The sequence below is a fragment of the Tenacibaculum crassostreae genome, assembly GCF_964512405.1.
Lineage (GTDB): Bacteria > Bacteroidota > Bacteroidia > Flavobacteriales > Flavobacteriaceae > Polaribacter > Polaribacter crassostreae.
On record NZ_CAZELE010000005.1, the window covers coordinates 173,015 to 403,700 of the forward strand.

Sequence of the window (230,686 nt, forward strand, 5' to 3'; positions counted from 1 at the left end):
GGATCTGCTCCCCAAAAACGTCTTTGCTCTCGGTATTCTTGCTCTTGTTTTATCTGTTCAGGAGTTAATACTTTTAAAAACGAAGGATGTTGTTCTATCGCATATTCAATTTTTTCAACAATAGTAGCCACATCTTCATTTTCGTAATCAATTTCTAAAGGTTCTTTAATAACCATAGATTGAAGTACGTTACGCTTCTTAATCATTAATCCCTTTTTATCAAAAGAACGTCTAAAACCATCAATTACAATAGGAACTACGGTTGGTTTGTAGGTTTTAATAATGTGTGCAGTACCTCTTCTAATCGGCTTAAAAGGGGTGGTTGTTCCTTGCGGAAATGTTATAACCCAACCATCATCTAAAGCCTTACCAATGTTAGAAATATCAGACATTTTTACTTGCCTGTTGATGTCTTTTCCAGCGCTTCTCCATGTTCTTTCAACAGAAATAGAGCCTACATAGGCAAATATTTTAGGAAGTAAACCAGAACGCATTGTTTCGCCCGCAGCGATATAGTACATGTTTAGCTTTGGTCTCCATAAATATCCAATATTCCTGATGTTTTCATCTCTACCTTTAAGTGCAGCATTAAACACATGAAACATGGCAGCAACATCAGCAAAATAAGTTTGGTGATTCGATATAAATAAAACGTTTTCTTCTGGTAAACTACGTAAAACGTCCATTCCTTCAATTTGTAAGTCATTGAATTTACGATAACGACCGTGAGAAATTAACCCTAAAGTTTGAATTAAAAATCGTTTAATAAATAGTATATGTCCGAACGGATTCCTTTTAAATAAAGGCATTATTATTGGTTTTTATTAGTCGAATAAGCTAAATTACAAAAGAATTATAGAATAGCCTTATTTTAATAAATCTTTAATTTCTGACAACATCATTGCGGTAGCTCCCCAAACAATGTAATTGTTTAGTTTAAAGCATGGTACCTCGATATTTTTCATATAAGAAGTTTCCATAGCTACTTGAGTTAAATTATTGTCGTCTAACAAATCGCTTAGTAAAACTTCTATAACTTCAGCAACTTCTTCATTTGGGGTGAAAATCGGAGTGTTTTTTGTAATACCTATAAACGGAGCAACTAAAAAATTACTGGGTGGTATATAAGCATCAGAAGTTTGACGGATAATTTTTATAGATTTTGAAGAAATTCCAACTTCTTCATAGGTTTCTCTTAGCGCGGTTTCTTGTAAGTTTTGGTCATTCTCATCAATTTTTCCACCAGGAAAACTAATTTGTGAAGAATGCGCTCCATTATAACTTGCTCTTTCAGTTAATAAAAAACGAGTTTGATTATTTTTATCAGGATAAAACAATGCTAAAACCGCTGCTTTTTTAGGATTTTTATTTAGGATTAATTCTTCAGAAAAGCGCGTTCGCAATTTAGGAGCTAGCTTAAATTGTGATGTTAAGCCTCCTAATTGTTTTTGTTGTAATTCTTCTATTTGATTGATAAAATCAGAAAAAATCATTCGTTTTTTAGTATTTTAGAACAAACTTATCAATTTAGCTGACAAAAGCGTTATGTTTTGGCTTGAATTTTGATTTGTGTTTGTAGAATTAATTTAACATAAATGAGTAAAGAAAATAAATACCAAAAATTAGCATTGAGTTTGTTGTTTGACGCTATTGGATACGTTTCGTATTTAATTCCAGGAATAGGAGAGTTGTCTGATATTATTTGGGCACCTGCATCAGCTTACTTAATGACAAAATTATACAAAGGAAACAAAGGTAAAATTGCTGGAGCTATAGCTTTTATTGAAGAAGCAATGCCAGGGTTAGATGTTGTGCCAACATTTACGTTAATGTGGTTATTTACCTATGTGTTTTCTTCTAAAGAATCGAAAAAGACAATTGAAGTTTAATTAGTTTTGTTGCTTTAGATAAAACAAAAAGGCTACCATTTGGTAGCCTTTTTTATTAGAAATAGTTTCTATTATTTTTTGATGAATTTCTTAATCATTCGTTCTTCACCGTCATTTATTTCTAAGAAATACACTCCTTGTTTTAAAGTACTAACATCAATTGTGTCGTTTACTAAAATACCAGAAGTAATAGCTTTTCCGATTATAGACTTAATACTATAGGTTACAGTATTAGTGTCGTCACTTTGTAATTCAACGTTTATTACGCTTCCTGTAACTGGGTTAGGATACATTCTAAAGCCTTCTTCAGCTAAATCTAAATCAGCATCCATTTGATATAAATGCGTAATAGTGTTGCTTGAAGCTAAACCTTTTGCTGTTGTAGTACCAGTTTTACCAGTAATAGTTACTTGATCGATAAAAATTTGATCAGCATTAGCAGAAGCATCGTTTTGGAAACGGAACTGCGCATTGCTAACAAAATTGAAATTGTTTTTATCTAAAACTACAGTAGCAGTATAGAAACTAGTGTTTTCAAAATCGGTACCGCTAACATATGCTGCAACTGTTTGCCAAGTGTTTCCGTCGAAATAACGTAACCAGAAATCTTCTCCAGTTTCCATACTATAAGAATAGAAATAGAATTCAACTTCAACAGTATCATAAGATGTTAAATCATAACTTTCTGAAGTCATAGATGAAGCAACCCCTGAATTATCTCTTAATCTAATTGAGTAATTACCTTCATAAGAAAGAGAACCTGAGTAACGTGCACAATCACTTCCTCCGTCTGCCCAATTATCCCATCCACTTTCAAAATACGATTGAGATAAGATTGTACTAGTACTTGTAGGAATAGATTTTGTAGTTACTCCAATTACATTACTTGCAGATGAAACGTTACCAGCTTCGTCAATAGCTTTTATTGAGAATGTATAGTTTGTTGCTGCTGTTAATCCAGTAACTGAATAGTTTGTTGTTGTAACGGTAGCTATTTTAGTAGTTCCTTGATATACTTCATATCCTGTAACTCCAACATTATCAGTAGAAGTAGTCCAAGCTAAATCAGCAGAAGTTTGTTGTACATTAGAAACAACTAAGTTAGAAGGTGCAGTTGGTGCTTCAGTATCAGGAACAGCTAATGTGGTTATGTATACTTTATTGCTTAATGCAGAAATATTACCTGCTTCATCTAATGCTTTAATAGAATAATTGTAAGCAGTATCAGCAGTTAAACCTGTAACACCGTAATTTGTCGTTGTTACGGTTGCTATTTTAGCATCGTTTTGATACACTTCATATCCTGTTACAGCAACATTATCTGTAGAAGCAGTCCAATTTAAATCAACAGAAGTTTGCGTTAAATTAGATGTAATTAAGTTAGCAGGAGCAGTTGGTGCTTCGGTGTCTACTGAACCTCCACCATCAACAGTATGTGTTCCTAAGCCAGAAAAAGTATTACTAGCTAATACATCCCATTCTGCAGTAGCGTAGGTAGTATTAGGTGATTTTATTGATGATTTTCTTTGCAAAGTTTTGTCTTGTGCAAACGTAGCGCTGCTACTCGGGTTACCAACCACGTCAATTAAAGAAGCTCCTTTAAATAATGCTACAGCATCATTACCGTTAAAGGACATTACACTACTTGTAGTGTTTAAATTAGCTTTACCTTTTAATTCAGTTGATGCACTGTTGTTTACAATAACATACACATTACCATGTGTTAATGTACCGCTTAAAGCTAATGTAGCATCCCAAGAACCACCTCCGTTAGTTGCTTTTTTAACTGAATAGTCAGCTAAGTTAACTGAAGCTCCTGTAAAGTTGGCAATTTCGATAGCTTTGTTGTATGAAGAACCTTCAACATATTCTGAAATTAATAATTCAGAAACATTTCCGCTTCCTCCACCATTAGTAAGAGTTGTTACGTTAACAGTATTGCTAGAAGCAGAAACGTTACCAGCTGCATCGTAAGCTTTAACTGTAAAAGTATATGAAGTTCCTGCAGTTAAGCTAGAAATAGTATAGTTGGTAGCTGTAGTATTACCTACTTGAGTAGATCCGTTAAAAATATTGTATCCTGCTACTGCGGTATTATCAGTAGAAGCAGTCCAGTTTAAATCAACAGAAGTTTGTGTAATGTTAGAAGCAACTAAACCACTTGGTGCAGTAGGTGCTTGAGTATCGTTGTTGTTACCACCAGTATTAAATAAATTTTGTGCTTGAGGACCTCCCCAAATTTGTGTTGCAAAAGCAGGATTATCAACAAAAGGATTTCTGTTTCCTTGCATTTGCTCTAACACAGGGTTGCGTTGCATTTCAATAGTTGAAACAGGATCTTCAGCATTCCATTGTAAGAATAAATCAATCATGTTCGGATCTGTAGGTACTGTATTACCTATACCAACTCCAGTTGGTAAACATTGATTTCCGTAACGTAAGTACATGTACATCATCATACGAGCTACGTCACCTTTCCACTCATCACCAGGGTACCAGTAACCTTCTGTGGTAATGTATGAAGGAGTTCCGCTACCAGCAGCAAACTTACGGTTACTTCTTGAAGAGTTTCTTTGCGCATCTGCTGGTCGTAAGTTATGTGCATCAGCACCTGGACCAGTAGTTCCTAAATTTGGATTTGCTAAAGATTTTGAATAGACGTGTTCGCGATTCCAAACTCCTGAACCACTTCCGTGGTTATCTTTACCACGAGTTCTGTCGTTTGTAATGTCGGCATCAGAATCGTCCCAACCATAAATTAACACAACTTTTGTGTTATCAGTTGGATCAATGTCAGTTTGCTTTAAAGCATTCCATACATCAGGTGTATAAGTTAAGACAGATGTATGACTTCCAATAATTTTTGTTGCTAATTCATCTTTTAATGCTGAACCTGTTAAGTTCATGTTTACATCGTTATAGTAAGATGGAATTTGTGAAAATATTGACAAGGATGTTGTCAATAAAAATAATAGTAGTAGTTTTTTCATGTATTTGATATTAAGGGGCTTATAAAACCGCAACAAAATAACAATTTTTGTTAGGTTAACTATGTTACCTTAATGTTAAGGAATGACAAAATATTAACAAGATATTAACATTTATAAATAAAATACAGCCTTATTAGATACTAATAAGGCTGTATTTGGTTTGTACAATTAAAAAATTACTTTTTTATAATTTTTTTAGTGAATGATTTTTGACCATCATTTACTTCAAGTATATAAATACCTTTTTTAAGATCTGTAAGATCGATGTCGTTATGAGAAACTTTTCCACTTACTACTTTTTGTCCAACTAAAGTTACAATAGTAAAAGTAGCATTTCTATCATCAGCTAGTTTAACATTAACAACCTCGGCAGTTGGGTTTGGAGAAACACTTGCGTTGAAGATTGGTTCTTCGTTTCCTAATTCTCCATCAATAGTAATTAAATTTGTATCTAAACCTTTTGCACTGCTACCAATATTTACTGTATAATCTTCAACCTCACCGTAAGAGAAAGTTTCACAAGCTGTAGGAGCTCCGTTCCATTTCATAGAAACACGCATTCTTGTAGTTCCAGATAAAGCTGAAGTAGGTACATTAAAGTTGTATGATAGGTTACCAGAACTTGATGAAGAACCGCTAACTACTTCTTCAGAAGATTCAAAAGTTCCGTTTTTATTAAAATCAATCCAAACTTTCCAATATTCAGTATAAGAAGAACTAGCAAAACCAGCACTTACAATAATCGTATTGCTTCCATAAGGTAAATTACCAGTTAAAGCTGTAAAGTCTGCATATCCTCCGTTAGTTCTTGTAGCATTAGAAATTCCACCAATAGCAACGTTATCAATCCACTCATAATTTACATTGTTTCCCTTTGTGTTACAGTAAGAAATTACATTCGCTTTAGTTGTAATACCTAAAGTGTTACTAGCACTAGAAATATTATCTGCAGCGTCTTTAGCTTTTACAGTAAATGTATAATTAGTACTAGCAGTTAAACCAGTAACATTATAGTTAGTAGTTGTAACTGTTGCAAGTTTAGTAGCACCTTGATAAACATCATATCCAGTAACAGCCACATTATCAGTAGCTGCTGTCCAGCTTAAATTTACAGATGTTTGTGTAATATTTGATCCGGCTAAATTAGTAGGAGCAGTAGGAGCAGTAGTATCTGGAGTTGGTGTTACACCTCCATCAATACTGTGGTTTCCTAATCCACTAAACGTATCTTTTGCTAGTGTGTTCCACTCTGAAGTTATGTAACTACTGTTAGGAGATTTTACTGAAGATTTTCTTTGTAAAGTAACATCTTGAGCAAAAGTTGATGAACTATTAGGGTTACCTATCAAATCGATAAGTGTACTACCTTTAAATAAACCTACAGCATCATTTCCGTTAAAAGAAAGTACACTAGTATCGGTTCTATTCGCTTTGTTTAAAATAGTAGTAGTAGCACTGCTGTGAGCAATTACATATACACTTCCGTTTGTTAATTGTCCGCTTAAAGTAAGCGTATTAGACCAACCACCACCGTTTGATGCTTTCTTTAAAGAATAACCAGATAAGTTAACCGTAGCACCAGTAAAGTTAGCTATTTCAATAGCTTTATTGTTAGAAGAACCTTCAACATATTCAGAAATTAATAAATCTGTAGCTGTACCAGAAGAAGGTGTTGAAGCTGTTGTTACTGAAACAGAGTTACTAGCAGTAGAAATATTATTCGCAGCATCTTTAGCTTTTACAGAAAAAGAATAATTTGTAGCAGCAGTTAACCCAGTAACTTTATAATTAGTAGTTGTAACAGTAGTTATTTTAGTCGCTCCGTTAAATACATCATAACCAGTAACAGCAACATTATCAGTAGAAGCTGCCCAGTTTAAATCAACTGTAGTTTCAGTAATGTTTGAAGCTACTAAGTTAGATGGAGCTGTTGGTGCTTGAGTATCGTTGTTGTTACCTCCACCGTTTCCAAATAAATCTTCAGCTTGTGCACCTCCCCAAATTTGGGTAGCAAACGCTGGGTTATCAATAAAAGGATTACGGTTACCTTGTAAGCCTTCTAAAATAGGGTTACGTTGTTTTTCAAAATCAGAAACAGGATCTTCAACATTCCATTGAATAAATAAAGAAAGCATGTTTGCATCTGAAGCCATAGCTGAACCAGTACCAACATTGGTAGGTAAACACTGACTTCCGTAACGTAAGTACATGTACATCATCATACGAGCAACATCACCCTTCCACTCATCACCAGGGTACCAACCACCAGTAACATCACCAGCATTACCTGACCCAGTAGCAAATTTTTTACTACTTCTTTGAGAGTTGAATGAAATATCAGCAGGTCTAATATGGTGAGCATCTGCTCCTGGGCCTGAAGTTCCTAAATTAGGGTTTCCTAACGATTTTGGATACACGTGCTCTCTGTTCCATTGAGTTCCCGCTGTACCACCACTTGCGTCTTTACTACGAGTTCTGTCAGTAACATAATTACCATCAGTATCGTTATAACCGTAAATTAATAAAACTTTTGATGAATTTGTAGGATCTAAATCAGTTTGCTTTAAAGCATCCCATACTCCTGGAGTGTACGATAAGTTGGTAGTGTGTGTACTAATGATTTTTGTTGCTAATTCATTTTTTAACGCAGTACCAGTTAAATTTAAGTTTACATCATTATAATATGACGGAACTTGTGCAAATATTGATAAAGAAGAAATCAATATAAGAAGGGGTAGAAGTTTTTTCATGTAAATGAACTTATGTATTGAAATTTTGTTAATTCGCTGCAAATCAATAAAATTTACTCATCATAAATGTTATCAAAATGTTAACAATCAATACGCTAGTTCTAATGGAAAACTAGATACTGTTTTTTCCTTTATTTTACGTAAATTTGCAGGCTAAATTTAGAGATTGATTATGAAGATATCATACAATTGGTTAAAACAATTTTTACAAACTGAATGGGAGGCTGAAAAAACAGGTGAATTATTAACTGATTTAGGTCTTGAAGTAGAAGGAATAGAAAAAGTTGAAAGTATTAAAGGAAGTTTACAAGGAGTTGTTGTTGGTGAAGTAAAGACATGTGTAAAACACCCGAATGCTGATAAATTAAAAGTTACTACGGTTGATTTAGGAGATGGTAGCCCAGTGCAAATTGTTTGTGGAGCACCAAATGTAGATGCAGGTCAAAAAGTACCAGTAGCTACTGTGGGTACTATGTTGTATGATGAAAAAGGAGAAAGATTTAAGATTAAGAAAGGAAAGATTAGAGGAGAAGAAAGTCATGGAATGATTTGTGCCGAAGATGAATTAGGTTTAGGTAAAGGTCATGACGGAATTATGATTTTAGATGAATCTCTAGCTCCTGGAACTCCTTGTTCTGAAGTGTTTAATATAGAAACTGATTACGTGTTTGAAATAGGTTTAACACCTAACCGTTCAGATGCAATGAGTCATTTTGGTGTAGCACGCGATTTACGTGCAGGCTTAATTCAACAAGGAACAAATATTGAGTTAATTTCTCCTTCGGTATCAGATTTTCACGTAGATGAACGTACACATAAGATTGATATTGAAGTTGAAGATAAAGATTTAATTCCTCGTTATTGCGGAATTACAATTACTGATGTAACAGTAAATGAATCTCCAGAATGGATTCAAAACCGACTAAAAGCAATTGGTTTAGCACCTAAAAATAATATTGTTGATATTACGAATTATGTGTTACACGAATTAGGGCAACCTTTGCATGCTTTTGATGCTTCAACAATTAGAGGAGGTAAAGTAGTTGTAAAACCGTTAGAAGAAGGAACTAAGTTTACAACCTTAGATGATGTTGAAAGAGAGTTGTCTTCTGAAGATATTATGATTTGTGATGCAGATAACAACCCATTATGTATTGGAGGTGTTTTCGGAGGAGCAAAATCAGGAGTTACTGAAAACACACACACAATTTTCTTAGAAAGTGCATATTTTAATCCGGTTTCTGTTCGTAAAACAGCAAAACGCCACGGGTTAAACACCGATGCTTCTTTCCGTTTTGAGAGAGGAATCGATATCAATTTAACCAAGTATGCATTAAAAAGAGCCGCTTTATTAATTGAAGAATATGCAGGCGGAAAATTATCTTCAGATATTTTAGATTTCTATCCGGTAAAATTAGAAGATTTTGAAGTGTTCTTATCATTTGAGAATGCGTATAAGTTAATCGGACAAGAAATTCCGAAGGAAACTATTAAAAAGATTTTAGCTTCGTTAGATATTAAAATTAATAGTGTTACTGAAGCTGGTTTAGGGTTGGTTGTACCATCTTACAGAACTGATGTACAACGTGAAGCTGATATTATTGAAGAAATTTTACGTGTATATGGGTACAACAATATTGAGTTTTCTCATAAACTAAACACGTCAATTTCTTTTGACAACGATAAACAAGTTAAGATCGAGAATGTTGTAGCAGACCAATTATCATCGTTAGGATTTAACGAAACAATGGCAAACTCTTTAACAAAAGCTGATTATATCGAATTATCAGAAAACTTAAATGAAGAGTACAATGTTGAAATGTTAAATCCGTTGAGTAACGATTTAAAAGTAATGCGTCAATCACTATTATTTAGTGGATTGGAGTCGGTTGCTTACAACATCAACAGAAAAAATAACGCACTAAAGTTTTATGAGTTTGGTAAAACATATCATAAATACGAAAGCGGATATCAAGAGGACAAGCACTTAACCTTGTTTGTTACGGGAAATAGAGTTAAAGATAGTTGGAAAACAACGTCACAAACATCAGATTTCTTTTACATGAAAGGAATTATTACAGGTGTTTTAGAGCGTTTAGGAATTGCTAACGTAAAAACGTCTCCTGTTAAAAATGATGTTTTTTCAGAAGGAATTTCTTTAAGTTTAGGTAAAACTAAGTTGGTAGAATTTGGAGTTGTTAAAAGAGCTGTTTTAAAAGAATTTTCTATCAAACAGGAAGTGTTGTTTGCTGATTTTAACTGGCATAATATTTTAGGTTTAGTTGGAAAAAAGAAAATCAAAGTAACCGATTTGCCTAAATTCCCAGCGGTTAAGCGTGATTTAGCGTTGTTATTAGACAACAAAGTTGAGTTTAAAGAAATTTACAATTTAGCTTTCCAATCAGAAAGGAACTTATTAAAAGAGGTTGATTTGTTTGATGTGTATGAAGGAGATAAGTTACCAGAAGGAAAGAAATCGTACGCAGTGAGTTTTGTGTTACAAGACGAAAACAAAACGTTAGCTGACAAGCAGATTGATAAAATAATGCAAAAATTACAGCAAACATTCGAAAAGAATTTAGATGCTGTTTTAAGATAATTCAGAAGCTCCAAGTGTTTGGGGCTTTTTTTATATTTGATAATTAATTATGTACAAGTTATTCATTCGTCCAATTTTCTTTTTGTTTGATCCAGAGAAGATTCATCATTTTACATTTTCATTAGTTAAGTTCTTATCTAAAATACCTTTTGTTTCTTCAGTTTTTAGAGGAATGTATCAAGTAAATGATAAACGATTAGAACGTAATTTATTCGGATTAACCTTTAAAAATCCGGTAGGTTTAGCTGCGGGTTTCGATAAAAATGCGGTGTTGTATAACGAATTGGCTGATTTTGGTTTTGGTTTTATTGAAATAGGAACGGTAACCCCGAAAGGACAAGTTGGAAATCCGAAGAAACGTTTATTCCGTTTAAAAGATGATAAAGGAATTATTAACCGAATGGGGTTTAATAACGAAGGGTTAGAAGCAGCTATTGAGCAGTTAAAAAAGAATAAAGGGAAGTTGCTAATTGGAGGAAATATTGGTAAAAACACCCATACTGCTCCTGAAAATTATACCGAAGATTATCTAACATGCTTTAAAGGATTGCATCCGTATGTAGATTATTTTGTGCTGAATGTAAGTTGCCCAAATGTAAGCAGTCATGCAAAATTAGAAGATGCCGATTATTTAAAAGAATTGATTACCGAAGTTCAAAAATTGAACAATCAAAAAACTACACAAAAACCAGTATTGCTAAAAATTGCTCCAGATTTGAATAATCAACAATTAGATGAAATTATTGAGCTAGTTGCTGAAACTAAAATTGATGGAGTTATAGCGTCTAACACCTCAGTAAATAGAGAAGGTTTAAAAGCTTCGAAAGAACGATTACAAGAAATAGGAAACGGAGGTTTAAGCGGACAACCAGTAAAAGATAGAAGTACTAAAGTTATTAAGTACTTAGCAGATAATTCTAACAAAGCTTTCCCAATAATTGGAGTAGGTGGTATTCATTCAGAAAAAGATGCCTTAGAAAAACTTAATGTAGGTGCCGATTTGATTCAGATTTACACAGGTTTTATTTATGAAGGACCAAGTTTGGTAAAAAGAATCAATAAAGCTATTTTAGCAGAAGGTTAAATTGAGTTAGCTAAATGACCAGAGTTGAATTTATAGAGTTTATAAGAGAATTTAGAAAAGATTTAAAAGAAGATAAATCTAGCTGGAGAAATGTAACTCTAGAAGATTTCTTAGAAGCTATAGAGTCTTATACTGAGGATGTTCAAGGATTTTATGACAATATGCAAATGGATATTGACGCAGATAAACCTACATGGGAAAATTTTAAAACCATTTTAAAAGGGGCTTCTGTTTACGAATAAAAATTTTAAAATTATAAATGCTAGAAACCCTTTTATCTTTTGTTATTGCTACTACTACATTGGCTATTTCACCAGGTCCAGATAATATTTTTGTACTCACACAAAGTATTGTTAACGGTAAAAAATACGGGTTAGCAACCGTTGCTGGTTTAATGACGGGGTGTATTATTCATACAACTTTGGTAGCTTTTGGTGTTTCAGAAATTATCAATCAAAATCCCAAATTATTTTTTGTAATTAAATTATTAGGTGCAGGATACTTGTTGTATTTAGCATATCAAGTATATAAGAGTGATGCTAAAATTGCATTTTCAACTGAAGGTGTAGAGAAGAAATCTACTATGCAATTATTCAAAACTGGTTTTTGGATGAATGTGCTAAATCCGAAGGTAACGATATTCTTTTTGGCATTTTTTCCTCAGTTTTTATTTTCAGAAAGTATCTCAAATGTGATTCAGTTTTATGTGTTAGGAGGACTTTTTATACTTACTTCATTTATTATTTTTTCATCAATAGCGTTGTTAGCAGGTTCAATATCAGATTATATAAAAAGAAATTCCCAAATAGGAGTGTACCTTAAATGGGCTCAAATAATTGTTTTTATTGGTATTGCAGCCTTAATATTAATTTAAAAAATATATTTGCATTCAAAATTTTACTATGAAAAAACTATTGCTATTCTCTTTATTGTTTAGTAGTTCAATCATATTTTCTCAAGAAATAAAATTACCAAAAGGGTGGAGTTTAATATCTCTTAGAGGAAAGCCAGCATACATTAATTTAACCACAGGAAAAGTAACAAGAAAAAAACCTGAAAACACTAAAAAAGTAGAAGAAGAAATTTCTTTTAGTGATGATGACGAAATTTTTGATCCTACTATTACACACACCGTATTAAAAGGTGAAACTGTAAAATCGATAGCAAAAAAATATGATTTAGGTGTTGATGTTTTACAATTATTAAATAGTGAAGAAAAGTTAAAGAGTGTAAAAGTTGGAGATGAAATTATTATAGGATATGCTCATGATATGGAAGAGAAAAAAGAATTCTTAAAAGGAAAGATTAGTATCTTAAAACACGAGCACGAACATTAAATTATATCCAATTTTTACGGATTAATAGTTGTTCAATATGGGTATAATGATGGTTGCAATGCCACGCATAAATACCAATATTTTCTTTTAAACTAACTTCTTCATTTCCTTCTGGGTGAATAAATATTTTATTCAAATCATTTTCAGACAAACCTTTTAAAAAATAGGACCATTTAGCATGTATTGCCCTTAAGTGATTAATTGAATATGCTATAGGAAATTGATAATCAAATAATTCTGCCCATTTATCTTCAAAATACGCTTTTATAACTGGCTTATCCTCGGTTAAAGCCCATTTAAAACGAGTATAAGAGTTGTGATGACTGTCTGCACAATGATGAATTACTTGTCTAACAGTCCAACCACCATTTCTATAGGGAGTATCTAGTTGTTCATCAGATAAGTTTTTAACTAATTTTTCAAGTTTTGTTGGAAATTCTTCAAGCGTTTGAATCCAATCATTTATAATTTCAGAAGAAATTTCTGAAGGAATAGTAGGTTTTCCAATTGGGTATTTCAGTTCCTCCATTATTCTTTTTCTTTTGATCTAAGCTTTTCAATAGCTCTTTTAGAGCTTCTATTTTCTGGATTTATAGCTAATGCTTTTTTGTAATATTCAATAGCCATGGTAGTGTCTTTCATTTTTGCATAGGCGTCACCCGTACTATCGTAAGTGTTAGAACTGTTAGGGTATAATTCAATGTTAATTTTAAAAACCTCTAAAGCATTTTCGTACTGATTATCTCTAAGGTACTGATAGCCTAATCTGTTTAAATTACGCTCTCTAATAACAGGATCTAAACTGTCTTTTTCTTTTATTGCTTTGTACCCTTGCAAAGCCGCTTCAAAATTTCCTTCAGCTAAATGTTCGCTTGGTGTTTTTTCACCTGCTTTTAATTTTTTAAACACGTATTTTTCACCTTCATGCTCACGTTTTTCAGCCAATTCAATTTTATTTTCTTTGGTGTTGAAAATCATTTTCTCATTTAATTCTTTAACATAAAAAGAAGAATCGTTCACTTTTAAAGGCTCTAAATCTTGATTTCTCCACTTCACAAACAATATATCTTCAACAAACGTGACTTCAATAACTTCATCAGCATTAAAATAATAACGTCCTGAAGCTTTTTCAATAAAATCAGCAGAATTTTTATTTGTTGTACAGCTTGTAATTAATAAAATAAGTGATAAAAAAAAGAATTTAGTCTTCATTAGTGGTTAGTTTTTCTTGAGTTGTTTTTTTGTAAGACGATTAAAAATGAATTTAGTTACAAATTAAATAGAATACTTCTTCATTGGCATAAGAATTGACCTACTAATTGAAAGGTAAACAAATTTTAAATTTTATCTAATTGTTTATCAGTAGTTTATGGTTTTTAAAAAGTGGTTTGTTTTAAATTGAAATTTTAAAAGTGCCACTATGACAGAATATACAAGACATGAGTAAATCAAAAATTTTACATTTAGACAATTTGTCGCTTCAAGATGTTTTTAATGAAGATTCAGAGTTAATTCCTTTATTAACCCCTGAGGACGAAGAGCTAATAAACCAAGAAAGTATACCAGAAGAATTACCGATTCTTCCGTTACGAAATACAGTTTTATTTCCTGGAGTAGTAATTCCTATTACAGCAGGTAGAGACAAATCTATTCAATTAATAAAAGACGCTAACAGAGGAGAAAAAGTTGTTGGAGTAGTAGCACAGAAAAATAGTGAGGTTGAAGATCCTACTATAGATGATATTTACCATACAGGTGTAGTTGCTCAGATTTTACGCGTATTAAAAATGCCAGATGGAAATACAACTGTTATTATTCAAGGTAAAAAACGTTTTGAAATTGAAGAAGTAATTCAAGAAGAACCTTATTTAAAGGCAAAAGTTACTGAAGCTGTAGATGAACGAGAAGTAGATGATCAAAAAGAATTTGATGCTATTATCGATTCTATTAAAGATTTAGCTTTAGAGGTAATTAAAGAAAATCCGATGTTGCCATCGGAAGCTTCTTTTGCAATTAAAAACATTCAATCTAACTCATTTTTGGTGAATTTTATTTCGTCAAATATGGAGTTAAGTGTAGCGCAAAAACAAGTCTTACTTGAGAAAGATAACTTAAAAGAGCGTGCTTTACTAACCTTGAAAAATTTAGATAAAGAGCTTCAAAAGTTACAATTACGTAATGATATTCAGTCAAAAACACGTTCTGATTTAGACAAGCAGCAACGTGAATATTACTTACATCAGCAATTAAAAACCATTCAAGATGAATTAGGTGGTGTATCTCATGAGCAAGAATTGGATGAGATGCGCGCTAAATCAAAAACTAAAAAGTGGAATAAAGAAGTTGCTGAAACTTTTGAAAAAGAGCTGAATCGTCTTAAAAGAATGAATCCTCAAATGGCAGAGTTTGGTATTCAACGAAACTATTTAGAGTTGATGTTAGAATTACCTTGGGGAGAATATTCAAAAGATAAATTCGACTTAAAAAAAGCGCAAAAGATCTTAGATAGAGATCATTTTGGTTTAGAAAAAGTGAAAGAGCGTATCATAGAACACTTAGCGGTATTGAAGTTAAGAGGTGATATGAAATCTCCAATTATCTGTTTATATGGTCCTCCAGGAGTAGGTAAAACTTCTTTGGGTAAATCGGTTGCAGAAGCATTGGGTCGTGAATATGTTCGTATGTCGTTAGGTGGTTTACGAGATGAAGCTGAAATTAGAGGGCACCGTAAAACTTATATTGGAGCATTACCAGGACGTTTGATTCAAAACATAAAAAAGGCAGGAACTTCAAATCCAGTATTTGTATTAGATGAGATTGATAAGTTAGGTCAAAGTCATCAAGGAGATCCTTCTTCAGCAATGTTAGAAGTATTAGATCCTGAGCAAAATACAGAGTTTTACGATAATTATTTAGAGGTAGGTTACGATCTTTCAAAAGTATTATTTATTGCTACTGCTAATAATTTAGGTCAAATTCCATGGGCGTTGCGCGATCGTATGGAAATTATTAATGTTACTGGGTACACTATTGAAGAAAAAGTAGAAATTGCTAAAAAATACTTATTCCCAAAGCAATTAAAAGAGCACGGTTTGTCTAACGAACATTTAGTTGTTGGTAAAAAACAAATTGAAAAAATTGTAGAGGGTTATACTCGAGAATCAGGAGTTCGTGGTTTAGAAAAACAAGTAGCTAAGGTAGTTCGTTTTGTTGCAAAATCAATTGCGATGGAAGAGGAGTATAGCGTAACGTTATCAGATTTTGATATTGAAAATATTTTAGGTCCTGCTCGTTTAGAACGTGATAAATACGAAAGTAATGATGTTGCTGGTGTTGTTACAGGTTTAGCGTGGACAAGTGTTGGAGGTGATATTTTATTTATCGAATCTATTATTTCTAAAGGAAAAGGAAACCTTTCAATTACGGGTAATTTAGGAAATGTGATGAAGGAATCTTCTACCATAGCGATGAAATACATCAAAGCAAATGCAGAGGAATTCGGAATTAATCCTGAAATTTTAGATAACTATGATGTACATATTCACGTACCAGAAGGAGCAACGCCAAAAGATGGTCCTAGTGCGGGTATTACGATGTTAACATCATTAGTTTCTGTGTTTACTCAAAGAAAGGTTAAAAATAAATTAGCCATGACAGGTGAAATCACACTTCGTGGAAAAGTATTGCCAGTTGGTGGAATAAAAGAAAAAATATTAGCAGCTAAAAGAGCCAATATTAAAGAGATAATTTTGTGTGCAGACAATAAAAAAGATATTGATGAAATTAAAGAAAGTTACTTAAAAGGATTAAAATTCCATTATGTAACAGATATGAGTGAGGTAATTGAAATAGCACTTACCAAACAAAAAGTAAAAAAGGCTAAGAAATTAGTATAAGGAAAAGCTCCTGAAAAGGAGCTTTTTTTATGGAGTAAAATATTTAATGAAAGAAATCTAGTTTTGAATACTTTTTAGGTATAAAATCCGTTGTTGTTTTTATTATTATATTTAGAAAATTAATCAATACAAACTTTAAACCCTTAATTTTATGAAAAAACTACTTTTTTTTGGAGCATTTATGTTCTCACTTGTGTCTTACTCTCAAATCGAATTTATTGAAACTACTAAAACCGAAATTGTAGGTAAAGTTGAATATGTTTATTTAGAAAAAATAGGAGAGGAAGCCTATAATCTTTACTATAAAAACCTAAACGACCCAATTCACGAATATGTGCATTTTTCGTTTAAGAATTTAGATAATGATATTGAAAAATTATATCAAATCATTATGAGAGGGTTTCAAGAAAGCCCTAGAGATCCTTATAAAATCAAAGCGAATGGAGATGTAATTTGGTTAAAGTACACGAAAGAAGACGGTATTGTACATTTACAAATTCAGCAGTATGTAAGTAGAGACCCTGATATTATGACCGTTTCTAAATTACTTACTTACGATCAAGTTAATAGATTATTTAGTAAATAATTGTTTTAATTGAAATAAAAAAAGCAGCTTAATAAGAGCTGCTTTTTTGTGTTATATAAATTTCTATTAGTTCTTAGCTTTATCTTTAAAAGCATCAAATTTATTAGTTGTTTGTTTAGGCCAACTGTTGTTTGATGTATCAATATCAGCAGTTTCTAAATCAGGATCAACCATAAAACTTTTAATTTCTTTCGAAGAAGTAAATACTCTATAAACTTTTTCTTCATTCTTCTTCCAAATTTCAGCTGGGAATGTTTGACGCTCTTTAGTTCCATCTGCATATGTCATTTCTACGATAATTGGCATTACTAAACCACCTGGTTTTTCAAACTCAACTTGGTACATATACTTAGGAAGCTCTTTTAAACTAGCTTTTTGATCGGCAGATAAACCGTTTAAATACGTTTGAACATCTGCATTATTAGCATCATTCTTCTCAGTTGTTAAGTAAACTAATTTACCTAAACGAGCAAAGTAAGATGGGTACTGCTCTTGTAATTTTTTAGTTCTTTCGTTTGGCTTATCAGTTAAATACAAAGGTTTAACTTCTTTAATTCCGATATCAGTGTAATCTGTAGTATAAAACCATCCTCTCCAGAACCAATCTAAATCCATTCCAGAAGCATCCTCCATAGTTCTAAAGAAATCTGCAGGAGTTGGGTGTTTGAACATCCATCTTTTAGAATATGTTCTAAAAGCATAGTCAAATAACTCAGGCCCCATGATAGTTTGACGTAACATATATAAACCAGCAGCTGGCTTTGTATAAGCGTTTGGACCGAAGTTATGTACATAATCTCCTTGAGACATAATTGGGCTTAACCTGTCTTGATCTAAACTCATATAACGTACAATGTCCTTAGGTAAATTTCCTGTATTAAAATTAGGATCGTAGTCTAACTCAGCTAAAATTTCAACAAAAGAGTTTAAACCTTCATCCATCCAAGTCCATTGACGCTCATCAGAGTTAACAATCATAGGGAAGAAGTTATGACCAACCTCATGTGTAATTACTCCAATCATTCCGTTTTTAACTCTGTCAGAATAAGTTCCATCAGGATTTGGACGACCGTAGTTGAAACAAATCATAGGGTATTCCATTCCTTGATTCTTCGCATGAACAGAAACAGCTTTTGAATATGGATAATCAAAAGTCATTTTCGAGTATTCTTCTAAAGTATTCGCAACTACACGAGTAGAGTGCTCTTCCCATAAAGGGTTTCCTTCTTTTGGATATAATGAAACAGCCATAACGGTTTTACCGTTAATGCTAACTGCCATTGCATCCCAAATATATTTTCTTGATGAAGCAAATGCGAAATCACGTACTTTATTTGCTTTAAAATGCCAAGTTTTAGTTTTTGTAGTTCCTTCTTTCTCGTTTGCCTCAGCTTCTTCTTGTGTAACAATGAAAACAGGGTTTTTAAACGACTTTCTAGCTTTTTCAAAACGACTACGTTGCTCTTTAGACAACACATCTTTTTCGTTTTGTAATTCTCCTGTAGCGTCTAAAATATGATCTGCAGGAACAGTAATTTTTACATCATAATCACCAAATTCTAAAGCCCATTCACTACGCCCCCAGAACTGCATGTTTTGCCATCCTTCAACATTATTGTATACACATAATCTTGGGAAAAATTGTGCGATAGTATAATTGTTATTTCCGTCAGGAAAATCTTCAAAACCAGAACGTCCTCCGTCTTTTACAGAATTATTGATTAAGTAATTCCATTTAATTTTGAATTTAAAAACCTCACCAGGAGCCAGTGCTTTTGGCAAGTTAATTCGCATCATAGTACTGTTTATCGTATGCGATAAATCTCTATCGTCAGCATATTTTACTGCTTCAATTTTAAAACCAAAATCTTTTGGTTTTCCCATATTGTCAGTTACAAATTTTTCTGGAGTTTGGAATCCGCTAGCACCTTTAGATTCTGCTAGTGGTGTTTTTGAATCTGGAGCACGCATGTTTTGATCTAACTGTAGCCATAAGTATTCTAAATGATCTTTAGAATTGTTGTGGTAAGTGATGTCTTCTTCACCATAAAGCTTGTTGTTAGCTTCATCTAAACGTAAATTCATTACATAGTCAACTTTTTGTTGTGTATAGCCATGACCAGGAGCTCCAGAAGCGGTACGTTGATCGTTAGGTGTGGCTAAAACATCTTTTAATTGACGGAATTTGTTTTGATCGGTATGACCTTGCTGGCGTTCTTTTTTAGGTGCCTCTTGTGCAAAAACAGAAGCAGATACAAAAAACGCTGAAAATAGTAGCGTAGCGTATTTTCTCATTGTGTTTTAATAGATTTTAAAAAATATGCGGAAAGTTAATGAAATCCTACTAAGAAAATCGAAGCTTTATTAAAAATTTAACAAACCTTTATCATTATCTTTTGATAAAAATAAACTTTTACGTTTATGGTTTACAGTGGCTTTTATTAAGTTTTGCTGATCAGGAAAGTATTTGATTAAAATATTGTTTTCTATTTCAATTGATTTAGGTTGTACAACATTTTCAACTTCTAGATAAAAATAAACAATATTACCATCGTATTCTTTACCAATAAATTTATAGGTAACTTCTTTATTGTTAACTGATATAGAAAAATATTCTTTTAAATAGTTGTAGAAATATTCGTCAATATTTTCATGTTGATTTTTGGTAGCAATTTGAAGATTTGTATTGTATTCTTTATTTATAGCTAACTCGATGTCATCCATAAAAACATTCATAATCATTTGAAGACTTTTTGAATCTTCTCTATACTCAATCTCGGTTAATGCAATATAATATTTATGCATTGTAAAAGAGAATAGAGGAAGTAAAAATAGAATGACAATAACTTTTTTCATGATTGGTTTCAAATCAATTATTGCGCCAAATTACTGTTTTTTGATAAGTTCGAGATAACCTGAGTGCTCTTTTCTGAAAATTTTAAGAACTTCTAAATACTTGTGGTTTTTATATAAATCTACTATTCCTAAAGGATTGCAATACTCAAGAAAATGATAATATCTATCAACAGGAATGTTTAGTTGAACAAAAAAGAATTCTTCACCAAAATCGTTTAAGAGTTTTGCAGGCAAATTTTCTTTAAAAGCTAATTCTTTACGAAGTTTCCAAAGTTCTTCAGAATCTTTGATAGGGAAGGAGTTATTGGTTCCAAAACCTTCAAAATCTTTTGTGGGATCTACATTTACTACTTTGGGTTTTACATGTTTGCTAATATGATCATCTGATTTATAGTTATCGTAATTAACCTTAGAAAAATTTGTAGCATTACTTGCTATTTCTTGTTTTGGGTCACGCTTTACTTTTCTAATATCTTTTGTTAATTCACCTGAAAGCTCATTACTACGTAATAAAATTTCATCAAGCTCATAATCTTGTTTCTCTAAAGAGGTTATTTTTTTAGCTACATTAAAATCTTTTTGAGTAAGTTTTTCAAAAATGGTTTTATAACCGATAGAAGTATATCTAATAGAATCGGTTGGTTTGGCAAAAATTCGATATTCACCATCTTCGTTTGAAAATGTAGCTTGATTGGTAGAAAAATTAACGATATGCGCATTTTCTAGCACGCCATTTTCGTCATATATAATTCCAAAAAGTGTTTTACGTTCTTCTTGAGCGAAGACAATTTGTGATAATACAAGTAGTATGATTAAAATTCTCTTCATGGTAGTGTGCATTTAGGTTAGTAGCTCACTTATAAAGATACAAAAAATCAAAGAAAATATCAATAAGGTGATAATGAACAGGTACTTACTCGTAAGTTTCAGAGTTTAGTTTTTTAAACTCTGTTGCTTTTTCACGTAAAAAGGAAATCATAGCAACTTCGTTTTTTAGTAATAAAGGGTTAAAATCGTTAGCACTTTCAGTAAAATAAATGAATCTTGAAATATCTTTTTCTAAGATTTTTAACTCATGTTGAATATATATGTGGTAATTGTTATGAATATATTGAATTCTTCTTTCTAAATCTTCAATAGCTTTATCTTTTTTAAGTTTTTTGAGTCTGCCTGATATAGAATTAATAATATAATCTGTAGAGACAATAAAACCTAATCCACTAAATTTTAAAGGCATTCCACCCATTCCTGTGTATAACCTTCTTTCAGCAGGAGTTAAAATTCTTGATCCAGCAAATGGTAGATTAAGTGTTTCGGCATTAATTTCTTTTTCTGATTTGATATGTTTTGAGTCAGAAGAAATATATCCTAATAAATTATGTTTTTTAATTTCAACTTCATCTAACTCGAGAGGTACTTTTTTAAGCTCAATTTTGTTTTCTTGAATTCCAAAATGATTGGTGTTTAACGTGAAAATTTTAGTTTCATATCCAACAAAAGAGATTTGAAGAGAGTCACTTTTTGTCGCTAAAATTCTAAATTCACCGTTATCGTTACTAAATGTTCCTTGTTTAGTGTTTAGGTTTATTATATGTGCGTTGGAAACAACACCAATTTCATCATATATTGATGCATAAAAGAAAGTTCTTTTGTTTTGACCGCTAATTTTTAAGCTAAAAATTAATGTTATTGTTATAAATAAGGTCTTTTTCATTTCTCTTGATGTATAGCTGAAAGATATTTTATGCTTTCTCCTTGCAAAATATCAATTACTTTTAAAACTTTTCCTTCTTTGTATAAGTTTTCAATATTTCTAAAATTACAAAACTCTAAAAAATGTAAATACTTGTCTTTGGGAATTTTCAATTCTTCAAAAAAGAAATGTGAACCAAATTCAGAAAGAAGCTTATTAGGAAAGCTTTCTTTATAATTTATTTCTTTTCGTAGTTTTTTTAAGTTTTCAGAATATTTATCAGTTCCAAGACTTACACCACCTCCAACACCTGCAAATTTTGCAGTTGGATCTGTAAACTTTCTTGCATTGGGAGCTTTACCACGATCAATAATATCAATGTTTGATATAACTGGTTGCGAAAAATCAATATTAGAAAAGTCTACAGCTTTTTTTGATTTTTCTATTCCCATATCTTTTGGAGTTTGTTTTGTGTCAATAGCGATCGAACCAATTAGAGTATGTTTTTTTACCTCAACTTCATCTAGTTCTATGGTAGTTTTTGTGAGTTTAATTCTATTCTCTGTTATTCCGAAGTGAGTTGATTCAACTTTTATAATCTTTGTTTCAAAACCTACAAATGAAATTTGTAATGAGTCATTAAGTTTGGCTAAAATTCTAAACTCACCATTATCATTGCTAAACGTACCTTGTTTGGTATTTAAATTAATGATGTGAGCTTCTGGTATCGTTCCTAGATCATCAATAATGGTAGCATATAGCATTTTTCTGTTTTCTTGAGCAGTAATTTTAAAAACCAATAGAAAAAATAAGATGAAGGGTAGTTGTTTTATCATGCAATTATTTTTGAGTAAGTCTTATGTTTTCATTTTCTAATAAATACGGAGAGTGTTTACTGTTTTCAATCAAAACAGAAGTAAGTTCTAATACTTTGCCGTTTTTGTATAGATTGATAATTCCTCTTGAAATACAGCTTTCTAAAAAAGAATTGATGTTTTCTTCTTTAATTTTTAACTGTTTTATAAAAAAGCTATCAGTAAAATGTTTGCGAATTTTCGCTAAGTTTTGATCTTCAACTTGTAGTTTTTTTAAGAGTTTTTTCTTTTTGTTTGTACCGTTTAAAGCATTGATGAGTCCGACAAGATTTACAGAAACCCCAGATTCAATTTTTACAGTTTTATCATCTTTTGGTTTGCTATTAGTATAAGGAAGTTTTAAGGTTTTGGCATTAACAACAGGTACATTAGCTAATATATCTGGATCTATTTCAAGAATACTTCTTTTTCTTTCTAAAACAACCTCATCAAGCATGTGAGTTTTACTAGTAACATAAATAACAATATTCTTGGCATTTATGTTTTCTTGTGTAACCGTAATTTCTTTGTATTCAAGATTTAGATGAGAAATTAATAAGGTATTTCCTTCTTCAGTTAAAATTTCAAAAGAACCGTTTTCGTTAGACACCGCCCCGATTGTAAGCTTTTTGTTGATGATGTGTACATCTTGAGTAGGAATGCTATCAATAAAAACAGTTCCTTTAATTATTTTAGGATTGTTTTGAGATTGAAGCAACCAAGAAAATGAAACTAAAACAGCAAGTAAAAAGTTTTTCATATCACAAATTAACTACCGAGTCGTCTTAAAAATGTTTTAACAACTTGGTAATTTTTTGTTAAATGAAACTATACTCTTTCTAATGTTAGGTTATAAACGATAGTCTTTTTAGTTGTGTCTGAACTTAAAGTATTAACAGTTTCTCGGGTAAAAATATAGTAGAGTTTTAAAGTGCTTTCGGTTAACTCTTTAATTTCAATTTCTTGAGTAAACCCTTCATATTGTAAAATAATTTTATTGTTTTCTAAAATCCAGCTAGTTGGAGTATAAATACCGTCAATCCCTTTAATATCTACTGAAGTGTCTGATTTTCCATTATCATAAGTAGTTACAATGTCAAAAAAACCTTCAGAAGTTAATTCGTTAGGGTTTTCTGAAAAAGTATAAACAAGTGAAGAATTATTGGCTATACTTTGATTTTTATTGATTGAAGCGATAGAACTAACCGTACTTACTGTTGTTTCTGAATATGAAAGTTCAACAACTTTCCAGCTACCAACAATAGTTGGTTTTTGTTCTTGATTGATGTTGATTTCACTTTTACTACAAGAAAATAAAAAAAGGAAAGTGAAAATTGAAAGAAGGGATTTTAGTTTCATTAAAGGAAAACTTTAAAAGTTCACCGCAAATATATTTAAAATTATTAGTTTTGATTATAAAGCTAAAACATGAAAAATTTAATAGTAGCAAGTACTTCTACAGTACACGGAAGCTCATATTTAGAGTATATTTTACCAACATTAACTGATTTTTTTAAAGAAGCATCAACGATTTTATTTATTCCGTATGCACGTGCTAGCGGAAAGCCGTATGATGAATATACAGCGATTGCTAGGAAAGCTTTTGCTAAAATTGATAAAAAAGTTATAGGAATTCATGAGTTTGACAATCCTAAAGAGGCTGTTCAACAAGCAGAAGCTATTTTTACAGGAGGGGGAAACACTTTTGAGTTAGTGAATCAGTTATACCAAAATGATATAATTCCTGATTTAATAGCTACTATTGAAAATGGTACACCTTATTTAGGAACCAGTGCAGGAAGCAATATTTGTGGGGTAACCATGATGAATACGAATGATATGCCTATTGTATACCCACCGAGTTTTAAAACCTTAGGATTGATTCCGTTTAATATAAATGCGCATTATTTAGACCCAAATCCAGATTCAACTCACATGGGAGAAACTCGTGAAATGCGGATAAAAGAGTTTCATGTTTTTAACGAAACACCAGTTTTAGGATTACGTGAAGGAAGTTGGTTAGAGGTTAAAGAAGATTCAATTATGTTGAGAGGAAATCATTCAGCACGTTTGTTTCAGCAAAATAAAGAAGCTATAGAGTTAGAAAAGGAAACGAAAATTCATCAATATTTCAAATAAAAAAACCTCCAAGTTTAACTTGGAGGTTTATACTTTTAAGGATTTCTTCGTTCACAAGCTAATAATGTGTTTTTATTCTTTTAAAAGGGCTATTTTTTCATTTACCTTATCCATGAATTTATGAAGATATTCAGGAACATTGTTTTTATCTTGATCAATTCTCCAGCTTTTAATATTGCCATTTTCTGAATACTGAATAAACAGCCCTCCACCATCAGCACAATCTGGGCATCCAAAAGTTGTTTCTTTTTGGTTTAAAAGTTTATTAGGAAAGTAATTGATTAAATCTTTTGTTTGTTCGTACTTATCCTTTTCAAGTTCTATAAAATCCATATCTACACCACTATAATCATCAATTATATCTTCAAAAAGTGTTGTATTAGTTAATTTAAAGGTTTCAACGCAATCTTCTCCTCCACACATTCCGTAAAAATGTCCAAAAACTAAATAATTTTGTTCATTGATATTGATTTCATTTAAGTCATTATCATTACAAGAAAATAAAACTCCAACGATTGCTAAGATTACTACTATTCTTTTCATAATTTTTAATTTGTTTATTAATAAGATACAGGAATTTTAATTTGGTTGCGTTAAATAGGTGATTTTTTTTTTTAAAAGACTACTAAAAAGTAGTCTTCAGTATTTCATCTCAACATTTTTTTTGTCTTCGTTCACAAGCCAGTAATGTGTTTTTAAGAAGCATTGCAATTGTCATAGGTCCCACACCTCCAGGAACAGGAGTGATATGTGAAGCTTTTTCAGCAACTTCTTTAAAAGCTACGTCTCCAACTAATCTAAAACCGTTTTTCTTTGAAGCATCTGCTACACGCGTTATACCAACATCAATAACAACTACATCGTCTTTTACCATATCTGCTTTTAAAAACTCTGGAATACCAATGGCAGCTATAATGATATCAGCTTTTTTAGTAATTTCTTTTAAGTTTTTGGTTCTACTATGAGTTAGAGTGACGGTAGCATTTCCAACTTTTCTTTTTTGAGAAAGTAAAATACTCATTGGACTACCAACGATATGGCTACGACCAATAACAACCACATTTTTACCTGAAGTCTCTATATTATAACGGTCTAATAATTCTAAAATACCGAAAGGAGTTGCAGAAATGAAAGTAGGTAGGTTTAATGTTAGTTTACCAACGTTCATAGGGTGAAAACCATCAACATCTTTATCAGGATCAATTGCCATTAAAATTTTTTGTTCATCAATATGATCGGGTAGTGGTAGTTGCACTATAAATCCGTCAATATCTTTATCAATGTTTAAAATAGCAATTTCATTCAATAATTCTTCTTCTGTAGTTTCTTCAGGAAGACGAATTAAGGTAGATTCAAATCCAACACGCTCACAAGCTTTAACTTTTGCGTTTACATAGGTTAAACTAGCACCGTCATTACCCACTATTACGGCTGCTAAATGAGGAGTTTTCTTATCATTATTTTTTAATTCTGCTACATCTAAAGCAATTTCTTCTTTAATGTCTGCGGATGTTTTTTTACCGTCTAGTAAAATCATTTTATGTGTGTTGTGTTGTTAAGTTGTTGTAGTGTATAAAGCAAAAGAGAAGCCGTAGCTTCTCCTTTTATATATTTTTTATCTCATACCTTTCATCATCTGCATCATTTTTCTTCCGCCACCACCTTGCATCATCTTCATCATTTTGCTCATTTGGTCAAACTGCTTCATCAATTGATTTACTTCTTGAACTGAAGTTCCAGATCCTTTTGCAATTCTTTTCTTACGACTCGCATTTATTATTGTTGGTGTACTTCTTTCTGATGGAGTCATAGAGTGTATGATAGCTTCAATTCCTTTAAATGCGTCATCATCAATATCAACATCTTTTAACGCTTTTCCAGCTCCAGGAATCATTCCGACTAAGTCTTTCATGCTACCCATCTTTTTGATTTGATTGATTTGATTTAGGAAATCATCAAAACCAAACTGGTTTTTAGCAATCTTCTTTTGTAATTTTCTTGCTTCTTCTTCATCGTATTGTTCTTGGGCACGCTCTACTAACGAAACAACGTCTCCCATTCCTAAAATACGATCAGCCATACGACTAGGATGGAATACATCAATAGCATCCATTTTTTCACCCGTACCTATAAATTTAATAGGTTTGTCTACTACCGATTTAATCGATAAAGCAGCTCCACCACGAGTATCACCATCTAATTTGGTTAATACAACTCCGTCAAAGTTTAATACATCGTTAAAGGCTTTAGCAGTATTTACCGCGTCTTGACCCGTCATAGAGTCAACCACAAATAACGTTTCTTGTGGACTTACAGCTTTGTGGATGTTAGAAATCTCTGTCATCATTTCTTCATCAACAGCTAAACGACCAGCGGTATCGATAATCACTACGTTTTTACTGTTAGCTTTTGCATGCTTGATAGCATTTAAAGAAATTTCTACCGGATTTTGATTTCCTTCTTCAGCATATACCTCTACACCAATTTGTTCTCCAACTACACGTAGCTGATTAATTGCCGCAGGGCGATATACATCACATCCAACCAATAAAACCTGTTTTGATTTTTTAGTTTTAAGATAGTTAGCTAATTTACCAGAAAAGGTTGTTTTACCCGAACCTTGTAAACCAGACATTAAAATAACAGTTGGAGAACCACCTAAATTAATCCCTACTGTATCACCTCCCATTAACTCAGTTAACTCGTCTTTAACAAGTTTTACCATTAATTGCCCTGGGTTTAACGTTGTTAATACGTCCTGTCCTAAGGCTTTTTGTTGTACAGTTTTGGTAAACTCTTTCGCTATTTTAAAGTTAACATCGGCATCTAATAAAGCTCTACGAACTTCTTTTAGGGTTTCTGCAACGTTAACCTCGGTAATTTTTCCGTGTCCTTTTAGCGTGTGTAACGCCTTATCTAACTTTTCGCTTAAATTATTAAACATGTATCGGCTTCATTTTTTAGAGGCACAAATATAGGAATTTTAGTTGTAGTATTTACTTGTTAAGTAGTAGAATTTACATTGATTGTTTGTTGTCGTTTGTATTTTCTTATCCCTATGATTCCAACGATAATACCTAGCAGTGGAAGGCATAAAAATAACGGCATTAATATGGTTTTACTAATGATGAATTTCGACAGAAGTGTGATGATAAAAAAGCTGAAACCTAAAACTTCCCAAATTCTATAATTTTCTAATCTGTTGTTTAGTTCTATTTTTTGAGGTTTATTTATCAGTACTTTAAATGTGTTCCAATCCCAAATAATTAATAAGATTGTTGCTAAAAACATTGCTCCCGTAATAAACGGAGTTCCTCTAAAATCATAAGAAACGGTTATCACAAAAATATTAGCAATTATTGGTAAAAATAAAACAGCACCAAGTTTAGCATAACGCTGCGTCATTAACAAAAGACCAGCGATTAGTTGTCCTAATCCGATAAATTTCCAGTAGCCACCAGATTGATATAAAGTTTCAAAAAAATGCCAAGAAGTATTGATAGCATGTAGTTCTCCGCTAGTACTTGTAAATCTTAATCCTTGTATTTTAACAATGCTTGCAAAAACAAAAGAAAAGCCAATAATATAGCGTAGATAAACAATAAATAACTGAGGTAGTAATTTGTTTTTCATTAAAATAAGGTTTTAGTAGTTTATTATTTTAATGACGAAGCACTATTTTATTTGTTACTTATTGAATATAATACACAATTTTTTAGTTTGGGATACTGTGATAAAAGCGGATGTGTAAATTCTTTTGTTTTTGTCATTCTTATTTTTTTTATCACAGTTATTGAAGGTATATTAATCACTGGTGCAACAGCTACAACCTCAGACAAATTAAGTGTTTCAAATGCGTATTGCAAACAAGCTTTTGCGCCTTCGGTAGCGTATCCATTTCCCCAAGATTTTGGGTGTAAACGCCAACCAATATCTACTGAAGGATTAAAATCTGCTTCATAAGTTTGTTCAGAAAGACCAATGAAACCTATGAAATCATTACCAGATAGTGTTTCAACAGCAAAATAACAAAACTTGTTCTTGCTGAATTGTTCTTGCATTCTGTTTATAAATTCTTCTGTCTGCTTTTTTGTTTGAGTAGCAGGAAAAAAACGCATTACTTCTTCATCAGAATTGATTTCAAACAAAGCATCAACATCAGAAGTTTTCCAATTTCTAAAACCTAATCGTTCTGAAGTAAAAAGATAATTTTCCATTCAGTAAAAATAGTAGTTCTCTTATAAATCTTCTGTAAAATGTTTTCTGGATTTTTCTTTTGAAAACTTTTCAGCATTGTAACTTTTTGAAGCGTTTTTAGGAATGGATAAAGATTTCCATTTTTCATTTTGTAGTACTTTGCCTAAAAATACTATTTGCCCAACATGATAGGAGTAATGACACAACTGCCTGTTAATAGCTTCAGTAACCGTGTGTCCTTGGTTTCGTATATAAATAATGTTTTCTATATCTTTTTCGCTAAGTAGTTTTATAGCTGTAAATAAACATTTCCAACCTTTTTCCCAATAAGTAATTATTTCTTCTTTAGTTGTAAAAGTGTTTACAAATTCATCGTCGCGATTTCGCCATGTTTTTTCACCGTCCTCAGTTAAAAAGTTGGTCCATCGAGATAACATGTTGCCTACAATATGTTTAACAATAATCGCTATAGAATTACTTTCTTCATTAACGTGGTAAAACAGTTGCTCTTGCGTAAGTTGAGAGAATGTTTTATCACCTAATGATTTATAATATTCAAATTGTTTTATTACGCTATTCAGGTAAGAGTGACTCATAAAATAATGGTTAGAAAGACGCTCTAATTTACAAATTTTCTACAGAATTATTTAGCAGGAATGAATTCTAATGCTACACCATTTATACAGTGTCTTTGTCCAGTTGTATTTTTAGGACCATCATCAAAAGAGTGTCCTAAATGACCTCCGCAAGTAGCACATTTTAGTTCGGTACGAGCATATCCTATTTTATAATCGGTGTCAAATTCTACGTTTCCTTTAATTTCTCTATCAAAAGAAGGCCAACCAGAACCTGAATTGTATTTATGCTCAGATTTGTATAAAGGGGTTTTACAAGCAGCACATACATACGAACCTTTTTTCTTGTTATAATTTAATGGGCTAGAAAATGACCTTTCAGTGCCTGCTTCTCTAAGTATATAATATTGTTTGGGTGTTAGCAGCTTTTTCCATTCGCTGTTAGTTTTAGTTACTTTATACTTTTTTTGATTTTGGGCATTAAGAGTAAATGATAAAGTTACTAGTAATAAAAAAACTATTTTTTTCATGATGGTTGAATAATAAAATCTACAATTTTAGAAGCTACTTTCGGATTGCGAAGAATTTTGGTATGTCCTAATCCTTCGGTAATTAAAAGTGTTCCGTTTTGTAAACTTTGACGTATTTCTACTGCGCAACTTACATCAACATCGCCATCAAATGAATCATGAATCACCAATGCAGGAATTGTTGTGTTTTTTGCCATAATGCTAGATGAATGTAAATCAATATCTCGCTGCCATTTAGCATCAAACAAATTTTTCATTTTTTTTGCAACGATAGGTTTTAGTTGTAGGTTTTTAGTGAAATTAAGAATAACATCAGATATTTTATCGGCTGCACCAACCGTAACTAGTTTATTAACTGAAAAGTTATTTGAAAGCGCATTCAATAAACACATTCCGCCAAAAGAATGTCCTACAGCAGCTTCAAACGGACCAAATTGTTTGTCGATTTCAGTTATCGTTTCAAGAAATTCTGGCATTTCAGTTCTTTTTCCTGTGGAGTTTCCATGAGAAGGACCATCAAAAGAAATTACCATATATCCTTTTTCTAATAATTTATCGGCAATCATATATAATTGAGTGCTTCTTCCTGCCCATCCATGAACAAATAAAACCTTTTTGGTTGAGTATCCATAAGACAACACTTGAATGTCTTTAGAAATAGATGGCACATTAATTGTTTTCTTTTGAGCGCTCTCTAACATTATTTTTTCTCTTTCAGGAATAGGAAAATTGATGGGAGTAGTAAATAATTTAGTGCAAAATTTTGCAGCTAAATTCGTTGATATAAGTTGTAGTGCTTTAGCTGAAAAAACAATTGGTTTAGGTATTGTTATACTTGGTAACGCTTTTTTTGAGTGTGTAAAATCCATCAATTAGTTTTAAGATAAAGATAGAATTTGTAAATTTAAAGACATAATTTATTCGCTTATTTGTGACAAATAAGAAAAAAAAGTGTCATACTAAACGTAACCAAAATATAAAAATTTTAAATTATTAAACGATGAAAAAAATTATAGCCTTAGTGTTTTTAGCTGTTTTTTTAGTTGAATGTAGCACTGTACCTATTACTGGGAGAAAAAGATTAAACTTTGTCAACGATGCTGAAATTTTGCCTGCAAGTTTTGCTCAGTATAAAGGATTTTTAGAAGAAAACAAATTGTCTACAAATGCTACTGCAACAAATCAAGTTAAGCGAGTTGGTAAAAATATAGCAAGTGCAGTAGATCGTTTTATGCGAGCTAATGGAATGAAAGCTGAGGCAGATTCTTACAAATGGGAATTTAACTTAGTAGAAGATAAAACGGTTAATGCTTGGTGTTTACCAGGAGGGAAAGTTGTTTTTTATACAGGTATTATGCCAATTTGTGCAAATGAAGACGGTGTAGCAGCGGTTATGGGACATGAGGTAGCACACGCTTTCGCGAAACACGGACAAGAAAGAATGTCAACAGGTACATTACAACAATTAGGAGGTGTAGCAGTAGCGTTGAGTACTCAGAATAGCAAAAATGCAGATATGTGGAATATGGCTTATGGATTAGGAACTCAAGTAGGAGTTATGCTACCATTTAGTAGAAACCATGAAACCGAAGCTGATAAACTAGGTTTAGTTTTTATGATTATGGCTGGATATAAAGGAGAAGAAGCTGCTGAAGTATGGGTTCGTATGAGCCAACGTTCTGGTGGAGCAGGAGCACCTCCAGAGTTTTTAAGCACACACCCTTCAAACCAAACTCGTATTCAAACATTACGATCTTTTTTACCAGAAGCAAAACGTTTAGCGGCTAAATTTAATGTGCCAGCCAAATAAAAAAGCTTAAAATTATAGTATATTGCAAACCGTTCATTAACTAATGAGCGGTTTTTTATTAGAAGCATATGTACAAAATAGGAGATAAGAAGTTAATTAATGCATGGGCATTTTATGATTGGGCAAACTCGGTATATTCACTTGTTATAAGTACTGCGGTTTTTCCGTTATATTATAGTGCTGTAACTAAAGGAAAAGTTGTTCGCTTTTTAGGAATGGATTGGGAACATCCTGATAGTTTGTATAGTTACGCTTTATCTTTTTCGTTTTTAGTAGTAGCTTTTATTTCTCCGATATTATCAGGTATTGCAGATTATACTGGTAGTAAGAAAAAGTTTATGAAATTTTTCTGTTGGTTAGGTGGTTTATCTGTAGCGTCTTTATATTTTTTTGATGGAATTGACACAGTTTGGATTGGTATATGGTTTACTATTTTAGCGAGTATTGGTTTTTGGGCAAGTTGGGTTTTTTACAATGCCTATTTACCAGAAATTGCTCTTCCTGAGCAACAAGATAGAGCGAGTGCAAAAGGATTTATTTATGGATATGTTGGTTCTGTAATTTTATTATTAATCAACCTTGGAATGATTATGTTTCCTGATGCATTAGGAATTACCAGTGGTATGGCTTCTCGCTTATCGTTTGTAATGGTAGGACTTTGGTGGATTGGTTTTGCTCAGATTACTTTCCGTCGTTTACCAGATGACATTTATAACAAGCAACCTGACAATGATTATATATGGAAAGGGTATAGAGAGCTTCAAATAGTTTTTAAAGAAGTGTTGAATTATCCTACTTTAAAACGTTTTTTACTTGCTTTTTTCTTTTTAAGTATTGGGGTACAAACCATAATTTTAATGGCAGCTATTTTTGGTTCTTCTGAGTTAGAGTTAGAATCTACTAATATGATAATTACTATTTTATTAGTACAAATAGTAGCAATTTTAGGAGCTTTTTTCTTTTCGAGATTTTCAGATAAATATGGGAATTTTACTGCATTAAAGGTAACTATTGGTATATGGATGTTGGTTTGTTTCTGCGCCTTTTTATTAGATAAATCTCAAGAACATGTCGATATTTATTTTTATGGTTTAGGAGGTTTGTTAGGATTAGTACAAGGAGCGATTCAATCATTAACTCGATCTACGTATTCTAAATTACTACCCGAAACAGAAGATCATGCAACGTATTTTAGTTTTTATGATGTAACTGAAAAAATAGCAATCGTATTAGGAACAGCTGTATATGGAGCGTTATATGCAATTACTGGCTCAATGCAATGGAGTGTGTTATGTTTAGCAATTTTCTTTTTAATAGCATTTATCATTTTAAGCACGCTGAAACGTACAAAACACGTAATGTAATATTAGAAAGGTGAAGAAGAGGTAAAACTTATTTCCTTCTTTGAAGTTGGATGTATAAATGTAATTTTTTCTGCATGGAGGTATAATCTGTCAGATTTTTCTCCATATAAATCATCACCAACAATAGCTGTGTTTAAACCTAAATTGTGGGCTGAATGAACTCGTAATTGATGTGTTCTACCAGTAATAGGGTAAAAATACACTTTAGTTTTGTTATTGATAACTTCGACAGTTTCCCATTTGGTAAATGCTTTTTTCCCGTGTTCGTAACAAACAAGCTGTTTAGGTCGATCATCTAAATCTACTCTTATTGGAAGATTAATTTCTCCTTTTTTAGTTTGTAAAATTCCATCTAAAAGAGCCACATAACGTTTTTTAATAGTCTTATTAATAAATTGAGCTTGTAAGTGTTTATAAGTTTCTTCACTTTTAGCGATTAAAAGTATGCCAGAGGTTGACATGTCTAATCGATGAACAACCAATGGGCCAGTAGCGTTCGGATATAGTTTTTTAACCCGAGAATAAACAGAATCTTTAAACTCTTTTCCACTTACTGTTAAGAGCTCGTGAGGTTTGTTTAGCACAACTAAATCTTCGTCTTCGTATATTATTTTTAACTCTTTTTCTTTGTTTAATTGAGCTGTTAGCGGATTTTCATCAACTAACATTTCTTTAAGCATATGCGTTAAAATAGGCTTACACTTTCCTGTACAAGCGGGGTAATAATTTTGATGTTTTCGAATAGATGTATTCAAAGGTTTACCCCACCAAAATTCAGCCATACAAATAGGCTTTAAATCGTGTTTAAAAGCGTATTGTAATAATTTTGGAGCACAACAATCTCCTGCACCTGCTGGAATATTCTGCTGTGAACAATCAAAAATATTCAGTAGATTTTTTACTTCTTGATTTGAGTTTAAAAATTGATACTGCTCAAATATTTTATGTTGGACTCTTGCAGACAGGTTTGCTCTTTCTTTTTTTAGATCGTTTATTTTCAACTGAAAACACTCAAATTGTACTTTAAGAGGATGAGTTTTTTCATTTAGATATACTTCGTATTCTCTTAAATAAAACTCTTCATTAATATTTTGTTGATTGTTTTGTTTTTTAAGCTCTTTTCGTTTTTTTCTACGGAGTTTTATTTTGTTTTGTTCTTCGGAAAGCAGTGTAGCGTTAAGAGCTAAAGCATTATTATAAACATTCTTACTATCAATATAATCTGCTGATTCTTCTAAAGTTTCAATTTCTAAACTTAGTTGATTTAGTTTATCTTCTGTTTTTAGGTAGAATCCATTCTTGTCTAAAACATCAAAAACTGGAGGAACAAAATGTTTATGTTGAGTGTTATCAGCCAATTTTCCTGAAAAAGCTGTTAAATAACCTAAATTTCCATTGGACTGTTGTACAACTAAAACTCCGAACATTTTACCGAGAGCATTTTCATTTTCGGGAGTATTAATTCCAAAATCGTGAATAAAATCGGTTTGATTTTGTAAGTATGCCTGTAATTCTTCTGAAGCTATTTTAGCTAATTTATGTGGAATATAATTATACGGATAGGTAAATTTATCAGGTAGAGAAATTGAGGAAATATCCGAAGAAAAAGATAGAATTTTAGTCATATTAAAAAGAAAAGTGTTGCTTTCACAACACTTTAAAAATTATTCTCTGTAAATTTTATCGTATAAATCTTTGTAAATTTCTTTAATGATAGCTCGCTTCATTTTCATCGTAGGAGTAAGGTGTCCACCATCAATCGACCATTCATCAGAAGTTAACTCAAAACGTTTAATTTGCTCCCATTTACCAAACTTAGCATTGCAATGGTCTACTTCTTCTTGAATGCGTTCTATTACTTTTTCATTAGTAATTAAATCGCTATTATCGCTAACATTTACTTGGTGTCTTTGTGCCCATTCACGTATGAACTCAAAATTTGGTTGAATTAAGGCAGCTGGCATTTTTTCTCCTTCACCAATTACCATAACTTGCTCGATAAAACGTGATTGTTTTAATTCCCCTTCTAACAATGGCGGAATCACATATTTACCACCTGAAGTTTTAAACATTTCTTTGGTACGTCCTGTAATTTTTAAGAAACCGTCTTCGCAAATCTCACCTTTATCACCCGTATGGAAATAACCATCTTTTAAAACTTCAGCAGTTTTTTCAGGGTCTTTGTAGTACCCTTGCATTACATTTGGTCCTTTAACTAAAATCTCGCCAGTTTCAGCAATTTTTACCTCAACTCCTTCAATTAACTTACCAACTGTCCCTACTTTAAAACCTCCATTTCTCATATCATTAACCGATATAACTGGTGAAGTTTCTGTAAGCCCGTAACCTTCCATTACTGGCATACCAGCAGCGGTAAATACTCTTGTTAAACGCGGTTGTAAAGCTGCTGACCCCGAAACCATTAATTTTAATTCTCCACCAAGAGCAGCCTGCCATTTAGAGAAAATTAACTTACGAGCAATATTTAATCTTTTTTCATACCACCATCCGTTGGCTCCGTAAGGTTCGTACTGTAAACCTAATTCGATTGCCCAAAAGAATAGTTTTTTCTTTACTCCAGTTAAATCAGCACCTTTTGCATAAATTTTATCGTAAATTTTTTCATACAATCTTGGTACGGCTGTCATCACATGAGGTTTTACCTCTTGTGCATTTTCACTTAATTTTTCAATCGATTCTGCAAAATAAACTGAAATACCACAGTATTGATATAGATATAATATCATTCTTTCAAAAATATGACAAACAGGTAAGAAACTCAATGCTCTTCCTTGACCATATTCTAACGGAACTCTTTTTTCACTACTTAAAACGTTTGAAACTACGTTTTTATGACTTAGCATAACACCTTTTGGTCGACCAGTTGTACCCGATGTGTATATTAAAGTAGCTAAATCATCTGCAGAAATTGCTTCTTTTCGTTGTTCAACTTCATTTTGATTACTGTCGTCTTTTCCAAGTTCTAAAACTTCATTCCAACTTTTTTCTCCAGAAATATCATCAAAAGTAAATACAGCTTTTAAGTTGGTGTTTCCTTTAATTTGATTTAATTTTTCTAAAATAGTTGTATCAGAAACAAAACAATAAGTTGCTTCGGAATGATTTAGAATGTACTCGTAATCTTCTTTAGAAATAGTCGGATAAATAGGAACGTTTTGTGCTCCTGTTTGTAAAATTCCGATATCACAAATGTTCCATTCGGTTCTATTATTTGTTGAAATTACTGCGATTTTATCGTTTGGTTGAACGCCTAATCGTAATAAACCTCTACTAATAGCGTTCGCCTTATTAATATATTCTTGAGTAGAAATTGATTGCCATTCACCATTGTATTTTGTGATGAAAGCTTTTTCTAAATTGTATTTTTCTAATTGATAATAAGGAAAGTCAAAAAGACGTGTAATTTCAATCGACATATGTTCAAATTTTGGGCTTTGCAAAGTATGAAAAATACGTCGATTGCACAAGTTATAGTTTACTTATTGATTTATTGTTAATTATATATTTTTTGACGTAAATCATTGTATTTTTCTAAGATAATTTTTCGTCTCATTTTTAATGTCGGAGTTAGATGACCGCTATCAATGGTCCATTCATCTGGTGTGATTTCAAATCGTTTAATTTGCTCCCATTTTCCGAATTTTTTATTGAAAAAGTCTATTTCTTCTTGAATTCGATTGTGTAATCGTTCATCTGAAGTAATATCTGTAATTTTATAGTTATGCCTTTTAGCCCATTCTTGCACAAATTCAAAAGAAATTTGTACTAAGGCTGCAGGCATTTTCTCTCCTTCACCAATAACCATTACTTGCTCAATAAAACGAGATTTTTTTAATTCACCTTCTAAAATTGCTGGCGCAATGTATTTTCCACCTGAAGTTTTAAATATTTCTTTTTTTCTATCAGTTATTTTTAGAAAGCCTTCGTCATCTATTTCGCCAATATCTCCTGTATGTAAATAACCATTTTTAATGGTTTCGTTAGTAAGAGTTTTATTTTTATAGTAACCTATCATTATATTGGGGCCTTGAACTAAAATTTCGCCATCTTCAGCTATTTTTACAGTTACATCTTCAATAATTTTACCGACAGTTCCAATTTTAAAGCCTTTACTTCTCATATCAGAAACAGAGACAGCAGGTGAAGTTTCGGTCATACCATAACCTTCAAAAACAGAAATTCCTGCAGCGGTAAATACTTTAATTAATCTTGGCTGAGTAGGAGCACTACCAGCTAGCATGAAATCTAAATTACCGCCTAATGCTTCTTGCCACTTAGAAAACACTAATTTTCGTGCAATTGAAAGTTTAAACTCATACCACCAACCATTTTCTTTATATGGTTTGTATTGTTCTCCTAATTTTAAAGACCAGTAGAATAATCGCTTTTTTAAACCAGTTAAGTTACTTCCTTTATCAACTATTTTATCAAAAACTTTTTCTAAAAGTCTAGGTACAACCGCCATAAAATTTGGCTTAACTTCTTTAAGATTATCTCCAATCTTCTCGATACTTTCAGCAAAATGGATTTCAAATCCCATGTATTGGCAATAATAAGAAGCCGCTCTTTCAAAAATATGACAGATAGGAAGGTAGCTAATTGCTACTTTTTTATTGTCGTGTAAATCTAATCGGTTACCAACCGCAAAAACATTGCTTACAACATTATTATGAGATAGCATAACTCCTTTGGGAGTTCCTGTAGTCCCTGAGGTATAAATGATAGTGGCTAAATCAGATGGTTTTACGCTGTTTTTAAACTCATCAACTTTTAATCGAGGTACTTTTGTTCCAATACTTAAAAAAGAATTCCAATCATAATCGGTATTAACTTCTTCAAAAGTAAATACTTTTTTAAGTTGAGTATGCTCTTGAACTTTTACAACTTTTTGATATAATTCGTCATCAGAGACAAAACAATAAATACTATCAGAATGATTTAAAATATAGGCATAGTCTTTTTCTGAAAAAGTAGGGTATAACGGAACGTTTACAGCACCAATTTGCAACACACCAATATCTAAAACATGCCATTTTGGTTGGTTTACAGAAGTTATGACCGCGATTTTATCTCCTGGTTGTATTCCTAATTCTAACAAAGATTTACTAACCGAATTGGCTTGATTGATGTATTCTTGAGTAGACATACTTTTCCAATCGTTACTTTCTTTTAATACTAAACAATTTTGCTGTGGATAGTTATGTAACTGATGATAAGGAAAGTCAAAAAGACGTGTAATCTTTGAAGAATCGTTCATAAAAAATGATTTTCGATAAATCTATAAAAAATAATAGAAAAACCGTTGTTATTCTAAAAATTAGCAATTACAACGGTTAAACATTATTTAGTATTTAAAAAAGTCTTCAAATCTTGATAAGAGCTTATTTTTGTTGCTACTTTCTGACGGTCTATTACCGAAGCTATTTGTGGAGGAATTTCAATAGCTACATTTATAACATCTTGCACAACATCTAAAAACTTAACAGGATGTGCTGTTTCTAAGAAAATTCCATAGGCATTCTGTAAATCATACTTTTTCAATCCTAAATACCCAACTGCTCCGTGAGGATCGACAATATAATTAGAATTCTTGTAGATGTTTTTCATGGCTGTACGAGTTTCATCATCAGAAAAAGAAAAAGATGAAAAAGCAGCTTTTAAAGTTTCTAAATCATTATTGAATAATTCTTGAATTCTAATAAAATTACTTGGATTTCCAACATCCATCGCATTTGATATGGTAGCTTTAGATGGTTTTGGTTGATAATCTCCACTTTGTAAATAATTAGGAACAGTATCATTTACATTAGTAGCAGCCACAAAATGTTTGATAGGTAAACCTAGTTTTTGAGCCATAATTCCTGCACATATGTTTCCAAAGTTTCCACTAGGTACTGAAAAAACAACTTCTTTATGTTGTTTGTACACTTGCTTATAAGCAAAGAAAAAATAAAACATTTGCGGTAACCAACGTGCGATGTTTATCGAGTTTGCAGAGGTAAGTGTACTATTAATTTCAGTATCTAAAAAAGCAGTTTTCACCATGTCTTGACAATCGTCAAAAACACCATCTACTTCTAAAGCAGTAATATTTTGTCCTAAGGTTGTTAATTGTTTTTCTTGAATATCACTTACTTTTCCGCTAGGGTAGAGGATAACCACATCTACACCTTTAACTCCTAAAAAACCATTAGCAACAGCACCACCAGTATCACCAGAAGTAGCCACCAAAACTGTAACTTGTTGGTCTTTATCACGATTAAAGTATCCCAAGCATCGAGCCATAAAACGAGCGCCTACATCTTTAAAAGCCATGGTAGGTCCGTGAAATAATTCTAGTGTACCAATATTTTTTTCGATTGATACTACAGGAAACTCAAAATTGATTGTTTCTTTGATGATTTTTTGTAAAACTTCTTTCGGGATTTCATCACCTATAAATTGTTTGATGGTTTCATAGGCAATTTCTTCATTAGAATATTCACCAATATTATCAATAAACTCTTTGGGTAGTGGTGTAATTTTTTCAGGAAAATACAATCCCCTATCTGGTGCTAATCCGTTTACGACAGCTTCTTCAAAGCTAACTTTAGGAGATGTATGATTGAGACTATAGTAGTTCATAGTTTCGTATTTAGTGTTGTTCTAAAATTTTAATTCCTTCTGTATTAATTTTTGAAAGAATCATGTTAAAATCAATTTGTTTGTCTTGGTAAGCGTTTTGAATGGTTTTATAAACAATCTCAGCAGTTGCATCGTCTTTACACAAAGCAAAAATAGTTGGGCCTGAACCTGAAATTCCTGCTCCTAAAGCACCTGCTTTTAAAGCTTCCTTTTTCACTAAATCAAAATGAGGAATTAGCGTTTTTCTAGCAGGTTCAACAATAATATCGATTAGTGAATCTGAAATTAATTGATAATCATTGGTGTGTAATCCACTAATTAAACCACCAACATTCGCCCATTGAGTAACCGCGTCTTTTAAAGGAACTTCTTTTGGCAATACCTCTCTAGCATCTTTAGTTTTTACTTCAACTTGCGGGTGAATAGCAACAACTCTTAAATCTGCAGGAACAGGGATTTTTACAATACTCAATGGTTCGTAACTGCGTACCAATGTGAATCCTCCGTAAATAGCTGCAGAAACATTATCTGCAATAGGTGTTCCGCAAGTAGCTTCTTCTCCTAACATGGAAAACTGTGTCAATTCAAGAGGGGAGAAGATGTCTCCTAACAACTGATTTACACCAAAAGCAGCCCCTGCAGCACTGGCAGCACTACTTCCTAAACCACTTCCAGGAGTATATCCTTTGTGAATGGTAATATCGATACCAAAATCAACAGGTTGTTTTTCTAGCATAGCTATTGCAACCACTCCCGCAGCATTTGTTTGGGTGTCAAGAGGTAAATCAGCCCCCGTTATTTTGGTTATTTTAACACCTTTTGTATCCGTTTTGGAAAAAGTCATAGTATCTCCAACAGTTTCGAGTGCTAAACCTAAAGCATCAAATCCGCAGGAAACATTGGCAACGGTTGCAGGTGAAAATATTTTTATATAGTTCATTTTTTTGCAATTAAGAACAAGTCGGTATCACCACCTTCTTGATATAGTTTGGTGTAATTTTCTAAAATTTTGAATTCTTGTGCTTCTAGAGCTTCAATCAAATATGCTGGCTCATGATAATGGATAAACATCGAGTTTTTTCCATCCGAACTTGATGTTACACGAGAGTCTTTTTCGTAATTTCCAATCATGGTACTGATGTATAGTAATCCGTTTGGGTGTAACATAGTAGCAGCATCTTTTATAAGTTTTAGAACATCCTCTTTCGTTAAATATGGAAAACAAAACCCGAAGATAATGACATCAAAATCTTGTTGTAAATTGTTAATTTCTCTACAATCCATCACTTTAAAGGAAACATTTGGATTGTTTTGTTTTGCCAAAGCCACCATGTTTTCAGCAGCATCAATTCCTAACACGGAAAGTTTAGGATTGTGCTTTAAAAGGTAATTGGAAATCTTTCCAAAACCACAAGCTACATCCAATACATTTTTATGAATTGGCTTCATATGTTTTAGAAGCAAGTCATAACTGTGATTATATACAGTATCATTAGCAAACTTATCTTGGTACTTTTGAGCTACGGTATTGTAAATCTGTATAATATTTTGATAACATTTTCCCATAGGTTATTGATTTCCAATTCGTATCACATCAGCAAAAATCCCAGAAGCAGTTACTTCAGCACCTGCACCAGCTCCTTTTATTTGTAACGGGTTTACGGGGTATCTATCTGTAAAAAATAACACGATATTGTCACTGCCTTCTAAATTATAAAAAGGATGGTCAAACGGAATGTGTTGCAAGCCTACACTCGCTTTTCCATTGTTAAATTCAGCAACATATTTTAAGCGACAATCTTTGTCGGCAGCTTCTTTATATATTTGTTGAAAATGACTCTCAAATTCAGTTAACGAAGCATAAAAATCTTCATTATTCGTAGTTTTTAAACTCTTTTCAGGTAAAAACGCATTGTTTTCGATGTCTGAAAGTTCTAATTCATAACCACTTTCACGTGCAAGAATTAATATTTTTCGAGCTACATCTACACCACTTAAATCAATTTTCGGATCTGGTTCAGTATATCCTTGTTCTTGTGCTTGTTGCACAACATCGTGAAAAGAAACATTCTCGTTAAAATTGTTGAACACAAAGTTTAATGAGCCTGATAATACCGCTTGTATTTTATGTACTCGGTCACCAGAAGCAATTAAGTTTTTAAGCGTATCAATAATTGGCAATCCAGCACCTACGTTGGTTTCAAATAAAAATGGTGCATTGTACTTTCGTGAAATGTATTTTAATTTTTTGTATTTGTTCAATTCAGAAGCACAAGCTATTTTATTACACGTAACCACTCCAATATTATTAGACAAATAGCGTTCATATACTTCAGAAACCTGTTGATTAGCAGTATTGTCAATAAAAACTGAATTGCGAAGGTTTAATGCTTTTATTCTTTGGAAAAAAAGCTCTAAAGAACTTACTTCTCCGTTTTGTAATTGCTCTTTCCATGATTTTAAACTGATGCCGCTTTCATCAAAAACCATTTTTTTAGAATTGGAAATTCCCACTACAAGTACATTCAATTTCAATTGTTCTTTTAAGTATTTTTTTTGTTGATAGATTTGTGCTAAAAAGCGTTCACCCACATTTCCTACACCCGTAACAAAAAGGTTCAACTGTTTTACTTTTTCTTCAAAAAACTGTTCGTGCAGGGTATTTAATGCTTTTTTTGCATCTGAACTGTTGATTACAGCAGAAATATTTTTCTCTGAAGCTCCTTGAGCTATTGCACGAATATTTACGTTGTTTTTGCCTAAAGAACTGAACATTTGTCCACTTAACCCTTGATGGTTTCTCATTCTATCACCTACCAAAGCAATAATTGCCAATCCTTGTTCTACGATAATCGGATCTATTTTATGACGCTCTATTTCTATAGCAAAAGCTTCATTAATTTTTAAAGCTGCTTTTTCAGCATCTTCATCATAAATTCCCACACAAATAGAGTGTTCAGAAGATGCTTGTGTAATGAGTACCACATTAATATTGTGTGTAGATAGTGTTTCAAACAAACGCTTAGAAATGCCAGAAACACCAATCATTCCGCTACCTTCTAAGGTTAGCAGTGTGATGTTCTCAATATGAGAAATTCCTTTTACAGGTTTCCCATTTTCGGTAACTTTAGAAATGAGCGTGCCTACATTTTCAGAATCAAAGGTGTTTTTTATTCGAATAGGAATTTCTTTTTCCAACACAGGTTGAATGGTAGGAGGGTAGATAACTTTTGCTCCAAAATGCGACAATTCCATAGCTTCTTGATACGAGATGTGTGGAATTGGAAATGCTTGCTTTACCATATGCGGATTTGCTGTATACATACCACTAACATCTGTCCATATTTGTAATTCTTCCGCATTTATAGCAGCCGCATAAATTGCTGCAGAATAGTCAGAACCTCCACGACCTAAAGTAGTTGGTTTTCCTTCTTTTGTGCGAGCTATAAACCCAGGTAAAATAGTAACACGATGTTTGTTTTTTGTAAAATATTCTTTGCAATTAGCGTTGGTTATCTCATAATCAACTTGTGCTTTGTCAAAATTATTAGAAGTAATAATTAATTCTCTACTATCCTTATAAACAACATCTAATTTATCATTAGCAATGTTTGTAATGATGTATGAAGAAAGCAACTCGCCAAAACCGCTGATGGTAGCGAGCGCTTTAGGGGTAATTTCATTTAATAAAAAGCAACCTTCTAACAATGTTCTTAATTGATTAAAAAGTGAAGTAATATGAGTTATTACTTCGTTCTGCTGATTCTCAGGAACTAACTTATGGATTACTTCAAAATGCAATTGTTCTACTTTTTTGTAGTTTTTAAGGTAATTAGTGTTGTTTTGAGCAGCTAGTTCTGCCGAGGCAATTAGTTTATTAGTTGTTTTTCCAAATGCTGAAACCACAATAATAAGTTGTTTGTTTTTTGATGCATTAGAAATGATCTGTACTACTTTTTCTATGTTTTTTGAGTTGGCTACTGAAGAACCTCCAAATTTTAAAACGTTCATTTTAAAAAGATAATAAATTAAAAATAAAATTTTTAGAGCTATTTATCTGTTTTCAAGTCTTTTGAAAAAATAAATATATACGGAGATGATATGTATAGAAAATAACCCTTAAAGGGTTGTAGTAATAATTGTAGTTGTAGTGCCAACAAAAGAAGCCGTAATAGTTACAGCTGGAATAGATATTATATTTCTTTTGTTGTTAAACATTAATCCAAATGTATAATTTTTTATAAATAAATCATAAAGAATTAATGTTTTTGCTAATAAAAAAGTAAAAAAAGGTAATATTTAGGTATTTAACCTGTCTAATTCACTCAAAATAATATCACATCCTTTTTCTAGTTCTTCATCAGAAATAGTTAGTGGAGGAGTAATACGAATAGCTTTTCCTTCAAAAAGTAACCAGAATAAAATCAATCCTTTATCTAAACAGTTTAAAATTACCTGTGAAGCTTTTTCGGGTGAATCAACTAATAAAGCGAGCATTAATCCTTTTCCTCTAATTTCTTTAACAGTTGGGTGGTTTTTAAACTTGTTACGAATTAAAGTTTCTTTTCTAGAGACTTCACTCATTAATTTAGAGGAAGTAATCTCTTGCACTGTAGCTAAACCAGCACTGGCAATTACTGGATGACCTCCAAACGTAGTAATATGACCTAATTTAGGATGTCCTTTTAAGCAATTCATCACTTCAAAAGAAGCTATAAAAGCTCCGATAGGCATTCCACCACCCAAACCTTTACCTGTGATGATAATATCTGGAGTAACATTGTAATTTTCAAATCCCCAGAATTTACCTGTACGTCCAACTCCAGTTTGTATTTCATCTAAAATTAACAACGCACCAACTTTTTCACATCGCTTTTTTACTTTTATTAAGTAGTTGTTTTTAGGTTCGATAAAACCAGCACCTCCTTGAATGGTTTCTAAAATAACTCCTGCTGTATTTATGGTTATTTTTTCTAAATCTTGCTCGTTATTAAATTCAATAAACTTACTTCCAGGAATTAAAGGACGAAATGCTCTGTTTTGCTGTTCTGCTCCACAAACGCTCATAGCTCCTTGTGTATTTCCGTGATAGGCATTTTTAGCCGCAATAATTTCACTTCTACCAGTAAAACGTTTAGCCAATTTTAAAGCGCCCTCGGTAGCCTCGGTTCCTGAATTTACTAAGTAAACAGAAGAAAGGTTAGGAGGTAAGGTAGCTGCTAAAGCTTTACACAATTCTAATTGTGGTTTTTGAATAAACTCACCATACACCATAACGTGTGTATACTTCGCTAACTGATTTTTTATTGCTTCGCTAACCTTTGGATGATTATGCCCCAAACTGTTAGCAGAAACTCCTGCAACGAAATCTAACATAGCTTTTCCGCTACTATCATATATATAACTTCCGTTAGCGTGAGAAATTTCAATTGCTAAAGGATGTGGAGTGGTTTGTCCTTGATATTTTAAAAAATCTTCTTTCACAGAAATTATTTTACTCTTTTAAGATTTAGTTTTTCTAACTTCTTCTTTTTAGAAGTTTCTTTTACAAAATTTTCTTTTGCTTCTTTAACTACTTCAAGCTCTTTTTTCTTTTTTGAAGGAGTTATAGAAGGTTTGTCCTTTACAAAAATATCTTCAACAGTTAAAGGTTGTTCATCTCCACGCCATATGAAACCTTTAAACTTTTTTTCTTCGGATGGAAATTGAGAAGGAGGATAGGTTTTTCCTTCTGATTTTTTGAAATATTTAGTTTGAGTTATCTCATTATCCTCTAAAATAAACTCAATATCACTAGCAATTTCTTTGGTAATTGTTTCTAACTTATGAGTTTCATCATTATGATTATAGTACAAAGATTCAGCGTTTCCAAGTACTAGCATGGTGCGTAAATCATCATTTTCAAATTTTCCGAAGATATTTCGTCCTTTAATTTGATTAAAATTTTCTTTATGAACCGAATCTTGTTGAATCATAAAAGCATTTTGTAAAACTTTCAAAGAATCTAATTTATTAGTGTCTTTGTTGGTTAGTAATTGAATACTATCTCCAGTAATTTGACTGTTGTTAGACCATAAAATAGGCTTTTTAAACATTCTTGTAAGTCCTGTTTCTTGACTTGTATGAATAGAATCACATTTTCCTTGCAGGTCAGATTTGAATATTTTTACATTATTAAAAATGCGAGCGACTCTTTTCTCTGGTTTTCCAGTTAGCAATATTTTATCTCCAGCAACATACATTGAATCTTTTTCTAATACTGAAATAGCCACGGCTCTATCAATTATAAATAAAGAATCTTTTTGTTCGTATAACTCAGCATAGTTGCCTTTTGCTACCATATTTTGAACTGTATCAATAACTTTAATATTATTGGTAGCTGAAGCAAATCCTTTTCTTTTATCGTAGTATAAACTATCAGCTGAAACGGTACGTTCCTTTAAAAATAGTTTGGCATTTTTTACAAAATAAGACACATCAGTATTGGTGTCATAAAAACCTCTTTCAGAATAAATTTTTGTGCTATCTTTTAAATTTGTGATGGTACTAGGACCGTATAAATAGGCTAATTGAGTATTTGTATAATAATCCAATCGGTCAGAATCTAAATGATTATCTGGGTTTACCACTGTAACCTTAGACTGTGCTGTAAACTTTTTATCTTTTAAGTAATACGTTCCTTTTGTACTTGTTAAAGTATTTTTAGTATCCTTAATAGTTCCTCCGTTAGGGTAGTATAGTATTTGATTAATTCTATCGAAATGAAGCGTATCAGTTTTTAACTGCATTTCTTTATCATTAATTTCTACATTTCCCCACGATTTTGCCTTTTTAGTATTTCCGTCATACGTAGCAAAATCGCTATATTGAATAATAGAATCTCCTTGTTCAATAACTACTTCACCAATAGCTTTAAATAAGTTTTTATCCTTGTACAACAAAGCTCTTTGACAATCTAAAGTAGCTCCTTCATGCGACATTTTTACTTTTCCAATTAATAAAGTAGCTCCAGGGTACTTACTTTCATCAGCAGTACTTAGCTCAGTAGATAGAATTTTAATTTTTTTTGTTTGAGAAAAACTTACAACAGAAAATAATAAAAAGATTAGCAGAAATAGTTTTTTCAAAATAATACGTTTTAGCCACAAAAATAATGAAAAGAACATGCCAAATTTCTTAATAAAGAAATAAAATTACAGCGATAATTAAAAGGTTGTCTTTTAGTAAATGGTTAATTTTGTAGAAATTTAAAAATATAAAGATATGAGCGCTCATTTTGATTTATCAAAAGAAGAGATGAAGTCTTATGGATATAAAATTGTTGATATAATTGCTGACCACTGGGATACTTTAGAGCAACAAAAGCCAGTTGCAAGTGCTACAAGAAAAGAAATGGATAGCATTTTCTTACAAGAAGCACCAACTGAAGGAATGCCAGCAGAAAAAGTGTTAGATTTTGTGATGGATAATGTAATACCCAATAGTACAGTTATTTCTCATCCAAAGGCCTATTCATTTGTTCCAGGTCCTAGTAATTTTATTAGTACAATGGCTGATAGTTTAGCTACCGGATTTAATATTTTTTCTGGCGGATGGATGGTTTCTCCTGCTGCTGCTGAGTTAGAAATTGTAACTATGAACTGGCTGTTAAAAATGTACAATTTCCCTGTTGAAAAGGGAGGAGGTATTTTTACCAGTGGTGGTTCAATGGCTAATTTAACAGCGTTAGTAACAGCTAGACGTATTAAATGCGGAGATGATTTTTCTAAAGCTGTGATTTATTTGTCAGATCAAGCGCATTCATCTAATATCAAAGCAATTCGAGTTTTAGGTTTTAAGAAAGAACAGATTCGAATTTTACCTACCGATATTGAATTCAGAATTAGTATTAACAAGTTAAAAAACGCTATTGCTAAAGACAGGTTAGAAGGATTACAACCGTTTTGTTACATTGCATCCGCAGGTACAACAAACACTGGTACTGTAGATCCTTTAGATGAAATAGCAGATATCTGTGAAGAAGAAAACTTATGGTTTCATATTGATGGAGCTTATGGTGGAGCAGCAATTTTATCTGACAAAGGGGCTAAAGCTTTACGAGGTATAGAAAGAGCAGATTCGTTAACAGTAGATCCTCATAAATGGTTTTATCAGCCTTATGAAATCGGATGTTTGTTAGTAAAAGACGCTTCTTGGTTGAGTGGTACATTTAGTGAAAAACCAGAATATTTACGTGATATTGAAGGAAATGAATCTGAAATTAATTTTTATGATTACGGAATTCAGTTAACTAGACGTTTTAGAGCGTTAAAGTTTTATATGTCAATCAAAACCTATGGTTTAGACACTTTTAAAAAAGCTGTTAGTTATAATATTCAACTAGCTGATGATGTTGAGAAAATGCTGCGTAAAAGTAGAAATTGGGAAATTATTTCACCAGCTACATTAGCTGTTATTAATTTTAGGTATAATCCTATTGGGCTGAATTTATCAGAAAAAGAAATTGATGAATTAAATCAGAAAATTTCTCATAAGATAATGGAATCTAGAGAAGCATTTTTAGTAACTACAATATTAAATAAGCAAGTAGTGCTTAGAATGTGCCTGATAAACCCAAAAACAACCATGGAAGACGTGAAAGAAACCTTGGAGTTGTGTCATCAATTTGGAGAAGAAACTTTAAAAGAAAGATAGATTAAAAGGAGCTTAAAGCTCCTTTTTTTGTTTTTATGATAAAAGTCATATTTCAAAAGCTTTTCTCTTAGTAGTTTTGTTTAAATAAAAGACAAAAAAGTCTTTTATAATAGATTATTAATAACTACATCAATAGAAGAGATGAAACAAGTGAAAACAATTTCAATGGTTTTAGCAGCTATGTTTTTAATGGCAAGTTGCAAGAATGAAAAATCTGAAAGTATTGCAATGAAAAGTGCTTCAGATATAGCAGTTAAAGGAACGATAGAAGCAGAGTTAACAGCTCCGCCTCATGTTCCAGCACCTGTAGGTAATAGATCAGCTAAAAAGTTACTAGTAAACATGGAAATTCTTGAAAAAGAAGGGACTATGGCAGATGGTGTAGAATATGTATACTGGACGTTTGGTGGTTCTGTTCCAGGTAGCTTTATAAGAACTAGAGTAGGAGATGAAGTAGAATTTACCTTATCTAATCACCCAGATAATAGATTACCTCATAATATCGATTTGCATGCAGTAACAGGTCCAGGTGGGGGAGCAACTTCATCATTTGTAGCTCCTGGTCATGAAAAAACATTCTCATTTAAAACTTTAAACCCTGGATTATATGTGTATCACTGTGCTACTGCACCTGTAGGAATGCATATTGCGAACGGAATGTATGGACTAATTTTAGTAGAGCCTGAAGGAGGTTTGCCAAAAGTAGATAAGGAATACTACATTATGCAAGGAGATTTCTATACAAAAGGGGAAAATGGAGAACCTGGTTTACAACCTTTTGATATGAGAAAAGCAGTAGACGAAGATGCAGATTATGTAGTGTTTAACGGAAGTGTAGGAGCTTTAACAGGAGATAATGCAATTACCGCTAATGTTGGTGAAACAGTACGTTTATTTGTAGGTAACGGAGGTCCTAACTTAACATCATCTTTCCATGTTATTGGTGAAATTTTTGACAATGTTCATGTTGAAGGTGGTTCTGTGATTAATAAAGACGTACAAACAACTTCTATTCCAGCAGGAGGAGCTGCGATAGTGGACTTTAAGGTAGATGTTCCAGGTACTTTTATTTTAGTAGACCATGCTATTTTTAGAGCTTTTAACAAAGGTGCTTTAGGAATGTTAAAGGTAAAAGGAGAAGAGAGCAAAAAGATTTATTCAGGAGTAAAACAAGAAGGTATTTATAACCCAGAAGGAGGTACTATTCAAGAAATGCCAAATGGTAAAGAAGATAAAGCAGTAGCTTCTAAGCAAGAAAAATCGTTAGCACAGAAGATAGCAGATGGTAAACAAATTTATACAAAAACGTGTTTTGCTTGTCACCAGGCTAATGGTGAAGGAATTCCAAATGCATTTCCTCCTTTAGCTAAATCAGATTATTTAAATGCTGATGTAAAGAGAGCTATAGATATTATTTTACATGGTAAAACTGGAGAAATTACAGTAAACGGTCAAAAATATAATAGTGTAATGACTAAGCAAGCGTTGAATGATCAAGAAGTAGCAGATGTACTAACCTATGTTTACAACTCTTGGGGTAACAATAAAACCAACGTTAGTGTAAATACTGTAATGGAAGTAAAAAGTGCTCACTAAAACGTAGTTAAACTCTAAATTATAAGAAATGAAAACTATTTTAAGATTGATAATTTGTATATTTTTCTTAGGCATTTCCAATATGAATTGTCAATCTAAAATGGTTCCTATTAAAGGAGGTAGTTATATTCCTTTGTACGGAAGAGACTCAGCAAGAGTAACGATTCAAGATTTTTTAATGGATGTGTATCCTGTAACTAATGAAGATTTTTTACAGTTTGTAAAAGAAAACCCAAAGTGGAGAAAATCCAAAGTAATTAAACTTTTTGCTGATAAAAGTTACCTTATTAATTGGAAAAGTGATACAGAAATAGGGGAGAATCTTAACTTAAAATCACCGGTTGCGAATGTTTCATGGTTTGCAGCAAAATGTTACTGTGAAAAGCAAGGAAAACGATTACCAACAGTGGATGAATGGGAGTATGTAGGAATGGCAAATCAAAAACTACCGGATGCAAGAACGCTAAAAACGTACAATGAATACATTTTAGGATGGTATGAAAAACCTAGAACGTTTAATAATGTTATAGGTTCCACATTTAAAAATTTTTGGGGAGTGTATGATATGCATGGTTTAGTTTGGGAATGGACCTCCGATTTCAACTCAGTATTAGTATCAGGTGAATCTCGAAAAGATGTTGATAACGATAGTAATTTATTTTGTGGTAGTGCAGCAGTAGGATCAACAGATTTAATGAATTATGCAGCTTTTATGCGTTATGCTACCCGTGGAAGCTTAAAAGCCAAATACACAATGCGAAACTTAGGTTTTAGATGTGTAAAAGATAAAAATATAGCACAATGAAAGTAGTAAAATATATAATGATACTTCTTTTCTCAATTACTTTATTAAGTTCTTGTGAAAAAGAGAAAAACGATACGAGTTTGGCAACTGTATATGAATGTCCTATGCTTTGTGAGGGAGATAAAACATATACCGAAGAAGGAAGTTGCCCTGTTTGTAAAATGGATTTAACACAGAAAGATAAAAAAGAGGCTAAAGAGTTAGCTTTGGCTACTGATATTTCTGAAAGTTCTATATTCAATTTAGCATCAGAATGGAAAACCGAAGAGAATAAAACTATTCATTTAGAAGATTTAAGAGGAAAAACTTTGGTAATGGTCATGATTTATACTACGTGTAAAGCTGCTTGCCCAAGATTGGTTGCTGATATGCGTAATATTGAAGCTAAAATACCTAAAGAATATAATGAAGATTTACAATACGTTTTAATTAGTATTGACCCTAAAAACGATACCCCAAAACGATTAAAAGCTTTTGCAAAAGAAAACTTTATGGATGATGAGCATTGGACTTTTTTACAAGGTACAGAAGAATCTGTTAGAGAATTTGCCAATGTACTAGCTGTGAAATACAAACAAATTTCTCCATTAGATTTTTCACACTCAAATATCATAAGTGTATTTAATCCAGAAGGGGAGTTAGTGCACCAACAAGAAGGTTTGGGTGTAGATAATAAAGAAACCGTTGCTAGTATTTTGAAAACAGTAAAAAATTAGTGCCCCCATAGTATTACTCAATAAAAACGTCTTTTAGGGATTTCTAAAAGACGTTTTTTAATGAGTTGTTTTTTTCAAATTGAGCCTGTATAAACTCTTTAGATTTTCCTTTGGCAATAGAAGCAGTTTGCCATTTATCGTTTAAGATCATCTTACCTACATAAGCAATTTGACCAATATGATAAGGAAAATGGGCTATTTGCCTCGTAATACTTTCAATTAACTTAACTTGTTTATTTCTGATAAGAATAGGTTGATTGAAGTTTTCTTCGTTTAATAAGTCTAAAGCAGCAAAAAGACAGTTCCAACCCTTTTCCCACTGAGCAATCAATTCTTTTTTTGATAAATCATGAGTTTCAAACTCGGCATCTCTATCTCTCCAATCTTTTTCTCCGTCAGAAGCAAAAAAGTCTGTCCAACGAGATAGCATATTTTCTGACATGTGAATAATAATTGAAGTAATACTGTTGCTTTCTTGGTTATATTTCCAGTGTAAATCTTTTTCTTCTAGTTGAGCAATCGTTTTGTCTGCAACTTCTTTGTACGATTTAAACTGTACTGTAATATTTTCTAAATATTCTTGTATCATTATAAAAAAAGGAGCTCAATTGAGCTCCTCTAAATTTTTATCTATTAATTGTTTGTTTTCTATCAGGACCTACAGAAACTATTTTTACAGGTACACCAGTTTCTTTTTCAATAAAAGCGATGTAATCTAATAGGTTTTTAGGAAGTTGATCTTCAGATGTCATCTTTGTTAAATCATCTTTCCAACCTTTAAATTCAGTATAGTTTACTGATACGTTTTCTGGTTCAATATTGTATGGTAAGTGAGAAATTTCTTCCCCTTTATAATTATAAGAAGTACAAACTTTTAACGTGTCAAAACCAGATAAAACATCTCCTTTCATCATCATTAATTGTGTAACACCGTTTACATCTACTGCATATTTTAAGGCTACTAAATCTAACCATCCACAACGACGAGGACGACCTGTTGTAGCTCCAAACTCATGACCAACTTTTGCCATGGTAGCTCCGTCTTCGTCAAATAATTCGGTAGGGAATGGTCCAGAACCTACACGAGTAGTGTATGCTTTAAAAATTCCTAAAACTTCACCAATTCTATTAGGAGCAACTCCTAAACCTGTACAAGCACCAGCTGCAGTTGTGTTAGAAGAAGTTACGAAAGGATATGTTCCAAAATCTATATCTAATAACGATCCTTGAGCTCCTTCAGCTAAAATAGTTTTTCCTTCTTTAATAGCTCTGTTTAAAAACTCTTCAGAATCGATAAACTGTAAAGTTTTTAACTTTTCAATTCCTTTAGAAAATTCAGCTTCTAACTCATCTAAATCGTAATCGATTTGTACATCAAAGTAGGCTAACATACTTAAATGCTTTTCGGTTAAAGCTCTATATTTTTCTTTCCAATTATCTAACTCTAAGTCACCAACTCGCATACCATTTCTACCGGTTTTGTCCATATAAGTTGGACCAATACCTTTTAATGTAGAACCAATTTTTGCTTTTCCTTTTGAAGTTTCAGAAGCAGCGTCTAATAATCGGTGTGTTGGTAAAATTAAGTGTGCTTTACGAGAAATTAATAATTTAGATGTATAATCGATATTGTGTGCATCTAAATTTTCTAATTCTTTTTTAAAGATAACAGGATCGATAACTACTCCGTTACCTACTACATTTAATGCAGTTTTATGAAAAATTCCTGAAGGAATTGTGTGTAATACATGCTTATTTCCATCGAAAATTAAGGTATGACCAGCATTAGGACCTCCTTGAAAGCGTGCAATAATATCGTAGTTTTTTGTTAATACGTCTACAATTTTACCTTTTCCCTCGTCTCCCCATTGTAGTCCGAGTAATAAATCTACTGCCATTTAGTGTGTTGTTAAGTGTGTTGTGTTATTTGTTGTTTCTTTTTGTTCCGTAGAAATAGAGTGAATGATTGTGAATTTCTATATCAAAAACATCTTCAATAGTTTTTTTGATAATTTGAATTCTTGGATCGCAGAATTCTTTTACTTCACCAGTATCAGTAAGAATTACATGATCGTGATTCTTATCGAAGTAACTTTTTTCATAACGCGCCATTGATTGTCCGTCAAACTGATGCTTACGAACTAATCCACAATCCAATAACAAATCCATCGTATTATAAAGCGTTGCTCTACTTACACGATAATTTTTGTTTTTCATTTTTATGTATAACGATTCAATATCGAAATGCTCATCAGCATCATAAATTTCTTGTAAAATAGCGTATCGTTCAGGTGTTTTTCGATGCTTATTCTCTTCTAAAAAAGAAGTGAATACTTTTTTTACAATTTCTTGATTTTCTGCTGAATTACTCATTTATTTTAAAGTTTTTCTTACTTTAAAAGCAAGATTTTTAATACTTATATTTCGTATTGATTAAAGGGCAAATTTACATTAATTTATTGATAAAAAAACATGGATAAAAGAATGATATTTACAAAGTATTAACACGCTCTACATTTTGTACTCCATCTACTTTTTTCATGTTATCAATTAACTTATTTAACTGATTTTTATTCTTAACACTCAGCGATATTTTTCCATCAAAAACCCCATCATCACCAGAAATATTAATGCTATGAATAAATACATCCATACTGTTAGAAATGATTTTGGTAATATTATTTACAATTCCTTTATTGTCTAATCCTGATAAGTGTAAAATAGCGGTAAATTCTTGTTTTGTAGAATCAATCCACTTGGCTGGCATAATTCTATATGCATAGTTAGATTGCAATGAAATAGCATTTGGGCAGTCGTTTTTATGCACCTTAATTCCTTCATTGATGGTTACAAACCCAAAAACTTTATCACCAGGAATAGGAGAGCAACATTTAGACAATGTATAATCTAATGTTTGTTCTTCTTTACCAAAAACTAAGGCATCGTATTTATTAGTAACTTCTTCTTTTTCTGATATTTCTTTACCAGGAGTACGTCTAAAAGTATTTTTGATGAAGCCCATGAATCCGTTACTTCTTTGAGCAACAAATTGTTTAAGCTGCGTATTATCGATTGCTCCGTTACCAACACGATAAAATAAGTCAAAGCTTGTTTTTAATCCGAAGTAACTAGCTATTTCATGAATGATTTTTTCACTAGACCCTATTTTTAAGTGACGTAGTTTTCGTTGTAAAATTGCCTTACCTTCTTCAGCAATTTTCTTTTCTTCTGCTTTTAAGGCAGATTTAATTTTTGCGCGTGCTCTTGCAGTAATCACAAAATCTAACCAGCGAATATTAGGTTTATTGTTGGCTGCAGTTAACACCTCTACTTGATCTCCACTTTTAAGAGGATGGCTTAACGGAACCAATTTACCATTTACTTTAGCTCCTCTACACTTTAAACCAACATCTGTATGAACTGAGAAGGCAAAATCTAAGGCTGAAGCTCCTTTCGGTAAAGATTTTAAATCACCGTTAGGAGTGAAAACATATATTTCTTTTGCATATAAGTTTAGTTTAAAATCTTCAACAAAATCGACAGCATCCAAGCTTTGATTTTCTAAACTTTCTTTTAAACGGTTTAACCAACCTTCTAATCCGCTTTCTTGAACGTTTCCTTGCTTGTACTTAAAATGTGCAGCATATCCTTTTTCAGCAATTTCATCCATTCTGTCTGAACGAATTTGCACTTCAACCCATTTAGCTTCAGGACCGATAACAGTTATATGTAGCGCCTCGTATCCCGTTGATTTTGGCTGTGAAATCCAATCTCTTAATCGGGCAGGATTCGGTTTAAAAAAGTCAGTAACAATTGAATATATTTTCCAAGCATCGAATTTTTCATCTTCAGAAGTAGGATGATAAATAATTCTGATAGCAAACTTATCATACACTTCATCAAAAGTTACATTTTGTTTACGCATTTTTCTACGGATAGAAAAAATTGATTTAAAACGTCCTTTGACTTCATATTTAAAGCCTTCTTTGTTTAAAGCCTCTTTTAAAATACCAGTAAAACTATCAATGTATTTTTGCTGGTCTTCTTTACTTTCTTTTATTTTGGTTAAAATATCATTGTATACATCAGGTTCGGTGTATTTTAAACCTAAATCTTCAAGTTCAGTTTTAATGTTGTACAATCCTAAACGATGAGCAAGAGGGGCGTATATGTATAAGGTTTCAGATGCTATTTTAACCTGCTTGTGAGGCGGCATAGAATCCATAGTTTGCATATTGTGCAATCTATCGGCTATTTTAATTAAAATTACACGAACGTCATCGTGTAAGGTTAGCAACATTTTTCTAAAGTTTTCGGCTTGTATAGAATAATCTTGCTCTTGCTTTAGGTTAGATATTTTGGTAAGTCCACTAACAATACGGGCAATGTTTTCTCCAAACAAACGCTCCATATCGTTAATCGTATACGGAGTATCTTCAACAACATCATGAAGTAATGCTGCTGCAATAGAAGTAGCTCCCAATCCTATTTCATCAGCTACAATTTTAGCTACTGCTATAGGATGAAAAATGTAAGGTTCTCCTGATTTCCTTCTTTGACTAGAGTGTGCCTCTACAGCAAGATCAAAGGCTTTACGAATCAATTTTTTATCATCTTCTGATAATGTTTGATACGTTCCTTTTAATAAATTTTTATATCTATTAGCTATCTCTTTATTCTCTTCTTCTATCGTTGCATTATAACTCATATACTATAAACTCTTTGTTTGTTCTGTTCTAAAATAAAAGTAGTACAAAGAAATCTATTGGGCAAATTTTGAAACAATTAGTTTTTAAATAAAAAATATGCGGAATAACCATACATTCAAGGTTTTTTCCTGTATGATTATCTTAAATAAAACCTAACTTTGTTATATAATTCAGAGGAACTATACTATAAAGAGATGAGTCCCCCTGAGATATCATTTAAATATGATATTCGAACCTCCAGTTTTTTATCAAAAGCTGGAGGTTTTTTTCTTCAGGCAACCTTTTTTCATTTTCAGTAGTCTATATATTTGTAAGGCAATAAAAACTATAAAAAAGGAATTGAAAATTATTTCATTACATAAAAACCAAACTAAGCTGATACAAAAAGCTTCGGAGCAAAATAGAGAAGCTCAACAACTATTGTTTGAGCAATATTCACCTAAAATGCTTGGGGTTTGTAGACAATATGTAAAAGATTTACATCATGCAGAAGATTTAATGCTACAAGGTTTTTTAAAGGTTTTTACCAACTTACAAAAGTTTAAGGGAGAAGGAAGTTTTGAAGGATGGATTCGTAGAATTATGGTAAATACTTGTATTAGCTATTTAAATAAAAAGAATCCTATTCAATTATCAGATGAAGATTTTGTGTTTAACGATGCTGCTACCGATAGTTTAGAGAATACCTCGGTAGAAGATATTCAAAAACTAATAGACACGCTTCCTGAAGGATACAAATTGGTGTTTAACTTATATGCAATTGAAGGATATAAGCATTCAGAAATAGCAGAGAAACTTCAAATTTCTGAAAGCACTTCTAAATCACAGTTGTTTAAAGCACGAAAATGGTTGCAGACGAATTATTGTAAAATGAATCAAATTAAAGATGTCAACAAATAAAATTGATAAACATATTGCAGACAAACTTAAGAATAGAGAATTGTCTCCATCACCATCAGCTTGGGAACGATTGAGTTCTCAGTTAGACGAGCATCAAAATAAAAAGAAAACGAATTGGTTTTTATATTTCGGTTATGCAGCTGGTGTAGCTTTATTACTAAGTATTGGATTTCGTTTTTTCACAGCTTCTGAACCAGAAATTCCTTCAGAAATAATTGTTGAAACTCCTATTGATACAATGAAAATGAAAGATATAAAAATAGAAGAACTACTTACCAATACTGAAGAAGCAATTGTTCAAGTAGAAGAACTTAAAGATGAAACTAAAACGATAAAAAAAGAGAATTTTTCTCCTACTAATAAATCTGTAAAAGTAAAGCTTAAAGAAGAAAGATCAGAAGAAATTGTAGCTGTCAAATCTATTTTGGATGAAAAATCTCCAAAAGAAACTGTAATCTCATCAGTAGATAAAAAATCAATCGAAGCAATCAAAAACACTAATTCAAAAATTAAAGTAAATAGTAATGACTTATTATTTGCGGTTACTCATAATTCAGAAGAAATTAAAGAATACTACGCTAAGCATAAAGTAAAACGCGAAGATGTTTTAAGAACTATTGAATCTGAATTGAAAAAATCAGAGTTTAAGATTGACCCCAACGTCATTTTAGCAGAAGTAGAAAGAACGATTGATGATGAAGAATATAAAGGAGACTTTATGCAAAAATTAAAATTAAAAATATCAGGCATTGCTGTGGCATTTGTCGAAAGAAATAAATAAGCGCTTATCAATTATCGATAATTAAACCAACCAAATTTATTATCAGTTTAATTTAAAATTTAAAAAATGAAAAGAATACTATTATTAGTGTTGTTTGTAACAACTATTGCCCAATCTCAAGAAAAAATATTTGAAAAAGAAGTAAAAAAAATATCAAATGCTATTGATAAAATTACACAACAACACAAAGATTCATTAAAAGTAAAAGTAACAGAAATCAATAATAGATTAGAAAGCAACAAAATCACTATTGATGAGGCGAATGCTTTAAAGAAAGAAGCTGCAGAATATCATGCAATTCAAATTGAAAAAGCTGTGTCTACTCAAGAACAAAATTTGCAACAGTTGGTGCAAGATAAAATAGATGAAAAAGTATTGAGTAGTGAAGATGAAGATTCTAAAAAAAATACATTTAGAATAGCTGGAACTGAATTTAATTTCGATTTTTCAAATGATGATGATGACGATGAAAAAGAAAAACATCGAAGAAATAAAAGAACTACAACCCAACTTGTATTTGCTTTAGGAACCAACAATGTATTAACCAATAACAAATTTTCTTCGTTAAACGATTCTGAATATAAATTTTGGCAATCACATTTTTACGAATTAGGTTTTACTTGGAAAACTCGTTTTTCTAAAGAACCTTCAAAAAGATATTTTAAGTACGGTTTTTCTTTTCTATGGAATAATTTAAGAGCAGAAAACAATCAATATCACGTTGTAAATGGTGATGAAACTGTGTTGAGTATTCATCCAGAAAATCTTTCAGAAAGCAGGTTACGCCATGTACAAATGACATTTCCAATGCATTTAGAGTTTGATTTTTCTAAAAATAAAAAGTATTCTGATGGTGAAGTGGTTGATAGAACTCATAAATCAATTCGATTTGGAGTAGGAGGGTTCTTCGGATTTAAGTTAGGTACACGTCAATATATAGAGTACAAAGACGCTCAAGGAGTTGTTGTAGAGCAAGTTCAGAAAAACAATTTTAATATGAATACGATAAACTACGGATTGAGTGCATTTTTCTCTTACCAAGGTTGTGGTTTGTATGCTAAATACGATTTGAATCCGTTATTCAAAAACACTGAAACAAGAAATATTTCATTAGGAGTTCGATTTGATATTAATTAATAAAAAAGGAGCTGATTAAACAGCTCCTTTTTTATTTTCTTCCCATTCTTTACGTAAATCTGTTGAAAGTTTTCCCGATCCATCGTGTTTCCAACCAGGAGGTTTTAAAAAGTATAAAAACTTTTTACCTAAACTAGTTTTACTTTTAAACACATCGGTAAACATGTTATACCATTCAATAAAAGCCACTTTAATTGGGTTGTATGTGTTTATGTTTGTAACCAAACCAAATACAGGTTTTTCATCTTCAGGTTCAAAAGTTCCAAAGAGTTTATCCCAAATAATAAAAATTCCCGCGTGATTTCTATCTAAATATTGTGGATTTGTAGCATGGTGCACACGATGATGGCTTGGAGTATTAAAAATAGCTTCAAACCATTTTGGGCATTTATTAATTAATTCGGTATGTATCCAGTATTGATACAGCAAACTAATACTCATTTGAGTTAAAATCATTAACGGATGAAATCCTATAATTGCCAAAGGAGCCCAAAATATAAAAGTGTAAAAACTTCCTGACCAAGTTTGGCGTAAAGCAGTACTTAAATTGTATTTTGTTGAAGAATGATGTACTACATGACTAGCCCAAAACAAGCGACTTTCGTGTGCAATTCTATGATTCCAATAATAGGCAAAATCTTCAGCAAATAATAAAAGAATCCATGACCACCACACAAAAGGAATTGTGAATACTCTATATTGATATAAAAACGTAAAAACACCAAAAATTAAACCTTTTGTAAATACTCCAATAAAAACATTACCGAGCCCCATAGTAATTGAAGTGGCGGCATCTTTAAATTCATAATCTTCTAATTTTACTTTAACAGTTAGTATAACTTCAATAATAACAGTTATAATGAAGAAAGGAATTGCGTAATGAATTAAGTTAGGTATTTCAGGGATTTCCATATGTAAAAGGGTGTTTAGCTACAAACTTACATAAAATCATTAAATTATTTAAACAAGAGAGTTTGTTTATGCGATAAAAAGCAGTATATTTGCACGCTTAAAAATAAATTTTAAATAATTTAATTATGAATCATTACGAAACTGTTTTCATTTTGAATCCCGTTTTATCTGAAACTCAGATAAAGGAAACAGTAAAGAAGTTTGAGGACTACTTACTTTCTAAAGGTGCAGAAATGATTTCTAAAGAAGATTGGGGCTTAAAGAAATTAGCTTATCCAATCGAAAAGAAAAAAAGTGGATTTTACCACTTATTTGAGTACAAGGTAGCAGGTGATGCAATCGCTCCGTTTGAATTAGAGTTTAGACGTGACGATAGCGTTATGCGTTATTTAACTGTAAAGTTAGACAAGCATGCTGCAGCTTGGGCTGAAAAAAGAAGAGAACGTGTTAAATCTGCAAAAAAGTAAGAAATGGCATCTATAGAACAACAAGCGAAAGGAAATAAGCAAGGAGAAGTACGTTACTTAACTCCGCTTGATATCGAAACTAAAAAAGAGTCTAAATACTGTCGTTTCAAGAAAAACGGTATTAAGTACATCGATTACAAAGATGCTGACTTCTTAATGTATTTAGTAAACGAGCAAGGTAAAATTTTACCAAGACGTTTAACAGGAACATCATTAAAATATCAACGTAAAGTGGCTCAAGCTATTAAAAGAGCTCGTCACTTAGCTTTAATGCCATACGTTGGAGATATGTTAAAATAATAAAGAAGTAGAAACATGGAATTGATATTAAAACAAGACGTAGAAAACTTAGGTTTTAAAGACGATATCGTAACTGTTAAGAATGGTTATGGACGTAACTACCTAATACCTCAAGGATATGCAATTTTAGCTACTTCTTCAGCTAAAAAAGTATTAGCAGAAAACTTAAAGCAACGTGCTTTTAAAGAAGCTAAATTAGTAGATGACGCTAACAAATTAGCTGAAACTATTAAAGGATATGAATTAAAAATCGCTTCTAAAGTAGGTTCAGGTGATAAATTATTTGGTTCAGTTAACAACATTGATGTTGCTGCTGCTTTAGAAAAAGCAGGTACTGAAATCGATAAGAAATTTATCAAAGTTACTGGAGGTAACGTAAAAAGATTAGGAAAATACAACGCTGCTGTACGTTTACACAGAACAGTTGTAGCTGACATCGTATTTGAAGTAGTTGCTGAATAGTAACTTATTGTTAAATACTTGTTAATAAAGTATAAATCCGCTCAGTTGAGCGGATTTTTTTATTTCTTAAATTTGAGATGTAACTTAAACAAAATCAATACTATTATGAAAAAATTATTAGTTTTTTCTTTTGTTTTTTTGAGTTTATCTATCTTTTCACAGGTAACTACATCAAAAATAAAAGGAACTGTAACAGACAGTCAAGGGGAACCTTTATTTGGTGCTAATATTGTTGTTTTACACGAACCCACAGGTACTGTATCTGGAGCCGTAGCTCAAGATAATGGTAAATATACCATTCCGAACTTAAGAGTAGGAGGTCCCTACAAAATAACTTTTAGTTATGTAGGTTTTAAATCGCAAGATGTTAATAATGTGTATTTAACTCTTGGTAAAACTACAAATATTGATAGTAAATTATCTGAAGATGGAGAACAATTAGAAGAAGTTGTTATTTCTTCTTCAAGAAGTAAAGTTTTCAATAATGATAGAACAGGTGCGCAAACCAGTGTTAGCTCGATACAATTAAAAACTTTACCAACAATATCACGTTCTGCAGCAGATTTTACACGTTTAGAGCCAACAGCAAGCGGAAATTCTTTTGGAGGTAGAAATGATCAGTTTAACAATTTTTCATTAGATGGATCTATTTTTAACAATCCGTTTGGTTTAGATGCACCAACACCAGGAGGACAAACTGATGCGCAACCTATTTCTTTAGATGCTATTGAACAAATATCAGTTTCTACAGCGCCTTATGATGTTACATTGTCTGGTTTTACAGGAGCTTCTGTAGATGCTGTAACTAAAAGTGGAACCAATGAATTTACTGGAACTGTATATGGATTTTTTAGAAATCAAGACATGACAGGTGGTAAAATTAAAGGTCAAGAAGTTGTAAAACCTAAGTTGAACCAAAACCAATATGGAGTAAGTTTAGGAGGTCCAATTGTAAAGGATAAATTATTTTTCTTCGCTAATTTTGAAAAAGATGACCGTAAAGATTTAGGAACAGCAGGTTGGGTACCAAATACTGGTAGTGGAGCTGTTAACGAATCGAGAGTATTAGAGTCTGATATGATAGCTGTTCGTGATGCGTTGGCAGCTTTAGGATATGATACTGGAGCTTATGAAGGGTTTACCTACGGTTCAGGGTCTACAAAAGGGATTTTTAAATTAGATTGGAATATTAATGATAAAAATAGATTAGCTTTAATTTATAATTTCTTAAGAGCTTCAAAAGAAAAACCTGCTCACCCAACTGCAATAGGTCTTAGAGGTCCAAGTTTTTCTACATTGCAGTTTGAAAATTCTGGATATGAAATCAATAATAACTTAAACTCATTTCAGTTAGAATTAAATTCAAATTTATCAGAAACAACTACAAATAAATTACAGATTGGTTATTCTCATTTCGATGATTTTAGAAACCCGCTTTCAGTACCTGCACCTGTTATAACTATTCAAGATGGTAATAACAGTAATTATATTATAGCTGGTCATGAACCATTTTCTATCAACAATAAATTAGATCAAAGAGTTTTTCAATTAACTAATAATATGAACTTTTTCAAAGGAGATCATACGTATACGGTTGGTTTTTCATTTGAAAAATTTGAATTCAAAAACTCTTTTAATTTAGTAAACTATGAATCTTTTAATTTTGGAATTTTCCCGTATTATGGATTATTTAGCCCTTATCCAGATGTAGCAACTTTCTTAGCAAACGCCCAACCTGGTGGAGTAGTGGAGCAATATTTGGCAGCTACTCAAAATGCTTATGAATCTTTTAATGCTAAAGGAGCAGGTAATGATGGTGGTTGGAAATTATCAGAACTTAATGTTGGGCAATTAGCATTTTATGTTCAAGATGAATGGGAAATGAATGACAACTTTAAATTAACCTATGGAGTTCGTTTTGATAAACCTTTGTATTTTGATACATCAAGATTAATTCAAAAATTTATAGATACAGATAATGGTGCTACAAGAGATAATTCTGTATCATACTTTAATCCTAATACAGGAGAAGAACAAGAATTACTTTCAACAAAAATGCCAACAAACCAATGGTTAATTTCACCAAGAGTTGGGTTTAATTGGGATGTTAAAGGAGATAAAACTATGCAACTTCGTGGTGGATCTGGAGTATTTACAGGCCGCTTACCTTTTGTATGGATAGGAAACCAAGTAAGTGGTGCTGATGATGGCTTTTTCCAATTAGTTAACCCTGATTTTAAATTCCCACAAGTTTGGAGAACAAATTTAGGATTAGACTGGAAATTTGAGAATGGAATTATAGCAACAACTGATATTTCGTACACTAAAGATATTAATGGAGCTCATGTTCAAAATTGGGGGTTAAGAAATCCATCTGGAACATTAAATACTGCATTTGATCAAAGAGAAGTTTATGCAAATAGCGATAAAGGAAATAACGCATATGTATTTACAAATTCTGATAAAGGACGTGTTTGGAATGCTTCTTTAAAGCTTCAAAAAACATTTGATAATGGTTTATATACAAGTGTTGCTTATAACTATCTAAATGCAAAAGATGTAAATTCAATTGAAGCGGAAATTACTGGAGATGCTTTTGCTTTTAATCCAGTAGTAGGTAATGCAAATAATGATGTACTTTCTTATTCTAAATATGGAGATACTCATAGAATTATTGGTGTTGCTTCTAAGAAGTTTACTTATGGAGGTGATAAATTTGCAACTACAATTTCTACATTCTTTGAATATGCTCAAGGAGGGAGATTTAATTATACGTACGGAGGAGACATAAACAATGACGGATCAACTATTAATGATTTATTGTATGTTCCAACAAGTTCAGAGGTAACTCAAATGCAATTTACTAATCCTGCTCAAGTAGCTGCTTTTGAAGAATATATTAAACAAGATGATTATTTAAGTAGTCGAAGAGGGCAATATGTTGAGCGTTATGGAGCATTAGCTCCTTGGAGAGGTAAATGGGATTTAAAAATATTGCAAGATTTTAATTTTAATGTTTCTTCAGAAAAACAAAATACAATACAATTAAGTATAGATATTTTAAATGTTGGAAACCTATTAAATTCTGATTGGGGGGTTGTACAACAACCAAATAACTTACAGCCATTAAGTGTTAATTTAGATGGAACGAATACACCGACCTATTCATTTACACCAAACTCATCAACAACATTTGGTTTTGATTCTAGCTTATTGTCTCGTTGGCAAATGCAATTAGGCGTACGCTATATTTTTTAAAAAATTAAGAGCTTAATCAGCATAAAAACACTAGCTATATAGCTGGTGTTTTTATATTTAACAGGAAAAGGAATTACAAGAAAGGGTGGTTTTCCTGTTAAATTTATAAAATAATTGAGTGATATTTGTTACTGTAAATAAAGAATAGGGGACTTTAATTACAACGTTTTAAAATATAGTCTTTGAGGGGTTGATTATATTTTAAAAAAACTCCAACCATTACGGTTGGAGTTTTTATTTTATAAAGTTACACTTTCTTGGTTTTTAAGAATATCTTCAATTGTTTCCCTTTTTCTAATCAAATAATCTTTTCCTTTGTACATCATAACTTCTGCAGGTTTATATCTTGAGTTGTAGTTAGAAGCCATTGAAAAGCAATAAGCTCCTGCATTATGGAAGCATAAAATATCTCCTTCAGCTATTTCACTAATTCTTCTATTCGAACCAAAGGTGTCGGTTTCACAAATATAACCTACAATACTGTAAAAACGTTCTCTTCCTTTAGGATTAGATATGTTCTCTATATGATGATAAGAATTATAAAACATTGGTCGAATCAAATGGTTTAAACCACTATCAATTCCTGCAAAAACAGTAGAAGTAGTTTGTTTAATAACGTTTACTTTGGCTAAAAAATAACCAGATTCACTTACTAAAAACTTTCCAGGTTCGAACATTAGTGTAACCTCTTTACCATAGTTTTTACAAAATTGATTAAACCTAGTTGATAGTTTTTCACCTAATTCTTCAATATTCGTTGAAATATCATCTTTTTTATAGGGAACTTTAAAACCGCTACCAAAATCAATAAAATCAATATCTTTAAATTGTTTTGCTACATCAAATAAAATTTCGGTTGCTCGTATGAACGTGTCTATATCTAAAATATCAGATCCAGTATGCATATGAATTCCGTTAATATGCATTCCAGTATTTTCAACTACTCTTTTAATATGTGGTACTTGATGAATAGAAATTCCAAACTTTGAATCAATATGTCCAACAGAAATATTACTATTACCACCAGCCATTACATGCGGATTGATACGAATGCAAACAGGAATTGTTGGATGTTTTTGACCAAATAATTCCAAAATAGATAAATTATCAATATTTATTTGAACTCCGAGTTTAGCAACATCTTCTATTTCTTGTAAAGACACTCCGTTTGGAGTATATATAATTTCTTTAGGATCAAATCCTGCTAATAATCCTAATTTTACTTCTTGTATAGAAACTGTATCTAAACCACTATTTAAAGTATTAAAAACTTTAAGAATATTAATGTTTGATAAAGCTTTAACAGCATAATTAATTTTTACTTTTTTAACTTTTGAAAAAGCAGAAGTAATCTTGTTATATTGAGAAATAATTTTCTCTGTATCGTACACATATAAAGGTGATTGATACTTTTCTGTCAGTTTTAATAATTGCTGTTCTTTCATTATTATTTTAATTAAAGTGAGCAAAAGTATATAGCACTATAATTGAAAAAAATTAAATAAAAGAAATTTACAAATTTGCCTTTATTTGTAAAATTAGGAGGTTTTTAGATACTGCAAAAAGGGGATTTTCCTGTTATAAGAGTTTCTTAAAAGAGCAATATTTGCCTCGAAATAAAGTTAAGGGGATTTATTTCAAACTCTATGATATTTTCTTTAAGGGGTAGATAAATATCATTAAAAAAGCTCTAGCATTTGCTAGAGCTTTTGATTTTATTATATATAAGTAGATATTAGTTAAATTTTACGGCTACTTTTTGTGCGATACCAACAATTACTTCACTAGCTTTTACAATACTTTCTGCTGGTACATACTCGTAACGACCATGAAAATTATGACCACCTGCAAAAATATTAGGACAAGGCAAACCTTTATAAGATAGCTGAGAACCATCAGTACCACCTCTAATTGGTTTAATTAGTGGAGTAATTCCCATATCTTTCATTACTTCTTCAGCAATATCAACAATATGCATTACAGGAGTAACCTTTTCTTTCATATTGAAGTATTGATCTTTAATTTCAACAGAAACTAATTTTTGTCCGTTTTTAGCATTCAAAACTTCTGCCAAGTCTAACATTGCTTTTTTACGGTTGTTAAACTGATCCATGTCATGATCTCTAATAATGTAGTGTAAGGTGGTTTGTTCAACCTTTCCTTCCATATGATGCAAGTGGAAAAAACCTTCGTATCCAGAAGTTTTCTCAGGAACCTCATCTTCTGGTAAAGCGTTAATATATTCGCTAGCAATTAGCATTGAGTTAATCATTTTACCTTTTGCATATCCTGGGTGAACTATTTTACCATTAATAGTAACCTTTGCTCCAGCTGCATTAAAGTTTTCGTATTCTAACTCACCTATTTGACTTCCGTCCATAGTATACGCCCATTCAGCTCCAAACTTCTCAACATCAAACATATGAGCGCCTTTACCAACTTCTTCATCAGGAGTAAAACAAATACGGATTTTACCGTGTTTAATTTCAGGATTTTGAATTAAATATTCCATAGCTGAAACAATCTCGGTAACACCTGCTTTGTCATCAGCACCTAAAAGAGTTGTTCCGTCAGTAGTAATGATTGTTTGACCTTTGTACTGCAATAAATCATCAAAATAATCAGGAGATAAAACGATGTTTTGTTCCTTATTTAAAAGAATGTCTTTTCCATCGTAATTCTCATGAATTTGAGGTTTTACATTTGCTCCGGTAAAATCTGGACTTGTATCAATATGAGCAACAAAACCAATAGTAGGCACTTCATAATCTAAATTACTAGGTAAAGTTGCCATTAAATAACAGTTTTCATTTAACTCAACATCTTCCATTCCTATTTCTTTCAATTCTTTTTCAAGAACTTTAGCTAAATCCCATTGCTTTTCAGTACTAGGAAATGCTGGATTGTTAGGATCACTTTCTGTATCAATCGTTACATATTTAATAAATCTGTTGATTATATGTTGTTTATTCATCGTAGTATTTTTAAAGCTTCAAAAATAACGATTTCAAACATATTATCTTAGATGAAATACAATGATTTTATGTTAATTATGCACATTAAAATAGGCAATTAACAAATCAACAACATAACTGTAGGATTGTATTCCTTTTGCTTGATTATTGGCTTTTAAATACGAATTGTAACCTTTTTTAAAGTAGGGTTCTATAGGGTTTTCAAACTGTTTCCAATGTAAATACGTAGCTTTATAATCTTTATAAATTCCTTTATTTACAGTTTTAGCAATTTCCTTCCCTAATTCTTTATCTCGCTTATAAACTTGACCTATGCAATAGTTATAAGCCATACGATATCCTGAATATTTAAAGTAAAGGTCTTCATTGGCTATAGATGCTAAAAAACCAACAAAATTAGCATCATTTTCAGCTGCCCATCCTATTTGATGCGCCATTTCATGACAAGTTGTTGATGCGTACCCTGTTTTAGGAATCATATAATTTATCTGAGCTTCACCAGTTATTGGATTGATATAACCTGAGGTTCCATTATACGATTGAAACAAGCTAACTATTGAACTTTTTATTGATGAAGTTTTGTAAACTAATTGAGGATAATTTTCAGTCAACTTATCAAAACCTGATGGTGCTAACGCATAAATTTCTTTTTGTGAATAAGGAACTACAATTTCTAATGAGTCGTTTTTTGTTATTTGTAAATGAATAGCATTCAACTCTTTTACAATCAATTTTGTTGTTGAAACTAACTGGTCAGTCGTATAAGTTGATTGTTTTAAATTCAAATTTTTCGCTAACGGTTCTCTAAAATAATTCAATCCCCAAAACGCATAAAAACAAAAATAAATAATAGACAAATAAGCAGTGAATTTTATTAAAACTTGTAGAATGTTTTTAAACCTATTTTTGATTAATTGATACAATCCTTTAACAAATAAAAAAAGCAATAGAAAACCAAGAACATCCCCAAAAGAAAACGGAATCCACCCTAAAAGAATTCGCAACAATCTTGAGATGTACGGATAAACTCCGGTACTATAATATTGTTCAATCCACATGGGGCTTTGGCGTAAAATTTGCACTAATAGCAGCTGAATTGGAAGAGCTAGTGCAATTAAAATAGTTCTTTTTTGATGGCTCATACGCCCAAAAATAAGAAAGTTGAAACGTTATCAACAAGTTAATAACATTTTTGTTTACAAAATTTGTGCAAAAAGAAATTTAAGTAACGCTCCTACAAATATCATTCTAATAATTTACATTTGCTGTTATGGAAAGAACCCAATCTCTCAAAGGAACAAAAATCGATAAGGCTAGAATTATTAGCTTAGAAAAAGGAAAATTACCACCACAGGCTTTAGAATTAGAAGAGGCTGTATTAGGTGCAATGATGATTGATAAAAAGGGGATAGACGAGGTAATTGATATCTTGCATCCAGATGCTTTTTATGACAAACGTCATCAAGAAATCTATGATGCTATTTATACCTTATTTCAAAATTCTGAACCGATTGATTTGCTTTCAGTTTCCAATCAGTTAAAAAAGAATGGAAAATTAGATATTGCAGGTGGAGACTTTTATTTGATTGGGCTTACACAAAAAGTTGCTTCTTCTGCTCATATTGAGTTTCACTCGAGAATTATATTAGAAAAATATATTCAAAGACGATTAATTACCATTTCTTCTGAAATTATTGAGAACGCCTATGACGAAACCTTGGATGTTTTTGATTTATTAGATGATGCCGAAGGAAAGTTATTTGAAGTAACTCAAGGAAACTTAAAAAAAGGAGCAGAAAGAGCCGATTCGTTAGTACAACAATCCATCAATAAAATTCAAGAGATTTCAACCAAAGAAGGAATGAGTGGTTTAGCAACTGGTTTTACCAAGTTAGACGCACTTACTTCTGGTTGGCAACCTACCGATTTAATTATCATTGCTGCACGTCCTGGTATGGGTAAAACTGCCTTTGTAATTTCAATGGCAAAAAACATGGCGATTGACTTTGGGCATCCAGTGGCATTATTCTCTCTTGAGATGTCTTCAGTACAGTTAATTACCCGTATGATTTCTTCAGAAACAGGGTTAACTTCTGAAAAGTTGCGTAAAGGAAACCTTGAGCCACACGAATGGGAGCAATTAAATGTAAAAGTTAAAAAACTTTCGGAAGCACCTATTTTTATTGATGATACTCCGGCGTTATCCATTTTTGATTTACGTGCAAAAGCACGTCGTTTGGTATCGCAACACGGAGTTAAAATCTTAATTATTGATTACTTACAGTTAATGACAGCTGGAGGAGCAGGAGGTAACCGTGAACAAGAAATATCAACAATTTCTCGTAACTTAAAAGCATTAGGTAAAGAATTAAATGTGCCTGTAATTGCACTTTCTCAATTATCGCGTGCGGTAGAAACCCGTGGAGGTAGTAAACGTCCGCTATTATCCGATCTTCGTGAATCAGGTGCGATTGAGCAAGATGCCGATATTGTATCGTTTATTTACCGTCCTGAATACTATGGAATGACAGAATGGGATGACGACGATCATTCACCATGTGAAGGACAAGGAGAGTTTATTGTAGCAAAACACCGTAATGGTGGTTTGGATAATATCCGTTTGAAGTTTACAGGTCACTTAGCTAAATTCTCCGATTTAGAAGAAGGATTTAGTAGTGAATTCCAATCGAGTATGAACACTGGTTTTAACGACGAAGTTTCGTCAAATAATTTTGCTTCGCCAGAAGATGCTTTTGGTCCAAGTGATGACGATGTACCGTTTTAATCATTAAATAAAACCTAAATTATTATAGAATACACAATTGCTAAAAAGTAATTGTGTATTTTTAGTTTTTGATATGAAGCAATTATTGTACATACTAACATTTTTTCTTTTTTCTAACTCGCTATGGGCATCCTTTATTTATGTACCTATGAGTAATGAGAATCAAAAAAATCATTTAAAAGCATATGGTATTGTGTATTATGCGTTACAAAATGGTTTAAAAGCTAAATGGTTGCTAAATTATGATGGAGGTGCTTTTTTAATTGAGAACAATGAATCGGTTGAAAAAGAGTGTAAAATTCGTGGAGTTTCCTATCAAATTATTTCCGATGCTAAATCAGCATTAATTTTAGAAGAGATTTCTTCCCCTTCAAAAAACCAAGAAGCTGTTACCTTAGAAAAAGCACCAAAAATAGCAGTGTACTCTCCTAAAGATAAAATGCCTTGGGACGATGCCGTAACCATGGTGTTGACTTATGCTGAAATTCCGTTTGATGTTGTATATGACGAAGAAGTTTTAAACGATAAACTGTTGCTTTACGAATGGCTACACTTACATCACGAAGATTTTACAGGGCAATATGGACGATTTTACGGAGCTTTTAGAACTGCACCTTGGTACATTCAACAAAAGAAAGATGCTGAAACTTTAGCTACTAAATTAGGATATGCTAAAGTATCTGAAGAAAAAGGAGCGGTGGCAAAGAAAATCCGTGATTATGTTATTGGAGGCGGATTCATGTTTGCCATGTGTTCTGCAACCGATAGTTTTGATATTGCTTTAGCTGCCGATGGAGTGGATATTTGTGAAGGAATGTTTGATGGTGACGCATCTGAGCCTAATTATCAATCAAAAATTGATTTTAATAAAACTTTTGCTTTTAAAGATTTTGAGTTGATTCGTAATCCAACCACTTATGAGTTTTCTACAATTGATATGACCAGAAAAAGGAGAATTAACAAAGAGGTTGACTATTTTACGTTGAAAGAATTTTCAGCAAAATGGGATCAAGTTCCAACAATGCTCACTCAAAATCATACAATGTTAGTAAAAGGTTTTATGGGGCAAACGACGTCTTTTGATCCGAATACAATAAAATCAACCATAGTAGTTTTAGGAGAAAACAAATCGAACAGAGAAGGGCGTTATATTCATGGAACTAAAGGAAAAGGAATGTTTACGTTTTATGGCGGTCATGACCCGGAAGATTATCAGCATAGAGTAGGAGATCCCAAAACAGAATTAGATTTACACCCAACTTCACCAGGATACCGCTTAATCTTAAATAATGTGTTGTTTCCAGCAGCTAAAAAGAAAAAGCAAAAAACCTAATAAAAGTAATTGCTCATTTTTTTATAATCAGTTACATTTGTGGGCATAAAACAAAACAATAATGCCTACAACACAACAATTACAAGACTTTACACAACAAGTTCGTAGAGATATCGTTCGCATGGTACATGCAGTAAGTTCAGGTCACCCAGGAGGTTCTTTAGGATGTGCTGAATTTTTTACTTGTTTATATCAAGAAATCATGGAGTATTCTACTGATTTTGACATGAATGGTACAAACGAAGATTTATTTTTCTTATCAAACGGACACATTTCACCAGTATATTATAGTGTTTTAGCTCACAGCGGATTTTTCCCTGTTGCTGAGTTGGCAACTTTTAGAAAATTAGATTCTCGCTTACAAGGGCATCCAACAACACACGAACATCTACCAGGTATTCGTATTGCTTCAGGATCGTTAGGTCAAGGAATGAGTGTTGCTATTGGCGCTGCTGAAGCTAAGAAGTTAAATGGAGACGATAAAATTGTATACTCATTACATGGTGATGGAGAGTTACAAGAAGGTCAAATTTGGGAAGCTGCGATGTATGCTGCTGCTAAAAAAGTTGACAACTTAATTTCTACGGTAGATTTAAACGAAAAACAAATTGATGGTACTACAGATGAAGTATTAGCAATGGGAAGTTTAAAAGCTAAGTTTGAAGCTTTTGGTTGGGATGTAATAGAAATAAAAGAAGGAAATGATGTTGAAGCTATTTTAACTGGAATGGCAGAAGCGAAGTCTCATACTGGAAAAGGGAAACCTGTTTGTGTTTTATTACATACTGAGATGGGGAATGGAGTAGATTTTATGATGCATACTCACGCATGGCACGGTAAGGCTCCAAACGATGAGCAATTAGAAGCAGCTTTAGCACAAAATCCTGAAACATTAGGAGACTACTAAGAAATTAAATAGATAGATCAAATCCCACTTCGGTGGGATTTTTTTATGTTTTTATTCACATAAAAACGTAAGCAAAACAGTAAATTTACGTCAGTAATTTAGAATTAAGTAAATACAACGAAATAAATGAAAATAGGAATTGTATGTTATCCTACATTTGGAGGAAGTGGAGTAGTAGCAACCGAATTGGGAATGGCACTAGCCGATAAAGGTCATGAAGTACATTTTATAACTTACAATCAACCTGTTCGATTAGACTTTTTTTCTCATCGATTACATTTTCATGAAGTTGTTTTAGAAGAATATCCTCTCTTTCAATATCAACCATATGAATTAGCATTATCAAGTAAAATGGTAGAGGTGGTTGAAAAACATGAACTTGAAGTTTTGCATGTACACTACGCCATTCCTCATGCTTATGCAGCTTATATGGCTAAAAAAATGTTAGAGGACAAAGGAATTAATATAAAAGTAGTTACTACACTACACGGTACTGATATTACTTTAGTTGGTAGTCACCCAACCTACAAAACTGCAGTAGAATTTAGTATTAATAAATCGGATGAGGTTACAGCGGTTTCTAACAGTTTAAAAAAAGATACACTTCGTTTATTTAATATTGAAAAAGAGATAAAAGTTGTATATAATTTTATTGATGGAGAAAAGTATGACAAAGCACATGAAGGAGAATGTAAAAGAGCAGCTTTAGCAGCACCAAACGAACGAATAGTAACGCATATCAGTAATTTTAGACTCGTAAAACGTACAGATGATGTTATTCGAATTTTTAATAAAGTTCAAAAAGAAATTCCTTCCAAATTATTAATGGTAGGAGATGGTCCTGAACGATTGAAGGCTGAAAACTTAGCTAAAGAACTACAAATTGAAGACAAAGTTTTGTTTATGGGTAACAGCACAGAAGTAGCAAAGATTTTATGCTATACAGATGTGTTTTTATTGCCTTCAGAAACTGAAAGTTTTGGTTTAGCCGCTTTAGAAGCTATGGCTGCAAGTACTCCAGTTATATCAACCAATACTGGTGGTTTACCCGAAGTAAATATTGAGGGTAAAACAGGTTTTTTAAGCAATTTAGGGGATATTGATGAAATGGCTAATAATGCTATCAATATTTTAAAAGATGATGCAATCTTAAATCAATTTAAAGAAAATGCTAAAGAACATATCAAATCTTTTTCGCTAGAAAATATATTGCCTGTTTATGAAGACATTTATAAAAGTTGTTATACTAAAGTAATAAACATAAAAAAAGCAGGTGTTTAACCTGCTTTTTTTTTATCATTAAGTTTTACTATTCAACCTCTTCTAACTTTTTAACAAATATTGCATCGTTTAAAATCATATCTCGTTGAGATTTAATTAGATTTAAGGTAGATTCTGGTAAATGCAACTCAGAGTTTATAACCTCATTATATTCTTCAAGTGATGCTTTTTCACCTCTTAAAGCTTCTTCTAGCATTACTTCTTCATCTTCATTAGAAAAGAATGCTTTAGTATCCATCCACATTCTGTGGGCTTTACCAGCTATACTTCCCCCTTTTTCTGGTGTTTGATTGAATGATGTTATTTCTGCTTTAAGTTGTTTTCCAAAATCTTTACGTTCATTAGCTCTTCGGTTAAAAAAGCTCGTTAAAGATTCACTTTTAACATTATCTGCAGCTGTTTCATAACCTTTAACTGCATCATAATTCTTTTCTAATAGGTTATTTAATTTTTCGGCAACTTCTTGTGTGTAACTATACATTTTTAAGATGTTTTTAATGTTAAGAGTATGTTCTTTTATGATGCTTACTCATTTAGCATCAATAATATTTTTTCTATTTTTTTGAAGTAAAAAAAGAAAGTAGTAAGATAACTACACCTAAACCAAGTGTGATGTATGCATCTTTATTATTTTGCTCAGTAAATTCAGCAACACCAATATCAACGGATGCTTCAGGAGATATTATTTTAAATATCCCGTAAAGTGTTAATGCTACACCTATTACTGTTAATATTAATTTTATTGTTTTATTCATGATTATACGCTTTTATAGGAGTTATTAAAATTGATATCTGATACCTAGTGCAATATCTAAGTCTAAATCATCACTATAATCGTTTGTTAAACCTAACTCTGGTCTTACGTCTAATGATATCACCCATGGAGCATCAAAATTATACTCGATACCCACATCACCTGCTACTAAAGCAAAAATACCATCGTTATTGGGAGTTTCATATGAACCTACACCGGCACCAGCACCTATAAACCAGTTAAATCTTCCATCAAGTTTATTTACCCATTGGTATAGTCCAACTAATTTAAAAGCATCTACATTGTTAGAATTTCTAAATCCTAAATCAAACTCTAATCGGTTGTTTTCTTTTAGATAGTGTTGATATGAAATTTCACCTCCAAATCCGTCATTATCTCCTAATCTTACACCTAATGCATTTTTAGATATTTGCTGAGCTGTAACGCCAAGAGTAAAAAATAATAACGCTCCTATTATTCCGTTTTTTAATAATTTCATTGTTCTCTGTTTTTATATTATACCACAAAATTAAGGCAGCAACATAAGTTGCTTTTGCTCATATCTTTTCAATTTTAACTCATTTACAATAAAATGTTTATTTTTTTATTTTAAATGTTAAACAAAATTATTAATTTTATAATCTATTCAATTAAGCATGACAACAATTAATATCACAGCTAAAGATACCCAGGGTACCGTTAAGCAAATTCAAAGTGTAATAGGAGGCACTATAACAGAAAGATGGGGAGAGTATGTGTTAGATGTTGATAGCAACTTAGCTAATGGTAAAATTACTTTTTTAAATTTTGAGTGGGGGGGAAGCGTATTACAATATGATATAACTTTTTTAGACGACGTTACTTTAGTAATGGACGCTTCAGAGTTTAATCCTATTCATTTTACTTATACAACAGAAGGATGTAGTTATCATAGGTTTGAATTAGAGAATAAAAAAAGAAAGTTAGAGCAATATCAATCGGTAATAATAACAAGTAAAGATGGTGGATTTAACTACGGATATTTTGAAAAAAATGTAAAGCTTAAAATCCACTTAATTCAAATAAGTAGGGTAGAATTTATTCAGAAACGATTGAACGACGCCTCGCTACTAAATAAAAAATTATATAATGTTTTTCATGACCAGCAACATGAAAATGTCTTTGCTTATTTTGGAACTTACAATTTAAAATTAGCAAACCTTATTAAGCAGTATAACGCAATTAAACAAAAAGGAATGATTCGGATTTTGATAAAAGAAGGTATCGTTTACCAAATTTTATCAGAACACATGCTGCAACATAATAAAGATGTAAAGCGAAAAAGAAAACCAGATACTTCTTTAACAAAAAAAGAAATTAGTTTAATCCGAAAAACCGCTCAAAAAATTCTTAAAAATGTAGCTGAAGAATATAATGTAGAAGAATTAGCTAATGAAATAGGTTTAACCCAAGCTAAATTGCAAGAAGGATTTAAGTTGTTGTTTTCTAGAACTGTAATAGAATATATAAGACATGTTCGTTTAGAAGAAGCTCGTGATTTAATGAATAATACTGATTATAACATTTCGCAAATAGTTTATTCTATAGGCTTTTCAAGCAGAAGTTACTTCTCTAAAATATTTAAAAGAAAATATGGAATCAGCCCAAGCGAGTTTTTAAAAAACAAACAAGAAGCCCAAATTAAAATTGCATAAGATAATTTGTTATGATAAAAGAAAAATATGAATGCTCATTAGCAAAACTTAAAGATCTCGACAAGTCTGTTCCTGTTAATTTGGTTTTAAGTGGTGGAGCAGAAAAAGGGGTAGCACATGTTGCTTTACTTGAAAAGTTAGAGGAACTAAATGTTAAAATACATGCTATTTCTGCATGTAGTTCAGGTTCTTTAGTAGGATCGATGTATGCTTCTGGTATGACTCCCAAAGAGATATTAGAATTTTTTAAAAGCACAGAAATATTTCAGTATTCATGGATTACAATTGCCAAACCAGGTATTTTTAATTCATATAACTATGCAAAATTAATTGAAGATAAAATTAAACCTACTTTTGAAGAGTTAAAGATTCCATTAACAGTATCTACAACTAATTTAAATAGATGTGCAACTCAATACTTTTACGAAGGAGAATTATTAAAACCTGTATTAGCTTCATGTGCAATTCCTGGGTTGTTTAATCCGGTTAAAATAGATGGCATGATGTATTCTGATGGTGGAATTATTGATAATTTTCCAACTACACCTTTTGAAGATTCAGAATATCCTGTTATTGGTAGTTATGTGGTATTTCCTTCAGAAAAGAAGAATGAAGAATTAAACACCACCTTAAAGGTTCTAGCACATGCATCAAAACTTCTCATGCTTTCATCAGAAGAGTATAAATTCTTTAATACTTATGCTACAGTTTGTTATCCTTTAGGAGAGTTTAGTGGATACAATATAAAAGAAGTTGAAGATATATACAAAGCCGCAAAATCTTACATTGAAGAAAAAATGGCTACCTAATTATTTTTACTTCATAATTATTAGCTTTTCAAGAAGCTATTCTTTGAATGTTAAATTTTGAATCATAGGGTTTACTGATTATAAACTCAATATCTTTCATATTTGTTGAAGAATCTAACCAAGCATTTTTGAACATTCTAGGTATTTGCAAAGGCATAACTTCATACAAGTTATTAAAATCGTTTAATTCTTTAGTAGCTTTGGTATTAATTACAGAGCAAGTTGTAAATCCGTCATTAGTAATGTTATAGATACCTGCTAAATAAAAAGGCTCTTGAGTTACCTTTTCAACTAAATAGTTTTCGATTTCACCATCAATAATTTTGTGAGCATAAAACCCTGTAACAATTAGCAAACACCTTCTATAAAGCAAAGCATCTTTAAATAACACATTTTGTAATATCTCTTCTTTATTGGTGTGTAGCGTTCTTTTTATATTTTGAAATTTACTCCAGTTTTCAGTATAATTTTGAGGTAAAATCCCCCATATACCTTGCGTAATTTCATTTGGAGCATCCATAGTAATAATACTTATTGTTTGTTCTTTAAATCCATTAATTTTACGTCTAGGCTTATGTAAATGAGGATACCTAAAGTTTAATCTGGTAAACTCTTTAATTCTTTCTTTGCTTGCTATGTTTGATAGCTTATAATTCATTTAATTAGTATTTATTGCTCATTAAAAGTAAAAATCATTGTAACTCCAATAAGTAAACATGCTACAATAATGAAGAATGCTACTTTTGTTACTTTATTATTTTGAAAAATATAGTTTCTATTTTCCGATTGAGGGTTCTCTTTAATTAATTTAAAATTCCTGTCTTGTTCTTTCATAATTATTAATTATTAGTTGACACAAAATTACAATACGAAGCTTGTTTTTATTGATTCAAAAGATATTGTTCTTTGCTCATTTCATTAGAAAATAGCACATAGCAAATGAGTTAAGATTGAATTTAAATGAGGGAAGATTAAGAGTAAACCCTACATAAATTTGCATTGTACAAAAGTTGTACTTTAAAATATTAACCTTAAAAACTTTGAATTATGTTACGTTGGACAATCACATTTATTATAATTGCAATTATTGCTGGTATTTTAGGATTTGGTGGAATTGCTGGTGCTGCCGCAAGTTTTGCTAAAATTGCCTTTTTTATATTTTTAGTTTTGTTTGTTATATCATTATTAACAGGTAGAAAAAAAGTATAAACCTAACTTTTATATAAAATCAATCTCAAAGGACGCAACAGCGTCCTTTTTTATTATTTATATATTTTTAACAAAATAACTGATGTAAACACAATTAAGAAGTGTTTAAATATTGTTAATTTATTAAATGAGCAAAAAACAAAATTAAATGAGCAAAAGACAACTGAACTCTTACAGTACTTTTGTACCAAACAAATCGAGTAAAGGTTTTGTTTAATAATAACAGAATAAGAAATATCAAAAAATATTTCAGATGTTAAAAAGTACACATCTAAAAATAAGCTACTTGTAATTTTTAAAACATAATAAAAATGAAAAATTTAATAGTAGGATTATTATTTATCTTCGGTATTACCGTTGCAAATGCACAGACAGAGGTAATTAAAACAACAGAGGTAAAAAAGAATCAAAAAGTAAACGAAAACGGAGTTGCATATAACACAAAAGTAAAAGTAATTACTAAAAAAGAGAAAACAACAAAGTTTGACCCGAATCAAAAACATCGATTAAATCAAGATGTTGTAGAATCACCAATTACCGTAGAAAAAACAATTATGGTAGATAATGATGGAGATTCATTCTATGATTCAAAAGCTAAAATTAAATACTTTAAGTATAAAGGAAACAAATATGATTTCTTAATTAACAAAAATGACTTGTTAATTACTTATAAATTAGATGATAAAGATATTACATCGGCAAGAGCCATTAAATCTATCAACAATAACTTTTATATTGTAGAAGGTAAAGATTTTAACGGAGTTGGATACTTTAACAAGTATAATGATTTTATAGTTGAGTATAAAAATAAAGAATCTAACAAGCTTGAATATGCAGTTTTTGAAACTTTTAAAATGTAATAGTTAAGCAGTTAAACAATACTAAAGAGGTGAATTAATTCACCTCTTTTTTTATGAATACTTTTTTTGAGTTTGAAATGAGCAAACATCAAAATTAATAGAGCAAAAATGCACTAGAATCTCACAGTATTTTTGTGTAAACCTTATTTATTAACAACAAAACATAAAGAATAATGAATTATTTAAATATGCAAAACGAAAACGTATTACCTGTAGCAAAAGAATTAAATCAGTTGTTAGCAGAGTATCACGTATATTATCAAAAACTAAGAAACTTTCACTGGAATATTGTAGGTAAAAACTTCTTTGAATTACACGAAAAATTTGAAGAAATGTACATTGACGCTAGAGCTAAAATAGATGAAATCGCAGAACGTATTTTAACCTTGCAATACCATCCGATAAGTAGATATAGCAGATACTTAAAAATAGCTTCAATTTCTGAAGAAAGTCCTTTTCAAACAGATTCTGATATGGTTTATATCTTATTAGACGATCATAAAACATTATTAAAACAAATGTCTGAAGTAATTAAAAAGGCTGAAGAAGCTAGCGATGAAGGTACTTTAGATATGATGGGAAGTTATATTGCTTCATTAGAAAAAACTAGTTGGATGTTAAATGCGTGGACAAAAAGCACTGTAGAGCAATTAAAAGAAGATTTAGTAATGTAATCACCAAAATTTCTTTTTTAAAAACAAATTAATAACATTTTAAAACAATACATGAATTTTAACAACACTATAAATAAAATAAAAACTGCTACAGAAGCCTATTGGAATGAGTTTGTAGCTCAAATACCAGGTATTATAATTGCTATAATTATTATTGCCTTAGGTATCTTATTAGCTAACTTTATTTCTTCTCTTTTCAAAAAGGCTATTTCTAAAAAAACTCACGATCCTTTAATGACCAACTTTTTAAGTAAAACTATTAAAATAGGGTTAATCACACTGGTTTTAATGTTGGGCTTAAAAGTAGCTGGTTTAGGTGGGGTAGCAGCAGGGTTACTAACCGCTGCAGGTGCTTCTGCAGTTATTTTAGGTTTTGCTTTTAAAGATGTTGGTGAAAACTTTATTTCTGGGGTTATTTTGTCTTTTAATAGACCTTTTAATGTGAATGATACTGTTAAAATCGGAGATATTTTTGGGAAAGTTAAAATGATGGAGTTCCGATTTAGTAAATTAAAAACGTTTGATGGAAGAGATGTATACATTCCTAACAGTGATATTGTTAAAAAACCCGTTTATAATTATACTGAAGACGGATTTTACCGTTCTGATTTCATTGTAGGTATTGATTATGATGATGATATAGATACTGCAAAAAAAGTAATTATTGATGCTGTTATTAGCACCAATGGTGTTGTTGATACCGATGAGCATGAATGTTTTGTAACGGTAGATAGCCTGGGGGTTAGTACCGTTAATTTGAAAGTAATTTTCTGGACTAAAACCAAAGAATATAAACGAGGTACTTTAGAAATAAAAAGTGATGTTATTAAAAACGTAAAAAATGTGATTATAAAAAATGGGCTGAATATGCCCGCAGATATTACAGAGATTAAACTCTACGGTTCTCAAGATAGTATTCCTATTACCGTAACTAAATAAAACAAAAAAGAGCAACATTTATGTTGCTCTTTTTCTTTATAAATTATAATATGCTAAACTTTCTCGAATCAGCTCTTCAGAAGCTTTACAGTTAATTTCAAAGTTTTCGTAATCATTTAAAAGAACAAAGTTAATTTCTCCACTAACGTTTTTCTTATCATGCTTCATTAATTCAATTATATATTGAAAATCATTTTCATTAATAAGAACCTTACCATAAATTTTGATGATAGCATCTTTTATTTCTGATACTTTTTCCTTCGGAAAGTCTAAAATTTCTGATGATAAATAGGCTTCACAAACCATTCCAATAGCAATAGCTTCACCATGAGTTAACGCTTCTTTCTCAGGATTTTCTAAAAAATAAGATTCAACACCATGCCCAATAGTATGTCCCCAGTTTAATACTTTACGAACACCTTGCTCTTTAGGATCTTCTAAAACAACGTCATTTTTAATTTCTATTGAACGGTGGATTAAATCCACAATATTAACCTGACTATTATCTTTTATTTCATTAAAAAGGTTGATATCATGCGTCATTCCATACTTAATAATTTCAGCGGTACCAGAACGAATTTCACGAGCAGAAACCGTATGTAAATACTCTGCATCAATCACAATCATTTCAGGATTTGCAAAAACACCAATTTGATTTTTTAAGACACCTAAATCAACTCCGGTTTTTCCTCCAACAGAAGCATCTACCATACTTAATAATGTAGTTGGAATATTTACAAAATCAATTCCGCGTTTAAAAGTTGAAGCAACAAAACCACCCAAATCAGTAATTACACCACCTCCTAAAGTGATTAATAAGCTTTTTCTATCGGCTCCTAATTCAGTCATCACATTCCAAACCCCCATACAAGTTTCCATATTTTTATGAATTTCACCTGCATCAATTTGAATAACCTCTAATGGCTTATCAGTAGTAAATAACTGCATAAATCGAGGATAGCAATGCTCTAAAGTATTGTCATCTACTAAAATATATATAGATGAATAATTTTTTTTAGAAATTAATGAATTTAATTCATTATATGCTTTTTCATCAAAATGAATAGGATATGTTGCTGCGTTTATTGTAGTCATTAGAATTAAAAATATATAGCGAAATTAACTAGAAAAAATTAAAATATGTCATGCTACTCATTTATATTTGTCAATAAATAAGATATTAATATTACCTCTATAATGAGACTTTTTGATAACACCGAAACTGCTTTTAAATTAAAATCTGATTCAGAATTAGAACGTGCCTATTTTTTGTTTAAAATGATACAAAGTCAACCAATGGTTCGTATTGGTACTGCGGTAACTAATTTTGCGTTAAAAGCACATTTACCAGTTGAAGGATTAATCCGCTCAACGGTTTTCGACCATTTTTGTGGAGGAGTAACCGAAGACGATTGTTTACCTAACATTGAAAAAATGTACGAACAAGGTAATGTTCATAGCATTTTAGATTATTCGGTTGAAGGAAAAGAAGACGAAGCTCAATTTGATGATGCTTTAAAAATGACCTTAAAAACCATCAATTTTGCTGAAGAAAAGCAATCTATTCCATATGCTGTTTTTAAACCAACAGGTTTTGGTCGTTTTGCATTGTATCAAAAGTTGACTGAAGGAAAAGAGTTGACTTCTGAAGAAAAAGAAGAGTGGAGTAGAGTCGTAAATCGTTATCATGAAGTATGTAAAGCTGCTGTAGCGAAAGATGTTCCTTTATTAATTGATGCAGAAGAAAGCTGGATGCAAGATGCAGCAGATGATTTAATTGAAGAATTGATGGAAACCTATAACAAAGAAAAAGCCATCGTTTTTAATACATTACAAATGTACCGTCACGATCGTATGGAGTATTTACGTAATTTACATCAAAGAGCGCATCAAAAAGGATTTCATATAGGTATGAAAGTGGTTCGTGGTGCTTATATGGAGAAAGAACGAGAAAGAGCAAAAGAAAATGGATATGAATCGCCAATTTGTGTAGACAAACAAGCTACAGATGATAATTATAACGAAGCTGTTCGTTATATGATGGATCATAAAAACATGGCAATTTTTGCAGGAACTCATAACGAAGAGAGCTCTTATTTATTAATGGATTTAGCAAAAGAACACAACATTGCTACAGATGATAAACGTATGTGGTTCGGGCAATTATATGGTATGAGTGATCATATTAGCTTTAACTTAGCAAAAGAAGGTTATAACGTTGCTAAATACGTACCTTTTGGTCCTGTCCGTGATGTTATGCCTTATTTAATTCGTAGAGCAGAAGAAAACACTTCTGTAGCAGGACAAACGTCACGAGAATTAAATTTACTAAAAACCGAAAAAGCGCGTCGTAAACTGTAATGAATACGGTTGATGAAATAAAAGAAGCTATTCAAAAAAACAAAAAAAGACTAGCAATAGAACTCCAAGAAAGTAAGGAGCTAGTTTTTCTTATAAAAAAATCGTTAACAACTTCGTTAACCGATGAAGAAAAGGCAAAAGTAAAAGAACAAATGCTAGACATTTGTAAAGCAATACCTGCTTTTACGGTATTTATGTTACCAGGAGGAGCATTACTTTTGCCTTTACTCATCAAACTAATTCCTGATATTTTACCTAGTGCTTTTAAAGCAAATGATGAGGAATTAAAGACAAAAAAACAAGAGTAATATAAGTCTTACCTTCAATAATTTACCTTTCAAAAAACAATTTCAAAGCACAAATTATAAAATTTGTAATTCGTAAGCAATAAAACACTACTTTTGCAGCTTCAAAATAAGCACGAATGCAATCAATAAGAAACATTGCTATTATAGCACACGTTGACCACGGAAAGACTACCTTGGTTGATAAAATTATAGATCAAGCTAAAATTTTAGACGAACGTAAAGAACGTACCGATTTATTATTGGATAACAACGATTTAGAGCGTGAAAGAGGAATTACAATTCTTTCTAAAAACGTATCGGTAAACTACAAAGACGTAAAAATTAACGTAATCGATACTCCTGGGCACGCCGACTTTGGTGGAGAAGTAGAACGTGTATTAAAAATGGCAGATGGTGTGTTATTATTGGTTGATGCTTTTGAAGGACCAATGCCACAAACACGTTTCGTTTTAGGTAAAGCAATCGAGTTAGGATTAACTCCTATTGTAGTAGTAAACAAAGTTGATAAAGAAAACTGTACGCCAGATTTAGTACACGAAAAAGTATTCGATTTAATGTTTGCTTTAGAAGCTACTGAAGAGCAGTTAGACTTTACTACGATTTACGGTTCAGCTAAAAATGGTTGGATGAGTACAGATTGGCAAGAGCCAAAAGAAGATATCATCGATTTATTAGATGCTGTAATCGAAACAATTCCTGAAGCACCTTACCGTGAAGGATCTCCTCAAATGCAAATTACATCGTTAGATTATTCTTCTTTTAAAGGAAGAATTGCTATCGGACGTGTATATCGTGGAGATTTAGAAAAGAACAAAGATTACATGCTTTGTAAAGCTGATGGTACTACAAAAAAGGTTCGTATCAAAGAATTACACGTTTTTGAAGGAATGGGTAAGGCTGAAGCAGACAAAGTTCGTAGTGGAGATATTTGTGCAGTAACTGGTATTGACGATTTCGAAATTGGTGACACTATTGCCGATTTAGAAGCTCCAGAAGCATTACCAAGAATTGAAGTAGATCAACCTACAATGAGTATGTTATTTACCATTAACAACTCGCCATTTTTTGGTAAAGAAGGAAAGTTTGTAACCTCTCGTCACTTACGTGATCGTTTATTTAAAGAGATGGAGAAAAACTTAGCGTTACGTGTTGATGAAACTGATACTGAGGATAAGTTTAACGTATTTGGACGTGGAATTCTTCACTTATCTGTATTAATAGAAACAATGCGTCGTGAAGGATATGAATTACAAGTTGGTCGTCCACAAGTAATTTTAAAAGATATTGATGGCGTTAAATGTGAACCTTATGAAACATTATCTATCGACGTACCAGAAGATGTAGCTTCAAAAGCTATTAATTTAGTAACATTACGTAAAGGAGATTTATTAGTAATGGAACCTAAAGGAGATTTACAACACTTAGAGTTTAATATTCCGTCAAGGGGATTAATCGGTTTACGTAATAAGATATTAACAGCTACAGCTGGTCAAGCAATTATCAACCACCGTTTTAGTGAGTATGGTCCTTATAAAGGAGAATTTTCTGAAGATTTAAAAGGAGCTATTGTTTCTTCTGAAACAGGAAAAGCTACTGCTTATGCTATTGACCGTTTACAGGATAGAGGAAATTTCTTTATTGATCCTAACCAAGAAATTTATAAAGGACAAGTTGTAGGTGAAAATTCTAAAGATGGCGATTTAGCAGTAAACTTAATTAAAGGAAAGAAGTTAACAAACGTACGTGCTTCTGGTTCTGATGATGGTGTAAAAATTGCTCCAAAAATTGATTTTTCTTTAGAAGAATGTATGGAATACATCAGAGTAGATGAATACTTAGAAGTAACTCCAGAGAGTTTACGTATGCGTAAAATTAACTTTGTAAAATAAGTAGATTCAAATAAAAAGGATATAAAACCACTTGATAATCAAGTGGTTTTTATTTTTTATATAAAAAATTTGGATATTTTAAAATAAATAACAAATCTTTGTAGCAACAAAATAAAAGACATGAGTTTTATTCAATTACATCATCATCATTTTCATACTTGCACTCAAGCGATCTGAAAATGTATTGAATAAAATCAAAATATATTTTAAACCCGTTTGAGTAAATCAAACGGGTTTTTTATTTCCAAAGGCGCCACGGATATATCTTCTCAAAACGATTTACTCAAACCTATTCAAAACTAAAATGAGTAAATTAAAAATAGCCATACAAAAATCAGGAAGACTTAATGAAGATTCCTTACAAATATTAAAAGACTGTGGTATTTCTATTGATAATGGAAAAGACCAACTCAAAGCTACAGCAAGCAATTTTCCTATAGAAATATTCTACTTACGTAACGGGGATATTCCTCAATATTTAAAAGACGGAGTAGTAGATGCAGCAATTATAGGGGAGAACTTATTAATTGAAAAAGCAAACGATATTCCCTTTATTGAAAGACTAGGCTTTTCAAAATGTAAGGTTTCTTTAGCGATTCCTAAAGGAGAAAAGTACCAAGGAATAAACTTCTTTCAAGGAAAAAAAATAGCTACTTCGTATCCAAATACTGTTCAATACTTTTTGAATAAAAATAATATTCAAGCCCAATTACATATCATTAATGGATCCGTTGAAATTGCTCCAAACATTGGATTAGCCGATGGTATTTGTGATATCGTTTCTAGCGGATCTACACTATTTAAAAACAATTTAAAAGAAGTAGAAGTTTTATTGACTTCGGAAGCAGTTCTAGCTGTTTCTCCAATAATAAAAGAAGAAAAACAAAAAGTACTCAACAAATTACAGTTTAGAATTCAGTCGGTTTTAAAAGGAAGACAATCAAGATACGTTTTACTAAACGCTCCTAATAAAAACTTAGAAAAAATCATAAAAATCTTACCTGGAATGCGTAGCCCAACAGTTTTACCCTTAGCCGAAGAAGGATGGAGTTCAGTTCATTCCGTACTCAACAAAAATGAGTTTTGGAAAATCATTGATGAATTAAAAAACAACGGAGCTGAAGGTATTTTGGTTTGTCCGATAGAAAAAATGGTAATCTAATCAAAAAAATAAGAGATGAGAATTATAAACAACCCAAAAAAATCAACTTGGGAGTCGTTAAGTACAAGAGCTACAATCAATAAACAAGGGTTAGGAGAAACTGTACAAACTATCATAAATGATGTAAAACTTAATAAAGACAAAGCAATAAAGAAGTACTCTCAATTATTAGATAATGTTTCTTTAAGTTCTTTTAGCGTAACTAAAAATGAAATTGAAGATGCTAAAAATTTAGTTTCAGAAGAATTAAAACAAGCAATACGATTAGCAAACTCAAACATTGAAAAATTCCACAGCTCTCAAAAAGAAAAAGAAACTAAAATAGAAACAACTGAAGGTGTAACTTGTTGGAGAAAAAGTGTTCCTATTGAAAAAGTAGGATTATACATTCCAGGAGGAACAGCACCTTTGTTTTCAACAATTTTAATGTTAGGTATTCCTGCAAAACTAGCAGGATGTGAAGAAATCATTTTATGTACACCTCCTAACAAAAATGGAAAAATAAATCCCGTAATTTTATATACAGCTTCATTGGTAGGAGTCACCAAAATTTTTAAAGTAGGAGGTGCACAAGCAATCGCAGCAATGGCCTATGGTACAGAAACGATTCCGAATGTGTACAAAATATTAGGACCAGGAAATCAATTTGTAACCAAAGCAAAAGAGCTTGTGCAACAAGATGGAATAGCGATTGACATGCCCGCAGGACCAAGCGAAGTATTGGTTATTGCAGATGAAACATCGAAACCAGCATTTGTAGCTGCCGATTTACTATCTCAAGCAGAACACGGAGTTGATAGTCAATCAATTTTGGTTACCACTTCTAATACGGTAGCTCAAAATGTGGTTACAGAACTTAATAAACAACTAGAAGATATACCAAGAAAAGACATTGCTATAAAAGCAATTGAAAACAGTTTTTGCTTGGTTTTAGAAGATATTGAATCTTGTTTTGAATTTAGCAATGTATATGCTCCTGAGCATTTAATTATTGCTTCAAATTTGGCTGATAGTTGTATTGATAAAATAAAAAATGTGGGATCTGTTTTTTTAGGGAATTATAGTTGTGAAAGCGCTGGTGACTATGCAAGTGGTACAAATCATACACTACCTACTAACGGATTCTCTAAAAGTTATAGTGGTGTTTCATTAGATAGTTTTGTAAAAAAAATCACGTTTCAAAAAGTAACAAAAGAGGGGATTAAAAGTATTGGAAATGCCATTGAACTTATGGCAGAAGCTGAAGGTTTGCAAGCTCACAAAAACGCAGTAACACTTAGATTAAAAGAAATTAATAATGTTTAGTTTAAAAAATATAGTACGACCAACTATTCAGCAATTAAAACCCTATTCATCAGCAAGAGATGAATTTAAAGGTACTGCTGAAGTGTATTTAGACGCGAATGAAAATCCGTTTGGAAAGTATAATAGATACCCTGATCCTTTGCAATTAAGCTTAAAAACAAAACTTTCAGAAATAAAAAAAGCATCAATAAATCAAATTTTTATAGGCAATGGAAGTGATGAAGTAATAGATATAGCTTTCAGAATTTTTTGTGAACCCGGAAAAGATAAAGCACTAACATTTTCTCCTACTTACGGAATGTATGATGTTTCTGCAGCTATTAATAATGTAGAATTGATAAAGCAACATTTACTGTCTGATTTTCAAATAAATTTAAATCAATTGCAACCTTATCTAGAAATGGATGATGTGAAATTGCTATTTATTTGTTCACCAAATAACCCAACAGGAAACTGTATCAACAAAGAAGATATCGAGTACATTCTTAACAACTTTAACGGAATTGTAATAATTGATGAAGCATATATAGATTTTAGTACCAAAGTTTCTTTTATTTCTGAAATAGAGAACTATCCGAATTTAATTGTAAGCCAAACTTTTAGCAAAGCATGGGGATTGGCAGGCGTTAGGGTAGGAGTAGCGTATGCTAACAAAGAGATTATCAATCTATACAACAAAGTTAAACCGCCTTATAATGTAAGTACATTAAATGAAGAAGCTGTACTGAAAAAATTAGAAAACTTAACTCAGTTTGAAATAGAGAAAAACATCATCTTAAAAGAAAGAGAAAAGTTAATAACTGAATTGCAAAAAAATTCATTCGTTACAAAAATTTTTCCAACCGAAACAAACTTTATTTTAATTGAAGTTAACAATGCAAATCAATTGTATAAAGAGTTAGTAGCTAAAAAAATAGTTACCAGAAATAGAAACAGTTTGGTAAACAACTGTTTAAGAATTACCGTTGGAAGTCCAGAAGAAAACCAAAAACTCATCAACACCTTAATAACACTACAAGAAATATGAAAAAAGTATTATTTATAGATAGAGACGGAACCCTTATAAAAGAACCTGCAGATTATCAGGTAGATTCTTTTGAGAAATTAGAGTTTTATCCAAAGGTTTTTCAAGGATTAGGAAAAATAGCCAGAGAATTGGATTATGAATTGGTTTTAGTAACCAATCAAGACGGATTGGGAACAGAAGTGTATCCAGAAAATACTTTTTGGCCTGTTCAAAATTTTATAATGAATACATTCAAACAAGAAGGAATTGTTTTTAGTAATATGCTTATAGATAAAACATTTGCAAAAGACAACCAACCAACAAGAAAGCCTAATACAGGATTGTTAACTGAATATTTTTCCTCGGGGTATGATTTAGAAAATTCGTTTGTAATTGGAGATCGATTAACCGATGTTGAGTTAGCTAAAAATTTAAAAGCGAAAGCCATTTATATAAATGATGAAACGTATTTAGGTCCAGGCGAAATCACGGTAAAATTAAATGATTTAGAGGAGTTTATCGCTCTAGAAAGCAATGATTGGAATACAATTTATGAATTCTTAAAACTCAAAGATAGAACTACTACTATTGTTAGAAACACCAATGAAACCAACATTGCTATTCAGTTAAATTTAGACGGAACTGGAAAAAGTAATATACATACAGGAATTGCATTTTTTGACCATATGTTAGATCAAATTGCACGTCACGGACAAATGGATTTGGATATTCAAGTACAAGGCGATTTAGAAGTGGATGAACATCACACTATTGAAGATACGGCTATAGCATTGGGTGAAGTTTTTAATAAAGCGTTAGAGAATAAATTAGGAATTGAACGTTACGGATTTTGTTTACCTATGGATGATTGCTTAGCTCTAGTAGCTATTGATTTTGGTGGAAGAAATTGGTTAGTGTGGGAAGCTGATTTTAAAAGAGAAATGGTTGGTAAAATGCCAACAGAAATGTTTTATCACTTCTTTAAATCATTTACCGATGGCGCTAAATGCAATTTAAACATCAAAGCAGAAGGAACCAACGAGCACCATAAAATTGAAGCTATTTTTAAAGCATTTGCAAAATCCATAAAAATGGCAGTTAAAAGAGATGTTGATAAGATGATTTTACCATCAACTAAAGGAGTTTTATAAAATGATTGCAATTATAAAATACAATGCTGGTAATATCCGATCCGTACAAAATACTATTTCGCGTTTGGGATATGAAAGTATTATTACAGATAACCCAGAAGAAATAAAAACAGCAGATAAAGTAATATTTCCTGGAGTTGGAGAAGCAAGTTCAGCAATGAATTATCTAAAAGAAAGGAAATTAAATGATATTATCTTATCACTAAAACAACCAGTACTAGGTATTTGTTTGGGGTTGCAGTTGATGTGTAAATCATCAGAAGAAGGAAACACAACCTGTTTAGGAATTTTTGATACAGTAACCAAACAATTCCCACCAAAAGATAAAGTACCACATATGGGTTGGAATAGTTTTTCTAAAATCAAAAAAGTGCCTTTGCTAAAAAAAATAAATTTAGAGGACGACTTGTATTATGTGCATGGATATTATGCTGAAACTTGTAATGAAACTATTGCTACTTGCAATTACATTAAAGAATTTAGCTCGGTAATGCAAAAAGATAATTTTTATGCAATGCAGTTTCATCCAGAAAAATCTGCTAGTGTTGGAGAACAATTATTAAAAAACTTTTTAGAACTATAACATCAATCTGAACTTGTTTCAGAATCATATCACAACAAAAAAATGAGAATCATACCTGCAATAGATATTATAGAAGGTAAATGTGTACGTCTTACAAAAGGAGATTATACAACCAAAAAAATATATAATGAAAACCCGCTAGAAGTAGCGAAAGAATTTGAAGCAAACGGAATTCAATATTTGCATTTAGTAGATCTTGACGGAGCAAAATCAAACAAAATAATTAACTATAAAGTCTTGGAAGAAATAGCATCTAAAACCAACTTAAAAATAGATTTTGGTGGAGGTTTAAAATCAGATGAAGATTTGCGAATAGCTTTTGAAAACGGAGCAAGTCAAATAACAGGAGGTAGCATTGCGGTTAAAAATCCAGCGATGTTTATTAATTGGTTGTCTAAGTACGGAAGTGAAAAAATTATTTTAGGAGCTGATTGCAAAAACAGAAACATAGCAACACATGGTTGGACGGAAACTTCTCAAGTTGATGTGGTAGATTTTATTTATGACTATGAAGAAATAGGAGTACAAAATGTTATTTGCACAGATGTTGCTAAAGACGGAATGTTACAAGGAACTTCAAATGATTTGTATCAAGAAATTTTAAGTAAAACAGCTGTTAATCTTATAGCTAGTGGTGGGGTTGCTAGTATAGATGATTTATACAAAGTTGAAGAGATTGGATGCGAAGGTGTTATTATAGGAAAAGCTATATACGAAGGAAAAATAACTTTAAAAGAATTACAGAAATTATGTTAAAGAAAAGAATCATTCCTTGTTTAGATATAAAAGATGGGAGAACAGTAAAAGGTGTAAATTTTGTTGATATTAAAGATGCAGGTGATCCTATTGAATTAGCAAAAAGATATGTTATTGAAGGAGCAGATGAACTAGTTTTTTTAGATATAACTGCTACACTTGAAAACAGGAAAGCCTTGGTGAAATTGGTAGAAAGAATTGCTAAGGAAATCAATATTCCATTTACTGTTGGAGGAGGTATTAGCTCTGTTGAAGATGCTTTAGCGTTAATACAAGCAGGAGCAGATAAAATAAGTATTAATTCTTTGGCGGTAAAGAATCCACAATTGATTACCGATTTAAAAAACCGTTTTGGAAGTCAGTTTGTAGTCGTAGCTATCGATACAAAACTTGTTAACGGAAAATGGAAAGTTTTTATAAAAGGAGGAACCTATGAAACCGAGTTAGAAACCTTAGCATGGGTTAAAAAGGTTGAGGAACTAGGTGCAGGAGAAATTCTGTTAACATCTATGAATAGCGATGGCACTAAAAACGGATTTGATATTGAAACAACTAAAGCTGTAAGTGAGCTAGTAAACATTCCTGTAATAGCTTCTGGGGGTGCTGGAAAAACCCAACATTTTACAGAAGTATTTACTAAAACACAAGTAAATGCTGGTTTAGCCGCTAGTATTTTCCATTTTGGTGAAATTCCAATTCCACAATTAAAAAATGAATTAAAAAATAAAAATATACCTATTAGATGAAAATAGATTTTACAAAAGGAAACGGATTAGTTCCCGTAATTATTCAAAATAAAACAACATTACAAGTGTTAATGCTAGGTTATATGAACGAAGAAGCATTCACTAAAACAAAAGAAGAAGGCAGAGTAACTTTCTTTAGTAGAAGTAAAAATAGGTTATGGACAAAAGGGGAAACTTCAGGTAATTTTTTATGGGTAAAAGATATTCAAGTAGATTGTGATAATGATACTTTATTAATTAAAGTAACACCTGAAGGACCAACCTGTCATAAAGGAACTATTTCTTGCTTTGGAAAAGATGAAGCTAAAGGTTTTTTGTACCAGTTAGAAAGTATTATTCATAATCGAATAGACACTAATGATGAAAACTCATATACCAATCAATTATATAAAAAAGGAATTAACAAAGTAGTGCAAAAAGTAGGAGAAGAAGCTGTAGAATTAGTTATTGAAGCTAAAGACACTAACGACGATTTGTTTAAAAACGAAGCAGCAGATTTATTATATCACTATTTAATTTTACTGAAAACCAAAGGGTTTAGCTTATCTGAAATTGAAGCCGTTTTAAAAAACCGAAATTAATGCTCAACTGAAATAGAGGTGTCATAATATGTTTTAGAACCAACCTTATAACTATGTTGAACTAATAAGACTTTGGAATAATTTCCTTTAAAAAGATGTTGGTAATATCTAATTTCATCTATGTTTTCAGCATTATATACTATTTGTTCTTTTTGGTTATTTACTTTACCATAAAAAGCTATCTGATACGCATTTTTTAATTTAGAGCCTTTATAACTCGAAGAAAAAGCTATTTTATCAACTTTAAAATCGACTGTTTGATTGTTATATTTTTGAGGAGATCTAAAAAAGAAGTTTTTATACTTATCATCAACATTTTTTAGTTTTAAACTTTTCTTTTGAGCATTAACACTAACACTACAAAGAATAACCCATATAATCAACGCTATTTTTTTCATGATTTTATTTTTTTGATGGTTTATAAATTTAATAAAAATTAAATAAACAACTGATTTTTACATTTTAAACCTAATGATTTTAATTCGATTTTGATAATTAGCTATTTTTGCAGTATGAGAGAAGATTTACATCAGTTACTTACCGAGTTTCAAAACAGCATTAAAAAAAACGATTTTGTAAAACTTACATTAAGCAAACCTATTCGTAAAAGTGATGAATTATCAAATGTTTACGTTCGTCAAATAGAGTTAAGAGGTCAATTACACTTTCAGTTTTTATATAGATACAATACAAACGATCAAGTTAAAAATTACAGTTTTGAAGAAAGTATTGAAGAGTTGATAAATTTACTTTCAGAAAAATTTAGAGCAGCTACTTTATTTGCATTAAGTAATGATTTGTTGGTTTTTATATCAAAAAAGAAAAAAGTAAGTTATAAAACTTCACAACCAAGTTTTAAAAATAAACTACCCGAAACACACGACAAACCAAAAGAAAAAAGAGCTGAAAATAGCGAGTATTTATATCATTTAGGAGTTACTGATGCAAAAGGAAAAGTAATTCCTAAAATGGCAGATAAATACCGTCAAATAAATAAGTATCTCGAAATTATTGAAGCTCAAATACAATCGGTTAAACTTCCAAATCATATCAATATTGTTGATATGGGCTCAGGTAAAGGATATTTAACTTTTGCCTTATACGATTATTTGGTAAATCAAAAAGGATATACAGCAAGTGTAACTGGTATCGAACTTAGAGAAAGTTTAGTAAACTACTGTAATGATATTGCCAAAAAATGCAATTTTAAAGGACTACTTTTTGTGGCACAACCTATTCAAGAATATGATAACGATAAGATTGATATTTTAATCGCTTTACATGCTTGTGATACCGCTACTGATGATGCTATTTATAAAGGATTGATTGCAAAAGCGGAATTAATTATTTGCGCTCCTTGTTGTCATAAGCAAATCCGTAAGCAAGTAAAAGGAAAAGAGCAGGAGAGTCCTTTGTTAAAATATGGAATTTTTAAAGAGCGTCAATTCGAAATGGTTACAGATACCATTCGTGCTTTGATTTTAGAAAAGAACCAGTACAATACCAAAGTTTTTGAATTTATTAGCAACGAGCACACACGTAAAAATGTAATGCTAATTGGAGCTAAATCATCTAAAAAAGTAAATACTGAACGTATAGATTTAAAAATATCTGATTTAAAAAGCGCTTATCAAATAGAACAGCATTATTTAGAAAGCTTACTATAAACCAATTTTAATGAAAGAGTCTAAACCATTAATCATCACTGCTTTTATAGCAATTTATATCATTTGGGGATCAACGTATTTATTAAATAAAATAGTTGTTACTGAAGTTTCTCCATTATTATTGGCTGCTATACGCTTTTCTATATCAGGAGCATTAATTATGCTAATTGCTAAATTCTTAAAAGTATCAATAAAACTCACTAAAAAAGAATTGGTGAATTCTGCTATTGCAGGTTTTTTATTTTTAGTGTATGGTAACGGTATGTTTGTTTGGGCATTAAAATTTGTTGATAGCGGTTTTGCAGCTTTATTAGCATCTACACAACCTTTGTTTGTCTTATTTCTTTTACGCTTACTAGACGGTAAAAAAATGCAACGACAATCTATAATTGGCGTTGTACTTGGAATTATTGGAATGTATTTGTTGGTCAGTCAAAATGAAATTACCACTTCAAAAGACATGTTAATAGGCATATTCATGATTTTTTCTTGTATTTTAAGTTGGAGTTATGGTAGTGTTTTTGTAGCAAAGGCTACCTTACCAAAAAACTTTTTTGTAAGTACAGGATATCAAATGTTAATTGCTGGCGGATTGTTATTTGTAAGCTCATTTTTACTTAATGAATCGTGGTCTTCTCCATTAAATTGGTCACTAAAAGCGCAAGGTTCAATGGTATTATTAATTGTTTTGGGTAGTATTGTTGCATTTACTGCATTTAACTATTTACTAAAAGTAGTTTCTGCTGAAAAAGTATCCACTTCAGCGTATGTTAATCCTGTAGTTGCGTTGCTTTTAGGATGGTATTTTTTAGATGAAAACTTAACAACTCAATCGGTGATAGCATCTGTAGTTTTATTATCTGGAGTTTATTTTATTACTTCTAGAAAACGAATTTCTAAATTGAAAGCTACCACCAAACCACAAAAAATTTAAGCAATTCTCCGTTTGTTTTTTTAAGCCAACAAAGAGGAGAGCTCTCTTCCTCTAAAAATTGCTGAAGATTGATTTGGAAAGTATCAAAATTCAACCAATTTACATTTGAATGCGGATTTACCAACCAATTATGTTTGTTAGGGATGTAAAATTTACAGTCAGAGAACTGTTTTAATTCATCTTTATGGACATAAAACCCATAAATACATTCGTTATTTATATCAGGGAAATCTTTCTTTATATCTTTAAGAGGAACAAATAATTGTGCTTTAAAATACACTTGTTGCTGAATATTATCGGTTGATAAATTTACTTTTTCTAAATATTTTTTTGTTTCGCTAGAGTAGAGTAGTGGCAACTGTTTTTCTTTTAATTTGGTAACCTTTTGAATAAGAGAATCTCGTCTGTTGGGCCCAATCCAATGTTCAATTTCTGAGTTTCCAACAGAAGCATCGTACAAATAAAATTTATAAATAATTTCTAAATGAATATAGTTTTCATTTTGTTGTAAAATGCAATCTAACTCTCCTAAAGTAATTTTTTCTTGTTGAATTTGAATGTTTTCAGCAAGAATAGAAATTGAATCATCTTGTTCTAATTCAAAAGAAACAAAACGTTCTACTAATTTACCCAAACGCAATTTTTGTGTAATCTCTTTAGCAAAAGAAGTGGTTTGATTTGTAGTAGGCACAAACTGTTGTAAACCAAAAACACCTTTTCCGTACCATAGAAAAGGTGTTTGTAAAAATCCTTCGTATTGTAATTGTAAATCTTTTTGTTTTTGATACATAAAGAATTACTCTTTAATTCCTAGTTTATCTAAAACCAATTGGGTGATATCAAAACGTTCATCAATATATTCAAACTGATTGGTATTTGTTGTTAAAATTTGAGTGTACCCATTTTCTTTAGCTACTTCAGCAATAACTTCACTCATCTTTTTATATAACGGACGTAAGCTTTGCTCTCTTTGTAACTGAATCATAGCGCTTCCGTTTTGACGGAATTTAGCCATTTCTTGCTCCATTTTCTGAAGTTCGATTATTCTATTTTTTCTATCATCTTCAGTCATAATCTTGTCTTCAGCTTTAAAAGAATCAACTTTTGCTTTGTATTCAGTAGCTTTTATTTGAAAGGTAGAATCTAATGTTTTTCCATAATTTTCTACTCGTTGTAAAACTCCTTTCATTTGTGGCATTTTACCAATAATTAGGTCACTATTGACTGTACCAACTTTAGTTTGGGCGTTAGCAAATCCAACAAAAAATAAAGCTATAATAAAGGTGGTTTTTAATTTCATGTTTCTCTATGTTTTCGACAAATATATAAAAGTGAATTTTCTAGTATACTTAAAATTCGTTAAAGTTTAGTTTCTATCGTTTTGATAATATTTTTGACCTCTTCTTGAAAATCAAACCAAATAATCTCACTGTCTTTTCTAAACCAAGTTCCTTGTCGTTTGGCAAATCTTCGAGAGTTCTTTTTTATTTCCTCAATAGCAAATTCTTTTGTGAAATTACCTTCAAAATACTCGAATAATTCTCTGTAGCCAACCGTTTGTAACGCATTTAATTCTTTATGTTTATGCAGTTGTTTAGCTTCATCAATCAAACCACTTTCAATCATAATATCTACACGACGATTAATACGATCGTACATAATTTCTCTATCAGCTTTTAAACCAATTTTTATAGATTTAAAATTGCGTGGTGTTTTTGGTTTATTTTTAAAAGAGCTATAAGTTTTTCCGGTTCCAATACAAATTTCTAAAGCTCTAATTAAACGATGAGGATTATCAACAGCAATGGTATTATAGGTTTCAATATCCAATTCTTTTAACTGTTGTTGAAGATCCTCAATCCCTCTGTTTTCAAGCTCTTGAGTTAACTCAATTCTAATTTGTGAGTCAACATCAGGAAATTCATCAAAACCTTTTAAAACAGCATCAACATACAATCCGCTACCTCCAACCATTATTTGAACTGGGTTTTTAGTAAATAACTCTTCTAATTTAGTTAAAGCATCTTTTTCAAAATGCCCGACCGAATAATCTTCAAAAACACTTCTGTTCTGAATAAAATGGTGTTTAGCAGCGACTAATTCATCAGAATCTGGAACTGCTGTCCCTATAGTCATTTCTTTATAAAACTGACGAGAATCACAAGAAATGATATCACAATTAAAATGTTGTGCTAATTTTATACTCAATGCAGTTTTACCAATAGCAGTGGCTCCGACAATTGTTATTAAGGTGTTTTCTTGCGGCATTTAATTCAGTTTTGTTCCGCAATGATAACAAAATTCTGCATCATCTTTATGCCCATCATAAGAACAATTAGGACAAGATTGAGTATTTAATTCGATCTTTTTTTTAGTCATTTCAGAACTTACAATTCCTGTAGGTATAGCAATGATAGCATAACCGATAATAACCGTAATACTTGCAATAAATTGTCCTAAAGGTGTTTGCGGAGCAATATCACCATAACCAACGGTAGTAAGTGTTACAATAGACCAATAAATACTTCTAGGAATACTTGTAAAACCATTATCAGCACCTTCAATAAAATACATTACTGAACCTAAAATGATACAAATAATTAATACAAAATAAAGAAAAACACCAATTTTGGCTTTACTAGCGTTTAGAGCTTTGATTAATTGATTAGATTCACCAATATACCTAGATACTTTTAAAACCCTAAAAACTCGTAACAACCGTAAGGCTCGTAGTGCTACTAAACTATGTGACCCGACGAAAAACAGGGATAAATATTTAGGAATAGTGGATAAAAAATCTATAACACCATAAAAGCTAAAGATATACTTTGATGGTTTTTGTATAGTTACTATCCGTAAAATATATTCAATAGAAAATAATATTGTTATCACCCATTCTGAAATATTAAGAAAATCATGATGTTTGTTATCAAAACTCTCAACACTTTCTAACATGACCAATACTATACTAGCTAAAATTGCAATTAATAAAATTATATCAAACCATTTACCTGCTGGGGTGTCAGCTTCATAAATTACTTCATGCAATTTTTCTTTCCAATTACGTGGTTTTTTATCCAAAAGAGTAAGTTTTTGAATGATTTATAACAATATTACAAATTATTTTCAACTTGTAATCGTACTATTTTAGACACCTTGTTTTTAAGTAGGTAATTTTTAATAATTGTTTTTGCTAACTCTTTATTTTCAATAGAAGTCAGCATTGATTTTAATATTGATAGTTGGTTTTCTTGAAACGCCAAATTAGTATACGTATAACCTTGTACTTCATTATTTTCAATTAAAATTACCGCGTGTTCTTCAGGAATTCTACCTTTATCTACAATAATCATATGATCATGATTAAAGTTTTTATCAGTAATTTTTCGCTTTCTAACAATATTAAATTTTGGTCTTAACTTTTCTAACTCTAAATGATATTTTAGGCGTGTAAACAATAAGTTTCCTGTTTCTTCGTAAGTTACTTTACTCGCCCTTTTTACTATTTTTATACCTTTTTTGGTATCTTTTAAAAAGAGCTTATTAACTTCTTGCTTCATATTTTTACCTCTACCTAAGTAAATAATAGTTCCTTCTTTACTGTGTACATAAAACACACCTTCTTTTTCGGGTAAACTATCTAATATTTTTTGAATTCGGAATTTTTCGTGTCGATTATCGTGGTATTTTATCGATTGTTGAATAATTTCCTTTTCGGTATCTTTTTCTAATAATAGCTTAAACAACTGAATGGTAGCGAGTGCATCACCTGTTGCTCTATGACGATCAGACATTGGAATACCTAAAAATCTACATAATTTGCCTAAACTGTGCGAAGGAGCTTCTTCAATAAGTTTTTTACTAAGTGTTACGGTACACAACGTATTTCGCTTAAAATCGTATCCTAAGCGGTTAAATTCTGTTCGTAAAATTCTATAATCAAAACTAGCATTGTGAGCAACGATAAAGCAGCCTTCAGTAATTTCAACAATTCTCTTAGCTATTTCATAAAATTTAGGTGCATTTCGAAGCATTTTGTTATTAATACCTGTTAGTTTAACAACAAACTCTTGAATTTCTCTTTCAGGATTTACCAAACTAATAAACTGATCTACAATTTGATGACCATCAAATTTATAAATAGCAATTTCTGTAATTCCTTCTTCGTTATACTTTCCCCCAGTAGTTTCAATATCTAAAATAGCGTACAAATCTCTCTTTTTTAGCTGATTTTTGTAAATCTAAGCAATATAATTTCGAACTCCAAAAATAGAACTTCCTATTCGTACCATATTACTTCCGTTTTTAATGGCCAACTCATAATCACCACTCATTCCCATTGAAAGAATTGTTAAATCAGGATATGTTTTTTTATTTTGATTGAAGAAACTAGATAGCGATGAAAACTCTTCTTCTAACTGTTCTTGATTATCTGTAAATGTTGCCATTCCCATTAAACCTACAACTTTAATATTTTGCAACTCTTTAAGTTCATCAGAAGCTAAAATAGCTTCTATTTCTGAAAAAGGTAATCCGAATTTTGTGTCTTCTTTAGCAATTCTGGCTTGTAACAAACAATTGATAACTCTGTTGTGTTTTTTTGCTTGCTTGTCAATTTCTTTCAACGTTTTAAAGCTATCTACACCATGAATTAAATCGACAAAATGTGCCATGTATTTAACTTTATTACTTTGCAAATGCCCAATCATGTGCCACTGAATATCTTTGGGAAGTTCATCATATTTGGCAACCATTTCTTGAATTTTATTTTCACCAAACACACGTTGACCTGCATCATAAGCCTCTTGTAAGTCGGCAATAGGTTTTGTTTTAGAAACCGCTACTAATGTTACGTTTTCAGGTAAGGTTGATTGTATTTCTTGTAGATTTTCTTTAATTCCTTTCATCATACTTTTTTAATGCTAAAACTCATAAATAGTTAACGCACTTCGTAATTTAGGTTCAATATAGGTGGTTTTAGGTGGCATCATTAAACCAGCATCCACGATTGTTTTTAACTCAGATATATTTGTAGGTAACATTCCGAAGGAAACTTTAAATTCACCGCTATCAACCTTTGTTTTAAGCTCCAATCCGTCTGATTTGTTTTGAGAATACACAATTTTTGATGCATTTCTAATATCATCTATTCCTAAAATAGGCTGTAAAACAGTGGTGTATAAAATATATGCGTCTAATTCACTTAAACAATCGGTAAAATTATAGGCAGATTTTCGCAAATACAATGCATAAAACTCTCCGTTAAGATACATACTAAAATGATGTTTCTCTTTAGGTTTGTATAGTTCTTGTCCTCGGTTTTCTATTCTAAAGTACGTGTCTAACTCAATTAATAATTCATCTGCTGTTAATCCGTTTAAATCTCTAATAAATCGATTAAACTCATAAATTTTCAACTGACTTTCAGGTAACAAATAACTCATAAAATAGTTATAATCTTCTTTACCTGTATGCTCTGGATTATTTTCTGCTAAGTTCTGAGCCAGTAAGCAAGAAGAAGTAGAACGATGATGTCCGTCAGCAATATATAAAGTATTAACTTGCTTAAAAGCTTCTGAAATTTGCTGGATATCGTTACTGTCGCTAACAATCCATAAAAAATGAAGATCTCTATCGGAAGTAGAAAACTCGTATTCCGCTCTTTTTTCTTGATACTTTTTTATAATTGATGATATAACATCATTATCAGGATAGGTGAGTAGTACAGGTTCAGCATTAAACCCAGTGTTTTTTAAATAATTTTCAAACAGCAACTCACGCTCCTTCAATGTGTCTTCATGCTTTTTTATCACATTGTTGTGATAATCTTCTACTGAAGTTGCTGCTATAATTCCGCAGAAATTATCGGTAGGTGTTATTTTTTGATATATGTAGTATCCAGCAAAATTGTCTTGCTTAAATACTTCATTTTCTTTAAACTCTAAATAACGATTATGTACCAGTTTAAAACGTTGTTCTCCTGTAACATCTTGCTTATGATATTTGTACCCAGGATTTATTACATGCAAAAATGTGTAAGGATTAAAATCTAGCTTTGCTCCAATCTCTGCAGGAGTATAAATTTCATACGATTTGGAAGAAACTAAGGCTACTTTATCGCGTGTAGCTCTAACCGCTTTAAATGGTTTAACTATTGCCATAAATTACTCACTTAATAGTTTTATAATTTTGTTGGCTAACTCAACACCAATTCTTTCTTGTGCTTCAATAGTTGATGCTCCAATATGTGGAGTCATAGAAATCTCAGGATTCATTAACAATTGAATTTCAGGAGTAGGTTGATTTTCAAAAACATCTAACCCAGCATATTTAACCTTACCACTTTCTATAGCATTTACTAAATCTACTTCATTTAAAACACTTCCTCTTGAGGTGTTTACAATGCCTATACCATCTTTCATTTTATCAAATTCAGTAGCAGTAATTACATACTCATCTTGAGCTGGTAAATGTAACGTAATAAAATCTGCTTTTGATACAACATCATTAAACGGTTGCGTTTCTACAGAAAAATTAACTGATTGCCCGTCAAAAAACGGAATTGTTATAGTTGCTTCTTGAACATCTGTATCAGTAGCAATTACTTTCATACCTAAAGCAATAGCCATTTTAGCAACTTCTTGTCCTATACTACCAAAACCAACAATACCTAAGGTTTTACCTCTCAATTCAGTTCCTTGAGAAAATTGTTTTTTTAAAGTATTAAAGCTCATATCACCTTCTAAAGGCATTTCACGATTCGATTGATGTAAAAAACGTACCATTCCAAATAAATGTGCGAATACCAATTCAGCAACTGAAAGGGCAGAAGCTTCTTGAGTATTAACAACATGAACACCATTATCAATAGCATATTCAACATCAATATTATCCATACCAACACCTGCACGTCCAATCAATTTAATACTTGGACAAGCTTCAATCAATTCTTGACGTATTTGCGTGTTACTTCTAACAATAACAGCATCAATACCTTTGTCGTTAATATAGTTTTCTAATTGCTCTTGTGCAACCTTAGTATTTATCACTTCAAAACCTGCTTTTTCTAAAGCCTCTATTCCGCTTGCGGAAATTCCGTCATTTACTAATATCTTCATTCTTATATTATAATTGTCATTGCTTTTGAATGACGTTATATCTAACTTATTCTTTCTAATTCCTGCATTACGCCTACCAAGGCTTGTACGCTATATAAAGGCAATGCATTATACATACTTGCACGATAACCACCAACACTTCTGTGACCTTCTAATCCGTTAATATTGGCTTCTTTCCACATTGCATCAAATTTAGCTTGTAGACTATCATTGACTAAAGTAAACGTTGCGTTCATGTGGCTACGATCTTCAACAGCTGCCACTCCTTTAAATAATGGATTTCTATCAATTTCAGCATACAACAATGCTGACTTTTTCTCATTAACTTTTTCAATAAACGAGATTCCTCCTAAATCTTTTAACCACTCTAAAGTTAACATTGAGGTATATACAGAAAACACAGGCGGAGTGTTGAACATACTATCTTTATCAATAGCAATTTGATAATTCAACATAGAAGGAATTTGACGTTCTACTTTACCCAAAATATCTTCTTTTATAACTACTAACGTTGCACCTGCTGGCCCCATGTTTTTTTGAGCGCCTGCATAGATTAAATCAAATTTTGAGAAATCTAATTGACGAGAAAAAATATCTGAACTCATATCACATATTAAAGGAACTGAAATTTCAGGAAAATGCTTCATTTGCGTTCCGTAAATAGTGTTGTTACTTGTGCAGTGAAAATAATCTACATCTTTTGGAACTTGATATTCCTTTGGAATATAGTTGAAGTTTTTATCTTCAGAAGAAGCTACTTCAACCAATTCGCCAAATAATTTAGCTTCTTTAATAGCTTTGCTACTCCACGTTCCTGTATTTAAATATGCTGCTTTTTTATTCAATAAATTGTAGGCAACCATTAAAAATTGCATACTCGCTCCACCTTGAAAAAACAATGCTTTATACCCTTTGTTTTCTAGTCCTAAAAGTTCTAATGCTAAACTTCTTGCTCTTTCAATAACATCAACAAAAGGTTGACTTCTATGAGAAATTTCAATTAACGATAAATTATCATTGTTAAAATTTAGAACAGCTTCGGATGCTTTTTGAAGCACTTCTTCTGGCAAAATGCAAGGTCCTGCACTAAAGTTATGTTTTTTCATCAGTTGGTTGTGTTTTGTTACACAAAGGTGCAAATTTAAACAGAGACTCTATTTTAAATTTTTGATAAAAATTCTAGGGTGTTTACTCCATCAGCATAATCCCACAATTTAGGGTGTTGTGTTTGCCCAAATTCAATTTCATCTTCAATAAAATTATTGGCAACCACACACTGAATTTGCTCTCTATCTTCCCATAATTTAATTTTTAAATCATCAGAATTATCATAGTACTCATAAAAAACAGAAGCAATAGGAGAGGCGTAACTTTCGTCTTCCTTAATCATTAAAAATCCGTTTTCTAAAACATCAAACTCACTCATTAAATACACTGCTTTGTTATAATCGTAGTTATTAGCATATTTGGTATTGTTTATAATTTGATGTTGTGTGTACATTCCGTTAAAAAATGCATCAAAATTATAATCTTTAGGAATGAATAATTTTGAAACCGAACGACAGCCTAATCCGAAATAGCGAAAAACATCTTCGCTTAAATTTTGCATTTGCTCTTCAGTTTCATTTCCCGTTAATACCGCTACAGAGTTTCTACTTTTTCTAATAATGCTTGGTTTATTTTTAAAATAATACTCAAAATAACGAGCCGTATTGTTACTTCCTGTTGCAATTACAGCGTCGAAACCTTCTAATTTTTCTTCAGTAAATGTTATTTTTTCTTTTAGTTCAGGTTCAACATATTCTAAATACTTCGCTAAAAAGGGTAGTAGATGTTTATCGTTTGAAGATTGCTTTACTAAAACTGAATGACCAGAGATTACTACTGATAAAAAATCATGAAATCCTACCAAAGGAATATTTCCAGCCATAATAACTGCAACTAATTTAGGTTCGTTTTTACCTAAATTTTCACTAGAAACCCATTCTATTAAGTTGCTTGTAGTTAATGCCTTTGTCCAATTTTCTATAGAAAACAATAAGTTTTCTTTTGTAAACCACGTATTGTTTTCTTCAGCAATTTTAAGTTGATGTTTAAATCCATCAAAAAACAATTCGTTATGTTCTATATTGTCTTTTTTCTCAACTTTATCTCGAGAAAACTGACTTAAAAAATCTCCTAGTTTATGAAAAGCGGTAATTCTACTTTTTATACTATCCATTTATTTTGGTTATAAATTAAATTGGAACTATTTTTGCGATTGCAAAGTTACAAAACTGAAAGAGATTAATTATGGCAATTATAATAACAGATGAGTGTATAAATTGTGGAGCTTGTGAACCTGAGTGTCCGAATACAGCGATATATGAAGGTGCAGATGATTGGAAATATGCTGACGGAACAGATTTAACAGGAAATATTGTTTTACCTAATGGTAAATCTGCCAATGCAGACGAGGATCAAGAACCTATTTCTGATGAGATTTATTACATCGTAGCAGATAAATGTACAGAATGTAAAGGTTTTCATGAAGAACCACAATGTGCAGCAGTATGCCCCGTAGATTGTTGTGTTCCTGATGAAGATAATGTAGAAACTGAAGAGGAATTATTAGCAAAACAGCGTTTTATGCATAATGAATAATTACTACACGGTAAGAAATATTTAAAACCTCGATACTTTTCGAGGTTTTTTTTATGAATAATAATTTATATTTGCACTCGCAAAAATTTCAATAAAACACACAGAATGAAAGCTGGAATTGTAGGATTACCAAACGTAGGAAAATCAACGTTGTTTAACTGTTTATCTAACGCAAAAGCACAAAGTGCAAATTTTCCATTTTGTACAATTGAACCTAACTTAGGTGTTGTAAACGTACCTGACACTCGTTTAGAAAAGCTAGAAGAGTTAGTAAACCCAGAAAGAGTATTACCAGCAACTGTTGAGATTGTAGATATTGCAGGATTGGTAAAAGGAGCTAGTAAAGGTGAAGGTTTAGGAAATCAGTTTTTGGCAAACATCCGTGAAACGGACGCTATCTTACACGTTTTGCGTTGTTTTGATAACGATAATATTGTACACGTAGATGGCTCTGTAGATCCTATTCGTGATAAAGAAACTATCGATATTGAACTTCAATTAAAAGATTTAGAAACAGTTCAAAAGCGTTTAGAGCGTGTAAAAAGAACTGCTAAAACTGGGAATAAAGAAGCACAAGTTGAATTAGAAATTTTATTGAAAGTTGAAGCGACTTTATTAGAAGGAAAATCGATTCGTTCTATTGAATTTACCGAAAAAGAAGACGAGTTTGTTAAACCATTACAGTTCATCACTGCTAAACCAGTTTTATATGTGTGTAATGTTGATGAAAGCTCTGCTGTTACTGGTAACGAGTATGTTGATAAAGTTAAAGAAGCTGTAGCACACGAAAATGCTGAAGTTATCGTATTAGCGGTTGGTACAGAAGCTGACATTGCTGAATTAGAAGACTATGAAGAGCGCCAAATGTTTTTAGCGGATGTAGGATTGGAAGAAGCAGGTGTGTCTCGTTTAATTCGTTCAGCATATAAATTATTAAACTTACAAACCTATTTTACAGCAGGTGTTAAAGAAGTAAGAGCTTGGACCATTTCTATTGGAGCTACTGCACCACAAGCTGCTGGAGTTATTCATACCGATTTTGAAAAAGGATTCATTCGTGCCGAAACTATTAGTTATGCTGATTATGTAGCTCATGGAAGCGAAGCTAAAGTTAAAGAAGCTGGTAAAATGAGAGTAGAAGGAAAGGAGTATATTGTTAAAGACGGTGATGTAATGCACTTTAGATTTAACGTATAAGTTCATTTATAATATAAATACAAAAACTCCGCTAATATCTAGCGGAGTTTTTTTGTATCTTAGAATTCTAAATTCGTTTACCATGCAAATAGAAAAACAAACATTTCAATTTCTAAAAGATTTAAAGGATAACAACAATCGTGATTGGTTTACCGAGCATAAAAAAGAGTTTACCAATGCTCAAAACAATGCAAAAGCAGTGTACAAAACTATTCAAGAGAACTTGAATAAACATGATGAAGTTGATAAACATAAATTATTTAGAATTTATAGAGATGTTCGATTTTCAAAAGATAAAACACCGTATAAAACACATTTTGGAGGTTCTTTTCACAGAAAAAAACCAGAATTAAGGGGAGGGTATTATCTACACATTTCACCTAAAGATAGTTTTTTAGCTGGAGGTTTTTGGGAACCAAGTAAAGACGACTTATTCCGCATTCGAAAAGAGTTTGAAATGGATGCAAGTGAAATTAGAGAAATTTTACAAGAAAAAAACTACGTTAACTATTTTGGTGGAAAATTTGAAGGAGATGAATTAAAAACCGCTCCTAAAGGGTTTGATAAAGAACATCCTGATATCGATTTGATTCGAAAGAAAGCATACATTGCAGTTCAACGTTTTACTGATGAAGAAGTTTTAGCTCCTGATTTTTTAACCAAAGTAGATGATGCTTTTAAAGCACTTCGTCCTTATTTTAATTATATGAGTGATGTTTTAACAACAAACTTAAATGGTGAAAGTTTGTTGAATTAATTCAAATTTAATTTCACCTCTCTTTTTAAATAAGCATAAGTAACCACTGTTGATAATATATCAGCAATTGGAAACGACATCCATACACCATTTACACCATAAAATCTTGGTAAAACAAACACTAAAGGAATTAAGAAAATTCCTTGTTTTAGTAACGTTAATAGTAACGCTGGTAAAGCTTTACCTGCTGCTTGAAAATAAGCTGCTCCTATTAATTGTGTGGTGATTACAGGAGTTGCTAAAAAAGCTATTATTAATGCATTTGGTGTGAGATTTAGTAGTTCTCTATCTTCTGTAAATACACTAACTAACTCATTCGGAAATAACATAATTCCTATAAAAATTACAGTAGCTATAGCTGTTCCAAATTGTATAGAAGTCCTAATCGTCTCTTTAACTCTTTTAGAGTCATTGGCACCATAATTATATCCTGCAATAGGTAAAAAACCTTGTGTTACTCCTAAAACAGGAAACAAGGCAAACATCATTACTCTATTAATAATCCCGTAAATAGCTATTGAAATTTCTCCTCCATATTTAAATAACGTGTAGTTTAGAATGATTACTAAAACACTAATTGTACCTTGTCTTACAACGGTTACCCCTCCTAAAGACACAATTTCTTTTAAAATAGAATAATTAAATTTAAAATACTTCGGAACAATTTTTAATTCGGTATTCTTTGATAAAAAGAACCATAAAATAAATAATCCACTAACAGCATACGAAATAGAAGTTGCCAAACCAGCTCCGTACATTCCTAAATTCATGAATTTTATAAAAACAACATCTAACAAAATATTAGCAATTGCTGGTAGAATCATAGTAAACATGGCATAATTTGGCTTTCCTACAGCTCTAATTACTGGATTTCCCATCATTGCAAACGCTAAAAAAGGAACTCCTAAAATTATTACATGAAAATATTCAGTAGCAGGAATAACAATATCTCCGTTCGCTCCAAAAAGTTGCAAAATTGGTAAACAGAAGAACTTACCAAATAATACAAATAACACAGATAAACCTATAGTAAGTGAAATTTGATTTCCAAAAACTTCAAAAGCTTTATCAGCTTTATTTGCTCCTAAAGCTCTTGATATAATGGAACTTCCTCCAATACCAACTCCCATCCCTATAGAAGAAATCAAAAAAGCAATTGGTAAAACAACAGTAATCGCTGCTATTGCCATCACACCAATCCATCTTCCAACAAAAATAGTGTCAACAATCATGTTTATTGACATTACTAAAATTCCTATTGAAGCTGGAATTGCTTGTTTTAAAATAAGCTTGCTAATACTTTTGGTTCCTAAATCGTCAGCGATTCTATTCATGTTGACTAAATTAAGATGAATAATCCATCAAAATTTAAAAGCTTAATACATTTAAGTAATAATTAACATCATTCGTTGTAAGTTTGTTAAATGAATGTATTTGAACAAAAACATATTGTTACTCATAACGAAATTGATGAATACAACCATGTAAACAATGTGGTTTATGTACAATGGATGCAAAATATTTCTGATGCTCATTGGAAAATCTTATCAAAAAAAGCAATTAATATCGATTATGTTTGGTTTGTTATTCGTCATGAGGTAGATTATAAAAATCAAGCAATATTAGGCGATGAAGTAACTTTAAGAACTTGGGTTGGTAAAACTGAAGGAATAAAATCTGTTCGTCACTTCGAAATGTATAAAGATGAAACCTTGTTGGTAAAATCTCAAACTACCTTTTGTTTATTAGATGCTACTACCAAAAAACCAAAAAGAATTACGAAAGAAATAACAAACTTATTATTACCGTAAAAAGAAACAATATCTTTGCACTTATAATTTTATAAAATGACAACATTTACCGAGTTAGGAGTACGAAAAGAATACGTGAAAGGATTGAAAGAGTTAGGAATAACAACTCCTACTGAAGTACAAAAGGAAGCAATTCCTTTCTTACTTGAAAACAACGCCGATTTTATTGGTTTAGCGCAAACTGGAACTGGAAAAACTGCTGCTTACGGATTGCCTATTCTTCATAAAATAGATACTTCAAAAAATACTATTCAAGCATTGATATTAGCACCAACAAGAGAGTTGGCACAACAAATAAAAAAACAACTATTTAAGTTTACGAAATATGTTGATGATAGAATTTTTGTTGAAGCTGTTTTTGGAGGAGAAAAAATTGATCGTCAAATCAACAACCTAAAAAGAACAACTCACATTGTTGTTGCTACTCCAGGACGTTTAATTGATTTGATAGAAAGAGGAGATGTTAACTTAAAAGACATTAAAACAATAGTACTTGATGAAGCAGATGAAATGCTAAGCATGGGGTTTAAATTAGAATTAAATCGTATTCTAAAATACACTTCAGGTACACGTAAAACATGGTTGTTTTCAGCTACAATGCCCGATGAAATACGAAGTATCATTAAAAAATATATGAATGCTTCTGCAAAACAAGTTGAAGTAAATAAAAACTCGTTAGTAAACGCAAATATTATTCATCAATTCGCTCAAACAACTATTCAAGAAAAAACGAATACTATCATTTCTTTTTTAGATAAACGTCAAAACGAAAGAGGAATTATATTTACAAGAACCAAAGCCGGAGCTCAAAAACTAACCAAAGAGTTAAAGGAAGAAGGTTTTTCTGTAGAAGCGTTAGAAGGTGACATGCAGCAAAAAGAACGCGATAAAGTGATGCGAGCTTTTAAAAATGAAAATTTACAAGTATTAGTTTCTACCGATGTTTCTGCAAGAGGTATCGACGTTCATAATCTTGGTTTTGTGTTGCATCATCAATTACCTGAACAATTAGAATATTATACTCACAGAAGTGGAAGAACAGCAAGAGCTGGTAAAAGAGGATTATCTTTAGCTTTAATTCTTCAAAATGAAAGAAATCGCGTTGCAGAAATAGAAAAAGAATTACAAATACAGTTTTCAGAAATATCATTATAAAATGAGTATTATATACGCCATAGACATCGCAGGAACCTTTGCTTTTGCAATTAGTGGAGCTTTGGTGGCTATTCGAAAAAAATTTGATGTTTTTGGCGTATTAATCATTGCATTTGTTACCGCTGTTGGAGGAGGTATGTTACGTGATGTTTTAATTAACGCACATCCAATAAACTGGATTGGTGATATTAATTATATCTGGACGATACTTACAGCAGTTTTCGTTACTTTTTTATTTAGAAGTAAAATTGCGCCCTTAAGAAGAACCATGTTTTTATTTGATACCATTGGTATCAGTGTTTTTACTTTATTAGGTGTTCAAAAGGGATTGAATTTTGATCTTCACCCGTTTGTAGCCTTAGTTATGGGAATGTCTTCTGCGGTAATGGGTGGTGTTATAAGAGATGTGTTAACTAACGAAATTCCGCTTATTTTTCATAGAGAAGTTTATGCGTCCGCTTGTTTGGCAGGAGGAATTGTGTATTTACTTTTAAATCCGTTAAATATGAATGAGGATTTTCAATTTATCTTATCAGCAGCAATTATTGTCATTATTAGAACGATAGCTGTTCAGTATAAATTAGAGCTTCCCAGAATTAAAAAAGACGTTTTCGGTAAATAATGATGGAAAAATTAATTCTCAATAATTTAGAAGAGCTCTCAAGTTTAGAAGGAAAGCAATTACCAATAGGTGAGTGGTATGAAGTAACTCAGCAAATGATTAACGATTTTGCAAATGCTACCTTAGACAAACAATGGATTCATATTGACGAAGAAAAAGCAAAAAAATATTCGCCAACTAAAACCACCATAGCACACGGATTTATATCCGTTTCAATGCTTTCTGAATTAATTTCAAAGCAATTTGAAGTTAAAAGTGTAAAAATGGGGTTGAATTACGGACTGAACAAAGTTCGTTTTCCAAGTCCTGTGCCAGTAAATAGCAATTTACGCTTAAATAGTGTTATAAAAAAAGTAGAAGATTTTCAGAAGGGAAAGAAACTAACTATCGACTGCATTATAGAAATTAAAGGGCATGATAAACCAGCTTGTGTTGCTGAGTTTATTTTTGTCTTATTTGAATAAAAAATGCTGCTTTAAAAAGCAGCATTTTATTTTCTATTTGGAATCTATCTACGACAACCAACCTTTTTCTATCGATCTCTTAGAATATAGTAATAAGAAAACGCCAATAGCTATAACCATTATTGGCATGATAGCTCCTCCAGGTCCGTAAACTTCAACAGCTTTACTCATAAATAAATTGTAAATCATTTGTACAATTATTGCGATTAGTGATACTAAAAAAACTGTTTTAGCAGCTTTCTTTTTCATCAATAATAAAATACAACCTAATAATCCACCAAAAACTGCTATTGCAAAAGCAGCAGTTACCCAAGCCGGAACATTGTCATATAAAGCTCTTTCAGCTTCTGGTAATGCAGCTTTCATTTCATCGGTCATAAATGCTTGACCGATGTAAGACATTACACCTAATCCGTTCCAAATTAATGCAATAACACCAATTACCCAGAATAATGTTGTTGGTTTGTTTGAATTTGTCATAAAAATAGTTTTAAGTTAGTTACAGCTAAAAGTAATCATAAATTAATAATGAGCAAAACTTAAAATAATGTTAAACCAATTAACTTTCGTAACGATTTTAAAAATTACTCGTCTTATTAATATAATTACTTAACAAGTAATGTTTGGTGATTAGTTAGTTTTTAATAGTTGATTGAAAAGAAAGGCTCGAGAAATTTTTCCCGAGCCTTTTTTATTATTTGTACTTGTAATAGCTATTATTTTCGTTCTAATAGCGCCATATAAAATCCGTCATATCCTGATTTGTGCGATAATACCTTTTCATCTTTTACAAACGAAAAATCTTTACCAGCATCAGAAGCTAAAAAGAATTCTACTTGTTGCTGATTTTCAGAAGGTAATACCGAACAAGTAGCATACACCATTTTTCCTCCTGGTTTTACCATTTTACTATATTGCTGTAACACCTCTTGTTGCGTTTCTTTAATTCTATCTAAAAACTCAGGTTCAAGTTTCCATTTGCTATCAGGGTTTCTACGGATAACACCCAACCCTGAACAAGGAGCATCAATTAAAACTCTATCAGCTTTTCCTTGTAGTTTTTTAATCACTTTTGTAGAATCGATAACACGAGTATCAATATTATGAACTCCGTTTCTACGAGCACGAACTTTTAATTTCTTCAATTTACTTTCGTAAATATCCATTGCAATAATTTGCCCTTTATTCTTCAATAAAGAAGCAATATGTAAGGTTTTTCCACCTGCACCAGCGCAAGTATCAACAACCTTCATTCCTGGTTCAACATCTAAATAAGCCGCTACTAATTGAGAAGAAGCATCTTGCACCTCAAAAAAACCTTTTTTAAAGGCTTCGGTTTTAAATACGTTTGCTCTTTCAACTAATTTTAAAGCATCGTCATATCCTTTGATGAATTCTGTCTCAATTCCTTCGGTAGCTAACATTTTCTGCAACCTTTCTTTAGTAGTATTCAACGTATTGGTACGTAAAATTACTTCAGCTTGCTTGTTCAATGCTGCTATTTCTTTGGTCCAAACTTCTTCTCCTAATTCTTGAACACCAACTTCATCAATCCAATCAGGAATAGATTCTCTAAATTTTCTAATTTTTAATAATTCATCAAACTTTCCTTTAATTCTTCGAGAAGGAGTAGGTTCAATCTGATTCCAATCTGGTAACTGAATTCCTTTTAACACACACCAAACAGCAAATAATCTCCATAAATCTGGGCGAGAATACGGAGCTTTTACATTGGCTATTTCTGCATACAAACGTTTCCAACGAACAATATCATAAATTGTTTCAGCAACAAACTTTCTATCACGTGCTCCCCAGCGTTTATCTCTTTTTAATGCTTGCTCTACTGCCTTATCTGCATAAACGTCTTCATTAAAAATATCGCGTAAACTATCTATAACCGCGAAAACTAAATTTCTATGTAATCTCATTTGATGAATTTAAGAGTGCAAAGATACAGCAAATAAAAAAGTGCAGTTAAAAAACCGCACTTTTTTAAAATATATGGTTTTAATTTTTAATTATTGTTATTAAAAACTACTTGAAAATCGTTTGTGTATGTTCCTTTAAAAGTACTGTCATCATTCATAACTAAATCAACAATAACAGAATAATTATTTCCTCCATTATGTTTTACAGTAACTGTACCAGATTTTAATCCGCTAGAAACACTTGTGTTATTTTCAAAATACGTATAGCGAGTTAAAAAATCATTTAGTACCAACACTCCGTTTTCTTCAGGAAAAGAGTAAGTGTTAGCTATTGTTTCTTTGGTAAATGTAGGAACATCAATCATCAATGTTTTTACTTGAGAAGATGTACCTGAAACTAAAGTTATTCCTGTATGACCATCATCACCTAACGAAACCCCTAGAATGCTTCCACTTATAACAGAAAATGATTTTCCGTTTAGTTTGATACTATTTTCATTTAATGAATCATCAGATCCACTACAACTAATTAAAACTGAAAAAAATAATAGAAGTACGCAATTTTTAAATAAGTTTTTCATAACATATAAAGTTTAAATTTAGTCAAATATAACAAATATTTTTAACCAGCTTTGGTATTAAAAGTTGTCATCAAAACTCCTTTTTTGTACTTTCGTTCTTAATGAATTTAAACCATCCTGTAACATATATTAAAGGTGTTAGTGTAGCAAGAGCAGAACTCTTATATAGCGAGCTAGGTATTAAAACCTGCAATGACTTACTACATCTTTTTCCGTTTAGATATATCGATAAAACACAGTTTTATACCATTAACCAATTACAGCAAAATTCTGCTGAAGTACAAATAGTTGGAAAAATTACAGGAATAAAAACAGTACAACAAAAAAGAGGAAGTAGGTTAGTGGCTACGTTTTCAGACAATACTGGCACCTTAGAATTGGTTTGGTTTAAAGGAGCGAAATGGATTAAAGACAGCTTAAAGATTAACGTTCCGTATGTTATTTATGGAAAATTGAATTGGTATAACGGAACTCCCAACATGCCGCATCCAGAAATGGAAACCGTTACTGAGTACAAAAGTAAGTTGCAAATGGCAATGCAACCTGTATATCCATCAACCGAAAAACTGAGTACAAAAGGAATCAGCAACAAAGTTATGCGGAACATGATTCAGAATCTGTTTCAGCAAGCGTACGGAAGTATTGAAGAATCTTTTCCACAGTATTTCATAGATGAACATCAGCTCTTAGGAAAAAAAGAAGCGCTTCTAAATGTACACTTTCCTAAAAATCAAGAATTGTTAGCAAAAGCTCAATATCGATTAAAGTTTGAAGAGTTATTTTTTATTCAAGTACAATTATTACAGAAAAAACTCATCAGAAAATCAAAATTAAAAGGATTTATTTTTGAGCATGTAGGAGAGGAGTTTACCAACTTTTACGACAATTACTTACCTTTTGATTTAACGAATGCTCAAAAACGTGTATTAAAAGAAATACGAAAAGATGTAGGTTCAGGTGCGCATATGAACCGCTTGTTACAAGGTGATGTTGGCTCAGGAAAAACAATTGTAGCTCTTTTAACCATGCTTTTAGCTATTGATAATGGTTATCAAGCAACAATAATGGCTCCTACCGAAATATTGGCAACTCAGCATTATAACGGAATCGTTGAGCTATTAGAAAATACCAATATTCAAGTTGAATTACTAACAGGTTCAACCAAAACGAAAAAGCGTAGAGAAATTCATTCCAGTCTTGAAGACGGAAGTCTGCATATTTTAATAGGAACCCATGCTATTTTAGAAGATAAAGTTCAGTTTAAAAACCTTGGTATTGCTATTATTGATGAACAACATCGTTTTGGGGTAGCACAACGAAGAAAGTTGTGGGAAAAAAGTTCTGTTGATGGTAAAGCTATTCCACCACATATTTTGGTAATGACAGCAACACCGATACCAAGAACTCTAGCCATGTCGGTTTACGGTGACTTGGATATTTCGGTTATTGATGAATTGCCTCCAGGACGTAAAGAAATAAAAACCGTACATCGATACGATAGTAACCGCTTAGGTGTTTTTAAATTTTTGAAGGATGAAATAGCCAAAGGGCGTCAAGCCTATGTGGTATATCCGTTAATCCAAGAATCAGAAGCTATGGATTATAAAGATTTAATGGACGGTTATGAGAGTATTTCTCGCGAATTTCCTTCACCAAAATATCAAATAAGCATTGTTCACGGACAAATGAAACCTGCTGATAAAGATTACGAAATGGAACGTTTTGCCAAAGGTGATACACAAATCATGGTTGCAACCACAGTTATTGAAGTAGGAGTTAACGTCCCTAATGCATCAGTAATGGTGATTGAAAGTGCTGAACGATTCGGGTTGAGTCAATTACACCAATTACGAGGTAGAGTAGGACGTGGAGCTGAACAAAGCTATTGTATTTTACTTTCAAGCTATAAATTATCATCCGACGGAAAAACACGCTTACAAACCATGGTGGAAACCTCAGATGGATTTAAAATTGCTGAAGTAGACTTAAAACTTAGAGGTCCAGGAAATATTATGGGAACACAGCAAAGTGGGGTGTTAAACCTAAAAATTGCTGATGTAGTAAAAGACAGCCCTATTCTTTATAAAGCGCGTCAAATTGCGATAAACTTATTACAAGATGATCCTAATTTATCTAAACCTGAAAATTTAAGCCTACAAAAAACTTATGAAAATCTCCGAAAAACTAGCGGTATTTGGAGTAATATTAGTTAAATAATAAGTATTTAATAACATTACTTAGCACTTAAAAAAGAAAAACGATACGATACTCCTAAATTCATGTAAGTACTACTTAAAGTACCACCTCTTGCTTTTACATAACCAACACCAGCTCTTAAATTTAAATTATCAGTAAGTTGATGATTAACTCCAATACTAGGTTTAATAATCAATCCTTGACCCGTACTAATTCCTCCACCACCAGCGGCTCCTCCTAAAACTTGAGCAAATACCGAGGTTGTATTGTTAAAAAGTGAATTTGTTTGTGCACCTAAACCTACAATTCCTTCTGCATAAGCACCTGCATCACCAAAATTAGCAAAAGAGGTTTGTCCTGTAGCGTACAAGTATTTATTTAAGAAAAAGTTTATTTGCAATGATATTTGATGCATGTTTTGGTTAAATCCACCATCTCTAGCAGCATTTAGATATAAATCTTGTTTAATAACAGCTTCAAATCCTTTAAATTTTCCTTCAGAAAATTCTTTCTCTTCAGAGGTAACTCCATCTTTATCGATATAATATTTTAACCCTAATCCATAAGTAGAAGACACAAAATGTGAATCTGGACTCATTAAATACCCCTTATTTATCGAAGCATATACATTACTAAATAGTTTTTGTTCCAAAGAAATATCAGGATAAATTAAAAAACCTCCTTTAGTATCTACGCCACCACCTCCACCAGCACCAACACCGAATTTGGCTAGGATATTAGTTCGGTTTCTATTCATTGATAAGTGGTATCCACCACCAAGAAAAACATCCATATATCCTGCTTTAATTCCGTGGTAAGCCCCATCAACTTTTACAAAAAAGAAAAAATTATCTGATATATATGAATCCAATTCAAATCCTGCTAAACGTATTGTATTTCCTTCGTAAGAACCTTTAGTTACCCGAGCATTATTTAAGTGTACTAGCATCGAAATTTGATTGCCTAAAACATTCCAAGATGTATTTTTTAAATCATCTACCGAAAATGAATTTTCTCGTTCTTTAAAACTAGCTGTTTCAAACGATAATGGTATTTGTATTGCAATATTAAATTGATCGCTTTTAATTTCACCACCATCAAAAAAATTGACATAACTATATCCTGCAGTTGCAGAAAATTGTTTGAAATCGTACCCAAAATTTAAGTGTGGTAAAATAAAAGCACCTCCACCGTCTTTTGCGCTTTTTCCTCCGCCACCACCAAAATGTATTCCTGCATCTATAAACAGTTTATCAGTTATTTTTTGTTGAATTCCAGCATTTACACCTAAGGTAAAAAAACCTCCTCGAATACCACCAACAGCGCCATATAAGCCAATACCAGCATAACTCCAGTTATTTAGCTTTAAATTGTAATGAAGCCCTGTATAATCCATATTTTGCTCTCCATCAGGCATTTTTATTGATAGAAAATCTATTTGACCAAAACCTTCTTGTGTTTTTCTTTCAGGAATAAGGTTCGTTTGTGCGTAAAAAAAATGAACACTCATAAGTAAACTTACTATGAGTGTCCTTTTTATAATTTTTGACATTAAAAACTGTTTAATTGTGTATTTTTTGACGTTCACCATCTAAATATGAAGCTACAAAAGCATCATTAAACCCTATTCTAACTAACTCTCTTTTTAGTTCTTTAGCTTCTTCTAAAGTTTTAAACAACCCTAATGATAATTTAAAATAACCATTATCAGCAGTAACTGTTGAAGGAATTATCTCTTTTGATAAAAGTGGATATTGTTTTTCTGAAAGTACTCCAATTTGAACTGAATATACCGTTTGCCCATTGTAAGCCATTGCAACATCATCTGCTGCTGAATCTACATCAATAGCAGGAGAACTTGAACTTGTGTTTGTGTTATTTCTAGCTGCTCTTGCTTGGGCTCTACTAATACTATCTAATACTCTATGAGCTTCTTCTTTCTTTACTGCTTCAACATCAATATCATTTAATGCTCCTGCGCCACCATTAGCGTAAAAGTAATAAGCTGCACCTAATGCTAATCCTAATAATAAACCTAATACAATTGGTAATGTTCTTGAGTTCTTTTTAACAGAAGCCAATTCTTCTTGAACTGAAGTTAATTCGGTTTCTGCTTCTTCTCTTTTTAATTTTGCGTTGTCTAAGTCTTCTTGCATTAACTTAAACTTCTCTTCTTCTATAAAAGGCATAAGTACGGGTTGATTAGTTAAAATTTTAAGTTACTAAAATACAAATCTTTTTTAATTCACGAATTTTAGTTATCAACGACCTTTAATAACTTGCTAAAAACTCAATTTATTAATTGAGGATTGGCGTAAACTGTCATCTTATTATTTCTGCTAAAACCGATAAGACAAATTCCAAATTCTTTTGCAAAATCTACCGCTAAAGAAGAGCAAGCAGAAACTGCAATTATAATTGGTGTTTTTGCTAAAAAAGCTTTGGATACTATTTCATAAGAAACCCTACCACTCACCAACATAAACTGAGCTTCTTTTAACTTATCTTGCAAAATTAAATCTCCAACACATTTATCAACAGCATTATGACGCCCGATATCTTCTTTGATCGTTAATAATTCAGAACTTGAGTTAAAAATAGCACATGCATGACTTCCTCCTGTAGATTTAAATAAATTTTGTAATTTACTCATTTTAAAAAACATACTATTACCCACATCAACTATTGATTCAATAGTGTTGTTTTCTGTTCGAGATAATGATTTACCTTCAACTTTTAAATCATTTAACTCTTTTTTCCCGCAAATACCACAAGAAGAAACCGACAATAATGTTCGTTTATTTAAATATCCTTTCCCTAATTTATCTCTCGAAATTCTCACGTTAATTACCGTAGAAAAATCTTCATTTTCTGAAATAATTTCGACTTGTAAATCTTCCTTTTTTTTACAAATACCTTCAGCATATAATAAACCTCTGGTTAACTCTTCATCATCACCAGGAGTCCTCATCACCACTGTATAAGCTTCATTATTTATATTTATTTGCAAAGGAGCTTCTACAACAAGTGTATCATCTACTTTTTCGTAGGAATCTTTAGAAATTTTTATTGATTGATAAGTGTTTGTTTTCTTCATAAGTAAGCAAATTTATACAAAAAAGAAAAGCCTTGGTAAAACACCAAGGCTTTAAACATATTTTATTTCCCCTAATAAACAAAACATGTTATTAACAGATACTTCTATACTAAAAACGGAAGCTTTTCTATAATATTTTATTCGCTTGTAGTTTTTAAGCAATTAATAACAATCAATTCGTTGTTCATATTGGTAGAAAAGAAGAGATAGATATCTCCACCGTCTTTTAATTTTGTTTCTTTTCTAATTTGCGCCACAGTTTTAGGAAAATTACGTGTAGTAATATTTGCTTTATCTGTGGTAATATCTTTTTTAAACTTCTTTTTATTGTATGGAAAAGCAGATTCAATTTTAAAAATTCTACCAGGGAAATTTTCTATCAACTTTTCTGAAGTGTACAGATGAGAATGTTGATGTAATTTATTTACTTTTAACTGAGTTGCAACCTGGTTAAACCCGCCAGATTTTAGTATTGCCGCATTGGGTTCATATAGGTACTTTTGAGGAAGAGCATAATCTATATTAACATTAAAACTATTATTAAAAATAAACTCTTGGTATTTGTTTTCTATAATGTTAACAGTTTTTACTTCAACTTTTTCTTTATGGTTGTTTCTTAATAGAAACAACAACTCTTTTACTTCGTTTTTTACCGCAACAACATGAATTTCTTTAACATATTTTAATTCATTTATTGTAGAAGTAATATCTAGAATAGGTGAATTTTTTATCAAGATTGTATCTGATTTTTCAAAAAGAAAATCTAAATTTTCAGGAACGTTTGGCAAACAATCTTTTAACAAAAACACTTTTCCTTTAACATCATTTCTTCGAGAAGGATCTATGTAGATGCAATCAAACTTTTTAGAAGTACTTTTTAAGTATTCCAATCCGTCGGATGCAATTGTTTCAATATTTAAAACACCTAATTGTTTATAATTATGAGTAACTATTTCTGATAATTCACTATTAATTTCACAATGCGTTACTTCTTTAAACTCTTTTGAAAACGCAAAACAATCAACACCAAAACCTCCTGTGATATCAACTATTGAGCTTCCAGCTACCAATTTAGATTTATAATCAGCTGTGATTTCAGATGAAGTTTGTTCAATGCTTAATTTTGCTGGGTAATAAATATTTTTTGAAGTAAACCAAGTAGGGAGCTTTTTCTCAGATTTTTGTTTTGCCACAATTTGATTTGCTAACTCTTGGATGGTAACATTTTCAAAGGGACTGCCTTTAAAAATTAAATTTTCTATGTTCCTTTTTAAACTTTCTTCAATATATAACTGAACCTCAGTATGTAAAATAGTTTTATTCACTAATAATAAAAAATAGCATTAAAAATTAGGGGAATTACACTGGCAATAATACTAATATTTTAACAGTTATTACTGTTGCCAGTCATAGATTTTTACTACGTTTGCGCCCTTTTCAAACTAATTTAAAGTTAACAAATAATTCAATTATGAAAAAAAGTATTTTAGTACTTGCTATGATTTTAGCAACAGTGAGCGTAAATGCTCAAGATTTTTACGCTGCGTTTAGTGTTGGTGCATCAGAACCAGCATCTCAAAAAACCTTAACAACAGGTGGAGAATTAAAAGGAAGCTATGGTGATGGTTACCAAGCTCACTTAAGAATGGGTTATTTAATCAACAAAACTTTTGGTCTAGATTTAGGAGTTGGTTACCTATACGGTAACGATCAACAAATCGTTGAAGGTAATGGTTTAGACGTTGTTGGTAGAGGTAGAGCTTTCGGTATTTCATTAGCCGGAGTTATCAACTTATCTGAAAATGTATATGTTAGAGCTGGAGCTTTATCAAAATTAGGTGGTAGAACTGATATCGTTGGAACTTTAGAACAAGGTCCTTTAAAGATTGACTTTGAAAGAGACAACAAAGGAAGTTTTCCTATCGGATTTAACGCAGCTTTTGGTGTTAAGTTTAAAATAAGTGAAAAGTGGAATGTTTTTGCAGAAATGGAATACCAAGGAATTGATGTTGCTGCTGACAAATCTGTTTTAGACTCTTACACAGCTTATTTAGGAGGAAATGAAATTTCTGCTCAACAATTAAGTGGCGTACTTGCTACTTTACCTTTAGAATCACAAATTTTAATAGGTGGTTTAATTGCTGATGAAGTTACATATGTAGATAATCCTACTTTTGGAAAACCTGAAACAAAATCAATCGACGCACCTTATTCTTCGTTTGGTTTAAACATTGGTGTTATCTATTCTTTTGACTGGTAAAATTTATTTTTCTTAGATAAACAAAAAAGAGCAACGATATCCGTTGCTCTTTTTTATTCTTGTTATTTAGATATTAATTATATCCTTTTACATCCCCCATATCTAAAATTCCGATAGACATTTCGTGTTTAGTTGGTAACATTGCTCCAGATTCGGTTGTTACCCAATCATTCCAAGAGGCTTCCATACCACCAGTAGGAATAATAGAAACCCACATTTTGTATTTAATTGGTTTTCCTGTACCATCTAAAATCCATAAATAAGAATCTCCTGGAGTTGAACCTCCTGTTGTATATGTGATTAACAAAGCATCTTTTCCTTCAAATTGAACGATTCTACGCTCAATTCCTTCTTCAAATACCTTATACGGTGCCACTAACCAAAAGCTATCGTTGTTAAAATAATCAATCGCTTTTTGTAAAATTTCGGAATTCTCGACTGAAGAACCATCAACATAAACTTCACTATTTCGAGGTTGTTTTGTATGCAAAATCACTTTATTCGTTTCCCAAGAAACTTCAACTATATTTTCTTGTTTATCCCATTTATAAAAGTGTTTTCCTCTAAAGCTCCATTCGATAAAACGGGTATTTTTATATGCTTCAAAATTTAAAGCAGTTAGCATTTTACTTGCTAAAGTATCAGCTTCAACTCCCTGTTTTCCTGACGGAAGGCTTTCATTATTTTTAAAATAGAAAATGGTTAAAGCTATAATCGCTATTAAAAATAAACCTCCTAAAATTTTAATTAACTTTTTCATTTTTATTGATTAAGTCTTTTATTCCTATTGCTAATTCTTCAGCAGCAGCTGGATTTACTCGAAACCAAAGTTCTGGTTCTATGAGTTCTAATTCTGCAATTGCTAATTTACCATTATTATCAGTAAAAACATCAACTCTAGCATACATAGGCATTTCTACGCATGCTTTTACAGCGTTTTCAGCAAAATTAATTTCTGCTTGAGTAGGAGTGTAGGAATGTACCGAACCACCAAAGTCATCTTGTACCCTAAAATCACCTTCTTTAGCAATTTTTAAAACTGCATGCGTGAATTTACCATTCATTACCATTAATGAAATTTCACCTTTCTCTACAATTTTATATTGAAAAGGTTGTAAAATCATAGCTTCATTGGCTATTAATTCTGAAAAAACAGCTTCATGATTATCAATAGTTTCTAATGTGATTTTGTAGGTATGTCTTGCAGCTCCAGAAACACAAGGCTTTAACACAAAGTTTGTTAAATTAAACTCTTTAGCTAATTCTTTTAACGATTTAGAATTCCCTTTTTCAACAAAAAAGGACTCACAAATATGTACTCCGTTTTCCTGTAAATCAAGTAAATAATGTTTATCTATATTCCAGCGAATAATCTTTTCAGAATTCAATAAAATGGTTTGTTTACTTACTTTTTCTAACCAAACAGAAAACTCATCAAAACGATCAAAATAATCCCAAGTAGTTCTAAAAAGCACATATTTAGTAGTATTCCAATCAAAACTTGCATCATCCCAAGACAAACGAAGTACCATTAAATCTTGTTTTCCAAGCGCTTCTTTAACATAATTATCTTCATCTAATACATTTTGAATGTAATTAGTAATCTCTTTTGGATTGATATATCTTCGGTCTGTTAAAACAACAACATCATATTTTTTCATAAAGCCAATTTACTAACTTTATTGATGTGTTTCATAGTAATGTAACACATGATTTGGAATAGCAATATTTTCAGGTAATTTAGTATCAGAAATAGGATATTCAGCTACTTGTTTCAACGGAACTAATCCTGCCCAAATTGGTAAACTTTCATCTTCTGGTTCGTCATTAACACCTACATCTCTAATTTTTGCAGAGGCGGTTTCTATCGTCATTTCCACAACCAAAGTTCTATCCAATTCCTGTTGATGCATTGGTCGGATTTCGTCCCATCTACCTTCTATCATATGATTCATAAAGCATTCTAAAGCACCTGATTTTTCTTGATTTTCTTCAATTTTTTTTACACTTCCAAATAAGGTAACTGAACGATAATTTACCGAATGATGCAATCCTGAACGTGCTAAAACCAAAGCATCTAAATGCATTACTGTCATGCTCATTTTACCTACTTCTAAAAGTGATAAGAGCATTCTATTTCCCTGCGAACTATGCAAGTATATTTTATTATCTTTTCTCCCATAAGCCATAGGGATTGATATAGCAGTACCTTCGTATGTATAACTTACAAAACCTATAAAACCTGCATCTAAAATCGTGTTGATAGTATCAACATCATAGGTAGCTCTATTTTGCCCTCTCTTGATTCTATTTATTTTAGATTGAGAATATTCTTTCATAATCTTTTATTTAATTAGCTGTTTTCTTTGAAAAAACTAAGTTTTCAAAAGTTTTTCCGTTTACTATAAAATCGTAACTACCAACTTTATTGAAACCTAATCTTTCATAGAATTGAATTGCACTTTCATTTTTAATGTAAGTGGTTAACCAAAGTATCTCAAAACCTAATGATTTAGCTTCTTCAAACACTGTTTTATACAGTTCATATCCAATTTTTTGACCCAAAAACTCTCGCAGAACATAAATCCGTTCTAATCTGCATTGTTTTTTTGATGAAACTTGTGAATTATCAGTATTTAAAATCAATTTTGCATATCCAACAGGTAAGTTATCTATATAAGCTATCCAATAAACAATGTTTACATTTTGTAACTCTGCACTAGTTTTTTCAATAGAAAAAGCTTCATTATTATACGTAATCAAATCTTCTTGATTATTGATAAAATGCCCATGCGATTCTGAATACGTTATTCTACCTAATAAAGCAAGTATTTCTACATCATTTATTGATGCTTTTTTTATAGCTACCATTCTATTATCTTTTTTCAGGAGGAATATTTTTAAAAAACTCAATCAATTCCATTTTTTCTGCTAAATCTTTAGGCTTATAAATTTTTTCAGCTGAAGGCGGATACTTTTCAACATATTGTTTTGGTCTAATAGGTCTAGGAACGAAATTACCCGTACAACTAGGACAAACATTTTGAAATATTTCAATTGCACATGTTTTACAATAAGTGCACTCAAATGAACATATCATTGCTTCAGTTGAAGTATTAGGTAAATCAACTCCACAGTGCTCACAATTTGGTCTTAACTCTAACATTACAAATAACGTTCTTTAATGATATTGATATGCCAAATACTATGACCTAACAAAATAAAAGCACAAGCTCTTGCAGAAATAGGAGAGCTACTAGCAGTACCCATCGCATTAAGATACTTTTCTGGAATACTATTTACGAGGTTTAGTGTATATAACCTGGTAACTGTAAATTCATGGATTAATTCATCGATAGACTTCTTATTTGCTTCGGAAGGAAGAATAAAATCATCTTGATCAAACCCCTTTAAAGCAGTTTTATCAGCACGTGCAATACGCAAAAAACGATACATAAAAATACGTTCCGTATCAATTATATGCTGCAAAACTTCTTTTATAGTCCATTTTTCAGGTTGGTATCGATATTCTAATTTTTCTTTAGGGATAGAAGAAAAGAAATCAATCACAAACTTTTTATCATTTTCTAATCCTTTTATTAATTCTGTTTCGTCAGAAATCATATCAATATATCTTCCATAGTATTCGTTATATTCTGCTGGCTGTAAGTCTTTTTTTATCATCGCGTTGGTGTTTTATACTTCAAATGTAGTATTTTTATGGACTATTATTTTCGTCCAGAATAAAAACAACTAATAGTCCAGATGTTTCCATATAAAACTTCAATACAGCTAGATAAAAATCTAAAAGAGCCTTTGTATTTGCAATTGTCAAATCAACTAATTGCACTCATAAATCAAGGGAAATTAACTTCAGGAACTCGTTTGATAAGTTCTAGACAATTAGCAGATTTGTTAAACATCCACAGAAAAACTGTGGTTGCTAGCTATGAAGAATTGGTTTTACAAGGTTGGTTAGAAAGTATTCCCAAAAAAGGAACTTTCATCAATACAAACTTACCAGTTTTGCATCAGCAGGAATTAGCAAATGATAAACTCAGTATTTTAAAAGATTCTTCAAATTTCAGTTTTTATAAAAATGAAGTGCTACAATCAAAAGCAAGTACGAGAAAAGACAGTTGGATATACATAAATGACGGAACTTCAGACGGAAGATTAACTCCTGTTGATGATATTGCAAGAATTTACCGAAGAATTCTAGCTAAAAAAGACATTTACAAACAATTAGATTACAACTCAACTTACGGAAATGACTCTTTAAGAGAAACGTTGGTTACTTATTTAAACAATTCTAGAGGTTTAAAAATCAGTAAAGAAAACATTTTAATTACTCGAGGAAGTCAAATGGGTATGTGGCTTTCTGCGCAATTATTGTTAAAAAAAGAAGATATTATCATCGTTGGTGAAACCAATTACTCGTCCGCAGATTTCACTTTTTTAAATACAGAAGCAACTCTTAAAAGAGTACCAGTAGATACTTGTGGATTAGTCACTCAAGAAATTGAAGAACTATGTAAAAAACAAACTATCAAAGCTGTATATATAACTTCTCACCATCATCATCCAACCACCGTAACACTTTCAGCAGAAAGAAGAATTCATTTACTAAATTTAGCAAAACAATATGGTTTCGCAGTTATAGAAGATGATTACGATTACGATTTTAACTACGATCACGCACCTATTTTACCTTTAGCAAGCCACGATACTTGTGGTAATGTAATTTATGTGGGGTCAATTTGTAAAACAGTGGCTCCAGTTTTTAGAATTGGATACTTAATTGCTTCTAAAGATTTTGTTGAAGAAGCTGCAAAACTCAGAGGATATATTGATAGGCAAGGGGATGCCTTATTAGAAATGACTTTTGCAACCTTTATTAAATCGGGAGATTTGGATAGGCATATTAGAAAAGTGATGAAAATTTACGAGCAACGACGCGATTTGTTTTGTAAACTATTAAATGAAGAATTAGGAGTGTATTTTAGTTTTGAAATACCGAAAGGTGGAATGGCAGTTTGGATGACTTTAGATAAAAAATATTCGTGGAAACAACTACAAACTGAAGCTAGAAAACACTTGTTAGAAATTGGAGATTACACACGTTACGATGTAGCAAAAACAAATCATAACGCTATACGAATTGGTTTTGCAAGTTACAACGAAGATGAAATTCATGAACTAATAGACAAACTAAAGAAAACGATAAAAGGTATTACAAACTAGCTTTTATCATTCTATCATTTCCAAATAAATCTTTTCGTAACTCAATTGCAGTAAATCCTTTTTCTTTGAGCATTTCAACAGTTTCTTTACCTAAATACTGGTTGATTTCAAAAAATAACAATCCGTTTTTTGATAAATGTTTTTTGGATAAATCTGCAATTTTATCATAAAATATTAATGGATTATTATCATCAACAAATAGAGCTAAATGAGGTTCGTTTTTTAAAACGTTATTTTTAATTTCTACTTTTTCTAGGTTACGGACATAAGGTGGGTTGGAAACAATAATATCAAATTTAACGTCATTACGAGGAGTTTGCGACGAAGTAATCTCTTTATCGATTATAGATTGCTTCATTTCATTCGCAATGACATTTAAACTTTCTGCTTCTAAAATATCTTGAAGAATAAAAGAAATTCCAACTTCATTCAATTCAGCATTATGTTTTGCTATTTTTAATGCTTCTTCTGAAACATCAATAGCACTGACGGTTGCATTTGGCAAATTCTTTTTTAAACTGATAGGAATGCATCCTGTACCTGTACCAATATCTAAGATGTTGAGTTTAGTATTCTCAGAAGCTTCTTTTAAAATCCACTCAACCAATTCTTCTGTTTCTGGACGTGGAATCAAAGTATGTAAAGAAACCTTAAAAGGAAGTCCATAAAACTCTGTTTTACCTATAATATACTGAATCGGTTCTTCTTTTTTAAGTCTGTTTAATATCTCGTTTAAAATGACTTCTTTTTCCGAAGAAATTTCAAAATCGGGTTGTAATACCAAATCAATTCGTTGAAAACCTAAATATTCTTCTATCAATAAAAAGAAAAAAGTATCAATTTCTGTCTGAGGAAATACAGAAGAAAGCTCTTCTGAAAAGTATAATTTGTATTCTTTTAAAGTCATCAACTATAAATCCTTTATCATCCAAACATTACAAGAATAGTGACCTGTATTTCCTAAAGGTTTATCCATATTTACAAATCCGTTCTTTTTATACAAAGTTCTTGCAGCTTCCATATAAGGCATGGTTTCTAAATAACACTGTTCAAAACCTTGCTCTTTTGCTTTTGCTAAACAAAATTGAATGAGTTTACTCCCCAATCCTTTTCCTCTAATAACGGGTAGAAAATACATTTTTTGCAATTCGCATACATTTCCTTCAAAATTATCTAATTGCGAAAATCCTGCTCCACCAACAACAATATTGTTATGTTCAATTACAAAATAAGCTGCTTTGTCTTTTTGATAGGTTTCATACATTTCATCGGTAGCTTTGTCTTCATAAGCAGTTCCAACTTTCGGAACTCCAAACTCAATTAAAACCTCTCTAATAACCTTGGCAACCTGCTTGTTATCATTAGGCTGTATTTCTCTTATAATAAAATCAGAAGGTATCATAGGAATATAGTACTTTTGCTATAGCAAAGTACCCAAAAAAAGACGAGTTTTCATCTATAAAATCATTAATTTTTTAATTTATGATTTTTGATAATAATTGAAGGAGAAAAAATAAATTCTAGCTTTTGAGTCACGAAAAATACATACAACGTTGTTTAGAACTTGCTAAAAAAGGCATCGGAACTACAAGACCTAATCCGTCAGTAGGTGCAGTAATTGTTCATAATGAAACTATCATAGGTGAAGGATTTACGTCACCTTACGGAGGTTCTCACGCAGAAGTTAATGCAATTAATTCGGTAAAAGATGAAGAACTACTTAAAGAGGCTACTATTTATGTAACACTAGAACCTTGTGCTCACTTCGGAAAAACACCTCCTTGTGCGAATTTAATCGTTGAAAAACAAATTCCAAATGTAGTTATCGGTTGTATTGACACTAACAGTTTGGTAGCAGGAAAAGGTGTAGAAATCCTAAAAAATTCGGGGTGCAATGTTACTGTTGGGGTGTTAGAAAAAGAGTGCTTAGAGCATCATAAACGTTTTTTCACGGTTCAAAACAAAAAGCGACCTTATATTATTTTAAAATGGGCAGAAACTAAAGATGGTTTTATAGCTCCAAATCGTCATTACGAGCAAAGTGAAGTAATCTCTGAAGTTAAAATGAGATTGCCACAGCAAAAAAGTTTGCTTCGCAATGACGCTAAACCAATTTGGATATCTAATAGTTATTCTCAACAATTAGTGCATAAATGGAGAGGAGAGGAGCATGCTATTTTAGTAGGAACTAATACAGTGATTGCTGATAATCCGTCATTAACCGTTCGTAGCTGGTCGGGAGAAAATCCAATTAGAGTTGTTATCGATAGAAACTTGCGCATTCCTAAAAAAGCAACAGTTTTAGATGGTAACGTTAAGACTATTGTTATTACTGAGAAAAGAACAATTGAACGTCATTACGAACAAAGTGAAGTAATCTCATACGAAGAAATTGATTTTTTATCGAATATTGCAGCGCAAATTTGTCAAGTCCTATATAAACATCAAATACAATCGGTGATTATTGAAGGTGGTTCACAAACCTTACAAACGTTTATCGATTCCAATTTATGGGATGAAGCCAGAGTTTTTACTGGCGATGTCAATTTTACCGAAGGAGTAAAAGCGCCCAACCTCAATGCTACACTTTTTTCAGAAGAAAACATTCAAAACGACATTTTAAGAATTTATAGAAATGATTAAAAACATCATTTTCGATTTTGGTGATGTATTCATCAATTTAGACAAAGAAGCTACGTATAAAGAGTTAGCTAAATTAGGAGTTACAGAAATAACCGATGAAATGATGCATCAATACTTTCAGTATGAAATGGGATTGATTTCTACTGATGCTTTCGTGAGTTATTTTCATGATAAATTCAATATTTCGAAAGAGGATTTAATCAGTTCTTGGAATGCCATTTTGTTAGATTTTCCCTTACATCGATTAAAGTTTTTGAAAGAATTAGCAGCAAGTAAAAAGTACCGTTTGTTTTTATTAAGCAACACGAATGAATTGCATATTTCTTGGATTCAAAACGACTGGGGAATGGATTTATATAATGAATTTAAAAACTGTTTTGAACAATTTTACTTATCGCACGAAATAAAAATGCGTAAGCCAAATTCAGATATTTTTGAATTTGTTTTAAACGAAAACAACTTAATCGCTTCTGAAACTATTTTTATTGACGATACTAAAGAAAACACCAATGCTGCAAAAGAATTAGGAATTTCTGTTTGGAATAACAATCCGAAACAAGAAGATGTTGTAGATTTGCTAGCCCGAAAAGAATTTAATTAATATGATATACTTATTACTCAGTATCCTTTTTTCGACTTCTTTATTTGTAATATTCAAATACTTTGAAATATTTAAAGTCAACACCTTACAAGCTATTGTAGTAAATTATATAGTCGCATTTTTATTAGGAATGTTTTCTGCAAACACCTTTAATCAACTCGGGTCAATACCTACACAACCATGGGTTTACGGAGCTATGTTTTTAGGCTTGTTATTTGTTACTATTTTCTTTGTAATGGCAATGACCGCACAAAAAAACGGAGTTTCAGTTGCTTCTATCGCAGGAAAAATGTCGGTTGTCGTTCCAATTATATTCGGAATCATACTGTACAATGAAAGTGTTACGGCTTTAAAAGTAGTTGGTATTATTATCGCTTTGGTAGCAGTGTATCTATCATCTGTAAAAGAAGAAAAAAGTACGCAACAAGCAGGTTTATTATTTCCTGTGTTACTTTTTTTAGGGTCAGGGGTTATCGACACTACCTTAAAATATGTAGAAACCAATTATGTAACCAATAATGACGTTGACTTTTTCTCTGGAAGCTTGTTTGGTTTTGCTGCAGTATTTGGTTTGCTAATTTTAATATTCAAGCAATTTGTTTCAAAAGGGAAATTTGAGTTTAAAAGTATTGTAGCAGGTATTGCCTTAGGAATTCCGAATTACTATTCTATCGTATTTTTAATTAAAGCTTTACAAAACAAAAACTTTGAAAGTTCAACCTTGTTTACAGTTAACAATGTAGGTATCGTTATAGTATCTACACTAGTAGGATTGTTATTGTTTAGTGAAAAATTTAGTACAAAAAACAAAATAGGCGTAGCCTTAGCAGTTTTAGGAATCATTTTGGTCACTATAGCTTAATGAGTGAAATTAAAGACACATACAAAACCATAACCAAACCTTCGGAAGAAACACTATTTAAAGATCGAAATAGTAAATTCTTCGGATATGCCTTTCCTGTAACTTCTGAAGATGATATTAAAGAACGACTAGAAGAACTAAGAAAACTACACCATACAGCGCGTCATCATTGTTATGCGTGGCAATTAGGAACAGAAAACATTCGTTTTCGTGCCAACGACGATGGTGAACCCAGTAATTCAGCAGGTCAACCAATTTACGGACAAATTCAAGCGTTTGACGTTACCAATATTTTAATTGTTTCGGTTCGTTATTTTGGGGGAACCAAACTTGGAGTAGGAGGGTTAATTAACGCCTATCGTAGCTCTGCACAACTAGCTTTAGAAGCTTCTGAAATTGTAGAAAAAACCATTGATGTTCATTATAAACTCTCTTTTGGCTACGATATGATGAATAAAGTACAACGTATTATTAAAGAGCGAAATATTGATATTATCAATCAAAAGTTAGAACTAGCCTGCGAATACACTATTTCTGTCCGTAAAAAAGAAGCTGAATCTATTTTTGAAACATTTAATACTTTGTTTAAAGTAGAAATTAAGGAAGTAGAATAATCTATTTTTTAAGTTAACGCATTTTACAGTTTGATTTTAAGTAAATTAAAATTACTTTTATCTCAGATTTAACTTAAAAAATATGAAAATGAAAAAACTAGCCTTCGTTGTATGCCTATTCATCTCTTTTCAACTTTTTTCGCAAGCGGAAATGAAACTTACGAAAGAAAATATTTGCAGAGGTGCTGCTATTAGTGTAGTGGCGAATGTAAAACCTTTTTTAGAAAATGGTATTCCTAAATCAGAGGTTTTACAAATGGGCAAAGAACTGGTAAAGGAAGTAATTAAAGATGCTCCTGCTAAAGCATACGATTTATTAAAAGCTAAAAAATCTCGAGACGAAGTTATAGAAATTCTTTACAAAGACTTTATGAAGTTAGACGAAAAAACGGTGCTGCAATTTTTATTAAAGCCAGATAATGATGGTATTGAAGATGAGGATGAAGAAGATGATTATTAATATTATATAACTTTATGAGCAAAAATTTAGTTTGATTCTTAAACTTTAAAACGACGGATATCTTAACCGTTGGCATTCATTACCCTAAACTTCAAGTTAAATAAAATTAACTAGCAAAAGATAAAATGAAGATTATTAAAGACCGAAAATTAAAAAGACTTGTAGTTTCTATTAGTTTAATATTATTTTTAATATCATTAACTCAGAACTCTTATTTCATTACAGGCATGAAAGAATCTGTTGGTTCATTTGGTTTAATTGCATTACTATTTGGATGGATGGGCATTTTTGGGGCTGGAATTTCTTGGATAGCTAATCCACTTTTATTAATCTCTTGGAGAATATTATTTACTGAAAAGTGGAAACTTTCTTTCATATTGAGTTTTTCAGCATTATTTTTTTCATTAATTTTTCTTTTATTTAATGAAATAATTGCAAACGAAGGCGGAAGTAAAAGCAGTATTATTGCATACGATACTGGTTATTGGTTATGGCTCTCAAGTTGCGGAATAAATTTTATTGGAAATTTGATTTTTTATAGAAAGCAAATAAAAGAAATGGAGTTTAGAATATCTAAATAATTGATTTAAACATAAAAAATGAGACAAATAACTTTTCTCTCAAACGTTGAACTTTGAATTTCGTGGAATTACCTCTAAAATGTTAAATTTATTAAAATAAGAATTACGAAATTATAAACTAAAAAAACGAAATACCAACAAAAACAACGTGTATATTGAATTGCTAGCTTCTAAACTACTGAATTGGTGCTTAAACCACGCAACTGAAACATACACAATACCGATAGCGAAATATCTTCATAACTCACTAAAAACCAAAACATTTTAGGTTGCTTCAAGAATTATTCGTAAATTTGCACGCCTTTTTACGAGTACAGATTTAAAAAAGGTTAAAAATTATATTTATAACGTTTAATTTCTCTTGGCGTTAGCATCGTTAAAAATCTGGTTAACAAAAAGATACAAATTATTTTTCAGAATGTCTGAAACAAAAGTAAACCCACAAGAATTTTTAGCTGACTTTGATTGGCACAAGTACGAACAAGGTATTGAAGCTGTAGATGAGGCTAAATTAAAAGAATTTGAAACTGCGTTAGAAGGAACTGTAGGTTTCGTTAACGAGCGTGACGTAATTGAAGGTGCAGTAGTACGTATTACTGATCGTGATGCTATTATCGACATCAACTCTAAATCAGAAGGAGTAATTTCGTTAAACGAGTTCCGTTATAACCCAAATTTAGCAGTGGGTGACAAAGTAGAAGTATTAGTTGACAAAAGAGAAGATTCGTCTGGTCAATTAGTATTATCTCACAAAAAAGCACGTGTAATCAAAGCTTGGGATCGTGTTAACAACGCACACGAAACTGGTGAAATCGTTAACGGTTTTGTTAAGTGTAGAACTCGTGGAGGTATGATCGTTGATGTATTTGGTATTGAAGCTTTCTTACCAGGTTCTCAAATCGATGTGAAGCCTATCCGTGACTACGATCAATACGTAGAGAAAACTATGGAATTTAAAGTTGTTAAAATCAACCACGAATTTAAGAACGTAGTAGTATCTCACAAAGCGTTAATCGAAGCTGACTTAGAAGATCAAAAACGTGAAATTATCGGTCAATTAGAAAAAGGACAAGTATTAGAAGGAGTTGTTAAAAACGTAACTTCTTACGGTGTATTTGTTGACTTAGGAGGTGTTGACGGATTAATTCACATTACAGATTTATCTTGGTCTCGTATCAACCACCCGAACGAAGTTGTTGAATTAGATCAAAAATTAAACGTTGTAATCTTAGACTTTGATGATAACAAGTCTAGAATTCAATTAGGATTAAAACAATTATCTGCTCACCCATGGGAAGCTTTAAACTCTGACTTAAAAGTTGGTGATAAAGTAAAAGGTAAAGTAGTTGTTTTAGCTGATTATGGTGCATTTGTAGAGGTTGAAGAAGGAGTAGAAGGATTAATCCACGTTTCTGAAATGTCATGGTCAACTCACTTACGTTCTGCGCAAGATTTCGTAAAAGTTGGTGATGAAGTAGAAGCTCAAATCTTAACATTAGATCGCGAAGAGCGTAAAATGTCTTTAGGTATGAAGCAATTACACCCAGATCCTTGGACTGATATTACTTCTAAATACCCAGTAGGTTCAACTCATACTGGTACTGTACGTAACTACACTAACTTTGGTGTATTCGTAGAGTTAGAAGAAGGTATCGACGGATTAGTATATATCTCTGATTTATCTTGGACTAAGAAAATTAAGCACCCATCAGATTTCGTAACTGTTGGTGATAAATTAGAAGTACAAGTATTAGAATTAGACGTAGAAAACCGTAAGTTAAACTTAGGTCACAAGCAAACTCAAGATAACCCTTGGGATGCTCATGAAGCTACATATGCTATCGGATCTATCCACGAAGGTACTATTAAAGAGAAAAATGATAAAGGTGCAACTGTAGTATTTGCTGACGGAATTGAAGCTTTCGCTCCAACTCGTTTCTTAGAAAAAGAAGACGGAGGTAAATTAGCTAAAGGTGACGAGGCTAAGTTCCAAGTAACTGAGTTTAGTAAAGAGTACCGTAGAATCGTTGCTTCTCACACTTCTATCTTTAGAGAAGAAGAGCAAAAGAACATTAAAGCAGCAGCTGCTAAAGCTCAAGAAGTAGAAAAAACTACTTTAGGAGATATCGGTGGATTAGCTGAGTTAAAGAAGAAAATGGAAGGAAAATAATCCAACCAACTTCTTAAAATTATAAACCGTTAAGCTGTAAAGTTTAACGGTTTTTTTAGCTTTATATGTAACAAATGTTACACAGTAAAACCCTCTGCATAGTAACATATATTTCTTAAATAACTTTATATTTGTTATCAAATAAAACAGAATATGACACTTATTAAATCTATATCAGGTATTAGAGGTACCATAGGCGGAAATACAGGTGATAATTTAACTCCGATTGATGCGGTAAAATTTGCAGCAGCATACGGAACTTTTATAAAAAAGAAAAATGCTGAAAAAGATAAAATAAACATTGTAATTGGTAGAGATGCTCGTATTTCGGGTAAAATGATTAGTAATTTGGTAGCTAATACTTTAGTTGGTTTAGGAATTAATGTGATCGATTTAGGTTTATCAACTACACCAACGGTAGAAGTTGCTGTTCCTTTAGAAAAAGCTGATGGAGGTATTATTTTAACCGCTTCTCATAACCCAAAACAATGGAACGCTTTAAAGCTATTAAACGAAAAAGGAGAATTTTTAAATGGTGAAGACGGAGCAGAAATTTTAAAGATTGCTGAAAATGACGGAACTATTGAGTTTGCTGAAGTAGATGATTTAGGTTCTTACAGAAAAAAGAAAAACTACATAAAAAAACACATCAAAGAAGTTTTAAAACTTGATTTGGTTGATAAAAAAGCCATTAAAAAAGCAAAATTTAAAGTGGTTGTTGATGGGGTTAATTCTACCGGAGGAATTGCGATTCCTGCTTTATTAAAAGAATTAGGAGTAAAATGTATTGAATTATATTGTGAGCCAAACGGACACTTTCCGCATAACCCAGAACCTTTAAAAGAGCATTTAACTGATATTTCTGAATTAGTTGTAAAGAAAAAAGCTGATTTAGGTATTGTCGTAGATCCTGATGTTGATCGTTTAGCATTAATTTCTGAAGACGGTTCTATGTTTGGTGAAGAATATACCTTAGTAGCTTGTGCCGATTATGTATTAGGTCAATTAGATGGTGGTAATACCGTTTCTAACTTATCTTCTTCAAGAGCTTTACGAGATGTTACCGAGAAACATGGCGGAACGTATACTGCAAGCGCAGTAGGAGAGGTGAACGTAGTGCAAATGATGAAAGATACCAATACTGTAATTGGAGGTGAAGGAAACGGAGGAATCATATATCCAGAATCTCATTACGGTCGTGATTCATTGGTAGGAGTGGCGTTATTCTTATCGCATTTAGCACATAAAAAAATGTCGTGTAAAGAATTAAGAGATTCATATCCTAGCTACTTTATGAGTAAGAATAAAATCCAGTTAACACCACAAATTGATGTTGATAAGATTTTAGAAACCATGGCAACAAAGTATAAAAATGAAGACGTAAACACGATTGACGGTGTGAAAATTGATTTTGCAGAAGAATGGGTGCATTTACGCAAATCAAATACAGAACCGATTATCAGAATTTATACTGAAAGTAAAAGTCAAGAAAACGCAGATGCATTAGCAGAACGTTTTATTTCAGAAATAGAAGAAATTATAAAATAAGTGTGCAACTTAGAGTTAAATAACAAATGTTACAAATACGTTAATATTTAAATAATTCTAGGCTAAATAGCAGCATACCACTAATTTTATCACCAACAACAAACAACACAAATTTAAAATATGGATTTAGAGCAGTATTTTGATAAGTTCAGAAAAAATATTGTAGGAATAGACCAAACATTTCAAACGCCTTACGGTGTTAAGAAAATGGTATATACCGATTGGACAGCAAGCGGTAGATTGTATCGACCAATCGAAGAACAATTATTACATAAATTTGGACCTTTTGTTGCCAATACGCATACCGAAACGTCTACTTCAGGAGCAGCAATGACTTTAGCTTATCATGAAGCCAGAAATATTATAAAGCGTCATGTCAACGCATCGTCTAACGATGTTTTAATTACTCAAGGTTCTGGTATGACTGGGGTTGTAAACAAATTCCAACGTATTTTAGGATTAAAAGTTTCTGAAAACCTAAAAGAAAACACCATAGTTCCTGAAGAAAAACGACCAATCGTTTTTGTAAGTCATATGGAGCATCACTCAAACCAAACTTCTTGGATTGAAACTATTGCCGATGTAGTTGTGGTACCTTGTAATGATGAAGGATTGGTTTGTTTAGATAAGTTTGAAGAAACCATTCAACAATACCTAGAAAGACCTATAAAAATAGCTTCGATTGTTGCAGGATCAAATGTAACAGGAATAAAAACCAACTACCATAAAGTAGCTTCTTTAATTCATAAATATGGTGGATTATGTTTTGTTGATTTTGCTTGTTCTGCACCGTATGTAAATATTAACATGCATCCAGAAAATGAAGATGAATATTTAGATGCGGTTTTCTTTTCTCCACACAAATTTTTAGGTGGTCCTGGTAGTTCTGGAGTATTAATTTTCAATAAGAAACTATATAAAAACATGGTTCCTGACAATCCAGGAGGTGGAACTGTAAGTTACACCAACCCTTGGGGAGAACACGATTATTTTGATGATGTTGAAACTCGTGAAGACGGCGGAACTCCTGCTTTTTTACAAACTATAAAAATAGCTTTGTGTATTCAGGTGAAAGATCAAATGGGAACTGATAAAATCAAAGCTAGAGAAGATGAAATCAATCCAATTATTTTTAATTGTTTAGAAAATTTAGAAGGTGTTAAAATATTAGCTCCTAACCATAAAGACCGTTTGAGTATTTTCTCTTTCTATTTTGAAAAATACCACTTTAATTTAGTTGTAAAGTTATTAAATGACCGTTTTGGAATTCAAACAAGAGGTGGATGTTCTTGCGCTGGTACTTACGGACACTTTTTATTAAATGTAGATCAAAACACTTCTCATAAAATTAAAGGGCAAATTTTAGAAGGTTGTAATACTGAAAAACCAGGTTGGGTACGCTTATCGGTACATCCAACAATTACCAATAAAGAAGTACAATTTATTTGTGATTCGTTAAAAACTTTGGCTGAAAATATCGAAGATTGGTCTAAAGATTATAAATACGACATGGTTAAAAATGATTATGTTCATACATCAGTAGAACCTATTGAAAAACAACTAGTAGCAGACTGGTTTAAGTTATAACATGGAACGTATTGATAGCTCTTTTTTAGAAAAAAACTATTCAAAAATTAAAGAGGATTCTATATCTGGTAGATGGATTACACTTTCAGATATAGAACCTTTATATTTTAAACTGAAAAATTCAGAAATTCAAACTAAAATAATTGGAGAATCTGAACAAGGAAGAGCTATTTATCAACTTAAGTTAGGTTTTGGAGAGAAAAGAATTCTCATTTGGAGCCAAATGCATGGAAATGAAAGTACAGGAACCAAAGCTGTTTTTGATTTTTTAAACTTTATTCAGCAATTCCCAACTCACGAAGTTACGACTGAAATACTTAATAATTGTAGTATTACAATTGTTCCGATGTTAAATCCTGATGGGGCGCAGGCATATACACGCGTCAACGCAAATGATGTAGATTTAAACAGAGATGCGGTAAGTCTTCAAGCTAAAGAGAGTAAATTGTTGCGAAGTATTTTAGAAGATGTCAATCCTCACTTTTGTTTCAATTTACATGACCAAAGAACTATTTTTGGAGTAGAAGGAACTCAAAACCCTGCAACGTTATCTTTTTTAGCACCATCAGAAGAAGAAACCCGAAAAATTACAGAAGGTAGAAAAGAAACCATGAATGTAATTGTTGCTATGAATGAGTTACTTCAAGAAATAATATCAAATCATATTGGTCGTTATACGGATGAATTTTATCCGACTGCAACAGGTGATAATTTTCAAAAACTAGGACACAATACTATTTTAATTGAAGCTGGTCATTATAAAGATGATTACGCTAGGGAAGAGGTTAGAAAGTTTAATTTTTACGCATTATTACAAGGAATTTATCATGTTTCAACTAATAATGACTTTTCTTCTTATCAAGATTATTTAGCTATTCCAAACAATGTCAAGAACTTCTACGATGTAATTTACCGCTCAAAAAATAATGAAAAAGATGTTGCTTTTCAGTATGTAGAACGTATAGAAAATGGTAAATTTGCACCGATTTTAACAAAAGAAAAAGAAGGAGATTTATCTTCTTATTTAGCACATAAAGAATTCAAAAAAAACAAATAAAAATTCTTTTTTCCTTAAATAAAACTTATTTTTTTTAGAAAAAAACTATATTTTAGCAATATTACTTGAAGAAAACAAAAAATGAAGAAGTTCATACTAGATGAAATTGATCATCAAATTTTAGACATTTTAATTGAGAACGCACGAACACCATTTACCGACATTGCAAAAAAATTGTTAGTCTCGGCAGGTACAATTCACGTACGTGTTAAAAAAATGGAAGATGAAGGAATCATTCAAGGATCTACCTTAACCCTTAACTATGAAAAAATGGGGTATTCTTTCATTGCTCATGTTGGAGTTTTTTTAGATAAAACTTCTATGACACAACATGTACTTGATAACTTAGGTTTAATTCCTAACGTTACTGTGGCTTATGTAACTGCTGGTAAGTACAACATTTTTTGTAAAGTACGTGCTAAAAACACTGCAGATGCTAAAGAAATCATTTATAAAATAGATGAAATTCACGGAGTAAGTAGGACTGAAACTATGATTGCTCTTGAAGAAAGTATTAACGACAAAAAACGTTTAATGCACGCAATTTTTAAAGATATTTAATCTTAGGAATTTGAAAGATAAAAAAGGGTTACAAAAATTGTAACCCTTTTTCTTTTATTAAAACTTACCAGTTAAATTCATTAAAAATCTTTTTCCAATCATCAGAAAAATCAGCTATAATAGTTAATTTCTCATTTGAATGAGGGTGAACAAACCCTAAAGAGTGTGCATGTAAAAACAAATTTTCACAATTAAACTTTTCAGCAAACATCATATTGTGATTCTTATCACCATACTTAGGGTCTCCAATTAAGGGGTGACTAATTTTATTCATATGAATACGCAACTGATGCAATCTACCTGTTTTGGGTAACAATTCAACCAAACTATACCTTGAAGAATCATAAGGTTTCACAGGAATATCAACAATCACAGTTTTCTTTGTACTTAAATGAGTTTCTGCATCCTTGTGTACATTAGCATCTCTACCTTTTACAGGAGTATCAATAATTTTGGTTTCTGGAGCATGCCCTCTCACAATACCAAAATATGTTTTTTGAATTTCATTATTTGTGAATAACGCTTGAAAATTAGCTACATACTCGCTTTTTTTAGCTAACAATATTATTCCTGATGTTTTTCTGTCCAATCGATGAATAGGAAACGTTTTTAACCCACATTGTTGGTTTACTAACTGCAATAAAGATGCTTCATCAGCAACGTTTCTTGAGTGATGTGCGTGATGTACAACTACATTATTCGGTTTAGATACGCACAAGATATAATCATCTTCATAAAGAATTTCAATATTCATTTTATCGATTTGCTGGTGTTAGTTTAGTAAAATTTATAAGCACCAAAGATAAACTTCCACAGATAAAGAAACCTACAAAAAGTGGAAGGGAAGTGGTTTTTACATAACTCCCTATAAATGTAGCTATTGGAACAGCCATTATAGTAGAAACGAATCCGTTAATTGCAGCACCAATCCCAGCAATATGTCCAACTGGTTGCATCGCTAAAGCACGTAGGTTTCCAAATAAAAAGCCTATTGAAAAAAATTGCAAAGCAAAAAACACTAATAATATCATAATACTTGGATTACTCTTCTGATAAAATAATGCCACATAAACAATTGGAATGATTGTAAAAATGATAAGAAAGAATGACACCAATTTATGCATACCATATTTCATTACAAACGTACCATTTAAAAAAGTAGCAAAACCAACTGCAATTGCTAATCCTGCAAATATGTACGGAAATTCTTCAACTAGTAGATATTGTTCTTGAAAAATTTGCTGTGAAGCACTTAAATATACCATGAATGAACCAGTGATAAACCCTGAAATCAACGTAAAAACAATGGCTTGTTTAAATTTTATGAATTCTATTAATCCGTCAGAAAACAATCGTAATGAAAACTTGATTTTATTTTCTTCTTTAAGTGTTTCTGGTTGACGTTTCCATAACCAAATCATCACAAAAACTCCGAAAAGTAATTGGCTATAAAAAATAGATTTCCACCCGTAAACATCTAACATAATTTTTCCCAGAGCTGGAGCAACCACTGGTACTAAAATGAAAATAACTACAATAAACGACATTATTTTTGCCATATAATCACCACTAAAACTGTCTCGAACCATTGCTATACTTATCGTTCTTGGAGCAGAAAGCCCAATACCTTGCAAAATTCTACCAAAAATCATCATTTCTAAACTAGTTGCACTTACACAAATAAAACTAGCTATTACGAAAAGTAAAAAGCCACCATAAATAATGGGTTTTCTTCCTAAGCTATCAGAAAGAGGTCCAGATATTAGTTGTCCAAAACCTAGTCCTAAGAAAATCATTGTTACTAATAATTGACTGTTGTTGGATTTCTTTGGAATTTGAATGCTTATACCTATTTGTTCTAAGGCTGGTAAAATTGCATCGATTGATAAGGCTACAAGCGACATTAACGATGCCATTAAAACAATAAATTCTAATTTGGATTGATTCTTTTGCATGAAACAAAAATACTGCCTTTATTTTTGTTTAGAGGAAGTAATCTAAACTAAAAAAAGACTACAAAAAGTAGTCTTTTTAAAAACAAAATATCGTGATATATAATCGAAAAAGTGACGCTGTACAGAATAAATCTAATTTTTTAAAAAATTATGAAAAGTGAAGGGTACATTCTTAACAGCGTCTCCTATTTTATATCTTTCGTTATATAAAACAAGGTTCTTTGAATTTACCCTACCTTTTTTCTTAAAAAATTTTATTTTTTTATTTTATCAAGTAAAACTGTTAACTCTTTTACTTGTTCGTTACTTTGAGTTGATAGCTTTTTACCTTTATATTTTAATACTGTATTCGGTAAATCTCTTCTTAATCTTTCTTTGGAAGAAAAGCTTATTTCTTCTAGTTTTTGTTTAATATTTATAACCTCTTCAACTGTTAAGTTAAATTCATGAGTTCCTATTAAATCAACATTTTTTAACCCTTCGTATAAAACTTTACCATCATCAAAAACATACATATCAAAAACTGGACATTTTCCTAAGCAAGGTGTTTTTCCATAGTATAATAAAGCGTCTTCTTTTACATACTTTGTGCTTGAGCATCCAATAAAAAGAATAGCTACCAAAATTGTATATACATATTTCATATTCAATATTTTTTAAAGCACCATTAAGAGTTTTAAAATAGGATAGGGGTTGGGGGTTCTCTTAATGGTGCTAAAATTATAATTTAATGTCTTCTACACTTTGTTTTATATGGATTACCAATGGTATTGGCTTGTTTCCAAGATCCTGGTTCTGGTAACTCAAAAGAAGCAACATTTCCTTTGGCTCTTTTTAGACCTAGATTTCTTCTTATGTGATTTCTAAATTCTACCAACTCGCTTCTATCATACATTAATAGCATTTTTTTCTCTGCTATAGTACTACCAGATGGTTTATCTTTTGTTGTTGCAAATGTTGCAAAAACTTCAGCAATATCTTCACCTGGATTTGTTGATGCATATTGAGTTACATATCTATCTTTATACTTTTCATAGAATTTAGCGTGAGAAGCTTCGTCTTTTTTTGCATCTTCATACTCGCTCCAAATGTCATTCCAATACTTAGAATGTAATTCATTTATGTATGAATTATCTCTTGCACATCCTTCACCTGGAAAGTAGTTTTTACAATTTGCTTGTGTAATAGCAGCATCTAATTGAGTATCATTAAGTGTTAAAACATGTCCGAACTCATGAATAATTGTATATGCTAATTCTCCTCCTGCATTAAATCCTCCTTCATAAGCATAGTTTATCGCAATTCCCATTTGCCAATCAGAAAGGTCACTTTTAATTTCTACAACAAAACCAGCGCTACCTGTAACTTCACCATTATAAATTAAAAATTCACTCATCTTTTTTCTTTGGTTTAGAGGAATAATTTTCTTTGCTAATTCCCAAATTTCATTGTGTTTATCAGTATCTTTTTGATATTCTAAATCTTTACCTGATACCTTATAATCTTTAATTTTTGTGATGTTATCTCCATCAACTTTATATAACGTTATTTCACCTTCGTTTCCTTCAGCTTGTCCAGTATTAGAGCCAGAACCTGAATTTCCGTTACCGTTTTCACCTGAGTTACCAGCTTCAACTTTTGTTCTAACTATTTCATCATCATTATTACACGAACCAACCGCTAAAATTGATAAAACAATGAAAAGAAAGGCAATAATTCTTTTAATATTTTTCATATTGTTTTGAGTTTTTAAAATTGTTAAATGAAATTCCGCGGATATAATTCTAAAACAGAAATATTAAGAAATACCCTACAAAAAAATCGAAGAAGAAAGAAACAAATCTTATAAAAACAGATCTAAACAACTGTAAATAAAGAAATTAAAATAATTATTTTTTTTATTATAATTCTTCTATGAAGGTAAGATATAAACACATCTATTTAACATAATATTAATTATAGTACAAATGTTATTATGTTGTTTAAGGCATCGTTTCCATTTGATAGCTATAATGTAGTATTATGTAAAATATCACAGAAACTGTATTTATTATTTACGATATTCAGTACTTGGGTCATTAAAATTTAAAATATTCAATTCTCGTGGATTTGGAATTTTATTTTTTAAGGAAATCATTTGTAACTATAATTTGCCATTATGTAAAATTGCCGCTATCAAACGCTCGATTGCTTTTATAAAATCAATTATCCATCGCTTGCCAACGCCAAAAAAAGCAAAAGCTTTTAGCTTCGTATTTATAATTCGTCTGTAATTGAAATTTTCGTTGTTAAAAGTTTTCAGAAGCTTTTCGTTAAATATCTCGCAACAGTACAAAATTTTCCCTTGCTCAATTCCTTGCTTAAAAATTTCTGTACACTTGCTTTATTCTCGCTTTCATTAGAATATTCTTTTAATTGGAACTTCTAATATTATGTAAAATAGAAATTGAAACTGCTGAACTTTTTAAGATTTCATTTATCTTTTTTTCTTGATAAAAAAAGAAACAAAAAAATCAAGACTGCATAAAAATTTGGTAACAATTAACGGCTCGTTACGCTATATTTTAGGAAACATTGTAACAAACCAAGACTGCAAAGAACTTGCTTTAATATTTAGAAAACCCAAGAAAATTAGTTGCTAAACCCCTAAAATATTATTGCTCCACTCACCTATTGTTTTAACCAAAGTTTTATGAGGTCAGGGTAATTGGAACTTTCATTAATCGCTATCACATCAAAATTCCATTTTTAGCTTCGATACTTGGAGGTAAGTCTGTTTCACCTAACATTTCACGTAAATCTATTTCTATAATACGACATAAAGACAACATTGGAATATCATTAGCCATTCCTTGAAACGGGTTTTCTGAATAATCTGCAACAAGTTCCATACAGATGTAAACCCAACCGACTAAAGCTGTTATTGGAATAGATAACCATTGCACCCAATTATTTAACTCAAACATTTCTGGTATTAATGTAAATGGCAATAATGCAATAAAAATACCCACAAAGTATCTGCTCATGTTGGCATATTGACGAGGTAAAGGAAATTTTTTAATACGCTCATTCTTTCCTTGAAGTGTGTAAAAGCTTCGTAATACATTTTCCATTTCCATGTGCCTAAAATCTTCAATTAAGCCTTTCTCTCGCAATTTATGTAAATCTCTGGATTGCTCATTTATAATTTGTGTAGCTGTATTTACATTATTAATTAAACGGTTATGTTCTTCTGGTTGCAAAAATAATTTTAATTCGGTTCGAGTTATTTCATCATCTACCAATCCAACACCAAATTTTTTTTGATAGAATTTTGCTGTTCTACCTATATGGCCTCCTTGACTGGCGTGCTCCCAAGAAGTTGTAACTAAAAGCTGACTTCTATGTGCATATAACCATGCGATGTGCCTGTAGATTAACTTTCTTTTAATAGTTTTTAAATCTTCTTCTGATACTTTTTCATTTGCAAATAAGTTAGATATAAAACCATCAACCATCATTCCCCATGTTCGACTTTCGTTAACAATACCTCCCCAAATTTTTCGAGCTTCCCACATTCGGTCATACGATTGGTTATTTTTAAAACCTACATAAAAGGCAACTGCTGTACCAATTACTGAAACTGGAACCCACGGTATTTTAAAATTGATAATATTAAATTGATATAAAGTTGCGACAGCAGTCATTAACAAAATCAACCACAAAAAATGAAAGCCTGACCATGTTAACATTGTTTTAAAACTAATTCCTTTGGTTATAATCATATTAGGTTGGTTTAATTATTAGGAGTATAAGATTTTAAAAGTTGATAATAGGTTGCTGCTCGTTCTTCTGAAAAATGGTCAACAACATAAGTTGCAATAGTCATTAATAATAAGGCAATACCAATTGCTTTACCTATGGGTTTATTCCAAAATAAAAACAATACAACTCCCAATACTCCTAATGCTGCAAAAACATAGCGTGTTGTTGGATACCATTTTGTAAATGTTTCAACTCGTTCTTTTTCTGCTTCTACAAACGCGTCTGGGTTTTCTTGATAGACTTTGGGAAACTCCGCTAAACGTTTTGGGTTACTATACAGCATACTACCTCCTATGCCTACAAACATAAATCCTGCAATCAACAAAGGAAATAATAGTGCTTTAGCATTTGGTGTTGTTCCAACTTTATAAAACAAGAAAGCACAAATGCAGGTAATAATTCCAAATATTAAGACTAATTTGCCTTCAAATAATTCTCCTTTTATCCAATCTGTAGTGTGTTGAAATATATCCATAATATAAAACTGCCACCCAAAGCTAGGTGACAGTTTAAATTTAGTTAAAATTAATTTAATCCGTATTGACTTCTAATAAGACTCATATATTCTGGATCGTTCATCTGCTTGCGAGCAGCAATAATTTGTTCTGCATCTGGTCCAGCTATATATCGTAACTGGTCTGTTCCATCGGTTGCTGCCTTATAAATAGTTTCTGCTACTAAAATAGGTTCAGAACCATTAGCACCTGCTTCAAAAGCCTTTAGAACTTTCCCTGTAAACTCTGCATATTCGGTCATTGATGGGTCAATATTCATATCAAATGATGTGGTTGCAAAATTGGTGTTAATAACTCCTGGTTCTACCATTTTGACTTTTACACCAATTTCTGCCAATTCAAATGAAAGAGCTTCACTCATGCCTTCAACAGCAAACTTTGAACCATGGTATAATGTTCCCATTGGAAATGAAACTTTTCCACCCATAGAAGAAATGTTTATAATAGTTCCACTTCCCTGTTTACGCATTATAGGAATTACATTTTTGGTTACTAATAACAAGCCTATAACATTAACTTCAAACTGCATACGGATTTTGTGTTCTGGTGTGGCTTCCAAAATACCATACGAACCGTATCCTGCATTATTTAATAATACATCGATAGTACCGAATTTTTCTACTGCTTGTGCTACCGAAGATTTAATAGTGTCTTCTTTGGTTACGTCCAGTTCGGTTACTAATACGTTGTCCAAATCGGTTAGTTCTTTGTCACTATCTGAAAATTTGCGAACCGTTGCTACGACGTTCCATCCTTTTCCTTGAAAATATTTAGCAGTCATGCGTCCTATTCCGCTACTGCATCCTGTGATTAAAATTGTTTTACTCATTGTTATAATATTTTATTAATTAAAAGTCTTTCTTTTTGAAATTATCTACAACCATTTGACCTACCATTTTAGCGAAATGCCCCCAACTGTTGTCTATGGCGAAATATGCTGAATTGGTAAACAAATGTTCCATCATCTTTTTATTGGTCATCAGCATTCCTTGTGAATTGAAATCATCAATTAATACTGATTTTACAACATTTTCGTACTGATGTGCATTTCCAAAGTTTCCTACTCCAGAAACAAAGTCTTCCGTGGTTTCATTACACCCACCCCAAGTTAGGTAGGCACTCATAAACACATTGGGAGGAATAGTATTAACCGCAATACCTCCATAGTTTAATTCATTAATCGCTTGATGAACTCGTTCTTCGTTAGCTTTCATGGTGTCATTATCCACCAAAATCATAAGACCTAAAGAGCCTAATAGTTTTTTATTACAAAATGTTGTGGCTTTGGTTAAATAGTCATCAGCATTATTTTCTGTGTCTAAAGGTAGTTCGGATATGATTTGGCAAAACGCCTCATTGGTTACTGCGAAATCATCTTCCTTCACATTTGGAATAAACACAAAATCTGTAGTTGGATATTTTCCGTTTTCTACTTTTAATACCTCCGCCGTTGGCTGATTTTCCAAAAATGCCTTTTTAGTATCTTCCACACCTGGGTAATAGGTTCCTACTGCATAGGTGTCATCCTTAATAGCTTTTCGTACAGCATCTAAAAACTGTTCTCTTTGAGGCCAGTTTTTAGAAGTGATTATTGTTTGTACACGACCACAAACTGCTCCACCATTCATTTTACCAACAGAAACGACTTGCAAGGCTTGGTGTTTTATTTCTTTTTCTGTCCAAGGTCTAATACCAGGAATAACCAACAATGGATTGTTTCCGCCACATTCTGCCACAACAGGTGCTTTAGCATTATTTTGGATGGCATGTGCTACACCAGTTGAACCTGTGAAGTAAATAGCATGTAAGCCATCTAAAGAGGTCATTGCTCGAGCTTCTTCTGGTTCTATAAATACCAATGCTTTTCTATCGATCAATGGTTGAAAGATTTTAGCCCAAATATGGTCGGTTTCTACATTATTTTGATGTGGTTTATGGATAACGGCTTTATTTTCGTAAAACAAAGCTTTAACCATTTCTACTGAAGAACTATAGTTTCCTGCCCCCGAAATGGCTATAACTCCTGCTGGTTTTTCCAATGGATTAATTTGTGTCGGTTCACCCTTTACATGCAAATATCCTTTTTGCTTTCCAGCTAACATTTTGTCCTTTGGAAATACTGGCCAAGTCTGAATTGCAGTAATACCTCCATCTAATTTTTTTGTACTTACAGGTTGAAGCATTTCTCCATTTACGAGTTTTTCGTATAAATGATGGCTTCCCATTAGCATTCCTGCAATGGGACCTGCTGTTCCTGCAATACCAAATCCTTTAGTATAAATTTCAGTTCCAATATAATCGTTCTTCATTTTTGCATCAGCTATACCTAAATCTTCGGCATACTGGCTCAAGTTCTTTTGGACTTCTTCAATTAGTGCTAATTTTTCAATAGCTGAAGTCTGTGCCCATGCTTTTGGGTCTAAATAATCATATGCTTCTTGTGCTGTCATAATAATTTGTTTTAAAGTTAATATGAACGTTCATTCATATTAGTTGATAAATTTTTTATTTTAATAATTTCCATATTCTTTCGAGAGTGTCCTCAAGAACAGAATCGGTAACCTCAACTTCATCATTCAATCTTATTTGTACTAACGCAACAATACAATTGTATACCAAGCGAATTACTATAATGGGATGGATATCTCTAAAGATATTCTCTTCAACTCCTTTTATTATAATATCTACGCCTTGTTGGTAAAAACGCCTTCCATGTTCTCTTACTTCTTTTGAAATCAGTGGCGAATAATTGTGTGTGTCAATAAAGAAAAAATGACTTGGGTTATTTACATAGTAGTTATACGTTTTTTTAGTAACTAATTTGAATTGCTCTTTAAAAGGTAACCCTAATTCTTCATCAATAAGCTTAATATAATGTCCGTAAGATTCTTGAATATATAAGAAAATACCTTCAATTAAATCGTCTTTACTTTTAAAGTTTAGGTACATGGTGCCTACTGCAACTCCTGATTCCTTTGAGAGTTGAGCCATTGATGTTTGCTGTAAACCTTGATTAGTAAATAATGATAATGCCGTTTCTATTATTTGAGTTCGCTTATCTAATGTTTCTGTTTTCATTTTTTAACTGAATGAACATTCATACTGCAAATATATAATATTTATTTTAATATTCAAGTAACTATATAAAAAAACAATAATCAATATTATTCCATTCCTCACACATTACACTACTCTCCTATCGTCGTTTCGCATAAAAAGTGTTCCATTAACTGTAGTGAAAGAAACTTTAGAGAAGAAAACTTTTAAAAGAAAAATCAGTAAATGAAACTATTGCTTTTACCAAAGCAAAGTAACATAATGCTGACCATTATAGTTCAAACGCATAGTAATTAAAGTACGGTAAGCTTATTTAACAAATAAAATCTTACCTCGATACGTTATTGAATGCTTTTGAGAGCTATTAATATAAATAGTACTCGATAAACTGGGATAAACTCTAACAACAACATTGTAGTTTTCGGTTGTTGTATTTTTATCATTGATACTAAAACTGATTTTGTAACTATTTCCTTTAGCTTCTGATATGTTCAAATTCTTAGGGATACCTTCAAACTCAATTCCTATATTGTTACCACCATAAGAACCTCCTGATTGTCGCTCACCAAAATATGGTAAATACGCAGAAACTGAGTCTCCCTTTATTCTAAAAAAATTACTATTTCCAATCAAGTTTATATTACCTGAATTACTTCCTACTGGTAACAAACCAGCATTTGCAATCTGAGTCATTGCATACGTAACTTGAGGTTCAGCCCATTCTGATTCTATCTCAAAAGATTTACTTTTAATTAGAGAAGTTAAATTGTCTATTTCTGCTTTTGTTGCTTTTTTTGAAGAAGCACAACCAAACAGCAAAAGAGACAGACAAACCAATATATAATATTTTCTCATATCTCCTTGTTTTTAAACCTTTTACAAATTACTCAATTTTCAAGAGAAATTCAAGATAATACCACTATTTAACATTTGATTTTAGTCTCTATCTGGTACAGAAAACAACTCCGGTTTAGCACCTTTTATGTTTCTATAAAAGTCATAAATATGATTCATATCTGCTTTCATATTATCAGTTAAATAATAAGGTTCAGCTACTTTTATTTGTTTATTTTCAAAGTCAAAAGCAAACATTACAACAGGAACCTTAGCTCCTTTTGCTATATAATAAAATCCTGTTTTCCATTCGGTAACTTTTGCACGGGTTCCTTCAGGAGACAACGCCAAACGAAATTCATCTTTACTGTTAAAAACATCTACTATAGAATCTACTAAATTGGTTCGTTTACTTCTATCTACCGGCGTACCTCCTAACGCTCTAAAAATAAAACCAAACGGAGGTTTAAATAACGAAGCTTTTCCGATAAAACTAATCTTAACATCAAAAGAATTTCTAGCTAAAATAGCAATTGGAAAATCTTTCCAGCTAGTATGCGGTGCTCCAATAACCACGTACTTCTTTAAATCTCTTGGAAAATCTCCAACCAATTTCCAGCCTAAAACTTTATGAAATATAAACTTAGATATCATTCTACAAATATAAACGTCAATGATGCTGTTTCCATATAAAAATCAAATAATTTTAACCTATCTTGTCCTATATTTGTTCATTCAATAAACTTTTAAATATCCTGATGAATACCACTCTTTTACTTATTTTAATTGCTATAACTACCCTATTTATTGGATTTATTATCGGAAATCTACTTGCTAAACTAAAGTTTAAACAACAAACTACCGATTTAGAAAAAAAGATTACCACTCTTCAGAATCATCAATCGAATTTTGAGATTCAAAAAAGAGAAAAAGAACAGCATTTTTCTCAGCAAAAAGAAGATTTTTTAAATAGATTAGACGAAAAAACGAAAGAAAACAGTGAATTACGTCGTGAAAAGGAATTTTCTTCTATTGAATTAGCAAGAAAGAATGAAGAATTGAAGAATTTACAACTGAAACTAAATGAAAATAAAGAAGAAGTAGAAAAACTACAAGATAAGTTTACCAAAGAGTTTGAAAACTTAGCAAATAAAATTTTAGACGAAAAATCGAATAAGTTTACTGAGCAAAATAAAAAGAACATCAAGGATATTTTACATCCGCTTCAAGAAAAAATACAGGTTTTTGAAAAGAAAGTTGAAGATTCTCAAAAAGAAAGTATTTCAATGCATTCTGCCTTAAAAGAGCAATTATTAGGATTAAAAGAGTTAAATGCTCAAATGAGTAAAGAAACCATTAATCTAACCAAAGCTTTAAAAGGAGATAGCAAAACTCAAGGGAATTGGGGTGAATTAGTTTTAGAGCGCGTGTTAGAAAAATCTGGATTAGAAAAAGATCGTGAGTATTTTGTACAACAATCATTCACCAATGAAGAAGGCAAACGTATTATGCCCGATGTAGTCATTCACTTACCAGACAACAAAAAAATGATTGTCGATTCTAAAGTATCATTAACAGCTTATGAGCAATTTATTAATACAGAAGATGATATTGAAAAAGAACGTTTTTTAAAGGAACATGTGAATTCGTTAAAGCGTCATGTAGAACAGCTTTCAGAAAAAAAGTATGAAGATATTTATAAAATCGAATCTCCAGATTTTGTACTTCTTTTTGTACCTATTGAGCCTGCTTTTGCGGTGGCTTTAAATGAAGATAACACCTTGTACAACAAAGCTTTTGAGCGCAATATTGTAATTGTAACTCCTACTACCCTTTTAGCTACTTTGCGTACTATTGATACGATGTGGAATAACGAAAAACAACAGCGTAACGCCTTAGAAATTGCACGTCAAGCAGGTGCTTTGTATGATAAATTTCAAGGTTTATTAACCGACTTGGTAAATATTGGTAAAAAAATAGACGGCACTAAAGCAGACTATTCTGCTGCTATGAACAAATTAGTTGAAGGTCGTGGAAACTTAATTAATAGTGTAGAAAAACTAAAGAAAATGGGAGCCAAAGCCAAAAAAGCACTTCCAGGTAATATTCTAGACCGAGCCCAAGACAATGATGAATAACAAAAAAGGCGTTCTAGTTTAGAACGCCTTTTTTCTTATCTATAAGTCTACTTCTACATCACAAACAAACGTCTGTAGTGCATTAAGTCGTACACCTTCTCTCCTATTGCTTCTAAAGCTTCGTCATTATCAGCATTCATTAATGCTTCATCAATTAAATCAACGATTATTTCCATTTCAGCTTCTTTTAAACCACGGGTGGTAACCGCAGCAGTACCTACACGAATACCAGAAGTTACAAATGGAGATTCTGTATCAAACGGAACCATGTTTTTATTTACCGTAATTTCTGCTTTTCCTAAAGCTTCCTCAGCAGCTTTTCCTGTAATATTTTTATTACGTAAATCAATTAGCATACAATGGTTATCTGTACCACCAGAAATAATTTCATATCCTTTAGCTACAAATGCTTTCGCCATTGCTTGTGCATTTTCTTTTACTTGAATTTGATATTCTAAAAACTCATCTGTTAACGCTTCACCAAAAGCAACTGCTTTTGCAGCAATAACGTGCTCTAATGGTCCACCTTGATTTCCTGGGAAAACCGCAGAATTAATCAACGTTGACATTTTCTTTAACTTTCCTGATTTTAACGTTTCACCGAATGGATTGTCAAAATCTTTTCCAATCATAATCATACCACCACGAGGCCCACGTAATGTTTTGTGAGTTGTAGTAGTAACAATATGACAGTGTGGTAACGGATCAGATAAAATTCCTTTTGCAATTAAACCTGCTGGGTGCGAAATATCTGCCATTAAAATAGCACCAACGCTATCAGCAATTTCTCTGAACTTTTTAAAATCAATATCACGAGAATACGCTGAAGCTCCTGCAATGATTAATTTAGGCTTATGTTCGTTAGCTTGTTGCTCTAAATGCTTATAATCTATATATCCTGTTTCTTTATCTACACCGTAAAATACAGGATTGTATAATTTACCAGAAAAGTTTACTGGCGAACCGTGAGTTAAGTGACCTCCGTGAGATAAATCAAATCCTAAAATAGTATCTCCTGGTTGTAAACATGCGGCAAAAACAGCAGTGTTTGCTTGACTTCCAGAGTGTGGCTGTACATTTACATACTCAGCTCCGAAAAGTTCTTTAGCTCTGTCAATAGCAATCTGCTCTACGACATCAACTACTTCACATCCACCGTAATAACGTTTCCCTGGATATCCTTCAGCATATTTATTAGTTAAAACCGATCCTTGAGCTTCCATTACTTGGTCGCTTACAAAATTTTCTGAAGCAATCAACTCTAAACCGTGTAATTGACGCTCTTTCTCCTCTTGAATTAAATCAAATATTTGATGATCTTTTTGCATGTTGTGTGTTGTTACATAAAGTAGCCAAAAGTACTAATTTTATTCCTCAATAGTTACAGATTTTTAAAGAAGTAAACACAAAAATAGTTTCACATTTTTTTTACTCATCTTTTTGGGGTAAATTGAAAAAAATATGTAGGTTTGATGAAAATATAACAAAAACGATAAATGGAAATAACTGCTAATAATCCGAATAGAAAATCTTGGTTAACTGTGGCTGAAGACTCTGATTTTCCTATTCAAAACATACCTTTTGGGGTTTTTCTAACTAAAGATGATATTATAACAATTGGTACTCGAATTGGTGATTACGCTATCGATTTAGGGGCGTTACATCAATTAGGTTACTTTGACGGAATTCCGTTAACCGATGATATTTTTTTACAAGACACATTAAATGATTTTATTGCTGACGGACGTAAAACATGGCGTTTAGTTCGTAATAGAATTGCGGATATTTTTGATGTAAAAAACGGTAAATTAAGGGACAACGCTGAGCATAAAGATAAAATTATCTTTAGAATGGATGAAGTTGAGATGCAACTACCAGTAGCTGTTGGTGATTATACCGATTTTTATGCAAGTAAAGAACACGCAACGAACGTAGGAAGCTTATTTAGAGATCCTGAAAATGCTTTATTACCAAACTGGTTACAAATTCCTATCGGTTACCATGGTAGAAGTTCTTCAATTGTTCCTTCAGGTACACCTATTCGTCGTCCTATTGGACAACAACGTCCTAACGAAGGAGAAACCACCCCAAACTTCGGGCCTTCAAAATTATTAGATTTTGAATTAGAAATGGCGTTTATTACTACGGTAGCAAACGATTTAGGCGATAGAATCCCAATTGAAGAAGCTGAAGAATATATCTTCGGATTGGTGTTATTTAACGACTGGTCTGCTCGTGATATTCAAGCTTGGGAATATGTTCCTTTAGGACCTTTCCTAGGGAAAAATTTTGCTTCAACTATTTCTCCTTGGATTGTAACGTTAGACGCTTTAGAGCCTTTTAGAGTAGACAACCCTAAACAAGTGTTTGAGCCGTTACCATATTTAAAGAAAGAAGGTAAAGACAGCTACGACATTAACTTACAAATGGCTATTCAACCAGAAGGAAAAGAAGAAACTGTAGTTTGTAATTCTAACTTTAAGTATATGTATTGGACAATGGTACAACAGTTAGCGCATCATACCGTAAACGGATGCCCTGTAAATTCAGGTGATATGATGGGAAGCGGTACTATTTCTGGTCCTTCTCAAGATAGTTTTGGTTCTATGTTAGAATTGACTTGGAGAGGTCAAAACCCTATTAAAATGAATGATGGTAGCGAGCGTAAATTTATTAATGATAACGATACCGTTATTATGCGTGGTTACTGTAAAAACGATAAAATTCGTATCGGTTTTGGTGAATGTTCTGGTAAAGTTTTACCTGCTAAAGAATAAAACTAAAAATATATTTATAAAAAAATCCAGTTCAATGAACTGGATTTTTTTTTATGTTATTCTTCTTCTGGTGGTGGATGTCCATGAATTTCCTCATACACTTCGTCAAAATTACCACGTAAATATGTATTCAGTTTTTTTCGATAATCGTCTTGTAACCAATCGATAAAATTATGAGTGCTTTTAGATATACATTTAGAGTAACGATAAATTCTGTCATCAATATCTCCTCCTAACATCTTTGCTAAAATCAATGCATCAAAAACATCTTCACTGTTTTCTACGCACATTTTTGCATGATGCTCAATCGATTTCTCTAACACTCGTTTAGAAGATTCTCCCGCTTGAATTGTATCTCTATAAACTCTCTTAATATCAAAATATAAATCTTCTGATTTAGAAAATTCTGCTTTAATATCAGCAGGCAATTCGTATCTAAATTCACTTTCAATTTCTTCATCAGACAATAAATTATCTAAATAGAAATTAGGAGATCTAAACATCTTTTGCCAATCTAAATCAGCTCCCCAAGGACCAAAACGGTGGAAATTGTTTCCTAAATCAATAACATTAAACTCTGATTTACCAGGTAAAATACGAGAACCACGACCAATCATTTGATAATACAAAGTCAATGATTTCGTAGCTCTGTTCAAAATGATAGATTCAACGGTAGGCTCATCAAATCCTGTTGTTAAAATACTTACCGAGGTAATAATAGCATTCGGCGTCTTTTTAAACCATTTTAATATCAAATCACGCTCTTTCTTAGTATTTGTATTATCTAAATGAGCGATAGGATATCCTGCTCTTTTAAATGTATCAAATACATGAAGTGAAGTGTTAATACCGTTGTTAAAAATTAATGTTTTGGTTCCTTTTGCACGTTCTTCATAAGCTTGAATTAGCTTTGAAAGCATGTCGGTATTTGTATATAAATCTTCAGAAGATTTTACCGTATAATCACCATTTGCTCCAACTTCTAACGAAGTTAATCCAACATTATAAGAATAAATACTAGCTTTTGCTAAATATTCATTTTCAATCAAAGCTCCAATACTCTCTCCTACGATTAGCTCATCGTAGTTATCTTTCATTGGTAGTTTAATATTTGAACTCAAAGGTGTTGCGGTTACCCCTAAAATGAACGATTTTTCAAAAAACTTAAACAGCTTTGTAAATGAATTATAGTGAGCCTCATCAATAATAACCAAACCAACATCAGAAATATCTAACATATCGTCATTTAAACGATTGTTTAGTGTTTCTACCATTGCTACAAAGCAATCGTATTTATCTTGATCATCTAAACTTGCTTTACTATCAATAATTTTATTTTCTACCCCAAATTCGCTTAACATTTTAGCTGTTTGCTTGCAAAGCTCAATTCGGTGCGTCATTATTAGCACCTTTTTTTGATGGTGTTTTAAGTACTGACGAGTAATTTCTGAGAAAATAACTGTCTTCCCTCCTCCTGTTGGAAGTTGGTATAACAAGTGATAATTCTCAGGAGCATCTTCAAAACTTTTAAAAATTTTGTACAATGCTTCTTTTTGATAATCGTATAAATTTTTTCCTTTCTTTGGTTGTGAAGTTGGTGTTTCGTTACTCAAATCTCTTATAATTTTGAAATGTGCAAAAATACGAGGTATTTAAGGAAATCCCATTAAAATCGGGACTTTTTTTAGAATTTTTTCAAATTTATCTGAGCAATATCATAATGAGAAGCATGACTTACCACCTCCCCTTTTTTAATCACCAATAACTGAGGTGATTGATGTAATACCTGAAATGTGTAAGCAATTTCGTTAGAAATTTCTCTGTAATTAAGTAAGTCTAAATAATAAACTTTGTAGCTTTTAAGCTCCTCATCAAAGCTATTTGCAAAACGCTTAATTACCATACTACTAATACCACAACGAGTTGAATGTTTAAAAATAGCTACAGGTTCATTTTCTGATTGCCTTTTGATTTCTTCTAGCTGTTGCATGTTAGTAAGAGGAATCCAATTGATATTACTCTTTTGCTCTTCTTTAGAATCTTTCTTATTTTTAAATATATTGAAAATGCTCATTTTATTACTTTTTATAACGTAGTCGTGTTAATCTCAAATAACTTTCACAGTCAAAAAGTCAGTAAAAACGCCTGCAATAAAGACAAAATGACTGTTTTTGAATTAATCTTTCAATTGGTATCAATTTTGACTTTAACACATAAAAACTGAAAGATGAATTTTAACAATTATACAATAAAATCACAAGAAACTATACAACAAGCACAACAATTAGCGCAGAGTTATAGTCATAATCAAATAGAAAATGAACACATTTTTAAGGCAATTACTTTAGTTGATGAAAATGTACTTCCATTTATTTTAAAAAAGTTGAACATCAATTTTACAATTGTTCAACAAATTTTAGATAAACAACTAGAAAGTTTTTCAAAAGTTACGGGTGCAGATATCATGCTTTCTCGTGAAGCAGGTACTACTTTAAATGAAGCAGCTATAGTTGCCAAAAAAATGAACGATGAATATGTGTCAATCGAACATTTAATTTTAGCTATTGTAAAATCTAAAAGTGGTATTGGACAAGCACTACGTGATCAAGGTGCTACCGAAAAACTGGTAACAATAGCTATTGAAGAATTGCGCAAAGGAGACAGAGTTACTTCTCAAAGTGCAGAAGAAACCTACAATTCATTAAATAAATACGCTAAAAACTTAAACCAATTAGCGCAAGACGGTAAATTAGATCCTGTTATTGGTCGCGATGAAGAAATAAGACGCTTACTTCAAATTTTATCTCGTAGAACAAAAAACAATCCTATTCTAGTAGGTGAACCTGGTACGGGTAAAACTGCTATTGCTGAAGGATTAGCACATAGAATTATTCGTGGTGACGTTCCTGAAAATTTAAAAGACAAGCAAATTTTCTCTTTAGATATGGGAGCTTTAATTGCTGGTGCAAAGTATAAGGGTGAGTTTGAAGAACGTTTAAAATCCGTAGTAAAAGAAGTAACTACTTCCGAAGGAGATATTGTTCTTTTTATTGATGAAATCCATACCTTAGTTGGTGCTGGTGGTGGTCAAGGCGCTATGGATGCAGCTAATATTTTAAAACCTGCATTAGCTCGTGGAGAGTTAAGAGCTATTGGTGCAACAACACTAGATGAATACCAAAAATATTTTGAAAAAGACAAAGCCTTAGAGCGTCGTTTTCAAAAAGTAATGGTGGATGAACCTGACACCGAAAGCGCTATTTCGATTTTACGCGGTATTAAAGACAAGTATGAAACCCACCATAAAGTTCGCATTAAAGACGAAGCTATTATTGGTGCGGTAGAATTATCGCAGCGCTATATAACAAGTCGTTTCTTACCCGATAAAGCGATCGATTTAATGGATGAAGCTGCTTCCAAATTACGAATGGAAATCAATTCTAAACCAGAAGAATTAGATGTACTAGATCGTAAAATAATGCAGTTAGAAATTGAAATTGAAGCTATTAAACGTGAAAACGATGAAGCTAAATTAAAATCGCTAAATGCCGATTTAGCTAATTTAAAGGAAGAGCGCAACGAGATTAATGCCAAATGGCAATCAGAAAAAAATGTAGTTGACACTATTCAAGCTTTAAAAACTGGCATTGAAAATTACAAATTAGAGGCTGAAAAAGCTGAACGAAATGGCGATTATGGAAAAGTTGCAGAATTACGTTACGGAAAAATAAAAGAAGCGCAAGAACAACTTGAAGAAAAGCAACAAGAATTAGCTTCACAAAGCGAAAACGCTTTAATTAAAGAAGAAGTTACCTATGATGATATAGCTGAGGTTGTTGCGAAATGGACAGGAATCCCAGTAACTAAAATGCTACAATCTGAACGAGAGAAATTACTAAAACTTGAAGATGAATTACACAAACGTGTAGTTGGTCAAGAAGAGGCTATTGAAGCTGTTTCAGACTCGGTTCGTCGTTCTAGAGCGGGATTACAAAATCCTAATAAACCGATTGGTTCATTCTTATTTTTAGGTACAACAGGGGTTGGAAAAACTGAATTAGCAAAAGCATTAGCAGAATATTTATTTGACGATGAAAATGCAATGACTCGAATTGATATGAGTGAATACCAAGAACGTCATTCGGTAAGTAGATTAGTGGGTGCACCTCCAGGATATGTTGGTTATGATGAAGGTGGACAATTAACAGAAGCTGTACGAAGAAAACCGTATTCAGTTGTGTTATTAGATGAAATTGAAAAAGCACATCCAGATACATTTAATATATTATTGCAAGTGCTAGATGAAGGAAGATTAACCGATAATAAAGGTCGTATTGCTGATTTTAAAAACACGATTATTATCATGACTTCAAACATGGGAAGCCATATTATTCAAGAGAAGTTTGAAAACATGAAAAAAGACATTCACACAACTATGGAGCTTGCCAAAACAGAAGTTCTTGGTTTATTAAAACAAAGTGTGCGTCCGGAGTTTTTAAACAGAATTGATGATATTATTATGTTTACGCCGCTATCTGAAAACAATATTAAACAAATTGTAAAACTACAATTAAACAGTGTTAAAAAAATGATAGCGAAACAAAACATAGTTTTTGATGCTACCGAAGAAGCTATTGCTTATTTAGCTGTTAAAGGATATCAGCCTGAGTTTGGTGCGCGTCCTGTAAAACGTGTTATTCAAAAAGAGGTTTTGAATCAATTATCTAAAGAAATTTTAGCTGGTAAAGTTACAACCGACAGTATAATTTTATTAGATGCTTTTGATGATCAGTTGGTTTTTAGAAATCAATCTGATTTAGTAGAAAATGAATAAAAAAGGGAGCTTAAGCTCCCTTTTTTGTTACGTTTATATTATTTAAAACTACTTCTGAAAGCTTTTTTAATTTACCTTCCTCATATAATTTATCAATCGTAAAAAAGTCAATTTCTGTATCTAAAGGCTTGTAGTTATTATAATCTACAAAACGAATTCCGTTAACAAATTTTTCTTCTTTTACATCTCTAAAACGAACTCCTCCTCCATTCGTATGGTATTTATACGCTAAATAATCTAGTTGAAAATTATCTTTTGCAAACCAATAAATAAACACATCATCAAAATCATCGCCTCCTCCTACTTCACTAAAAGTTACTTTAATTTTGTAATACTCTTTTCCTTTAATAGTTACTGGCTTTAACAACTCTTTATAAACTGCTTGATCGTTTAACCCTAAAGGTAACACCGAAAAATAATGTACTGAGTTTACAGAATTACTAAATCTGTTTTTATCTTTTTCTGATAACGAAACCAAACTATCATTTATAAAACGCTTAAATCCATCGTTAAACAACACATCTTTAATCATCGTGCTATCATTCTGAATAGTTCTAATTAACTCAAAAACACCGTTATTTCTAGTCGCTGAATATTTATTCTTTCTGAAGTTAAAAGAAACAGTAGCTTCATTTAATTCATTCAATTTAGCATATTCTAATGATTTATCTATAATCTCTTGAGCTGTAAAAGCTGGTTTACAAGAAACCATAAATACTAGTAATACTCCTAATAAAAACCTCATTTTTTTTAATAATTTACTCTTTATAATTTATCAAAAATAAGACACCATAAATTAACTAAAGCTTTATATTTGTTAATCTTTTGTGAATACAGATTTATGCAGAAAAACATTAACATACAAAACAAAAAAGCTCGTTTCGAGTTCGAAATACTAGATAAATATACAGCCGGAATTCAGCTTACCGGTACCGAGATAAAATCTATTCGTCAAAGTAAAGCTCGTATTACTGAGAGTTTTTGTGAGTTTAATGAGCAAGGTGAGCTTTTTGTAGTTAATATGTATATTGAAGAATATGCTTTTGGGCATCATTACAATCACAAACCTAAAAGTGAGCGCCGTTTATTATTAAACAAACGCGAACTTAAAAAACTTGAAAAAGAAGTTTCTGCAAAGGGAAATACCATAGTTCCTTTACGATTATTTATTAATGAAAATGGTTGGGCTAAATTAGAAATCGCCCTAGCTAAAGGAAAAAAGACACATGATAAAAGAGAAACTTTAAAGGATAGAGATAATAAAAGAGATTTAGCTAGAATTAAAAAAGCTTTTTAAATGCTTGTTCCCTTCTTAAATATTATTCAATGGAAAAGGCTTTTGTACTTTTCTTTCGTGTTGTTTTTATTTAAGTACTGCTTTCTTTATGGTTACGGATTTAAAACCAGCCTTACTTTTTTAGATTTAAGTATTTTAACTTGTTCTTTCTCTTTACTTTTTGCTGCAGGATATTTATTTAATTATCGCTTAACAAAAAACGAAAAGAAAAACAAATTCCCAGTAGAAACTGCTAAAAAGCTAGCTCTTTCGTTGAGTTTTATTAGTTTGGCTTTAGGAGTTTATTTGTCAATCAAAATAGAAAAACCTTTACACAGTTTTATTTTTGCTTTCGGAATCTTCTTAACATTTGTTTACTCAAAAACAATTACAAAAAAGTCTTTTTTAAACAACCTCATTCAGTCTTTCTTAATTCCGTTTGCAATTATTTGCCTTTGGTGGTTTGATACACCTATCAATTTAAAATCTGCTCAATGGGATTTATTCTATAAACTTGAACTAACCACTATTATTTACGCTTTTGTTTCTTTTTTAAGCAATTTAGTTCGCGTACTCGTTATTGACATTAAAGATATTGATAAGGATCATTATCATAAACACCAAACTATACCTATTTTATTAGGAAGAAAAAGAGCTAAGAGTGTTGTTTTGGCCATATCAATTTTTATTTGCTTTTTTGTTTTCTCCTTAGCTATACTTTTAACTCATATAAAATTTATATCGCTTACGATTATCTTCTTAGCTACCATTCCTGAGTTGTATTTTATTTATCAATTACTCAAAGCAAAAAGTAAAAGTGATTATAAAAAGCTTCATAAAACTACTAATATTGTTTACTTACTTGGGGTTTTAACCATTCCAGTAGTCGCTTATTATTTTAAATATGTTATCAACTAAATTATCAAAATACAACATAATTCTTGCTTCAAAATCTCCAAGAAGACATGAATTAATTAAAAGTTTAGATATTTCATTTTCTATAAAAACAAAAGAAGTAGAAGAAATATATCCTGAAAATCTAAAACACAGCAAAATAACCGATTATTTAGCCGAATTAAAAGCAACTCCTTTTACATCAGAATTAAACGAAAATGATTTATTAATAACCTCCGACACTATTGTTTGGTTGAATAATAAAGCACTCGGAAAACCAAAAGATTATGATGATGCATTTAATATGCTTAAAGAATTATCTAACGCTACACATGAGGTTATTACATCAATTTCGCTAACCAGCAAAAATTTTCAGCAAACCTTTAACGATGTAACCACTGTAACATTCAAAAAATTATCTAATGAAGAGATTGATTACTATATAAACACTTATAAACCTTTTGATAAAGCTGGTGCATACGGAATTCAAGAATGGATAGGAAAAATAGGAATTACTAAGATGAATGGAAGCTATTTTAATGTGATGGGGTTCCCTGTTCATAAACTTTACAAAGAATTATCAAAATTATAAGGCTACCTTTTGATAAAAGATTATTTTTGACACGTATTTACAACACAAACTGATGAAAAAATATACTTATACTGAAAAAAAAGATACCCGCTCTGGGTTTGGTGATGGTTTAACCGAATTAGGAAAAACAAACCCTAATGTTGTTGCTTTATGTGCTGACTTAACAGGTTCATTAAAAATGAATGAATTTGCTAAAAATCACCCTGAGCGTTTCTTTCAAGTAGGAATTGCCGAAGCTAACATGATGGGGATTGCTGCTGGTATGACCATTGGCGGTAAAATTCCTTTCACAGGTACTTTTGCTAACTTTTCTACAGGTAGAGTGTACGATCAAATTCGTCAATCTATTGCATATTCTGATAAAAATGTAAAGATTTGTGCTTCGCATGCTGGACTTACTTTAGGTGAAGACGGAGCTACGCATCAAATCTTAGAAGATATTGGTTTAATGAAAATGTTACCTGGTATGACTGTAATCAATACTTGCGATTATAGTCAAACCAAAGCAGCCACACTAGCTATTGCAGAGCATGAAGGACCAGTATATTTGCGTTTTGGTAGACCGAGTGTCCCTGTGTATATGACAGATCAACCTTTTGAAATTGGTAAAGCAATTCAACTTACAGAAGGTAACGATGTTACAATTGTAGCTACTGGACATTTAGTTTGGGAAGCTTTACAAGCTGCAGAACAACTAGAAGAAAAAGGAATTTCTGCGGAAGTTATCAATATTCATACGATTAAACCTTTAGATGAAGAAGCTATTTTAAAATCAGTTGCTAAAACAGGTTGTATAGTTACTGCCGAAGAGCATAATAAATTTGGAGGTTTAGGTGAAAGCGTTGCTCGTTGTTTAGCTACCAACAACCCTACTCCGCAAGAATTTGTAGCTGTAAACGACAGTTTTGGAGAATCTGCTACACCAGCTGAATTAATGGAAAAATACGGATTAAACGACAAAGCAATTGTAAGTGCTGTAGAAAAAGTTATTTCAAGAAAATAAAAATCATAACATACAACAATAAACACATCACTTTTCTTGTTTTAAGTGGTGTGTTTTTATTTTAAAAAAATATCAAAGCTATTATTAATAAGTAAACTATCTACAAATGAAAAAAGCAATTTTAATCATATTCCTTTTTGTTGGAGGAATACAGTTAGCACAAAGTCAATTACAAGGAGGTATAAAAGCTGGTATCAACTACAATTCAGACTCTTTTACTGATGTAAAGAATGATGTTGTTCTTAACGGAGCAAAAAGTAAAACTGGTTTTCATGCTGGTGCTTGGTTACGAATTAAAATACCTTCTTCTGGTTTATACATAAGACCAGAATTGGTGTACACTCAATTAAGTAATGAAGTTTCATATTCACCAAACGGAACCATCGCAGCAAAAATGACTACTTACGATTTTCAAAAAATTGATGTTCCTGTTTTATTAGGTTTAAACTTTTTAAAAGTAGGTCATGTTTTTGCAGGTCCTTCTTTTCAGTACATTTTAGACTCTGATTTTGATATTGAAGAATTAAAACAAGTAAGCTCAGACGGATTTTCTGTTGGATTACAGTTTGGAGCTGGAGTTGAACTAGGTAAATTAGGTATTGATGTTCGTTGGGAAAGAGCTTTATCAGATACAGAAACTGAATTTATCGATTCAAATGTTGGAAATGTAAATTTTGACACTCGAGTAAATCAAATTATTTTTGGTCTTTCTTATAGATTTTAAAACAATTAGAAGTTAAAAGTAAAAAAACCGAAGTTTTAAACTTCGGTTTTTTTATGCTGTTATGACTTTACTCTAACATCTCTATTTAAGTAATCAGGAACCGTTGGTTTATTTGGGTCATTAAAATCATTTCTAGGATCCCCATCTTTATTTCTATCTTCATCTTTTGTTAATACTCCATCTCCGTCGTCATCTGAATCAATATAATCAGCCACTCTATTTCCGTCTGTATCTAAGTTAGATAATTTTCCATTAACAAATTCAATCTCAGAAAAAGTAGGAACATTATCGTTATCATGATCAGTATTTGGAACGAAATCCCAAAGTTCGACATAAAAAATTAAATTTGTATTACCAGGTATTGATCCAGAACCTCCATTTCTATATCCTAATCCAGAAGGTAAAAACATAATTCCTTTTCCTCCGTTTATATAATTAATTTTTCCTCCTGGTGAAGTGTTATTATAACCTCCTTTAAAATTATCAGCAAATCCATATTTCCATCCAGAAATAGTACTTCGTGCGCCAGTTGGACTAGGGTATATATTCCACCATCTAGCTTCTGAACCAGTTTCTTGTAATGAAAAGGTTTTATAATCATCAATCTTCCATAACTGGTATTTTGTATATACCGAATCTACGATTGTTGGAAAACCTTTATCAGGTGATGGGCTATTGGACCCTTCTTCACCAATATATACATATACTTTATAATCGATATCATTTTCGTTAACCTCAATAGTCTTTAATTTTGAATCATTAAGCAAAGAAGTTTCTCCGTTAGTTATTAACTTTATTGAATCAATAGTAGTATCATAATAATGATTATCTAAAAACTTAACTAAAGAATCATTGTCTATTACTGCTTGAGCTTCATGATCAAAAGGAGTAACCGAATTATTACCATCACTACCACAAGAGTATAAAATAACCCCCAATGTAATAGCGTAAAATACATGTTTAAATTTTATCATTTAATTTTGGAATTTTAACGCGCAATTTACCATTTTTATACCTTTGTAAAAAACGAAATACTAAAATTTAACTTTTTATATGAGAATCGACAAATATTTGTGGTGTATTCGCTTATTTAAAACACGTAGTATCGCCACAGATGCTTGTAAAAAAGGGCATGTGAAGATTGACGGAACAAACTTAAAACCTTCAAAAGAAGTTTTTGGAAATGAAGAAATAATAATTCGAAAGAATCAAATTAACTACAAAATAAAAATTCTAGACATCCCTCCTAACCGTGTCGGTGCCAAATTGGTTGATTTGTATCGAAAAGATTTAACTCCAAAAGAAGAATTCGAAAAGACAGAATTATTAAAATATTCAAAAGATTACTATCGTAAAAAAGGAACTGGACGTCCTACTAAAAAAGATCGTCGTGATATTGAAGATTATTACGAGGATTCTGAAGAAAATGATGTTAATTTGTAACTCCTTTGTCTAAAACAACTCAAAAAAATGACCAACACTAACAATATCATACTTAGTAATATTCAAATAGAGCAAAAAATTCGCAGAATCGCTTTTCAAATTTACGAGAGTAATAGCAACGAAAAAGAAATAATTATTGCTGGTATTGCTGATAATGGTTATTCATTAGCTGAAAAAATAGCTGAAGTTTTAGGAAAAATATCTCCTTTACAAATAACACTTTGTAAAGTTTCAATAGATAAAAAGAAGCCAACAGCTCCAATTACAACTTCTATCTCTAGTGATGAGTATAAAAACAAAGCCTTAGTTTTGGTAGATGACGTTTTAAACTCTGGAACAACTTTAATATATGGTGTTAAACACTTTTTAGAAGTACCTTTAAAACGATTTAAAACAGCCGTTTTAGTGAATAGAAATCATAAAAAATATCCTGTAAAAGCTGATTTTAAAGGAATTTCTTTGTCCACTTCTATTAAAGAACATGTAGTTGTAGAATTTAATAAAAACGAAACTATTGCTTATCTAATATAAGTAACAAATCCTTTACTGTTTCTTCTATACTTTTATTATCTACTATTAACTTATAAGTTGCCTGATTGTAATAATAACTGCGCTCAAATAAGTGTTTAGCTATAAACTCTACTAATTCTTCTTCTTTAAGATTAGCTACCAATGGTCGCTGACTCTTTTCTTTTAATAACCTACTTACTATAGTAGCAATAGAAGTTTTTAAATAAATAGATGCAACTGAGTCAAAACTCTGTAAGACATCCATATTTCCTGCATAACAAGGTGTACCACCTCCTAAAGACAATACAAAACTACCTTCTGTATTTAGAAGTTCTTTCAAATACAAATGCTCTTGCTTACGAAAATAAATTTCACCTTTATTTTTAAAAACATCTGAAACTGACATTTCTTCTTTTTCTTCAATAAAAGCATCCAAATCAATAAAAGGTAACTGCATTTTTTCAGCTAAAACGCTACCAATAGTCGATTTTCCACTGGCCATATACCCTAATAAAACAATTTTCATAAACTAATAATTAAGCAGTTACAAATATCAATAAAAAATATTACAAAAAAGCTTTTCAGATTTAAAGAACAGTTGTATATTTGCAACCGCTTTCACAAGGAAGCAATGACCGGGTAGCTCAGTTGGTAGAGCATCTCCCTTTTAAGGAGAGGGTCCTGGGTTCGAGCCCCAGCCCGGTCACCAAAAAAAGTTAAGCGAGAGCTTAACTTTTTTAGTTTATGCACATATGGCGGAATTGGTAGACGCGCTGCCTTGAGGGGGCAGTATTCTTATGAATGTGGAAGTTCGAATCTTCTTATGTGCACAAAAAACTACAAACACTATTCTAAGTGTTTGTAGTTTTTTCTTTTGGAACAATTCTTGCTCATCAATTTCACAGTTTATTAACTAGTTTCACTTTAATAATGTTTATTATTGCAGTATGCAAAAAAAGTACATCATTTTATTGTTATTCTTTGTTTCATCAATTATAACAATAGCACAAACCACTCAAAACAATAACCTTAAAGGGCAGATAATCGATTCTGAATCAAAAAAACCTTTAAGCGCTGCACATTTATTAAACTTAAATACCGTAGTTGGTACAATTACCAATGAAGAAGGATTGTTTGATATTGTAGCTCAAGCTAACGACACTGTTTTAGTATCGTACTTAGGTTATGCTTCTATTAAATTAAAAGTTACAAATGATCTTTTAAAAGGAAATGAAGTTGTTATTTCTTTAGAAGAGAAGCCAGAAGAAGTTAAAGAAGTCGTTATTAAATCTACTCAACTTATAGGTGTACTAGAGGTAGATGTAAAACAAGTTCCTAAAGATCGTTTTACAAGAATACATATTAACGGATTACCCCAAACCTATGAGGTTGGTCGTCCACAAAAAATCTCCTCACCTATTGCTAAACTGTTAAATCCTGTTGATTTGGTATATAATCTCTTTGGAAACAAGCCTAAACAACTTAAAAAACTTAAAAAGCTTAAAAAAGAGGATGATTTGCGTAAAATGCTCGCTGGTAAATTTGACCGTGAAGTAATGATGGAATATCTAGAAATGGATAGAACTGAGTTAAACAAACTACTTTCAGATTGTAATTATTCTGAGTATTTTATTAAAAAAGCCAGTGATTTACAATTAATCGAAGCCGTTTTAAACTGTTACGAAAACTACAAAGCAGTTAAAAAAGGAAAAATAGAAAGGGACAGAATACCTGAAAAAAACTAATAAAAAATCAGCAAATTTTGCTGATTTTTTTATGCTTTTATTTCATTCAAAAGAACTAAATTTACGCCTTTAAAACAACAACACACAAACACAACTATACTAATGATTCATTTCTTTGGAAACACAAACAGCAAAGTTTTTGCTGTTCAAACAACAAAAGAATTAACATCTGAAACAATTTCGAAGTTAACTTGGTTATTTGGCAACCAACCTAAAATAAACACGGCGTCTCTTGACGCCTTTTTTGTTGGCCCAAGAGCAGCTATGATTACTCCTTGGAGTACAAATGCTGTTGAAATTACTCAAAATATGGGAATTTCTGATATTATCAGAATTGAAGAGTTTGAAGCTGTAGCTGAAGATTTTTCTAATTTCGATCCAATGATTTCTCAAAAGTTCAAGGGATTAAACCAAGAAACTTTTACAATTGATATTCAACCTGAACCTATTTTAGAAATTGAGGATATCGCTGCTTATAACGAGCAAGAAGGATTGGCTTTGAGCGACGAAGAGATTACTTATTTAGAAGAAGTTGCTGCTAAAATTGGTAGAAAATTAACTGATTCTGAAGTTTTTGGATTCTCTCAAGTAAACTCAGAACACTGTCGTCACAAAATTTTCAACGGAACTTTTGTTATTGATGGCGAAGAAATGCCTACCTCTTTATTCAAATTAATTAAAGAAACTTCTGCGAAGAACCCTAACGATATTGTTTCTGCATATAAAGACAATGTTGCCTTTATTAAAGGTCCTAAAGTGGAGCAATTTGCTCCTAAAAGTGCAGATAAACCAGATTTTTACGAAACAAAAGAGTTTGAATCTGTTATTTCATTAAAAGCAGAAACACATAACTTCCCTACTACTGTTGAGCCTTTCAATGGGGCTGCTACAGGATCAGGTGGTGAAATTCGCGATAGGTTAGCTGGCGGAAAAGGATCTTTACCATTAGCTGGAACTGCTGTTTATATGACTTCTTATTCTCGTTTAGAAGAGAATCGTCCTTGGGAAAAAGGAATGGATGAACGTAAATGGTTATATCAAACTCCAATGGACATCTTAATCAAAGCTTCTAACGGAGCTTCTGATTTTGGTAATAAATTCGGACAACCTTTAATCTGTGGTTCTGTTCTAACTTTTGAACATGAAGAAGATGCTCGCAAACTTGGTTTCGATAAAGTAATCATGCAAGCAGGTGGTATCGGATATGGTAAAAAAGAACAAGCATTAAAAGATACTCCACAAGAAGGAGATAAAATTGTTATTCTTGGAGGTGAAAATTACCGTATTGGTATGGGAGGAGCTGCGGTTTCTTCTGCTGATACTGGAGAGTTTTCTACAGGAATTGAATTAAACGCTGTTCAGCGTTCAAATCCAGAGATGCAAAAACGTGCTGCCAATGCGGTTCGTGGTATGGTAGAGAGTGATGAAAACTTTATTGTTTCTATTCACGATCACGGAGCTGGTGGACACTTAAACTGTTTATCTGAATTAGTAGAAGATACTGGTGGAAACATCGACTTAGATAAATTACCTGTTGGAGACCCTACCCTATCTGATAAAGAGATTATTGGTAATGAATCTCAAGAGCGTATGGGGTTAGTAATTGCTGAAAAGCATATTGATACTCTTAATAAAATTGCTGAACGTGAACGTTCACCTATGTACACTGTTGGTGATGTTACTGGTGACCATCGTTTTACTTTTGAATCTAAAACCAACGGTAACAAACCAATGGATTTAGCTTTAGAAGATATGTTCGGTAGTTCTCCAAAAACGATTATGACTGATAAAACTGTCAATCGTAATTACGCTGACGTTGCCTATTCTAAAGAAAATTTCACTAACTATCTAGAACAAGTATTACAATTAGAAGCTATTGCCTGTAAAGATTGGTTAACAAATAAGGTTGACCGTTGTGTTGGAGGAAAAGTAGCGAAGCAACAATGTGTTGGTTCTTTACAAATTCCATTGAACAATGTCGGGGTAATGGCATTAGATTATAAAGGTAAAGAAGGTATTGCTACTACGATTGGGCACTCTCCTATTTCAGGATTAATTGATCCGGAAGCAGGAAGTAAAAACTCAATTGCTGAAGCGTTAACTAATATTGTATGGGCTCCTTTAAAAGATGGATTGCAATCAGTTTCACTATCGGCAAACTGGATGTGGCCTTGTAAAAATGAAGGTGAAGATGCTCGTTTATACAAAGCAGTAAAAGCGGTTTCAGATTTTTCTATCGATTTAGGAATCAATGTTCCTACAGGAAAAGATTCTTTATCAATGAAACAGAAATACCCTAATGAAGAAGTAATTTCTCCAGGTACTGTAGTTATTTCTGCTGCTGCAAACTGTAACGATATTACAAAAGTAGTAGAACCTGTTTTACAACCAAATAAAGGAAACATCTATTACATCAACTTATCGCAAGATAAGTTTAAATTAGGAGGAAGTTCTTTTGCACAAATCCTAAATAAATTAGGAAACTCTGCTCCTACTATTAAAAATAATGAGTTCTTTAAATCTACTTTTAATACTTTACAGAATTTAATAAAAGAAGGAAAAATCGTTGCAGGTCACGATGTGGCGTCAGGAGGATTAATTACCACTTTATTAGAATTGTGTTTCGCAGATGTAAATGTAGGTGCAAACTTAGATTTATCTGCTTTAAATGAAACTGATAGCATCAAGTTGTTATTTGCAGAAAACTCAGGAATTGTTTTCCAAGCATTAGATTCTTCTGTCGAACAAACTTTAGCCGATAATAATATTGAATTCTTTAAAATTGGTTCGGTAACTGAATCAGACACGCTAAGCGTGGTTAATAATTCTGATACTTTCAATCTTTCAATAAGTCAATTAAGAGATACTTGGTATAAGACTTCGTATTTATTAGATCAAAAACAAACAGCTAATGGTTTAGCTAAAGATCGTTTTGATAATTATAAGAATCAACCATTACAATATACATTCCCAACTCATTTTACAGGAAAACTTACTGATACAGTGGGCACTGTAACTAACAGACCAAAAGCTGCAATTATTCGTGAAAAAGGTTCAAACTCAGAACGTGAAATGGCAAATGCTATGTATTTAGCTGGTTTTGATGTGAAAGATGTTCATATGACCGATTTAATTTCTGGTCGTGAAACGTTGGAAGATATTCAATTCATTGGTGCAGTTGGAGGTTTTTCAAATTCAGATGTTTTAGGTTCTGCTAAAGGATGGGCCGGAGCATTCTTATATAATGAAAAAGCAAATACTGCTTTGAAAAACTTCTTTAAAAGAGAAGACACGCTTTCTGTTGGTATTTGTAACGGATGTCAGTTATTTATGGAATTAGAATTAATCAATCCAGAACATAAGGAACATGGTAAGATGTTACACAACGATTCTAAAAAGCATGAGAGTTCGTTTACATCTGTAAAAGTTCAAGAGAATAATTCAGTAATGTTATCTAGTTTAGCTGGAACTGAATTAGGAGTTTGGATTTCTCACGGAGAAGGAAAATTCAATTTACCAGAAACTGAAGACAATTATAACATTGTGGCAAAGTATGGTTATGAAGGATATCCTAACAATCCAAATGGTTCTAATTATAACACGGCAATGCTATGTGATAAAACAGGGCGTCATTTAGTAACGATGCCACATATTGAGCGTTCAACTTTCCAATGGAATTGGGCAAACTATCCACAAGATAGGCAAGATGAAGTTTCACCATGGTTAGAAGCTTTTGTAAATGCTCGTAAATGGATAGAAAATAAAAAATAAGTAGAATAGTAAATTCTCAATTATACGAAAGCGCTCTATATAGGGCGTTTTCTTTTTTTACAAATGTAATTACTTGAGGTCAATAATTTACATTTGTTAATTATAAAGACACACTTCATTTAATTATTATACAATATAGCTTCTCTTCTTTAAAAGCAAATTACTTATAATAGTATTTTATAAATACATTGTTGATGTACATAGCTACATCTATAGTTTTATCTGAATAATCAACTTTAATTGGTTGATTAACTTTTTTATATGCCTAAATAATCAAAGTACACTTATTTATATTAGAGTGTTTTAAATTAGGCTATAAAATCATCTTAGATAGTAATGTATGCTTCTTTAGTATAATAGATTGAGTACATAAACACTTGTTTTACATTTTTAAACAACAAGTTTTCTTTAATTAATTAATAACAATTGTAAAAAACACTTCTTGAAGATAAATATAAATTTTATTTATACTATCAATGTAACTAACTGTTTAGCAGTGTTTTAAGTGCAGTTTGTTAAAGCACTTAATAGTTGTTTAAAAATAAAAATTTAAAAAATATTGAATTTTATTTGTTTACAATTATAAAACACGCTATATTTACAATCGTAAACAACCCCTAAGGTTTACATCGGTAAACAAATGATAGAAAGATTAAAACAGATATTAGATTATTACAATTTATCAGCTTCGAGCTTTGCAGATAAAATTGATGTTCCAAGATCTAGCATTTCACACCTGTTATCAGGTAGAAATAATCCGAGTCTAGATTTTATTATTAAAGTAGAAACAGCTTTTGATGAAGTTGATTTGAATTGGTTAGTTTATGGTAAAGGTAGTTTTCCTCCTCAAACAGAAAACCAACGTAGAGAAGTAAAAATAGAAAAAAATGACGTTCCTTCTCTATTCACTGAAAATGTTGTATTTGAACAAGAACCCGAAAAAAAATCAAATACGCGATTCTCAGAGAGTCAACAAAAACCAAAAGAATCAGCTGCTTTTAGAGAAATTAAAAACATTTTGGTTCTTTACGATGATGGAACCTTTGAAGATTTTAAAAAAAGATAACAATAAAAATGATTCCCTAAAAATACCCTAATTATTGGTGATTTATAAAATTCAAATAACCCCTTAAAATTTGTCTCCCCTAACAAATAATTTGGAATTTGTAAATCATTAATAACTAAACTCTCCCCTAAAACTTATTCCCCTATAAGTTTGAGTTTAGAAAAATTGTCCCCCAGGCAAACCCCTCGTGCTTGCCCCCTTACAAGCAAATCTAACCCCTCAGATAAAAAAAGCCTGTATCATAAAAATGATACAGGCTTTTTTAGTTTTTCTATTTTGAAAATTACGTTAACATACCTCCGTCAACTGATAGTGTTTGACCAGTAATATACGAACTCATATCTGATGCTAAGAAAACACATGCGTTAGCAATGTCTTCTGGAGTTCCTCCTCTTTTTAAAGGAATTTCATTTCTCCAACCTTCAACAACTTTTTCATCTAACTTTGCAGTCATTTCAGTTTCAATAAATCCTGGAGCAACTACGTTACTACGAATATTACGAGAACCTAATTCTAAAGCAACAGATTTTGAAAATCCTAAAATTCCTGCTTTTGAAGCTGCGTAATTTGCTTGACCAGCATTTCCTTTTAACCCAACTACAGAACTCATATTAATGATTGACCCTGCACGTTGTTTCATCATTGGGCGAATTACTGCTTTTGTTAAATTGAAAACAGATTTTAAATTTACTTCAATTACTTTATCAAAATCTTCTTCAGAAATACGCATTAACAAATTGTCTTTGGTAATACCTGCATTGTTTACCAACACATCAATAGTTCCGAATTCTTCTAAAACATTTTTAGCTAAGTCTTGAGCAGCATCAAATTCGGCTGCATTTGATTGGTATCCTTTTGCATTAACACCTAAAGCCTTTAACTCATTTTCTAAAGCAGTTGCTGCATCAACAGATGAATTATAAGTAAATGCAACATTACATCCTTGATTTGCAAACTCTAAAGCAATTCCTCTACCAATACCTCTTGTAGCACCCGTAATAATTGCTGTTTTATTTTCTAAAAGTTTCATTTATTAGTTGTTTTAATAGCATCAAATATAAAAAGAAAATCCTGCTAAAGATTACTTTTTAGCAGGATTTTATTATGATGTAAACTTTTATAAATTAAGATTTTATCTTCTTTTCGTTTACATAATTAAATAAATAATCAACATCTAGTTCTTTAATTTTACCTAATTTTTGTAACGATTTTACATCTAAATCTTTTTTGTTTCCAATTACCATTACGTTGTAAGATTCTCCTTTTACATTTTTATCGAAAAATGCTTTTAAATCTTCCATCGACATATTTTTAATGGTATTGTACATTTCTTCTCTATTATCATTATCAATACCTAAATTCTTTAATCTTTCATACGACCAAAAAATGTTAGATTTTGTAATTCTTTGAGCTGCTAACTTCTTAAGAGTAGCTTCTTTAGCTGCATTGAATTGCTTTTCAGCTTCTGGCATATTATTCATTAAATCCATCATAGCTTCTACCGCTTGCTCTAACTTATTTGCCTGAGTACCAACATACGCCATTACATAGTTAGGATCTTCTTTTTTTCTTGCATTACTATACGATGCAAATGCAGAATATGCTAACGATTTAGATTCACGAATTTCTTGGAAAACGATTGATGATAATCCACTACCAAAATACGTATTGAATAATGTTGAAGCTGCTAAATTTTCTGGCTTGAATGGTTCTCCTTTTGCTAAGAATAACATTTCAGTTTGTACCATGTCATAATCAGTATAGAAAACATTACCTCCTGTTTCAGTTTCTACATACTGTTTAGCTTCTGGGTAATCTTTTAACTCTCCATAAATTTTATGATGTGTATTTAATGCAGCTACTGCAGCATCAACATCTTTACCATAATAGAAAATTCGTTGCTTATAATTTTTCATTCCTTTCACAATGTTTACAAGCTCTTCAGGATTAATTGCTTTTAATTCATCAATTTGCATGATGTCTCTTAAGCGAGAATTTTCTCCGTATTTTCCATAGTTCATTAAACCTCCCCAAAGAATATTTCCTTTTTGAGTTTTACCATCTTGACGACCTTTGTAGATTTTTTCAACATACTTGTCATACGCCTCTTGATCTGCTTTTGCATTTTCCCATAAATGCTCTAACAATTCTAATCCTTTAGGTAAATTTTCTTTTAATCCACGTAAACCAACATACGTCTTATCATCTTGAGCACTGACATAATAGTCTACTCCTAACTTATAAAACTCTTTTTTGATTTCTTCAGCAGAATATTTATCGGTACCAATATATTCTAAGTAACCAGCAGCAAGACTTAACTTTTTGTCGTTGTCTTTACCCATATCGAAAATGATATTCAAATCGAATAAATCATTATTTTCATTTAACACATAAGAAACTTTAATATCGTTATTTAACTTAGTTTCCTTAATCGCTGTTTTATAATCAACAAATTTTGGTTGTAATGGATCTGATTCTACTTTGTTAAACGCTTGTAAATACTCAGAACTCTTATCTCTATTTAAGTTTACTGGAGTAATTCCTGGGTTTTGAACTTTTACAATATTTTTATCTTCACCCTTACGCTTATAAGTTACAACGTAATTATTTTGATAGAATTTGTTAGCAAAATCAACTAATTCTTGTTTAGAAATTTTCTTTAAATCATCTAAAAATTTCACCTTATCCGACCAATCTTCGTGGTGAATAAACGCATTAAAATAAGCACCCGCTAAAGCTGTATTGTTTTCATACTGACGTGTTTGACTTAATTTTAAATCGTTAACAACAGCTTCAATCATCCACTCTTCAAACTCTCCTTTTTTTAATTTTTCGATTTGTTCTAAAATTAAGTCTTTAACTTCATCAAGAGTCTGACCTGATTTTGGGTTTCCAGTAAAAGAGTGGTAACCATAATCATTTAAAAATGTTGGAGAACAACTAGCACTTTGCACTACTTGTTTTTGATTTAAGTTTAAATCTAATAACCCTGCGTTACCATTTGCCATAATCATATCGCAAAGAGTAACAAATTTTTCTTCTTCGGTATTTACTCCTTGAGATCTATAAGCTATAGAAATTGACTCTGATGTTGGACCAAAAACTTCTTTAATAATCGGTTGTGCAATTGGCTCTTCTTTTGGTAACGTTGGATGAGTTAATTCTTTCTTTTCAAGTTTTCCAAAAGTCTCATTCACTTTTTTAATGGTAGCATCAAAATCTAAATCTCCTACTAACACTACAGCCATGTTATTTGGCACATAATATTTGTCAAAATAATTATGAATATCTATCATTGAAGGGTTCTTTAAATGTTGTCCTGTACCAATGGTAGTCTGCTGTCCGTATGGATGATTAGGGAATAATCCATCTAACATAGCCGCATAACGCTTACGCCAATCATTATCTTGCCCTCTATTAAACTCTTCAAAAACAGCCTCTAATTCAGTATGGAATAAACGTAAAACTAATGTACTAAAACGTTCAGCCTCTAAATCTAACCACTTGTTTAACTCATTTGCTGGAATTTTGTTTTTATAAACAGTTTCTTCAAACCATGTGTGAGCATTAGTACCAGTTGCACCTAATGAAGCAGTCATTTTATCATACTCGTTAGCTACTGAATAGTTTGAAGCCTCTAAAGAAACTTTATCAATCTCTTTATAAATCTCTTTTTTCTTTTCAAGATCTTCTTCTGTTCTATGCTGCTCGTATAAATTAGAAATCTTTTCTAAATATTCTTTTTCCTTCTCCCAGTCAACAGTACCGATTTTATGAGTTCCTTTGAATACCATGTGCTCTAAATAGTGAGCTAAACCAGTAGATTCTTTTGGATCATAATTTGAACCCGCTCTTACCGCTATGTAGGTTTGAATTTTAGGTTCATCAGTATTTTTACTTAAATACACTTTAAGACCATTATCTAAAGTATACAGTCGTAAACCTGTTGGGTCATTAGTAACAGTTTCGTAATTAAAACCGTTGGCATCTTTTTGTTTTTCTGTCTTTACCTCTTTTTCTGAAGTAGTTGATTGCTTACAACCAATAGCAGTAATAAGCAACATGCTAATAAATAGCAACTTAATTGTTTTCATTAATATTTAGTTTTGATTAAAATAAAAAATCCGTTGAATTTACGAATTCAACGGATTTTAAAATAATTTATGGTAAAATTTTAACAGTTTATGTTAAAATCGTTTGTTTTAAAATTAAGCTAAAACTTTAGCTACCATTTCTCCGATCTTAGCTGGAGATTCAACAACGTGAATTCCGTTTTCTGCTAAAATCTTCATTTTTGCTTGTGCAGTATCATCAGCTCCTCCAACGATTGCTCCTGCATGTCCCATTGTTCTACCTGCTGGTGCAGTTTGTCCTGCTATAAAACCAACAACTGGCTTACGGTTACCATCAGCTTTAATCCAACGAGCAGCTTCAGCTTCTAATTGACCTCCGATTTCACCAATCATTACAATTGCATCAGTTTCCTCATCATTCATTAATAATTCAACAGCTTCTTTTGTAGTAGTTCCAATAATTGGATCTCCACCAATACCAATAGCAGTAGTAATTCCGTATCCTTGTTTTACAACTTGGTCAGCAGCTTCATACGTTAATGTTCCAGATTTAGAAACAATACCTACTCTACCTTTTTTAAAGATAAATCCTGGCATGATTCCTACTTTTGCTTCTTCTGGAGTAATTACTCCTGGGCAGTTAGGTCCTACTAAAGTACAATCTTCTTTAGCATCTATATATGCTTTAACTTTAGTCATATCACCAACAGGAATTCCTTCAGTAATACAAATAATTACTTTAATTCCTGCTTCAGCAGCTTCCATAATTGCATCAGCAGCAAATGCTGGTGGTACAAAAATAATAGAAGTATCAGCTCCAGCTTTTTCAACAGCTTCAGCAACTGAGTTAAATACTGGCTTTCCTAAGTGCTCTTGACCACCTTTTCCTGGAGTAACACCTCCAACAACATTGGTACCGTAGTCAATCATTTGACCTGCATGGAAAGTTCCTTCACTTCCTGTAAAACCTTGAACTATAATCTTTGAATCTTTATTTACTAAAACACTCATTGGTTTGTTTTTTTATTTTTTAAAGTCAGACAAAAATACTGTTTTAATTGAGTTTTCCCAATTAATTTTGTGTTACTTTTTATCTTGATTTGTTACATTTTTTAAATAGATAACCTCACGTAATGTTTGACGGTATTCTCGCTGTGGTGTTCCGAAGTATATTCCTTTTTTTAGTGATTTTGTTACACCTGTTTGTGCCATTAAAACAGTTCCTTTTTCAATAGTCAAGCCACTAATAATCCCTACTTGTCCCCAAATAGTTACTTCGTCTTCAATAACCGTACAACCTGCAATACCTGTTTGTGCTGCAATCAAACACTTTTTTCCAATCAAAGTATCGTGACCTATATGTACTTGATTATCAACCTTTGTTCCTTCTCCAATAGTTGTATCGCCCGTTACTCCTCTATCAATCGTGCACGATGCACCTAAATCTACATTATCTTCTACTACTACTCTACCTCCAGAAATTAGCTTATCAAAACCTTCAGGTCTGTTTTTATAATAAAAAGCATCTCCTCCTAAAACTGTATTGGCATGAATCGTTACATTATCACCAATTACACAGTTATTATTGATAGAAACATTAGCATGGATTAAGCAATTTTTTCCTATTGCAACATTTTCTCCAATAAATACATTAGGTTGAATTATTGTACCTTCACCAATAATAGCAGATTCAGCAATACTACTTTTTGATGCTATAAAAGGATTGAAGTGTTTCGTGATTTTATTAAAATCACGAAAAGGATCATCAGAAATCAATAATGCTTTTCCTTCAGGACAATCCACTTTTTTATTGATCAAAATAGTAGTTGCTGCTGAATTTAATGCTTTATCATAGTATTTTGGGTGGTCTACAAAAACTATATCCCCTTTTTCTACTACGTGAATTTCGTTAATTCCTGTAATTGAAAAGTTATTATCACCTACAAATTCAACTTCTAACAAAGAAGCTATTTGTTCTAAAGTTTGAGGCTGTTTAAATTTCATTTGTAAAAAGAAATTCCCGCTAAAGCGGGAATATTAAATTATTCTTTGATACGCTCTGTATATGCGCCTTTTTCGGTATCTATTTTAATTTTATCTCCTTCATTAATAAATAAAGGTACATTAATTCTAGCTCCTGTTTCAACGGTTGCTGGTTTAGTAGCATTGGTTGCTGTATTACCTTTTACACCTGGCTCAGTATGTGTAACTTCTAAAATTACATGCGATGGCATTTCAACTGATAAAGGCATACCGTCTTCAGTATTGATTAAAACAGTTACAACTTCTCCTTCTTTCATTAATTCTGGAGCATCTAATACTGATTTTTGAAGTGTAATTTGATTGTAATCCTCTGTATTCATGAAGTGATAAATATCGCCTTCTGGATATAAATATTGGAACTTATGTGTTTCAACACGAACGTCTTCAATTTTATGCCCTGCAGAAAATGTGTTATCAATTACTTTTCCTGTAGTAACACTCTTTAATTTTGTACGAACAAAAGCAGGTCCTTTTCCAGGTTTTACATGTAAAAACTCAATAACTTTAAATATATCGTGACTATATCGAATACACAATCCTTTTTTAATATCTGATGTTGTTGCCATTTATGTGATCTTTATTATTGCTTTATAAAGTGCAATTTTACTAATTAATTTGCTTTAAAATACCCTTTCATAATTCCGCGATGCGAATCTTTGATAAACTGAACGATTTCATCTCGCTCTGAAGTAGCTTCCATTTCAGCTTCAATAATATCTATCGCTTGGGAATTATTGTAATTTTTCTGGAATAAAATTCTGTAAATATCTTGAATCTCTCTAATTTTTTCAGTTGAAAAACCTCTTCTTCGCAATCCAACAGAATTAATACCTACATACGATAACGGTTCTCTTGCAGCCTTAACAAAAGGAGGTACATCTTTACGAACTAACGAACCACCTGTTACAAACGCATGATTTCCAACCGAAGCAAACTGATGAACTGCAACCATACCTGCTAATACTACATTATCTCCCACAGTTACATGACCTGCTAAGGTTGAGTTGTTTGAGAAAATACAATTATCACCAACTTTACAATCGTGTGCAATATGGCAATACGCCATAATTAAACAGTTATCTCCAATAACAGTTTTCATTCTGTCTGAAGTTCCTCTGTTAATCGTAACACATTCTCTTATCGTAACGTTATCTCCTATTTCAACAGTTGTTTCTTCATCATTGAATTTTAAATCCTGTGGAATTGCTGAAATAACTGCTCCTGGAAAAATTCGACAATTTTTACCAATACGAGCACCTTCCATAATAGTAACGTTAGAACCAATCCAAGTTCCTGAACCAATCTCAACATTGGCATGAATGGTTGTAAAAGGTTCAATAACTACGTTACGAGCTATTTTTGCTTGTGGATGAACGTACGCAAGTGGTTGATTCATGTTATTTTACTTTTGAAATTTGAGCCATTAATTCTGCTTCACAAACCAATTTACCATTAGCATAAGCATAGGCTTGCATGTGACAAATACCTCTACGAATTGGAGCTATTAATTCTGATTTAAATATTAAAGTATCACCAGGTAATACTTTTTGTTTGAATTTAACATTATCCATTTTCATGAAATATGTTAAATAATTTTCAGGATCTGGAACAGTACTTAATACTAAAATCCCTCCACACTGAGCCATTGCTTCTACTTGTAATACCCCTGGCATTACCGGTGCTCCTGGAAAATGTCCAACAAAGAAATCTTCATTCATTGTAACATTTTTCATTCCGACCACGTGTTTGTCTGATAATTCAATAATTCTATCAATCAACAAAAATGGAGGTCTGTGTGGTAAGATATCCATAATTTGATGGATATCCATTAGTGGCTGTTGATGCAAATCGTAAGACGGTACGTTATTACGCTTTTCCATCTTAATCGTTTTTGCTAATTTCTTAGCAAATGATGTATTTACACCATGACCTGGTTTGTTAGCAATCACCTTACCTCTAATACGAGTACCTGCTAATGCTAAATCTCCAATTACATCTAGTAATTTATGACGCGCAGCTTCGTTTGCCCAATGTAATTCTAAATTATCAAGAATACCATTTGGTTTAACAGAAACGTTATCTTTATTAAAAGCTCCTTTTAATTTTTCCATTGTGCTTTCTGATAACTCTTTATCTACATACACAATAGCGTTGTTTAAATCTCCACCTTTAATTAAATCGTTTTCTAATAACATTTCAATTTCGTGTAAGAAACTAAATGTTCTTGCTGCTGATATTTCTTCTTTAAAGTCTGAAATTCTTTCTAGAGTAGCGTTTTGAGTTCCAAGAATTTTGGTTCCGAAATCGACCATAGTAGTGATTTGGTACTCATCTGCAGGCATTAAGATAATTTCACTACCTGTATTTTCATCCTTGTAAGAGATAATCTCTTTAACAACATACTCTTCAATTTCTGCTTCTTGCTCAACAATACCTGCTTCTTCTAAAGCTTTGATAAAAAACTTTGACGAACCATCCATAATTGGTGGCTCTGAAGCATTGATTTCGATAAGAAGGTTATCGATATCTAAACCAACTGCTGCTGCTAAAACGTGCTCAGATGTTTGTATTTGAACTCCGTTTTTTTCAAGATTTGTACCTCTTTGAGTATTTGTTACATACTCTGCTTTTGCTTCAATAATTGGTGTTCCTTCTAAATCAACACGCATAAAAGCAAATCCATGATTTTCTGGTGCTGGTTTAAAAACCATAGTCACCTCATTACCTGTGTGTAATCCTACACCCGATAATGTAACTTCTTTTTGTATAGTTTTTTGTTTCTTACTCATTATTTATTTTTTGAGCATTCAACTCTTTTTCTATTCTATTTACTGTAGATGCAAGCTTAGGCAGGTTTTTAAAATATACATATGACTTGCTATAATCAGAATATCCAAAAGCTGGTGTTCCTTGAACTACTTCACCGTCTTTTAAACTCTTACCAATTCCTGATTGCGCTTGAATCTTTACATTGTTTCCTATCGTGATGTGACCAACAATACCTACTTGACCTCCAATCATACAATTCTCTCCAATCTTAGTAGATCCTGCTATCCCTGTTTGAGAAGCTATTACTGTATTCTTTCCAATTTCAACATTATGAGCAATTTGAATTTGGTTGTCTAACTTGACGCCTTTACGAATAATTGTTGAACCTAATGTAGCTCTATCTATTGTAGAACTAGCTCCAATATCAACATTATCTTCAATAATTACATTTCCTATTTGAGGTACTGCTTTGTATTCTCCATTTTCATCAGGAGCGAATCCGAAACCATCAGATCCTACAACTACTCCTGAGTGAATTTTACAGTTTTTCCCAATAACTGTTTCTGAATAAATCTTTACTCCAGCAAAAATTACCGTATTATCTCCTATTACAACATTATCTCCGATATACGAACTAGGATATATTTTTACGTTGTTTCCTATTACAACATTCTCACCTATATAAGCATAAGCTCCTACGTATTCATTGTCACCAATTACAGCTGATTCAGCAATAAAATTAGGGTTCTCTCTACCTGTTTTGTTGTTTTTAACTTCATTATAAAACTCTAATAATCTAGAAAATGATTTATACGCATTTTCAACTTTTATCAGCGTTACTTTTATTTCCTTTTCAGGAACAAAACTTTTATTAACGATAGCTACTGTAGCCTTAGTTGTATAAATATATGGATTGTATTTAGGGTTAGATAAAAAGGTTAACGAACCTTCTGTACCCTCTTCTATCTTTGAAAGTTTAGATACTTCAGCTTCTGGATTTCCTTCAATCTCACCTTCTAAAATATCGGCGATTTGTTTTGCTGTAAATTTCATTAAGTGCAAAAGTAATTAATTTTGTTCAATTACCTCTTGATTAGAATTTGTTTCTAAAAACACCTACATTATTTTTTTAGGATAGCACAAGTAATATTTTATTACTGGTTTTGTTAATGCTTTAAGGTTTAGCTGATCAGAGGCTTTAGCAATATCTTTTAATTTTCCTTTTTTAGTGAAAATTTTTATTGGTTTTTCAGTATTGTAGGCTTGATGCTTAATCTCGTTAGAAAAAACAAAATACTCTAACTCTTCACTGCTAATATTCACCAAATCCTGAAGCTTTTTTCTACGCTTTTCTAATTGTTCATTTGTAAACGGTTTCTCTTGAATTTCAATTTTAAACAAGTTTCTATCAATGATTTTCTTTGCCAAAGTAGACAATACAAAATCATCATGATTTTTCCATTCTTTAATTGCTGAAAGAACATCATAATCATCCAACTCAGAAAAAATTTGAAGTGTTTTATCTGAAAAATTCTCTTTGGTAATTGGATTGTATAAAAAGTATTTTAATGCAGAACTAGCTGGCAATTCTACTCCTTTTGTAGCTAACTCTTTTGCTCTTTTCAACACACTTACCAAAATATTTTCAGCAACTAAACCTGTTTTATGCAAATACACTTGCCAATACATTAAACGACGCGCGATAATGAATTTTTCTACAGAATAAATTCCTTTCTGTTCAATAACTAACTCATTGTCTACCACATTCATCATAGCAATTAAACGTTCAGAAGAAATATTTCCCTCAGCAACCCCCGTATAAAAACTATCTCTTTTCAAGTAATCTAAACGATCAATATCTAACTGACTCGATATTAATTGGTATAAAAATTTACGTGGATGTTTTCCTTCAAAAACTTGAATTGCCAAACTTAGTTTTCCGCCAAACTCATCATTCAACGCTTTCATAAACTTTAATGAAATTTCTTCATGCGTAATTCCATTCACAATACTATGTTCTAAAGCATGCGAATATGCACCATGACCAATATCGTGAAGTAAAATTGCGATGTAGAGAGCATTCGCTTCTTCCTCTGAAATTTCAACATTTTTTAAACGTAATACTCGTACAGCTTTTTGCATTAAATGCATACAACCAATAGCATGATGAAATCGAGTGTGGTTTGCTCCTGGATACACTAAATTTGATAATCCCATTTGAGTTACTCTACGTAATCTTTGAAAATACGGATGCTCAATAATGTCGAAAATTAGTGAATTCGGTATAGAGATAAATCCGTAAATAGGATCGTTAATTATCTTTAACTTATTGGTGGTTGTTTGCTTCAAAATGTATAAATCCTTGAATTTTAAACAAAAAAATCATAATTTATCAACAAAACCAAATTAACCAGCGTTTTATTAACGTATTTTTAGCTTTTAAAAGAACAACAAAACTAATTTTCAACGTTATTTTAGTAGTAATTAGATAAAAAATTATAATGAAAAACATACATATACTTTGGGTTGATGACGAAATTGATTTATTAAAACCACACATTTTATTTTTAGAAAAAAAAGACTACTCAGTAACTACTTGTACTAACGGAGCAGATGCTATCGATTTAGTAGATGAAAACAATTTTGACATTGTTTTTTTAGATGAAAATATGCCTGGTATTACAGGTTTAGAAACCTTAGCTGAAATAAAACAGAAAAACCCAAATCTTCCTGTGGTTATGATTACAAAAAGTGAGGAAGAGTATATTATGGAAGAAGCTATTGGATCTAAAATTGCAGATTATTTGATTAAACCTGTTAACCCGAATCAAATATTATTGAGTTTAAAGAAAAACTTAGATCATTCTCGCTTAATTTCAGAAAAAACCACTTCTAACTATCAACAAGAATTCAGAAAAATTTCGATGGATTTAGCCATGGTGAATTCACACGAAGAATGGAGTGAATTGTATAAAAAACTAGTTCATTGGGAACTCGAATTAGAAGATATTAATGATACGGGAATGCTAGAAATTTTAGAATCTCAAAAATCCGAAGCAAATTCACAATTCTTCAAATTTGTTAAGAAAAAATATCAAAATTGGTTAACAAATGATGATAAACCAACATTTTCTCATACACTTTTTAAAGATTATGTAGTTCCTAATTTATCAAAAGATCAAGGAGTTTTATGGGTAGTGATTGATAACCTCCGTTACGATCAATATAGGGTTTTAGAACCTTTCATTAATAATTATTATAAAAAAGAAGAAGAACATTCTTACTATAGCATTTTACCAACAGCAACCCAATATGCTAGAAACGCAATGTTTTCTGGATTAATGCCTTCTGAAATGGAAAAAAGGCATCCAAATTATTGGAAAAACGATACTGATGAAGGTGGAAAAAATTTATTTGAAGCTGAATTTTTAGCAGATCAGATAAAACGTTTAAGCTTAGATATTAAACATGAATATTATAAAATAGTTTCTTTAAAAAGCGGAAAAGATTTAGCTGATAATTACAACGGAACAAAACAAAACGACCTAACAGCGGTAGTTTTTAATTTTGTTGATATGCTTTCTCATGCAAAAACCGAAATGGAAGTTATTAAAGAATTAGCTGGAGACGACAAAGCATATCGCTCATTAACTGTTAGCTGGTTTAAAAACTCACCTTTATACGAGATTATTCAAAAAGCACAAAAACTAGGTCAAAAATTAATTATTACTACCGATCATGGTACAATCAACAGTAAGCACCCAACAAAAGTTATTGGTGATAAAAACATCAGTTCTAATTTACGTTACAAAACTGGTAGAAGCTTAAGTTATGAAGATAAAGATGTGTATGCGGTTAAAAATCCGAAAGATATATTCTTGCCAACTGTAGCAATTAACAGTCCGTTTATATTTACTAAGGAAGATTTATTTTTTGCGTATCCAAACAATTACAATCACTTTGTAAAGTACTACAAAAACACTTATCAACATGGAGGGATTTCGTTAGAAGAAATGATCATCCCGTGTGCTGTTTATAATCCGAAATAAGATTTTTAGAAACTATAATGGTAAAGAAACTTTTACTCTTCAGTCTTCTTTTCGTTCAATTTAGTATTGTTCAAGCTCAAGAAGACAAGCTTTCTATTGCTGCTTTTGAACTCACAAAAGATAGAGTCATCTATGATCCAAGTTATTTTTCAATCAAATATCCAAATGGTGATGTTCCTAAAGACAAAGGCGTTTGTACCGATGTTGTGATTCGTGCATATCGTAAGCTAGGTATCGATCTTCAAAAGGAAGTCCATGAAGATATGAAGGCTAACTTTTCTGTGTATCCTAAAATCTGGAGGTTAAAAAGAACTGATACAAATATAGATCATCGTAGAGTTCCTAACTTAATGACCTTTTTTAAAAGAAAAGGGATTGTAAAAAAGATTTCTTCAAACCCGAATGATTATATCCCTGGTGATATTGTTTGTTGGAATTTAGGCGGAGGCACCACTCATATCGGTATCGTTTCATCAAAAAAATCAACTACAAATAAGCAACGATATTTAATCGTTCATAATATTGGCGCTGGTCAAGTACTTGAAGATTGCTTGTTTGATTTTAAAATTATTGGACATTATAGATATAAAAACTAGTTGTATTTTTTCTTTTGAAAAATTTCACCACTCCTAAATTTAATTTCTTTATCACTGTCAAATTCAAAAGGAATTTTCAATTCTTTAAAAAATGAATATATTTTTTCAGCCTCATTTTTAGAGCATTCAATACTGAATTTACCTTTACTAGATAATACACTACAATGTGATGGAGTTTTATACATGTAATCGAAATAAACAATCTTTTCTATTTCAGAAAAACCAACTATGAATTCTTTATCTCCTAAAAAGCTTAATGGATAATAATACACAAAGCCTTTACTACTATCTAGTTCTATAGAATAAAATAATTTTTTATTTAAAATAAAAACTGTTATCAGTAGTATAAACAACGAGAAAATAATCTTAACACTTTCATCATTAAAAATTACAAATGACACAGAGTAAAATAAACCAAAAAGTAAAAAAACTACAAAAATTGAACTTGAACTGTTTGATGTACTAAACAATATTTTATTTTTCATTTCAAAAAGTAATATTCTCAAAAGTACCAAATAGAATTAGAATTAAAACTACATTGAAAAAAATAATGTTTTAAGTATTTTTGCTATTATGAACAAAAACTATTCTTTATCAGAATTAAGAACGATTGCTGAAGAAGTTTTAGCAACTGCTTCTCATAAAATTTTACTGTTTTATGGTGAAATGGGGATTGGAAAAACCACATTAATTAAAGAATTATGCAATGTATTAGGTGTTGAAGACGTTGCTAGTTCACCTACTTTTTCTTTAGTTAATGAGTATAAAACCAACACCAACGAAACTGTTTACCATTTCGATTTTTATAGAATTAATGACGAAGAAGAAGCCTACGACATGGGAGTTGAAGACTATTTTTACAGTAATAATTGGTGTTTAGTTGAGTGGCCCGAAAATGTTAAAAATTTACTACCTTTAGATACTGTATCTGTTTCTATTAGTTTGTTAGAAAACGGACAACGAAACATTCAATTAAAAACTAACTAATTTTACATGGGGTCTATTTCACCTTTTACCAAAGAGCAGTTAATGCCGCAAACCGAAATGCTTGAAATTAAAAAGCAAAAAGGCGAATTATTTATCGGTTTACCAAAAGAAACCCATTTCGAAGAAAAACGTATTAGTTTAACTCCTGATGCTGTTGCTGCGTTGGTAGCTCATGGACATAGAGTTGTGATTGAAACTGGTGCGGGTGAAGGTGCAAATTATAGCGACAAAGAATATTCTGATGCTGGAGCAAAAGTATCTTACGATGTAAAAGAGGCTTTTGCTTGTAATATTGTTTTAAAAGTAGAACCACCATCGTTAGATGAAATTCAAATGCTGAATCCGCAAACAGTATTAATTTCAGCCTTACAACTTAAAACACAAAATAAAAAATACTTTGAAGCTTTAGCTAAAAAACGAATTACTGCCTTTGCTTTCGACTATATAAAAGACGATCATGGTGTATACCCTATCCTTAAATCGTTAAGTGAAATTGCAGGTATCGCTTCTATGCATATTGCTGCAGAATTACTAACTGCCGCTAATGGAGGTAACGGTTTATTGTTAGGGAATATTGGAGGTGTACCTCCTACCGATGTTGTTATTTTAGGTGCTGGTGCAGTTGGAGAGTTTGCTGCTAAAACCGCTATAGGTTTAGGTGCTCGTGTAAAGGTTTTCGATAATTCAATTACCAAATTACGAAATTTACAAGCCTGTGTTAATTCACCTATATACACATCTACCATTCAACCAAAAACACTACATAAAGCTTTAATGCGTTGTGATGTGGCTATTGGAGCTATTAGAGGAAAAGACCGATCACCAGTTGTAGTAACTGAAGAAATGATTGAACAAATGAAAGATGGTGCAGTAATTGTTGATGTTAGTATTGATCGTGGCGGATGCTTTGAAACTTCTCAAATTACCACGCATAGCAAACCTACTTTTACCAACCACGGAGTTATTCATTATTGCGTACCCAATATTCCGTCAAGATATTCTAGAACTGCTTCGGTATCTATCAGTAATATTTTTACGCCTTATTTATTACAAATTGCTGAAGAAGGAGGTTTTGAAAATGCTGCTCGTTTTGACAAAAGTTTACGTAACGGAATGTATTTTTACCACGGAATTTTAACCAACAAAACCGTAGCAGATTGGTTTGACTTGCCTTACAGAGATATTAATTTATTGATACTTTAATACCAGTTGCATCGAGTTTTATGAAAGAAGAAATTATTACAGTTAATTGTTCTTCCTTTGACAATTTCATTCTAAAAATTCAAAAAAAACCTAATATAACTTTCACTAAGACTTCTAAAGATAGTTTTATAATTGAATCTAAAAACTCTTTTAAATACTTCTTTTTTGATTTTAACCCTAGTCATATTAATTCCATTAAAATTAATGGAAGAATAATAAATGAAAGTCAAAGTAGATTAGAAATAAATTTAAAAGTTAAAACAAATTCCGAATTCTTAATATTAATGTCTCTTTACACATTAATTTCGTTTTTTGTTTATTTAAATTACCAAAAAATATCCTTCATTTTATTATTAATCATACCCTTAGTGTTATTCTTTTGTTATAACTCATACAAAACAAGTGAACACATTTTATATAATAACGTAAAATCATTATTAAAAGAATAATTTAAGTTATTACTTTTGCTCTCGTTAAACTTTAAATTATGCAGTGGTTAAAACGTTTCGGATTTTATTTAGTAGGTGTAACATTAGGTTCAATCATTGTGTTGTTTATTTGGAAAGGTAAAGATGTATCTTTTGATTACGGAATGGATGCGCGTACTTTAAAAACTATTAGAATTAAAAAACGTTTATTTTCTGAAGATGCTCAGCAAATAATGGCTACATCAAAAGTAGATACTGCCACTATTTCAACGATACTTAATCACGGTGATGTTGATTTTGGAAAAAGCAAACCTCGTTTAAAACCTTGTGCAGAATATTATATTACTGGTAAAGACAGCTTAAAGAACATTAATTTATACATTATACGATGTGATTCTACTGCTACGGTAGATAAAATTATTATCAACTAACAATTTTTGTACTTGTCGTGTAAACCTGTTCCGTTTAAAATCATCGGGATTATCTTTTCAAGACGTTTTAACTTTGTTACTTCTCGTTTAGCCTCAGAAATATAAGTTGTATATTCTCTTTGTTTACTTAAAGAAAACGCATTAAAAGCCTCTTTTAATCTTTCATTTTTATCCAATTCTATTTGTAATTCCTTCGGAATTTGTATTGGTTTAGTGTTCCTTTTCGGTTTTAACTCTTTACCTTCTTCTGAATTTTTTATGGCTTCTAAAGCATATTGTTTAACTAATTCAGGTTGTATATCTTCAATTTTATAAAACCTCCATTGTCTCATTGCTTGGGTTTTTCCTTCTTGAGCATTTTCTAAAACTTTGGCTTTATCAGCTAAAAAAACTCCTTGAAAAAACCATAATCCGAAGTGATTTTTAAAAGCTGATAATCCAACAATGTTTTTTCCTTTATGCACATACACAGGTGCTCCCCATTTTATACTTTCTTTAAAAGGAAGTTCTAATAAAACAGAACGCAAGAGCGTTAACTCTTGCGTCCATTTCGTTTTTTCTTGAATATATGTAGTTACTTTATCATTCATTTATGCCGATTGTGTTTCAAAAGACATCATCCAACGAATACCAAATTTATCTTGTAACATTCCGAATTTACCTCCCCAAAATGCTTCTTCAAAAGGCATCATTACAAAGCCCCCTTCTCCTAAACTATTAAAAATAGCTTCGGCTTCATCTTCGTCGTGAGTTGTTAAACTAACAGCAAAATTATTTCCAGCTAAATGCGGCTCTCTGTCATTAAGATAATCTGAAGCTAAAATAGTTACATCATCAGCTTCTAGAGTGCAATGCATGGTTAAATCCATCACTTCTTCTGGAAAATTCTGACAAATTTCATCAGGCGCATCGCTAAATTGCATCATCATAGTAATTTCTCCTCCTAAAACATCTGCATAATAAGTCATTGCTTCTTTGCAGTTACCATCAAAATGTAAATACGTGTGCGCTTTCATAATTATTATTTTTTAGTTAGCTATTTCGCTGGTAAATTTAATTCGCATTAAGCGTAATTCTTCATCATCGTAATCCCCATCAAACTCATCTAAAGCTCCTTGAATTTTATCGGTTTCAGCTTCCATAAAATAGTCATGGATTTCTTCTTGTTGATCTTCATCTAGCAAATCATCAATAGCATAATCTATATTTAATTTTGTTCCAGAAAAAACAATTGCTTCCATTTCTTTTATCAACTCACCCATCTCTAATCCTTTAGAACTTGCTATATCTTCTAAAGGTAGCTTTCTATCGGTGTTTTGAATAATGTATAATTTTAATCCTGAATTTACTCCTGTACTCTTTACAATTAAATCGTCTGGACGCATAATATCGTTTTCCTCAACGTATTTCGATATCAATGCAGCAAAATCTTTTCCGTATTTTTTTGCTTTTCCTTCACCTACTCCATGAACTTTAGCTAATTCATCTAGATTAATCGGGTATTTCAACGCCATATCATCTAACGAAGGATCTTGAAAAACAGCGAAAGGAGGAACTCCTAAACGTTTTCCTACAGCTTTTCTTAAGTCTTTTAACATAGCCACCAACTTGTCGTCTACTCCTCCTGCATTTGATTTTTCATTGGTAATAATCGTACCATCATCAGCTGTTTCGTATACGTGGTTTTCAGTCATCATAAACGAAGTTGGATTTTTCAAAAATGCTTCTCCTTCAGGAGTAATTTTTAAAACTCCGTATTGTTCAATCTCTTTCTTGATAAGATCAGCAACCAATACTTGACGGATTAACGCCATCCAATAATGATTATCTTTAGCTTTTCCTATTCCGAAAAACGGCTGTTCATTTGTTTTGTGTGATTTTAACAATGCATTTTCTTTACCTATAATAGTATTTACTATTTCTTTAGGCTTATACATTTCGCTAGTATCCTTTATGACAGATAATAATGTTACAACTTCATCTTTTGCTTCGTGCTTTTTCTTCGGATTACGCATGTTATCATCCATGTCAGCTCCTTCACCATTCACTTCATCAAACTCTTCGCCAAAATAGTGTAATAAGTACTTACGTCTGTTCATAGAAGTTTCAGCATAACCTACAACTTCCTGCAATAATGCATGCCCAACTTCTTGTTCAGCAACTGGCTTATTTGCCATGAACTTCTCTAACTTTTCTATGTCTTTGTATGAATAGAATGTTAAACAGTAACCTTCACCTCCATCACGTCCTGCTCTTCCTGTTTCTTGATAATAACTTTCTAAACTTTTAGGAATATCATGATGAATTACATAGCGAACATCAGGTTTATCGATTCCCATACCAAAAGCAATTGTAGCTACCACAACATCGCAATCTTCCATCAAAAACATATCTTGATGTTTCACTCTGGTTTTTGCATCTAACCCAGCGTGATAAGGAACAGCATTAATACCATTTACTTGTAAAACTTGTGCTATTTCTTCAACCTTCTTACGACTTAAACAATAAATAATTCCTGATTTTCCTATACGTTGCTTTATGAAACGGATAATATCTTTTTCAACTTCCTTGGTCTTTGGACGTACCTCGTAAAATAAATTTGCTCTATTAAATGATGCTTTAAAAACATTAGCATCTGACATTCCAAGAGTTTTTAAAATATCTTCTTGAACTTTCTCGGTAGCTGTTGCAGTTAAACCAATAATTGGAACATTATCAATTTGCTTGATAATACTACGTAAATTTCGATATTCGGGTCTAAAGTCATGTCCCCACTCTGAAATACAGTGAGCTTCATCAATCGCTACAAAAGAAATATTTTGCGCTCTTAAAAACTCAACATACTCTTCTTTTATAAGCGATTCTGGCGCTACATAAAGAAGTTTAGTTATTCCTGATTCAATATCAGATTTTACTTGTGCTACTTCCGATTTATTCAACGAAGAATTTAAAACATGTGCAATTCCATGAGTTTCAGAAATACCTCTAATGGCATCAACTTGATTTTTCATTAATGCTATCAGCGGAGAAACTACAATAGCGGTACCTTCTTTCATTAAAGCTGGTAATTGGTAGCACAACGACTTACCTCCTCCTGTTGGCATTATTACAAATGTGTTATCGTTATTTAACACACTATTTACTACATCTTCTTGTAGTCCTTTAAACTTATTAAATCCGAAGATCTTTTTTAATGATCCATATAAATCCGTCTGCTCTTTATTCATCTTCTAATATCAAAAATTAAAAATGTGAACTAAAATACAAAAAATCCAAACACTAAATAGTGGAAACTTTCTTTTTATTAAAAAGATTTTGTTCTTAAATATTGCTATTTTTACACTTTAAAATTACGTAAACCTTTTTTAACTTGAAAGACGCGAGTACAATTGCCTCTACTGCAAAAAAAACTATGCTTTTAGAAAGTAATACTATTGCTAATTTAGTAAATTTATTAAACAGCACTTTCATTAAAGGTATTAATTTTATTTACAAAGTTGATAAAACAATTACAACTTTACATTATAGTAGTATAATAGTTTTAAAGAATAGAATTAACTATTTAAATCCGAACAATAGTTTGAATTTCACTACTAATTTCTCATTCATTTTAATAAAAAAAGGAATTTTGTAACATGGCAGAAAAAGAAATGTCTTTTTTAGACCATCTTGAAGAACTAAGATGGCATTTAGTTAGAAGTTTTGCGGCAATTTTTATTGTAGCAATTGTCATTTTTGCAAATATCAATTTTGTTTTTACTGAAATTCTTTTAGCACACTTAAAACCTGATTTTGCAACTTATAAATTCTTTTGTAGCACTTTTAGTGCTATGGGAATTGATAGTAGTTTTTGTACTATTAATTTTAAGCAAACACTACAAGCTTTAAATCCCACACAACAATTAATGACCGGAATCTGGTCTTCATTAATTTTAGGTTTTGTTGTTGCTTTTCCATATGTTTTATGGGAAATATGGAGGTTTATCGCTCCAGGACTTCATGAAAATGAAAGAAAAAAATCAAGAGGTTTTATTTTTACTTCTTCATTTTTATTCTTCTTAGGAATTTTGTTTAGCTACTATGTTATTTTACCAATGTCAGTATATTTCTTTTACAATTTTGAAATATCAGATGCTATTCAAAATAACTTTAAATTAGAAGCTTATATAAGCTTAATTACAAACACATTAATAGGAGTTGCTGTATTTTTTGAACTTCCTGTGGTAATATATTTTTTATCAAAAATAGGATTAATTACCCCTGAATTTTTACGAAAATATCGTAAACACGCCTTGGTTGTCGTATTAATTTTATCGGCAATTATAACACCACCCGATGTAGCTAGCCAAGTTATTGTATCGGTTCCTATTATGATTTTATACGAAATAAGTATTTACATTTCTAAATTTGTAATAAAAAAACAACAAAAGAATGTCACAAAAAGTCCAAGAGTTTAATGAGTACCGTTCTAAAATGAACGAGAAAATTTTAGCGTCAGATAACAAGGTTATCAAACGTATTTTTAATTTAGACACCAATGCGTATGCAGAAGGGCATTTACCAGTAAAAACAAAAGAGCTTTTAGGTTTAGTAGCTTCTGCTGTTTTACGTTGTGATGATTGTATTGCTTACCACCTTGAAACAGCTCATAAAAACAGAGTTACTAAAGAAGAAATGATGGAAACTATGAGTATTGCTACTTTAGTTGGCGGTACAATTGTAATTCCTCATTTACGTAGAGCTGTTGAGTTTTGGGAAGCTTTAGAAGAAAATAGTTAACAAATTATTAAGTTGTAAGCTTATAGTTTTACACTATTTTAGCTGCATCAGTTAGTAAAACAAACATGAAATTAAGAGCAGATAACATACAAAAGGTTTACGGTAGCAGAAAAGTTGTAAAAGGTATTTCTTTAGAAGTTGAACAAGGTGAAATTATTGGATTACTGGGTCCTAACGGAGCAGGTAAAACCACTTCTTTTTATATGATTGTTGGAATGATTAAACCTAACGACGGGCATATTTACCTAGACGATCAAGAAATTACAACCGATGCCATGTATAAACGTGCTCAAAAAGGTATTGGTTATTTAGCGCAAGAAGCTTCTGTTTTTAGAAAATTATCAGTAGAAGACAATATCATGTCTGTTTTAGAATTTACTAATAGAACAAAAGCTGAAAGAAAACAACGTTTAGAAGAATTAATTGAAGAATTCAGTTTAGGTCACGTTCGTAAAAACCGTGGAGATTTACTTTCTGGTGGTGAACGTCGTAGAACTGAAATTGCACGTTGTTTAGCTTCTGATCCTAAATTTATTTTATTAGACGAACCTTTTGCGGGGGTTGATCCTATTGCTGTTGAAGATATTCAAGGAATTGTTGCTCAACTAAAAAATAAAAACATCGGGATTTTAATTACCGATCACGACGTACAAGCAACCTTAGCAATTACTGACAGAACGTATTTAATGTACAACGGTGGTATTTTAAAAGAAGGAACCCCTGAAGAACTTGCAGAAGACGAAACGGTTCGTAGAGTGTATCTTGGTAAAGATTTTGAATTGAAGAAGAAAAAATTTTAATCCACAAAATACATTATTCATAAAAAATAAAAAACACGTTGCTTTCAACGTGTTTTTTATTTATATGATCTTGATCACACTTATTTACTTGATAATTTTTTATCAGAATTATTAACCATTGATAATACTACGTAAGCAAGTATAATAGCTGGTACTGCAGCAATTTTTAATGCAACAATTAATAATACTGACAACAATAAAAAAACATATTTTATCACGTTATCTTTAAAAGAAAAGTTTTTAAACTTTAAAGAAAATAACGGAATTTCAGCATTCATCAAATAAGTAAATAAAACCGTAATTAATAGTAAAAAGTACTGATTAGAGATTAACGAAACTAAAAACGATTCTTTATCAAACTGCACTATTAATGGTAATGAAATTACAAACAAACTCATTGCTGGTGTTGGTACACCAATAAAGCTATCTAACTGACGCTCATCAATATTAAATTTTGCTAAACGGTAAGCTGCTCCTAAAGTTAATATCAATCCTAAATAAGGCAAATTACTTCCTGTTGTCCCATAAGAATCTACTCCAAAATAACCAACAGCATCAACATCAAAAGCTTCAACCAATAACTGCATCATCACTATTCCAGGTACCACACCACTAGTTACCATATCTGCTAAACTATCTAACTGTTTTCCTAACTCACCTTGCACCTTTAGTATGCGAGCAGCAAATCCATCAAAAAAATCGAACAAAATTCCAACCATAACCAAAATAGCGGTTGCAAAAAAGTCACCTTTAATAGCAAAAATAGTTGCGATTGTACCGCACAATAAGTTTCCTAGAGTTAATAAATTAGGAATATACCTCTTGACATTCATAGTATTCATATTTAAAGCTAAAGTAAGAAATCATTTAGTGAGTTTTACATTTTAGTTAATTTTTGTCATATTTGTTACAAAAGCTATAACGAAGTATTATGCCTATTATTTCAGAAGTATTTTCTCCAAGTTTACCTTTTAAAAACGGACATTTTAACACTGTTTATCGTCCGTTATTTATGAAAGACACCATTCAATATCAACGAAAAAGGATTACTACTTGGGATGCCGATTTTATCGATTTGGATTTTTCAATCGTAGGGTCAAAATCATTGGTTTTACTTATTCATGGATTGGAAGGAAGTTCTGAATCTAATTACATGATTACTACTTCTAATCATCTAAATGAAAACGGATTTGACACTGTTTGTATGAATCTCAGAGGATGTAGTGGTGAAGATAATTTGCTTTTAGAAACCTATCATAGCGGAAAAACAGACGACGTAAATTTTATCGTAAATTATTTGTCAGAAAACTATCAATATGAAAACATTATCATTACTGGTTTTAGTTTAGGAGGAAATTTAACCCTTAAGTATTTAGGAGAATTCGCTGATGTTCACTCAAAAGTTAGAGGAGGAATTGCTGTCTCTGTTCCGGTAGATTTAACCACTTCTCAAGCGGAGTTAAACAAATTAAAAAACAAAGTTTATTTGAATGAGTTTTTGCGGACCATGAAATTAAAACTTTTAGAAAAAGCAGAAAAATTCCCTGATTTCAACCTGAATAAAGAGTTATTATTTAAAGCAAGTAAGTTTAGGCATTTAGAAAAGCAATACACAGTTCCTGTATTCGGATTTGAAAGTTCTGAAGATTATTGGCAGAAAGCTAGTGCTAGACCTTTTATTCCAGAGATAAAAGTCCCAACCTTACTTATAAACGCTTTAGATGATAGCTTTTTATCCGAAGAATGTTATCCAACAAAAGAAGCTAAAAGCATGAATAATTTCTACTTATTAACACCAAATTACGGAGGGCATGTTGGTTTTATGTCTTCTTTCACCAATACAGAAAACTACTGGTTAGAAAACCAAATAACTCAATTTATTCAAAAAACCATTGGTATAAAACATTAAACTTAAAATTAACGACTTTATAGTTTGGTTTTATGATATTTGTACAACATCAATTCTATTGTAGTTAATTCTTTATGATGACAAAAAAACACATTCTTCTTTTACTCAGCTTACTAACAGTTAACATCCTATTTTCTCAAAACGCAAACACCGTAAGTTTGTCAAAATTTTCACAAATAAGTGTAATTACTTCAGGACCAGGTGAAGCATTGTATGAAAAATTTGGGCATTCTGCTATTCGAGTAAAGGACCCCGTTTTACAATTAGATTTGATATACAACTACGGTATTTTTGATTTTGACGATCCTATGTTCATAATAAACTTCACCAAAGGGTTTATGAAATATAAACTGGCTCGTTACCCATTTTATTTATCGTTAAAAAGTTCTCAAGAAGATAAACGTTGGGTAAAAGAACAAATACTAAACTTAACCCAAGATCAAAAAAATGAGTTTTTTAGTTTTTTAGAAACAAACGCGCAACCTGAAAATGCGAGTTATTTTTATGATCCCTTTTTTGATAATTGTGCAACTAGACCTCGAGATATTATTCAGAAAATTGTTGGTGACAACTTAGTTTTTAAAGATGATTTTATAACTGAGGATTTATCAATAAGACAATTGATGAACAAAGAAATCAATCCTAACACTTGGGGAAGTTTCGGAATTAATATTGCTTTGGGAAGTAAATTAGATAAAATTGCGGCTCCGAAAGAATATTTATACTTGCCAGATTATGTTTTTGAAGCTTTAAACACCTCAAAAATCATCAAAAATGGAAATGAAGAGGATTTGGTTCTAAAAACGAATATTTTACTAGATTTTGAAGAAAAAAAATCAAAAAGCGATGTTTTTAGTCCTTTTTTAGCAATGTTATTACTTTTATTTTTAGGATTATTTATTACTTATAGAGATTTTAAAAACGCTAAAAGAACTAAATGGTTTGATTTTATATTGTTTTTTGGTACTGGAATTTTAGGCCTGTTAATTGTATTTTTATGGTTCTTTACCAATCATTCTACAGCTCCAAATAATTTTAATTTTTTATGGGCATTTGCACCTAATATTATCGCAGCTTTCTTATTATTGAAACAAAATCTACCAAAGTGGATTTACAGATATATTCAAGTTTTACTGGTTCTTTTACTACTTATACCTATAATTTGGATTGCTAAAATTCAGTTATACACCTACCCTATGACTCCTCTATTTGTTTTATTAGGAATTCGACATTGGTGTCTACAAAAAACTTTGAAGCGCTAATTCGTACCCTTGCAAGCCAAAACCAAAAAGAACTCCTTTTGCATTTGGAGCGATATAACTCACATGGCGAAACTCTTCTCTTGCATGAATATTAGAAACATGCACTTCTACTACCGGAGTTTCAATAGCTTTTACTGCATCACCTATTCCAACAGAAGTATGAGTGTAAGCAGCAGCATTTAAAATAATTCCATCATAATTAAAACCCACTTCGTGTAATTTATTTATCAATTCTCCTTCAATATTAGACTGATAATATTCTAATTGAAAATCATCAGCATATTTATTTTTTAACTTCTTAAAAAATTCCTCAAAAGAATTAGAACCATAAATCATTGGCTCTCTTTTACCTAGCAAATTTAAATTTGGTCCGTTAATTATGATTAATTTTTTCATTCTAAATGTTTCAACAAAGTAAAAATACTCTTTTAAGTTTAAGCATAAAAAAAGGAAGCAAATTAAATTACTTCCTTTTTTCTTTTTATCATATAAAAAATGATTAGAACTTATAAGTTAATCCGAAATTAATATCTGATAAGTTTAAGTTTAATCCAAAACTATTAGTTGAAGGTGCTCCATCAACATCAATACTTTCATTAGAATAAGAAAGTGCAGCTAAAGATGCTCTTAAAGCAAAGTTTTCTGAAATAAAATAGTTTATCCCTGGAGCTACAGCAATACTAAAAACATTAGAATCAAATTCACCAAAACCATCCATATCTGTTGTTACAGAAGTATAAGAAAGCCCAGCTCCTAAAGTAAATGAAAAATTATTTTCAGGAGTAAAGAAATAGTTACCACTTAAAGAAGCTCCTGTTTGATCTATATCAGCCTGAAATCCCATCGTTTCAGTTGTAGAACTACCTATAATAAGCGCTAATTCTAAAGCAATATTTTCAGACACAAAATATCCTACAGAAGGAGAAAATGTAAAAGTAGTAAGGTCTGATCCACCTTCTTGTGAAACACTATTGAAACCTGCACTACCACTAATAAACCAGTCTTGTTTTTCAAAACCTCCCTTTTCTTGAGCATTTGCAGTAAATCCTGCTACAACCATAGCAATTGTTAATAATAATTTTTTCATAATTTTTAAATTGTTTTTTTTATTCGAGGTCAAATGTAGTTTGATTACTACTATTCAACAAACTTTTTTAATTTTATATTATACTTTTTTATTAATTAACTCTAGCTTAAATATTTAAAATTTAACATATAAAAAAAGGAAGCAAAATTGCTTCCTTCTTAATCTTTATTATTCTTTTAATTAAAAGAAATATCCAACAGAAATTTGGAATACACCATTTTTGATAGAATCTGCATCGTTATCTTTTGCTATACCACTTAAACCTAAGTTATAACGAGCACCAAAATTTAAACCATTTTCTAATTTATATCCTAAACCAAAGTTTAAACCAAAATCAAATCCATTAGTTTCATCTTTCATATCTTCAGTTGCTTCTTGTCCATTTGCTTCAGCTTTAACCTTTGAAGTTGTATTGAAAGCTAATTGAGGACCAGCTTCTAAACTGAATCCCTCAGCAACATAATACTTAGCCATTAATGGCATAGTAATATAATCTAATTTAAAAGTTACATCTGCTTCATTTCCTTGAAAATTATCTGCTGAAGCTCCTTGTGCAGAGTATAATAATTCTGGTTGAAAAGAAAATTTGTCAGAAATAGAAATTTCTGCCATTGCTCCAACATGAAATGATGTTCTTGAGTTTAAATCCTTTACCTCTTCTCCTCCATTTAAGCTAGCAAAGTTCATACCCGCTTTAACACCAAATTTAACATCCTGTGCGTTTGCAGTAAAACCTGCAGCAACCATAGCAACTACTAATAATAATTTTTTCATAATTTTTAAATTGTTTTTTTTAATTCAAGATCAAATGTAGTTTTATTACAACTATTCTACAAACTTTTTTAATTTTATATTACATTTTTTTTATTAATCAATTCTCCCTTAAACATTTAATATAAAATAAAAAAAAGGAAGCAATTTTGCTTCCTTTAAGAAAAATATTTTAATTGTAAATTAAAATCTATAACCTAAACCAACTTGAAATGCTTTAGTAGAAACATCTACTGATGGATCCTGTGATAAGTTTGATAATCCAATATTGTATCTCATATCAAAGAATAAACCACTTTCCAACTCATATGCAGCTCCTAAACCTAATGAAAAATTAAAAGATTCCATTTCGTCAGTATCTCCATCAGAATCTACAAGAAAACCTAATTGTGGTCCTGCTTGAATATTAAACCCTTCAGCAACATAATATTTTGCCATAACAGGAACAGTTAAAAAACTCATATCAAAACCATCAAAACCATCTCCAGAATATAATACCTCTGGTTGAATATGAAATTTTTCACTTATTTCAAAATCTACTAAACCTCCTAAATAAAAAGAAGTTTTTCCGTCAGGTGAACCTCCACCAAAATCAGTGTCTACGTCAACATTAGCAACGTTTAAACCTCCTTTAACTCCAAAAGTCTGTGCATTTGCAGTAAATCCTGCAGCAATCATAGCAACTACTAATAATAATTTTTTCATAATTTTTAATTTTATAATTATAAGTTTGTGAAGCGAAAATAATTTTATTTTTTAATAATTGTTGTTTTTTTTTAAAAAAAAAACAAAGCTCATGAAGAAATGAATTGGAAACCAATTATATACGATTTTTTAAATTATTTAAAAATTGAAAGAGGGCTTTCTCAAAACTCAATTGATAGTTATAAGAGAGATGTAAATAAACTGGCTTTATTTGTAGAAAATATAGAAAACCCTAGTTCTCCGACTTATATAACCTCTGATGTTATTCAACAATTTATTTATGATGCTAGCAAAAAGTTAAATGCTCGCAGTCAAGCTCGATTAATTTCGGGGCTACGTAGTTTTTTTGATTATTTAGTTTTTGAAGATTATCGACAAGACAATCCTACCGATTTAATCGAGAGCCCAAACATTACTAGAAAACTTCCAGACACCTTAGAAAAAGAAGAAATAGATGAGTTGATAGCTGCTATCGATTTAAGCCATCCACAAGGAGAACGCAATAAAACGATTATTGAAACTATTTATAGTTGTGGACTTCGAGTAAGCGAACTCATCAATTTACAGTTATCTGACTTATTTTTCGATGATGGTTATATTAAAATACTTGGAAAAGGAAATAAATATCGCTTTGTTCCTATTCATAGAACAACTATCCATCAACTTACTTTTTATATAAACGAAATCAGGTCTCAAATCAAACCTAAAAAACAAGATGAAGATATTGTTTTTTTAAACAGACGAGGAAAACGATTAACTCGACAAATGATTTTTATTATTCTAAAAGAACTTGCTCAAAAAATAAACCTAAAAAAAAGTATTGGTCCACACACACTTAGACATTCTTTTGCTACTTATTTATTAAAAAACGGAGCCGATTTACGAGTTATTCAACAATTATTAGGGCATGAAAGTATCACCACAACCGAAATTTATGTGCATTTAGATACTAGTTATTTAAAAGAAGTGGTTGAGTTACATCACCCTAGAAGTAATTTCAATTTAAAATAAGAAGAAAAATAAACGAAACTATTGGGTACAAAAAAAGGCGAGCTACCTACATCACACCGCTACGACCTAATACCCTTGCTGTGTTCCCACCCTGGGGGATTCAAAGGGAGCTGGTTGTGTAGAACTCGCCGAGGCAAAGATACAACCATTTTTTTGTAATAAACAAGCAAAAAAAACATAAAAAAAGTGTAACATTTCTAAGTTTTTGAATACTAATCATTTGTTGTTAGATAATTTTTACAATTTCAAATAACAAACAAAATAATCAACAATAAGAATATATTTGTATCACTAACTAAATTCACACAATGGAAAATCAAGCAAACAGTAAAAACATTATTTTAAATTACGGTTTAATCTACGGAGGTGCAGTAATTTTTACTAACCTTATTATTTACGCTTTAGGAATGACTTTTGACACTGTTGGTGGAATTATAAACATAGCTGTATTAGCACTATGTATAATTTTACTTCCAATTTTAGCTATAAAAAAGTTTAAAGGTGAAAATAATAGCTTTTTAACTTGGGGACAAGCCTTAAAAATTGGAATCGGAATCGTTGCACTAGGTACGCTAATTAGTATTATTTATAGTCATGTTTTTGCTGGTGTAATTGAACCTGATTTCTACAATCAACTAAACGAATTTCAAACGGAAAAACTCATTGATGCTGGTATGAACGATGAACAAATTGAAGCTCAATTAGCAATGCAATCTAAATTTCAAGGAACAATAATTGGTGACGCTATCGGATTGTTATTTTATGTTTTCTTAGGTTTTATAGTTTCAGCCATTGCTGGGGCAATTATGAAAAGAACAGAAGAAGATCAATATTAACAATTGTTTAAGATAGGTAAAGTTATAAATACTTCGTAAATTTACCTTTTTAAACATTTGAACAAAATATATGGATATATCGGTAGTAATACCACTTCTTAACGAAGAAGAGTCTTTATACGAGTTACACGATTGGATTGCAAACGTTATGCAATCCAATCGGTTTTTATATGAACTTATTTTTATTGATGATGGTAGTACTGATACTTCTTGGAGCGTCATCGAAGAATTATCAGAAAAAAATAAGTCGGTAAAAGGAATTCGCTTTCAAAAAAACTATGGAAAATCGCAAGCTTTAGATGCTGGTTTCGGCATTGCACAAGGTCGTGTAGTAATTACTATGGATGCCGATTTACAAGATAGTCCAGATGAAATTCCTGAATTATATAAATTAATTGTTGAAGATAATTTCGATTTAATTTCAGGTTGGAAAAAGAAACGTTACGACAATGTGGTGACTAAAAACATTCCTTCTAAATTATTCAATTGGGCAGCTCGTAAAACATCGGGATTAAGTTTACACGATTTTAACTGCGGATTAAAAGCCTACAAAAACGAAGTTGTAAAAGCGGTGAAAGTTAGTGGTGAAATGCACCGTTACATACCGGTGTTAGCAAAAAATGAAGGTTTTCATCGTATCGATGAAAAAGTTGTACAGCATCAAGCTCGCAAATACGGAGTTACCAAATTCGGGATGGATCGCTTTATTAATGGTTTTCTAGATTTAATTACCATTTCATTTCTATCAAAATTCGGTAAACGACCAATGCATTTCTTTGGTTTATGGGGGACCTTAATGTTTATTTTTGGTTTTTTCTCAGCCTTTTTTATTGGAGCTTTAAAAATATATCGATTAGCATCTGGTATTAAAACTATATTAATTACAGATAATCCTTGGTTTTACATCGCTCTAACCTCTATGATTTTAGGTACATTACTATTTTTAGCTGGTTTTTTAGGTGAGTTGATTATTAAAAGTAATCCACAGCAAAAACACTATAAAATTAGAGAGCAACTGAATTTTTAAACTCGTACCTTTGTATGTTTTTTAATTTGATACATGAAAGAGATTTTAAACAATGCTAAACAATGGCTTTCTGATCCTTTTGATTCAGAAACACAGCAAGAAATTCAACAATTAATTGATGCTAAATCTGATGATTTAGCTGATCGTTTTTATAAAAACTTAGAATTCGGAACTGGCGGAATGCGCGGAATTGTAGGAGCAGGAACCAACCGAATAAACAAATACACCTTAGGTAAAGCTACACAAGGATTAAGTAATTATTTACATAAAGTACATCCCAACAAAAATTTAAAAGTTGCTATTGGTTACGATTGTCGTCACGATAGCGAATGGTTAGCAAAAGTAGTTACTGGCGTATTATCTGCTAATAATATTCACGTATTTTTATTTGAAGATATGCGTCCAACACCAGAATTATCATTTGCAGTAAATTATTTACAATGCAATGCAGGAATTGTATTAACTGCTTCACACAATCCTCCAGAATATAACGGGTATAAGGTTTATTGGAATGATGGTGGACAAATAGTTCCTCCTCAAGACACAGAAATAATTAATGAAGTAAATTCATTGGCTTTTTCTGAAGTCAATTTTAATGCTAAAGAAGAGTTGATTACGTTAATTGGAAGCGAGATTGATGAAGCGTTTTGGGATGCTTCCTTAAAAAATGGAACATTTAATGTAAAAGGTCGTGAAGATTTAAAAATTGTTTTTACTTCTTTACACGGAACCTCTATTAAACTAATTCCTGAAGTTTTAAAACGTGCAGGATATACGCAAGTTCATATTGTTGAAGAACAAGCAACTCCTGATGGTGATTTCCCAACAGTAGAATCTCCAAATCCAGAAGAACCAGCAGCTCTTAAAATGGCTGTTGATTTAGCTAATAAAATTGATGCAGATATTGTTCTTGGAACCGACCCAGATTCTGATAGAATTGGAATAGCAGTAAGAGATATAGATGGAAACATGACATTGTTAAACGGAAATCAAACCATGAGTATGATGACCGATTTCTTAATCAACGATTGGAAAAAACAAGGAAAGTTAAACGGAAAACAATTTGTAGGTTCTACCATAGTTTCTACCAATTTAGTTAATGAAATTGCTGATTCTTACGGAGTAGAAACGAAAGTTGGTTTAACTGGTTTTAAATGGATTGCGAAAATGATTAAAGACCATCCTGAACTTAATTTTATTGGTGGTGGTGAAGAAAGTTTTGGGTATATGGTTGGCGATTTTGTTCGTGATAAAGATGCGGTAACCTCTGCCCTACTTGCTTGTGAAATAGCTGCAAATGCTAAAGCTAACAACAGTTCTTTCTACAAAGAGTTGTTAAATTTATACACACGACATCATTATTATAAAGAACACCTTATTTCTTTGGTAAAAAAAGGGATGGACGGTGCACAACAAATTAAGCAAATGATGGTTGATTTGCGAAACAATCCACTAAAAGAAATTGATGGTTCTAAAGTTGAGTTCTTATATGATTATCAATCTTCAACAAGAAAGAACTTATTAACTGGTGAAGAAATCACTATTGATATTCCTAAATCAAACGTATTGATTTATCATACTGAAGACGGGACAAAAATTGCAGCTCGCCCAAGTGGAACAGAACCTAAAATAAAGTTTTATTTTAGTGTTAAATCTAAATTAGATTCAATAGAAGACACAAAAGATATTGAAAGTAATTTAGACGCTAAAATTCAACGAATTATTAAAGAATTAAATTTGTAATGAATTACTTTAAAAAGATTATTAAATATGCTATTCCGTATAAAAAATACGGCTACTTAAATATCTTATTTAATATTCTATATGCTATATTTTCAACACTTTCATTCTTGGTATTAATGCCAATGCTGAAAATAATTTTTGAGCCTAATGCTCCAAAAATAACAAAAAAACCAAGCTACCATGGTTTAACTTCTGCTATAGATTTTTTTAAAAACTCCATTTCATATTATATAAACAATATTGCAGGAGATAATAAACTCAAAGCCCTTATGGCTGTGGTGACACTAGTTATAATTACATTCTTTTTAAAGAATCTTTTTAACTATTTAGCTATGTATTTTATTACTTTTTTAAGAAATGGTGCTCTTAAAGATATCCGTAATGATTTATATAAAAAAATAACCGAATTACCTTTGTCTTATTTTTCTGAAAAAAGAAAAGGAGATACAATTGCTAGGTTTGGTACAGACGTAGTCGTAGTAAAAAACTCATTTCTATCCATCTTAGAAATGGTAGTTAGAGAACCTTTGACGATACTTTTTTCTATAATAGCAATGTTATTTATTAGTGTTAAGCTAACCATTTTTGTTTTTATATTCATACCTATATCTGGTTATATTATATCCATAATTGGTAAGAGTTTAAAACGTAAGTCTGCAAAAGTCCAAAAAGAGCAAGGACTCTTTTTATCTCTTTTAGAAGAAACTCTAACTGGCTTAAAGGTGATTAAAGCATACAATGCAGAAGAGAGCTTTGGTAATAAATTTAAAGAATCCACACATCGCTATTATAATTTTTCAAACTCTTTAGTTAATAGAACAAACCTATCTGGACCAACAAGTGAGTTTTTAGGTATTGGTGTTATTGCTGTACTTTTATTGTACGGAGGGAAGCTTGTTATTGTTGATGGAAGTTTAGCGGGTGACGAATTCATTACTTATATGACATTAGCTTATAACGTATTAACACCTGCTAAAGCAATTTCAAAAGCAAGCTATAATGTAAAAAGAGGTAACGCTGCAGCAGAAAGAATTATAGAAGTATTAGAAACTACAAATCCTTTAAAAGAAACCTCAAATTCAGTTGAAAAAAATGATTTCAAAACTGAAATAAAGATTGATTATGTTTCTTTTAAATATGACGAGGATTATGTTTTAAAAGACTTTTCATTAACCATCCCTAAAGGAAAAATGGTAGCCTTAGTGGGCCAATCTGGAAGTGGAAAATCGACCATAGCAAATTTATTAACTCGCTTTTATGATGTCAATGAAGGTAGTATTACTATTGATGGAGTCGATATAAAAGATTTAAAAAAACAATCACTACGTCAATTAGAAGGTTTAGTAACACAAGATTCAATATTATTTAATGATACTGTAAAAAACAATATTACTTTAGGTATTGAAGGTAAAAGTGACGAAGAAATTATTGAAGCTGCTAAAATTGCCAATGCTCACGAGTTCATCAAAGACTTACCTGAAGGTTACGACACAAATATTGGTGACGGTGGAGGAAAATTATCTGGTGGACAAAAACAACGTTTAAGTATTGCACGTGCTGTACTTAAAAATCCGCCAATTATGATTTTGGACGAAGCTACTTCGGCCTTAGATACTGAATCGGAAAAACTTGTTCAAGATGCGTTAGAAAAGATGATGCAAAATAGAACCTCTATTGTTATTGCGCATAGATTATCTACCATACAAAAAGCGGATTTGATTGTGGTTATGCAAAAGGGAAAGATAGTAGAGCAAGGTACTCATGAAGAATTAATTTCAAAAAATGGAACATATAAAAAGCTTGTAGAAATGCAATCTTTAGGATAAAAAAAGAGAAGCTAATAGCTTCTCTTTTTTTTTACTGACTTATTATTTTTAATCCTAATTGCTCACCTTTTTCAATCATAAATTGATACGAAGCTTCATGTTCGTTTGGTATTTTTCCATCTAAAATAGCTTCTTTAATCGCTTCTTTTATCTGTCCAATCTCTCTACAAGGTGTTAAATTGAACGCCTCCATAATTTCTTCTCCAGTAATTGGAGGTTGAAAATTACGAACTCTATCACGTTCTTCAACTTCTTTTATTTTATGACGAACTAGCTCAAAATTCTTATGATAACGTTTAAATTTCTTCGGATTTTTTGTTGTAATATCCGCTTCACAAAGTGTCATTAACGATTCTACATCATCACCAGCATCAAAAATTAAACGACGAACAGCAGAATCGGTTACTTCACTAGCTAAAACAATCGGACGAGAACTTAACATCACCATTTTTTGAACAAATTTCATCTTATTATTCAATGGCATTTTTAATCGTTTGAATAGCTTATACACCATCTTTGAACCCACAAATTCATGTGAATGAAAAGTCCAACCTATTTTTTTATGGTAACGTTTCGTTGGTGCTTTACCAATATCATGCAACAAAGCCGCCCAACGAAGCCAAACATCGTCAGTGTTTTCAGCAATATTATCAACTACTTCTAAGGTGTGGTAAAAATTGTCTTTATGCTTTTGACCTTCTACTTCTTCTACTCCTTTTAAAGCAATTAACTCAGGTAAAATTCTTTCTAATAACCCTGTTTTTTCTAATAACAAGAAACCTATGGAAGGCACAGGAGATTCTAATATTTTATTCAGTTCAACCACAATACGTTCTCGAGTAATAATATCAATTCTCGAAGCATTTTTTGTAATTGCGTTTAATGATTTTTCTTCTATTTCGAATTTTAATTGAGTAGCAAATCGAATAGCACGCATCATGCGCAACGGATCATCTGAATAGGTAATATCAGGATCTAACGGTGTTCTGATAATTTTTGCTTCTAAATCTGAAATTCCGTCAAAAGGATCTAATAACAGTCCGAAATTATCTTCATTTAAACTTAACGCCAAGGCATTAATCGTAAAATCTCTTCTGTTTTGATCATCCTGTAACGTACCTTCAGAAACTTTAGGATTTCTACTTTCTTCCGAATATGATTCTTTACGAGCACCAACAAATTCAACTTCAATGTCTTGAAAACGTAACATCGCAGTTCCGTAAGTTTTAAACACTTGAACTTTTGGCTTATTTGGTAGTGATTCAGCTACTTTTTGAGCTAACTCTATTCCACTTCCTACAGCTACAACGTCAACATCTTTAGCTATTCCTCTTTGTAAAATAAAATCTCGCACAAAACCGCCAATTACGTAACATTCTAGTTGTAACTCTTTAGCTGCTTTGGATATATAATGAAATATTTCTGCGGAAATTGCTTCCTTAAAATATTGATCTTGCATACAATTATTCTCTTATCACTATAACAGTATCGCCTTCAATTTTTAAAATGGTTGATGACTTTTCTGCTACTTTCTCTTGTTGCAAATTTACCACATAATCTACATTCTTTAAAATAGCTTCGCTAATTTCTGAAAAAGACTTTGGAGTTGGTTCTCCACTAACGTTTGCTGAAGTAGAAACAATAGGTTTTCCAAACTCTTTAATTAACTGAATACAAAAATCATCTTGAGGAATTCGGATAGCAATGGTATTATCAGAAGCCACAGTATTAGCTGCTAATCCTTTCGGATTATTATAGATTATAGTTGTAGGTTTTTCTGATTCTCTCAGTATTTCTAAAGCTTTTTTTGGAATATAATCAACATATTGTTCTAACATTTCAATAGAACTTACCAAAATAATTAAGCTTTTAGATTCTTCTCTATTTTTTAATTGATAGATTTTCTTTACAGCTTCTTCATTTGTCGCGTCACAACCTAAGCCCCACACGGTATCTGTAGGGTATAAAATTGTATTTCTATTTTTAAGGATATCTAAAATTTCTTCCATGAAAAGGTATTATTCATCTAGTCTATATCCCATACCATCTCTAACTATTTGCTTGCAAGGTGTACACTTTTTACAAGGTTTAGTATCTGAATCATGGCAAAACCAAGTTTTATGCATAATATCTATAAAGCCCTCCTTTTCTGCTATATCTTTCATATCGGTCTTTGTAAGATTATATATTGGAAATCTCATCTTTCCAAAAATTCTTTTTAAAAACCTATCTTTTACATTAGGGTCTAAAACTGCATACTTTCCAATCTCTTCATCATTTACTAATATAGTTTTCCCTTTTAGAAAAGAAAAATCTTTACTGTGAACCGATAATTCTAAGTTATTCATATCCAAAGCTAAGCAAGAGAGCCAATAATATTGTCTTCCTAAATGCCTTCTTCTTTTAAGAATTTTATACGACAGCTTTTGCATCGCATTGAATTTAATATCTTTTTGATTAATAATTTTTAACTCTAGAATTTTTCCTCCATTAGAACCATATCTATTTAGAATTTCTTTAGTTAATAATTTAATGGTTTCTAATTCTTTAAATCTTGAAAATCTTTTTTCATGAAACACATATATTGGTTGAACTACAGCTCCCTTTTCTATTAGCTTTAAAACTCTAAAGGTAGAATCCCAACCACTGGTCCATAAAACATTCTGAATATTTTTCATATAACTATAATCTTCTTTCTCTACTTTAATTTATATTTTTTTTCTAACCAATTTAAAAAGTAAACTAGCTTATCTTTTGGGCATTGATCCAAACTTTGCAAGTTCAAAAATAACTTGTTCGGGTTATTTACTTTTGTTTTTAACTTATACTTTGACCAAGTAAAAAACTTGTCTTTATGTATATAAATCAATTGATAATCATTTTTTAAAACACAAGTTTTATTTTTGATTTCTATGTGATTTGCCAAACCTTGTGGCGTAAACTGCGCTACGTCTCTAAACTTATATTTAACATTATCAATTTCAATATTCCTATTATTTTCAAAAAAAGTTTTAAATGTTGACTTTCTCAAAGGAGCTGGTATATGCTGAAATCTAAAAAAATATTTCTCAAATCCAACAACTTCCGCCGCTCTTTGTTGCGCTCTTTTATGTTTAGGCTTCGCTTTATCTTTTTCTGAAGGAGGAAATATTTTTTTGTGAAGTTTCTCCTCTTCAAACTTTAACCATTTACCACGAATTAAAGGTTCTCTATCAATAAAAAAATCAGAAACTTTAGTCTCTTTTATTAAGAACATATCATCATTAAAATATAAAAAATGTTCCGACAAACCAGGGATATTATACAGTTTTGTTTCTATTGGTCTGTTTGAAAACACTGGCAAAAAATTACTATCCTCTTTAAAAATATCTTTATGATCTATAATGAAAACATTATCGTACTCACCTCCCTTTTTATTTTTAATAAAACTAGGTATTTGATTGTCAGTCACTATAAAGATATTTCTAACAAATTTGGCATATTTTAAAATTGAATGAACCGAATATTTTACTTCTTCTACTTGATCAAGTCTGGTTCTAAACTCTTTTTTAGAAACAATAGCCTTATCTACATAAGGTAGCATTTTTTGTTGATGTTGTTCATCTTTACCATCTACCCAAGTTATAACAGCATCAATAGGAAAACCCATACTTTATAAATTAAATTTCTGTTATTTCAGTTTGACCTTTAAGAGATGGTAATTCTATCATATCTCCAAAAATTTTATTGTATTTATTTGGATAATACTCGCTTCTTCCGTCACCAGGGTAAAAAGTCATTTCTCCAAATAATGTTTTTCCTTTAATAGAATACAAATCAACTCTAACAAACGGAAAACCTTGAGATATTTTTTTAGCTACTTCTATCATTTCATCAAAATTTGATGGCTTTTCTATAGTAGCTAAAAAAACATCTATCTTTTTTCCTTTACTCACTGGAAGTCTATTAAAATCAAGGTCATAGATTTCTCTTTTGTAGTTATCTCCTGCTCCTCTATCCATATGAATTTCAAGATATTTAGGATTTCCATCAAAACAAAAAAACTTATAATCGGTTAATGAACTTCTCCCTTTTTCTGTTAAAAACTCTTCTGCAATAATTTTAGGTTTAATATCTTTATAGCCCCATTCTTGACCAGTTCTATAATATTGATTTGATCGCAGCCATCTACTTAAAGTTCTTCTAACTTTCCATAGATTAATTTCTTTTTTATCCTTTACAATTATCGTATGTCTATTAGTATGAACAGCTTTTAATACAAATTTATCAGGTAGTTTAGCTAAATCTAGTTGGCTAGCCTTAGAATAAACTCCTAAAGTTTTAATTAAATATTCTTCACCAATTTTATCTTTCACATATTCTTTAACGGCATACTTGTCTATTAATGTGTTAAGAATACGTGGACGATAAAACCTCTTGTACCACTGAATTTTTTGATTAAATTCTACTGGATTATCAAAATCCAACTTTTTACCCGTAGCGTACTCATACGAAAAAGGTAAAAAGTACTTCTGAGGTAAAAAAGTCATCTTTTTTAGCATCCATAAAAGTGTTCTATTCATTTTATCTAAATAGATTAAACAGCCACATCATACTCTCTAAGCGCATCGTTTAGAGATGTTTTCTTATTAGTACTTTCTTTACGCTTACCAATAATTAATGCACAAGGTACTTGATATTCACCCGCTGTAAATTTTTTGGTATAGCTTCCTGGAATTACCACAGAACGTGCTGGAACAACACCTTTCATTTCGACTGGTTCATTACCAGTTACATCTATAATTTTAGTACTCATGGTTAATACCACATTTGCCCCTAAAACAGCTTCCTTCTCTACTCTAACCCCTTCAACAACGATACAACGAGAACCAATAAAAGCTCCGTCTTCAATAACTACAGGCGCTGCTTGTAAAGGTTCTAAAACGCCACCAATTCCAACTCCACCGGACAAATGAACATTTTTACCAATTTGCGCACAAGAGCCCACAGTTGCCCAAGTATCAACCATAGTTCCTTCATCTACATATGCTCCAATGTTAACATAACTTGGCATTAAAATCGTTCCTGAAGATATATATGCTCCATGACGAGCTACTGCATTTGGAACTACTCTAATTCCTTTTGCTTCATAACCTCTCTTTAATGGAATTTTATCGTGATATTCAAAAATACCAGCTTCTAAAGTTTCCATTTTTTGGATTGGAAAATATAAAACTACTGCTTTCTTCACCCACTCATTTACTTGCCAACCATTATCTGATGGTTCAGCAACACGTAATTCACCCACATCTAATAAATCAACCACTTTTCTAATGGCATTTATGGTAGTTTCTTCTTTTAATAAATCGCGATTATCCCACGCTTTTTCTATAATAGATTGTAATTCTGTCATTATTAATTGATTTTTTCAGCAAAAATAAAATAGCTTTCAAAATTTACTGCGAAGATACGTTTTTTAAACAGATATTTCCGCTTTGTTTAATTTAACTACCTTTGCAAAAAACTATTGTATGGGCAGAATTTTAGCCATCGATTTTGGTAAAAAAAGAACAGGAATTGCTGTAACTGATGAACTTCAAATTATTGCTTCGGGTCTAACAACGGTTAACACTCCTGAATTGCTGATATTCTTAAAAGAATACACTAAAAAAGAAAACGTTGAACTTTTTTTAGTTGGAAAACCAAAACAACTAGATAATTCTGACAGTGAAAGTGAAGTACTTATTATCCCTTTTCTTGAAAAGCTTGAAAAAACTATTCCAAGCATCCCTGTAAAAAGAGTTGATGAGCGTTTTACCTCTAAAATGGCTTTTCAAACAATGATTGATAGTGGTTTAAAGAAAAAACAACGTCAAAACAAAGCTCTGGTAGATGAAATAAGCGCTACTATAATCTTACAATCGTATTTGTACAACAAATAATTTTTTCTACCCAAAGCATTCTTTGTATTTTTGCACTCTTAAAATTTAATAGTAAATGATTTTACCCATTGTTGCATACGGTGATCCCGTTTTACGTAAAGTAGGAAAAGAAATCGATAAAGAGTATCCGCAGTTAGAAAAGCTAATTGCCGATATGAAAGAAACCATGTACAATGCTAGCGGTGTAGGTTTAGCGGCACCTCAAATTGGAAAAGACATTCGTTTGTTTCTTATTGATGCTTCTCCTTTTGCTGATGACGAAGAATTAAGTGAAGATGACAGAAAAGTATTAGAAGGATTCAACCGTGTTTTTATCAATGCTAAAATTGTTAAGGAAGAAGGTGACGAATGGGCTTTTAACGAAGGATGCTTAAGTATTCCGTCGATAAACGAAGATGTGTTTAGAAAAGAAACCATTACTATTGAATACCAAGACGAAAACTTTGAAAAGCACACAGAAGTGTTAAGCGGATTACCAGCACGTGTTTTTCAACATGAATACGATCATATTGAAGGAGTTTTGTTTACCGACAAACTTTCTTCTTTAAAGAAACGATTAATTAAAAAGAAATTAGAAAATATTTCAAAAGGAAAAGTAAACGCAGGATATCGCATGCGTTTTCCTAATGCAAAGAGATAATTAGTAGTAATACATTAAAAAATTAAGACATGGAATTTAACAAAATTATAGCTGTTACTGGTAAACCAGGTTTATATGAAATTTTATCACAAACTAAAACTGGTGTTATCGTAAAATCAATCGTAGATGGTAAACGTTTTCCTATTACAGCTACACACAATGTAAGCTTATTAGAAAACATCGCTATTTATACTTATGAAGAAGAAATACCTTTAGCACGTGTATTTAAAAATATTTCTGATAAAGAAGAAGGTAAAGAAGCAATTTCTCACAAAGAAAGCGCTGCTAAATTAACCGAGTATTTTGGTGAAATTTTACCAGATTTTGATCAAGAGCGTGTATATGCTTCAAACATTAAAAAAGTAATTCAGTGGTATAATATTTTAGCGAAATCTGACTTTGATTTTAGCACTTTGGTAGAAGCTGAACAAACAACTGCAGAAGAAGCTTAAATCGTGAATACTCGTAAGCAACAGTTAGACGCCTTTAATCGTTTGTTAGATATCATGGATGAGCTTCGTGAGAAGTGTCCGTGGGATAAAAAACAAACCCTACAAAGTCTGCGACATTTAACTATTGAAGAAACTTACGAATTAGCAGATGCTATTTTAGACAACGATTTAGAAGAAATAAAAAAAGAACTAGGCGATGTGCTACTGCACATCGTCTTTTATGCTAAAATAGGGAGCGAAAAACAAGCTTTTGATATTGCAGATGTTGCCAATTCAATTGCTGATAAGCTCATCGACCGTCACCCGCATATTTATGGTGATGTAGTTGTTGAAAATGAAGTAGAAGTAAAACAAAACTGGGAAAAACTAAAACTGAAAGAAGGTAAAAAATCGGTTTTAGAAGGCGTTCCAAAAAGTTTACCTGCGGTGGTAAAAGCCAACCGTATTCAAGATAAAGTTGCTGGTGTTGGTTTTGATTGGGAAGAACCGCATCAAGTGTGGGAAAAGGTTCAAGAAGAGCTTTCTGAATTGAACGAAGAAATCAAAAACAACAATCAAGAAAAAATAGAAAAAGAATTTGGAGACGTTTTGTTCTCTATGATTAACTACGCTCGTTTTATTGGGGTGAATCCTGAAAATGCACTGGAAAAAACCAATAAAAAATTCATCAATCGCTTTCAATACCTAGAAGAAGCTGCCAAAAAAGAAGGCAAACAACTTTCTGAAATGACCCTCGCTGAAATGGATGTGCATTGGGAAAACTCAAAAAAGTTTTTCAAATAGTTCAAATTGGGAGAATTCGAAAGAATTCTTCAAATAAATCTAATTTGAAAAACTCTAAAGAGTTTTTCAAATAACTATTACCGTCATTGCGAGTGATAACGAAGCAATCTTTCTGTCGATTGTGAGGTAGCCACGTCGTTTTATTCCTCCTAATGACAAATCACATTCGTCATTGCGAACGACAGTAAAGCAATCTTTCCATTTAAAGTACAACATTTTTTGAGTGAACAAAACTCTATTATAAAGATTACTTCGTCATTCTTCCTCGTAATGACAGATTTCGTATTTTTACTTTATGAACATCATCATTATCACCGGAGGAAGTAAAGGAATTGGGAAAGCCTTAGCCGAAAAATACGTACAAGAAAACTACAAAGTATATTCGTTATCGAGAAGTATTGTCGACCTAAAAAATGTCACACAAGTTTCTGTGGATTTATCTGACATTAAAGCAACACACAACACCTTTAAAATGTTATTAGATGAGCTTAAAAAACTAGAAATTTCATCAATTACTTTGGTGAATAATGCCGGAAGACTCGGCAACATAACGAACTTAGAAAATATTCCTTCAGAAGATATTGCCAAAAGTATTCAACTAAACACTACTTCTCCACTTATTTTGTCGAGTTTGTTTATTGAAGCCACACAACAGTTAACTTGTAAAAAGCAAATTATTAGTATTTCTTCTGGTGCTGCAATAAAACCTTATGAAGGTTGGAGTGTGTATTGCACTTCTAAAGCGGCGATTGATATGATGACCAAAACCATTGCTGCGGAACAAAACGAGCTTGAACACGGAGTAAAATGCAATGCAATTTATCCTGGTGTGGTAGATACGAACATGCAAACCCATATTAGAAGCACCGATGAAAAAGATTTTAAAAACCTACAACGTTTTGTAAATTTAAAAGAAAACGACCAACTTTATACCTCTGAATATGTTGCTGAAACCATTTTTACCATAGACACCCAAAGCAAACTTAAAAATGGAGATATTGTGGATATCAGAGAATTTTAAAAAGTTTTTTAACTTGATTCTTAACCTTTAAACAATTAACTTCTATATCATACGATATTAGTTGATTAAAACAACAATTATTTTAATTGTTAGTAAACATTATTATGTACCTCTAAATGATAAAGTCTAATCCTATTTTATTCACAATTATTTGCGTATTTTCCATTCAAGCAATCATATTTAGTGGATTAATTTTATTAAAAAAACCAAGAATAAAAACCAATACATTCCTTGCTTTATTGGTGTTCTTTTATGCTTTGATACCTCTAAATATTGTAGTGGTCAATGTATTAAAGGACTATGACTTACTATACATTTTCAGATATATTCAGATGGAAATGCTTTACGGAATTGGACCAACACTATACTTTTACACTAAATACATTACAAATCCAAAATTTAAATTCGAAAGAAAACACTATCTGCATTTTTTACCATTAGTATTGGAGTTTATTTTTTATAGAACTTCTATATACAGAATTGGTTCAGATGGTCTTTATTTACAAGAATTACCAACCTTTTCTTATGTTTACCTTATTCAACAATGGATTGGTGTAATTTCTATTTTAACATACAGTTTTATATCGCTTAGAATTTTAGTTAAATACCAAAAGCAACTTAAAGAATATTATTCTAAAATAGATAATATTTCTCTTAAGTGGCTTCAAACTCCAATAATTATTTACGCTTGTTATTTTATTCTTTGGCAAGTTTTGACTGAAATAGATCGATTTGTTTTTGACAGAAGTCTCCGTGAACACTATTTTTTACCAAATTTTGTATTACTTTCTATTGCAACATGCTGGATTGGATTTAAAGGTTATATTCAAAAAGAAAGAGAGTTAGTTTTTTTGAAGCCTTTTTCCAAAAAATCAAAAAGCATTACTATTCAAAAAGATGAAATATTTATTAAGAGACTCAATCTTTTGATGGAAACTAAAAAACCATATCTCAATCCAGAATTAAATCTTTCTATGTTGGCAGAAATGTTAAACATAAAACCTAAGGTACTTTCATTAAAAATCAATCAAAATTATAATCAAAATTTTTATGATTTGATTAATTCGTATAGGGTTATGGCTTTCAAAAAGCGTATAGAATCTCCTAAAAGTGATCAATTATCTTTACTTGGTCATGCTTTTGAATCTGGCTTTAATTCTAAATCTACTTTTAACAAAGTTTTTAAAGAATCCACACAACTAACTCCAAGTCAATACCTTAAAAAAAACAAAAATACGTCCGAAAAGAAGCGTTAGGACGATTTAAGTTAACTTTCCCTATATTTTTACAACTTCTAAATTATCTAAGACTTGTTGTCTTTTAATATGGAAAGTAATTATTCTTTTACTATCAAAACTATATTGAGTTCTATAATCACTTTAGAAAAAATTAAAGAAATACTATTTATGAAAAACTTGGTATTAGAGCACTTAAACAGCAAAGAGAAGAATTTCAAAAAATGAAAAATCAATAAATAAACCTACAACTTATAAAACAGTTATAATGAAAATCAAACTCTTATTTATTTTTTCAATTATTAATTTAAGCCTGGTCTATGGTCAAAATCAATTTTCAAAAGAAGAGGTGCTATCAGATTTAAATTATCTAAAAACATCTCTAGAAGATACACATATCAATTTATTTGCTTACACCTCTAAAGAAGCATTTGAAGAAAATTATAAAAAAGTAAAAAATAATGTAAAAAAAAATAGTTTTAGTGTTTTAGAAGCAACCAAGTTATTTCAACAAGTTGTATCGAAAGCTAATAACGGACACACGAGAATCCCATTTCCAATAACTAGTTATATTAATTATGCTAAGTCAGGAGGAACACTTTTTCCATTGGAAATTGCAATTGAAAACGGCAAAGCGATTGTTAGAAAGAACTGGTCAACAAATACGGCTATTAAGGTTGGAGACAAACTCATTTGTATTAACGAACAGCCTATTCAAGAAATTTTGAATAAAATATACCCACAAATTTCGGCAGAACGTATTTACTTTAAACATGCACAATTAGAAAACCTAACGCTACCTAGGTTTTATTGGTTGGTATTTGGTGAACAAAGAAGCTTTACAGTAAAAATTGGACATAACGATAAGTATTCTAATTACAATCTTACCTCCATAAAAGCGGTTGAAGATTTTGAAATGAAACGTAAAGACATTCTCAAACACAACAGGAAATTCGATGTATTATCTAATACTATAGCCTATATACAACCTGGTGATTTTGGAGGTGATTTAAACAAGTACAAAAAATTTATAGATATTACCTTCACTAAAATTAATACAAAATCGTATAAAACACTGATTATCGATTTGAGAAATCACTCTGGTGGTGATGATGCTTTTGGTGATTATCTAGTTTCCTACATTGCAAATAAACCTTTTAAATGGGCTTCAAGATTTCAACTAAAAACCAGTGTACAGTTAAAAGAGCATACCAAAAAGAATAGAGATACTACACAAACCTATTGGCAGTCTGTGCTAAAACATAAAGATGGGAGTATTTACGATTACGATTTTGGTCATTATAAACCGCAACCTAAAGAAAAAAGATTTAAAGGTAACGTTTACGTACTTGTAAACCGACAATCGTATTCACAATCAACTGTAACCGCAGCTCAAATTCAAGATTATGAATTTGCTACTATAATTGGAGAAGAAACAGGAGAATTTCCTAATTTATATGCATCAATTTATAATTATCAGCTACCCAAAACTAGAATATCTGTAGAGGTTTCTAAAGGAAAAATAGAAAGAATAAGTAAAATAGATACAAATACTGGTGTTATGCCAGACATTCAAATAAAAGATCATCTATTAGACGATAAAGATGAGATTTTGGAATTTTTATTGAAAAGAATAAATAACTAAAAGACATGAAAATAACACCTCTAATATTATTATTATTATTAATTCTGTCATTTTTCAGTTGCCAAAAAGTAAAGACAATAGATGGTCTTTGGGTTGTTAAATCTGTAGTTGTCGGTGATGAGATAATGACTCCAAACGCACGATGGATGAGGTTTAATTCTGACTTTACGCAACAATCAGGAAATGGCTGGCTACAACACTCTGTTGGAACTTGGAATTTTAATAAGAACTCAATGGAATTATCAATTAAAAACACTAACGGATTAATTGATAAAAATGAACCATTTAAAATTTCTTTTGAAGACAAAAAAATGATTTGGAAACGAATGGAAGAAGGAGAAAGTATTAAAGTTATTTTAGAGCGTTCATCTGAATTACCACAAACATATGGTGATAATTTATTTGGACTTTGGGAACCAGTAAGAGCTGTTGGTAGTGATAATTATTTTGAAGAGTCAGACAAAATGGAAATGGGTAATTATATATTTTTTCGATGGGATAAACGATTTGTCATCAAGTCTGAAAAGAGGAGGGTAAATGGTGTTTATAATGTTCATGGACATAAACCCGAACTTGAGCTAATTCCATATGATAACAACATCAATAGAAATTTTTGGAAAATTGAGTTTGAGGAGAATCAGATTACATTAAAACTATTGAACTCAGACAAAATTATAACAAGAAAATTTAAAAGAATTCATCAATTCCCTAAATAGTAAATAAGATACTAAACTAAATATAATTCATATACAAACCGTTGATCGTTTTAATGAAATTAGTAACGAATAGATAAACTCCTAATAAGCATCCACATCAATAATAAAACGGATTGGTCTAAAATCTTTTACCGCTTCAAACGTGTTTTTAATTTTTTGTAACTGCTCTTTGGTTTTTCCCAACGATTGTTTTGGTGGAATTTTAATCACTAAATTCTTAATATACTGATTTCGAATACGAGAAACCGCAGGTGCTGTGGGTCCTAATACATTTTCCTGAAATACATTTTGTAAAGCTTTCGCTAACCAATTAATTCCCGCATCAACTTTTGTATAATCTTTGTGTTTCAACGTTATTTTTATCAAACGATAGTATGGCGGATAATGAAACTGCCAACGATCTTGCAACTGTTCGTTGTACATTTCGGTATAATTGGTCGTAGAAACTTGCTGTAAAATTTGATGATACGGATTGTAAGTTTGTATGGCTACGTTTCCTTGCTTCTTGGTTCGTCCTGCCCTACCCGATACTTGTACTATCAACTGAAAAGCACGTTCATGCGCTCTAAAATCTGGGAAGTTTAACATCGAATCTGCATTCAATATTCCCACCAACGAAACATTGTCAAAATCCAACCCTTTAGAAAGCATTTGTGTTCCTACCAAAATATCAATCTCTCGAGCTTCAAAAGCACCAATAATTTTTTGATAACCATATTTTCCACGCGTAGTATCTAAATCCATACGACCAATAGTATGATTTGGAAACAACTCGTTAAGTTCTAGTTCTATTTGTTCGGTTCCAAAGCCTTTGGTGTCTAGAGTAGCGCTTCCACAAGCACCGCAACTATTGGGCATAGAACGTTGGTAATGACAATAGTGACACTTTAACTCATTTCGGTATTTATGATAGGTTAAACTCACATCGCAATTCGGACAATGTGGCGACACTCCACAAGTGGTACATTCTACTACTGGTGAAAATCCACGTCGGTTTTGAAATAAAATTACCTGCTCTTTTTCGTCTAAGGCTTCGGTAATCATTTTTAGCAATCGATCAGAAAAATGACCTGTCATTTCCTTTTTTCGATGCTTTTCTTTAATGTCTATCAACTCAATTTTTGGCAATTGAATATTACCAAAACGACGTTTTAGTTCAATAAATCCGTATTTGTTTTGTTGTGCATTAAAATAACTTTCTAACGACGGAGTTGCTGAACCCAACAATACTTTGGCTCTATGAAAATTTCCTAAAACCACCGCTGCATCACGTGCATTGTATCGTGGTGAGGGTTCAAATTGTTTGTAGGAAGTTTCATGCTCTTCGTCAACTACAATCAATCCTAAATTTGAAAACGGTAAAAAAACAGATGAACGTGCTCCTAAAATAATTTGTGCTTTGGGTTTATTTTCTAACACGTTATTCCAAACCTCTACGCGTTCGTTCATTGAATATTTAGAGTGAAAAACCGAAATAAAGTTTCCAAAATAGTTTTGTAAACGGGTAATTATTTGAGTGGTTAACGCTATTTCTGGTAACAGAAATAACACTTGTTTTCCTTCAGCAATTACTTCTTTAATCAGTTTTACATAAATTTCTGTTTTACCAGATCCTGTAACACCGTGTAATAAACTTACATTTTGGGTTTCAAACGAAGTTTTTACTTGTTCGTATGCTTCTTGCTGAAATTCATTCAACTCTTTTATTTGGTTTGTTTCACCTTGATAATTAATTCTATCAGTCTGAATGTGATAAAACTCAAAAATATCTTTATCAACCAACGCTTTTAAAACTGCAGAAGAAGTTCCTGACTGCTCTTCTAAATCCTTTGCTTTAATTGGCTTTTTTGACGCTGCTAATTGAAAATACGTCAATACCGCTTCACGCTGTTTTTTAGCTCTTGAAAGTTCCTCTAAAAGTGTTTGTAAACCTTCATTTGTAGCATAATTCGTATGCAAGCGCACATACTTTACCAATTTAGGTTTGTAGGTTTCGTAGATTTCTTCTTTAATGTATACAGCACTTTTTTCTATCAATCCGTTAATGATAGGCAATACTGTTTTCTTCCCTAAAATATCAGCTACTTGATGAATCGTTAACTGCGAATGATGCTGTAAAGCTTCAAAAATTAAAAACTCATCATCGTTTAAAATAGTTTCTTCAGTGAATGCTTCATTTTTATAAATAATAGTTTCACTTTCTAACAAAAAAGCTGAGGGTAATGCTGCTCTGTACACATCGCCCAACGAACACATATAATAGCTCGAAATCCACTGCCAATATTGTAATTGTTGTTCGTTTACAACAGGATGTTCATCTAATATTTGATGAATATCTTTCGCTTCATATAATTCGGGTGGAGTTTGATGAATATTAAACACCAACGCTGTGTACATCTTACTTTTACCGAAAGAAACCGCTACACGCATTCCTTTTTTTAAAAAAGAAGCTTCTGCTTCGGTTACCATATAGGTAAACGTTTTTTGTAAGGGAATGGGTAATATGACGTCGATGAAATGAATAAGAGTCTATTTTTAGATGAAATCAAAACTACACAAAATTCACTACATTGTAAACAGAAAAACTTAGCTATTTATGACTTCACAAGAATGGAAAAACAAAGGAAATTTCTTAACGATTAAAAATCAGCAAGTTTTTGTGATTGATGAAGGAAATTCTGATAAAACTCTAGTTATTTTACACGGATATCCTACTTCTTCTTACGATTATCACAAAGTATTACCTGAGTTATCGAAACATTACCGAGTAATTATTCACGATCACCTAGGTTTTGGTTTTTCAGATAAACCTATACATTATTCGTATTCTCTAATTGAGCAAGCTGATATTGCTTTTTTACTATGGAAACAGTTAAAGCTTCAAAAAGTTACTTTATTAGCTCATGATTACGGAACAAGCGTTGCTACCGAGATTTTAGCAAGATATACTACTAAATTGGTAAACATTGAAATTGAAGAATTGGTATTTTGCAATGGTAGTATGCATATTGAATTAGCCAACTTAAGACTGATTCAAAAACTATTAAAAAATAAATACACAGGTAAATTTGTAGGGAGTTTAACCAATTACCCTATTTTTAAACGAAACATGCGAAATGTGTATTTTAATAAATCTAAAGCTACCGATGTAGAATTGCAAGAAATGTGGGAACAGCTGATGTTTAACGGAGGAAGAAAGATAATTCATAAATTGAGTAATTATATTAACGAGCGTTATTTCTTTTGGCATCGTTGGATTGGAGCTTTAAAAGAAACCCAAATTCCTACAAAAATTATTTGGGCAAAAAATGACCCCGTAGCTGTATTTAAAATTGCTGAAACGTTGGCTGATGAAGTTCCAAATAACAAATTGTACCCAATAGAAAATTCTGGTCATTTTCCAATGCTAGAAACTCCTGAGGAATGGTGCAGCTTAGTTTTGAACGGTTAATTCATCTAACAACTTTCTAATTTTTTCACTGTTCCAATTTGCTGGTCCTTTTTTATCTACAACAATAGTTCCGTTTTTATCAATAATAAATGTCGCAGGAATCGAGCTGCTCTCTAATTGTTTAGGCACCTTTGATAAAAGATTATAAGTGGGTAAGTTGTAATTTTTATCTTTATAAAAAGTTTCAATAGTACTCCAATCTTCGTTACTTATAAAAACAAAATCAACCTTATCTTTATAAGCATCATATAATTTTTGAATACTAGGCATTTCTGCAACACATGGTGGACACCAAGTTGCCCAAAAGTTTACAAATACAACTTTATTTTTTACTGAATTAAAATCAATCGTTTCTGTATTTAAACCTTTCAATTTCCAATTATAATCATCCAATACTTCTCTGTTTTCTTCAACTATTGCTGCAGGCGCAAAAGATATGAGTCTTATAAAATAAACTTTAGTAGGCGGATATAACATCAACCCTATTAGTATCATAAATACGATATTAGAGACTGTTTTTCTGTTCAATTTCATTTACTAGAATCTTTACCTTTCAAATCTACCAATCTTAATGAATACAATGAAAATATTAACACATCTTTTGGATAATATCCATCAATAATATTACACAAATTCGCCTATTTTGTTTGCTATTTTTTCAATACTTTAGCATCACTTTTTAAACAAACAATACAAAAATGAAGAATACAGCTTTATCACATGTGCACGAAGCTTTAGGAGCGAAGATGGTTCCTTTTGCTGGTTACAATATGCCAGTACAATACGAAGGAGTAACTATTGAACACGAAACCGTTAGAAAAGGTGTGGGTGTTTTTGATGTAAGCCACATGGGAGAGTTCTTCTTAAAAGGCGAAAATGCATTAGCGTTGATTCAAAAAATTTCTTCTAACGATGCTTCAAAATTAGTTCCTGGTAAGGCGCAATATAGCTGTATGCCAAATGCAGATGGTGGAATTGTAGATGATTTAATTATTTACATGATTGCTGAAAATGAGTATATGCTTGTTGTGAATGCTTCTAATATTGAAAAAGATTGGAACTGGATTTCTCAGCACAATGATTTAAATGTTGATATGGAAAACCGTTCTGAAGATTGGTCGTTATTAGCTATTCAAGGTCCAAAAGCTGCAGAAGCTATGCAATCGTTAACATCAGTAGATTTATCAACAATTAAATTCTACACCTTTGAAGTTACTGATTTTGCTGGAATACCAAATGTGGTTGTTTCTGCTACTGGATATACCGGTTCTGGTGGATTTGAAGTATATGTAAAAAATGAAGACGTTGAGCAACTTTGGAACAAGGTTTTTGAAGCTGGTAAAGATTGGGGAATTAAACCAATTGGTTTAGCTGCTCGTGATACTTTACGTTTAGAAATGGGGTATTGCTTATATGGAAATGATATTGATGACACTACCTCTCCTTTAGAAGCTGGCTTAGGATGGATTACTAAGTTTACGAAAGACTTTGTTAATGCTGAGGCTTTAAAAGCTCAAAAAGAAGCGGGTGTTACTCGTAAATTAGTTGCTTTTGAATTAACTGAGCGTGGAGTTCCTCGTCATGATTATGAAATTGTTGATGCTGATGGGAACAACATTGGACGTGTTACTTCAGGAACGATGAGTCCGTCATTAGGAAAAGGAATTGGCTTAGGATATGTAACTATTGAAAACTCTAAAATAGATTCAGAAATTTTTATTCAAGTTCGTAAAAAACAACTTTCGGCAAAGGTGGTTAAATTACCTTTTTATAAAGGATAAAATAAAACTTCAACAATAAAAAAAGCAGCTCGATTGAGCTGCTTTTTTGTTATATAATGGTTACTTCTTAACCGTTATTCTTTTTATCATCTTCTTTAGAAACTTTGTTCCAAATTTTTACTTCATCATCAGCAGTAATACCTTCTAAAATCTCAACATTAACTCCATCAGAAATACCTAATTTAATATCTCTCTTCTCAAATTCTTGCTCTCCTGTTTTAATTTCTACATAAGGTTCTTCTGTTTTTCTATCAAACTGTAATAAAGCTTCTTTGATTGATAAAACACTGTCTTTTTTAGCTAATACAATCTCTGCGTTTGCACTATAACCAGCTCTGATAAAATGAGCTTCATCTAATGAAACATCTGCTTTAATTTTAAACTGAACTGCTCCTCCTTCGTTAGTTCCTTTTGGTGCGATAAAATTTAAAACTGCTGGAAACTTCTTGTCTTCAATTGCTCCTAAAGCAACTTCAATATTAGTTCCTTTTACTAATTTACCAACTTCAGATTCATCAACTTGACCTTCAAATATCATTTTTGTCATATCTGCAATAGTAGCAATAGTAGTACCTGCGTTAAAGTTGTTTGATTGAATAACCTGATATCCTTTTTTAACAGGAATTTCTACAATCATACCCGAAGTGGTTGCTCTAATATTTGTATTTGCTCCTGCTGAACCCGCTGAACCTTTTTTAATAATTTGATAATCGTTTTGTGCATTACGTAAATCATTCATCGCTTGATTATACGACAATTGCGAAGTTTCAAACTGCTGACTAGAAATCACTCCTTTATCAAACAATGCTTTGTTTCTTTCGTACTGAGTTTTTGCATTGTTCAATTGAATTTGAACAGAATTAATGCGTCCTTTTGCACTTTGTAACGACTGCTCATTTGGCACAACTCTTACCGTAGCAATTAAGTCTCCAGCTTTAACCAAAGCACCTTCTTCTAAGTAAATCTTATCTATAATTCCAGAAATTTGTGGCTTAATTTCTACTTCTTCTAAAGGAATTACTTTTCCTGTAGCAACACTCTTTTTTACGATTGTTGCTTTAAAAGGTTTTTCTGTTTTATACTCAATTGGAGATGCACTATTTTTTTTACCAAACCATATTAACACTGCAATTAATGCTAATGCTATTCCTCCAAAAATGATTATTCTTTTCATTTGTATTTATTTATATTCTTGTTAATTGATTTTTATTCTTCTCTTAATGCTTCAATTGGTTGAACAACTGTTGCCATGTATGCTGGTATAAGACCTATTAAAGTTCCTAAAGTAATTAATACTGCATAAGCTGTTAAAACTATAGGTATGTCAACCGTTGGATTGGTCAATAAATCAGCTGCATCTATTGCCATTAAAACTAATCCTCCAGCTATAATTCCTAAAGACCCTGCTAATAAGGTTAAAAAAACAGACTCTAAAATAATTTGCTGCTTTATTTTACCTGGTGTTGCACCTAAAGCTCTTCGAATTCCTATTTCTTTAGTTCGCTCTTTTACAGTGATTAACAATATGTTTCCGATAGCGAAAACTCCTGCAATTAATGTTGCAATACCAACAAACCAAGTTAAAAATTGCATCCCAGTTAAAAAGCCAGTTACTTTAGCTATTTCTTTTCCTAAGTTAAACCCATTAAAGGCTCTGCTATCATCTGGATGAATTTTATGTAAACTTCTAAGTAAAACTTTCACATCGGCTTCAATCTGCTCAATATCATATTCTGTTTTACCTGTAATAACCATCCATCTAAACTTATCTCCTTGATTGTATACAAGTCTAAAAGTGCTGAAAGGAATATGCACGTTATTGGTTCCTTCAAACCTACTAGGTTTATAAATACCAACAACCATATAACCGATGTTGTTTATTTTTATATAAGCTCCTAAAGCTTCTTCGTCTTTATCAAATAACTGTTTGTAAACCTCTTCACTGATAACGCAAACCTTTTTGTTTTCGTTAATATCTTGTTGATTGATAAATCTACCTTCAATTAACTTTTTCTTTTGAATTTTATCTAACATCGGATAATCTCCAAAAATGGTAAGGCTTGCTGATTTTAAACCGTATATAACTTGACTTCCTGTTACATTTCTTGGAACTACAAATTCAACTCCTTCAACTTCCGATCTAATTTTTTCGACATCGCTAATTGTTAAATTGATTTGTCTTCCTTCTTGAAATCCTTTGAACGGTTTCGAGGTTGTTCCTCCAGCCATAAAAACACTGTTGGTGGCAAAATCACCAAACATGCTATTAAAACCATTTTCTATTCCTTTGGCAGCTCCTAAAAGTCCAACTAATAACAATATTCCCCAGAAAGCCCCAAAAATAGTAATTGCTGTTCTTGTTTTATTTTTACGAATACTACCGTAAATTTCTTGCCAAGTATCTTTATCGAATAAAAATTTCATATTAATCTGCTCTTAAGGCTACTATTGGTTTAATACTTGCTGCTCTTTTTGCTGGTAAATATCCTGCAATCATTCCTGCTAAAATTAACGTAATTGTTGCTCCAACTACTACTGGAGTTGATACTCCAGGATTTAGTATGAAATATTTTTCTAAACTTGGACCTGCCATTTTTAATATTCCAACTCCTAACATTAACCCTGCATAACCTGAAATTGCTGTAATTAAAATTGCTTCGAGCATAATCATAGATACGATAGACTTTGGTGTAGCACCTATTGCTTTTCGTATTCCTAATTCTTTGGTACGTTCTTTAACAATGTATACCATGATGTTACTAATACCAACAACACCTGCTATTAAAGTACCGAAACCAATAATTAAAATTAGAATACTTAACCCCACCATCATACCTGAAACTTCTTTGTTTCCTTCGGCATAATTATTTACTCGAATACCTCGTTGGTCGTTCGGATGTATTTCATGCTTTTTCTTCAATTCTCTATGCATTTTGCTACTAAAAGCAAGCGCTTCATCAATACTTAACTCAGGATTGTATGTCATTCCGAAGGTATCTACATGATCGTTGTTTCCATAAATCTGTTGCATTGTTGTAAAAGGCGTATAAATAAAACGCTCATCTCCATCACCACCAGGATCAGAAAATACACCTATTACTTTATACATAATTCCTCCAATATTCAACTGCTTACCGTATGCACTGATTTGACCAAACAAATCTTTTTCAACCATACGACCAATAGCTACAACTTTAGCTTTTTCTTTTATATCTCTATAATTTAAAAAACGTCCTTCTGTTATTTCAGCAGATTCTAATAAATCATATTTTGGATATACTCCTCTTAAAGCGTAGTTATCTTCTTCAGTTTTATAGACAACTTTTACATTTCTTTGCAAACGAGGACTTATCATTTGAATTTTATCTGAATATTTTTCTTTTAAAAATTCAAAATCTTCGTTAGTAAACTGAACTCTTCTTCCTATTTGATGTCCTTTATAAGCTTTAGTTGTTCTGTTTGACCAAATATAAATTGAGTTAATTGCATCTTTAGCAAACTCGTTTTTAAAGGTGTTTTGAAGCCCGTTACCTATACCGAAAAGTAAGGTGAAAAGTAAGATGGCAAAAGCTACTGTAAACCCAGATAAAATTGAGCGTAGTTTGTTTTTACTTATACTTTGAAATATTTCTCGCCAACGATCTAAATCAAACATAATTAAATTGCTTTTACTTTTTTCATTGCTTTTTCTGTCAACTCATCACTAATAATCACTCCATCTTTTAAACGAACCACTCTATTGGTTTGTTCAGCTACTTCTTCTTCGTGAGTAATTACAAAAACGGTCATTCCTTCATCATTAATCTCTTTCAATAAATCCATTACCGAATCTGTTGTTGAAGAATCTAATGCTCCTGTAGGCTCATCGGCTAATACAACTTTTGGTTTTGTAGCCAAAGCTCTTGCAATAGCAACACGTTGTTTCTGACCTCCTGAAAGTTCATTTGGTAAATGGTTAGCCCATTCTTTTAATCCAACTTTTTCAAGATATTCTAAAGCGATATCTAAACGTTCTTTTCTTCCTACACCTTTATAATATAAAGGAAGCGCTACGTTTTCTAAAGCTGTTTTGTAAGATATTAAATTGAATGATTGAAACACAAATCCTAAAAACTTATTACGTAATACAGCTGCTTTTTTTTCGTTTAAATTTTCAATTAGCTGCCCGTTTAAGTAGTATTTTCCTTCGTCATGCGTATCTAACAATCCAACGATGTTTAGTAAAGTAGATTTACCAGATCCTGAAGATCCCATAATAGATACAAATTCACCTTCTTTTATGTGTAAATCTAAACCTTTTAAAACATGAAGTGAGTCTTTACCGATAGGATATGACTTGTGGAGATTTTCTATTCGAATCATTGCGTTAGTTAATTTTTAAGTAAAAATAAATACTGATGTAACTTTTTGTTCCTAAATTCGTGTTAAATCCTTATTTACTTTCTTACAAGACGCTTAATTTTGATTAATGTTACAAATTATTTACTTAATTTTAGTAAACAACTATAAATGAACAACCTACCTCTAAATAAAAAAATAATTTTGTTTGATGGAGTTTGTAACTTTTGCAACGATGCTGTTTTAAGAGTTATAAAACATGACAAGAAAAACACATTTGTGTTTACTTCTTTACAATCTGAGATTGGTAAGAAAATTACAAATCACTTAGCAATTGATACAGAAAGAATAGATTCGATTGTTTTGTATGAACCCGGTATTTCGTACGATATAAAATCTACCGCAGCGTTAAAAATTATGAATGATTTTGATGGAATTTGGAAACTTTCACAACTCTTCTTTATTTTTCCTGAATCTCTTAGAAATTTAGTTTATGACTTTATAGCAAAGAACAGGTATAAATGGTTTGGTAAAAAAGAAGCTTGTATGATTCCTACTAAAGAAATTAAAGAAAAGTTTATATAAAATAAAAAACCCGCTATTAAGCGGGTTTTTTTGAAAATGGGGAACTTCTATTGCATTTAATTAGAATTGTAAACGAACTCCTAATTTGTAATTTCTTCCTCTAGCTGTATAACCACTTACATCCTGAAAATCTTCATTTAACAAGTTAGTTACATTACCAAATAATGTTACTTTATCTTTTAAAATTTTGTGATTCAAAAATAAATCTACAAGACTATAAGAGTTTAACACATCACCAAAAGTCTCTCTTTCTCCAGTATATCTATAACTAGCTCCTGCAAAAGTTTTAGGAGTTATATTATAATTAACTCTTGCTCCAAATTTTTGCTTAGGTAAGTTTATTAAACTTGTTCCTCCTTCTATATTAATAAATGTGTAATCACCTGTTAATACTAAATCTTTTATTGGTGTATACGATAAAAGCACTTCAATTCCTTTTAAATTATAAGTCCCATCGTTATTTAAATATTTACCTCCACTCCATACAACTTTATCAGTCTCTTCTCGATAAAAATAAGTAGCATTTACCATCAAATTATCTAAAACATCCAATTCAAACCCTCCTTCAACTGTAAAATCTTTTTCAGGATTTAATTCTTCTACACTATCATCTTTATTAAAAATCTCAGATAATGTCGGAGTAATAAATGCAGTACTATATGATGCAAATACTTTTAAGTTTCTTTTTTCTGAAACTTCAAAATTAAACGATGGATTAACGTTATAAACTAAGTTATTACCATACTCGTTATGAATGTTCATACGCGCTCCTGCATTTACATTTAAGCCAAATTCAGTGTTGTAATTTGCTGATATATAAGGATCATAATGGTGTTGTTTCGCTGTTCCTTCTTCTATATTTCCATAAGCAGTATCTTGAAACATATCTTGGTATTGACCTGCTACCCCTAATACAAATGAAAGCTCTGGGAAAATTTTATAGTTATTAAATACATCAAAACCATAAACTTCTCCTTTAAAAATACTATTACTCGATGATGTTGAATTTCTATCAATTTTAGTATAAAAACCTCTGGCTTTTAGCTCTCCTTTAGAATAATTAAAATCGGTACTAAAAACTGCTCTTTTCTGTTCTGTCTCTGCAAAAAAATCAGCATCTCCTGCAGGATAACTAGAATCAAACTCATTATAGAATTTATTAAAACTTCCTTCAAGTCCAACTTTTATTCTATTATCAATTTTATATCCTAATTTTAACAATACATTTTGTCGATAAACTTTGTCTTCTTTATTTGGATTGTTTTTATCCGTACTTTCAATAGAAGACAGCCCTGAAGAATTATTTGAATTTAGCCCTAATAAATAATCTACTTTACCTACAGTTCCGTTAAAATTAAAATTAGCTTCTAATTCATCAGCAGCAAACTTATTATGTTCTGCTGACCTGTTACTACCAACAGAAGTTGTAAATGTTCCTTGAAATTCTTTTTTTGATGACTTCTTTAAAACAATATTGATAACTCCTGTAGCGGCACCAGAACCGTATAATACTGAAGAAGCTCCTTTTAAAACTTCAATTGACTCAACTTGATTTAAATCTAACTGTCTTAAATCAAAATCTCCTGCAATTGATGAAGGATCGTTCACATTTACTCCATCTATTAACACTGCTACTTGTTTATTTCTCCCTCCTCTAATGTATATTCCTAAATTTTGACCACGATTACTTTGAGCACCGTTAATCTCAACTCCTGGAACTTCATTTAAAACTTCTGTTAACGTTTTTCCTTTACGTTGTTCTAAGTCTTTTGAGGTTAGTTTGTAAACAATTTTTCCTACATTTTTTTTATTCGTAGCTGTTTTTGTTGCAGTTACCACAACTTCCTCTAACTTTTCAGTTTTTTCTTGCTCTTGAGCAATACTTTTT

General features: G+C 31.5%; 224 protein-coding genes, 2 tRNA genes and 1 other RNA gene (2 of these 227 cut by a window edge). 107 read left to right on the forward strand and 120 right to left on the reverse strand.

Going from position 1 to position 230,686, the window contains the following annotated elements; translation table 11 throughout:
* Together ACKTST_RS06130 and ACKTST_RS06135 are read right to left on the reverse strand one after the other, a co-directional pair.
* Positions 1–809 carry the 5' portion of a lysophospholipid acyltransferase family protein gene (locus tag ACKTST_RS06130; RefSeq protein WP_408046868.1) on the reverse strand. The gene continues 22 nt to the left of window position 1, outside the view, so 809 of the gene's 831 nt are visible here — the first part of the coding sequence; it begins with the start codon at positions 807–809; the stop codon falls past the left edge of the window.
* Positions 810–866: 57 nt separating this feature from the next.
* Entirely contained in the window at positions 867–1,493 is a 627-nt protein-coding gene (locus ACKTST_RS06135; RefSeq protein WP_408046869.1) for an NUDIX hydrolase, read from the reverse strand.
* A gap of 102 nt (positions 1,494–1,595) precedes the next feature.
* On the opposite strand from ACKTST_RS06135, the gene ACKTST_RS06140 reads away from it, so the two are divergent.
* Entirely contained in the window at positions 1,596–1,889 is a 294-nt protein-coding gene (locus ACKTST_RS06140) for a hypothetical protein (RefSeq protein ID WP_408046870.1), read from the forward strand.
* A 71-nt stretch (positions 1,890–1,960) separates the two neighbouring features.
* Here ACKTST_RS06140 and ACKTST_RS06145 read toward each other — a convergent pair whose 3' ends face one another.
* Both ACKTST_RS06145 and ACKTST_RS06150 read right to left on the reverse strand, forming a co-directional pair.
* Complete coding sequence (locus ACKTST_RS06145; RefSeq protein WP_408046871.1) at positions 1,961–4,879, reverse strand: endonuclease; 2,919 nt, start codon at positions 4,877–4,879, stop codon at positions 1,961–1,963.
* Between the two features lie 176 nt (positions 4,880–5,055).
* Complete coding sequence (locus ACKTST_RS06150) at positions 5,056–7,629, reverse strand: endonuclease (protein ID WP_408046872.1); 2,574 nt, start codon at positions 7,627–7,629, stop codon at positions 5,056–5,058.
* Between the two features lie 172 nt (positions 7,630–7,801).
* Between ACKTST_RS06150 and pheT the strand changes: the two genes are divergently transcribed.
* The 5 genes from pheT to ACKTST_RS06175 are packed head-to-tail and all read left to right on the forward strand — an operon-like array spanning position 7,802 to position 12,649.
* The gene (gene pheT, locus ACKTST_RS06155) at positions 7,802–10,228 is read left to right on the forward strand and encodes a phenylalanine--tRNA ligase subunit beta (protein WP_408046873.1); all 2,427 of its coding nucleotides are present in this window, start codon (positions 7,802–7,804) and stop codon (positions 10,226–10,228) included.
* A gap of 49 nt (positions 10,229–10,277) precedes the next feature.
* A complete protein-coding gene (locus ACKTST_RS06160) occupies positions 10,278–11,312 on the forward strand; it encodes a quinone-dependent dihydroorotate dehydrogenase (RefSeq protein ID WP_408046874.1) in 1,035 nt (344 codons plus the stop codon).
* A gap of 14 nt (positions 11,313–11,326) precedes the next feature.
* Complete coding sequence (locus tag ACKTST_RS06165) at positions 11,327–11,554, forward strand: DUF7660 family protein (RefSeq protein ID WP_408046875.1); 228 nt, start codon at positions 11,327–11,329, stop codon at positions 11,552–11,554.
* 17 nt (positions 11,555–11,571) lie between these two features.
* Positions 11,572–12,186 carry a LysE family translocator gene (locus ACKTST_RS06170; protein ID WP_408046876.1) on the forward strand — a complete coding sequence of 205 codons (615 nt, stop codon included), beginning with the start codon at positions 11,572–11,574 and terminating at the stop codon, positions 12,184–12,186.
* Between the two features lie 28 nt (positions 12,187–12,214).
* Entirely contained in the window at positions 12,215–12,649 is a 435-nt protein-coding gene (locus ACKTST_RS06175; RefSeq protein ID WP_408046877.1) for a LysM peptidoglycan-binding domain-containing protein, read from the forward strand.
* Position 12,650: 1 nt separating this feature from the next.
* Here the strand turns inward: ACKTST_RS06175 and ACKTST_RS06180 are convergent, their stop codons facing one another.
* Entirely contained in the window at positions 12,651–13,178 is a 528-nt protein-coding gene (locus tag ACKTST_RS06180; RefSeq protein ID WP_408046878.1) for a YfiT family bacillithiol transferase, read from the reverse strand.
* Positions 13,178–13,861: a tetratricopeptide repeat protein gene (locus ACKTST_RS06185; protein ID WP_408046879.1), complete on the reverse strand. Its 684-nt coding sequence runs from the start codon at positions 13,859–13,861 to the stop codon at positions 13,178–13,180. Before ACKTST_RS06185 ends, ACKTST_RS06180 begins: the two co-directional genes overlap by 1 nt.
* Positions 13,862–14,088: 227 nt before the next feature.
* On the opposite strand from ACKTST_RS06185, the gene lon reads away from it, so the two are divergent.
* Together lon and ACKTST_RS06195 are read left to right on the forward strand one after the other, a co-directional pair.
* Positions 14,089–16,545 (forward strand): endopeptidase La, encoded by a 2,457-nt coding sequence (gene lon / locus ACKTST_RS06190; protein WP_408046880.1) that lies wholly within the window; start codon positions 14,089–14,091, stop codon positions 16,543–16,545.
* A gap of 151 nt (positions 16,546–16,696) precedes the next feature.
* Positions 16,697–17,131 (forward strand): hypothetical protein, encoded by a 435-nt coding sequence (locus ACKTST_RS06195; protein WP_408046881.1) that lies wholly within the window; start codon positions 16,697–16,699, stop codon positions 17,129–17,131.
* Positions 17,132–17,197: 66 nt separating this feature from the next.
* On the opposite strand, the gene ACKTST_RS06200 is transcribed toward ACKTST_RS06195, so the two are convergent.
* From ACKTST_RS06200 to ACKTST_RS06230, 7 genes are all read right to left on the reverse strand, one after another.
* Positions 17,198–19,426, reverse strand: coding sequence for a M1 family metallopeptidase (locus ACKTST_RS06200; RefSeq protein WP_408046882.1), 2,229 nt, complete (start codon positions 19,424–19,426; stop codon positions 17,198–17,200).
* A gap of 69 nt (positions 19,427–19,495) precedes the next feature.
* Positions 19,496–19,987 (reverse strand): DUF6702 family protein, encoded by a 492-nt coding sequence (locus tag ACKTST_RS06205; RefSeq protein WP_408046883.1) that lies wholly within the window; start codon positions 19,985–19,987, stop codon positions 19,496–19,498.
* A gap of 30 nt (positions 19,988–20,017) precedes the next feature.
* Positions 20,018–20,815 carry a carboxypeptidase-like regulatory domain-containing protein gene (locus ACKTST_RS06210; RefSeq protein ID WP_408046884.1) on the reverse strand — a complete coding sequence of 266 codons (798 nt, stop codon included), beginning with the start codon at positions 20,813–20,815 and terminating at the stop codon, positions 20,018–20,020.
* An 85-nt stretch (positions 20,816–20,900) separates the two neighbouring features.
* Positions 20,901–21,701: a carboxypeptidase-like regulatory domain-containing protein gene (locus tag ACKTST_RS06215; RefSeq protein WP_408046885.1), complete on the reverse strand. Its 801-nt coding sequence runs from the start codon at positions 21,699–21,701 to the stop codon at positions 20,901–20,903.
* Positions 21,698–22,516, reverse strand: coding sequence for a carboxypeptidase-like regulatory domain-containing protein (locus ACKTST_RS06220; protein ID WP_408046886.1), 819 nt, complete (start codon positions 22,514–22,516; stop codon positions 21,698–21,700). The genes ACKTST_RS06215 and ACKTST_RS06220 overlap by 4 nt, the downstream gene beginning before the upstream one ends.
* 4 nt (positions 22,517–22,520) lie before the next feature.
* Positions 22,521–23,294 (reverse strand): carboxypeptidase-like regulatory domain-containing protein, encoded by a 774-nt coding sequence (locus ACKTST_RS06225; protein ID WP_408046887.1) that lies wholly within the window; start codon positions 23,292–23,294, stop codon positions 22,521–22,523.
* Positions 23,295–23,362: 68 nt separating this feature from the next.
* Positions 23,363–23,893: a hypothetical protein gene (locus ACKTST_RS06230; RefSeq protein WP_408046888.1), complete on the reverse strand. Its 531-nt coding sequence runs from the start codon at positions 23,891–23,893 to the stop codon at positions 23,363–23,365.
* Between the two features lie 69 nt (positions 23,894–23,962).
* Here ACKTST_RS06230 and pepE point away from each other — a divergent pair, with 69 nt between their 5' ends.
* Positions 23,963–24,673, forward strand: a complete 711-nt coding sequence (gene pepE / locus ACKTST_RS06235) for a dipeptidase PepE (RefSeq protein WP_408046889.1) — start codon at positions 23,963–23,965, stop codon at positions 24,671–24,673.
* A gap of 72 nt (positions 24,674–24,745) precedes the next feature.
* On the opposite strand, the gene ACKTST_RS06240 is transcribed toward pepE, so the two are convergent.
* From ACKTST_RS06240 to ACKTST_RS06275, 8 genes are all read right to left on the reverse strand, one after another.
* Positions 24,746–25,216 (reverse strand): hypothetical protein, encoded by a 471-nt coding sequence (locus tag ACKTST_RS06240; RefSeq protein WP_408046890.1) that lies wholly within the window; start codon positions 25,214–25,216, stop codon positions 24,746–24,748.
* A 109-nt stretch (positions 25,217–25,325) separates the two neighbouring features.
* Positions 25,326–26,210, reverse strand: coding sequence for a bifunctional methylenetetrahydrofolate dehydrogenase/methenyltetrahydrofolate cyclohydrolase FolD (folD, locus tag ACKTST_RS06245; protein ID WP_408046891.1), 885 nt, complete (start codon positions 26,208–26,210; stop codon positions 25,326–25,328).
* A gap of 78 nt (positions 26,211–26,288) precedes the next feature.
* Positions 26,289–27,617: a signal recognition particle protein gene (gene ffh, locus ACKTST_RS06250; protein WP_408046892.1), complete on the reverse strand. Its 1,329-nt coding sequence runs from the start codon at positions 27,615–27,617 to the stop codon at positions 26,289–26,291.
* A 59-nt stretch (positions 27,618–27,676) separates the two neighbouring features.
* Positions 27,677–28,306 (reverse strand): hypothetical protein, encoded by a 630-nt coding sequence (locus tag ACKTST_RS06255; RefSeq protein WP_408046893.1) that lies wholly within the window; start codon positions 28,304–28,306, stop codon positions 27,677–27,679.
* Between the two features lie 47 nt (positions 28,307–28,353).
* Positions 28,354–28,890 (reverse strand): GNAT family N-acetyltransferase, encoded by a 537-nt coding sequence (locus ACKTST_RS06260; protein WP_408046894.1) that lies wholly within the window; start codon positions 28,888–28,890, stop codon positions 28,354–28,356.
* A gap of 21 nt (positions 28,891–28,911) precedes the next feature.
* Complete coding sequence (locus tag ACKTST_RS06265) at positions 28,912–29,466, reverse strand: DUF1572 family protein (protein ID WP_408046895.1); 555 nt, start codon at positions 29,464–29,466, stop codon at positions 28,912–28,914.
* Positions 29,467–29,513: 47 nt separating this feature from the next.
* Positions 29,514–29,975, reverse strand: coding sequence for a peptide-methionine (R)-S-oxide reductase MsrB (gene msrB, locus ACKTST_RS06270; protein WP_408046896.1), 462 nt, complete (start codon positions 29,973–29,975; stop codon positions 29,514–29,516).
* Positions 29,972–30,844: an alpha/beta hydrolase gene (locus tag ACKTST_RS06275; RefSeq protein WP_408046897.1), complete on the reverse strand. Its 873-nt coding sequence runs from the start codon at positions 30,842–30,844 to the stop codon at positions 29,972–29,974. The genes msrB and ACKTST_RS06275 overlap by 4 nt, the downstream gene beginning before the upstream one ends.
* Before the next feature lie 131 nt (positions 30,845–30,975).
* Between ACKTST_RS06275 and ACKTST_RS06280 the strand changes: the two genes are divergently transcribed.
* Together ACKTST_RS06280 and ACKTST_RS06285 are read left to right on the forward strand one after the other, a co-directional pair.
* The gene (locus ACKTST_RS06280) at positions 30,976–31,785 is read left to right on the forward strand and encodes a M48 family metallopeptidase (RefSeq protein WP_408046898.1); all 810 of its coding nucleotides are present in this window, start codon (positions 30,976–30,978) and stop codon (positions 31,783–31,785) included.
* Between the two features lie 68 nt (positions 31,786–31,853).
* Complete coding sequence (locus tag ACKTST_RS06285) at positions 31,854–33,149, forward strand: MFS transporter (RefSeq protein ID WP_408046899.1); 1,296 nt, start codon at positions 31,854–31,856, stop codon at positions 33,147–33,149.
* Between the two features lie 2 nt (positions 33,150–33,151).
* Here the strand turns inward: ACKTST_RS06285 and ACKTST_RS06290 are convergent, their stop codons facing one another.
* The 9 genes from ACKTST_RS06290 to ACKTST_RS06330 form a co-directional block, all read right to left on the reverse strand.
* The gene (locus ACKTST_RS06290; RefSeq protein ID WP_408046900.1) at positions 33,152–34,774 is read right to left on the reverse strand and encodes an RluA family pseudouridine synthase; all 1,623 of its coding nucleotides are present in this window, start codon (positions 34,772–34,774) and stop codon (positions 33,152–33,154) included.
* Between the two features lie 39 nt (positions 34,775–34,813).
* Positions 34,814–36,586, reverse strand: a complete 1,773-nt coding sequence (locus ACKTST_RS06295) for an AMP-dependent synthetase/ligase (RefSeq protein ID WP_408046901.1) — start codon at positions 36,584–36,586, stop codon at positions 34,814–34,816.
* A gap of 77 nt (positions 36,587–36,663) precedes the next feature.
* Positions 36,664–38,427: an AMP-dependent synthetase/ligase gene (locus ACKTST_RS06300; protein WP_408046902.1), complete on the reverse strand. Its 1,764-nt coding sequence runs from the start codon at positions 38,425–38,427 to the stop codon at positions 36,664–36,666.
* 83 nt (positions 38,428–38,510) lie between these two features.
* Positions 38,511–39,794 carry a threonine synthase gene (gene thrC, locus ACKTST_RS06305; protein ID WP_408046903.1) on the reverse strand — a complete coding sequence of 428 codons (1,284 nt, stop codon included), beginning with the start codon at positions 39,792–39,794 and terminating at the stop codon, positions 38,511–38,513.
* A gap of 10 nt (positions 39,795–39,804) precedes the next feature.
* Positions 39,805–40,734, reverse strand: a complete 930-nt coding sequence (locus ACKTST_RS06310) for a homoserine kinase (protein ID WP_408046904.1) — start codon at positions 40,732–40,734, stop codon at positions 39,805–39,807.
* Entirely contained in the window at positions 40,731–41,360 is a 630-nt protein-coding gene (locus ACKTST_RS06315; RefSeq protein WP_408046905.1) for a class I SAM-dependent methyltransferase, read from the reverse strand. Before ACKTST_RS06315 ends, ACKTST_RS06310 begins: the two co-directional genes overlap by 4 nt.
* A gap of 3 nt (positions 41,361–41,363) precedes the next feature.
* Positions 41,364–43,805, reverse strand: coding sequence for a bifunctional aspartate kinase/homoserine dehydrogenase I (gene thrA / locus ACKTST_RS06320; RefSeq protein ID WP_408046906.1), 2,442 nt, complete (start codon positions 43,803–43,805; stop codon positions 41,364–41,366).
* 288 nt (positions 43,806–44,093) lie between these two features.
* On the reverse strand, positions 44,094–45,278 hold the full coding sequence (locus ACKTST_RS06325; RefSeq protein WP_408046907.1) for an aspartate aminotransferase family protein: 1,185 nt from the start codon (positions 45,276–45,278) through the stop codon (positions 44,094–44,096).
* A gap of 5 nt (positions 45,279–45,283) precedes the next feature.
* Positions 45,284–46,921, reverse strand: a complete 1,638-nt coding sequence (locus ACKTST_RS06330) for an OstA-like protein (protein WP_408046908.1) — start codon at positions 46,919–46,921, stop codon at positions 45,284–45,286.
* 136 nt (positions 46,922–47,057) lie between these two features.
* Between ACKTST_RS06330 and ACKTST_RS06335 the strand changes: the two genes are divergently transcribed.
* From ACKTST_RS06335 to ACKTST_RS06350, 4 genes are all read left to right on the forward strand, one after another.
* A complete protein-coding gene (locus ACKTST_RS06335) occupies positions 47,058–48,488 on the forward strand; it encodes a pyridoxal phosphate-dependent decarboxylase family protein (protein ID WP_408046909.1) in 1,431 nt (476 codons plus the stop codon).
* 141 nt (positions 48,489–48,629) lie between these two features.
* On the forward strand, positions 48,630–50,084 hold the full coding sequence (gene nirK, locus ACKTST_RS06340) for a copper-containing nitrite reductase (RefSeq protein ID WP_408046910.1): 1,455 nt from the start codon (positions 48,630–48,632) through the stop codon (positions 50,082–50,084).
* Positions 50,085–50,112: 28 nt separating this feature from the next.
* Positions 50,113–50,889 (forward strand): formylglycine-generating enzyme family protein, encoded by a 777-nt coding sequence (locus tag ACKTST_RS06345; RefSeq protein ID WP_408046911.1) that lies wholly within the window; start codon positions 50,113–50,115, stop codon positions 50,887–50,889.
* The gene (locus ACKTST_RS06350) at positions 50,886–51,605 is read left to right on the forward strand and encodes an SCO family protein (RefSeq protein ID WP_408046912.1); all 720 of its coding nucleotides are present in this window, start codon (positions 50,886–50,888) and stop codon (positions 51,603–51,605) included. The genes ACKTST_RS06345 and ACKTST_RS06350 overlap by 4 nt, the downstream gene beginning before the upstream one ends.
* A gap of 43 nt (positions 51,606–51,648) precedes the next feature.
* Here ACKTST_RS06350 and ACKTST_RS06355 read toward each other — a convergent pair whose 3' ends face one another.
* From ACKTST_RS06355 to ACKTST_RS06370, 4 genes are all read right to left on the reverse strand, one after another.
* Positions 51,649–52,194: a DUF1572 family protein gene (locus ACKTST_RS06355; RefSeq protein WP_408046913.1), complete on the reverse strand. Its 546-nt coding sequence runs from the start codon at positions 52,192–52,194 to the stop codon at positions 51,649–51,651.
* 37 nt (positions 52,195–52,231) lie between these two features.
* On the reverse strand, positions 52,232–53,503 hold the full coding sequence (locus ACKTST_RS06360) for an adenylosuccinate synthase (protein ID WP_408046914.1): 1,272 nt from the start codon (positions 53,501–53,503) through the stop codon (positions 52,232–52,234).
* 25 nt (positions 53,504–53,528) lie between these two features.
* A complete protein-coding gene (locus ACKTST_RS06365; RefSeq protein WP_408046915.1) occupies positions 53,529–53,978 on the reverse strand; it encodes a Fur family transcriptional regulator in 450 nt (149 codons plus the stop codon).
* 118 nt (positions 53,979–54,096) lie between these two features.
* On the reverse strand, positions 54,097–56,313 hold the full coding sequence (locus tag ACKTST_RS06370) for a RelA/SpoT family protein (protein ID WP_408046916.1): 2,217 nt from the start codon (positions 56,311–56,313) through the stop codon (positions 54,097–54,099).
* A 340-nt stretch (positions 56,314–56,653) separates the two neighbouring features.
* Between ACKTST_RS06370 and ACKTST_RS06375 the strand changes: the two genes are divergently transcribed.
* From ACKTST_RS06375 to ACKTST_RS06385, 3 genes are all read left to right on the forward strand, one after another.
* Positions 56,654–57,214, forward strand: coding sequence for an RNA polymerase sigma factor (locus ACKTST_RS06375; RefSeq protein ID WP_408046917.1), 561 nt, complete (start codon positions 56,654–56,656; stop codon positions 57,212–57,214).
* On the forward strand, positions 57,201–57,995 hold the full coding sequence (locus ACKTST_RS06380) for a hypothetical protein (RefSeq protein ID WP_408046918.1): 795 nt from the start codon (positions 57,201–57,203) through the stop codon (positions 57,993–57,995). The genes ACKTST_RS06375 and ACKTST_RS06380 overlap by 14 nt, the downstream gene beginning before the upstream one ends.
* Positions 57,996–58,061: 66 nt before the next feature.
* On the forward strand, positions 58,062–59,132 hold the full coding sequence (locus tag ACKTST_RS06385; protein ID WP_408046919.1) for a hypothetical protein: 1,071 nt from the start codon (positions 58,062–58,064) through the stop codon (positions 59,130–59,132).
* Between the two features lie 15 nt (positions 59,133–59,147).
* On the opposite strand, the gene ACKTST_RS06390 is transcribed toward ACKTST_RS06385, so the two are convergent.
* Positions 59,148–60,044: a sterol desaturase family protein gene (locus ACKTST_RS06390; protein WP_408046920.1), complete on the reverse strand. Its 897-nt coding sequence runs from the start codon at positions 60,042–60,044 to the stop codon at positions 59,148–59,150.
* Between the two features lie 125 nt (positions 60,045–60,169).
* On the opposite strand from ACKTST_RS06390, the gene rpsF reads away from it, so the two are divergent.
* From rpsF to ACKTST_RS06410, 4 genes are all read left to right on the forward strand, one after another.
* A complete protein-coding gene (gene rpsF, locus ACKTST_RS06395) occupies positions 60,170–60,511 on the forward strand; it encodes a 30S ribosomal protein S6 (protein WP_133536512.1) in 342 nt (113 codons plus the stop codon).
* 3 nt (positions 60,512–60,514) lie between these two features.
* Positions 60,515–60,811 carry a 30S ribosomal protein S18 gene (rpsR, locus tag ACKTST_RS06400; RefSeq protein WP_408046921.1) on the forward strand — a complete coding sequence of 99 codons (297 nt, stop codon included), beginning with the start codon at positions 60,515–60,517 and terminating at the stop codon, positions 60,809–60,811.
* 15 nt (positions 60,812–60,826) lie between these two features.
* Complete coding sequence (gene rplI, locus ACKTST_RS06405; protein ID WP_408046922.1) at positions 60,827–61,273, forward strand: 50S ribosomal protein L9; 447 nt, start codon at positions 60,827–60,829, stop codon at positions 61,271–61,273.
* Between the two features lie 105 nt (positions 61,274–61,378).
* Positions 61,379–64,531 (forward strand): TonB-dependent receptor, encoded by a 3,153-nt coding sequence (locus ACKTST_RS06410; protein ID WP_408046923.1) that lies wholly within the window; start codon positions 61,379–61,381, stop codon positions 64,529–64,531.
* A gap of 239 nt (positions 64,532–64,770) precedes the next feature.
* On the opposite strand, the gene lysA is transcribed toward ACKTST_RS06410, so the two are convergent.
* The 3 genes from lysA to ACKTST_RS06425 all read right to left on the reverse strand — a co-directional run bounded on the left by lysA (position 64,771) and on the right by ACKTST_RS06425 (position 68,648).
* Positions 64,771–65,976, reverse strand: coding sequence for a diaminopimelate decarboxylase (lysA, locus tag ACKTST_RS06415; RefSeq protein WP_408046924.1), 1,206 nt, complete (start codon positions 65,974–65,976; stop codon positions 64,771–64,773).
* 290 nt (positions 65,977–66,266) lie between these two features.
* Complete coding sequence (gene pepT, locus ACKTST_RS06420) at positions 66,267–67,505, reverse strand: peptidase T (RefSeq protein WP_408046925.1); 1,239 nt, start codon at positions 67,503–67,505, stop codon at positions 66,267–66,269.
* A 72-nt stretch (positions 67,506–67,577) separates the two neighbouring features.
* Positions 67,578–68,648, reverse strand: coding sequence for a DUF3810 domain-containing protein (locus tag ACKTST_RS06425; protein WP_408046926.1), 1,071 nt, complete (start codon positions 68,646–68,648; stop codon positions 67,578–67,580).
* Positions 68,649–68,776: 128 nt separating this feature from the next.
* On the opposite strand from ACKTST_RS06425, the gene dnaB reads away from it, so the two are divergent.
* From dnaB to bshA, 4 genes are all read left to right on the forward strand, one after another.
* Positions 68,777–70,291, forward strand: a complete 1,515-nt coding sequence (dnaB, locus tag ACKTST_RS06430) for a replicative DNA helicase (RefSeq protein ID WP_408046927.1) — start codon at positions 68,777–68,779, stop codon at positions 70,289–70,291.
* 148 nt (positions 70,292–70,439) lie between these two features.
* Entirely contained in the window at positions 70,440–71,624 is a 1,185-nt protein-coding gene (locus tag ACKTST_RS06435) for an asparagine synthetase B (RefSeq protein WP_408047224.1), read from the forward strand.
* 61 nt (positions 71,625–71,685) lie between these two features.
* Positions 71,686–72,531, forward strand: a complete 846-nt coding sequence (locus tag ACKTST_RS06440) for a transketolase (protein ID WP_408046928.1) — start codon at positions 71,686–71,688, stop codon at positions 72,529–72,531.
* Between the two features lie 126 nt (positions 72,532–72,657).
* Positions 72,658–73,812, forward strand: a complete 1,155-nt coding sequence (gene bshA, locus ACKTST_RS06445; protein WP_408046929.1) for an N-acetyl-alpha-D-glucosaminyl L-malate synthase BshA — start codon at positions 72,658–72,660, stop codon at positions 73,810–73,812.
* Between the two features lie 28 nt (positions 73,813–73,840).
* Here the strand turns inward: bshA and ACKTST_RS06450 are convergent, their stop codons facing one another.
* From ACKTST_RS06450 to ACKTST_RS06460, 3 genes are all read right to left on the reverse strand, one after another.
* A complete protein-coding gene (locus tag ACKTST_RS06450; protein WP_408046930.1) occupies positions 73,841–74,293 on the reverse strand; it encodes a ferritin-like domain-containing protein in 453 nt (150 codons plus the stop codon).
* Positions 74,294–74,366: 73 nt separating this feature from the next.
* Positions 74,367–74,567, reverse strand: coding sequence for a hypothetical protein (locus tag ACKTST_RS06455; RefSeq protein WP_408046931.1), 201 nt, complete (start codon positions 74,565–74,567; stop codon positions 74,367–74,369).
* Between the two features lie 24 nt (positions 74,568–74,591).
* A complete protein-coding gene (locus tag ACKTST_RS06460) occupies positions 74,592–75,065 on the reverse strand; it encodes a hypothetical protein (protein WP_408046932.1) in 474 nt (157 codons plus the stop codon).
* Between the two features lie 157 nt (positions 75,066–75,222).
* On the opposite strand from ACKTST_RS06460, the gene ACKTST_RS06465 reads away from it, so the two are divergent.
* Together ACKTST_RS06465 and ACKTST_RS06470 are read left to right on the forward strand one after the other, a co-directional pair.
* Positions 75,223–76,260 (forward strand): helix-turn-helix domain-containing protein, encoded by a 1,038-nt coding sequence (locus ACKTST_RS06465; RefSeq protein ID WP_408046933.1) that lies wholly within the window; start codon positions 75,223–75,225, stop codon positions 76,258–76,260.
* Between the two features lie 11 nt (positions 76,261–76,271).
* Positions 76,272–77,069: a patatin-like phospholipase family protein gene (locus ACKTST_RS06470; RefSeq protein WP_408046934.1), complete on the forward strand. Its 798-nt coding sequence runs from the start codon at positions 76,272–76,274 to the stop codon at positions 77,067–77,069.
* A gap of 28 nt (positions 77,070–77,097) precedes the next feature.
* On the opposite strand, the gene ACKTST_RS06475 is transcribed toward ACKTST_RS06470, so the two are convergent.
* Positions 77,098–77,727: an SOS response-associated peptidase family protein gene (locus tag ACKTST_RS06475; protein ID WP_408046935.1), complete on the reverse strand. Its 630-nt coding sequence runs from the start codon at positions 77,725–77,727 to the stop codon at positions 77,098–77,100.
* Positions 77,728–77,738: 11 nt separating this feature from the next.
* Positions 77,739–77,903 (reverse strand): hypothetical protein, encoded by a 165-nt coding sequence (locus ACKTST_RS06480; protein ID WP_408046936.1) that lies wholly within the window; start codon positions 77,901–77,903, stop codon positions 77,739–77,741.
* Positions 77,904–78,116: 213 nt separating this feature from the next.
* Between ACKTST_RS06480 and ACKTST_RS06485 the strand changes: the two genes are divergently transcribed.
* From ACKTST_RS06485 to ACKTST_RS06500, 4 genes are all read left to right on the forward strand, one after another.
* Positions 78,117–78,278 carry a DUF1328 family protein gene (locus ACKTST_RS06485; protein ID WP_408046937.1) on the forward strand — a complete coding sequence of 54 codons (162 nt, stop codon included), beginning with the start codon at positions 78,117–78,119 and terminating at the stop codon, positions 78,276–78,278.
* Between the two features lie 311 nt (positions 78,279–78,589).
* A complete protein-coding gene (locus tag ACKTST_RS06490; RefSeq protein ID WP_408046938.1) occupies positions 78,590–79,138 on the forward strand; it encodes a hypothetical protein in 549 nt (182 codons plus the stop codon).
* A gap of 173 nt (positions 79,139–79,311) precedes the next feature.
* On the forward strand, positions 79,312–79,812 hold the full coding sequence (locus ACKTST_RS06495) for a Dps family protein (RefSeq protein ID WP_408046939.1): 501 nt from the start codon (positions 79,312–79,314) through the stop codon (positions 79,810–79,812).
* A gap of 51 nt (positions 79,813–79,863) precedes the next feature.
* A complete protein-coding gene (locus ACKTST_RS06500; protein WP_408046940.1) occupies positions 79,864–80,751 on the forward strand; it encodes a mechanosensitive ion channel family protein in 888 nt (295 codons plus the stop codon).
* 36 nt (positions 80,752–80,787) lie between these two features.
* Here the strand turns inward: ACKTST_RS06500 and aroB are convergent, their stop codons facing one another.
* The gene (gene aroB / locus ACKTST_RS06505; RefSeq protein WP_408046941.1) at positions 80,788–81,846 is read right to left on the reverse strand and encodes a 3-dehydroquinate synthase; all 1,059 of its coding nucleotides are present in this window, start codon (positions 81,844–81,846) and stop codon (positions 80,788–80,790) included.
* 99 nt (positions 81,847–81,945) lie between these two features.
* On the opposite strand from aroB, the gene ACKTST_RS06510 reads away from it, so the two are divergent.
* The 11 genes from ACKTST_RS06510 (at position 81,946) to hisIE (ending at position 92,599) form a co-directional block, all read left to right on the forward strand.
* The gene (locus tag ACKTST_RS06510) at positions 81,946–83,112 is read left to right on the forward strand and encodes a proline dehydrogenase family protein (protein WP_408047225.1); all 1,167 of its coding nucleotides are present in this window, start codon (positions 81,946–81,948) and stop codon (positions 83,110–83,112) included.
* Positions 83,112–83,420 carry an LETM1 domain-containing protein gene (locus tag ACKTST_RS06515; protein WP_408046942.1) on the forward strand — a complete coding sequence of 103 codons (309 nt, stop codon included), beginning with the start codon at positions 83,112–83,114 and terminating at the stop codon, positions 83,418–83,420. Before ACKTST_RS06510 ends, ACKTST_RS06515 begins: the two co-directional genes overlap by 1 nt.
* Positions 83,421–83,536: 116 nt before the next feature.
* On the forward strand, positions 83,537–85,309 hold the full coding sequence (gene typA, locus ACKTST_RS06520; protein ID WP_408046943.1) for a translational GTPase TypA: 1,773 nt from the start codon (positions 83,537–83,539) through the stop codon (positions 85,307–85,309).
* 304 nt (positions 85,310–85,613) lie between these two features.
* Entirely contained in the window at positions 85,614–86,471 is an 858-nt protein-coding gene (gene hisG / locus ACKTST_RS06525) for an ATP phosphoribosyltransferase (protein WP_408046944.1), read from the forward strand.
* Between the two features lie 15 nt (positions 86,472–86,486).
* Complete coding sequence (gene hisD / locus ACKTST_RS06530; RefSeq protein WP_408046945.1) at positions 86,487–87,776, forward strand: histidinol dehydrogenase; 1,290 nt, start codon at positions 86,487–86,489, stop codon at positions 87,774–87,776.
* Positions 87,769–88,803 (forward strand): histidinol-phosphate transaminase, encoded by a 1,035-nt coding sequence (gene hisC / locus ACKTST_RS06535; protein WP_408046946.1) that lies wholly within the window; start codon positions 87,769–87,771, stop codon positions 88,801–88,803. Before hisD ends, hisC begins: the two co-directional genes overlap by 8 nt.
* Positions 88,800–89,933: a bifunctional histidinol-phosphatase/imidazoleglycerol-phosphate dehydratase HisB gene (gene hisB, locus ACKTST_RS06540; RefSeq protein ID WP_408046947.1), complete on the forward strand. Its 1,134-nt coding sequence runs from the start codon at positions 88,800–88,802 to the stop codon at positions 89,931–89,933. The genes hisC and hisB overlap by 4 nt, the downstream gene beginning before the upstream one ends.
* 1 nt (position 89,934) lies before the next feature.
* A complete protein-coding gene (gene hisH, locus ACKTST_RS06545; protein WP_408046948.1) occupies positions 89,935–90,516 on the forward strand; it encodes an imidazole glycerol phosphate synthase subunit HisH in 582 nt (193 codons plus the stop codon).
* Positions 90,517–90,558: 42 nt separating this feature from the next.
* Complete coding sequence (hisA, locus tag ACKTST_RS06550; protein WP_408046949.1) at positions 90,559–91,272, forward strand: 1-(5-phosphoribosyl)-5-[(5-phosphoribosylamino)methylideneamino]imidazole-4-carboxamide isomerase; 714 nt, start codon at positions 90,559–90,561, stop codon at positions 91,270–91,272.
* Complete coding sequence (gene hisF, locus ACKTST_RS06555) at positions 91,266–92,018, forward strand: imidazole glycerol phosphate synthase subunit HisF (RefSeq protein ID WP_408046950.1); 753 nt, start codon at positions 91,266–91,268, stop codon at positions 92,016–92,018. Before hisA ends, hisF begins: the two co-directional genes overlap by 7 nt.
* On the forward strand, positions 92,015–92,599 hold the full coding sequence (hisIE, locus tag ACKTST_RS06560) for a bifunctional phosphoribosyl-AMP cyclohydrolase/phosphoribosyl-ATP diphosphatase HisIE (protein WP_408046951.1): 585 nt from the start codon (positions 92,015–92,017) through the stop codon (positions 92,597–92,599). The genes hisF and hisIE overlap by 4 nt, the downstream gene beginning before the upstream one ends.
* On the opposite strand, the gene ACKTST_RS06565 is transcribed toward hisIE, so the two are convergent.
* Entirely contained in the window at positions 92,596–92,997 is a 402-nt protein-coding gene (locus ACKTST_RS06565; protein WP_408046952.1) for a hypothetical protein, read from the reverse strand. The two genes, hisIE and ACKTST_RS06565, sit on opposite strands and share 4 nt — an antisense overlap.
* 114 nt (positions 92,998–93,111) lie before the next feature.
* Between ACKTST_RS06565 and ACKTST_RS06570 the strand changes: the two genes are divergently transcribed.
* Complete coding sequence (locus ACKTST_RS06570) at positions 93,112–94,266, forward strand: class I SAM-dependent methyltransferase (protein ID WP_408046953.1); 1,155 nt, start codon at positions 93,112–93,114, stop codon at positions 94,264–94,266.
* A 10-nt stretch (positions 94,267–94,276) separates the two neighbouring features.
* Complete coding sequence (locus ACKTST_RS06575; RefSeq protein ID WP_408046954.1) at positions 94,277–95,200, forward strand: EamA family transporter; 924 nt, start codon at positions 94,277–94,279, stop codon at positions 95,198–95,200.
* Here ACKTST_RS06575 and ACKTST_RS06580 read toward each other — a convergent pair.
* The 10 genes from ACKTST_RS06580 to ACKTST_RS06625 are packed head-to-tail and all read right to left on the reverse strand — an operon-like array spanning position 95,175 to position 104,539.
* Positions 95,175–95,990: a DUF1853 family protein gene (locus ACKTST_RS06580; protein WP_408046955.1), complete on the reverse strand. Its 816-nt coding sequence runs from the start codon at positions 95,988–95,990 to the stop codon at positions 95,175–95,177. The two genes, ACKTST_RS06575 and ACKTST_RS06580, sit on opposite strands and share 26 nt — an antisense overlap.
* A gap of 6 nt (positions 95,991–95,996) precedes the next feature.
* A complete protein-coding gene (locus tag ACKTST_RS06585; RefSeq protein WP_408046956.1) occupies positions 95,997–96,500 on the reverse strand; it encodes an OmpH family outer membrane protein in 504 nt (167 codons plus the stop codon).
* A 59-nt stretch (positions 96,501–96,559) separates the two neighbouring features.
* Entirely contained in the window at positions 96,560–97,468 is a 909-nt protein-coding gene (gene miaA, locus ACKTST_RS06590; protein WP_408046957.1) for a tRNA (adenosine(37)-N6)-dimethylallyltransferase MiaA, read from the reverse strand.
* Positions 97,469–98,281, reverse strand: a complete 813-nt coding sequence (locus ACKTST_RS06595) for an ion transporter (RefSeq protein WP_408046958.1) — start codon at positions 98,279–98,281, stop codon at positions 97,469–97,471.
* A 32-nt stretch (positions 98,282–98,313) separates the two neighbouring features.
* Positions 98,314–99,411 (reverse strand): exonuclease domain-containing protein, encoded by a 1,098-nt coding sequence (locus ACKTST_RS06600; protein WP_408046959.1) that lies wholly within the window; start codon positions 99,409–99,411, stop codon positions 98,314–98,316.
* A gap of 30 nt (positions 99,412–99,441) precedes the next feature.
* Entirely contained in the window at positions 99,442–100,107 is a 666-nt protein-coding gene (locus ACKTST_RS06605) for a YggS family pyridoxal phosphate-dependent enzyme (protein WP_408047226.1), read from the reverse strand.
* 15 nt (positions 100,108–100,122) lie between these two features.
* Positions 100,123–101,361 carry a DUF1015 domain-containing protein gene (locus ACKTST_RS06610; protein WP_408046960.1) on the reverse strand — a complete coding sequence of 413 codons (1,239 nt, stop codon included), beginning with the start codon at positions 101,359–101,361 and terminating at the stop codon, positions 100,123–100,125.
* A gap of 3 nt (positions 101,362–101,364) precedes the next feature.
* On the reverse strand, positions 101,365–102,318 hold the full coding sequence (locus ACKTST_RS06615) for a D-2-hydroxyacid dehydrogenase (protein ID WP_408046961.1): 954 nt from the start codon (positions 102,316–102,318) through the stop codon (positions 101,365–101,367).
* A 41-nt stretch (positions 102,319–102,359) separates the two neighbouring features.
* Positions 102,360–103,424: a 3-phosphoserine/phosphohydroxythreonine transaminase gene (gene serC, locus ACKTST_RS06620; protein ID WP_408046962.1), complete on the reverse strand. Its 1,065-nt coding sequence runs from the start codon at positions 103,422–103,424 to the stop codon at positions 102,360–102,362.
* 53 nt (positions 103,425–103,477) lie between these two features.
* Complete coding sequence (locus tag ACKTST_RS06625) at positions 103,478–104,539, reverse strand: acyl-CoA reductase (RefSeq protein WP_408046963.1); 1,062 nt, start codon at positions 104,537–104,539, stop codon at positions 103,478–103,480.
* Positions 104,540–104,610: 71 nt separating this feature from the next.
* On the opposite strand from ACKTST_RS06625, the gene ACKTST_RS06630 reads away from it, so the two are divergent.
* The 3 genes from ACKTST_RS06630 to ACKTST_RS06640 all read left to right on the forward strand — a co-directional run bounded on the left by ACKTST_RS06630 (position 104,611) and on the right by ACKTST_RS06640 (position 106,915).
* Positions 104,611–104,961, forward strand: a complete 351-nt coding sequence (locus tag ACKTST_RS06630) for a 4Fe-4S dicluster domain-containing protein (RefSeq protein WP_028892008.1) — start codon at positions 104,611–104,613, stop codon at positions 104,959–104,961.
* Positions 104,962–105,066: 105 nt separating this feature from the next.
* Positions 105,067–106,158, forward strand: a complete 1,092-nt coding sequence (gene ychF, locus ACKTST_RS06635; RefSeq protein WP_408046964.1) for a redox-regulated ATPase YchF — start codon at positions 105,067–105,069, stop codon at positions 106,156–106,158.
* Positions 106,159–106,240: 82 nt separating this feature from the next.
* Positions 106,241–106,915, forward strand: a complete 675-nt coding sequence (locus ACKTST_RS06640; RefSeq protein ID WP_408046965.1) for a DUF2461 domain-containing protein — start codon at positions 106,241–106,243, stop codon at positions 106,913–106,915.
* On the opposite strand, the gene ACKTST_RS06645 is transcribed toward ACKTST_RS06640, so the two are convergent.
* Positions 106,912–108,249: an MATE family efflux transporter gene (locus tag ACKTST_RS06645; RefSeq protein ID WP_408046966.1), complete on the reverse strand. Its 1,338-nt coding sequence runs from the start codon at positions 108,247–108,249 to the stop codon at positions 106,912–106,914. The genes ACKTST_RS06640 and ACKTST_RS06645 overlap by 4 nt on opposite strands.
* Positions 108,250–108,339: 90 nt before the next feature.
* Between ACKTST_RS06645 and ACKTST_RS06650 the strand changes: the two genes are divergently transcribed.
* The 4 genes from ACKTST_RS06650 to ACKTST_RS06665 are packed head-to-tail and all read left to right on the forward strand — an operon-like array spanning position 108,340 to position 110,967.
* Entirely contained in the window at positions 108,340–108,726 is a 387-nt protein-coding gene (locus ACKTST_RS06650; protein ID WP_408046967.1) for an acyl-CoA thioesterase, read from the forward strand.
* A gap of 36 nt (positions 108,727–108,762) precedes the next feature.
* Positions 108,763–109,881, forward strand: a complete 1,119-nt coding sequence (locus ACKTST_RS06655; RefSeq protein WP_408046968.1) for a DEAD/DEAH box helicase — start codon at positions 108,763–108,765, stop codon at positions 109,879–109,881.
* 1 nt (position 109,882) lies between these two features.
* On the forward strand, positions 109,883–110,503 hold the full coding sequence (locus tag ACKTST_RS06660) for a trimeric intracellular cation channel family protein (protein ID WP_408046969.1): 621 nt from the start codon (positions 109,883–109,885) through the stop codon (positions 110,501–110,503).
* Complete coding sequence (locus tag ACKTST_RS06665; protein WP_408046970.1) at positions 110,503–110,967, forward strand: MaoC family dehydratase; 465 nt, start codon at positions 110,503–110,505, stop codon at positions 110,965–110,967. The genes ACKTST_RS06660 and ACKTST_RS06665 overlap by 1 nt, the downstream gene beginning before the upstream one ends.
* A gap of 48 nt (positions 110,968–111,015) precedes the next feature.
* On the opposite strand, the gene ACKTST_RS06670 is transcribed toward ACKTST_RS06665, so the two are convergent.
* The 3 genes from ACKTST_RS06670 to ACKTST_RS06680 form a co-directional block, all read right to left on the reverse strand.
* Complete coding sequence (locus ACKTST_RS06670) at positions 111,016–111,447, reverse strand: hypothetical protein (protein ID WP_408046971.1); 432 nt, start codon at positions 111,445–111,447, stop codon at positions 111,016–111,018.
* 236 nt (positions 111,448–111,683) lie between these two features.
* A complete protein-coding gene (locus ACKTST_RS06675) occupies positions 111,684–112,895 on the reverse strand; it encodes an RsmB/NOP family class I SAM-dependent RNA methyltransferase (RefSeq protein ID WP_408046972.1) in 1,212 nt (403 codons plus the stop codon).
* Positions 112,896–112,981: 86 nt separating this feature from the next.
* Positions 112,982–113,476, reverse strand: coding sequence for a hypothetical protein (locus tag ACKTST_RS06680; protein WP_408046973.1), 495 nt, complete (start codon positions 113,474–113,476; stop codon positions 112,982–112,984).
* 101 nt (positions 113,477–113,577) lie between these two features.
* Here ACKTST_RS06680 and recG point away from each other — a divergent pair, with 101 nt between their 5' ends.
* A complete protein-coding gene (gene recG / locus ACKTST_RS06685; protein WP_408046974.1) occupies positions 113,578–115,689 on the forward strand; it encodes an ATP-dependent DNA helicase RecG in 2,112 nt (703 codons plus the stop codon).
* Between the two features lie 20 nt (positions 115,690–115,709).
* Here recG and ACKTST_RS06690 read toward each other — a convergent pair whose 3' ends face one another.
* The 4 genes from ACKTST_RS06690 to ACKTST_RS06705 form a co-directional block, all read right to left on the reverse strand.
* A complete protein-coding gene (locus tag ACKTST_RS06690) occupies positions 115,710–117,182 on the reverse strand; it encodes a hypothetical protein (RefSeq protein ID WP_408046975.1) in 1,473 nt (490 codons plus the stop codon).
* A gap of 52 nt (positions 117,183–117,234) precedes the next feature.
* Complete coding sequence (locus ACKTST_RS06695; RefSeq protein WP_408046976.1) at positions 117,235–117,861, reverse strand: SPOR domain-containing protein; 627 nt, start codon at positions 117,859–117,861, stop codon at positions 117,235–117,237.
* 101 nt (positions 117,862–117,962) lie between these two features.
* Positions 117,963–118,769 (reverse strand): formate dehydrogenase accessory sulfurtransferase FdhD, encoded by an 807-nt coding sequence (gene fdhD / locus ACKTST_RS06700; protein ID WP_408046977.1) that lies wholly within the window; start codon positions 118,767–118,769, stop codon positions 117,963–117,965.
* Between the two features lie 137 nt (positions 118,770–118,906).
* Positions 118,907–120,094 (reverse strand): class I SAM-dependent methyltransferase, encoded by a 1,188-nt coding sequence (locus ACKTST_RS06705; RefSeq protein ID WP_408046978.1) that lies wholly within the window; start codon positions 120,092–120,094, stop codon positions 118,907–118,909.
* Between the two features lie 146 nt (positions 120,095–120,240).
* Here ACKTST_RS06705 and ACKTST_RS06710 point away from each other — a divergent pair, with 146 nt between their 5' ends.
* Positions 120,241–121,029, forward strand: a complete 789-nt coding sequence (locus ACKTST_RS06710) for an outer membrane beta-barrel protein (protein ID WP_408046979.1) — start codon at positions 120,241–120,243, stop codon at positions 121,027–121,029.
* Between the two features lie 73 nt (positions 121,030–121,102).
* Here ACKTST_RS06710 and ACKTST_RS06715 read toward each other — a convergent pair whose 3' ends face one another.
* From ACKTST_RS06715 to ACKTST_RS06740, 6 genes are read right to left on the reverse strand one after another with little or no spacing between them, the layout of a single operon-like run.
* On the reverse strand, positions 121,103–121,789 hold the full coding sequence (locus tag ACKTST_RS06715; protein ID WP_408046980.1) for a hypothetical protein: 687 nt from the start codon (positions 121,787–121,789) through the stop codon (positions 121,103–121,105).
* Positions 121,773–122,690 carry an ATP-grasp domain-containing protein gene (locus ACKTST_RS06720; RefSeq protein WP_408046981.1) on the reverse strand — a complete coding sequence of 306 codons (918 nt, stop codon included), beginning with the start codon at positions 122,688–122,690 and terminating at the stop codon, positions 121,773–121,775. Before ACKTST_RS06720 ends, ACKTST_RS06715 begins: the two co-directional genes overlap by 17 nt.
* 18 nt (positions 122,691–122,708) lie before the next feature.
* Positions 122,709–123,368 carry a pyridoxamine 5'-phosphate oxidase family protein gene (locus ACKTST_RS06725; protein WP_408046982.1) on the reverse strand — a complete coding sequence of 220 codons (660 nt, stop codon included), beginning with the start codon at positions 123,366–123,368 and terminating at the stop codon, positions 122,709–122,711.
* 10 nt (positions 123,369–123,378) lie between these two features.
* Entirely contained in the window at positions 123,379–123,900 is a 522-nt protein-coding gene (locus ACKTST_RS06730; RefSeq protein WP_408046983.1) for a GNAT family N-acetyltransferase, read from the reverse strand.
* Positions 123,901–123,904: 4 nt separating this feature from the next.
* Entirely contained in the window at positions 123,905–124,195 is a 291-nt protein-coding gene (locus tag ACKTST_RS06735) for a DUF1272 domain-containing protein (RefSeq protein WP_408046984.1), read from the reverse strand.
* On the reverse strand, positions 124,195–124,713 hold the full coding sequence (locus tag ACKTST_RS06740; protein ID WP_408046985.1) for a DinB family protein: 519 nt from the start codon (positions 124,711–124,713) through the stop codon (positions 124,195–124,197). The genes ACKTST_RS06735 and ACKTST_RS06740 overlap by 1 nt, the downstream gene beginning before the upstream one ends.
* An 81-nt stretch (positions 124,714–124,794) precedes the next feature.
* Here ACKTST_RS06740 and pdxR point away from each other — a divergent pair, with 81 nt between their 5' ends.
* Complete coding sequence (gene pdxR / locus ACKTST_RS06745; protein WP_408046986.1) at positions 124,795–126,273, forward strand: MocR-like pyridoxine biosynthesis transcription factor PdxR; 1,479 nt, start codon at positions 124,795–124,797, stop codon at positions 126,271–126,273.
* On the opposite strand, the gene prmC is transcribed toward pdxR, so the two are convergent.
* Complete coding sequence (gene prmC / locus ACKTST_RS06750; RefSeq protein WP_408046987.1) at positions 126,263–127,180, reverse strand: peptide chain release factor N(5)-glutamine methyltransferase; 918 nt, start codon at positions 127,178–127,180, stop codon at positions 126,263–126,265. The genes pdxR and prmC overlap by 11 nt on opposite strands.
* A gap of 3 nt (positions 127,181–127,183) precedes the next feature.
* Positions 127,184–127,675: a GNAT family N-acetyltransferase gene (locus ACKTST_RS06755; protein WP_408046988.1), complete on the reverse strand. Its 492-nt coding sequence runs from the start codon at positions 127,673–127,675 to the stop codon at positions 127,184–127,186.
* A gap of 125 nt (positions 127,676–127,800) precedes the next feature.
* Here ACKTST_RS06755 and ribD point away from each other — a divergent pair, with 125 nt between their 5' ends.
* From ribD to ACKTST_RS06810, 11 genes are all read left to right on the forward strand, one after another.
* Positions 127,801–128,916 carry a bifunctional diaminohydroxyphosphoribosylaminopyrimidine deaminase/5-amino-6-(5-phosphoribosylamino)uracil reductase RibD gene (gene ribD, locus ACKTST_RS06760; RefSeq protein WP_408046989.1) on the forward strand — a complete coding sequence of 372 codons (1,116 nt, stop codon included), beginning with the start codon at positions 127,801–127,803 and terminating at the stop codon, positions 128,914–128,916.
* Entirely contained in the window at positions 128,909–129,517 is a 609-nt protein-coding gene (locus ACKTST_RS06765) for an HAD-IA family hydrolase (protein ID WP_408046990.1), read from the forward strand. Before ribD ends, ACKTST_RS06765 begins: the two co-directional genes overlap by 8 nt.
* Position 129,518: 1 nt before the next feature.
* The gene (locus tag ACKTST_RS06770) at positions 129,519–130,379 is read left to right on the forward strand and encodes an EamA family transporter (RefSeq protein WP_408046991.1); all 861 of its coding nucleotides are present in this window, start codon (positions 129,519–129,521) and stop codon (positions 130,377–130,379) included.
* Complete coding sequence (locus ACKTST_RS06775) at positions 130,379–130,993, forward strand: IMPACT family protein (RefSeq protein WP_408046992.1); 615 nt, start codon at positions 130,379–130,381, stop codon at positions 130,991–130,993. Before ACKTST_RS06770 ends, ACKTST_RS06775 begins: the two co-directional genes overlap by 1 nt.
* Positions 130,994–131,081: 88 nt before the next feature.
* A complete protein-coding gene (locus ACKTST_RS06780; RefSeq protein ID WP_408046993.1) occupies positions 131,082–131,453 on the forward strand; it encodes a hypothetical protein in 372 nt (123 codons plus the stop codon).
* 125 nt (positions 131,454–131,578) lie between these two features.
* Positions 131,579–132,034, forward strand: coding sequence for a hypothetical protein (locus tag ACKTST_RS06785; protein WP_408046994.1), 456 nt, complete (start codon positions 131,579–131,581; stop codon positions 132,032–132,034).
* 418 nt (positions 132,035–132,452) lie between these two features.
* Entirely contained in the window at positions 132,453–134,204 is a 1,752-nt protein-coding gene (gene rpsA / locus ACKTST_RS06790; RefSeq protein WP_408046995.1) for a 30S ribosomal protein S1, read from the forward strand.
* A 153-nt stretch (positions 134,205–134,357) separates the two neighbouring features.
* Positions 134,358–135,752, forward strand: a complete 1,395-nt coding sequence (glmM, locus tag ACKTST_RS06795) for a phosphoglucosamine mutase (RefSeq protein WP_408046996.1) — start codon at positions 134,358–134,360, stop codon at positions 135,750–135,752.
* 120 nt (positions 135,753–135,872) lie between these two features.
* Complete coding sequence (locus ACKTST_RS06800; RefSeq protein ID WP_408046997.1) at positions 135,873–137,339, forward strand: aminotransferase class V-fold PLP-dependent enzyme; 1,467 nt, start codon at positions 135,873–135,875, stop codon at positions 137,337–137,339.
* Between the two features lies 1 nt (position 137,340).
* The gene (locus ACKTST_RS06805) at positions 137,341–138,396 is read left to right on the forward strand and encodes a M14 family zinc carboxypeptidase (RefSeq protein WP_408046998.1); all 1,056 of its coding nucleotides are present in this window, start codon (positions 137,341–137,343) and stop codon (positions 138,394–138,396) included.
* Between the two features lie 81 nt (positions 138,397–138,477).
* Positions 138,478–138,957 (forward strand): Lrp/AsnC family transcriptional regulator, encoded by a 480-nt coding sequence (locus ACKTST_RS06810; protein WP_408046999.1) that lies wholly within the window; start codon positions 138,478–138,480, stop codon positions 138,955–138,957.
* 64 nt (positions 138,958–139,021) lie between these two features.
* Here the strand turns inward: ACKTST_RS06810 and ACKTST_RS06815 are convergent, their stop codons facing one another.
* The 11 genes from ACKTST_RS06815 to ACKTST_RS06865 all read right to left on the reverse strand — a co-directional run bounded on the left by ACKTST_RS06815 (position 139,022) and on the right by ACKTST_RS06865 (position 149,776).
* Positions 139,022–139,711 carry a pseudouridine synthase gene (locus ACKTST_RS06815; RefSeq protein WP_408047000.1) on the reverse strand — a complete coding sequence of 230 codons (690 nt, stop codon included), beginning with the start codon at positions 139,709–139,711 and terminating at the stop codon, positions 139,022–139,024.
* 1 nt (position 139,712) lies between these two features.
* A complete protein-coding gene (locus ACKTST_RS06820; protein WP_408047001.1) occupies positions 139,713–140,912 on the reverse strand; it encodes a multidrug effflux MFS transporter in 1,200 nt (399 codons plus the stop codon).
* A 254-nt stretch (positions 140,913–141,166) separates the two neighbouring features.
* Entirely contained in the window at positions 141,167–141,556 is a 390-nt protein-coding gene (locus ACKTST_RS06825) for a DUF6438 domain-containing protein (RefSeq protein ID WP_408047002.1), read from the reverse strand.
* A gap of 83 nt (positions 141,557–141,639) precedes the next feature.
* A complete protein-coding gene (locus ACKTST_RS06830; protein ID WP_408047003.1) occupies positions 141,640–142,647 on the reverse strand; it encodes a zinc-binding metallopeptidase in 1,008 nt (335 codons plus the stop codon).
* 994 nt (positions 142,648–143,641) lie between these two features.
* Positions 143,642–144,676, reverse strand: coding sequence for a bestrophin family protein (locus tag ACKTST_RS06835; protein WP_408047004.1), 1,035 nt, complete (start codon positions 144,674–144,676; stop codon positions 143,642–143,644).
* Between the two features lie 11 nt (positions 144,677–144,687).
* Positions 144,688–145,191, reverse strand: coding sequence for a hypothetical protein (locus ACKTST_RS06840; RefSeq protein ID WP_408047005.1), 504 nt, complete (start codon positions 145,189–145,191; stop codon positions 144,688–144,690).
* A gap of 50 nt (positions 145,192–145,241) precedes the next feature.
* On the reverse strand, positions 145,242–146,060 hold the full coding sequence (locus tag ACKTST_RS06845) for an SDR family oxidoreductase (protein WP_408047006.1): 819 nt from the start codon (positions 146,058–146,060) through the stop codon (positions 145,242–145,244).
* A gap of 19 nt (positions 146,061–146,079) precedes the next feature.
* A complete protein-coding gene (locus ACKTST_RS06850) occupies positions 146,080–147,681 on the reverse strand; it encodes an aldehyde dehydrogenase family protein (RefSeq protein ID WP_408047007.1) in 1,602 nt (533 codons plus the stop codon).
* Between the two features lie 55 nt (positions 147,682–147,736).
* The gene (locus tag ACKTST_RS06855) at positions 147,737–148,309 is read right to left on the reverse strand and encodes a TetR/AcrR family transcriptional regulator (protein WP_408047008.1); all 573 of its coding nucleotides are present in this window, start codon (positions 148,307–148,309) and stop codon (positions 147,737–147,739) included.
* A 288-nt stretch (positions 148,310–148,597) separates the two neighbouring features.
* The gene (locus ACKTST_RS06860) at positions 148,598–149,143 is read right to left on the reverse strand and encodes a DUF4251 domain-containing protein (RefSeq protein ID WP_408047009.1); all 546 of its coding nucleotides are present in this window, start codon (positions 149,141–149,143) and stop codon (positions 148,598–148,600) included.
* A gap of 81 nt (positions 149,144–149,224) precedes the next feature.
* A complete protein-coding gene (locus tag ACKTST_RS06865) occupies positions 149,225–149,776 on the reverse strand; it encodes a 1-acyl-sn-glycerol-3-phosphate acyltransferase (RefSeq protein WP_408047010.1) in 552 nt (183 codons plus the stop codon).
* Positions 149,777–149,880: 104 nt separating this feature from the next.
* Between ACKTST_RS06865 and rmuC the strand changes: the two genes are divergently transcribed.
* Positions 149,881–151,260 (forward strand): DNA recombination protein RmuC, encoded by a 1,380-nt coding sequence (rmuC, locus tag ACKTST_RS06870; RefSeq protein WP_408047011.1) that lies wholly within the window; start codon positions 149,881–149,883, stop codon positions 151,258–151,260.
* Between the two features lie 53 nt (positions 151,261–151,313).
* Here the strand turns inward: rmuC and glyA are convergent, their stop codons facing one another.
* Positions 151,314–152,588, reverse strand: a complete 1,275-nt coding sequence (glyA, locus tag ACKTST_RS06875) for a serine hydroxymethyltransferase (RefSeq protein WP_408047012.1) — start codon at positions 152,586–152,588, stop codon at positions 151,314–151,316.
* Between the two features lie 168 nt (positions 152,589–152,756).
* Here glyA and fahA point away from each other — a divergent pair, with 168 nt between their 5' ends.
* Positions 152,757–154,037, forward strand: coding sequence for a fumarylacetoacetase (gene fahA / locus ACKTST_RS06880; RefSeq protein ID WP_408047013.1), 1,281 nt, complete (start codon positions 152,757–152,759; stop codon positions 154,035–154,037).
* 56 nt (positions 154,038–154,093) lie between these two features.
* Here the strand turns inward: fahA and ACKTST_RS06885 are convergent, their stop codons facing one another.
* Together ACKTST_RS06885 and ytxJ are read right to left on the reverse strand one after the other, a co-directional pair.
* Positions 154,094–155,650, reverse strand: coding sequence for a DEAD/DEAH box helicase (locus ACKTST_RS06885; RefSeq protein WP_408047014.1), 1,557 nt, complete (start codon positions 155,648–155,650; stop codon positions 154,094–154,096).
* 71 nt (positions 155,651–155,721) lie between these two features.
* Positions 155,722–156,111: a bacillithiol system redox-active protein YtxJ gene (gene ytxJ / locus ACKTST_RS06890; protein WP_408047015.1), complete on the reverse strand. Its 390-nt coding sequence runs from the start codon at positions 156,109–156,111 to the stop codon at positions 155,722–155,724.
* A 153-nt stretch (positions 156,112–156,264) separates the two neighbouring features.
* Here ytxJ and clpB point away from each other — a divergent pair, with 153 nt between their 5' ends.
* On the forward strand, positions 156,265–158,871 hold the full coding sequence (clpB, locus tag ACKTST_RS06895) for an ATP-dependent chaperone ClpB (protein ID WP_408047016.1): 2,607 nt from the start codon (positions 156,265–156,267) through the stop codon (positions 158,869–158,871).
* Between the two features lie 10 nt (positions 158,872–158,881).
* Here clpB and ACKTST_RS06900 read toward each other — a convergent pair whose 3' ends face one another.
* On the reverse strand, positions 158,882–159,616 hold the full coding sequence (locus ACKTST_RS06900) for a DUF6503 family protein (RefSeq protein ID WP_408047017.1): 735 nt from the start codon (positions 159,614–159,616) through the stop codon (positions 158,882–158,884).
* Positions 159,617–159,712: 96 nt separating this feature from the next.
* Between ACKTST_RS06900 and smpB the strand changes: the two genes are divergently transcribed.
* The 5 genes from smpB (at position 159,713) to ACKTST_RS06925 (ending at position 163,360) form a co-directional block, all read left to right on the forward strand.
* Positions 159,713–160,168, forward strand: coding sequence for an SsrA-binding protein SmpB (smpB, locus tag ACKTST_RS06905; protein WP_408047018.1), 456 nt, complete (start codon positions 159,713–159,715; stop codon positions 160,166–160,168).
* Positions 160,169–161,065 carry a UbiA family prenyltransferase gene (locus ACKTST_RS06910; protein WP_408047019.1) on the forward strand — a complete coding sequence of 299 codons (897 nt, stop codon included), beginning with the start codon at positions 160,169–160,171 and terminating at the stop codon, positions 161,063–161,065.
* On the forward strand, positions 161,052–161,633 hold the full coding sequence (locus ACKTST_RS06915; protein ID WP_408047020.1) for a Maf family nucleotide pyrophosphatase: 582 nt from the start codon (positions 161,052–161,054) through the stop codon (positions 161,631–161,633). The genes ACKTST_RS06910 and ACKTST_RS06915 overlap by 14 nt, the downstream gene beginning before the upstream one ends.
* A 52-nt stretch (positions 161,634–161,685) precedes the next feature.
* Positions 161,686–162,636: a transketolase family protein gene (locus ACKTST_RS06920; RefSeq protein ID WP_408047021.1), complete on the forward strand. Its 951-nt coding sequence runs from the start codon at positions 161,686–161,688 to the stop codon at positions 162,634–162,636.
* A gap of 106 nt (positions 162,637–162,742) precedes the next feature.
* Positions 162,743–163,360, forward strand: a complete 618-nt coding sequence (locus ACKTST_RS06925) for a porin family protein (RefSeq protein ID WP_408047022.1) — start codon at positions 162,743–162,745, stop codon at positions 163,358–163,360.
* Between the two features lie 59 nt (positions 163,361–163,419).
* On the opposite strand, the gene ACKTST_RS06930 is transcribed toward ACKTST_RS06925, so the two are convergent.
* Positions 163,420–164,334, reverse strand: a complete 915-nt coding sequence (locus tag ACKTST_RS06930) for an FKBP-type peptidyl-prolyl cis-trans isomerase (protein WP_408047023.1) — start codon at positions 164,332–164,334, stop codon at positions 163,420–163,422.
* A gap of 79 nt (positions 164,335–164,413) precedes the next feature.
* Between ACKTST_RS06930 and ACKTST_RS06935 the strand changes: the two genes are divergently transcribed.
* Together ACKTST_RS06935 and ACKTST_RS06940 are read left to right on the forward strand one after the other, a co-directional pair.
* Positions 164,414–164,803: an RNA-binding S4 domain-containing protein gene (locus ACKTST_RS06935; RefSeq protein WP_408047024.1), complete on the forward strand. Its 390-nt coding sequence runs from the start codon at positions 164,414–164,416 to the stop codon at positions 164,801–164,803.
* A 27-nt stretch (positions 164,804–164,830) separates the two neighbouring features.
* Positions 164,831–165,334 (forward strand): phosphoribosyltransferase domain-containing protein, encoded by a 504-nt coding sequence (locus tag ACKTST_RS06940; RefSeq protein WP_408047025.1) that lies wholly within the window; start codon positions 164,831–164,833, stop codon positions 165,332–165,334.
* On the opposite strand, the gene ACKTST_RS06945 is transcribed toward ACKTST_RS06940, so the two are convergent.
* Complete coding sequence (locus ACKTST_RS06945) at positions 165,315–165,839, reverse strand: shikimate kinase (RefSeq protein WP_408047026.1); 525 nt, start codon at positions 165,837–165,839, stop codon at positions 165,315–165,317. The two genes, ACKTST_RS06940 and ACKTST_RS06945, sit on opposite strands and share 20 nt — an antisense overlap.
* Before the next feature lie 107 nt (positions 165,840–165,946).
* Here ACKTST_RS06945 and ACKTST_RS06950 point away from each other — a divergent pair.
* The 5 genes from ACKTST_RS06950 (at position 165,947) to ACKTST_RS06970 (ending at position 171,895) form a co-directional block, all read left to right on the forward strand.
* Positions 165,947–166,022: transfer RNA gene (locus ACKTST_RS06950), tRNA-Lys, on the forward strand.
* A gap of 37 nt (positions 166,023–166,059) precedes the next feature.
* A tRNA-Leu gene (locus tag ACKTST_RS06955) sits at positions 166,060–166,143 on the forward strand.
* Positions 166,144–166,260: 117 nt separating this feature from the next.
* A complete protein-coding gene (locus ACKTST_RS06960; protein WP_408047027.1) occupies positions 166,261–167,058 on the forward strand; it encodes a carboxypeptidase-like regulatory domain-containing protein in 798 nt (265 codons plus the stop codon).
* A gap of 102 nt (positions 167,059–167,160) precedes the next feature.
* Positions 167,161–170,829 carry a phosphoribosylformylglycinamidine synthase gene (gene purL, locus ACKTST_RS06965; protein ID WP_408047028.1) on the forward strand — a complete coding sequence of 1,223 codons (3,669 nt, stop codon included), beginning with the start codon at positions 167,161–167,163 and terminating at the stop codon, positions 170,827–170,829.
* A 640-nt stretch (positions 170,830–171,469) separates the two neighbouring features.
* The gene (locus ACKTST_RS06970; RefSeq protein ID WP_408047029.1) at positions 171,470–171,895 is read left to right on the forward strand and encodes a helix-turn-helix domain-containing protein; all 426 of its coding nucleotides are present in this window, start codon (positions 171,470–171,472) and stop codon (positions 171,893–171,895) included.
* Between the two features lie 283 nt (positions 171,896–172,178).
* Here ACKTST_RS06970 and fabG read toward each other — a convergent pair whose 3' ends face one another.
* The 9 genes from fabG to ACKTST_RS07015 form a co-directional block, all read right to left on the reverse strand.
* Positions 172,179–172,925: a 3-oxoacyl-[acyl-carrier-protein] reductase gene (gene fabG / locus ACKTST_RS06975; RefSeq protein WP_408047030.1), complete on the reverse strand. Its 747-nt coding sequence runs from the start codon at positions 172,923–172,925 to the stop codon at positions 172,179–172,181.
* 94 nt (positions 172,926–173,019) lie between these two features.
* Positions 173,020–175,989: a M16 family metallopeptidase gene (locus ACKTST_RS06980; protein WP_408047031.1), complete on the reverse strand. Its 2,970-nt coding sequence runs from the start codon at positions 175,987–175,989 to the stop codon at positions 173,020–173,022.
* Positions 175,990–176,103: 114 nt separating this feature from the next.
* Positions 176,104–176,979 carry a succinate--CoA ligase subunit alpha gene (gene sucD / locus ACKTST_RS06985; RefSeq protein ID WP_408047032.1) on the reverse strand — a complete coding sequence of 292 codons (876 nt, stop codon included), beginning with the start codon at positions 176,977–176,979 and terminating at the stop codon, positions 176,104–176,106.
* 72 nt (positions 176,980–177,051) lie between these two features.
* Complete coding sequence (locus ACKTST_RS06990; protein WP_408047033.1) at positions 177,052–177,972, reverse strand: UDP-3-O-(3-hydroxymyristoyl)glucosamine N-acyltransferase; 921 nt, start codon at positions 177,970–177,972, stop codon at positions 177,052–177,054.
* Between the two features lie 38 nt (positions 177,973–178,010).
* A complete protein-coding gene (efp, locus tag ACKTST_RS06995) occupies positions 178,011–178,577 on the reverse strand; it encodes an elongation factor P (protein ID WP_408047034.1) in 567 nt (188 codons plus the stop codon).
* Between the two features lie 44 nt (positions 178,578–178,621).
* Entirely contained in the window at positions 178,622–179,407 is a 786-nt protein-coding gene (gene lpxA, locus ACKTST_RS07000) for an acyl-ACP--UDP-N-acetylglucosamine O-acyltransferase (protein WP_408047035.1), read from the reverse strand.
* 1 nt (position 179,408) lies between these two features.
* Positions 179,409–180,800 carry a bifunctional UDP-3-O-[3-hydroxymyristoyl] N-acetylglucosamine deacetylase/3-hydroxyacyl-ACP dehydratase gene (locus ACKTST_RS07005; protein WP_408047036.1) on the reverse strand — a complete coding sequence of 464 codons (1,392 nt, stop codon included), beginning with the start codon at positions 180,798–180,800 and terminating at the stop codon, positions 179,409–179,411.
* A complete protein-coding gene (gene lpxD / locus ACKTST_RS07010; RefSeq protein ID WP_408047037.1) occupies positions 180,793–181,833 on the reverse strand; it encodes a UDP-3-O-(3-hydroxymyristoyl)glucosamine N-acyltransferase in 1,041 nt (346 codons plus the stop codon). The genes ACKTST_RS07005 and lpxD overlap by 8 nt, the downstream gene beginning before the upstream one ends.
* Positions 181,834–181,896: 63 nt before the next feature.
* A complete protein-coding gene (locus ACKTST_RS07015; protein ID WP_408047038.1) occupies positions 181,897–183,129 on the reverse strand; it encodes an HD domain-containing protein in 1,233 nt (410 codons plus the stop codon).
* A 152-nt stretch (positions 183,130–183,281) separates the two neighbouring features.
* Here ACKTST_RS07015 and porX point away from each other — a divergent pair, with 152 nt between their 5' ends.
* On the forward strand, positions 183,282–184,829 hold the full coding sequence (gene porX, locus ACKTST_RS07020; RefSeq protein WP_408047039.1) for a T9SS response regulator signal transducer PorX: 1,548 nt from the start codon (positions 183,282–183,284) through the stop codon (positions 184,827–184,829).
* Between the two features lie 17 nt (positions 184,830–184,846).
* Positions 184,847–185,425, forward strand: coding sequence for a DUF1287 domain-containing protein (locus ACKTST_RS07025; protein ID WP_408047040.1), 579 nt, complete (start codon positions 184,847–184,849; stop codon positions 185,423–185,425).
* On the opposite strand, the gene ACKTST_RS07030 is transcribed toward ACKTST_RS07025, so the two are convergent.
* A complete protein-coding gene (locus tag ACKTST_RS07030) occupies positions 185,422–185,910 on the reverse strand; it encodes a hypothetical protein (protein ID WP_408047041.1) in 489 nt (162 codons plus the stop codon). The two genes, ACKTST_RS07025 and ACKTST_RS07030, sit on opposite strands and share 4 nt — an antisense overlap.
* A gap of 88 nt (positions 185,911–185,998) precedes the next feature.
* Here ACKTST_RS07030 and tsaE point away from each other — a divergent pair, with 88 nt between their 5' ends.
* The 3 genes from tsaE (at position 185,999) to ACKTST_RS07045 (ending at position 188,474) form a co-directional block, all read left to right on the forward strand.
* Positions 185,999–186,412 carry a tRNA (adenosine(37)-N6)-threonylcarbamoyltransferase complex ATPase subunit type 1 TsaE gene (gene tsaE, locus ACKTST_RS07035; RefSeq protein WP_408047042.1) on the forward strand — a complete coding sequence of 138 codons (414 nt, stop codon included), beginning with the start codon at positions 185,999–186,001 and terminating at the stop codon, positions 186,410–186,412.
* 6 nt (positions 186,413–186,418) lie between these two features.
* Positions 186,419–187,615 carry an alanine dehydrogenase gene (locus ACKTST_RS07040; RefSeq protein ID WP_408047043.1) on the forward strand — a complete coding sequence of 399 codons (1,197 nt, stop codon included), beginning with the start codon at positions 186,419–186,421 and terminating at the stop codon, positions 187,613–187,615.
* A gap of 487 nt (positions 187,616–188,102) precedes the next feature.
* Positions 188,103–188,474: a DUF4258 domain-containing protein gene (locus tag ACKTST_RS07045; RefSeq protein ID WP_408047044.1), complete on the forward strand. Its 372-nt coding sequence runs from the start codon at positions 188,103–188,105 to the stop codon at positions 188,472–188,474.
* On the opposite strand, the gene ACKTST_RS07050 is transcribed toward ACKTST_RS07045, so the two are convergent.
* From ACKTST_RS07050 to ACKTST_RS07060, 3 genes are read right to left on the reverse strand one after another with little or no spacing between them, the layout of a single operon-like run.
* Positions 188,471–189,064, reverse strand: coding sequence for a YdeI/OmpD-associated family protein (locus ACKTST_RS07050; protein WP_408047045.1), 594 nt, complete (start codon positions 189,062–189,064; stop codon positions 188,471–188,473). The two genes, ACKTST_RS07045 and ACKTST_RS07050, sit on opposite strands and share 4 nt — an antisense overlap.
* Positions 189,065–189,490, reverse strand: a complete 426-nt coding sequence (locus ACKTST_RS07055; RefSeq protein WP_408047046.1) for a VOC family protein — start codon at positions 189,488–189,490, stop codon at positions 189,065–189,067.
* 12 nt (positions 189,491–189,502) lie between these two features.
* Complete coding sequence (locus tag ACKTST_RS07060) at positions 189,503–191,701, reverse strand: RecQ family ATP-dependent DNA helicase (protein ID WP_408047047.1); 2,199 nt, start codon at positions 191,699–191,701, stop codon at positions 189,503–189,505.
* A 408-nt stretch (positions 191,702–192,109) separates the two neighbouring features.
* On the opposite strand from ACKTST_RS07060, the gene tatC reads away from it, so the two are divergent.
* The 3 genes from tatC (at position 192,110) to lptB (ending at position 194,053) form a co-directional block, all read left to right on the forward strand.
* Positions 192,110–192,931 carry a twin-arginine translocase subunit TatC gene (tatC, locus tag ACKTST_RS07065; protein ID WP_408047048.1) on the forward strand — a complete coding sequence of 274 codons (822 nt, stop codon included), beginning with the start codon at positions 192,110–192,112 and terminating at the stop codon, positions 192,929–192,931.
* Entirely contained in the window at positions 192,906–193,253 is a 348-nt protein-coding gene (locus ACKTST_RS07070) for a carboxymuconolactone decarboxylase family protein (RefSeq protein WP_408047049.1), read from the forward strand. The genes tatC and ACKTST_RS07070 overlap by 26 nt, the downstream gene beginning before the upstream one ends.
* Positions 193,254–193,318: 65 nt before the next feature.
* Positions 193,319–194,053 (forward strand): LPS export ABC transporter ATP-binding protein, encoded by a 735-nt coding sequence (lptB, locus tag ACKTST_RS07075; RefSeq protein WP_408047050.1) that lies wholly within the window; start codon positions 193,319–193,321, stop codon positions 194,051–194,053.
* Between the two features lie 80 nt (positions 194,054–194,133).
* Here the strand turns inward: lptB and ACKTST_RS07080 are convergent, their stop codons facing one another.
* On the reverse strand, positions 194,134–194,886 hold the full coding sequence (locus ACKTST_RS07080; RefSeq protein ID WP_408047227.1) for a CDP-alcohol phosphatidyltransferase family protein: 753 nt from the start codon (positions 194,884–194,886) through the stop codon (positions 194,134–194,136).
* A gap of 98 nt (positions 194,887–194,984) precedes the next feature.
* Here ACKTST_RS07080 and ACKTST_RS07085 point away from each other — a divergent pair, with 98 nt between their 5' ends.
* Complete coding sequence (locus ACKTST_RS07085; RefSeq protein WP_408047051.1) at positions 194,985–195,962, forward strand: YheT family hydrolase; 978 nt, start codon at positions 194,985–194,987, stop codon at positions 195,960–195,962.
* Between the two features lie 158 nt (positions 195,963–196,120).
* Positions 196,121–197,224, forward strand: a complete 1,104-nt coding sequence (locus ACKTST_RS07090; RefSeq protein ID WP_456243491.1) for a lipoprotein N-acyltransferase Lnb domain-containing protein — start codon at positions 196,121–196,123, stop codon at positions 197,222–197,224.
* On the opposite strand, the gene aroQ is transcribed toward ACKTST_RS07090, so the two are convergent.
* The 4 genes from aroQ to ACKTST_RS07110 all read right to left on the reverse strand — a co-directional run bounded on the left by aroQ (position 197,201) and on the right by ACKTST_RS07110 (position 199,787).
* On the reverse strand, positions 197,201–197,620 hold the full coding sequence (gene aroQ / locus ACKTST_RS07095; protein WP_408047052.1) for a type II 3-dehydroquinate dehydratase: 420 nt from the start codon (positions 197,618–197,620) through the stop codon (positions 197,201–197,203). The genes ACKTST_RS07090 and aroQ overlap by 24 nt on opposite strands.
* 103 nt (positions 197,621–197,723) lie before the next feature.
* Complete coding sequence (locus tag ACKTST_RS07100) at positions 197,724–198,311, reverse strand: outer membrane beta-barrel protein (RefSeq protein WP_408047053.1); 588 nt, start codon at positions 198,309–198,311, stop codon at positions 197,724–197,726.
* 180 nt (positions 198,312–198,491) lie between these two features.
* Positions 198,492–199,085: a porin family protein gene (locus ACKTST_RS07105; RefSeq protein ID WP_408047054.1), complete on the reverse strand. Its 594-nt coding sequence runs from the start codon at positions 199,083–199,085 to the stop codon at positions 198,492–198,494.
* A gap of 180 nt (positions 199,086–199,265) precedes the next feature.
* Complete coding sequence (locus ACKTST_RS07110) at positions 199,266–199,787, reverse strand: porin family protein (RefSeq protein WP_408047055.1); 522 nt, start codon at positions 199,785–199,787, stop codon at positions 199,266–199,268.
* A 99-nt stretch (positions 199,788–199,886) separates the two neighbouring features.
* Between ACKTST_RS07110 and xerD the strand changes: the two genes are divergently transcribed.
* Positions 199,887–200,798, forward strand: coding sequence for a site-specific tyrosine recombinase XerD (xerD, locus tag ACKTST_RS07115; RefSeq protein WP_408047056.1), 912 nt, complete (start codon positions 199,887–199,889; stop codon positions 200,796–200,798).
* A gap of 32 nt (positions 200,799–200,830) precedes the next feature.
* Here the strand turns inward: xerD and ffs are convergent.
* Positions 200,831–200,929, reverse strand: an RNA gene (ffs, locus tag ACKTST_RS07120) — signal recognition particle sRNA small type.
* A 177-nt stretch (positions 200,930–201,106) separates the two neighbouring features.
* Between ffs and ACKTST_RS07125 the strand changes: the two genes are divergently transcribed.
* The 4 genes from ACKTST_RS07125 to ACKTST_RS07140 all read left to right on the forward strand — a co-directional run bounded on the left by ACKTST_RS07125 (position 201,107) and on the right by ACKTST_RS07140 (position 206,230).
* Positions 201,107–201,634 carry a DUF4199 domain-containing protein gene (locus tag ACKTST_RS07125; RefSeq protein WP_408047057.1) on the forward strand — a complete coding sequence of 176 codons (528 nt, stop codon included), beginning with the start codon at positions 201,107–201,109 and terminating at the stop codon, positions 201,632–201,634.
* A 70-nt stretch (positions 201,635–201,704) separates the two neighbouring features.
* Positions 201,705–202,661 carry a glycosyltransferase family 2 protein gene (locus ACKTST_RS07130; RefSeq protein WP_408047058.1) on the forward strand — a complete coding sequence of 319 codons (957 nt, stop codon included), beginning with the start codon at positions 201,705–201,707 and terminating at the stop codon, positions 202,659–202,661.
* Positions 202,662–202,694: 33 nt separating this feature from the next.
* Positions 202,695–204,404, forward strand: a complete 1,710-nt coding sequence (locus tag ACKTST_RS07135; protein WP_408047059.1) for a phospho-sugar mutase — start codon at positions 202,695–202,697, stop codon at positions 204,402–204,404.
* The gene (locus ACKTST_RS07140; protein WP_408047060.1) at positions 204,404–206,230 is read left to right on the forward strand and encodes an ABC transporter ATP-binding protein; all 1,827 of its coding nucleotides are present in this window, start codon (positions 204,404–204,406) and stop codon (positions 206,228–206,230) included. The genes ACKTST_RS07135 and ACKTST_RS07140 overlap by 1 nt, the downstream gene beginning before the upstream one ends.
* A 31-nt stretch (positions 206,231–206,261) precedes the next feature.
* Here the strand turns inward: ACKTST_RS07140 and ACKTST_RS07145 are convergent, their stop codons facing one another.
* From ACKTST_RS07145 to ACKTST_RS07170, 6 genes are read right to left on the reverse strand one after another with little or no spacing between them, the layout of a single operon-like run.
* Positions 206,262–207,689, reverse strand: coding sequence for a CCA tRNA nucleotidyltransferase (locus tag ACKTST_RS07145; RefSeq protein ID WP_408047061.1), 1,428 nt, complete (start codon positions 207,687–207,689; stop codon positions 206,262–206,264).
* A 4-nt stretch (positions 207,690–207,693) separates the two neighbouring features.
* A complete protein-coding gene (locus ACKTST_RS07150; protein WP_408047062.1) occupies positions 207,694–208,239 on the reverse strand; it encodes an L-threonylcarbamoyladenylate synthase in 546 nt (181 codons plus the stop codon).
* Positions 208,240–208,248: 9 nt separating this feature from the next.
* Positions 208,249–208,908, reverse strand: a complete 660-nt coding sequence (locus ACKTST_RS07155; protein ID WP_408047063.1) for a hypothetical protein — start codon at positions 208,906–208,908, stop codon at positions 208,249–208,251.
* Between the two features lie 20 nt (positions 208,909–208,928).
* The gene (locus tag ACKTST_RS07160) at positions 208,929–209,879 is read right to left on the reverse strand and encodes a stealth family protein (RefSeq protein WP_408047064.1); all 951 of its coding nucleotides are present in this window, start codon (positions 209,877–209,879) and stop codon (positions 208,929–208,931) included.
* Between the two features lie 10 nt (positions 209,880–209,889).
* Positions 209,890–210,792, reverse strand: coding sequence for an ATP-grasp fold amidoligase family protein (locus ACKTST_RS07165; RefSeq protein WP_408047065.1), 903 nt, complete (start codon positions 210,790–210,792; stop codon positions 209,890–209,892).
* 14 nt (positions 210,793–210,806) lie between these two features.
* On the reverse strand, positions 210,807–211,622 hold the full coding sequence (locus tag ACKTST_RS07170) for a 2,3,4,5-tetrahydropyridine-2,6-dicarboxylate N-succinyltransferase (RefSeq protein WP_408047066.1): 816 nt from the start codon (positions 211,620–211,622) through the stop codon (positions 210,807–210,809).
* A gap of 118 nt (positions 211,623–211,740) precedes the next feature.
* Between ACKTST_RS07170 and ruvX the strand changes: the two genes are divergently transcribed.
* The 8 genes from ruvX to ACKTST_RS07210 all read left to right on the forward strand — a co-directional run bounded on the left by ruvX (position 211,741) and on the right by ACKTST_RS07210 (position 218,643).
* Positions 211,741–212,151 carry a Holliday junction resolvase RuvX gene (gene ruvX, locus ACKTST_RS07175; protein WP_408047067.1) on the forward strand — a complete coding sequence of 137 codons (411 nt, stop codon included), beginning with the start codon at positions 211,741–211,743 and terminating at the stop codon, positions 212,149–212,151.
* A 55-nt stretch (positions 212,152–212,206) separates the two neighbouring features.
* Positions 212,207–212,791, forward strand: coding sequence for a peptide deformylase (def, locus tag ACKTST_RS07180; RefSeq protein ID WP_408047068.1), 585 nt, complete (start codon positions 212,207–212,209; stop codon positions 212,789–212,791).
* 29 nt (positions 212,792–212,820) lie between these two features.
* Positions 212,821–213,243, forward strand: a complete 423-nt coding sequence (locus ACKTST_RS07185) for a DUF5606 family protein (RefSeq protein ID WP_408047069.1) — start codon at positions 212,821–212,823, stop codon at positions 213,241–213,243.
* Positions 213,244–213,246: 3 nt separating this feature from the next.
* A complete protein-coding gene (gene mazG, locus ACKTST_RS07190; RefSeq protein WP_408047070.1) occupies positions 213,247–214,026 on the forward strand; it encodes a nucleoside triphosphate pyrophosphohydrolase in 780 nt (259 codons plus the stop codon).
* 295 nt (positions 214,027–214,321) lie between these two features.
* Positions 214,322–215,047: a (S)-benzoin forming benzil reductase gene (locus ACKTST_RS07195; RefSeq protein ID WP_408047071.1), complete on the forward strand. Its 726-nt coding sequence runs from the start codon at positions 214,322–214,324 to the stop codon at positions 215,045–215,047.
* A gap of 116 nt (positions 215,048–215,163) precedes the next feature.
* The gene (locus ACKTST_RS07200) at positions 215,164–216,303 is read left to right on the forward strand and encodes a helix-turn-helix domain-containing protein (RefSeq protein WP_408047072.1); all 1,140 of its coding nucleotides are present in this window, start codon (positions 215,164–215,166) and stop codon (positions 216,301–216,303) included.
* A 247-nt stretch (positions 216,304–216,550) separates the two neighbouring features.
* A complete protein-coding gene (locus ACKTST_RS07205) occupies positions 216,551–217,927 on the forward strand; it encodes a S41 family peptidase (protein WP_408047073.1) in 1,377 nt (458 codons plus the stop codon).
* Between the two features lie 5 nt (positions 217,928–217,932).
* Entirely contained in the window at positions 217,933–218,643 is a 711-nt protein-coding gene (locus ACKTST_RS07210) for a hypothetical protein (RefSeq protein ID WP_408047074.1), read from the forward strand.
* An 81-nt stretch (positions 218,644–218,724) separates the two neighbouring features.
* On the opposite strand, the gene priA is transcribed toward ACKTST_RS07210, so the two are convergent.
* On the reverse strand, positions 218,725–221,166 hold the full coding sequence (gene priA / locus ACKTST_RS07215) for a replication restart helicase PriA (protein ID WP_456243492.1): 2,442 nt from the start codon (positions 221,164–221,166) through the stop codon (positions 218,725–218,727).
* Between the two features lie 73 nt (positions 221,167–221,239).
* On the opposite strand from priA, the gene ACKTST_RS07220 reads away from it, so the two are divergent.
* The gene (locus tag ACKTST_RS07220; protein ID WP_408047075.1) at positions 221,240–222,094 is read left to right on the forward strand and encodes an alpha/beta fold hydrolase; all 855 of its coding nucleotides are present in this window, start codon (positions 221,240–221,242) and stop codon (positions 222,092–222,094) included.
* On the opposite strand, the gene ACKTST_RS07225 is transcribed toward ACKTST_RS07220, so the two are convergent.
* The gene (locus tag ACKTST_RS07225; protein WP_408047076.1) at positions 222,077–222,628 is read right to left on the reverse strand and encodes a TlpA family protein disulfide reductase; all 552 of its coding nucleotides are present in this window, start codon (positions 222,626–222,628) and stop codon (positions 222,077–222,079) included. The genes ACKTST_RS07220 and ACKTST_RS07225 overlap by 18 nt on opposite strands.
* A gap of 164 nt (positions 222,629–222,792) precedes the next feature.
* Here ACKTST_RS07225 and gcvT point away from each other — a divergent pair, with 164 nt between their 5' ends.
* The gene (gcvT, locus tag ACKTST_RS07230) at positions 222,793–223,875 is read left to right on the forward strand and encodes a glycine cleavage system aminomethyltransferase GcvT (RefSeq protein ID WP_408047077.1); all 1,083 of its coding nucleotides are present in this window, start codon (positions 222,793–222,795) and stop codon (positions 223,873–223,875) included.
* Between the two features lie 67 nt (positions 223,876–223,942).
* On the opposite strand, the gene ACKTST_RS07235 is transcribed toward gcvT, so the two are convergent.
* Genes ACKTST_RS07235 through ACKTST_RS07250 form a run of 4 tightly spaced genes read right to left on the reverse strand, consistent with a single transcriptional unit; the run spans position 223,943 to position 228,237 of the window.
* Entirely contained in the window at positions 223,943–225,049 is a 1,107-nt protein-coding gene (locus tag ACKTST_RS07235; protein WP_408047078.1) for an efflux RND transporter periplasmic adaptor subunit, read from the reverse strand.
* A 32-nt stretch (positions 225,050–225,081) separates the two neighbouring features.
* A complete protein-coding gene (locus tag ACKTST_RS07240; RefSeq protein WP_408047079.1) occupies positions 225,082–226,299 on the reverse strand; it encodes an ABC transporter permease in 1,218 nt (405 codons plus the stop codon).
* A gap of 1 nt (position 226,300) precedes the next feature.
* Positions 226,301–227,530, reverse strand: a complete 1,230-nt coding sequence (locus ACKTST_RS07245) for an ABC transporter permease (RefSeq protein ID WP_408047080.1) — start codon at positions 227,528–227,530, stop codon at positions 226,301–226,303.
* 2 nt (positions 227,531–227,532) lie between these two features.
* Positions 227,533–228,237, reverse strand: a complete 705-nt coding sequence (locus tag ACKTST_RS07250; protein WP_408047081.1) for an ABC transporter ATP-binding protein — start codon at positions 228,235–228,237, stop codon at positions 227,533–227,535.
* A 147-nt stretch (positions 228,238–228,384) separates the two neighbouring features.
* On the opposite strand from ACKTST_RS07250, the gene ACKTST_RS07255 reads away from it, so the two are divergent.
* Positions 228,385–228,798 carry a thiol-disulfide oxidoreductase DCC family protein gene (locus tag ACKTST_RS07255; protein WP_408047082.1) on the forward strand — a complete coding sequence of 138 codons (414 nt, stop codon included), beginning with the start codon at positions 228,385–228,387 and terminating at the stop codon, positions 228,796–228,798.
* A gap of 60 nt (positions 228,799–228,858) precedes the next feature.
* Here the strand turns inward: ACKTST_RS07255 and ACKTST_RS07260 are convergent, their stop codons facing one another.
* Positions 228,859–230,686, reverse strand: the 3' portion of a protein-coding gene (locus ACKTST_RS07260; RefSeq protein ID WP_408047083.1) for a TonB-dependent receptor plug domain-containing protein. 53 nt of this gene lie beyond the right edge of the window; only the last 1,828 of its 1,881 coding nucleotides appear in the window; its start codon lies beyond the right edge, outside the window — the gene reads right to left on this strand; it ends in the stop codon at positions 228,859–228,861.

What these genes read in the sequence shown, in the direction of transcription:
- ACKTST_RS06135 (WP_408046869.1), bottom strand. Translation starts at nt 1,493, where the DNA reads ATGATTTTTTCTGATTTTATCAATCAAATAGAAGAATTACAACAAAAA.
- ACKTST_RS06140 (WP_408046870.1), top strand. Translation starts at nt 1,596, where the DNA reads ATGAGTAAAGAAAATAAATACCAAAAATTAGCATTGAGTTTGTTGTTT.
- ACKTST_RS06145 (WP_408046871.1), bottom strand. Translation starts at nt 4,879, where the DNA reads ATGAAAAAACTACTACTATTATTTTTATTGACAACATCCTTGTCAATA.
- ACKTST_RS06150 (WP_408046872.1), bottom strand. Translation starts at nt 7,629, where the DNA reads ATGAAAAAACTTCTACCCCTTCTTATATTGATTTCTTCTTTATCAATA.
- pheT (WP_408046873.1), top strand. Translation starts at nt 7,802, where the DNA reads ATGAAGATATCATACAATTGGTTAAAACAATTTTTACAAACTGAATGG.
- ACKTST_RS06160 (WP_408046874.1), top strand. Translation starts at nt 10,278, where the DNA reads ATGTACAAGTTATTCATTCGTCCAATTTTCTTTTTGTTTGATCCAGAG.
- ACKTST_RS06165 (WP_408046875.1), top strand. Translation starts at nt 11,327, where the DNA reads ATGACCAGAGTTGAATTTATAGAGTTTATAAGAGAATTTAGAAAAGAT.
- ACKTST_RS06170 (WP_408046876.1), top strand. Translation starts at nt 11,572, where the DNA reads ATGCTAGAAACCCTTTTATCTTTTGTTATTGCTACTACTACATTGGCT.
- ACKTST_RS06175 (WP_408046877.1), top strand. Translation starts at nt 12,215, where the DNA reads ATGAAAAAACTATTGCTATTCTCTTTATTGTTTAGTAGTTCAATCATA.
- ACKTST_RS06180 (WP_408046878.1), bottom strand. Translation starts at nt 13,178, where the DNA reads ATGGAGGAACTGAAATACCCAATTGGAAAACCTACTATTCCTTCAGAA.
- ACKTST_RS06185 (WP_408046879.1), bottom strand. Translation starts at nt 13,861, where the DNA reads ATGAAGACTAAATTCTTTTTTTTATCACTTATTTTATTAATTACAAGC.
- lon (WP_408046880.1), top strand. Translation starts at nt 14,089, where the DNA reads ATGAGTAAATCAAAAATTTTACATTTAGACAATTTGTCGCTTCAAGAT.
- ACKTST_RS06195 (WP_408046881.1), top strand. Translation starts at nt 16,697, where the DNA reads ATGAAAAAACTACTTTTTTTTGGAGCATTTATGTTCTCACTTGTGTCT.
- ACKTST_RS06200 (WP_408046882.1), bottom strand. Translation starts at nt 19,426, where the DNA reads ATGAGAAAATACGCTACGCTACTATTTTCAGCGTTTTTTGTATCTGCT.
- ACKTST_RS06205 (WP_408046883.1), bottom strand. Translation starts at nt 19,987, where the DNA reads ATGAAAAAAGTTATTGTCATTCTATTTTTACTTCCTCTATTCTCTTTT.
- ACKTST_RS06210 (WP_408046884.1), bottom strand. Translation starts at nt 20,815, where the DNA reads ATGAAGAGAATTTTAATCATACTACTTGTATTATCACAAATTGTCTTC.
- ACKTST_RS06215 (WP_408046885.1), bottom strand. Translation starts at nt 21,701, where the DNA reads ATGAAAAAGACCTTATTTATAACAATAACATTAATTTTTAGCTTAAAA.
- ACKTST_RS06220 (WP_408046886.1), bottom strand. Translation starts at nt 22,516, where the DNA reads ATGATAAAACAACTACCCTTCATCTTATTTTTTCTATTGGTTTTTAAA.
- ACKTST_RS06225 (WP_408046887.1), bottom strand. Translation starts at nt 23,294, where the DNA reads ATGAAAAACTTTTTACTTGCTGTTTTAGTTTCATTTTCTTGGTTGCTT.
- ACKTST_RS06230 (WP_408046888.1), bottom strand. Translation starts at nt 23,893, where the DNA reads ATGAAACTAAAATCCCTTCTTTCAATTTTCACTTTCCTTTTTTTATTT.
- pepE (WP_408046889.1), top strand. Translation starts at nt 23,963, where the DNA reads ATGAAAAATTTAATAGTAGCAAGTACTTCTACAGTACACGGAAGCTCA.
- ACKTST_RS06240 (WP_408046890.1), bottom strand. Translation starts at nt 25,216, where the DNA reads ATGAAAAGAATAGTAGTAATCTTAGCAATCGTTGGAGTTTTATTTTCT.
- folD (WP_408046891.1), bottom strand. Translation starts at nt 26,210, where the DNA reads ATGATTTTACTAGACGGTAAAAAAACATCCGCAGACATTAAAGAAGAA.
- ffh (WP_408046892.1), bottom strand. Translation starts at nt 27,617, where the DNA reads ATGTTTAATAATTTAAGCGAAAAGTTAGATAAGGCGTTACACACGCTA.
- ACKTST_RS06255 (WP_408046893.1), bottom strand. Translation starts at nt 28,306, where the DNA reads ATGAAAAACAAATTACTACCTCAGTTATTTATTGTTTATCTACGCTAT.
- ACKTST_RS06260 (WP_408046894.1), bottom strand. Translation starts at nt 28,890, where the DNA reads ATGGAAAATTATCTTTTTACTTCAGAACGATTAGGTTTTAGAAATTGG.
- ACKTST_RS06265 (WP_408046895.1), bottom strand. Translation starts at nt 29,466, where the DNA reads ATGAGTCACTCTTACCTGAATAGCGTAATAAAACAATTTGAATATTAT.
- msrB (WP_408046896.1), bottom strand. Translation starts at nt 29,975, where the DNA reads ATGAAAAAAATAGTTTTTTTATTACTAGTAACTTTATCATTTACTCTT.
- ACKTST_RS06275 (WP_408046897.1), bottom strand. Translation starts at nt 30,844, where the DNA reads ATGGATTTTACACACTCAAAAAAAGCGTTACCAAGTATAACAATACCT.
- ACKTST_RS06280 (WP_408046898.1), top strand. Translation starts at nt 30,976, where the DNA reads ATGAAAAAAATTATAGCCTTAGTGTTTTTAGCTGTTTTTTTAGTTGAA.
- ACKTST_RS06285 (WP_408046899.1), top strand. Translation starts at nt 31,854, where the DNA reads ATGTACAAAATAGGAGATAAGAAGTTAATTAATGCATGGGCATTTTAT.
- ACKTST_RS06290 (WP_408046900.1), bottom strand. Translation starts at nt 34,774, where the DNA reads ATGACTAAAATTCTATCTTTTTCTTCGGATATTTCCTCAATTTCTCTA.
- ACKTST_RS06295 (WP_408046901.1), bottom strand. Translation starts at nt 36,586, where the DNA reads ATGTCGATTGAAATTACACGTCTTTTTGACTTTCCTTATTATCAATTA.
- ACKTST_RS06300 (WP_408046902.1), bottom strand. Translation starts at nt 38,427, where the DNA reads ATGAACGATTCTTCAAAGATTACACGTCTTTTTGACTTTCCTTATCAT.
- thrC (WP_408046903.1), bottom strand. Translation starts at nt 39,794, where the DNA reads ATGAACTACTATAGTCTCAATCATACATCTCCTAAAGTTAGCTTTGAA.
- ACKTST_RS06310 (WP_408046904.1), bottom strand. Translation starts at nt 40,734, where the DNA reads ATGAACTATATAAAAATATTTTCACCTGCAACCGTTGCCAATGTTTCC.
- ACKTST_RS06315 (WP_408046905.1), bottom strand. Translation starts at nt 41,360, where the DNA reads ATGGGAAAATGTTATCAAAATATTATACAGATTTACAATACCGTAGCT.
- thrA (WP_408046906.1), bottom strand. Translation starts at nt 43,805, where the DNA reads ATGAACGTTTTAAAATTTGGAGGTTCTTCAGTAGCCAACTCAAAAAAC.
- ACKTST_RS06335 (WP_408046909.1), top strand. Translation starts at nt 47,058, where the DNA reads ATGAGCGCTCATTTTGATTTATCAAAAGAAGAGATGAAGTCTTATGGA.
- nirK (WP_408046910.1), top strand. Translation starts at nt 48,630, where the DNA reads ATGAAACAAGTGAAAACAATTTCAATGGTTTTAGCAGCTATGTTTTTA.
- ACKTST_RS06345 (WP_408046911.1), top strand. Translation starts at nt 50,113, where the DNA reads ATGAAAACTATTTTAAGATTGATAATTTGTATATTTTTCTTAGGCATT.
- ACKTST_RS06350 (WP_408046912.1), top strand. Translation starts at nt 50,886, where the DNA reads ATGAAAGTAGTAAAATATATAATGATACTTCTTTTCTCAATTACTTTA.
- ACKTST_RS06355 (WP_408046913.1), bottom strand. Translation starts at nt 52,194, where the DNA reads ATGATACAAGAATATTTAGAAAATATTACAGTACAGTTTAAATCGTAC.
- ACKTST_RS06360 (WP_408046914.1), bottom strand. Translation starts at nt 53,503, where the DNA reads ATGGCAGTAGATTTATTACTCGGACTACAATGGGGAGACGAGGGAAAA.
- ACKTST_RS06365 (WP_408046915.1), bottom strand. Translation starts at nt 53,978, where the DNA reads ATGAGTAATTCAGCAGAAAATCAAGAAATTGTAAAAAAAGTATTCACT.
- ACKTST_RS06370 (WP_408046916.1), bottom strand. Translation starts at nt 56,313, where the DNA reads ATGAGTTATAATGCAACGATAGAAGAAGAGAATAAAGAGATAGCTAAT.
- ACKTST_RS06380 (WP_408046918.1), top strand. Translation starts at nt 57,201, where the DNA reads ATGTCAACAAATAAAATTGATAAACATATTGCAGACAAACTTAAGAAT.
- ACKTST_RS06385 (WP_408046919.1), top strand. Translation starts at nt 58,062, where the DNA reads ATGAAAAGAATACTATTATTAGTGTTGTTTGTAACAACTATTGCCCAA.
- ACKTST_RS06390 (WP_408046920.1), bottom strand. Translation starts at nt 60,044, where the DNA reads ATGGAAATCCCTGAAATACCTAACTTAATTCATTACGCAATTCCTTTC.
- rpsF (WP_133536512.1), top strand. Translation starts at nt 60,170, where the DNA reads ATGAATCATTACGAAACTGTTTTCATTTTGAATCCCGTTTTATCTGAA.
- rpsR (WP_408046921.1), top strand. Translation starts at nt 60,515, where the DNA reads ATGGCATCTATAGAACAACAAGCGAAAGGAAATAAGCAAGGAGAAGTA.
- rplI (WP_408046922.1), top strand. Translation starts at nt 60,827, where the DNA reads ATGGAATTGATATTAAAACAAGACGTAGAAAACTTAGGTTTTAAAGAC.
- ACKTST_RS06410 (WP_408046923.1), top strand. Translation starts at nt 61,379, where the DNA reads ATGAAAAAATTATTAGTTTTTTCTTTTGTTTTTTTGAGTTTATCTATC.
- lysA (WP_408046924.1), bottom strand. Translation starts at nt 65,976, where the DNA reads ATGAAAGAACAGCAATTATTAAAACTGACAGAAAAGTATCAATCACCT.
- pepT (WP_408046925.1), bottom strand. Translation starts at nt 67,505, where the DNA reads ATGAATAAACAACATATAATCAACAGATTTATTAAATATGTAACGATT.
- ACKTST_RS06425 (WP_408046926.1), bottom strand. Translation starts at nt 68,648, where the DNA reads ATGAGCCATCAAAAAAGAACTATTTTAATTGCACTAGCTCTTCCAATT.
- dnaB (WP_408046927.1), top strand. Translation starts at nt 68,777, where the DNA reads ATGGAAAGAACCCAATCTCTCAAAGGAACAAAAATCGATAAGGCTAGA.
- ACKTST_RS06435 (WP_408047224.1), top strand. Translation starts at nt 70,440, where the DNA reads ATGAGTAATGAGAATCAAAAAAATCATTTAAAAGCATATGGTATTGTG.
- ACKTST_RS06440 (WP_408046928.1), top strand. Translation starts at nt 71,686, where the DNA reads ATGCCTACAACACAACAATTACAAGACTTTACACAACAAGTTCGTAGA.
- bshA (WP_408046929.1), top strand. Translation starts at nt 72,658, where the DNA reads ATGAAAATAGGAATTGTATGTTATCCTACATTTGGAGGAAGTGGAGTA.
- ACKTST_RS06450 (WP_408046930.1), bottom strand. Translation starts at nt 74,293, where the DNA reads ATGTATAGTTACACACAAGAAGTTGCCGAAAAATTAAATAACCTATTA.
- ACKTST_RS06455 (WP_408046931.1), bottom strand. Translation starts at nt 74,567, where the DNA reads ATGAATAAAACAATAAAATTAATATTAACAGTAATAGGTGTAGCATTA.
- ACKTST_RS06460 (WP_408046932.1), bottom strand. Translation starts at nt 75,065, where the DNA reads ATGAAATTATTAAAAAACGGAATAATAGGAGCGTTATTATTTTTTACT.
- ACKTST_RS06465 (WP_408046933.1), top strand. Translation starts at nt 75,223, where the DNA reads ATGACAACAATTAATATCACAGCTAAAGATACCCAGGGTACCGTTAAG.
- ACKTST_RS06470 (WP_408046934.1), top strand. Translation starts at nt 76,272, where the DNA reads ATGATAAAAGAAAAATATGAATGCTCATTAGCAAAACTTAAAGATCTC.
- ACKTST_RS06475 (WP_408046935.1), bottom strand. Translation starts at nt 77,727, where the DNA reads ATGAATTATAAGCTATCAAACATAGCAAGCAAAGAAAGAATTAAAGAG.
- ACKTST_RS06480 (WP_408046936.1), bottom strand. Translation starts at nt 77,903, where the DNA reads ATGAAAGAACAAGACAGGAATTTTAAATTAATTAAAGAGAACCCTCAA.
- ACKTST_RS06485 (WP_408046937.1), top strand. Translation starts at nt 78,117, where the DNA reads ATGTTACGTTGGACAATCACATTTATTATAATTGCAATTATTGCTGGT.
- ACKTST_RS06490 (WP_408046938.1), top strand. Translation starts at nt 78,590, where the DNA reads ATGAAAAATTTAATAGTAGGATTATTATTTATCTTCGGTATTACCGTT.
- ACKTST_RS06495 (WP_408046939.1), top strand. Translation starts at nt 79,312, where the DNA reads ATGAATTATTTAAATATGCAAAACGAAAACGTATTACCTGTAGCAAAA.
- ACKTST_RS06500 (WP_408046940.1), top strand. Translation starts at nt 79,864, where the DNA reads ATGAATTTTAACAACACTATAAATAAAATAAAAACTGCTACAGAAGCC.
- aroB (WP_408046941.1), bottom strand. Translation starts at nt 81,846, where the DNA reads ATGACTACAATAAACGCAGCAACATATCCTATTCATTTTGATGAAAAA.
- ACKTST_RS06515 (WP_408046942.1), top strand. Translation starts at nt 83,112, where the DNA reads ATGAATACGGTTGATGAAATAAAAGAAGCTATTCAAAAAAACAAAAAA.
- typA (WP_408046943.1), top strand. Translation starts at nt 83,537, where the DNA reads ATGCAATCAATAAGAAACATTGCTATTATAGCACACGTTGACCACGGA.
- hisG (WP_408046944.1), top strand. Translation starts at nt 85,614, where the DNA reads ATGAGTAAATTAAAAATAGCCATACAAAAATCAGGAAGACTTAATGAA.
- hisD (WP_408046945.1), top strand. Translation starts at nt 86,487, where the DNA reads ATGAGAATTATAAACAACCCAAAAAAATCAACTTGGGAGTCGTTAAGT.
- hisC (WP_408046946.1), top strand. Translation starts at nt 87,769, where the DNA reads ATGTTTAGTTTAAAAAATATAGTACGACCAACTATTCAGCAATTAAAA.
- hisB (WP_408046947.1), top strand. Translation starts at nt 88,800, where the DNA reads ATGAAAAAAGTATTATTTATAGATAGAGACGGAACCCTTATAAAAGAA.
- hisH (WP_408046948.1), top strand. Translation starts at nt 89,935, where the DNA reads ATGATTGCAATTATAAAATACAATGCTGGTAATATCCGATCCGTACAA.
- hisA (WP_408046949.1), top strand. Translation starts at nt 90,559, where the DNA reads ATGAGAATCATACCTGCAATAGATATTATAGAAGGTAAATGTGTACGT.
- hisF (WP_408046950.1), top strand. Translation starts at nt 91,266, where the DNA reads ATGTTAAAGAAAAGAATCATTCCTTGTTTAGATATAAAAGATGGGAGA.
- hisIE (WP_408046951.1), top strand. Translation starts at nt 92,015, where the DNA reads ATGAAAATAGATTTTACAAAAGGAAACGGATTAGTTCCCGTAATTATT.
- ACKTST_RS06565 (WP_408046952.1), bottom strand. Translation starts at nt 92,997, where the DNA reads ATGAAAAAAATAGCGTTGATTATATGGGTTATTCTTTGTAGTGTTAGT.
- ACKTST_RS06570 (WP_408046953.1), top strand. Translation starts at nt 93,112, where the DNA reads ATGAGAGAAGATTTACATCAGTTACTTACCGAGTTTCAAAACAGCATT.
- ACKTST_RS06575 (WP_408046954.1), top strand. Translation starts at nt 94,277, where the DNA reads ATGAAAGAGTCTAAACCATTAATCATCACTGCTTTTATAGCAATTTAT.
- ACKTST_RS06580 (WP_408046955.1), bottom strand. Translation starts at nt 95,990, where the DNA reads ATGTATCAAAAACAAAAAGATTTACAATTACAATACGAAGGATTTTTA.
- ACKTST_RS06585 (WP_408046956.1), bottom strand. Translation starts at nt 96,500, where the DNA reads ATGAAATTAAAAACCACCTTTATTATAGCTTTATTTTTTGTTGGATTT.
- miaA (WP_408046957.1), bottom strand. Translation starts at nt 97,468, where the DNA reads ATGCCGCAAGAAAACACCTTAATAACAATTGTCGGAGCCACTGCTATT.
- ACKTST_RS06605 (WP_408047226.1), bottom strand. Translation starts at nt 100,107, where the DNA reads ATGAAAGGAATTAAAGAAAATCTACAAGAAATACAATCAACCTTACCT.
- ACKTST_RS06610 (WP_408046960.1), bottom strand. Translation starts at nt 101,361, where the DNA reads ATGGCAATAGTTAAACCATTTAAAGCGGTTAGAGCTACACGCGATAAA.
- ACKTST_RS06615 (WP_408046961.1), bottom strand. Translation starts at nt 102,318, where the DNA reads ATGAAGATATTAGTAAATGACGGAATTTCCGCAAGCGGAATAGAGGCT.
- serC (WP_408046962.1), bottom strand. Translation starts at nt 103,424, where the DNA reads ATGAAAAAACATAACTTTAGTGCAGGACCTTGCATTTTGCCAGAAGAA.
- ACKTST_RS06625 (WP_408046963.1), bottom strand. Translation starts at nt 104,539, where the DNA reads ATGGATAGTATAAAAAGTAGAATTACCGCTTTTCATAAACTAGGAGAT.
- ACKTST_RS06630 (WP_028892008.1), top strand. Translation starts at nt 104,611, where the DNA reads ATGGCAATTATAATAACAGATGAGTGTATAAATTGTGGAGCTTGTGAA.
- ychF (WP_408046964.1), top strand. Translation starts at nt 105,067, where the DNA reads ATGAAAGCTGGAATTGTAGGATTACCAAACGTAGGAAAATCAACGTTG.
- ACKTST_RS06640 (WP_408046965.1), top strand. Translation starts at nt 106,241, where the DNA reads ATGCAAATAGAAAAACAAACATTTCAATTTCTAAAAGATTTAAAGGAT.
- ACKTST_RS06645 (WP_408046966.1), bottom strand. Translation starts at nt 108,249, where the DNA reads ATGAATAGAATCGCTGACGATTTAGGAACCAAAAGTATTAGCAAGCTT.
- ACKTST_RS06650 (WP_408046967.1), top strand. Translation starts at nt 108,340, where the DNA reads ATGAATGTATTTGAACAAAAACATATTGTTACTCATAACGAAATTGAT.
- ACKTST_RS06655 (WP_408046968.1), top strand. Translation starts at nt 108,763, where the DNA reads ATGACAACATTTACCGAGTTAGGAGTACGAAAAGAATACGTGAAAGGA.
- ACKTST_RS06660 (WP_408046969.1), top strand. Translation starts at nt 109,883, where the DNA reads ATGAGTATTATATACGCCATAGACATCGCAGGAACCTTTGCTTTTGCA.
- ACKTST_RS06665 (WP_408046970.1), top strand. Translation starts at nt 110,503, where the DNA reads ATGATGGAAAAATTAATTCTCAATAATTTAGAAGAGCTCTCAAGTTTA.
- ACKTST_RS06670 (WP_408046971.1), bottom strand. Translation starts at nt 111,447, where the DNA reads ATGACAAATTCAAACAAACCAACAACATTATTCTGGGTAATTGGTGTT.
- ACKTST_RS06675 (WP_408046972.1), bottom strand. Translation starts at nt 112,895, where the DNA reads ATGAGATTACATAGAAATTTAGTTTTCGCGGTTATAGATAGTTTACGC.
- ACKTST_RS06680 (WP_408046973.1), bottom strand. Translation starts at nt 113,476, where the DNA reads ATGAAAAACTTATTTAAAAATTGCGTACTTCTATTATTTTTTTCAGTT.
- recG (WP_408046974.1), top strand. Translation starts at nt 113,578, where the DNA reads ATGAATTTAAACCATCCTGTAACATATATTAAAGGTGTTAGTGTAGCA.
- ACKTST_RS06690 (WP_408046975.1), bottom strand. Translation starts at nt 117,182, where the DNA reads ATGAGTGTTCATTTTTTTTACGCACAAACGAACCTTATTCCTGAAAGA.
- ACKTST_RS06695 (WP_408046976.1), bottom strand. Translation starts at nt 117,861, where the DNA reads ATGCCTTTTATAGAAGAAGAGAAGTTTAAGTTAATGCAAGAAGACTTA.
- fdhD (WP_408046977.1), bottom strand. Translation starts at nt 118,769, where the DNA reads ATGAAGAAAACAAACACTTATCAATCAATAAAAATTTCTAAAGATTCC.
- ACKTST_RS06710 (WP_408046979.1), top strand. Translation starts at nt 120,241, where the DNA reads ATGAAAAAAAGTATTTTAGTACTTGCTATGATTTTAGCAACAGTGAGC.
- ACKTST_RS06715 (WP_408046980.1), bottom strand. Translation starts at nt 121,789, where the DNA reads ATGAAAAAGTTAATTAAAATTTTAGGAGGTTTATTTTTAATAGCGATT.
- ACKTST_RS06720 (WP_408046981.1), bottom strand. Translation starts at nt 122,690, where the DNA reads ATGAAAAAATATGATGTTGTTGTTTTAACAGACCGAAGATATATCAAT.
- ACKTST_RS06725 (WP_408046982.1), bottom strand. Translation starts at nt 123,368, where the DNA reads ATGAAAGAATATTCTCAATCTAAAATAAATAGAATCAAGAGAGGGCAA.
- ACKTST_RS06730 (WP_408046983.1), bottom strand. Translation starts at nt 123,900, where the DNA reads ATGGTAGCTATAAAAAAAGCATCAATAAATGATGTAGAAATACTTGCT.
- ACKTST_RS06735 (WP_408046984.1), bottom strand. Translation starts at nt 124,195, where the DNA reads ATGTTAGAGTTAAGACCAAATTGTGAGCACTGTGGAGTTGATTTACCT.
- ACKTST_RS06740 (WP_408046985.1), bottom strand. Translation starts at nt 124,713, where the DNA reads ATGATAAAAAAAGACTTACAGCCAGCAGAATATAACGAATACTATGGA.
- pdxR (WP_408046986.1), top strand. Translation starts at nt 124,795, where the DNA reads ATGTTTCCATATAAAACTTCAATACAGCTAGATAAAAATCTAAAAGAG.
- prmC (WP_408046987.1), bottom strand. Translation starts at nt 127,180, where the DNA reads ATGACTTTAAAAGAATACAAATTATACTTTTCAGAAGAGCTTTCTTCT.
- ACKTST_RS06755 (WP_408046988.1), bottom strand. Translation starts at nt 127,675, where the DNA reads ATGATACCTTCTGATTTTATTATAAGAGAAATACAGCCTAATGATAAC.
- ACKTST_RS06765 (WP_408046990.1), top strand. Translation starts at nt 128,909, where the DNA reads ATGATTAAAAACATCATTTTCGATTTTGGTGATGTATTCATCAATTTA.
- ACKTST_RS06770 (WP_408046991.1), top strand. Translation starts at nt 129,519, where the DNA reads ATGATATACTTATTACTCAGTATCCTTTTTTCGACTTCTTTATTTGTA.
- ACKTST_RS06775 (WP_408046992.1), top strand. Translation starts at nt 130,379, where the DNA reads ATGAGTGAAATTAAAGACACATACAAAACCATAACCAAACCTTCGGAA.
- ACKTST_RS06780 (WP_408046993.1), top strand. Translation starts at nt 131,082, where the DNA reads ATGAAAAAACTAGCCTTCGTTGTATGCCTATTCATCTCTTTTCAACTT.
- ACKTST_RS06785 (WP_408046994.1), top strand. Translation starts at nt 131,579, where the DNA reads ATGAAGATTATTAAAGACCGAAAATTAAAAAGACTTGTAGTTTCTATT.
- rpsA (WP_408046995.1), top strand. Translation starts at nt 132,453, where the DNA reads ATGTCTGAAACAAAAGTAAACCCACAAGAATTTTTAGCTGACTTTGAT.
- glmM (WP_408046996.1), top strand. Translation starts at nt 134,358, where the DNA reads ATGACACTTATTAAATCTATATCAGGTATTAGAGGTACCATAGGCGGA.
- ACKTST_RS06800 (WP_408046997.1), top strand. Translation starts at nt 135,873, where the DNA reads ATGGATTTAGAGCAGTATTTTGATAAGTTCAGAAAAAATATTGTAGGA.
- ACKTST_RS06805 (WP_408046998.1), top strand. Translation starts at nt 137,341, where the DNA reads ATGGAACGTATTGATAGCTCTTTTTTAGAAAAAAACTATTCAAAAATT.
- ACKTST_RS06810 (WP_408046999.1), top strand. Translation starts at nt 138,478, where the DNA reads ATGAAGAAGTTCATACTAGATGAAATTGATCATCAAATTTTAGACATT.
- ACKTST_RS06815 (WP_408047000.1), bottom strand. Translation starts at nt 139,711, where the DNA reads ATGAATATTGAAATTCTTTATGAAGATGATTATATCTTGTGCGTATCT.
- ACKTST_RS06820 (WP_408047001.1), bottom strand. Translation starts at nt 140,912, where the DNA reads ATGCAAAAGAATCAATCCAAATTAGAATTTATTGTTTTAATGGCATCG.
- ACKTST_RS06825 (WP_408047002.1), bottom strand. Translation starts at nt 141,556, where the DNA reads ATGAAATATGTATATACAATTTTGGTAGCTATTCTTTTTATTGGATGC.
- ACKTST_RS06830 (WP_408047003.1), bottom strand. Translation starts at nt 142,647, where the DNA reads ATGAAAAATATTAAAAGAATTATTGCCTTTCTTTTCATTGTTTTATCA.
- ACKTST_RS06835 (WP_408047004.1), bottom strand. Translation starts at nt 144,676, where the DNA reads ATGATTATAACCAAAGGAATTAGTTTTAAAACAATGTTAACATGGTCA.
- ACKTST_RS06840 (WP_408047005.1), bottom strand. Translation starts at nt 145,191, where the DNA reads ATGGATATATTTCAACACACTACAGATTGGATAAAAGGAGAATTATTT.
- ACKTST_RS06845 (WP_408047006.1), bottom strand. Translation starts at nt 146,060, where the DNA reads ATGAGTAAAACAATTTTAATCACAGGATGCAGTAGCGGAATAGGACGC.
- ACKTST_RS06850 (WP_408047007.1), bottom strand. Translation starts at nt 147,681, where the DNA reads ATGACAGCACAAGAAGCATATGATTATTTAGACCCAAAAGCATGGGCA.
- ACKTST_RS06855 (WP_408047008.1), bottom strand. Translation starts at nt 148,309, where the DNA reads ATGAAAACAGAAACATTAGATAAGCGAACTCAAATAATAGAAACGGCA.
- ACKTST_RS06860 (WP_408047009.1), bottom strand. Translation starts at nt 149,143, where the DNA reads ATGAGAAAATATTATATATTGGTTTGTCTGTCTCTTTTGCTGTTTGGT.
- ACKTST_RS06865 (WP_408047010.1), bottom strand. Translation starts at nt 149,776, where the DNA reads ATGATATCTAAGTTTATATTTCATAAAGTTTTAGGCTGGAAATTGGTT.
- rmuC (WP_408047011.1), top strand. Translation starts at nt 149,881, where the DNA reads ATGAATACCACTCTTTTACTTATTTTAATTGCTATAACTACCCTATTT.
- glyA (WP_408047012.1), bottom strand. Translation starts at nt 152,588, where the DNA reads ATGCAAAAAGATCATCAAATATTTGATTTAATTCAAGAGGAGAAAGAG.
- fahA (WP_408047013.1), top strand. Translation starts at nt 152,757, where the DNA reads ATGGAAATAACTGCTAATAATCCGAATAGAAAATCTTGGTTAACTGTG.
- ytxJ (WP_408047015.1), bottom strand. Translation starts at nt 156,111, where the DNA reads ATGAGCATTTTCAATATATTTAAAAATAAGAAAGATTCTAAAGAAGAG.
- clpB (WP_408047016.1), top strand. Translation starts at nt 156,265, where the DNA reads ATGAATTTTAACAATTATACAATAAAATCACAAGAAACTATACAACAA.
- ACKTST_RS06900 (WP_408047017.1), bottom strand. Translation starts at nt 159,616, where the DNA reads ATGAGGTTTTTATTAGGAGTATTACTAGTATTTATGGTTTCTTGTAAA.
- smpB (WP_408047018.1), top strand. Translation starts at nt 159,713, where the DNA reads ATGCAGAAAAACATTAACATACAAAACAAAAAAGCTCGTTTCGAGTTC.
- ACKTST_RS06910 (WP_408047019.1), top strand. Translation starts at nt 160,169, where the DNA reads ATGCTTGTTCCCTTCTTAAATATTATTCAATGGAAAAGGCTTTTGTAC.
- ACKTST_RS06915 (WP_408047020.1), top strand. Translation starts at nt 161,052, where the DNA reads ATGTTATCAACTAAATTATCAAAATACAACATAATTCTTGCTTCAAAA.
- ACKTST_RS06920 (WP_408047021.1), top strand. Translation starts at nt 161,686, where the DNA reads ATGAAAAAATATACTTATACTGAAAAAAAAGATACCCGCTCTGGGTTT.
- ACKTST_RS06925 (WP_408047022.1), top strand. Translation starts at nt 162,743, where the DNA reads ATGAAAAAAGCAATTTTAATCATATTCCTTTTTGTTGGAGGAATACAG.
- ACKTST_RS06930 (WP_408047023.1), bottom strand. Translation starts at nt 164,334, where the DNA reads ATGATAAAATTTAAACATGTATTTTACGCTATTACATTGGGGGTTATT.
- ACKTST_RS06935 (WP_408047024.1), top strand. Translation starts at nt 164,414, where the DNA reads ATGAGAATCGACAAATATTTGTGGTGTATTCGCTTATTTAAAACACGT.
- ACKTST_RS06940 (WP_408047025.1), top strand. Translation starts at nt 164,831, where the DNA reads ATGACCAACACTAACAATATCATACTTAGTAATATTCAAATAGAGCAA.
- ACKTST_RS06945 (WP_408047026.1), bottom strand. Translation starts at nt 165,839, where the DNA reads ATGAAAATTGTTTTATTAGGGTATATGGCCAGTGGAAAATCGACTATT.
- ACKTST_RS06960 (WP_408047027.1), top strand. Translation starts at nt 166,261, where the DNA reads ATGCAAAAAAAGTACATCATTTTATTGTTATTCTTTGTTTCATCAATT.
- purL (WP_408047028.1), top strand. Translation starts at nt 167,161, where the DNA reads ATGATTCATTTCTTTGGAAACACAAACAGCAAAGTTTTTGCTGTTCAA.
- ACKTST_RS06970 (WP_408047029.1), top strand. Translation starts at nt 171,470, where the DNA reads ATGATAGAAAGATTAAAACAGATATTAGATTATTACAATTTATCAGCT.
- fabG (WP_408047030.1), bottom strand. Translation starts at nt 172,925, where the DNA reads ATGAAACTTTTAGAAAATAAAACAGCAATTATTACGGGTGCTACAAGA.
- ACKTST_RS06980 (WP_408047031.1), bottom strand. Translation starts at nt 175,989, where the DNA reads ATGAAAACAATTAAGTTGCTATTTATTAGCATGTTGCTTATTACTGCT.
- sucD (WP_408047032.1), bottom strand. Translation starts at nt 176,979, where the DNA reads ATGAGTGTTTTAGTAAATAAAGATTCAAAGATTATAGTTCAAGGTTTT.
- ACKTST_RS06990 (WP_408047033.1), bottom strand. Translation starts at nt 177,972, where the DNA reads ATGAAATTTAAACAGCCTCAAACTTTAGAACAAATAGCTTCTTTGTTA.
- efp (WP_408047034.1), bottom strand. Translation starts at nt 178,577, where the DNA reads ATGGCAACAACATCAGATATTAAAAAAGGATTGTGTATTCGATATAGT.
- lpxA (WP_408047035.1), bottom strand. Translation starts at nt 179,407, where the DNA reads ATGAATCAACCACTTGCGTACGTTCATCCACAAGCAAAAATAGCTCGT.
- ACKTST_RS07005 (WP_408047036.1), bottom strand. Translation starts at nt 180,800, where the DNA reads ATGAGTAAGAAACAAAAAACTATACAAAAAGAAGTTACATTATCGGGT.
- lpxD (WP_408047037.1), bottom strand. Translation starts at nt 181,833, where the DNA reads ATGAAATTTACAGCAAAACAAATCGCCGATATTTTAGAAGGTGAGATT.
- porX (WP_408047039.1), top strand. Translation starts at nt 183,282, where the DNA reads ATGAAAAACATACATATACTTTGGGTTGATGACGAAATTGATTTATTA.
- ACKTST_RS07025 (WP_408047040.1), top strand. Translation starts at nt 184,847, where the DNA reads ATGGTAAAGAAACTTTTACTCTTCAGTCTTCTTTTCGTTCAATTTAGT.
- ACKTST_RS07030 (WP_408047041.1), bottom strand. Translation starts at nt 185,910, where the DNA reads ATGAAAAATAAAATATTGTTTAGTACATCAAACAGTTCAAGTTCAATT.
- tsaE (WP_408047042.1), top strand. Translation starts at nt 185,999, where the DNA reads ATGAACAAAAACTATTCTTTATCAGAATTAAGAACGATTGCTGAAGAA.
- ACKTST_RS07040 (WP_408047043.1), top strand. Translation starts at nt 186,419, where the DNA reads ATGGGGTCTATTTCACCTTTTACCAAAGAGCAGTTAATGCCGCAAACC.
- ACKTST_RS07045 (WP_408047044.1), top strand. Translation starts at nt 188,103, where the DNA reads ATGCAGTGGTTAAAACGTTTCGGATTTTATTTAGTAGGTGTAACATTA.
- ACKTST_RS07050 (WP_408047045.1), bottom strand. Translation starts at nt 189,064, where the DNA reads ATGAATGATAAAGTAACTACATATATTCAAGAAAAAACGAAATGGACG.
- ACKTST_RS07055 (WP_408047046.1), bottom strand. Translation starts at nt 189,490, where the DNA reads ATGAAAGCGCACACGTATTTACATTTTGATGGTAACTGCAAAGAAGCA.
- ACKTST_RS07060 (WP_408047047.1), bottom strand. Translation starts at nt 191,701, where the DNA reads ATGAATAAAGAGCAGACGGATTTATATGGATCATTAAAAAAGATCTTC.
- tatC (WP_408047048.1), top strand. Translation starts at nt 192,110, where the DNA reads ATGGCAGAAAAAGAAATGTCTTTTTTAGACCATCTTGAAGAACTAAGA.
- ACKTST_RS07070 (WP_408047049.1), top strand. Translation starts at nt 192,906, where the DNA reads ATGTCACAAAAAGTCCAAGAGTTTAATGAGTACCGTTCTAAAATGAAC.
- lptB (WP_408047050.1), top strand. Translation starts at nt 193,319, where the DNA reads ATGAAATTAAGAGCAGATAACATACAAAAGGTTTACGGTAGCAGAAAA.
- ACKTST_RS07080 (WP_408047227.1), bottom strand. Translation starts at nt 194,886, where the DNA reads ATGAATGTCAAGAGGTATATTCCTAATTTATTAACTCTAGGAAACTTA.
- ACKTST_RS07085 (WP_408047051.1), top strand. Translation starts at nt 194,985, where the DNA reads ATGCCTATTATTTCAGAAGTATTTTCTCCAAGTTTACCTTTTAAAAAC.
- aroQ (WP_408047052.1), bottom strand. Translation starts at nt 197,620, where the DNA reads ATGAAAAAATTAATCATAATTAACGGACCAAATTTAAATTTGCTAGGT.
- ACKTST_RS07100 (WP_408047053.1), bottom strand. Translation starts at nt 198,311, where the DNA reads ATGAAAAAATTATTATTAACAATTGCTATGGTTGTAGCAGGATTTACT.
- ACKTST_RS07105 (WP_408047054.1), bottom strand. Translation starts at nt 199,085, where the DNA reads ATGAAAAAATTATTATTAGTAGTTGCTATGGTTGCTGCAGGTTTTACT.
- ACKTST_RS07110 (WP_408047055.1), bottom strand. Translation starts at nt 199,787, where the DNA reads ATGAAAAAATTATTATTAGTAGTTGCTATGATTGCTGCAGGATTTACT.
- xerD (WP_408047056.1), top strand. Translation starts at nt 199,887, where the DNA reads ATGAATTGGAAACCAATTATATACGATTTTTTAAATTATTTAAAAATT.
- ACKTST_RS07125 (WP_408047057.1), top strand. Translation starts at nt 201,107, where the DNA reads ATGGAAAATCAAGCAAACAGTAAAAACATTATTTTAAATTACGGTTTA.
- ACKTST_RS07130 (WP_408047058.1), top strand. Translation starts at nt 201,705, where the DNA reads ATGGATATATCGGTAGTAATACCACTTCTTAACGAAGAAGAGTCTTTA.
- ACKTST_RS07135 (WP_408047059.1), top strand. Translation starts at nt 202,695, where the DNA reads ATGAAAGAGATTTTAAACAATGCTAAACAATGGCTTTCTGATCCTTTT.
- ACKTST_RS07140 (WP_408047060.1), top strand. Translation starts at nt 204,404, where the DNA reads ATGAATTACTTTAAAAAGATTATTAAATATGCTATTCCGTATAAAAAA.
- ACKTST_RS07145 (WP_408047061.1), bottom strand. Translation starts at nt 207,689, where the DNA reads ATGCAAGATCAATATTTTAAGGAAGCAATTTCCGCAGAAATATTTCAT.
- ACKTST_RS07150 (WP_408047062.1), bottom strand. Translation starts at nt 208,239, where the DNA reads ATGGAAGAAATTTTAGATATCCTTAAAAATAGAAATACAATTTTATAC.
- ACKTST_RS07155 (WP_408047063.1), bottom strand. Translation starts at nt 208,908, where the DNA reads ATGAAAAATATTCAGAATGTTTTATGGACCAGTGGTTGGGATTCTACC.
- ACKTST_RS07160 (WP_408047064.1), bottom strand. Translation starts at nt 209,879, where the DNA reads ATGGGTTTTCCTATTGATGCTGTTATAACTTGGGTAGATGGTAAAGAT.
- ACKTST_RS07165 (WP_408047065.1), bottom strand. Translation starts at nt 210,792, where the DNA reads ATGAATAGAACACTTTTATGGATGCTAAAAAAGATGACTTTTTTACCT.
- ACKTST_RS07170 (WP_408047066.1), bottom strand. Translation starts at nt 211,622, where the DNA reads ATGACAGAATTACAATCTATTATAGAAAAAGCGTGGGATAATCGCGAT.
- ruvX (WP_408047067.1), top strand. Translation starts at nt 211,741, where the DNA reads ATGGGCAGAATTTTAGCCATCGATTTTGGTAAAAAAAGAACAGGAATT.
- def (WP_408047068.1), top strand. Translation starts at nt 212,207, where the DNA reads ATGATTTTACCCATTGTTGCATACGGTGATCCCGTTTTACGTAAAGTA.
- ACKTST_RS07185 (WP_408047069.1), top strand. Translation starts at nt 212,821, where the DNA reads ATGGAATTTAACAAAATTATAGCTGTTACTGGTAAACCAGGTTTATAT.
- ACKTST_RS07195 (WP_408047071.1), top strand. Translation starts at nt 214,322, where the DNA reads ATGAACATCATCATTATCACCGGAGGAAGTAAAGGAATTGGGAAAGCC.
- ACKTST_RS07200 (WP_408047072.1), top strand. Translation starts at nt 215,164, where the DNA reads ATGATAAAGTCTAATCCTATTTTATTCACAATTATTTGCGTATTTTCC.
- ACKTST_RS07205 (WP_408047073.1), top strand. Translation starts at nt 216,551, where the DNA reads ATGAAAATCAAACTCTTATTTATTTTTTCAATTATTAATTTAAGCCTG.
- ACKTST_RS07210 (WP_408047074.1), top strand. Translation starts at nt 217,933, where the DNA reads ATGAAAATAACACCTCTAATATTATTATTATTATTAATTCTGTCATTT.
- ACKTST_RS07220 (WP_408047075.1), top strand. Translation starts at nt 221,240, where the DNA reads ATGACTTCACAAGAATGGAAAAACAAAGGAAATTTCTTAACGATTAAA.
- ACKTST_RS07225 (WP_408047076.1), bottom strand. Translation starts at nt 222,628, where the DNA reads ATGAAATTGAACAGAAAAACAGTCTCTAATATCGTATTTATGATACTA.
- gcvT (WP_408047077.1), top strand. Translation starts at nt 222,793, where the DNA reads ATGAAGAATACAGCTTTATCACATGTGCACGAAGCTTTAGGAGCGAAG.
- ACKTST_RS07235 (WP_408047078.1), bottom strand. Translation starts at nt 225,049, where the DNA reads ATGAAAAGAATAATCATTTTTGGAGGAATAGCATTAGCATTAATTGCA.
- ACKTST_RS07240 (WP_408047079.1), bottom strand. Translation starts at nt 226,299, where the DNA reads ATGAAATTTTTATTCGATAAAGATACTTGGCAAGAAATTTACGGTAGT.
- ACKTST_RS07245 (WP_408047080.1), bottom strand. Translation starts at nt 227,530, where the DNA reads ATGTTTGATTTAGATCGTTGGCGAGAAATATTTCAAAGTATAAGTAAA.
- ACKTST_RS07250 (WP_408047081.1), bottom strand. Translation starts at nt 228,237, where the DNA reads ATGATTCGAATAGAAAATCTCCACAAGTCATATCCTATCGGTAAAGAC.
- ACKTST_RS07255 (WP_408047082.1), top strand. Translation starts at nt 228,385, where the DNA reads ATGAACAACCTACCTCTAAATAAAAAAATAATTTTGTTTGATGGAGTT.